We start from the raw sequence: 230686 nt of genomic DNA, 5'->3' as shown, positions 1-230686 counted from the left end.
TGGCCGTTTAACTGTCCAAGATGTTTTTGTTGTGCTGCAAAATGCTTCTGTGAACGCTTTGCCACCATCATGGTCACAATCACGCTCAGCGGTAAAGTCAAAATAACAACGAGTGTTAACAATGGACTGATCGACAGCATCATGATGATAACCCCAACCAGGGTAACTACAGAAGTGATCATCTGGGTCAAGCTTTGTTGCAGTGTACTGCTGATGTTATCCATATCGTTCGTTACACGGCTAAGCGTCTCTCCGTGTGTTCTAGCGTCAAAATATTTGAGCGGCAGCCGGTTCAGCTTCTCATTCACTTCTTTACGCAGATCATACACGGTACGCTGTGCGACACCTGCCATTACATACTGCTGAAGATAAGCAAATAGGGAGCTGACGATATACAATCCGGCAAGCCACAGCATAATACGCTGAATGGCAGTAAAGTCGATTCCCTCGCCTGACATCATGCCTTTGAACAGAAGTGTTGTTGCTTCACCTAGTATTTTCGGGCTGACAATGCTGAATATGGTACTGAGAATAGCCGCAACAAGCACTGTGATCAGCTTGCCCGAGTGAGGTTTCAAATAACGGGCTAACCGGCCGAATGTCCCTTTAAAATCCTTGGGCTTCTGAACAGGCATCCCCGGTCCATGAGGACCGCCACCGAAAGGGCCTCCGCCACCGCGGGGATGTCCACCGCTTTTTTTAGCTTCACTCATGCGATCTCCTCCTCTGACAGCTGGGATGACACAATCTCACGATACACTTCACTGTTCTCCATCAGTTCCTCATGTGTGCCGATACCAGCGATTCGGCCTTGGTCAAGTACAATAATACGGTCTGCATCCATAACCGTGCTGACGCGCTGAGCTACAATCAGTACCGTCGACTCGGTTGTTTCCTCTTTCAGTGCTGCACGCAGTTTCGCATCCGTCTTGAAATCGAGTGCTGAGAAGCTATCATCAAATACGTACACTTCAGGACGGCGAACAAGTGCGCGAGCAATGGAGAGACGCTGCTTCTGTCCACCGGAGACGTTACCGCCACCTTGGGATATTTCGGCTTCATAACCGCCTTCCATAGCGGAGATGAAATCAGCAGCTTGGGCAACCTCCGCTGCATGCTTCACTTCTTCATCTGTTGCATCTTCTTTACCATAACGGATATTATCTGCAATCGAACCGGTAAAGAGAAGTGCTTTTTGTGGAACAAATCCAATTTTGGCACGAAGATCTTCCTGTTTCATATCCCGTATATCCGTGTCATCCACCAAAATCCGCCCTGATGATACCTCATAGAATCTTGGAATCAGACTGATTAAGGTGGATTTACCTGAGCCCGTACCGCCAATGATGGCCGTAATTTCACCTGGGCCCGCACGGAAGGAAATATTCGATACCGCAGGTTCCTCAGCTCCTGGATAGTAGAACGTCACATCATCAAATTCAATGTATCCTTTTCTGGAAGATCTTTGATGTGCCTCTTTAGGATCCTTGATCTCTGGCATCATATCCAGCACTTCGTTAATACGAACTGCAGAAGCCTGTGCACGTGGAATCATAACGAACATGACAGACACCATGATAAGTGAGAACATGATCATCATTGCGTATTGCAGGAATGCCATCAGATCGCCTACCATCATGTGCCCTTCATTAATACGATGTCCGCCGAACCAGACGATCGCAAGTGTTGCGAAGTTCATCACTAGCATCATGACAGGCATCATCGCACCCATGATTTTATTTACTTTAATCGCCGTCTGCGTTAAGTCCTCATTGGCATCATTAAAACGTGCTTTCTCATGCTCCGTGCGGTTAAAAGAGCGAATAACCCGGATTCCGGTTAAGCCCTCACGCATTACACGGCTGAGGCTGTCGATCTTAATCTGGATCGCTTTAAAGAGCGGAATCCCCTTTCTAGCGATGATAAAAATAGCCAGCGCAAGTACCGGCAATGCCGCAACAAGCACAACAGTCAAGCCCGGATCACGGGATACCGCCATGATGATTCCCCCGATACACATCATCGGTGCAAGAGCCATCATGCGAAGAATCATAATTGTCACTTGCTGTACTTGCGTAATGTCATTCGTGGTACGAGTGATTAGGGATGCCGTGCCGACCTTATCAAATTCCTGCAGTGTGAAGTTCTCAACATGAGAGAACACCCGTCCACGAAGAATTTTTCCGAAGCCGGAAGCGGATTTAGATGCCAAAAAACTAGCCGCAATCGAGCAGATCATTCCGCCCGCTGCCACTGCAAGCATAAAGCCACCGACACGCCATATATAAGACGTATCTCCTTTCACAATACCGACGTTCACAATATCCGCCATTAATGTAGGCAAATAGAGTTCAGACAACGCCTGGAAAAAAGTAAATAACAGTACAAGCAAGACCGCCGACCAATACGGCTTCATCATATACCGAAATAACTTCAGCATGGTTTCATCTCCTTACTTCTTCTCATCTGGCGAATTTAATTGAATTTCACTCTCACTCATATACTCATAAACTTTGGTTAATAAGTTAGCCAACTGATCACTGTCCTCTTCACCTAGGTATGCGACGAGTCCTTCGAAATTCGCCTTGAATGCCTCGTGTGCCTGATGAACAATCTTCTCTCCCTCATCCGTTAAGCGAACGCGGACTGCACGTCTGTCTTTCTTATCCATCACGCGCTCAACAAGTCCTTTGCCCTCTAGGCCATTAATGAATTGAGTAATTGTTGGTGAAGTTACCTTCATATGATTACTAATCTCCGAGACCTTAAGACTTGGTTCACTCTCAGAACGCGATTCGAATCCTTCTGCCCCTACGGACTTTTCTTTATATTTCAGCGTCATCAGAATTCGAATCTCACCGGTCGTATAACCTGAGATCGTACTTTGCTCCCAGTCCTTCTTCTTCTTCTTGAACAGACTGAAGCTACGCATGAGTCTTCCTGCCGCTTCGCTGCCGAAGCTTCCGTTCTTAGAGGAGTTTCCTTCGCCAGCAAAGCCGCAGCCTTGCTGTCTATCCGTCTCTGACATGATGCACCTCTCTTTCGACAAAAATAGATAGTGTACCAATTAATTAGGTAACCTAACTATAAATCTTGTGAAAGGGTAAAGTCAAACGCACAAGATTTGGCAAGGGCTGTGCTTCTAGGTCACTTCTAGGTCACGAGGGAAATTTCAGATTCACTCATACCCATCTACAGAGGAGGGATACGAGGCTGCATGTTTTCCTCGGCGTGATTTGGAAGCCTGAAACCGGGATTGATCCACCTGTTTCCTGGACGTAGACCTTTCCTTGCGCGCAAGATAAGCAAGCTCCTTCTCTGTCTTCTTGTAGTTGTTAAATCGACCTTGATCAAGTGTCCCTATATGGAGTGCTTGCTGTACCGCACAACCGACTTCGGATTCATGACGACAATCACTGAACCGACATTGCCGGGCAAGCTCCTCAACCTCTGAGAATGTCTCTTCCCAGCCCCCCGTCGAATCCCATAATTTAAGCTCTCTCATCCCCGGAGTATCAACCATAATTGCACCTTCCGGGAGTATAAACAGCTCTCGATGGGTCGTGGTGTGTCTCCCTCTCGCATCTTCTTCACGGATTCCCTGTACCCGCTGTAAATCTTGACCGGATAGCCAATTTAGCAATGTAGACTTGCCAGCACCAGATGAGCCGGTTATCGCTACGGTAGAACCCGGCACAAGATAAGGAGCTATCGCTTCTCTCCCTTGGTCTTGCACGGAGCTTACTGCGTGAACGGGCACGCCAGGAGCAGAATGGATTACTTTCGTCATGTACGCTTCAGGGTCATCGCACAGATCAGCCTTAGTAAGTAGCACGACAGGCTGTGCTCCACTCTCCCATACAGCGATGAGGTACCGCTCGATTTTGCGAATATTAAAATCGTGGTTCAGTGCATTAACTATAAAAATAGTGTCCGTATTGGCAGCAATAACCTGCTCATCAGGTATACTTCCTGCCTCTTTTCGTGTCATTGCCTTAGCCCGTGGTAGCAGGCAATGAATAACTGCTCTCGGCTCCCCCTCTAATAGTTCTACCAGCACCCAATCCCCAACCGCAGGGAAATCTGCACGACTTGTAGCCTCATACTCATATTTTCCAGTCACCATGGCAATTCTCTCTCCCGATTCAGTTATAATCCGGTATTGTTTCGAGAACTGTGCTGTAACCCGCGCGGGCACAAGCTGCTTCTGTGGATCCTTTAGTTTGTCCATCATTTCTTGCCAGTGTTCATTCCAGCCGTATTTCTTTAAATTGTTCTGCTCATTATTCAATTCGGATAACCCCTTTATGATTTGGTATATTTCGGGCACAAAAAAAACCGCAGAAAATAATCTGCGGTTTGCTACGTCTAACAGGAATAGCCCTCATGAATCTTGTCACTGTAGGACAAGGGGGGCGTGCTTAGACATAAAAAAAACCGCAAGAAACCATGAATGGTCTCCTGCGGTCCGTTGTTCCTATACATCATCTCATCATCATGAGTTCATGTTAAAAACAACTTATCTTACCCGTCCGTAGAGACCGACGCCAACGTAAACTCGCTTCATCTGCTTTTTCATTGTCATCAGCCTCCTTGTTATCAAAAGTATATTCGTATTATATGGGTGGCAATCTGACATGTCAACAATTACCACCACAAATCATCATTCGCCTAATCCTATATACGCTTATAGTTCCGCCATTCCTCTGGCAATAGTAAATGATAAGGCCGATTCTGGAATCGGTCGTCCACTAGTACAAGTGTCCCTCGATCCTCTTCAGATCGAATCAGACGGCCACCTGCCTGAAGCACCTTATTCATACCAGGGTAGACGTAGGCATAATCATATCCATTCTTCTCATTTCGGTCGAAATAATCCTTAATAATATCATTCTCGAACGACAACTGAGGTAGTCCCACGCCAACCACAACAACGCTTTCTAGACGTGCCCCCTTCAGGTCAATCCCTTCTGAGAAAATACCACCCATCACAGCAAAACCAACCAATGGAACCTCTGCATTCGCTTGATAAGAGCTTAGGAACAACTCCCGCTCCTCCTCACGCATCGCGTGGCCCTGAACCTGCGTTTGAAGTTCAGGGTTAAGCTTGATAAATGCATCGTATACAGCCTGCATATACGGATATGAGGGTAGGAATATCAAGGTATTCACAGGGTGTTCCTTAACTAGCTTGTCCAGCATATCAACAATCGCATCCTTGCTGCGGTCCCTATCCTTGTACCGAGTAGACACGGGCATCAAGCGAACATCTAGCTGTTCATGGGAGAAGGGAGATGGAATCGAGAGACTATAATCATCTTCCTCCGCCCCGAGCATATCTCTGTAATACATCAGTGGAGTTAAGGTCGCAGAGAACAGCACGGTACTGCGATAATTCTTCCCTGCTTGCTGTAGTAAATAGGACGGATCGAGGCAAAATAGCTTTAGGAATACCTCACTACCTTCCATCTCGGCATAAGTCACGAACCGCTCATCGTACAGTTTGGAAATTCGCAGATAAGCCTGTGCCGCGAAATAACACTCCAGTAGTTCATCTACTTCATCGCCGCCTTTACCGGTTACGAGTTCCGCCTCAGCATGCATAACGAATTCTTCAAGCAGTTCATCCATCAATTCGGGCTGATGGGTCCCGACAATCCGCTCTTCCTCACCGCTAACCTTGCGGAATATGATAAAACGGTTGTTCACCTTTTTGGTTGCCTGATATAGTCCAGGGTTGGCCTCTTTATAAGCCCGCTGTATGTTCAGAAACATCGATTTTCTAAGCTCCGCTGAGAACATACTCCGCGCCCGGTCGACTAAGTTATGGGCCTCATCGACCAGAACCACGCTGCGCTTCTTCACTTCCTCTGGTAATCGTTTGAATGATACCCGTGGATCATACACATAATTGTAATCACAGATCACAGCATCTGCAGCATATGCCGCATCCAGTGAGAATTCGAACGGACAGACCTGATGCTTTCGAGCATAGGCTTCTATAACCGGGCGGGTCATGGTTGTTTCATTCTCTAAGAGATCCAGAATCGCCCCGTTAATCCGATCATAGTAACCTTCGGAAAATATGCAAGAATCCTGTCCGCATCCTTCTTCCTCACCGAAGCAAATCTTATCTTTTGCCGTTAAAGTTACGGTATGCATATGTAGTCCCCCCGACTCCATCAATGCCACCGCTTCCTCTGCTGCCGTACGTGTGATCGTCTTGGCTGTTAAATAATAAATCCGCTGCACCGTTCCTTCACCCATCGCTTTAATCGTAGGAAACAGCGTTGAGATGGTCTTTCCTATGCCGGTCGGTGCCTTGGCGAATAAGCGTCTACTTTCGCCAATGGTTTTATAGACAGCACCCATCAGTTTGCGCTGGCCTGCGCGGTATGCTGGGAATGGGAATGCCAGCTCTTTGATGCTCTTATCCCTCTGCCGTGCATGATCCCGAAGCAGGTATGCATAGGGCGCATAAGCAGCGACTACTTCCTGCACGAACTGCTCTAGTTCTTCATAGCTAAAGGTTCGCTTAAATCTTTTCATATCTCCAGCTGGTATCTGAAAGTACGTCAACTGAACCGACATCTCCTTGGCGCTGTGTAGCTTAGCATACATGTAAGCATACATTTGAGCCTGGGCCCAGTGGACAGGATACGTATCCTCATGGATCTCGTTCAAGTTGCCCGACGTGGACTTAATCTCATCAATCATCACCGGACCATTTCCGTCTCCAATGATTAATCCATCGCAGCGTCCTTCTACGGCAAATATGAGATCCTTAAAAGGAATTTTCGCCTCAAGATGGACCTCCTTCTGATCTTGTTCACCGTATTCACGCTGAACCTGCTGATGCGCTCTCGTTCCTTCGGAAAGAGTGGTTGCTGTCCGAAAGCCAGAGGTAATACTTCCGCTGCGAAATACATATTCCACAAGCGGTCTTACGGATATTTGAATGGTATGAGACATACGCGATCTCCTTTTTTGAACAGAAACTTCTGGTCTGTATTATACCAAACATCCATTTTCCAGGTATTAGCACCAAACTCTCTATCTGAAAAATAAACACTGACACAGTATAAAAAAAAGCGAGCAGATACACGGCTCCCGAGTAGCCATGTATCTGCTCGCCTGTATATAAATTTAAATCTCTACGGCGCCCGTGTCCCCATCTCATCCAAGCTCTTGAACTCATAGCCCTGCTTCCTAGCTTCGTCAATGATACGGCCTAACGCTTCCGCATTATCTCGGGAAATGGAGTGCAGGAGCATAACGGCACCCGGATGAAGCTGGGCTGTCACTTTCTCATATGCATACTGTGAACCGCGCTGGGCATTCACATCCCAATCTTTATAAGCAAGTGACCAGAATACGTTCGTATATCCAAGATCCTTACTTACAGCCAAAGAGCGCTCATTAAATATTCCCCTTGGCGTCCGAAGATACTTCATCTCCTTCTGGCCTGTTACGCTCGCTACCTCAGTCTTTACACGATTGAGTTCTTCTGTCAGTTTCTCCGCTGAAATCGTGGATACATCGGGATGGCTCCAAGAATGATTCCCTATTATATGCCCTTCTGCAGTCATTCGCTTGAGCAGCTCGGTCTGGGTCTTCACATAATGACCGGTAACAAAAAAGGTTGCAGGTACTTTCTTCGCTTTCAGCGTATCCAGGATACCTGCGGTGAATCCATTCTCATATCCGTTATCGAACGTCATGTACAATTCTTTCTTCGCGGAATCGCCCATGAAGATGGCACCATGCTTCTTGAGGAGTTCCTTAAATCCTTCCTCATCAATGGATGGAAGCTTGCCGTTCACACTTCGTTTGAATCCGAAATGGAAAGGACCGCTGCCATTCGCCCAAGTCGAGCCGGAATACCCCAGCACTAATATCATACATAGCGAAATCATAGACGTCACACGAAGGACGCTGCGTTTATTCATGCTCAAATCTCCTTCTCCGTGATTTAGTCAAATCGCCCGCCAACCGGAATCGATGACAGGGCTGATATAGCATACTATCCCACGAACGAAGAAAACTTATGTGTCGTTTTAAGTTACGGTGATTGTAGCCCCTGTACGATGGCTTTCCATGGCATACTCGATCATACGAATGGTGTCTCGCGCATCTTCCGGTTTCACAGGAACCGCAGCCCCTTCCCGAATAGCTTCTGCAAGCCCCTGATAGAATGCCTGATATCTGCCCGGCAAGGTCTCGATCTCACCTTGTACAGCTAGTCCGCTCAGTTCAGTAGCCAGCTCACCATACTGATCCGGCTGATCCTCCCCCCAGCCGATATCACCCGGATGCATTCCTTGCTTCAACTGCGATTCTTGTGGATCTTGACCATATTTTAGAAAGCTTCCTTTATCGCCGTGAAGCTCAAACTTTGGTCCAGCCTGCCGTACCAAGGAACCGGAATGTAGGATGACTCGGTGCTTCTCATAACTGAACACGATATGGAAGTAATCGACCACCTCTGAGCCTTCCCGTTCAGCACGCATATCTGCCCATACAGTTTTCGGCTTACCGAACAAAAATAAAGCTTGGTCAATTAGGTGTGAGCCTAAGTTGTACAGCTCGCCTGCTCCGGGGCCCTCCTGTTCTTTCCATCGGTGCTGAACCTTTGGACGGTAACGATTGAAATGCACCTGATAAACCGATAAGTTTCCAAGTGCTTTGGTCTCCAGCAAATTGCGTACCGTGAGAAAATCGTTGTCCCAGCGGCGATTATGATAGACGGTTAACAGAACTCCTTTTTCCCGAGCAAGTTGGATCAAAATATCCGCTTCCTCCGAGGTTACTGTAAAAGGCTTCTCCACAACCACATGCTTACCAGATTCAATAGCTCTCTTGGCATACTCGTAATGGGTTGCATTAGGGCTTGTTACGATAACAACTTCAATCTCATCGTCTTGGAGCAGCTCTTCCACATGGCTTATCACCTTCGTGTGAGGAAGATCCTTCTTCACTTTATCCGGATTGGAAGACACTACAGTATGTATTTGATAGTCCGGTATACTTGTAAGAAGAGGTGCGTGAAAGGTTGATCCGGATAATCCATAACCGATAATCCCCACTTGTATCGTCATCTTTCGATCACCACTTTCTATTAAATTACAAAGCATATGTACCTTAGAATATAGTAGCATTACAACTCATCAATCAGCAAAAAGAAAGCGCCGCCCGGCCATCGTATCTTCGGGCGGCACTTTTTTTACATCGCTATTAATACGGATCGGCCTCGTGGCCTTTTCGTTCAGCCTCTTGCACAGCTTCTTCGCGCTCGCTCTGCACAGCATCCCCACCGCGATTCTTCTTCATCTGCTCGATTCCTTCTCTTACTCGGTGTCCATAATCTTGATCCGCACTCGTAAAGTACGCAATCATTTGCTCCTGAATACGGACATCACACTGAACCAGAGCACCTGACAGATTACGGATAAGCTCATCCCGCTCCCAATCTTCAAATGCTCGGTACGTATCCCCAGCCTGCTTGAAATCAAGCGTGCGATCGATTTTCTCACGCACCAGATTCGCATGATAGTGAGGCTCATGCGGCTTAGCCGGTTGATGCGCCTCCTTCAGGCCGTCTGTCATGGACGGCTCATAATCTACATGCGGGCTCTGAGATGGCGCTTTATCTACGTAATACTGCATCTGCCCTCCGCGCTGGTTGGTAGCTACTCTTTTCTTAGGGGCATTGATCGGGAGCTGTAAATAATTCGTTCCAACCCGGTGACGCTGGGTATCCGAATAAGAGAACGTTCGGCCTTGAAGCAGCTTATCATCCGAGAAATCGAGTCCATCGACAAGCACTCCTGTACCAAATGCAGCTTGCTCCACCTCGTTGTAATAATTTTCCGGATTACGATTAAGTACCATTTTGCCTACTTTTAGAAACGGGAACTGCTCTTCTGGCCACAGCTTCGTTGGATCCAGTGGATCGAACTCAAGTTCAGGATGATCATCATCACTCATGATCTGAACACATAGCTCCCACTCCGGATAATCGCCACGTTCAATCGCTTCATATAAATCTTGTGTAGCATGACTATCGTTCAGTCCCTGAATCTCACTAGCTTCCTTCTGCGTCAAGTTCTTGATGCCCTGCTGAAGTGGTTCCCAGTGATACTTCACTAACACACCGGTTCCTTCCGCGTTTACCCATTTGTATGTATTTACACCGGAGCCTTGCATTTGACGATAGTTCGCTGGTATCCCCCAAGGAGAGAACAAGAATGTAATCATGTGCGTTGCTTCTGGCGTTCGGGAGACAAAATCAAACATGCCCACAGGTCCAGGGACATTCGAAACGGGGTCAGGCTTGAACGCATGAACCATATCTGGAAATTTAAGAGGATCTCGAATAAAAAAGATCTTCAGGTTATTACCCACCAGATCCCAGTTGCCATCCTCGGTATAAAACTTCACGGCAAAGCCACGTGGGTCGCGAAGTGTTTCTGGAGATCCGCTACCGTGAACTACCGTGGAGAAACGGACGAACACCGGAGTACGCTTGCCCGGCGTCTGGAGCAGCTTAGCCCGGGTATACTTAGAGGCAGGTTCATCACCGGCTTTACCATAGGCTTCGAAATAGCCATGAGCACCAGCGCCCCGCGCATGAACGACCCGCTCTGGTATACGTTCACGGTCAAAGTGTGTGATTTTCTCTAGAAAGTGATAGTTCTCTAGCGTTGTTGGACCACGATTACCTACCGTCCGCACATTTTGATTATCATGAATGGGATGTCCTTGACGATCCGTGAGTGTAAGCTCATCCTCCGTCTCTCCTACATTCTGGGCGTAATTTTCTCCCTGCTGATCCATTTCAGGGCCTCTGCCTGTATTCTCCCGCTCGCTCATTCATTCATCTCCTTTAACTGCATCTACTTGAAATGCACATGCTTACTACTATGAATATTATGTCCTCCACCTCGAAATGTATGATCATTTCATATTGGACATCATGTAGCAACATGGCAGCTATTCATTACTCTCACCAAGAATAGAGCGTGTAAAGGCAATCCATTCTCTAGCAGCGAAGGATAAGTAGCGGTCTTTTCGCCAGATCATTCCGAGCTGCCAAGGTATGGATGGGTTATCCAAAGGAAGTATGGTCACTCGTGAAGCGTCAATCTCTCTACAGATTGTTTCCGGAAGAAGTGCGATACCGAGATTTGCAGCAACCATCCCACTAATCAAATCCCACTGAGAGCTTTCATATACGACACGGGGCTCAAATCCAGCACTTACACATTCTCGAATGATGCGATCATGCAAGGTGAAATCCTCGCGGAACAACACGAATGATTCCCCTGACAGTTCAGATAGTGATACAGACTCTCTCCTTGCGAATCGGTGAGATGGATGAAGAAGCAATAAGAGATTCTCTTCTACGAATGAATAGTAATGGAATACTTCCTCATTCACCGGCAGCACAGCAACACCAATGTCCGTCTGTCCACTCTCTACATCAGCCTCTACCTTCTTCGCGCCATCCTCAACTAGCTGGATCGTAATCTGCGGATATTTATGATGGAACTGCCCAATGACTTCGGGAAAAAAACTAGATCCAATCATCGGAGGCAGCCCAATGCGCAAATGACCTCGCTTCAGATTCATCAAATCCTCTAACTCGTCTGATACTCGCTGAAAGGATTCCACCATTTGCTGAGCCTGCTGATACATGATTCTACCTGCGTCGGTCAGTTCGGTACGTTTGCCTTGGCGGTGAAAAAGCGTAACCCCCCATTCATCTTCCATATTCCGAATCGTCTTACTAATGGTTGGCTGTGTAATGTATAAAGCCTCCGCTGCCTTCGTAAAACTTCGAAGTCGTGCTACTTCCAAAAAATACTGCAAATGCCGAATATCCACGAGCCAGCCTCCTATAATTCAACTATAGCTTTTTGGAATGATATCGATTCAATATATTCATTTTACCTATGAAAATAATTACTGTAAAATTTTCATTAACAATGAAAGGAGAGACCGGTCATGAAACAATTGATTAAGGGAAGTCTCCAAGTGGCCGGTTTCATGCTGATATCGATATTGATGGACAAGTTAGCCGGGTGGCTTCATTTGGGCATTCCCGGAAGTATATTAGGCATCGTTCTCGTATTTATCTTGCTTGAAACCAAAGTCCTACGCTTGGAGTGGATTGAGCTTGGAGCAAACTGGCTGCTCGCTGAACTCTTATTATTCTTCATTCCAGCTGCAGTTGGCGTTATGAAATACTTTCCGCTGTTTGAAAGCGACGGAATTCAAATACTGGTGGTCGTATTGTTCAGCACCATAACGGTTATGGTCAGCTCCGGATTAATGGCCACACTGATATCCAAAAGAAAGGAGCGGAAGACCTCATGAGTTTATCCTGGCTTGCACTATTTGGCCTCCCTCTTACGGCTATCATTTATTGGGCCACTAAAAAATTATATCAACGAAGATCGAGAGTATATTTATCGCCGCTCCTGATTACTCCGGTGATCATTATCATTATTCTGACACAGACAGGTGTTTCCTATGAGGCCTACAACGAAGGCGCCGGATGGCTGAGTAAATTACTTCAGCCCGCCACAATTGCGTTCGCCGTACCTTTATATAAAAATTTTCAGACACTTAAAAAACATGCTACCGAGATTATGGTCAGTGTCGTATCTGGATCGGTTATGGCGATTATATCGTCGGCTTTTCTTGCGAAATGGCTACATCTGAGCAGCTCACTGACGACGAGCCTTGTGCCTAGATCCATTACAACGCCAATCGCCATGAATGTCTCTCAAGTTATTGGTGGTGTGCCCAACATGACAGCAGTCTTCGTTATTATGACGGGCATACTGGGCTCCATGATCGGCCCGCTTGTGATGAAGGTCTTCAGGATTAAGGGTGATATCGCCCGCGGAATATTGTTTGGCACAAGTGCCCACGGTACAGGAACTTCCAAAGCATTCGAGTTTAGTTCGCTGTCAGGCACCATTTCAAGTATTTCAATGATCGTTGCCGCATTGTTCACGCTTTGTGCAGCACCGATTCTGATGTCCTTCATATTCTAAAATTGTTTCCTCCACCGGCTATCCACGTAGCCGGTTTTTTTACGTTTGTTATGGGTTTGTTTTCCGCTTGTTATACGAAATATGAAATAGGTTTCTTGTCTCTTTGACAACCATAGGTTGTAGGGCGCATAATTACTTTGATCAACTTTTCTATTAAAAATAATACAAATATAGCGTAAGGGCTGTGCGGCTACTCGCTCCTCCCGCGCGACATGAAAGGAAGGCGGTACTGGTGTTCGCAACGAATCGGTTTCGTTTAACGATTACGAAACCATTTATATTCTTCTCTATTATTATGCTGCTGAAGAGCTATCTGGCTTGGATGGTCATCTTCGATGATGTCCTTCCATGGATGCCCCTTATTACCGAAATTCCCTTCATCTGGCTTGTGTTCAGCCTGATTGAATGGTTTGCTTCCAAACGTAAAATGGCGGCCTATATGACCGTTAACTTACTGCTTACCGCCATATTTTTTGCAGCCATTATGTACTATAAATATTATGGTGTCATGGTAAACTACCACGCCCTGGAACAGGTTAACCAAGTAACCGCAGTTAGTAACAGTGTTTTCTCTCTGATGGATCCTTATTATTTGCTAATCTTCGCAGATATTATCGTACTGTTCGTGCTCCTGTGGAGAAGTGACAAGGTTAAGGTCTGGAAACAGAAACATTCCAAGAAAGAAAAACGAGCGCTCGCTTCCAGCGTATTCGTCATTTCATTAATGCTATGCCTGATTCAGATTATGCCCAATCGGAGCATCATGAATGAAATTGTTAGAGCTCAGGAGATGGGTATTCTCAATTACGAGGCTTACACGATCTTTCAACAGGACAATACCGAGCTAGTTGATGCGAAGTCCATTAACCAAAAAGAGGTCGACAAATTAAAAGGCATTTCTCCTGTAACTTCAGCTGCATACCAAGGTGATGCCAAAGGCAAGAATGTCATTATGATTCAGATGGAATCTTTCCAGCAATTCCTTATTGGACTGAAGCTTGATGGTAAAGAAGTTACACCCGTGATGAATAAGCTTGCACGCGAGAGCCTGTACTTCCCTAACTTCTTCCAAAATGTTGGGCAAGGGAATACATCGGATGCTGAGTTTGTTGTAAATACTTCCTTCTACATCCCGCCACGCGGAGCAGCTACACAGCACTATGCAGATAAACAACTTCCAAGCTTGGCTAAACTGCTCAAAAAGGACGGTTACCAGTCCGCTACGTTCCATACGAATGTCGTGGAATTTTGGAATCGCGGTGAGCTCTATAAAGGGCTGGGGTTCGATCAATATTATGATAAGTCCTTCTTTGGTGAGACCGATAAAGTGTTCTTTGGAGCATCTGATGAAGTACTGTATTCAAAAACCGCAGAACAGTTGAAGAAAATGAGCGACTCTGGTAATCCGTTCTATGCTCATATTCTCTCCATGACTGCTCATCATCCGTATACCATTCCGGAAGAGAAATATAAGATGACGCTACCTGAACGCTATGAAGGCACTTTTGTAGGCGATTATATTCGTTCGCAGAATTATGCTGATTATGCCCTGGGCCTATTCATCGATCAGTTGAAGATAGACGGCATCTGGGACAACAGTCTTGTCATCGTATACGGCGATCATCAAGGTCTGCCCATCTACTCACTGGACAATGACGATAAAGAACTAATGAAAGAAATATACGGACGTGAATACGTATCCTCGGATATGATCAATATCCCAATGATGATTCACGGCGAAGGATACATCGAACCGAAAGTGATGGAGCAAGTTGGCGGTCAAGTCGATATCTTACCTACCATTGCGAATTTAACAGGAGTTTCGATGAATGATCAGCTTCACTTCGGACAAGATTTACTGAACCAGAAAGATACAAATCTATTGCCTGAGCGTTACTACCTGCCATCCGGTACATTCATTAACAATACAACCTTGTTTATCCCCGGTAATGCGTTTGATGACGGTAAACAGTACACGCTGCCAGGCAAAACCGAAAAAGAACTTGAAGCATCCAAAGATGAATTCAATCGTGCGCTTCGACTTCTTCACCTCTCAGACAGCTACTTAAGACAGCTGCCTGAACATACACCACAATAAATAAACAAGGGGCATCTCTACAGGACTTACAGTCCTTCGGAGATGCCCCTTTGTGGTGTTCTGATTCCTTATCGCTTTGATCTAGTACTATTCCTTAACGGCGCCAATCGTAATACCGCTTGTGAAATATCTCTGGAACAAGATGAAGATGAGTAGCATTGGGATCGCAGCAACCGTAGCTCCTGCCATTTTGTAAGCAAAGTTCGGATTAAGATCCTGCATCAGCGTTGCAACCCCGACCATCAGTGTCTTCATATTCTTATCTTGACCAATAACGAGCTGCCACAGGTAGTCGTTCCACACCTGAACGAAGTTCAGAATGAACAACGCACCGATCCCCGGCTTCACAATCGGAAGCATGATTTGGAGGAACGTTCTAACTTCGCCTGCCCCATCAATCCGGGATGCTTCTCTCAAGGCATCTGGAGCAGAGTCGAAGAATCCTTTTAACAAGAATACACCAAAAGCTGCGGCCACGTTAGGCCAGATCATACCGAAGAGATTATTCACAAGTCCAAGGTCCTGAGAAATACGGAACAACGGCACAATCATGACTTCCTTCGGAACCATGAGACTTGAGATAAAGACGATAAAGAGTACATTTCTTCCCTTAAATCTTAGTTTAGAGAAAGCATATGCGGCCATAGAGCTTGCAACGACAACGAACACAGTGGTTACTCCTGCTACGAACAAGCTGTTAAAGGTCCAGCGAAGTGCAGGCTGACTTTGAAACACCTCTGTATAGTTGGAGAAAGTGATCGTGGCAGGCCACCAGTCTGGTGGCATTTTGAGCACATCAGAACTGTTCTTAAGTGAACTTGTAAATAACCAATACAGAGGGAACAGGTTAAGGATCGCAAAGAAAATAACGACTACATTCGCAACCACATCGAACTTTTCCCGCTTCTTCCTGGTTTTCATTAGCTGCATGGTAGATCCCTCACTTATCCTTGAACATCGCTCTCAACTGCGGAATGGACAATAACAGTGTGATGATGAACATAATAACCCCTACTGCGGAAGCTACACCGATCTGGTTGTATTTGAACGCATTGTTGTAGAGATAGTACATCATGGTTACTGAGGCATTGTTCGGTCCTCCGCCGGTTAACAGTTGAATGACGACGAAAATTTTCAGTACCGCAATAATATTAATAATCGTGATATAAATGGTTGTTGGTTTAACGAGTGGAATTAGAATCTTGAAAATAACATTTAACCGGCTTGCGCCGTCCACTTCGGCAGCTTCGAACAAATCTTTTGGAACTCCGATCATCGCGGCAATGTACAGGATAATGGCCTGACCGACGTTGGTCGCAAAAGTGACGAAGATGATAACCGGTAGCACTGTCTTTTTGTTACCAAGTAAATTGATATTGCCTTGGCCAAGCTCACTCGTTAAATAGGAGATTAGACCATTGGCCGGGTTAAGCAGAAAGCTCCATACCATACTCATCACGACCATGGATACCATAACGGGGATGTAGTAGCTGCCCCGGATAAAGGAGACGTATCTAGCGTTCTTATCAAAAATGGATGAGGCAACAAAGATAGAGAATAGAACCGTTAATAGAACGATAAAGATAACAAAGATAACCGTATTGACTATCGATTTAAAAAATACAGGATCCTGAAATAACGTCGTATAGTTACTCAGACCGACAAAGGTTTCGTTCTGATAATCCACCCGGTACAGGCTCAGCCTAATCCCTTCCAGGATTGGATATACAGCAAAGAGGAGAAAGAGAAGGAACTGAGGCAGAATAAACAGATAACCCGTTATGTTTTCTCTTAATTGTTGATGGCGTAGTTTCATGGATATCCTTTACCTTTCTTATTCAGCAGGTCTAGGGCCGGGGAGGACCCGGCCCCAGAATAGCCGAATCAATTTGTCGGTATAGGCGAAATTTTATTTGTACACCGTAGAGCTTTCCTTCGCCTTTTGAATCACCGTATTACCTTGAGTCTGATAATCTTTAATAGCTTGTGCAGGGTCTTTCTCTCCAATGTAAATCGCTTGAAGTTCAGGGTATAACACCTGACGAAGCTGGCTGTAACCTGGTACGTTACCTGTGAAGTTGAACAAGTACTTTGAGTTCGCATCATAAGCCGCAAAGAGTGGGAATTCGCCTTTTAACTCTTCTGCAACCGAGCTTCTTACTGGAATACTGTTCTTCGAAGCTTTAACAAGCTCAGGATCGGTAGAATAGAACTTCACAAAATCTTTAGCAACCTCTGTTCTCTTCTCATTACCTGTGTTAAATACATTGGATCCAACCACATAGGTGAAGGACAATGGGTCTCCACTCTCGGAAGGAATGTTAGCTAGACGAATATCAAATTTCGGCGCTTTTCCACTTTCCATGTCAGCTTTAGCATTGTTATAAAGTACGGCGTTGGTAAAGCTGATCGCGAGCTTCTGGTTCTGGAACATCGCATTGGCATCATTAGAGGATACAGATTCCGCACCTGGATTTGTGTATCCACCTGTGTAAATTTTCTTGAGCCATTCCGCTGCTTTAACACCATTCGCATCATCGACAACAATGTTTCCTTCATCATCAAAGAACTTGTTACCGAACATACGCAGGTAAGCTAGGTTCCATGTATCGCCTTGGTTATTCAGACCATACAGCGCCATTGGGCGAGCGCCTGGGTATTTTGCTTCAAGGTTATTTTTCAGACCATCCAAAATTTCTTCATATTCGCTAAGTGTCCAAGTTTTAATCTCGGTATCTCCACCAACGAATTTCTCAAGCCCTGCTGCCTTGAACATATCAGCGTTATAAGCCAGTGTGCCTGGGTTATGGGAGAACGGATAGAAATAGATATTGTCTCCGAATGTTACGTTATCCCAGTAGTTCTGAGCGATGTCCTTCTTCGATTCTTCATCGATGATGTCATTCAGAGGCACAAGTGCCCCGCGGTGAGCGAAGTCTCCCATAGCAAATACGCTTTCAAAGAAAATATCTGGTGGTGTTCCACCGTTCAAATTGACATTCAACAGCTCATCCCGCTGATCACCGGCAATAACCTGAACGTTCACCTTCACGTTGTATTTGTCATATTGCTTAGCAAACTTATCAGCAGCTGCTTTAAAGAAGCTGTCATAATCCGCATTTTCCTCTGAAGCCTCATATACGCCCTTCCACTGTGGAGTCAGCCACAAGGAAATCTCAACATTTTCTTTTCCATTCCCTGCTGCTTTATCTGTTCCCCCGCTTGTACCTGCGTCTTTACCGCCACAGCCCGCAAGCAAGGTAAGCATCATAACGGATGCCGTAAACATAGCCAGAAAGCGTTTTTTAAACATGCAATAAGCCCCCTTTAATATTTTTAAGATGATTTAAATAAGTCTGTATTGATCTTCACCACAACCTTGCGTACCGTTCCCGGAGCTTGAGCCGTAAGCCCTGGCCTATGAATATCCTCTGGGAATAACACCATATACATGCCCGGGGTCAGATCGACCTGCATCTCTGCAGGGATATCACCATAAAGCGCTGCATCATGCTCTGGATTATAAGGCTCAGTTGGGACAAGCTTATCATCCTCAATGCTCCAACCGATACGCTCTTCTCCTTCAATTAAATAATGAATGTCGAAGAATTGCTCGTGCTTCTCAGCAAGTTGTTCATGCTTATCCTTTGTCGTCAGCTCGATTACTCTAGCAAACATATCCTTGCCCCGAATCGGATACTGTCCGGTGACAAGCTCCGTGAAATCCATCGCTACCAAATAGTCAATGGCTTGACGAATGACCGGATGGGCATATGCTCGCTCTGATTCCCAGTGGTCCTTGTGTCCTACGATCATGACCCTTGTCCTCTCCTTATGAACCGAGTAAAGATTTAGCCTCTTCGATATAAGCATTCAATTTATGATGAAGCTGCATCACTGCATCCTGGTCCTGATCTGTAACTGGAAGCAGTGGAAGCCTCGGCTCACCGATATCCAAACCACGAAGTTTCAGAATGGCTTTACATCCGCCGTATAGAGAAGGAAACTTAAGTAGTTCCGTTATGATTTCGTTAATCTTCCCTTGCCATTCTCTTGCTAATTCAAGGTTCCCGTCTACAATACACTTCTCAAGTGTCAGGAATAGCTCCGGCATAACTCCATACGTTCCACCAATACCGCCATCTGCTCCAATGCTCCGTCCTGCAAGATACTGCTCATCCGGTCCGTTGAGTACAAGGAAATCTGAACCCCCCGCTGCCTTGAACTGTTGCAATTCATACGTGCTTTCCGAAGATATTTTGACACCGATTACATTTTCGTGCGCAGACAACTTCTTCAGCATACCCGTGGATAGATGGAAGCCTGTTAATTGTGGAATATGATAAATAATAAAAGGTAATCTCGTACTGTCAATCATCGCTCTCCAGTGACGCTCTACACTATCTGGAGATAGTCTGTAATATATTGAAGGGACCGCTGAAACAGCATCCGCATGTACAGACTCTGCATGAACGGCTAGCTCCACACTTTCACGAGTAGACGGTGCTCCAACATGAGCTATGATCGTCATTTCTCCGCCGACTTCTTCCATAACTGTTTCAAGTACTAATTTGCGTTCTGCTGTGGATTGAAGCATCCCTTCGCCGCTGCTACCTCCGACGTAAAGCCCCTTTACACCCGCGTTTTTGTAATACCGGGCTAACTCACGGACAGCTTGGGGATCTATCTCTCCCTGACTGTCATAACAACCGTAGAAAGCAACAATGACACCTCTGAACTTGTTCAAATCATGTTTTCCCATTGTGTTGCGCTCCCCTTCTTCATAGCTATCTCTTTTACTCCCTCATCCATTGTAAGGGCTTACACAGAGTATAGGCTCTGCTGAGAACATACGACAGGAACGGAATTACGAACTTTATTCACAATTATTTGATAGCGCATTCATATTCACAATTTCGTGTGGATTTGTTCACTATTTTTATATTTGCACACAGAAAAAGCTGTATTAAGTAGATGTGTCTACTTAATACAGCTTCTTTTTGTGGTTCTGAGAAGGAGACAGCCTTCCGATTCTTCCTAATATCACTTAAACTGCGATCGGTAACGCTGCGGACTTACGCCTTTTATTTTTTTGAATATACGGCCGAAGTAGTTGATATTCTCGTATCCAACCTCTAGAGCGATCTCATAGATCGGCATCTGAGAATTGATCAATATATGAGCAGCCTTGTCTACCCGAAGCATATTCAGATAGTCTGTGAAGCCGGTTCCGGTCTCTTTTTTGAAAACATAGCTCAAATAACTCTCACTCATATTAATGTAATCTGCTGCCTTCTTCAGCGAAATGTCGGTATCAAAATGTTCCTTCATATACTCCAGCAGACGATTAATGTCTTCCCTTGCGGTTTCTTTAATTCGACTGTCATTTAGCATGTCGTGAGCTTGTTTGTATGCCTTGTCCACTTCACTCCAGTTGTGAATAGGTCCACTTATTCCGACACTTAGCGCGATACCAAGCATTCGGCTAGAGGCACCCATGAGTTGTTCTGCAAAAGATCCATGGTCAGATGATTCGCCTTGATGCTCCGACAGCAGTAGTACAATCTCTCTTTGGGCCGTCTCTACAGGGTTACATATTAGCGACTCTCCGAGTTCGGATTGAAACAAGTGCACGAGCATCTTCATGGCTGAGGATTCCTGCACCCCTTCCCGCAACAACTGAGGCTGCAGAATCATCAAAATACTGTTACTTAGCACCTCGTCACCCAGATCAGCTACATCTGCCCCCTCAGAGATAGCCTGCTGCTCCTTGGTTATATGTCTGCTTACTGCAGCGGTTATCGCATCCCTCTGGGAGCCCTCCTGCCCTTTTGACACAAGATCAAGCGGATGATGCTCTTTCCGTTTCGCAATTTTTCTTGAAGCCTCCATCAAGATTTGAAGTAGCTCTGCCGGCTTTAAGGATGCCTTCAAAATATAGTCCTCCACACCCATCTTCATGGCCTTACGAACATAATCGAATTCATTATGACTGCTGAGTACGATAAAAAGGGTATCCGGATAAAATCTCTTAGCTGTCTCAATAAGCTGAAGTCCGTCCATTCTCGGCATGATAATGTCCGTAAGCAATATATCCGGTGCTTCCTGTTCCATAAGTTCAAGGGCCTTTTCACCATCCGGTGCGTCTCCAATGAAAGAGAAACCATGCTTCTCCCACTCGATTAACGATTTAATCCCTAAGCGTACAAGTAATTCATCATCCGCTAGCATTACCTTTAAGGTCATCGTTAATCCCTTCCTCCATCTGTTTAATCGGCAGTACAAATGCTACTGTCGTCCCTTCACCCAATTTGCTAAATATTTCGATCCCGAAATCAGGCCCATACTGAAGCCGAATTCGGTCATGCACATTTTTAATACCGATTCGTTCAGGAAGCTCCTCTGAACCTGCGGCTAATCTCGTGTGTAGTTCTTCAAGCTTCTCTTCAGAAATACCTACGCCATTATCTTCGACAGTCAGAATAAACTTCTCTTCCTCCCGTCTGGCTCGAACAATAATTTTCCCCATACCATTCATGGGCTCGATCCCGTGCATGAGACTATTCTCTATGACAGGCTGCAGCATAATCTTGATAACTTCTTGGGTCATAAGCTCTTCAGGAATGTCATATTCCACAGACAGCTTCTCATTAAATTTCATTTTCATGAGTTCAACATAATTCTCTATATACTGAATTTCTTGGGTCAGCGGAATAATTGTCCCTCCCCGCCCGATACTCTGCTCCAGAATACCGCCCAAGTTCGATAGCATATCCCCTACTTCTTTGTTATTACGAATGTAAGCCATCCATTTAATATTATTCAGTGTATTAAGAACGAAGTGAGGATTAATCTGAGCCTGCAGCGCACGAAACCGCATGTCCTCTTTCTGCTGATACTCATCCTTCACACGATTTAGTAATTGCCGGATCTTGGTGACCATTTTATTGTAAGTCTCAATAAGAGATGAGATCTCCTGTGGACCTGCAACAGATAAGACCGAATGGAAGTCCTTCTCTTCGAGGACCTGCATTCGTTTCTTCAGCAGTTTAAGCGGTCTTGAGATGCCATAGGATATTGATAGCGTAATTATGGAGAATACTACGAAAATCATCAGCACTATCAAATTTTTGGTCTTGCGTAGATCATATATTTCTTTAAAGATCGCATCGTATGGAACGAGCTGCACGATCTTCCAACCGTTCAAATCGACCGTATCAAAATTGACTATATATTTAAGACCTTCTTTTTCTACATTGGTCTGTCCGCTGCTCTTCGTCCAAAGCCCCGGCATATACGATTCCTGCGCTACGCTCTTACCGATCATATCCCTCTGAGGACTTGAGACGATAATCCCCTCCCGGTCTACGAGGTAAACGTCCCCTTCAATTCCCCTTAAATATTTACGCAAATCGCTCTCCATTACACTAAAAACAATCATTCCGATGTTCTCATTGTCTTGAATCTCTGTAATGGTCTTAACCAGCGAAATAATCGGTTCCCTGTCGGTATAAAGAAACTTTTCATTATTGAACATCCAGCGAACTTGATATGGGGTGCTTATCATCTTCTGATACCATTCAGAGCTGGTATACTCCTCATATAAGCTGTCTGCCAGATATCGTGTACTGTACCAATTGCCATGTGTATCGAAAAGAGTGACGTAAGTATTTGAAAAATAAGAACTGAACGAACGGTTCAGATTCGCATCATTCAGCCGAAGACGTTCATAATGTGTAAGCGCATTCGGATCTCTCAGCATCTTTTTGGTATCCGCATCCGTTGTAATATCAACGGCTGACTTTAGCATATCCTCAAGAAACAACTGAACGTTAAATGTCATAAGAACGAGTGCATTCTGTGCAGATTCCCCGATCTTTCGCTCAACCGTACGCTCCATGGGTTTGTCCAAGAACTGATTGGAGAGCAGCAGTGGAATGACCAAAAACAGAAGGATGGAGAAAAAAATCCGGTTGCGGATGGAATTAACACGTTCCATCCATTGCTTCAAGCGCCGCATCCTCATCAATCCCTCTCCCGCAGTGTTCGTGTTAGTGAAATACTACCGCTATATATATAAGTCTAGGCCCCAAGCTATAGTTTTGTAAAGGCTTTCTCAAACGTGTAAGTTGACTCCTGTCTGGCCCCTGGATTTGACATAGGCACTTACTTTTTCTTATTATAGATTACATATACCTAAATTTAAGTGTACGATCGTCAAACAGCAATCTTTAGGTTAATGAATTGGTAATACCATTAAAGTTTATAGGAGTGAGAATCACGAATTGGACCCCATACGAAGGATAAGCAGATTCATGTACTTGGCACTTGGCTTAAGTGTCCTTGCCTCATCCACCTCCATTACAGGGGATGATCGATCCGATTCCGTTTTTGCAACTCAGGAATTGGCACTGGCTAAGAGTAATCGCGCCGCACCGGCACCGATCCCAACCAGTCCTGTACCGGAAAGGACGCTGACCGTTGCACCGCGCAAAGTGTATCTGATATCCACACGCATGAACTTCTTCAGTTTAAAGAGTGCTCACATCTTTCTGATTTTAAAGCACATGCTTCTTGAGCCCTTAAAGTTCAGGTCGAATTATGTAGATAGCCATGCATATTTGCGTCTTGCTTTGCAGTAAGCTATTAAAAAACAAATTCGTACCAGAAAAGAAAAGGATGTGTTTTGATTGGATGGCAATATAGGCCTAAATATATTTTTAGTTGTATTACTGATTGCTTTTACCGCTTTTTTCGTTATGACAGAGTTTGCGATTGTAAAGATCCGTACCAGTCGAATTGATCAACTCGTATTAGAAGGACGCAAGAACTCCCTTGCTGCCAAAAAAGTAATTTCAAATCTGGATGGTTACCTGTCTGCGTGTCAGTTAGGTATTACGATTACAGCCCTCGGCCTCGGTTATTTAGGTGAGAGCACATTCGAAGTGATCTTCCATTCCTTGTTTGATAAGCTGGGCATACCTACGGAGTTCGCAGGAGCTCTTTCATTTGTTTTTGCGTTTATCTTTATGACATATATTCACGTAGTTATTGGTGAACTTGCACCAAAGACCCTTGCCATTCAAAAGGCAGAAATGATTACACTCATGACGGCGAAGCCGATCATTGCGTTCTATCGCCTGATGTACCCGTTTATCTGGGTACTTAACGGCTCAGCTAACGGCCTTGTCCGTATTTTCGGTCTTCATCCGGCGAGCGAGCATGAAGAGGCTCACTCCGAAGAAGAGCTTCGCATGATCCTGAGCGATAGCTATGAGAGCGGAAAGATTAACCAAAGTGAATACGGCTACGTTAGCCGGATCTTCGCTTTTGACGACTTGCTTGCTAAGGAAATTATGGTGCCTCGTACCGATATGGTATGCCTTTATGTAGATAAGCCTCTTGCTGCTAACCTGCAGATTATTAAAAGAGAGCAGTATACTCGTTTCCCTGTTGTTCGCGGAGACAAGGACCAAGTTGTCGGCATGGTAAATACGAAGCAATTCTTCCTTGAGTTCGATGATAATTCCAACATTGATCTCACGAAGCTAATTCATCCAGCTATGACGGTATCTGAAGCCATTCCAATCAAGAAATTGCTCAAGAAGATGCAACAAGAAGGCACGCACATGGCCGTCTTGATTGATGAATACGGTGGTACCTCCGGTATGATTACGATTGAGGATATCTTGGAGGAGATCGTTGGTGAAATCCGTGATGAGTTCGATGATGATGAAGAACGCGATCTGCTTCAACCCGAGCCGAATCGTCTCATTGTGGACGGGAAGGTTTCGATCAATCGTGTGAACGATCTATTACAATCGGATTTGAACACCGATGACTTGGATACGATCGGTGGATGGTTGTACGGTCACAACTCCGAACTTGTTAAGGGTGACAGTTGGACGTACCGTGATCTGACTTTTACCGTGTTAGAGAAGAAGACACACCGTTACACGAAATTGGAAATTCTCAAAGAAGCAACAGAGCAGCAAGAAGCCGAAGCGGCAGCCGCTTTAACAGAGAACGAATAATATAGCCTATGAGATGCCGGGTGGAGAATCTTTTCTCCACCCGGCATCTTTTAGTTATGAATGTGTTATCCCCCTCAGCTACATAGACTTCAATTTTCTCCCTTTAATAGAGTACAACAGTACTGTAATATAGTATATTATGCTCAATTTAGATGGGGGATAGGGTAGAGATGCATCGACAAATCGCAATTATAGGAAGCAGTGGAGGAAACCTCTACAATCTGGGTGGTAAAGAACCGCAAAAGTTGCTGGAAGAAATACTACTGCAAATGGAAAGCGCCGGCCTGTCTTGTGCAGCACTCCAATTTATCGCTGCGCAGGCTTCTATGGACTCGGCCAAGGAAACAACGCTTGCCACATTATATAGTTGGAGCATATCCCAAGGGGCTCCGGTCGTTATAGCGGAAGGGACCCTACAGGAGATCAATGAAACCGCCAAACACCTGGATCGTGAAATCGCGGAACAGATCGAACTCGGTGAAATTGAAGGTCTGATTGTGATGAGCGCAGATCCGGAGAACTCCAACCGTCATACTTTTGAAGCAGCTGCGAAACACCACCTGCCTGTCACAGGCACTGGGGGCACCTCCATGGCTATGCTCCAGTCCAAAGGAGTCCGTGTTATCTCGGCTTCAGGTACTACAGGCACAACGAACCGTACACGCGCTGTTGCATTCGTTACCTCTCTATCTAAGCATTGGAGATTATCCTATCGTCCGGTTATCGGTGGCACAGCAGCATCGGCTATCAACGCAACATCAAACACATCACCGTGGAAGCGGATTAATATTCGGGGAATCATGATGGCATCCCTACCCGGCTTTATCGGAATGGCTCTGATTCTGGCAGCCAGCAAAATTCCCGGTCTTTCAGCTCTCACCTCTATATTCGACCTTATGATTAAAGCACTACCGGTTATCGTTGCTGTTATTGCAGCGAAACAAATATCAGAACTCGACGAAGTATCCATCGTTGCCGGAATTGTTGCTGGTGTTCTGTCCGTGGAAGGCGGACTTATCGGCGGCTTAATTGGTGGAATCGGAGCAGGTCTGATCGTCCACTACGTATTCCGTAAATGTGTAGAATGGCGTTTCCCAGCTACTACGGTTAATATTGTTGCCGGCGGTGTATCCGGTCTGATCGCTGGATTATTCGTTTATTTCCTCATTGCACCCGTGGCATTGTCTGCAGGAGAGGGAATTCGATTTCTGATTGAGACACTGGTCTCCTGGAACCCTGCCATCGCAGGTCTGATTGCTGGAATTCTGATCTGGCCTGCAATTATTGGCGGCGTATATCATGCAGCTATTCTACCGATCGTATTGCTGGAGATGGAACTCACAAGTAACAGCTTCCTTGGAGCCGTGGATATGGTAGGTCTCGTTATGGTATCTGCCGGTATTACACTTGCTAATATTATCGCTCCACGCGATAAAGGAGAAGCAGCCGTAGCTGCACCCGGATTTGCAATTAATATGGGATTCGGCACGTTTGTTGAAGCTGCCTATCCATTCATGTTCTCGAACAAGCTGGTATTTGCCGGTGCAATTGCCTCTGCTGGGCTCGGTGGTCTTCTTGTCGGTATGTTCGAGGTGAGAGGAACTGCATATGTACCTTCATTCCTAGGACCGGTAACTTCCAACAATACCTCCGGCTTTCTGATCTCGATGGCGGCGAGCCTGCTCTGTTCATTCTTGATTACATTCTTCGTGAACAAACTGTCTGTATATCGAGAATCTAAACAGACGTTAAGCATGTAGGCAATGACTGAGAATATAAAGCGATAATATCAAAACTCCCTCCGTACGTTTTTATGGCACGGAGGGAGTTTCTTATATGGATTATGATAATCTCAAGCCTAATTCTTAGTTAAATCACGGATCTCCAAGCTGCTTGCCGATGTAATCTCTGAAATATCATCCACTCTGAATATATGTGTCTGTTTCCCTTCATTAAATCCTTGATCGAAAGTCCCCTTTTCAAGCTTCTTCATATTACCAGGGGTGTTCAATTCGGCTGGGTAGTAGTCAATCTCTAGTGCAGTGTCCCCTTTCATCATCACTTCAGGCATGCGCTGGATCAGCTCCAATACGCGTTCCTTCTCTGCATCTAAGTTATCTGATGTAAGATCGGCAAATACCGTCAAATTGACGAGCTGACTGCTAACAGATATCCCCTTCTCGCCGCCCAGGTTATTGTAATCTTTCTCGACAACTTGGTTATTATCGGCGTTAACCCATGTATAAATAAATGCCTGATTAGGATAAAATTCATCCATTACTGGTGATAATTTATCCTTGAGCTGATGCGACCAAAGCGCATTCAAGTATCCATCATTCGAAATAATCGGAGGATTACCGTTACTACTATCAAGGCTAAACTCCAAGTCAGGGTTCTGTTTAGGGTGTGCCTTTAGAGAGTAAGAGCCAATCGCCCATATATATTTCACTTCCGAAACCACAAAGGGTTCGTTGTATCTGTTCTCCAAGTAGCTTTCGGCTGCTTCTTGAACTACCTTTTTCTCTGCAGTTGTTTTGGAGAATGGAGCCATCCCTTGCGTATAACCCCCATAAACGGTAACGATAAAAATAACCAAACCAATCACGGTCCGCAGGCCGATCTTCCACGAAGAGGAAAGCTGTCGTTCTCTGCGCTGTGCTTTATTCGGATCTATAAAATTTCTTCGTCTGAAATACATGAGCGTTACAATGATCCCCACACTATGCACGAGCAGTGCAAAAGGCAATATAATAACCCCTAGAAATCCGAGTGTCATAAAAAAAGTGTAAAGTGAGATACCCTGGAGTGCCATTAGAATAACAGCACCTACAATCATTCCTGGCGTTCCAATATAGAACATGCCCAGTCCCGTAAAGACTAGAGAAAGAAGTGCAGCAATCCACTGGTGTTTTTTCAATGTACCATCCATCCTTCAGCCAAAAATTAGTCGATCCCGTTCCATTAGAAGTTCTTATTATACAGCAGCACTTATAACAAATAAAGAACCCAGCATCACCGTGGTGATACTGGGTTCTTCAATCAACTTACTCTATTCCTTCGGGTGAATCATCTCTTCCGGTCTCACGATTCGGTCGAATTCCTCGCCGCTGAGCAGCCCACTCTGCACTGCCGCTTCCCGCAGGGTTAATCCCTCCTTATGGGCCTTCTTGGCAATACTCGCTGCATTCTCATAGCCGATATGAGGATTGAGCGCAGTCACCAGCATAAGCGAACGCTCCATGTTGCCTCGAATGACATCCAGATTAGCCTCAATCCCTGCAGCACAGTTTCGATTGAAGGATTCCATAGCATCACCAAGAAGGCGGGCCGATTGAAGGAAGTTGTAGATAATGACCGGCTTGAATACGTTCAGCTCAAAATTCCCTTGGCTAGCCGCAAAGCCAATCGCCGCGTCATTGCCCATCACCTGGCAGACAACCATGGTTAATGCCTCACTCTGGGTCGGGTTCACCTTGCCTGGCATGATGGAACTGCCCGGCTCGTTCGCCGGGATGCTCAACTCCCCAATACCAGAGCGTGGACCACTAGCCAGCCAGCGTACATCATTCGCAATCTTCATCAAATCGGCCGCGAGTGCTTTGAGGGCTCCATGAGCAAACACCAACTCATCATGACTGGTTAGTGCATGGAATTTATTCTTAGCACTTGTAAAGCTCTTGCCAGTTTCCTTACTGATCTCCGTGGCTGTCATATCACCGAAGTCCGGATGAGCATTAATCCCGGTTCCAACAGCAGTACCACCGATCGCAAGCTCTCGCAGCGGCTCCATTGAGGAAGCAAGCATAAGCTCACATTTCTCCAACATCCGATGCCAACCACTAATCTCCTGTCCCAGCGTCAGCGGGGTCGCATCCTGCAGGTGGGTACGTCCGATTTTGATCAAATCCTGATATTCTTCAGCCTTTTCGGCCAGTGTATACTTCAATCGTTGCAGTGCTGGGAGAACTTCTTCTTCCACAGCAATTAGTGCTGCCATATGCATTGCTGTAGGGAAGGTGTCGTTCGAGCTTTGTGATTTATTGACATCATCATTCGGATGGATGGTGTGCGAGAGGCCTTTCTCTTGGAGCAACTGATTTCCCCGGTTAGCAATCACTTCATTCATATTCATGTTGGACTGAGTGCCACTACCCGTCTGCCATACGACAAGGGGGAAATGATCATCCCACTTTCCACCCCTAATCTCATCAGCCGCAGCTGCGATGGCACCGGCTTTATCCTTATCCAGCTTTCCAAGCTTGGCATTAACTGTTGCCGCACTCTTCTTCAGAATAGCGAAAGCCCGGACAATCTCAACTGGCATCCGTTCCGTACCAATCCGGAAATTTTCGAAACTCCGCTGAGTTTGGGCAGCCCACAGCTTATCTGCTGGTACCTTGATCTCACCAAGGGTGTCTTTCTCAATACGGTAATCCATCTCATTGTCCTCCTCTGGCATAAATAGAATGATGCAGTACTCATAAATATTTTGAAAAAAAGTAATTCTTACGATGCCTTATAATTGTCTCTTACCCTATTATGGCACAGTCTCAACCTATAAAGACCTGTACAAAGACCATTTGTAAAAAAGAGAGCCATCCCAAGAAGGGCTGACTCTCTTCATCCATTATCATATCGTTTATTACACAAGTGGACGATCTAGCTCATACAGATGGCGATAACGTGGATAACGCTCAAGCAATTGTGCATGCGTGCCGCGCATGACAATGCGGCCCTCTTCCATAAATACAATCTCATCCATATGCTCTACACCAACCAGATGATGTGTCACCCAGATCAGCGTTTTACCCTGCAGGCTTGTGAACATCGTGGACAATAGTTCGCGTTCCGTCTTCGGATCAAGCCCGACTGTCGGTTCATCGAGAATAACAACCGGTGTATCCTGCAGCAAAATACGCGCTAATGCTACACGCTGCCGTTCTCCGCCAGAGAAACGCTGTCCAGTCTCCTGCATTCGGGTTTCAAGCCCTTCTGGCAAAGATTCTACAAGATCACCAAGCCGCGCTCGCTGAACAGCATCTCGAAGTTCTTCATCGGAAGCATCTAACTTACCCAAACGAATGTTATTCGCAAGCGTTGTGTCGAACAGATGTGGGCTTTGATTCAGCACGGACACTACCGAAGCGATCCCATCTCCAAAAAGGGAAGCATCCGTACCATTGATCGTAACGCGCCCTTCTGATGGAGACAATACGCCTTGGATTAGACCCAGTAGTGTCGACTTACCTGCACCAGATCTGCCAATCACAGCTACCTTGGACCCTTGATTAATGCTTAGTGATAGCTCACTAACAGCACTAACAGCCATCTGGTCAGCAGCGTCACCATGTCCCACGTAACGGAAAGACACATGATCTACATCAACGTGAACTCCGCCCTTCGCAATAGCCGATGCTTCCTCTCTAGTCATACCATGCTGGTTATTTCTATCCGCATCTGCTCTCGGAACTTCTTCCTTAATCGCATTTAACCGCTGAATAGACTGCTCATACTGTGGAATCCGTTCTATCGCTTCAGAGATTGGCAGGAATGCATCCATTAACGGAAACACAACAAGCACAAATGCAGCGATAAGCGTCACATCAATACGGCCATCAGCATATTGCTGACTTGACCACGCGATCATGGATAGCACAACGGCAGCCACGACACACTGACTAATAAAACCGCGAACCCGGCCCCATCGTTTTAAGGATCGATCTGTACGGTCTACACTGGCCTCATCTTGTTCATATCCCGTAAGGAAATCCTGTTGACGACCGCTGATGAACCATTCACCCATACCAAGTACGGCATCCGTGAGTTTCTGATAGAGCGCAGCACGCTCCTTCTTCATGGCAAGATTCTTACGCTTCGTTATAAGCAGTGAAGCAATTGGCAAGATAAACAGAAGGAGAAACACATAGGCAGCCATGAGCAATGCAAACATGGGATCGAATAAGCCAATCGCAATAATAGCACCACCATAGAGCACCAAGGCAACGATGGCTGGGAACACAGTTCGGATGTAAACATCTTGTAAGTGTTCAATATCATCAGCAAGCACACCAAGTAGATCACCTGTCTTAAAGCGAGCGGAGAATCGCAGTGCCTGAGGCTCCAACAGATGATATAACCGGACACGCATTTTGGATAATATCCGCAAGATTGTATCATGTCCCACTAGCCGCTCTACATAGTGAACAACTGCCCGACTAATCCCAAAGGTTCGCACGCCAACAACGGGCACATACACCATCAGGATATTCTCCGGTCTAAGTGCTGACTTCGAGATCAAGTATCCCGAAGTAAACATGAGCATCGACGCGGACAGAATGGTCAGCACACCTAGGATCACAATCAGCAGAAACCGCCAGAAATTAGCCGTTACATACGGACGAAACCACTGTTCCTGCTTCAATGTACTCCCTCCCATTGCGATGTGATGAGGCCGTAATACACACCTTTACGTGCCATTAACTCTTCATGTGTGCCTGATTCAGCAAGCCGCCCCTGATCCATCACCAGAATGTAATCCATTTCCGTCATCCAGTGAAGACGATGCGTTGCAAGGAATACCCACTTATCTTTAAAGAACGAGGCTAACGTCTCTTTCAGCTCATATTCGGTTTCGATATCCAGATGCGCGGTTGGCTCATCCAGTAACAGAACAGGACGCTGACTTAAAAAAGCCCTCGCCATAGCAACCCGCTGCGCCTGTCCTCCGCTTAAACTGCGACCCCCACCGCCAATCATTTCATTCAATCCGTTGGGCAGTGATTTAACCAAGCTGGACAATCCGGCTGCTTCCACAGCCCGCTCCACCTCTTCATCAGAGGCATTCGGAGCATAAAACCGAATATTATCAGCCAGTGAGCAGCCGAATAAATACGGATGCTGAGGAATATAGGTCATATGGCTGCGCCATTCTTTAGAAGCGGTATTGCGGAGCTTTACGCCATCGAGAACAACTTCACCACTGCTCGGCGCAAGAAATCCACCTAAAATATCAATGAGTGTAGATTTACCAGCTCCACTCTCCCCAACAATACCGATCGATGCTCTGCCCTTTAAGCGGAAGCTAACGTCCGCTAGAGATGCAGGTCCTTCCTCGTCATGATGCATACCTATACCAGACAAGCTCAGCTCACTATCTTCCTTCCACGTCAGCTGAGGCAAAGGCTCATTGTCCACTCCCGTCCCTATATCCTCGTTCAATCCTTCACTAGTCTCATCCTTGATCATCTCTTGGATCGCTTCACCTGCTTGTTTGCCGTCTAATGTAGCGTGGAAATCCGCCCCTACCATACGAACAGGCAAGAAATACTCAGGTGCAAGAACAAGAATCGTCAGTGCAGGCAGCAGATCCAGACTGCCATGAATGAGTCGTAATCCGAGATTTACAGCTACCACTGCAACAGACAACATCGTGAAGAAATCGAGTGCAAAAGACGAGAGAAACGCAACGCGAAGTGTACGCATTGTAGCCTTTCGGTAGCTCTCACTTACCTGCCCTATGCTCTCACCATGTCTCTTACTTTGACCTAGAAACTTCAGCGTCACGAGTCCACGGAGTGAATCTACAAAATGATTAGACAACATACGATACGTATGTAGCTGCCGCTCTGTCTGTTTACGTGCAGCAAGGCCAACCAGAATTAGAAATACGATCAGAATCGGCATCGTCACAAGCAGAATGACTGCTGAAATACGATCAATATAGAATACATACAGCCAGACCAATGCAGGTGTAAAAGCGACCCCCATCATACGGGGTATGGTCAGTTCTACATACTTTCGAAACTTGGATATACCCTCTAGCACAAGCGTAACCACATTACCTGTTCCTTCGGACCGGACAAATCTTGGGCCCATATGGAACAGCTTATCCATGAGCTGCTTTCTCAGGTCCGTGCCCGTTTCCTCAGCGAACCGTTGTGCCACGCCCTGTTGCACGAGTCCAATACCGTGACGTGCCAGAAAAGCAAGCAGGAACAATACCATTGTCATGTATTGTTCCTGTAAAGAGGATCCGGCAAACAGGGCGGAGATAACCTCCGCCAACCATTTTGCCTGTAATATGATGGCCATGCTTTGTGCCAGGGTACATATGGCAACGACGAGAAAAACCGTCTTAACTCCTTTGTATCCCAGCAGATCTTTACCCATCAGTACTCTAAATGCTCCTTCTCATGTACCCGTTTATGGAAAACGAAGTAACTCCAAATTTGGTATCCCAGAACGAATGGCAACAGCGTTACTGCCACAATTGTCATAATCTTCAAAGAGTACTGTCCTGAAGCGGCATTGTGAATCGTCAGGTCGAACGCGCTGTTGATCGAGCTGATCATTACACGCGGGAACAACCCAATGAATACGGACATCACGGACAGAGCAATAACAGCTCCAGTCATACCGAATGCCCAGCCATCTTTTTTAATTTTCATAAAATAACCAGCTAACAAGAATGCAATCACACCTACAACCAGCATGATGGATAATAATCCACCACGAACCTCAAACACATCTGTCATGAAATACGTCATGATTCCAAATAGAAGTAGAAGTGCAGCAACTGGGATCAACAAGCGACGAGCCATAATGCGAGCACGTTCTTGTAAATCACCTACGGTGCGAAGGGTTGTAAACATCAATCCATGCAGTAAGCATAGCATAACAACGGTCACACCGCCTACTACGGTGTACAGATTAACAACATCGAAGAATCCAGCATTCATCTGCATCGCTTCGTCAATCGGCAGACCTTGAATCAAGCAGGCAAATACAACACCTAGTAAGAATGGTGGCAAGATACTCCCTGCGAAAATAGCGATATCCCACACCTTTTTCCACCGTGCATCCCCGACTTTACCACGAAATTCAAAGGCAACTCCACGTCCGATCAAAGCAAGCAAGAGGAATACTAGCGGAATATAGAATCCACTAAAAAGCGTTGCATACCAGTTCGGGAAGGCGGCAAACATTGCGCCACCTGCCGTGAGCAGCCATACTTCATTCGCATCCCAGAAAGGACCAATGGAGTTAATGAGAACTCGCCTTTGGCTATCATTTTTGGCTAAGAACTGTGTAGACATACCTACACCGAAGTCGAAACCTTCCAAGAAGAAAAACCCGATAAACAGAACGGCAACTAGTACGAACCACAACTCATTTAGAGACATTGCCGTATCCCTCCTTATTGAATGGGTCAGCTGCATTGTGATCGTCTTCTTCCGCAGCAAATGGCCCTTTCTTAATTACTTTAACGAACAGATAAGCCATTACCGCAGCCAATACAGCGTAAATCGTGCTGAATGCAATGAGTGAGAACAGGATGGAACCTGCGCTTACATTCGGTGAAATACTATCTGCTGTCTGAATTAATCCGAAAACAGTCCAAGGTTGACGTCCAATTTCTGTCATAATCCATCCAGCTGTATTTGCGATGAACGGCAGTGAAATACTAAACAGCAATGCATACCAGAACCATTTTCCTGCTTTTTCTACTTTCTTACGGAACGTCAGCCATGCGCCATACAAGCCCAGCAGAATCATAGCGGAACCCGCAGCAACCATGATACGGAAGCTCCAGAATGTCGTGCGAACTGGCGGAATGTAGTCCCCAGGTCCATACTGCTGCTCATACTGTGCCTGCAATTCTTTCATCCCGATAACTTCACCAGAGAATTTGCTGTAGGACAGGAAGCTAAGCAGATAAGGAACTTTAAATTCTGCCTTATTTGTCTGATTCTCCGGATCAATCGAGGCAACAACCGTCCAAGGAGCCGGGTCATCACTCGTTTCCCACAAAGCTTCTGCAGCAGCCATCTTCATAGGCTGTGTATCAACCAAGTACTGTGCTTGTTGGTGGCCGTAGACAGCAACGAGCACGGAAGAGATAAGCGCGACAATAATTGCAATGTTAAATGATTTTTTGAAAAACTCGATATCTTTCTTCTTAAGCAACTTATATGCACTAACACCCGTAATCAAGAATGCACCTGTAGCCAGTGCACCAAAGATCGTATGCGGGAACTCAACCAAGAGCTGACCATTTGTAATAATGGCTAGGAAATCATTCATTTCCGCACGTCCATTATTAATCTCAAATCCGACCGGACGCTGCATGAACGAGTTAGCAGCCAAGATCCAGAATGCTGACATCAGCGTACCGAAGGATACGAGCCATATGCTAAGCAAGTGAACTTTCTTGGACACACGGTCCCATCCGAAAATCCAAAGACCGATAAACGTAGATTCTAGGAAAAACGCAAGCAATGCTTCAATGGCAAGCGGTGCTCCAAACACATCCCCGACAAACCGGGAGTAGTCGGACCAGTTCATACCAAACTGGAATTCTTGCAATATACCTGTAACGACCCCGACAGCAAAGTTAATGAGGAACAGTTTCCCCCAGAATTTTGCCATCTTCTTGTATATTTCCTTGCCCTTGACGACATACATCGTCTCCATTATGGCAATCAGAAACGCCAAACCGATGGACAACGGAACAAAGATGAAATGAAAAATGGTTGTCGAAGCGAACTGAATTCGCGCGAGCATAACCGGATCCATAATATACCCCTTCCTTTTGGTCACGTAATAATGCTTCAAAATTTATCTTTAATTATTTTCGCAGACCGCCGTTATAAGAATTGTGATCTTTATCACATATAAGCAACTTGAAAGGGGTTAAATAGTTATGAATTTGTGACGAAAATCACGTTGTTGTCAAAAATAAAAAAAGTCACCTTTTAAAGGTAACTCTTATGACTATATTTGCTACAAAAACATAAGAAGAGTTGCCCAATCTAGGACAACTCTTCCGCCTTATACGGTTGTTAAACTTTACTTAAATTTCTGTCTCAATTAATTTGAATTCCGTCACATCAGCCAAGCCACGGTTCGTAATACGAATATCTGGAATGACTGGCAAAGCGATCAATGAAAAGGTCATAAAAGGTGCATTTAGTGGACAACCAAGCTCTTTCCAAGCTTCTTCCATTGCCACCACTTCAGCCGCTACGGTCTCAAGCGGACGGTCTGCCATGAGTCCAGCTACAGGCATAGCTACTTTGGCAAGCACTTTACCGTCTTGTACAACAACCATCCCTCCGCCACATGCAGCAAGCTCGTTAGCTGCAAATGCCATATCTTCAGGATTCGCCCCCATGACAAGCAGGTTATGGCTGTCATGAGCTACCGTAGAAGCTACGGCACCGGATTTGATCTGGAATCCATTAGCGAATCCAAGAGAAATCTGTCCTGTTCCTTTATGCCGTTCAATACATGCAATCCGAATAATATCCTGTGCCGGATCTGGCTGAATAATACCATCGACTACCGGAAGGGATGCCGTTACTTTAGCAGTACGAGCACTATTCTCAATCGCACCTACGACATTGACCCGGGTCTGATCCGCATGTTTTTTGCTACGGAGTAGAAAATCATCGGCTACAAGTGGCCTTTGAAGTCGTACGGAGCTTCGAGCTTCGGCTGGATATTCATAAACCGGGAATTCCTTCACGATCTTACCGGATTCAGCAACGATCTCACCATCTGCAATAACAAGTGAAGGCATCATCTGTTGCAAGTCATCAATGAGCAGAATATCTGCCGATTTGCCTGGCGCGATACTTCCAATGTCCTTATCCATTCCAAAGTAACGAGCGACATTGATTGTACCCATCTGAATCGCAGTAACCGGATCAACACCTTCTTCAATCGCTCGGCGTACAACATGATTCAGGTGGCCCAAATTCAGAAGCGTCATTGGATATACATCATCGGTGACAAGGGTAATATTATCTGTACGTACCTTATCTTCTGTAACGACTTTTATAACTTCCTTCACGTCATGCCATGCGGAGCCTTCACGAATCATCAAATGCATACCAAGGCGAACCTTCTGCAATGCCTGCTCACGGGTTACTGTCTCATGACAAGAATCCACACCCGAAGCTAAATAGGCTTGTAGCATACGCTCATCGTCTGATGGGAAATGCCCTGTGACAGCTTTACCCGCCTTAAGCGTTGCTTCAATCTCACCACACATCGTCTCATCACCAAATACGACACCAGGGAAATTCATAACCTCGCCAAGGCCTTCCACGCCCGGCCATTTCAATCCTGCTTCGATATCAGCTACCCCAAGGGCTGCACCGGCGTCTTCAAGATCTGTGGTTGCAGGCACACATGAAGGGAACGTCGTAAATACTTTAAGTGGAAGTTGTTGTCCCTCCTCATGCATCCAGCGCACACCATCTGAGCCAAATACGTTCGCAATCTCATGCGGGTCCATAAAAATAGCCGTTGTGCCTTTTGCCATCGCCGCTTTAGCAAATTCCGTTACCGTCAGCATCGTGCTCTCTACATGCATATGTCCATCCAGCAGACCTGGAGTGATATACCGTCCATTTGCCTGGATCACTTTTGTATGTTCACCAATGGTATGATCTGCTTGACCGATGTATGCGATTCTACCAAATGCAATTGCGATATCTACATGCTCTTGAAGTTCTCCGGTAAACACATTGACCAATGTACCATCTTTGATCACGGTTTCTGCCGCTGCCTTCCCCATTGCGATCTGTCCGAGTTGATAACTAACCTCGTAACGCTTCTGTCTCTTCTGCGAACTCATGTATGACACTCCCTTATTCAAATATAAAGTCATCTAGCTACAGGCTTCCCTTTGAACACACACAAAATAACCCGGACAGCGTCTTCTGTCCGGGTTATCGACCATACACGAAAAAGAGAGATTATGGAAGTCGATCTATGCGTTTTATAGAACAGGCACAGCATCTATTCCTGTGGCCCTGATTTCTGTTATTCACATGATGTTTATTCTCTCATCTTCTATGTAGTCAAGTCATTTACGGTAACCTGGTAGAGACGCCTGAGCCTTATTCTCTGGCATATACATAAAAATCTTTTTAGTTGTTGTATGCATTATAATCCTTTAGGAACGTAAGTCAATAGAATGGGATTTTATTCAAAAAATCAGATTATTATTGATGCTCACTTTTATAATAGAAGATATATGCCCGTACTGACCAACAGAATATAGGTAAGCACTTTGAAAATTCGGGGATTAAGCCATTTAAAGACGATCTGACCTAGAAATAATCCGAGAAACACCATTGGAATGGCAAATAAGCTGGATGTCCACACCGTTTGATTCGTTCCAGCCAATAGGGTCTGACTCATCAGACTAATCGCATAAATAAATAGATAAAAGGCTAGCGTTGTAGCCCTAAGCTTCGATTTCTCCGTATCAGTTCCTGTAAAGTAGAGTAATAATGGTGGACCAGGCATGCCAATACTAGTCGTTAGTACACCGGATAACCCACCAACAACAAAGTCTCTGGCTGATGTACGCTGGATCTTGAAATTACACATTAGTAGTAGAGTTAATAAAAGAAGAAGAACACCAAGCCCTAACTTCAGAGCATTGATATCCATCATCATAAAGACGAGAATGCCAAGAGGTACCCCCGCGATACTCCCTACCACAACTCTTTTTAAAAGTCTGATATCAATATCATGCCTGATCTTCCATATTAATGATACGGAAATAAGCAGCGATAATATGATATTAATCTGTATCGCTTCATTCGGCAGGAAGATCATGAGCAAGAAAGGAGTTGCCATAATAGAGAATCCAAAACCTGTGCTGACTTGAAGAATAGAGGCTAATAATACAATAGCTGCAAAAGCAAACATCGTTCCCACAAAAACATCCCTCCTAAGTGAGATGACTGCATCCTCTTATTTTATCATTTATAGAAGGTTAAAAGAGCCTCATTTCAAAACACACCTGCTTGCTTGGATGAAATGACCATCTCCGCTAAGGTATAATAGACATGCAATTATAACCCTAATAACCGGCTAAGATTAGCCGGATTACAAGCCTAAGGAGGAACAAATATGCTGGTCGTAACGAACTCAATCAAAGTCAAACCAGGGCACGGCAAAGAACTGTCCGAACGGTTCGCACAGGCAAAGGGTGTACAGGAAATGCCGGGGTTCATCCGAATGGAAGTATGGCATGAAGCCAAGGAAGGCGCGGAAGCCGAAGAACTCAAGGTTTGCACCGTATGGGAGAACGAAGACGCATTTAAAGGCTGGACTTCCAGCGAATCGTTCCGTCAATCTCACCGTGGAGGCGGGAGTGAGTACATTCTGAGCGCATCCCTGAATAAATATGAACTGCTTGTGAGCAACCCACCAATCGCTTAAACCTTAAAAAACCCGCGGAAAGCTTAGACTTCCCGCGGGTTTTTATGGTTAGATGCGATTCTATTTTAGCAACTTACCTGATACTTATTTCGCACTTTTCGACTCTGTTTTCACAAAAAAGAGCGCTGTCATCACTCTTTTTTCAAAGGTCGATAGGAAAGTTTTATGACCGGGGTAAACTTCATGGAATGTCTACATGAAAATTCAAAATATCTATACAAATTTACGCAATGGGAAATAGTAAATGAGCACGCGAAAGACACTAAACAGACCCACTTCAAAGGAGGATTTTAGCGTGGAAAACACACATGAGTTTGTTGAAAAGATGAAATCAAATGCCGAAAAAGCGCGTCACAACAAGGAAAACCACGGTAAGGGAAGTCCCAATTCCAAATTACCAACAAAACAACATGGAACCAATAAGTAACGTAACGAATGCACAACGTGGCGATCCTTTGGATCGCTTTTTTTGCACTAATCGTATAATTTCTGAAAGCATTTTTTAGGTAAAAATGTATAAATAATTATTCACGATGTATAAATTGAAACTTGCAAGGATGCTGAATATTTGATAAATACAACATAATACATATTTATGAGAGAGGTGGACCTGTACATGAATCTTACTGCACAACAATCGCAAGAAGCGGTATCTTACGTCCAATCCATATTCGAGACAGTACAAAAGCGTAACCCTAATGAGTCTGAATTCCATCAGGCTGTGAAAGAAATTCTGGATTCACTCGTTCCAATCCTCACAAAATATCCACAGTACCAAGAAGCTGGAATTTTAGAAAGACTCGTTGAGCCAGAGCGTGTCATCACATTCCGTGTTCCTTGGGTAGACGACAAAGGTAAAGTTCAGGTTAACCGCGGTTATCGTGTTCAGTTCAACAGCGCGATCGGACCGTACAAAGGCGGCCTCCGCTTCCACCCTTCTGTTAACGTAAGCATCATTAAATTCCTCGGCTTTGAACAAATTTTGAAAAACTCCCTGACAGGTCTTCCTATCGGCGGCGGCAAAGGCGGCTCCGACTTCGATCCTAAAGGCAAATCCGATAATGAAATCATGCGTTTCACACAAAGCTTCATGACGGAGCTATATAAGTATATTGGTCCTGATACTGACGTACCTGCTGGTGATATCGGTGTAGGTGCACGTGAAATCGGTTATATGTTTGGTCAATACAAACGTATCCGTGGTGGTAACGAAGCTGGTGTTCTGACTGGTAAATCCATTCAGTACGGTGGAAGCTTGGGACGCCCTGAAGCAACAGGCTATGGTTGTGTGTATTTCGTAGAAGAAATGCTGAAATCCAAGGACATGAGCTTTGAAGGCCAGACGGTTGTTGTATCCGGATCCGGTAACGTGTCCATCCACGCGATCGAAAAGGCACACCAACTCGGCGCAAAAGTAGTAGCATGCAGTGACTCCAGCGGTTATATCTATGATCCTGAAGGTATCTGCCTTGAAACACTTCGTCGCCTTAAAGACGTTGAAAGAAAACGCGTAAGCGAATATGTTAAAGAGCACCCACGTGCTACTTTCACTGAAGGCTGCCAGGGTATCTGGACGATCCCTTGTGATATTGCCCTTCCATGTGCTACGCAAAACGAAATCAACGAATCAGACGCTGCGATCCTCGTATCCAACGGCGTAAAAGCGATCGGTGAAGGTGCTAACATGCCATCTACACTTGAAGCGATTGACCTCTTCTTGAAGAACAATGTACTGTTCGGACCTGCAAAAGCAGCAAACGCTGGTGGCGTAGCTGTATCCGCACTGGAAATGTCCCAGAACTCGATGAGATTGTCTTGGACCTTCGAAGAAGTGGACAACAGACTTCACCTCATCATGAAGAACATCTATGAGAACAGTGTGCAAGCGGCTGAAGAATTCGATTGCGCTGGTAACCTTGTTGTAGGTGCTAACATTGCTGGTTTCCGTAAAGTAGCAGACGCTATGCTCGCTCAAGGTATTGTTTAAAGACTAGCAAGGTTTCAATGCATACCCTGTGCTCTTGGTTTCAGATTGTAGGCAAAGTCCAATGGAAGCTGATTACACACATCAGGTTAAGCGGTATCCATCATCTTCTGTTTGACTTTGTCATCAGCCTGAGACCTTGGCAGTACACGGGCTGTGGTTGGAATGCTTATATGCTTTATAGAAAAACCTCCGTTTCAATGGATTGAAACGGAGGTTTTTCTATGTTGAATATTATTTTTATATGCTCATCCATAGCACCGCTATGCCAAGCGCCATAATCCTCGCTATATTCATCATGAGAAAGTTTTGAACTGCGGTGATAAAGGTCGCTTTCTTGGATGGATTGGCCATAAATCGCTTTATATTTCTGTGGATCGGAATGACGGTTAGTAGGATAAGCAGTACAATGATCGGGTTAATGCCTAAGAAAAGCAGCACTACGACATCTACATAAGCGAGAAAATAAAGCATACGAAAAAGAACAAGCGCATTTGGACGACCGATATAAACCGGAAGGGTGTAGCGTTTATTCTCGATATCCTCCTCCACATCACAAATATTGTTCGCGAGCATAATGTTAGCAATACCGAGTATGGCCGGAATCGAGAACATAAATAGCACAATCACTTCCGGTAAATTCACTTGTAAACTCGCCATCCCTCCCTCTAACGTTAGACTCGCCAGCTGATTCCCATCCACATGAACCCATGCTGAGATAAAGATGATCACAAAGCCCATGAATAGTCCGGAGAACAACTCACCAAGCGGCATTCGTGAAATCGGAATCGGTCCAAAGGAATAGAGAATACCTACCGCGAACGATAGCCCGCCGAGCAGTAGGATCAAAAGCCCTGTATCAAGAAACAACATTATACCTGCACTGACTGCGATCAATAACAGAATAGCAATTACGGTAATTACCGTTGCTTCCTTCAATTTGTGGTGAACAATCGGATTGTGGAACTCATAACCGAAACCGTTCTTTTTAATCGCCTTTTTATAGTCATAATAGTTATTAATCGCTGTGGTAGCCATATCGAATGATAGTAAGGAGGCAAGCATAAGCACGAAGTGATACGCATTAAACTGCTCAAAGCGGAATAGCGCATACAGTGTTCCCATAAGAAAAGGAACCATACTCGCAACCTTCGTCTGAATCTCCACCAGCCTAAAAAAAGGTTTGACCCCCATCTCTACACCTTCCGTCCTTCTGTGTACATTATCTAAAAATAGAATATCTTATATTTAAAATTTTGGATGTGGAGTTTGTGCTTGACAAAGAAAAAACACCCTTTAGATAGGATCATATTCACATATCATCCTATCCAAAGGGTATTCTAATATTCATTATATATGCGTCGTTTGTTCCTTCGTTTCCCGGCTACTCCGAGTCCAAGGCGTACCTAACAATGGCAATGCCCAGCGATCCAGTCCGTACCAACCTGCTACCTTCCATGCGAGCACAATCAAGATCGCAAGAATGAACAGAATAGGATTCACACTGATCGAGCCAGCGAATAGGAAGCTGACATTCATCAGGCCACCAAAAAATGCCGCAATTCCTGTCAGTAGACCGAGAATAAGACCTAAGCCAACCAATGTCTCCCCAAATGCCACCATATGGGCGAAGACTTTCGAATTAGGAAGAACCACATTTTCAAGAAAAGTCGCATACCAGCCAGTGACATCATTGCCACCTTCCGCTTTAGCAAGCGCTCCTTTAATAAAGCCTTCCAGCCCAGCTCCTGCATTCTCACCGGTCCAAGTACCAGAAGATAACTTCTTGATCCCAGCAGTAAACCAGGTATACCCCAGATATAGACGTAAAGCAAGCCATATCCATGCTGAGTAAACACTGTTAAAAAGAAACATCGATACCGGATTCTCCGGTATTACCATATACTGACCTTCTCTAAAGCTGTTCTTCTTCATAACTATCCTCTCCATTTCTGCATAAATGATAATAATTCGTTCAGAATTTACCATTTATAAGGAGAAGATACAATCCTTCCATTGGCATAAATTAGAAATACATGGTTATGACCTTCAGATGATTCCCTTTTAGCCTATAAAACGACTTGTCACCTCACTCTAACCGTATTTTTATGTAAAAATATTCAATATTAATCATACCCTCACATATACCAACACAAAAAAACACCCGTCAGACGGGACCTACTGCGCGCGAGTCCATCTTAAGGGTGTGTACTTCTTACGTATTTAACGAATATTTATTCCTTCAATCTCGCTTCCGTCGGCTCCATGGTGTACCTAGTAGAGGCAACGCCCAACGATCTAGTCCGTACCAACCAGCCACTTTCCAGGCAAGTACGAGCCATGTTGCCAAGATGAACAATAGTGGATTGGTGCTTAGTGTACCAGCAAACAGGAAGCTCGCATTCATAAGTCCACCGAAGAACGCTGCGATCCCTGTCAGAAGTCCGAGAATAAGCCCTAATCCGACTAGTACTTCCCCATAAGCAACCATATATCCAAAAAGTTTAGCATTCGGCAATACGAAATTTTCCAGAAATGATGCATACCAACCGGCTACATCCTTACCACCTTCGGCTTTAGCAAGTGCACCTTTCACAAAACCTTGAATCGCCGCTCCAGCATTCTCACCTGTCCAAGCATCAGCCGATAACTTCTTAATTCCTGACGTAAACCATATATAACCTAGATATAGTCGGATAATTAGCCATATCCAAGCCGAGCGGGTACTGCTGAACAGAAACATGGACACTGGGTTCTCAGGTACAACGATATACTGCCCTTCTCTTAAATCTCGTTGTCTAGCCAAACCAATCATCTCCAATCCTGATAAAATGGATATAGTCATTCTAAATATAACCATTATCCCAGAATGGATTCAACCCAATTATTTCTTATAACTCTGGGTTAATGCATTTGGACGAGAAGAGACAACTGATTTATCATTAAAAAATATTCATACTCAGATATCTTTCACCCGTATCTGGTGCAATACATACTACTCGCTTACCCGCACCTAACTTCTCAGCTACACGGATAGCGGCGAATACAGAAGCACCTGAAGAAGGACCGACCAATATGCCTTCTTTTCGAGCCAGACTACGAACTGTCCCAATGGCTTCTTCATCCGCAATTTGAATGATCTCGTCGTATACATTTGTATTTAGGATATCCGGAACAAAACCAGGACTTGTCCCTACGAGCTTATGGGGTCCAGGCTGACCACCAGAGAGTACAGGCGAGCCTTGTGGTTCAACCACAGCGATATGCAGCTTCGGAAGATGTTTACGCAATTCCTCTCCCGTACCTGTAATCGTCCCCCCTGTTCCGGCTGTCGCAACAAAGGCATCGAGACGCCCTTCCATCTGCTGCAGGATCTCAGGTGCTGTCGTCACCCGGTGAATATCCGGATTCGCTTGATTCTCGAACTGCTGTGGAATAAAGCTACCTGGAATTTGTTCCTTAAGCTCCAAGGCTTTAGCAATAGAACCTGGCATACGTTCACTGCTAGGTGTCAACACTACCTCCGCTCCATAAGCTTTCAAGATATTAATCCGCTCTTTGGACATATTATCTGGCATAATCAAAATCGCACGGTAGCCCTTAGCTGCAGCAATCATAGCCAGTCCGATGCCGGTATTGCCACTTGTAGGCTCGATAATTGTACCACCTGGCTTCAAATGACCCTGTTTCTCAGCGGTATCGATCAAATTAAACGCTGCACGGTCTTTCACACTGCCGGAAGGATTGAACATTTCCAGCTTCACATACACCTCAGCTGCTCCATCCGGAACGATTCGCTGCAACCGAACCATCGGCGTTGCACCGATCAAATCTACAATATTCTCGTATATCCCCATGGTGTTCTCCTTTGTTATAACAGAATGATTGGATCCGTCATTAACCTTAGCGCTCTCTCTATCATACCATTCCTATCGGATATTGCCATAATCAATGATTGCTTAAATCAAGATGCTTCATAATCCTCTCTCGCAGAGCAACAAAGTCTGCTCCGTTACGGTTACGAGGCCGGGATGAGTCAATTGAGATTGACTCCACAATCCGTCCAGGACGTGGACTCATAACGTAAATGGTATCCGCCAAATATATCGCTTCATCAATATCATGTGTAATGAGAAGAACGGTCTTGCCCGTGCCTTCCCACAGGCGAAGCAGCTCATTTTGCATCGAGATCTTGGTGATTGCGTCCAATGCACCAAACGGTTCGTCTAATAACAGCACCTCAGGATCCATCACAAGTGCACGTGCAATAGAGGCGCGCTGACGCATGCCGCCGGATAACTGGTGTGGATAGTACTTCTGGAATCCACCGAGGCCAACTTTCTCCAACATGGCGTCTACCCGAGAGCTTCGTTCTTTTTTGGATATACCTGCAAGCTCCAATCCGAAACCGACGTTATATTCAACCGTCCTCCAAGGATATAGAGCATGCTCTTGAAAGATTAACATCCGGCTAGGATCAGGCTTTACAATCGCTTGTTCGCTCGCAGTAACCTTTCCGTCTGAAGGATATTCGAGACCCGCAATCATACGCAGCACAGTACTCTTTCCGCAACCCGAAGGGCCGACGATTGCCACGAACTCACCTTGGCGAATTGTAATATCCACCTCTTCAAGTACATTCAATGATCCGAAAGATTTCGATACATTGTCTACATGTATGGTCTGCATGCTACTCATCTCCTCCCGGCTGAACGTAGCGATAACGTAACAGCTTTCTTTTTAGCCCCTCTAGCAGCACCAAATCTAACAGCGCCGCGATGGTTCCGATGACGATAATGCTCATCAGCACGCCTTCCATATCAGCGACCTCACCACGCCAGCGAGAGTAGAATCCCAGTCCTGCCATCGCTCCTCCCACCATTTCTGCTGCAATCAGGGAACGCCACGCGTTCCCGAATGCAACCTGTGCGCCAGTAACGAAGGCTGGTAAGGACTCAGGAGCAAATACCTTCGCCAGCAGCTGACGGCGGCTTGCACCCATCACACGGGCCAGCTCCAGATGCGTACGGTTCACGCCTTCAGTGGCATTCAGAACGGATAGTGCCATGGGGAAGAAACTCGCAATAATAATGACTGTAATAATCGTTTTGTTACCGAATCCTAACAATATAACAAAGAAGGGCACCCAAGTAATTGGTGGAATGGCCTGCAAAATAGATATAAGACTGCGCAGGTAAACGGCAAAGCCTTTCGAAATCCCACCAATCAGACCTAACAACGCTCCAAACAGGCACGCAAGGGGATATCCCCACAAAAGCCGGATCAGACTATCACCGATATGACCTCTGAATTCAGGATCTTGGATACTGCTGAACAAACGGACGAATACATCAGGCACATCTGGCAGCAAATAAGAGGGCAAGAATAACGCCGTAATCTGCCAAATCGCAAGAAGGCTCCCTACTGCAAGGAGATAGGGGAGCACTTTTCGCCAGAAGGAGCCTGATTTCGGTTTGGTCCGCGACACTTTCGAGTAGGATGGATTCACCGGAAACTCTCCTTTTGTATGATATATGACTTACCTATTATTTCTTCATTTGATCCTGCCAGCTTAAATCGATAATATCTGCTACTTTCACGTCTTTCTCGAGTACACCCTGTTCTTTCATCATGTCGGATATTTCCTGCATACGAGTCACTTGGTCTGGTGTTATATCCCAGTTAAATACTTGCGTTTCAATCGCTTGTTTGATAACATCTACCGACTCTACTGTACCGCCATGGTGAGAAGTCATCGTATCTGAATCCACAAAATGCTTCATGATCAGTCCCGCGGATTTCTTCGGATCCTGTTGTAGCATTTCGATGGCTTCCTTCTGAGCATCCAGCAGTTGATTTACCGCTTCACGTTTGTTCTTCAAGTTATCTTCTGTTGTAATGACGACCATGCATGGAAACGGCCACACTTTACCAACTTCGTATATTTGTTTAGCACCGAGTGTGTGAGTGGCGATACTATCGTATGGCTCAAACACAAATGCTGCATCCACCGCGCCGGAAGCCAGAGATTGAATGGCCTGACCCGGATCAACATACACCATCTGCAAGTCCTTACTCGTCAACCCTGCTTCCTTCAGTACAACACCATTCAGAACGATATCTGCCGTGCTTCCTTGTCCTTGGGAAGCTAGCTTCTTACCTTTGAGATCTTCCACTTTCGTAATAGGGCTGCCATCCTTCACAAGTACACTGTGAAATCCGAGCTGCGCTCCACCAACAACCTTTACTCCTGCCCCCTTCGAGGCCCATGAGACAGCATTCGTAAAACCAAGTACCCCGGCATCCACCTGTTTACCGACCATCGCTTTGATAAGATCGGTTCCGCTCTTGAACTGCTGCATTTTCACATTCAATCCGTGCTTCTCATAAAGATTCGCCTCATAAGCAAGCATGGCTTGCGCATCATCCATTACGTTCAGATAACCGACTACAAAATCGGTCTTCGCTTTACCGTCTCCACTTCCTTGCTTCGCATCGTTGCCACAGGCTGTAACCGCCAGCATTGCAATGATGAGCAGGCCTATCATGAACCCTTTCAAACTACGGGTACCCTTTATCATTTTAAATCCCCCTTTTTATATAAACCCGATAAACTTACTAGGATTATAAAAAGATTCCTGTCTATTGTCAATCCATTCCATTGGAATTTTAAGGATAGAATGCTGTAGATATTTTCTCTTTATGGTATTCTGTAAGTAATTAATATCAGGAGGACCTCTGTCATGACTACACCATTCACCCCATCCCAAGGGACAGGGCCAATATTGCTGTTAGATCGCATACATGACCTATCCGAAGATGACGTGCTCTACTCTTTTGCGCTGGACGAGCTGTTATGCAGGCAGACAGGGCGTGGCGGCCCAGCGATCTGTCATCTTTGGCGTCATCCTCGTGCTTTTGTGATGGGCGTACGAGATAGTAGACTACCAGAGGCCTCTGAGGCTGAGCAGCAGCTACGCAAGCTCGGTTATGACACAGCGACTCGCCACTCAGGCGGAGCGGCCGTACCGCTCGATCTAGGAGTTGTGAACCTCTCCCTCATTCTTCCACTCGGCGATCAGCCGAACCATCAGAACTTTCAGCAAGATTTCGAATGGATGGTACTCTTGATCCGAGAGGCACTCCGAGATACAGGTTATACCGTAGATACAGGTGAAATTGCCGGTGCTTTCTGCCCTGGCACATATGATCTTAGTATTGATGGGCGCAAGTTTTGTGGTATTGCCCAGCGGAGACAGAATAAAGCGTTCATTATTCAAGCCTTTATAATCGCTGAAGGTTCTGGCAGTGAGCGCGCAAGTCTCGTCCGATCCTTCTATGACAAGGCTGCGGCACAAGCTGACCCTGCCGACTATCCGCTGGTTCAACCAGAATCAACCGCAAGCCTAGAACAACTGACAACTCTAGGCCCGAATGCAGTTGACGTCTTCACAGAAGCCGTTAAGAGAGTCATCCGGGAGTGGCAAGTTAGCATGGAACAAGCTGAGATGATAGCAGCAGCTGCCAACCTGCAGCTTCCGTCTTCGGAAGAGATCCGTCATATGGCACAATCACTTCGTCAGCGCTATACACGCGATTAAACGCAAAGAGAACCGCTCTTTTTCTAAGGCGGTTCTCTCCAAATGTTATGAGGTTCGTCCCAATAAGTGTGAAGTTTCCTATACTAAAGGGTCAGTCGCTGATTCGGTGGTTGTGCTGATCCCCGAATATCCCGAATGTGCAGACTTAAGAAGCAGATCGTGGCTAGAACAAGCAGCCCGCAGTTCACGATAAATACCGCTTTAATATCCCTCTGCGAGAATAAATATGATCCTACCACAGCACCCACGGTAGCAGCGAATACACTCATGAACATCGACATGACAGCCTGCCCCGTTGAACGATACCGATCGGGAATCAACTGGATCATATACTGAGCTGTATAAGAAAGATAGATTGCGATGGCTATGCCCATTACCGCTTGTGAGAACAATAATACGGCAAGATTCATCGTAAAAATGATCATTAACGAGCGAATAGCGAACAGAAACGTACTCAACGCAAGCATGACTAATGGGTGAAAGCCGCTACCGCGTCGTCCAATGATGATGAAGACGATAACCTCAACCCCCGCGGGGATCATCCATGCCAAACCATTATGAAATGAAGTCCCTCCCAGATCGACAAGCAGGAAACTTAGATATTGGTCACTCATGACCATAGCTATACCGCATAGACAGCTTACGAACAGGAACAACAGCACTTGAGGCTCGCGAAACAGCGGCCAGGCTTCCTTCATCGATACCTTCTCCACCAGCTCTATGCTGTCCTTAGAAGGCCTCCTCGGATCACTAACAGGTATAAGGCTAATCAGCGCGAACGCCATGAACAACAGAAACATGTAGCCGATGGGTTGAAGTCCAGTAATAAATCCTAATGTTATGCCAACAATCAATGCGGCAAAAGAAAATCCTGCTGCTCCAGCACTTCGTAGTGAGGCATAAGAGAGCTTCAGGCTCGTTGATTTTAACATAATGAAGCTTTCCACGAGCACAGCCACCGGAGCTGCAAAAAATTGATAGGTTAGCATCGCGGCCATAACACCGACCGGATTTTTCAGTGTAAACATAACGGCAACCGACAGCAGCGACATCAAGTTTAGTCCAATAAGTAACAGTTTGATTCGGCTTAGCTTGTCACTCAGAATACTCCACATGTAATTCGATAATAGTGCTACAATCGGTAGTAGAGCATTTTGGAGGCCGTATAATTCCCCTGAATATCCGATATCTCTGAAATAAAGCGGAAAAAACGAAGCTACGATCCCTGCCGGAACAAATAAAAGAAAAACGGATATAAACGATAGCGGAGCTTGTTGGTTAAAATATGATCTCAATATTCACACCTCACTACTTCCATGAAGGCGACCGTCAACTTAGCTCCGCCCAAATTATGTATACTACTTAAAGCATTGTAGACAATGAGTAGCGCCATTGGCAACGATAAAAACAATGAAACACCATCTTGTAATACATAAAACGGAAGTTTCATTGATTTTGGAAAGCGTTTACCTTACAATTTTAGTAGGCAAACATCACGTTAGCGAGCAACTTAGGAGGTCACACCAATGAAATGGAATCATTTCAAGTCGAAGCTACTACTAAAATATACATTGTCCTATATAGCTATTTTCCTCATCCCGCTCGTGATCATGACGATTATCCTCTATCTCAATGCTGCCAAAACACTTCGTTCTGAGATTGAGCAAACGAATGTCAATCAGCTGAATCAAGCCAAGACGGTTATTGATGAACGTATGAAGGAGCTTCAGGATATGGCATCCCGAATCTCTTACGACGAGCAGCTGACAAAATATTTGACACATGACCCTTATTACAGCCGCGAGGCGATATTTGCTTTATCTAAATACAAAGCGACCAGTTCTATCATTAATGAGGTTTTCCTGTTTTTTCGTGAAGATGATCAAATCTATTCCTCTCAAGGCCTCGAGGATCTCGATGTTTTCACCGAGCGGTACAAATTTCATTCCTGGAACGAGACAGATATGGTTCGCGACTTAAATACATTACAAATCCCAACCATGCGTCCAGCGGAACAAGTGGATCAAAGAAGCAATGTTCCAGAATCTTTGCTTGCCTACCTTGTACCCATTACACCGAACCAACCAAATGCACATGGGACCGTCATGTACTTGATTCATGAATCTACCTTGACTGGATTAATTGATTCCATCCTTGGTGACTACCAAGGGATGACTTATATATTTGATAATAATGGACAGGTGCTGGCTGGTAATTATCATGGAGAGACGATGACTCCCCAGGAAGTAGATTCCTTATTCAAGCTAAAGCCTGGAACTCACAGCCTTTCACTAAATCATGAATCCCATTCTGTTGTATCGGTTAAATCCGATTCTGGATGGACCTATGTCACTGCCATGCCAAGCAGTCAGTTTTTCAGCCGAATTGTTCATATACGCTCAATTATTATCCTTGTTTTTTCCCTTACCGTTGTCATGGGTACATTCCTTGCTATTATACTAGCGCGGAAACAATACCATCCCATCTCCGACCTAATGGAATTTGTCAAACTAAAAGCAGTGGCCGACACTTCCTCCAGTAACGAGCTGGAATGGATCAAGAAAACATTATACGACTACAGCCAGCGTGTAGATCTTCAAGAACCTTATGCACGTAATCACATTTTGTTAATCATGTTGAAGCACGGTCATACAGAGGAATTCACACCTGAGTTCAAAGAAACACTAGGCATCCGGTTTAACCGCAACCACTACTTCGTGATATGTATGGGTTGGGATGCGAATACATCTTTGAAAAGTGATGGTACTGAATCGGATAGTGTCTTTATGCTAATGAACGATGTAGAACTACCCGCCCATTCTGCCCATGTCTATGGAATTGAATTACCTCAGCCCGACAGATTAGCTCTTATTGTTGGTTTTGATGCTGTCACAGGTGATGAAGCCCAGTTACAAACGTTAATGGAAGGGATCGTCGAGACGCTAGGTTTGATGGTGAAGGAGCATATGAATCTATCTCCTGCTATTGGAGCTGGCGCACGTTACAGTCATCCAGAACAGCTGAATCAATCTTACATTGAAGCCTCATCTGCTTTTGAATCATCGATGCTTCATGGCGAGGGTAGTATTACCTTTTTCGATAAATTATCTGGTATAGAGGATCCGGATTCTTCATTTTGGGTGCCAAAAGATGTACTCCTAAAACTCGTTCAAAGTTTGAAGCAAGGAAGCTATGATGTAGCGGTCCAGATGGTCTCAACTGCGCTAAACAATTTGAAGACAGAGAAACCGAGCGTCCCTCTAGTGCGATGTATATGCTTCGATATTCTGAATACGATGCTAAAAACCGCTTCAGAACTCGAAATTCACCATGTGGTGAATGAAATTCCACGAATCACCTCCTTTGACTCCCTTGAGGATTTGGAGAAGAGCCTTACAAGACTAGCTGCAGATATCTGTGCTCATGTCGAAGCGAAAAGTGAAACTGAAGAAAGCTCTCTCATGGATCAGATTCTGACCTTTATCGATCATCATTTTACCGAATACGATTTAAGTTTAGCGACGATCTCTAACAAATATTCCATATCCTCTTCGTATTTCAGCCGTTCCTTCAAAGAGAAGGTAGGGATTAACTTCTCCCAGTATATATGGCAGAAACGGATGGATGAGGTCATCAGGCAGCTCTTGCATACAAGCGATCCTTTAAAAGACATCATTACACGAGTCGGTTATCTCGACACACCTAACTTCATTCGCAAGTTCAAGAAGGAGCTTGGCTGCACCCCTGGCCAGTATCGTAAAATGCACAGTCTAAACGGATCCTCCATCCCTTCAGACGATGAGGAAGAAGAATACACAGGATAACAAGCCCTTATACATTATAAAAACAACGAACTCCCCAAGGCTAAAGCCTTGGGGAGTTCGTTGTTTGGTACCTTGAAACTTTATTTAGCCTTGAAGTCCTTGATGCATGGCTCCAAGCAGACTGTATGTTTTGTCACAGCCATACTCCCAGAACATAACACCTGCAAGACCCTCAGCCTTTACATACTCACATTTACACTGTATCGATTCCTCATCATCATAAGAGATCAGGCTCGATCCATCGAACAAGTAAGGTGCCTTAGCCTCATCATCCCAATAACGAACATAACCATTCTTATTAATGTAGTTCGCAGCCAGCTCCGTAAAGTCAGGACCGTAGCCGCCTGTTGTACCAGCCATTTGATGAAGGCCGTGGTTACGATCAGGAACCTGCTTCCAGACACGGGAGTAGAATGCAGCTCCAATAACAATCTTCTCCTTCGGCACGCCTGCACGGATGAATAGGTTGACGGAAGCCTCTGTACTAATACGGAACAAATCACCTGTTGATGTATGCAGGTTCGTGTGATGACCCGTCAGCACTTGGAATCCTCCGCGCATATCGTAGGTCATTAGCTGAACGAAATCCAGATACTTCTGCACTTGATCCATCTCCGTGCCATCCACGTAATACTGATCAGCACCTGCCGCAATGGTAAGTAGATAGTGACGTCCATCTTGAGTGCCTTTTGCATCCAAAGCTTCACGGATGGTTTTGAGCAGCAATGTGAAATTTTGCTTGTCATTCGGGCTCGAAGCAATCTCAGCTTCACCATAGCAAGGATATTCCCAATCCAGATCGATACCGTCTAGAGGGAGATCATTCAAGATCTGAACTGCGGAAGCTGCCATGCTATTTCTTCCTTCTTCTGTGGAAGCCGCCTCAGAAAATCCCCCAGCACTCCATCCACCTACGGACAACAGAATCGTAAGCTCAGGATGCTCGGATTTAATCTTCCCAATCGACTCTTTATTCTGTAGATGCTCGATCGTAATGGCATCGTTACGAACATGGCCAAAGGCAATGTTCATATGTGTTAATTTCGATAAGTGCTCATGCGTCATATTCGGAAGGTCTCTATCAGACACATATCCAGCAGAAATATATTTCTTCGTCATTCTCATTCACTCCGATTCTTGGGGTCGCTTAAACACACCAGATAAAATTTGTAATGCTTCCTTTCCGGTACCGATCTTGTACCCGGAGGAGGTATATCGAATTTGGTCTAAGCCGTCCAGCACAAACAGATGCGGGAAGCCAGCTTCACTAGCAGGTGACTTCGATATGAAATCTGGTAACGATGCATAGGATGAATCCCGTACAAAAACAGTTCGTGCAGGCAGGTTCGGATAATTCGCAGGATTAAATGAAGTAGTCCACTCCGAATCGCCAACGATCAGCACGATCGGTGCGCCCAGCTTATCAAGCGGCTCAGCTATCTCGCTCAGCTCACGGAACAAATGCTTAGTCGGCTCCCGTTCAGGCTCGATCCACGCAGTTATCGCTCCGTCAGTCCCGATCAGATCGCCCAGTAATACTTCGGTACTGCCATCCAACTGAAGCAGCGAGCTACTGCGATCTAAAGTACCGAGAACAGGAATCTCCGAAGTCGTCTCACGGTAAGTCAGCGTAACTGTGGTTTGTTCTGCAGCGCTCACCGTGAAATATGAAAAGCGAGCTCTTACCGTTCCATCCTTCAGGCGAATGCCTGAGGTTAAGCGATAAGCTCCTGGATCCACTTCAAATGGTTCATCGTAGACATCTTTTTTGCCGTGAGGATAAACGAGTGTCTTGTACACCCCATCCTCCAGACGGGCAAAAGAGAAGTTCTCATAGTAGGATGCTGCCGGCGTATCCTCTGCAGCTTCCGAATCCGGCAGTAGTCGCAGTGTACCACTCGTCACGTGCTGATCCTCTTCTTGTGAAGAAGATGTGATTGCAAATACCGCGTCTACCCAGTTCCCATCAACGAGATACTGCGGCTTCTGCTCGCTCGGGTGAAGACGCGCCGGGATGCCCAAACTACGGCAGACAGCCACGAACATAATGTCTAGTGACACCTTATCTCCCATGCCCAAGCGGTATGTACCCAGTGGATTCCCTTTACCCTTCAGGTTAGGGAGGTCCTCCCAGATTTCATAGCCCTGCTCTAAGGTCCGCGCAAGCTCTGCAGGATTAGACTTAAATGCCGCAAGCTCTGCGGCACTAAAGGCCTCTTGGAAAGCTTGTCTGTATGGCACAATCATTTCATGGAGAACGCGTGGACATAAAATATATTTGGAGAATACATCTTCTGCCTCAGTGAAATCTCCGAGATACACGAGCGCACCCTTCAGATGATCATCAAGCGTAGGCTGGAACGTATCGGTCAGATCTTTTTCATTCAAGGTTTCCAGCAAGCATAGCGGCCACTGGCCATGTTCAGCGGAACGATCTTGAAGAAATGTTGCGATCTCTTTGCTATTCCCGCGTGCTTTCCGCAGTACATCCCACACTCTGTCAGACGGTAATCCTGCTGCTTCGGCAATTCGTAACGCATCCTCCTCACCAAGGAAGGTAGACTCGTAATTTGTCCGTATCTTTGTACCTTCTTCAAGACGACTGTTGTGATGTTGAATCTTCTCTTCCGTGAGCGATTCAGCACCTTCTCCCTCACGTTCTGGGGGAGGAACCAAGTCGAAATCAAAGATACCCAGCGGTTGCTCCGAAGTATCGAGCACGAGCTCAAAGGATTCACGATCCGCAACGGTTATCGCCATTTCGCCCCACTGGCCGTCTTTCACTGCACGAATTAGCAGGTCGCCGTAGCCAGTCTTAAATGAAGCTTGTCCCTGCTCATCCGTTGGGAGGATCGCAATCGGATATAGTTCAGCCATGTTATACAACTGGAAGTGAACTTCAGCACCACTAACTGGAACACCCTGTCCGTCTTTCACATGAATGTGGATCGTACGCGTAGGCGCGTAATTCTCCATCAGGTTGATTTCCGTAAACCATTCGTCTGTAAGTGTGATGTCTTCCGGTCCAGGATAATCCGCAAAGATACGAGTGTTGATTAACATCCCGCGTCTTGCAGGCGGGCTGAACCAGCCTTGATTAAGCCGCGCTTCTGGCTCGCAAGCACCGAAATAGAACCATTCACCATCAGCCCATGCCTCTACCCATGCATGGTTGTCATCACAATGTGCCCAGCGCGGAGTATATACCTGACGAGCAGGGATACCAATACTGCGCAGCGCTGCTACAGCCAGCGTAGATTCCTCACCACAACGCCCTCTCGCATTACGCATCATACCAAGTGGTGACATCGTCCGCAGGTCACTACCAATGTAGGTTGCCGTCTCATGACACCAATAGTTGGCCTCCATAATAGCCTCTGCCATGGATAAATGTGCTGTCCGTTCAGACAATTCATTATACATAACTCCGCGGTAATCCTCGATATTCTCGGTATTTACCCGGTAAGGAAGAACGAAATGCAAGAATAAATGGTCTGGCACACGCGCTCCCCAAGGAACCTGCTTACGGATCGCGAGCGTCTGACGCACATGGCTCAGGAACAGTTCACCATTGTAGTCAGCCATATCGTTGATTGGCATATAGGCATATAAATATTTCAGCGCCCAAGTCTCTTCCTCAGTTAGTTCCTCTTGAAAGACATCAAACAACTCAGGCTTACGCACTCCAACAATCTTCTGTTTCTTACGAAACTTCTGATCGATTAACTCCAGCATAGATGGTTCCAAAGAAAATACAGATGTCTGTATCGTCATGAATGTTTACTCCTTCCATAGCTTTCCGTCTTCTCGAATACAGATGAATCCTTGTCCATCCGAGGACGGAGCTGTGATCTGAAACAGACCACGGGTCGTTTCAATGACGGGGTCAATACTCCACACATCGTCACCCATGAGCTGCTTTTTGTCCGTCGTAAACTGACCGTGAGCTTCGAAATAGTTACGTTCACGGTAATAGAGCTTACGCAGCTCCCACTTAATCAGCTCGTCCTTGGGCAGTTCAAAGGTATTAGGTGTGCTCTCATCAGCAAACACCACATAACCCCATAACTCTGGATAATGCATGTTGATGAGACCCATCGGGGACCATACCCAGTTGTCTTCCGGATAAGGTCTGCCCGTTTCCGGATTCAACACTTTCCGGTACTCACCATCTTGAACCTCAGTCTTCCATTCAACACGGGAGAAATTGACGCGCCAGAATTCGCCTAAATGAGGTGGGCGACTTTCTGCTGCACATTCCCGCAGACTGGTCCAAGGGATCGCCACTTCGACACTCCACTTCCGGTTGTCTGCACCCGGACGATTGAGCTCCCCGTCGATATGCACAGCGGTCTTCAGACCGTTAATATCCCAGCCATTCACCGGAGGTCCACCATCACGGTATGGCTTTACCAGAAGCAGATCCCATACGGTGTTCAGCGCGTTAATCTCAAACTCATAATAATTGTGTGTATCGCCATCGGGATCGATGAAAATCTCAAAATCTTTGTCATAAAAAATGACGGAGTCACGTTCTGTTAGCGTCGCCCAAATCTGATCCTCGATCATCTCTGCTGCGAAGTAGAAATACTCATCATCCCACAGCATCTTGACTCGGGTCTGCTTGCTCGGCTTTGGACGAAGATCGCCTTCGATATCTACGAAATCGTCGGTCCAATCCGCTGCGTTCCAGAATGCCTTATCTACTCGGCCATCTAATTCAAGCGGCCCTTCCGCCCGTCTACATACATAATGTTTAGGAGCATATTCAATATTCGGCTCCGGTACTCCACTTCTGTTCATTGTTCTACCCCGCTTCGTTAGTGATGGTTAAATCCTCGTTAGTTATGGGTTACAACAGCTCCAGAACCGCCATACATGTCCAGCTCTTCATCGAATTCAAGCTTCAAGACCGTAACATGCTCATGAGTATCCTCAGGAGTCATATGAATCCAAGTTGTACCTGGGATGTTGAACCAAGGCACACCGCCATGAATCTCATGAGTGAGCTCCTTACCGGAATGAAGCACAGTAATTTTCTTGATCGGGTTACACAGACCTTTCAGACAAACATTCTCTTTCGGATCATCGTATACAAATAGATATAATGTCTTCTTATCCTCGGAAAGTGTGCTACCTCCCAAATAATAACGGGTCATGATGCCTTCACCTGTACCGAAAACAGCTTCTTCATGAGCCCTGATCCATTCACCCAGTCCAAGCAGAATATCTTCCTGACGCTTATCGATCGTTCCGTCCTCACGAGGACCGATATCGAGCAGCATATTACCACCCATAGAAATACAGTCACAGAACATCCGAATAATCTGATTCAGTGATTTGTATTTATTGTCTGTTGGTACATAGCCCCATGATGAATTAATCGTCGTGCAGAACTCCCAAGGTCCTTCCGGTCTTGTGATTGGAATTCCTTGTTCTGGCGTCTTATAATCGCCATGTCCTTGAAGACGCGAATTGATTAGAATCTCTGGGTTAAACGACTGGAGATAATGTTTAAACTCAGGCAAGTTCCATTGTTCAGCACTCCGCTCCCAATCGCCGTCGAACCATAACAGGTCCACTTTACCATAATTCGTTAAAATTTCCCGCAGTTGATTATTGTTAAATTCAAGGAATTTCTGCCATTTCTCTTCATCCTGTACTCCATCCACTGGGTTTGAATGCGGGTTCACATTACTGAGATCCTCAGGAACCTTCCCACCTTCAAATACGCTTGGATAATCCGGGTGAGACCAGTCAATAAGTGAATAGTACATCCCGAGGTGAATGCCTCGTTTCGTAATTGCTTCTGCGTACTCCTTAATAATGTCCCGTTTGGCAGGGGTCTTCTTCACTACATTTAGATCACTGTACTGCGTATCCCACAGTGCTACACCATCATGGTGCTTGGTTGTTAGAACTGCGTATTTCGCACCTGACTTCTCTATTAAATCAGCCCACTGATCGGCATCAAATTTAGATGCAGTAAAACCGTCCAGCTGCTTCATATATTCATCGTAAGAGATTCTTCCGTTATAGAAGGACCATGATTCCGCGACTCCATCCACGGCATAAATGCCGTAGTGTATAAATATCCCTAGCTTTGCGTTATCAAACCAATTTTTTTGCATGTTCTGTCACACCTTCCTTATGTATCAGCTCTAGTTATTGTTAATCACTTACACTTGAACATCCGAATGAATTGTAATTTACGTTAGACGAAGTACATGAGCGATCGGAGCTAAACCTTGACGTTCCTGTTCTGGCAGACGTACCACGATTCCCGATTCTGTGCGGCTGAAATCAAGCACTTCTTGCCCACCCACTAGATCAATGCGATTAAAATCCCCGTGAATCGGTATATACAGTTCATCTGGAATATTCTCATTCTCATCCTTATAGAGGTAGAAGGCATAAGTTGTATCGCCTTTTTGAGTAAACTGAACATTCTCCACAGAATATGGTTCACAAGCACGAGTTCCGTAGATAGCTTCTCCATGAACATTCAGCCATGCTCCCATACCTTTGATCCGAGCAATCGCTGTTTTGGACAATCTTCCGTCTGGCTGTGGCGCTACGTTCAGTGCAAGGTTGCCGCCTTTTGCAACAATCTCAACAAGAAGGTGAATGAGCTGTCGAACTGTTTTGTAATTGTCCTCATAGCGGAAAGAGAACGCAGATCCCATGGTGATGCAGCTCTCCCATGGTACATGCAGTGCACGCTCAGGAAGCGTCTGCTCTGGTGTAATCAAATTCTCATATGGACCGCCAACCGTGCGATCGGCTGACAGAAGCCAAGGCTGGATCTTCCGTGCCTTATCCACCACTTCACCCAACCGGATATTCTGATCGCGATAATCATTGACCCATCCGGCATCAAGCCACAACACATCAATGCGGCCGTAATTGGTCATAAGTTCCATGATCTGTTCATGCGTAAACTGAACAAATTGCTCCCATAGCCAAGGGTACTCCTTTGGATCATAGGTAGGCCCTCTTGATGTGGTGGTTCCAGGCTTCATACCCGGTGCCCAGTAATAGGGAGTATGCCAATCGGCTTTAGAGAAATACGCTGAAATTCCTAGCCCCTTCGCACGAAAAGCGTCAAACAGTTGTTTTGTGATGTCAGCGAATTTGTGCGTATGGAATGGACAATCGGGACCCGTAATCCTGTAATCCGTTGTGTGGGTATCCCACATGCAGAATCCGTCATGATGCTTGGTCGTAAAGTTGAGATATTTGAACCCATTCTCAGCAGCCAAATCAGCCCATAAATCAGGTTGAAACCGAAGAGGATTAAACGTCTTATTTAATGCAAAATACTGGCGCTTTAGCTCCTCCGCATCAATATCCCAATCAATCTCATTGCGCGACCATTCTTCATCTGTATCACTGAGTGCCCATGACTCCACAAGCCCGAGCTGAGAATAGGGACCCCAGTGCATCATCAAACCCAGCTTCTGATCCTTAAACCACTCCAGTCGCTCTAGCAGCAGCGGGTCCTCTGGCTTAACCCATTCTTTCTCACTGCTGTAATTATGAACACCCTGCTCGATAAAGTCTTCTTTCTCTTCCTCTATCAATTTGTTATCACTCATTTCACACCTCCGAAGTTATGTATTCGACATCATATTCTATTAGCCTTGTAAAAATATGAATTCGTTTTCATGGTGAGGTTAATAATGTTAATAGCCAACCTCCGGTCACGATGGACCGGGCTGTGTTGGCTATTGTTTTTAAATATATTTAAGTTTATTTCTCTGTATTCCAACGATCATATGCACCTTGATAAAGCTCAACGAGGCGGTCAGATCCCATTTTCTTGACTTGAGCAGCATACTTGTCCCAATTCGATAGTGGCTCTTGGCCCGTAACGAATTTCGCTTCCATCTGCTGAACATACGTGTTGAGGTCAGACATCAAAGCACTTGCTTCACTCTGTTCTTCATTTGTAAGGTATACGTTAGGGAACGGAGCTTTCGCGATTGGAATTAACTTCTCTTCGTTTTGTTTATTAATCCATTGATCAAAATCGGATTGAAGTCCTTTTGATACTTCCGGATCATTGATACCTGGTGTCAGAATACCGAAGTTTGGTGTTATTTTGCCTTTGTATTCCTCACGATCGCCACCGCCTGGTACCGGCAGCCATTCTTTTACGCGATTCTCTTTATCTTTGAACTTCCAAAGCGTATTTTCTGGTCCTTGAGAGAATAGTGTTGAGCCTTCATAGCTATAAAGATAGTCGATCCAACGCATAGTAGCTTCAGGAGCAGGGTTTTTGCTCGTAATGGCAAAGGTACCATTCGTAGATATCCCTGGATGCTTACCATAAACCGGAGAACCTTCAATATCACTCTTCACTGGTGTCATCATCGGATTATCTGAGCTTGGCTCGCCCCCGAGTGTAAAGTATGGATAGTAATCATTAAACAATGCGATCTGATTCTTCTGACCTTTCGACTTCTTCTGATCCGATGTCTGGGAGAATGTTTCATGATCTAGTAGATCTTCTTTCCATAGACGGTTCATGAATGTCAGGTAACTTTTGTATCCTTCTTCTTGAGGAGAGTAATGTACTTTACCATCCTTGTCAGCATAGATTTTCTCATCGTACATTCCAAAGAATCCAAAGAAGTACATACGTAGATCATCCAGTTTTACAGAAGTCAGTGGAATTTCATCCTTTTGTCCATTACCGTTCGGATCTTCCTCTTTCACTCGTTTCAAGAACGTGTACAACTCCTCTGTTGTCTTCGGTTCTTCAACATTAAGCGCCTTCAAGAATTTACCGTTATACCACATCGGACCGCGGTACCAAACTGCTGCACTATCAATAAAAGGTAACGCATACATATGGCCGTCAGGAGTCGTGAACGACTTACGAATATCCGGGTTCTCGTCTAGAATTTTCTTCAGATTTGGTGCATAGCCCTCATCAATATATTTTTCCAATGGAATAAGTACGCCCTGACTACCATAAGTCACTTGCTCCGCTGGTTTTAAATCCGCTGCATAGAACATATCCGGCACATCGCCACTCGCAAAAACGAGATTCTTCTTCGTTTCAAAGCTATCAACTGGTGAGAGCTGATATTCTAGCTTAATGCCTGTTAGTTTCTCCATCTCTTGCAATACAGGCATCTTGTTCCAATCTGCTACACCCGCATCCTGGGACATGACCTTCAGTGTAATTGGCTGCTCAACGATTGGAAATCCTTCTTTTTTTACGTCAGCTGCACTTGTAGAACCGGATGAACCGCTTTCACCTTTAGCGCCACAAGCAGCCAGTATACCGGCTGATAGTGTGAGGCAGAGTAAGATAGATGATGCCTTACGAAGCTTATTCATGACAACAACTCCCCTTGTTTAGTGTTTGATGTTTTTGATGTTTTTTCTATGACACGATCAGCCCTTTACAGAACCAATCATAACACCCTGGACAAAATAACGCTGAAGGAATGGATAGATAGCAATGATTGGAACCGTTGCTACGATAATAACCGCGTACTTAACGAGTGCAGCAATTTCTGCCTTACTGTTCATCGCAGCAGCTGTCGAAGCATCAATGGCTCCGCCACCCTGTGCAGCCATTTGTTGCAGTACGAGAATTTGACGCAATACCAGCTGCAATGGATATTTAGCTGAATCATTCAGATAAATGAGAGCCGAGAAGTAGCTGTTCCAGTTACCTACACCATAGAACAAAGCCATAACTGCGATGATTGGCATAGATAGCGGCAGAATGATTTTGACGAACAATCTCATATTCGTACATCCATCAATCTGAGCTGCCTCCTGTAATTCCTTCGGAATCGAGCTTTGGAAGAACGTACGAGATACGATAATGTTCCAAATCGATGCAGCCGATGGAATGACGATAGCCCAAATTGTATCAATCATGCCAAGCTGTTTTACAAGCAGGTAGGAAGGTACAAGCCCACCACCAAAGAACATCGTTACCATGAACATGCCCATAAAGAAGTTGCGGCCAATAAAATCCTTACGGCTTAGAGCGTAAGCAGCAGGAAGAGTTACTACTAAGTTAATCGTCGTTCCGACTACCGTATAAAGAATGGTATTACCATATCCAATCCAAATACTAGTGTTCTCGAAGACTCGCTTGTATCCGTCAAATGTTATCCCCTTTGGAAAGAGCCACATTTCCCCGGAACCGACAAGCTTCGGATCACTGATCGATGCGCTGACCATATACACTAAAGGATAAAACACGATGAGAAATGCAAAGAATACATAGATATAATTGCAAATTAGAAATATTCTGTCTCGTTTGGTTTCCTTAACACCTGTAAGCATTCATAACTTCCTCCTTTCTACCACAAACTATTTTCACTTGTACGGCGAACGATCTGATTCACAACAACCAACATAATTGCGTTGATTACGGAGTTAAACAATCCGATTGCTGTCGAGAAGCTGTACTGAGCATCCACAAGACCTGAACGATATACAAACGTAGATATGACATCCGAGGCCCCCATGTTAAGCGGGTTCTGGAGCAATAAGATCTTCTCAAAACCTACACCTAGCAAACTACCTACATTCAGAATCAATAGAATGGTCATCGTAGGAATAAGTGTCGGGATGTTAATATGACGCAAACGCTGGAAGCGCGAAGCCCCATCGATAACAGCAGCTTCGTGAAGCCCTGGGTCTACACCAGAAAGCGCTGCCAAGTAAATGATAGTTCCCCAACCTGCGCTTTGCCATACACCGGAGAATACATACATGGTCTTAAACCATTTTGGATCTGTTAAAAAGTCAGGTGCAGTAAATCCGAGGCCCTCAATAATATTAATGATCATCCCTGTTGAAGGAGAAAGGAAAGTAATAATCATCCCCGCCATAACAACGACAGATATAAAGTGAGGTGCGTAGGTAACCGTCTGGGCCAACTTTTTAAAGAAACCGTTTCTTATTTCGTTGAATGCTAGAGCTAGAATAATGGGAATCGGAAATCCGACAGCCAGTTCATACAAGCTGATACTTAATGTGTTCCATAATAGGTCCCAAAAATAGTAGGATTCAAAGAATCGTTTAAAGTGATCGAAACCTACCCATGGGCTACCCGTAATCCCCATTGTTGGAATGAAATTTTTAAACGCGATCTGAATACCATACATCGGTCCATACGCGAAAATAAGAAAGTAAAAAAATGCAGGTGCTATAAAGATGTACAGCTCCCAGTTCTGAAGCATTCTTTTCCATACACTTTTATTGCTCTTACCGAGCATCGTTCCCTGACTGCTTGCAATAGCAGTTTTTGTTTCCCGCATAGGATCACCCCTTCCTGATGATGTGGTTATTATTGTAATGATTCCTAGAGTTAGCTATCACATCATGTCTCGATGTGTTAACGCTTACACGATTACAATAGCTGACAATCCTAATCATCGTAAATATGTCGTTTTGGGCATCCTTGAAAACCTAGTATTATCAAGGGTTTCAGCCATTTGACATCCCCTGCTGACAACTGGACAATGTGTTGTTTTTGACCCTCAAATTGCTTGTTTTTTCAAATAAACCATTGATGACAATTTCCACTTCATAACAAAAACAGGCTACCCGTCATGATTACTTCAGGTAGCCTGTTTCGTATTTTGAGCATGTAAGAACCAAATCTTAACGTGCACTCGAGCGATGATCTTCGGTTACATCTCCAAAGAATTTAATGGAATACAGAGCACACACACCTACAAGGGTGTAAATAACACGGGCTCCAGCAGAAGTTTGTCCTCCGAAAATGGAAGCTACCAAGTCATATTGAAATACACCAATAAGGAGCCAGTTAATTCCCCCAATGATAAGTAAAAGCAATGCAATTGTATTTATCGTTTTCATGTCCACTCCTCCTTTTTTATTACACATATTTTCCCCATATCTGTTCCGTTTAGTCATTAATTATATAAAAAAAAAACACCCCTAAATTAGGTGATGTTCTTATGTCCTGATGGATGAGCCAATTTGCTTCTTAACTCTCCTGACCAGTAATCGAATAATCTCTTGGGTCGCCCAAAATATGAAAGCCCCCAACATAAAAGGATATTTATAGGTGCCCCAACCCCCGTATCCAACCACACTTGAATAGATCCATCCTACCGCTACGCCCCCGAGCAAATAGGATATCAATTTCATGCTAAATGCCACTCCCTTGGGGGCTTCATGAAAAAATCTCGCAATCGCTGCATCTATAATCAGTGAAATGGGTATGCCCAGGAATAAATACATTGGAAATAAAATAATCCAGCCTACGATAAAAAGTCTAAAATACGAATTATAGCTGACTCCGATCTCCCTCATATCCATCGGCGTATAATCTAGATAAGCTGCAACCAGACAGATTAACAGTGAGGAGAGAAGTGCGGCTAACCATTTCGACATCACATGAACACACCTCCACCTTTAATAACACGGTGAAAGCCCAAGAAGTTTCATATATAACTTACTGGAAATGCTTTATTTTGCCGTAGCATATCCAGGAATATATCCGAAGCCCTTGTATGATATGGCGTTGCCTGTGTGATCAGTGAAAAATGTCTTCGCACCCGTTCACCGTAAGGCTTGAGCATGAGCAGTGTACCAAGTGATATTTCTTTCCTCACAGCCCAGTGGGATAATAGTGTCACTCCAAGTCCAGCCTCTACAGATTCCTTAATTAACTGGGTGCTTCCGAATTCAACCTTATGCTCCGGTTGAAAGCCCCATCTGATAAACATTCGCTCTGTCGCATTTCTTGTTCCAGACCCACTTTCCCTGACGATCCAAGTTTCTTCACTAAGCTCGGGTAAATGGATTGCATTCTTCCCTGCATAGCGCTCTTCGTTCGGTACAATAATAAATAAATCATCCTCTGCGAAAGCTTCAATATGAAGCTTATCATGATGATATTCACCCTCTACAATCCCAATATCAGCTTGATGGTTCAAGATCATTTCGGCAACTTCTGATGTATTCCCGATATTAATTTTCGGGCGAATCAAGGGATATTCCTTACGTAAATATGCCAATAAATGTGGCAGAACATACTCACCGAATGTGTAACTTGCCGCTATTGAAAGATCACCGCTTGCCCGATCCAACAGATCATCAACCAATGATTGCATACGTGTATATTTCCCCAAAATATCTTTAGCATGGTGAAATACGATTTCCCCTGCCTGATTTAATCGCACATACTTATTCGTTCGTTCCAGCAGTTTAGCTCCAACTGTGCGTTCCAATGATTGAATGTACTGGCTCACAGCAGGCTGAGTCATCCTGAGTTCTTCCGCTGCTCGAGTGAAATTACCTTTCTCCACAACGGTGACAAAAACTTCTAAGGTCAAATCCATAATGAATCTCCTCTTTTTCGGCAAACTAATACCATCAGGTTATCATAAGTTATTGCTTATTATAACCATTATAATGATTTATTTTTCTTATTCTAGGAATTAAGCTACGATGGGTTTAGGCCAACCGAACATATCGGAGGTTATAACGAATGAACAAGACACAGGATCAAGCACTACCGAAGCCTAACCCTAGCCCTAAGTTTAGTAAAGCTACTTCAATGCTTGGCGGGATCGGCTTCACCTTTCTAATCGCTCTTATGGGCTACGGATTATCCTTCGTCCCTAAACTCAGTGTTCTGGGACAGTTGGCGTGGGCCATTCTCATTGCCGCATTGTTTCGTCAGGTCTTTGGATATCCAGAAGCGCTGCGTAGCGGCATTCAATTCACAGCCAAGAAGTTGCTCAGGCTTGCCATCATTCTATACGGACTCAAACTCAACATCGCTATCGTATTCAGCCAAGGACTCGGACTTCTGTTACGTGATGTCGTAGTCATAGTGTTCGCAATTCTGGTGACCATGCTTTTGGCAAAATGGTTAAAAGCAGACGGCTCCCTGTCCCTTCTTCTCGGTATTGGAACCGGAGTCTGCGGCGCAGCAGCAATCGCGGCCGTATCACCGATCCTGAAAGCCAAAGATGAGGATACGGCACTCGGCGCTGGAATCATCGCCTTCATCGGAACTGTGTTCGCCGTTGTCTACACACTTCTCCAGCCTTATCTACCGCTTACGGAATCCCAATATGGCATATGGTCCGGTATTAGTCTGCATGAGCTAGCTCATGTCGCCTTAGCGGCTGCTCCTGCAGGAGAAGATGCGCTTGCAGTTAGCCTTTTAGCCAAGCTCGGTCGGGTATTTCTTCTTATTCCTTTAAGCCTCATCTTAATGTACTGGATGCGGCGTACCGGACGAATTGAGAAGGGTTCTAAGCTGGAATTCCCATGGTTTCTACTCGGATTCATCGCTTTGAGTATCGTTGGCAGCATAGAATTGAACGGCCAACCCATGATTCCAACAGGTCTAAAAAGCGGAATTGCAAATTCGGCATCCTTTATCCTTTCAATGGCCATGGTCGGCCTAGGACTTAATATTCACATTAAATCGCTTCGCAAAGCATGGCGTCCCCTCCTTGCCATGACCATCACTTCAATCCTGCTCGCAGTACTTAGTTTCTGGATGGCCTAACACATGAATCTTACGAGTAAGGGATAAGTGATAGCTTAGAAATCAAAAGGTCAACGGCTGACCTCACATGAGGAGGCCAAAATGACCAGCATAAAGAAGAGCAAGGTAAACCCACTTCCAAGTAAAAGTGAGGTTACCTTGCTCTTTTGTTATCTTGTTCTAACTTAATAGAAACACCACCAGCAAGTAGCCAGTGTCCAAGAGCATCCACTCCCATAGGCTTGCCAAAATAATAACCCTGCATGACATAACAACCGCAGGACTTTAGAAATTCCATTTGTTCTCTTCTCTCTACACCTTCAGCTACAATATTCAGATTTAGATTTTTGGCAATAGCGATAATATTGTTGATGATGGCCTGTTTATCGAGCATATCGCTCTTCTCAATAAATATTCTATCGATTTTAAGCGTATCGACAGGCAGCTCTCCCAATCGTCCAAGCGAAGAGTAGCCAGTACCGAAGTCATCGAGGGAGAAGCTAATTCCTTTTGATCGAATACGTTTGATCTGTTCAACCATCCCCTCCATATTCATCATGGCGGTGGATTCTGTTATTTCCAACTCTAAATATCTAGGCGATAGTCCGCTATCCAGTAGAGCCTCGTCTACCATAAGTCCCAGCATCCCACTCTCCAGTACCTGACTCGAAATATTAACGGAAATAGGAACTGTCGCTAACCCCGCTTCCTGCCACAGCAAATTCTGACGGCAAACAGAGAACAATACCCACCGAGTAATTGTTAGAATACTTCCGTTCTCTTCTGCAATTGGGATGAATTCTACTGGCGATACCGGGCCAAGCTCGGAATGCTTCCAACGAAGTAAAGCCTCCATACCCGACAATTGATTGCTTGAAATATCCCACTTGGGCTGATACACAACTTCAAATTCATGGTGCGCTAGCGCTTTTTGTAAGTCTTTTTCCAGACGAAGTCGTCTCGTTTGCTTCTTCACCATATGATCATCGAAAAATTTGAATCCGTTCTTACCGGAACTTTTCATATAATACATTGCTGAATCCGATGCCTTGATTAAGGATAATCGATCTGTACCATGCTCAGGCGAAAGACTGATCCCAATACTAGCTGTTATATACAGCTCATGTTCTTCTACATAAATAGGTTGCTGCACCACATCAAGCAGCTTCTGAGCAAATGCAGCTGCACTAGTCCGTGATCCTTTCGGCAGAATACCCAAGAACTCATCACCACCGAGTCTGTACATCAGCGCACTTGATCCTGCGCATTGCACGAATCGCTCTGCAACTTCTTGAAGCAGTATGTCACCAAAATCATGTCCGAGGGTATCATTAACCGTCTTAAACCGGTCCAGATCAATAAATAATACAGCTCCTTGCCAGGAGTTACTCAATTGGTTATCCATGTCTCTAACCAATCCATACCGATTCGGTAGACCTGTCAGCGCATCGTGATATGCCATCTTCTCCAGCACATGCCGATCAAAAAATAACGCAATCATCGATACAGCCAATATAATAAAGGTTGCTACAGATACTCCAAGAAGTAAAAACCCTCCATAGTCATGCTCTTCGACCCTAATCATAGAATCCTTATGGTGAATTTCTACAGCCAACATCCCCGTATAGTGCATACCCGAAACCGCCATACCCATAAGTACTGCGCTGTAAACCTTCCAGCGACTAAAGTTAGGTATATGTCGGAATCTCCGGAACAGAAGAAGCGAAGCATTGGAAGCCATGAGTGCTATCAGTGTGGATAACCCCTGTAACGATCGATTATATGTAAGTGTTCCCTCCATACGCATAGCTGCCATCCCCATATAGTGCATGAGCACGACACCTATTGCCATACATAGTCCTCCGAGAAGTAGCTTCCTAGTATCTGCGTCCGGATCTGAAGCAATATAAAAAGCAATTAGCGATCCGCCGATGCTAACCAATAAAGACAGCACTGTTATACCCGAGTTATAAGTTACCGGTAAACCGAAATGAAATGCTAGCATACCAATAAAGTGCATGGACCAGATACCTAAGCCCATCACGCTTGACCCTGCGAGAAGCCAGATCCATCTGCTTCGTCCACGAGTTCTATATATTTTCCCTGCTATGTTAAGAGCTGAATAGGAGGCACAAATGGATATAACTACCGATAACAATACAATCCACCCATTATAGTGACCCTGAAACGGTGTCAGACTCATCTTGGACGCCCTCTTTACGTTTAAATATCAGTTTATATTTACTCGTGAACTAGTATAAGGGAACCCTTATGGAAAGAAAAGAAAAACCACCGGAAGGATATCGTCTCACGCCTCATCCGGTGGCCTTTCGCATTACCTAGTTGTCTATAACCTACGACTTTGAAGAAGTAACTAACACGATAATACTTTTGTCGAGTTCATAATTCCAATCCACAAAAATATCAAGAATCGGTCGGTTCAAAATCTGTTCGAAACCGGCATTGTTATATAACGAGTTCTTCTCTAAATTTCGTTTCACTTCTTTAAGAAGTTCTTTATGCCCAAGCCGAATAAACTCCTTTTCGATCGGTACCAGAATACCTTCCCTCACAAACAGCAGTGTCCGGTTATTCATCTCATATGAATAAAGACGATCAGGCGCTTTCTGCGCCTGTTCACTAATGAGCCTGACCTCCTGTTCTAACTTCTCTTTATCGCTGTAATCCTCCCGAATCTCGGAATCATCAACCAGACGTTCAGGACATAGAATGGTAATCATGCCTGATTGATTCTGAAGCGCCCAGTCATAATATATTTCCGAGGGAATAATTCCGGTCAATTGCTGAATGAACCCCAAAACCTCTGGATTAACCATCTGCATCAATTTATCCCGCATTTGATTTATGATGATTACATGATCCTGCTGGAGCAGAATCCGTTCCGAGGGGGTTAGGAAATTTCTTAAGTATATCGTGATGTATTCCCCGCCGATTGAGACGAGGACCGATTCGGGTCCTTTGCCAAAATGCTCCCTTAGGAGCTTACCTGTATAACTCGCTATGAGTTGCTGAAATTGATGTATTGTCTGATTCATGGGATATGACTCGTCCATTGCTTACTCCTTATCTTTTGAAGGTGCTAATATTCATATAGAAATGAACGAATACTCCGACCCCTCCTAACTTAAGACGTATCATGAGCGGCGTACGCCGCCGCAGTTGTCACCTAGGATTCCGAACTTCTACTCCGTTTAGAATATATTGGAAATAAAAAATGGCCTAACTCTCCCTTGCGAGAAAAGTTAGGCCATGAAAGTGACTTTTATTCTAGATAGAATAGATTCACCCATTTACCTGATTATATATTCACGAGTATATGTAGCTCATATCCCGAAATGTTAGACTGCAGATCAATTCGATTCTATGAAAACTTAAAAGCAGGTTTTGCGTTAAACAACCGGAATCTATTATATCACAGACACTCAGGCAAAAAAAGGGCATATTATCTGAAATTAACTACACCTTGAGTGAATGTCATTTTTATCTGTAAATTGGGCAAAATAATAGTGATCCCACTCTATAATACATAGGAAAGTTTAACTCTCTCTACTTCGTGGGTAACTAGATCTATAGAAGATAGCTTCATATACAAGTCATAGATTCATATTATAGAGGAGATGGGATCATTGGAAAGAAATCATACCATCATGCAGTTTTTTGAGTGGCACGTTAAAGCGGATGGGTCACATTGGAAACGACTTAAAGAGGCTGCACCTCAGTTAAAGCAAGTAGGGATTAATTCGGTATGGATTCCTCCCGTTACCAAGGGACAATCTGCAGAGGACACGGGTTATGGCATATACGATCTTTACGATCTCGGTGAATTTGATCAAAAAGGGACCGTTCGAACGAAATATGGTACGAAAGAGGAGTTAATCGAGGCAATTCAGACATGTAAAGCTAACGACATTGCTGTCTATGTAGACCTTGTCATGAATCACAAAGCAGGTGCAGATGCCACAGAACGCTTCCAAGTCATACAAGTGGATGAAATGGACCGAACCAAAGATATATCGAAACCTTTTGAAATCGAAGGCTGGACCAAATTCACATTCCCTGGGCGGGGTGATACATACTCATCCTTCAAATGGAACTTCAATCATTTTAATGGTACAGACTACGATGCGAGCCAAGACCGCACGGGTATCTTCCGCATCATTGGCGAGAATAAGTCTTGGAGTGAGAATGTTGATAATGAATTTGGTAACTACGATTATCTGATGTTCGCAAACATTGACTATAGTCACCCAGATGTCCGCCGTGAAATGACGGATTGGGCCAAATGGATGGTCGATACATTGCAATGCAGTGGATTCCGCCTTGATGCTATTAAACATATCAATCACGATTATATAAAAGAATTCGCCTCCGCAATTAAGGAATCGTACGGAGAATCCTTCTATATGGTCGGTGAATTCTGGAACCCAGAGCTCGACGCTTGCCGAAAATTCCTCGACACCATTGATTATAAGATCGACTTGTTTGATGTATCTCTTCATTATAAGCTGCATGCTGCATCCAAAGCAGGAAGAGATTACGATCTTCGTAAGATCTTAGACGACACTCTCGTTCAATCTCACCCGATGAATGCGGTCACCTTCGTGGACAATCACGATTCACAACCTCATGAATCACTGGAATCATGGGTAGAGGATTGGTTTAAGCAGAGCGCTTACGCCTTAATCCTACTACGTAAAGATGGCTATCCTGTCGTATTCTACGGTGATTATTATGGAATCGGCGGGGAAACTCCTGTGCCTGGCAAACAAATCGCCATCGATCCGCTGCTCTACGCCCGTTATCATAAGGCTTATGGTAAGCAGGAGGATTATTTCGATCATGCCAATACGATTGGCTGGGTACGATTTGGAGTTCCTGAGATTGAAGGATCTGGATGTGCGGTCGTGATCTCCAATGGTGATGAAGGCAGCAAGCGGATGAATGTAGGCACTGAGCGAGCAGGAGAAGTTTGGGTTGACCTCACCAATACTCGAGAAGATCATATTACTATTGGCGAGGATGGATTTGCTGTCTTTCCCGTGAATGGTGGTAGTGTATCGGTATGGGCCTTAAATACTTAATTGATAAGCTTGTTTGGATCATAGGCAGTGCGGGTAATTACTTGTATCCTAATACGAATTGGAGATGTTAATCATGAGTAATTATAATGGACTCGGAGATAAGATCAAAGGCGGCGTTTCCAAAGCGAAGGGCGAAGTAAAGGACCAAGTCGGGAACGCTACGAACAATAAGTCGATGCAGGCTGAGGGTAAAGTGGACAAAGCCAAAGGTGAAGTTCAACAAAAAGTCGGCGAGGTTAAAGATAAGCACTAAGCTAAGCCGACACATATATAATGAACCCCCGGTCTCTGAGGCCGGGGGTTTTGAATTCGAATTATAGATGAAACTGTGTAGAATAGAAATCGTATACTCTTTTATCAAATGATATAGAAGGAGCTTGTGCCCATGTCTATTTATGATTTCGAGGTTACTACGATTAACGGTAGTCGTCAGAAGCTAGAAGCGTACAAGGGTCAGGTCATTCTGATCGTCAATACGGCAACCAAATGCGGGTTCGCCCCTCAGTTCAGGGGCTTGGAAAAACTGCACGAATCATACCACGATAAGGGTCTGGCTGTGCTCGGGTTCCCTAGCAGTCAGTTCATGAATCAGGAGCTTGAGAACGATACGGATATCGCTGAGGCATGCAAATTGAACCATGGTGTCACTTTCCCTCTATTCTCCAAAATTGACGTCAATGGAGAAAGTGCACACCCGCTGTTTACATATCTGTCCTCCGAAGCTCCAGGTGCGCTCGGTACCAAGCGTATCAAATGGAATTTTACCAAATTTCTAGTAGACCGAGACGGAAAGGTTGTTAAGCGATTTGCTCCAACAGATACACCAGAGAAGATCGAAGCGCACATCAAAGAATTGCTCGGAAATTAAACTCCATTAGAGCGTGTTAGAGCTGGGCTTTCAAAATTTCGCCCAGCTCCGCGTAGCTCGCTACGGTATAATGCGGACGATGCTCCGTCTCTGGCTCTATACCCCGGTGATTAAACCAGATCATGCTCCAGCCTGCTTCCAAAGCGCCAATTACATCATTCCGCCATGAATCCCCGATATAAAAGCTATGCTCTGGACTTGTTCCTGTGATCTCATTCACATAAGCAAAAATACGCTTGTCTGGTTTATCCCAGCCAACGGCTCCCGATATAAATAACCGATCTTCTGGGATGATGTCCCCCAGATTCATCGCTGCAATTTTGTTCATCTGATGCTGAAGGGGGCCATTCGTAATTAAACCAATAATATGACCATCCGCTGCCAGCTGCTGAAGCAATTCACGTGCGCCATCAAACATCTGAATGTCATACTGACATCCGATATATGCTGCTTGCATTTGATTCGCTTGATCCGAACTGAGATCGATATCAAATTCCTCTAAAGCAAGTTGAAAGCGGCGTCTTCTCATCTCCTCCACTGCAAGATCATACGCTGCCGAACCTGCACCGCCCAGCTCCAAAGACAATATGTCACTATAATATCGCAGCCTGTGATAAGCTGCTTCATACGGAAAATCGCCCGCAGGGCGGGCAATCTCATCCACTGCTCTCCGAAAGGGAGTCAGATGGTCATATAATGTATCATCCACATCAAAAAAAACAGCTTTCTTATGTTCATGTAAAGGCAATGGTCTTCCCTCTTTCTGGTCTGTTTCATCTCCTACCTTTCTATTGTAGTCCACCTCGCCTAAGGCCTCAATGTCTTGGGTCTACAACCACGCCTACATTATGCTTCCACAGTCGACTCACACGCTTGATTTACATACTGCTGAATCTTACCTGCGAGTACAGAGATTCGATCATCATCTTTACGCTCCACAGGAAGTAGCGGAAGCCTTGCCTCACCACAATCGACACCCTGATGCCGCAGAATCGCTTTGCAAGCTCCATAAAGTGACGGATAGGACAGCAGCTCATTAATGATTTCATTGACTTTATACTGCCAAGCCCGTGCTTCATCCATCTGTCCATTCTTATAACATGCTTCAATCTTGAGGAACAGCTCCGGCATAACCCCATATGTACCACCAATACCGCCATCAGCACCGATACTCCGTCCGGCTAAATACTGCTCATCTGGGCCATTAAGGACGAGGAAATGATCTCCACCAGCTTCCTTAAATTGCTGGAGTTCATAAGTGCTCTCTGATGAGATTTTGACACCAATGACTTTGTCTTGTGCAGCCATTTTAGTTAACAGAGACTTCGAGAGATGGAACCCGGTCGTCTGTGGGATATGATAAATAATGAATGGCAGCGCAGTACTATCAATCATAGCTTGCCAGTGGCTCTCTACACTATTCGGTGACAGTCTATAATAGATGGATGGTACGGCAGAAATAGCGTGTGCGCCTACGGATTCGGCATGCTGCGCAAGCTCAACACTCTCACGCGTTGACGGTGCACCCACATGGGCAATAATCGTTAAATCGCCAGCAACCTCCATCACAGCCTCAAGAACAAGTTTGCGTTCCTCCGTTGTTTGGAGCATCCCTTCTCCGCTGCTTCCTCCTACATACAATCCTTTCACGCCTTTGTTTATATAATGACGAACAAGCTGCTTCACGCCTTCTTGATGAATATCCCCATTCTGATCGTAACATGCATACATAGCTACGATGATCCCTTTGAATGCATCTAAGTTATACGTTGCCACAGATAATCCCGTCCTTTTAAATTCAATTTGTATTAATGTATGATCTTAACCTTTCACAGCACCCATGGTAATCCCTTGTGTAAACGCCTTTTGGAACAACAGGAAGATCGCAATCATCGGCAGAGATGCAAGCGCAGCACCCGCCATAATGACACCATAGTTGGTTGTGAACTCTCCTTGTAATGTGGCGATACCCAGCGGCAATGTCATCATCGGTGTTGAACGGGTCATAATCAGTTGACTGAAATAGTCGTTCCAGGAGCCAATGAAGGTGAAGATTGCCAAGGCTCCAAGAGCCGGGGTCAACAGTGGAAGTACAATTGTAGAGAACATCCGCACTTCGGAGCAGCCGTCGATTTTGGAAGCCTCCAATACCTCACTCGGAATGGTCTGGGAGAACTGCTTCATTAAGAAGACACCGAAGGGCCATCCGATGGCTGGAATGATCAAACCGCGATATGTATTGACCCACCCGAAGTCAGCAAGCATCGTGAAGAGAGGTACTAGAATAACTTGTTTAGGAAGGGCCATTGCGGCTACAAACATCGTGAATATAATTCTCCGGCCTGGGAATTGCTTCTTCGCAAGTACATAACCCGCAAGGGAAGCCACGAGACAGACGGCAATCATCTCGACGAAGGAGATGAAGAAGCTGTTGAACGTCCATCGCCATACTGGATTCCGAAACAACTCTTCCCAGTTGGAGAGTGTAGGCTGGAGCGGAAACCATTCTGGCGGAATTTGTGTAGCCACCGTCTGACGCTTGAAGGCCCCCGTGATGATCCAATAAAAAGGAAAGATAAAGAATATCGTTAAAAAGATTAGTAGTGTGTTTGACAGGATTGAACCAACGCTCCACTTTTTTAAACGCTTGGATTTAGGGCTTCCTGTGCTCAGCCCAACTTGTAATGGTGAACTCATCGTTTTATCCTCCTAGTACTCCACATCGCTGCCAAGGTATTTAAATTGGATGATGGATATTATGCCTATCACTACAGCGAGTATAATTCCCATGGCGGAAGCCATGCCAAAGTTTCCAAGCTTGAATGCCTGTTCATATACACCATACATAACCGTTGAGGTGCTGTAGTATGGACCTCCTGAAGTAAGCAACTGGATGAGAGCGAAACACTGGAACGTATTAATCGTGGTGATTACGATAATATAGAGATTGGTCGGCATTAACATCGGCCAAATAATTTTCCTGAATATTTGCCAGGAGGAAGCCCTGTCGATCTGAGCTGCTTCAATATAAGAGCTTGGAATATTGCCCAGGGATGCGACATACAGAATAATCGGCTGTCCTACTGAGGTTGTGATCAATACCGCAATGATGGATAGCAGGGCCGTCTTTGGGTTTCCTAACCACGAGATTGGATCTGCTCCGAACATACCAGTCAGGTAATTGAGCACACCGTAGTTTGGATGGTAGATCCAGCCCCATACCACAGTAATACTTACAACGGAAGAAACGGCAGGTAAGTAGAACACACCTCTGAAAAATGAACGTGAAGCTTCTTTTTTACGATAAATGGTCATCGCGACAAAGATTGAAAATACGATAACAATTGGAACAGCAATCAATACTAATAATGAGGTGTTCCACAGCGATTTTAAGAAGTTTTCATTCTGAAATAGGTGAATATAGTTATCTAGCCCTGTAAATTCAAATTTTCGCAGAGAATAATTGAAGAAGCTGATGTAAATCCCCTTAAGCATCGGATAGGCTACAAAGATAATGAAAAAACCGAATGCCGGAAGCAAAAACAAATAACTCATCATCCAGTCACGCACCATGCCTGGACTCGCCTTACGGATCTTAGTCTCCATGATCGTTTCCCTCACTCCATATCTTGTTGAAAGGAGTAGCACTCATCTACTCGTGCTACTCCGAACAGTTGGATATTATATATACTTATTTTCCAGCGTCAGCTTTTGCTTTCGTAATGGCTTCATTCGCATTTTTAGCAAATGTATCAAGTGCTTCTTTACCTGATGCTACACCAAGCAGAGCACGTTGCAATTCAGGGAACCAGAACGTACGAACCTCAGCCCAACCATCAACGATTGTTGGAGGATCTGTGTAGAACTCACGTGCTTTTTCCGCATATGCATACTCAGGATCATCATACAGACCTGTGATGGAGTTACGTGCAGACAATCCACCTGTTTGGATCAGGTTCTTCTTACCCCACTCTTCATCATTCGCAATGAAATCAACAAGTTTCTTCGATGCAGCAATCTTATCTTCGTTACCGTTGTTGAATACAGCCATTCCGCCGAGGTACGGCTCCAATTGTGGTTTAGCACCGTCAATCGTTGGGAAAGGCAGCAAGATGTCTTCAAACGGTTCTTTTTTGAGTGGATTATTCTGCGCTCTTAGAACCGGTGAATAGTTAATGGAGAATGCCAATTTACCTTGAAGGAACATATCGTTTACATCAGCAGCTGTTAGAGACTCGGAACCCGATATAATCAGCTTGTCTTTCACACCTTTAACGATCCAGTCCAAAGCTGCTCCTGTTTTATCTGTGTTAATTGCAACTTGTGCATAATCTTCAGTGAAGAAGCGGGAATTACCCAGGTTAGCAAGATATGCTCTTGTACCTTGGTCGCCAGCTTGGCTCTTGGCAAAGAATCCAGAAGGAATAACGTCTGGAGCTTTTTCCTTAACGGCTTTAAGCGCTGTCTCATACTCTTCCAGTGTCCAAGTACGATCCGGACGATCAAGAGGAAGCAGATCAAGTGCATCGATTTTCTCAAAAATCGTTTTGTTAACACCCATCATGAATGGAGCCGTGTTAATTGGATACATATAGGTTGTGTCACCAACCATCGACTGCTTCCACAGTGCAGGTGAAATGTCATTTCGAACTTCATCAGTGACCATATCATCAAGCGGGGCAAGCAAATCTTTTTTCGCCCAATCCAGAATCCGTCCTGGTGCATCGTAAATGACATCTGGAGCTGTATTCGATGCGATGGCAACATTCAGCTTTTCTGGACCTGCTTCAAACGTAAGCATCTCCAAGTTGACCTTAATTTCAGGATGCTTCTTGTTGAAAGCTTCGATAATCTGTTTCTCATACTTACCGGCTTCTCCGTCTAACGGCTGGAAGCTAGGAAAGTTCCACCATGTAATTTCTACGTTCTTCGGTGTTTCTTTCTGCTCTGCCGGAGGAGTTGTCGTACCAGGTTCTTCGTTCTTTGGTTGTTCTGCTGTTTTGGATCCGCATGCCACGAGAGATGATCCAATCAGCACGATGCTCAGTGCCGTCATGAGTCCTTTTTTAAACGCTTTCATTTCTTGCCCCCTCAATATTTAGTAGTCTATAATGTGATGCGCTTACATTTATCATTGTAAGTTGCTATTAATCTTTGTGAAATACCCTTAATTTTACTTTCATACCTCATATTTGACCTAGTCCCCTATTCCTTTCCATCCCTCGTCTGCAAAATATGTTGTACCGTCCTCTACTCTTCCGATACAATAACTACTAAACTGAGATGACGGAGGCTTGGATCATGTATAAACTACTGATTGTCGAGGATGAGCCTTTAATCCGTAAAGGATTAACCAAGTATTTTGACTGGGAGGAGCTTGGGTTTCATCTTATCTATGAAGCGGAAAATGGTACTGAGGGCGTTCAAGTAGCTCTGCAAGAGCAACCTGATCTTGTCATTACAGATATAAGAATGCCACTGATGGATGGACTAGAAATGATAGAGCAGCTCCGTGAGAAGCTACCTACTACCCTGTTTGTCATCTGGTCTGGTTACAATGAATTCTCTTATGCACAGAGGGCTCTTCGGCTCGGCAACGTATTGGCTTATCTATTAAAACCTCTACAATATCAGGAGAGCATGAAGACCATTCAGGATTGCATAGCACTGCTTGAGAAGAGACGTAAAGAACAAGAGAACCTATTAGCACTTGCCCACGAATCAGAGGATTATGTTCATCTCAAACGGAGTCAAATCGTGAAATACTTACTAGAAGATCGTAATCTATCAGAGACTGCTGAACATGAGCTGCGCGAAGAATTAAGTGCTTATATAGATAAGTATAAAGGGTTCAAGCTTCAGCCCATTGTCCTGTCCTATATACCCGCTTCATCTCCGGCTCTAAAAACGAGAGCATGGTGGCGACAAAATGCCGAACGAATTCTAACCTCATTGCTAACCCACACTCACGCATCTACCGACATCCCGCCACCCTTTTTAAGCTATCTCAATCACTCAAAATTGTATGCGTTTACAGTTGTAGGTGAATCCGAGTATTACCCTCCTTATCTAGGATCAGACAGACGAGATAAGCTCACGGCTATTCTTCATCAAGAAGGCGCTTTTAATCAGGTTCATCTGTATCTGTCCATAGGACCGCTAGCTGAAGATTTCAAGATGCTCTCCTCTCTGCTTGTACAGACGGATAAAGCACTATTCGAGCGTTTCCATCCAGCGGGTGGATCTATTTTTGAGGTGAAACATTCTAACCTAAATCTTATAAAAGGAACACAACTCTCCCTCACTGACCAGGATAAGGTCAAATTTCTAGCCTGCTTAGAGCAACATGATGCTTCACCGTTAAAAGAGTTCCTGCATCGTATAGCTGTGGAGGCCGAGTCAAAAGTCGGGCAGTATGTCCAGGATCAGTGGCTTCCTTATATACAGGAGATCATTACTGTTGCGATGCGATTTGCAAGTAAACACGGATTAAATATGGAGGAACGGTACCACGAGAAACTGCTGCACCTCACCTTCTTGGATGACTTCGATTCGATGACAGCGATGTTTGATTGGTTATCTCACTGGATGGTTCAGCTTCAAGTTGAAGCGCAGCAATCCAGCGGAGAGGAAGAGTCACTAGACGGGGCTATTTTCGAGCGTATTGAAGAGTTTATTATTCAACATATAGATCAAGACGTTACACTGCAGATGGTAGCGGATCAATTCTTCTATAACCCTTCTTATCTAAGCCGGTTGTTTAAAACCAAGCTGAATAAGAACTATATGACCTTTGTTACCGAGATCAGAATCGAGTTCGCCAAGCGATGCTTGCTGCAATCCAAGACGTTAATGACCGACGTCTGCCATATGTGTGGATATACGAGCTATAAACATTTCGTAAAAATGTTTCGTAAATTCACCAACATGACACCCACAGACTACCGTAAAAAAATGGGGATGATCGATTGAAGAGTCCATTTGGCATTCATAAATTATTTTATAGAAACCATTTAAACACGCAGATTTTTGCGCTTATGATCCTAACGATTACCATTCCCCTTATCATTATCTCGGGTATCATTTACTATGTATCTCTACAGACGGTAAAGGCAGAGTACAAGAACAGCTCCGACCTCATTCTGAACAACCTCTCCTTCAATATCGATCAGTATTTACAAAGTATTGAAAAGGGAACCTTATATGCTCATCTCGATGGGCAGCTCCAGAATGCGCTTGAGAATTGGAATCGAAACCCCCAGATCGATCAGACGATTACCTATCAGTCCGTCATTCAACACTTTATTGGCACACTCGAAATGACGATCAAGAATGTAAACAGCGTACAAATCTATGCAGGCCATCAATTGTTCTACTCCGCCAACTTCAATCGTTCAGATATTAACTATGATGACTTCGAACAGGATGAATGGTACCAAAAGACGTTAGAGAAAAAGGGCGGCATTGTCATTTTCGGTACGCATACTCCTTTTTACAATAAAAAGTCTACGGAGAAGGTTCTCTCCATTGCACGGGTCATCAACAAAACGGGCGAAAAACAGCCACTAGGCGTACTTCTTGTTGATATCAGACTCGATTCTTTAAGTGAAATTCTGAACCTATCGGAAAACACCGAACGGAATTTCATTATTACAGATCCATCCGGCTCAATCATCTACGCTTCTAAGGACATGGATATTTCGAATCCGCTTGAAATCGATAACCAGATGTTTGATAAAGTCCTAGATGAGCCATCCGGTAGCTTTACTACACCTTTCGAAGGCCATAATTCGTTCTTTAACTTTGTAACCTCTCCCTATTCCGGGTGGAAGGTCATTCAGTACATGAATGAGAAAGAAGTGACCCGTAGCTCAGCGCTTCTTGGCAAGATGATGCTTGGACTTGCCATTGGGTCGATTGGAATGGCTGTACTGTTCATGATTCTGATGTGGCATCGTGTTACGAAACCGATCATTTTTCTGAAAAGACAAGTCGAAAAGGTCGGCTCTGGCAATTTCGATGTGGAGCTGGGAAGCTCACGAAAGGACGAATTTGGTGTGTTGTATCAAGGACTTCGGCGTATGGTGGAAGAGCTGCAGAACTATATTGAACGCTCCTCGAGGGCTCAGGTCCAGCAGCGTGTGGCTAGACTTGGGGCGCTGAAAAGCCAGATCAATCCCCATTTCCTCGCGAATGCTCTTGAATCTGTTCAAATGAAAGCAATCATTAACGGGGAGCGTGAGATTGGAGAAATGGTTGGTACGCTCGGGCAATTATTCCGTATTCACACCCAGATGAGCAAGACGATTATCCCACTGCATCAGGAACTGGAGCATATTCGCTTATATGTGAAAGTGCAACAGATGCGTTTTGGCGATAAAATTCAATATGAAGAGCATGTACTAAAAGAGACGGAATCCCTTCAAGTGCTGCATTTCTCACTTCAACCGCTCGTGGAGAATGCCATTATTCATGGTCTAGAGCGTCAAGCAGGTCCGGGTCTGCTTGAGATTTCTACGGATCGACTGGACAATCAGATGCTTATTACGATCCGCGATCATGGTGTTGGCATGAGTACAGAACAGCTTCAATCTTTACGCGATCGGCTCAAGAGTCACAATGAAAATGATGATAGCCATATCGGACTCGTCAATGTCAATGAGCGTATTCGTCTTCATTATGGGGAACAGTACGGCATTTGTCTGGACAGTGTACTAGGCGAAGGAACGACCATTACCATTACGATGCCTGCCCTTCCGTATCAACCCTGAACCATCATGAGAAGAAAGTATAGTACTCGAGTTAAGGAGAGAAAAGATGATGAGAGAACAGTCAAATCCGCTAGAATCGGGAATACAGATTACAAGTCCTATTCCAGAAGGCAATCGACAGAGTAATGTAGAACGTTTCTCTGGCTATGAGGACACCTATGACCTGTTTCGACCAGAGGCACCTGAACAAGTGGTACATATTTTGACCGGTTACCTGCAGCGAAATCCAGGTCTTGTCGTGGACATCGGTTGTGGAACAGGATTATCTTCTTTTGTATGGAAGGACTATGCCCGTCAGATTATCGGCGTTGAACCAAGTGATGATATGCGAGGAAAAGCAGAGAGGAAACTTCAAGAACAAAAAGATCATACCGAACATATTTCTTTTATCGCTGGCTACTCGAACCAGATTCCACTTGAAACAAGTTCGGTGGATATCATTACGTGTTCGCAATCATTCCACTGGATGGAGCCGGCAAGTACACTGAAGGAAGCGGCACGCCTATTACACCCAGGCGGGATCTTTGCGGTCTATGATTGTGACTGGCCTCCAAGTCTGCACTGGTCAATCGAGAAATCTTACCACGAGCTCATTGAGTTAAGTGATGAATTAATTAATAAGCATATGGATGACAGTAAGAAGGCACGCAAAGGAAACAAGAACGAGCATCTGAAGCATATCCGCGAAAGCGGGCTGTTCCGGTTTGCCAAAGAAGTCGTCTTTCACCATTTGGAGCCTTGTACAGCGGAAAGGTATGTAGGGCTTGCCATCAGTCAAGGCGGTATTCAAACCTTATTCCGGCAAGGAATAGATGAACTAACTCCTACGATTGATACCTTTAGGCAACAGGTGGAGGATTTTTTCCAAGGGGAGTCGCGCGAAGTGATGTTCAGCTACCGGATGCGTCTGGGTATCAAATAAAAGAAGGAGGGGAATTCAGGTTATTCCCTCCACATTAACGCACACAGAAGCTCAAATAACTCAATTAGAGAACGTGGGTCCTTGCCCGTCAGCTGCTTAATTCGGTTCAACCGATAGTTCAGCGTATTACGATGAATATTAAGTCGCTTGACGGTCGCATTATGGTCCCCGTTCTCAGCTATATAGGCCTGCAGTGTTTCCATCAACCCCAGCTTGTCTCCATTTTGGTTAAGCACCGTATACAGAGCCCCAAGTTCTTTTCGATCTTCATGAGATAAATGAATAAGAAATTTGAGATCAACATATCGGTTGATGGTTCGAGATAGATCGAGCTTGGCGCTTGTTTCCATGGCCAATGCTGCCTGTTCGAGTGAATGTGCCGCCAGTTTCTCTGCTAGTCCTACACCGACTCGCACAGCCGCTTGGAGATCCGAAAGTTTCGTCATGAGCTCCTTGGACTGAATAGGATCGGTCATGAAGAAGACGGTCTTGTCATTCTCCAGGTTCCAATGAGGTGCATATGCCCGTAATAAGTGCTGATACGCTTTATTATGACCATGAACCAAGATCGCTTCGCATTTCCGAGTAAGGTCTAAGCCATAATCCTTGGCCCGCTCCATGAAATCTTGACTATAGGGGATCTTTCGGTAGGATAGTTCATGATAAAACTCCCCTCTCCGCTGTCTCTCGGCTTGCTTTCTCCTATTCTGGATCTCCTGCTCAATAAGTAGCACCACTGTCACTTTAAGCAGCTTACTAAACGGCCTAACCTCATCGGGGTGTCCCGTGATACCGACAACGCCAATGATAGCATTGTCCATCGTAATAGGTTCATTCACCCCAGGCTTCATTCCCTCCGCTTCCTCATATACCTCATTAATGTTGCCTGATTGTATAGCTTTTAACGCTCCATCATGAAATGTCCCAATACGTTTATGCTCTCCACTTCCTATAATGATCCCGTTCTCATCCATCACATTAATGTTATAAGGAATAACCTTCATCATTTCACTAACGATTCTCTCTGCAAGTAATTTAGATAACTTCATGGTAGTCCCCCTTTAAAAGCCTTCTTGCTGCGCCTGCCTACACTATAGTTTACACAGGATATCCTCATCAAAACGTGGTCTGCATATCTCTGCATAAAAAAGTCCTTACATGAACAAGAGGCTGACCTATGTAAGCGCCCGCCTCTTGAATGTATATTATCTTACCGACATCATGAGTCGAATCACGTTCTCCGAAGTTCTCTTCACATTTTCTGGTCCGTTCTTTAAAGCTTCCTCTATTGAGGCTGCCCCTGGCATAATTCCGAATATGCTATCAATGCCCTTGTCGTACAGAACCTCAATTTGATCACCAATTCGTCCTGCTAGAGCCACGACAGGTTTGTTGTATTTCTTCGCTACAATCGCCACACCAAGCGGCGTTTTACCGTATTGAGTCTGAAAATCCATTCCACCTTCCCCAGTCCATACCATATCGGCCTGCTGGATTTTTTCCTCTAATCCGGTGTAGTCGATGACCATATCAATTCCTTTTTTCAACACACCATTCAGAAATACCATCAATCCTCCGCCTAATCCTCCGGCAGCACCAGCACCTGGCACATTCATGATGTCCTTATTCATCTGCCGCTGAATCACTTTCGCATAATTACAGAGATTATCGTCCAATTGTCGTATCATTTCTGGCGTCGCACCCTTTTGGGGTCCAAACACATGGGATGCACCTTGAGGTCCACAGAGCGGGTTCGTTACATCGCAAGCGACCTCTACCGCAACATCCTGAAGACGCGGATCAAAGCCTGTAAGATCAATGCTTGCGAGTCTACCCAGCTCACCACCACCGAAAGAAAGCTCATTTCCTTCTGCATCCATCAGCTTGCCGCCAAGCGCCTGCACCATTCCGGCCCCACCGTCATTGGTTGCACTTCCACCGATTCCTATCAAGAGTTTACGGACACCATGGCCCAGACATGCCTTGATCAACTCACCGGTGCCATACGTCGTCGTGACTAACGGGTTTCTGCTCTCAGGGGACACAAGATGGATGCCGCTTGCGCTAGCCATTTCCAGTACACCGGTCTCACCATCTCCTGATATTCCGTAAGATGCCTCTACTTCGTTGCCAAGAGGACCTTTCACTTTAATGGTATGAACGGTGCCTCCTGTAGCATCTACGAGAGACTGCATCGTCCCTTCGCCACCGTCCGCCATCGGTACATGAATGCAGGTGATCGCTGGATTAGCCCTCTGAATTCCCCGTTCCATGGCCTCGCACACTTCCTTGGCCGTCATACTCTCTTTAAAGGAATCCGGTGCCAGTAAGATCGTATAATCGTTGTTCATCGTTATCCCACCTATCTCTATATAATTGGTGTTCTAGAATATAAATCCGTATAGAATCGTAGCCACAATAGCCATCGTTAAACCGACAATACTCTCGTAAGGAATCAGTTTCATCCGTTCTTTAATGCTCATATTCACCGAGTCTGCAGTGACGTGGAAGAAGTTGCCGTGTGGCAAGTGGTCAATAACCGTAGCACCTGTGTGAACCATAACCGCTGCACTCAGCGGAGCTGTGCCCATCGACAATATCGCTTCTCCGAACGATCCAGCGGCTACAATCGATGCTGTCGATGTCGAAGCGGTTGCCGCACCCATCAAGATACCCGCTAGTGGTGCTAGGAAAGTACCGGAAACACCCATCACTTCGATTGTATCCACGACAACTGCACTCAAATTCGATTTGGAGATAATACCGGCTATGGCGCCTGCACCAATCAGAATGATGGCGGTACCGGTCATTTTATTAAGACCCGAAGTCGTAAAGGTAATGACATGTTTGGTCTGCTTCATGGCTATCAAACCGATGATACCGGCTACCGGCAAAATGATCATTGAGTCAATCTTAAATGCCTTTAGTGCTTCGATATCCAGAATGCTGCCGATCGGGTTAATGGCAAGCAGGACGATAGCAACAATCGGAGCTACCATGGAACGTCCAAAGCTCGGTTTTTCTTTCTTTGGAGCTCCATTATCCACTTGATCGCTGTCTGCTACCATAACGCCTTTCTTCGTTAGCATTTTGGCTACAATGACAGTAACGATTAAGCCTGCAATGGCGGGAAGAAATCCGTTAATCATAACTTGTGCTAGATCTACATCAAACCCTTTGGCCACAGCAATCGTATTCGGGTTCGGGGAAATGATATTTCCCGCTTTACCCCCACCAACAAGTGCAAGTAACAGAGCCGTTTTGGAAATGCCGATTTTTTTGCCGACAGACAACGCAATTGGCGCAACAATGATGATCGCTACGGTAATGAATACTCCAACTGCAGTAATGATCATCGTAGCCAGCGCGATGGATAAAAGCGCTTTCTTTTCACCGAGCTTAGCGACAATGGTTTCGGCTATTCGCTCGGCCGCGCCAGATTCAATCAGAATACCTGCGAGTACACCGGCTGCTAGGACACGGACAACCGCACCCATAACACTGTTCGTACCCTCGATAATATACTGTACGGTCAGATCAATGGATGCTCCGCCTAACAGACCACCAATGACAGCACCTCCAAACAATGCGTAGACCGGGTTAACTTTCTTAAATATAAGTACGATGGCTAAGATCAGACCGATAATAGCTCCACCCCAGTGAATAACTGTCCCATCCATGTGTATGCCTCCTCAAAAAAAGGTATAGGTGCTTATCATGCTTGTCATTCTCCATGGAATTGATGACGCTTACATTTCTAAGTATAAATGCCCTAAGATAGTTATTCTATTGATGGGATAACGTATTTTTTTGTGTAAATGCACAAAAGTGATAGGAATCACAAAGTTCTGGATCATACAAATAGGCCGGAACATGACTCCCAGCCTCTTTCTTCTATTCTATCCTATTCAGGTGAAATACATGCTTGCTCCACAGTCTCCTTATCATCGTCGATACGCTTATGATTTCGAGCTTGGCTGCCTGTAAGAACGACAACCGCACTGAGTAAGGAATACACAATAACCTTTCTAATGAGCAGTTCTTTCTCGTTCACGGCCCATCACCTGCATCCTTTCCGTCTAAGGTATTATTATGTATAACACCTATAGGGAGATGATAGTTATCTGCTGTACGGAGAAAATAATGTCCAATTTGTTACATTTAATCCTTATTTAACATTTAATCACAACAAGCCTCTTTACGCCTTAAGGCTGTCGGGGCAGCGCCATCTTTTTAATCACCTGGTTGGTTACTTCCGCGAGAATCAGACCTAGCGCAATCGCACCGGAAATCATAAAAGCCCTAGCACCGAGCTGAACGGCAAGATCATATTCATTCATAGCAACATGACGGAGCGCATCGTAAGCGAGGCCACCTGGAACAAGTGGAATAATACCGGATACACTGAATACGATAATGGGTGTTTTATATTTTTTGGCAAAATAGTAACTGATCATGGTCACCCAGAAAGCTGCGACAACTGTCGCAGTTATGGGGTTCACTTCCATATTCTGAAGCCATATGTATAAGATCCAACCAACCATACCAGCAAAACCGCACTGCATCAGTGCCTTTCGCGGCACATTAAAGATCATCCCAAAGGCAGCGGAAGCGATGAAGCTGGTTACAAGCTGCTCAACATACATCATCATCTGTTCGCCTCCCCTTCTAGTAGAATGACAACATAAATGCAATACCTGCACCAATCGCAAACGATGTAATGAAAGCCTCTGCCCCCTTGGACAAGCCTGAGATTAGATGCCCTGCCATCAGGTCACGTATCGCATTCGTAATGAGAAGTCCCGGGACAAGTGGCATCACGGAGCTGATGATAATAATATCGATCTGATGTCCAAAGCCGTTTTTCACTAACCATACCGCGGATATACCAATAATCATCGCTCCAGAGAACTCCGCAAAGAATCGAACTGGAATAACCCTGTGCATAAAAACATAACAAGAAAACCCGAGCCCCCCTGCAATCGAAGCCGGGATAAAATCATGCCAACTTCCCCTGAACATAATAAGAAAACAGCCGCTTGCAATAGCAGACATGAGGATTAAGAGCGGCAAAGGATAATTCGGCTTCGCTCGTTCCACATCCTGTAATGAACGATAAGCTTCCGAGATCGTCAGCTCTCCCTGACTGATTCTTCTAGAGATCGTATTCACCTGGTCTATTTTATTCAAGTTGGTCGTGCGTTCCGATATTCGGATGAGCCTCGTAATGTGCTGCGGCTCTTCAACTGAAAATATAATACCCGTAGGGGTCATATAGCTATGACTGTTATCCACCCCAAAAGATGCGGCAATCCGCATCATCGTATCTTCTACACGGTAGGTCTCTGCCCCGCTCTGGAGCATGATTTTACCCGCGAGTAGACAGACCTTCATGATCTCATGCTCACGTTGCAGCAGCTTGTCCAATGCTGTTCCTCCCTATTCTAAGGTCGCCAATTACAATGTAGCTTTATTATAATATTTTTGCCTTGGGTAAGCACCGTAATACGGCAGGGAAGTAATGTGTTACAGGAAACATGCTTTGCACATCGATGCCTATATCTTTATCATAAGCATAGCTACTAAGATTACTTGTATTATAATAAATTCTTGGATAGGTTAGGTAATATCCAGAAGGGTTAGGCAAAACACCTTGAATTAAAATATAAGCTTGCGTTATACTATGTCTACAATATAGAAATCAGGCCAATGAAGAGCTTCCAACTCTGAGGCGTTCTCGTCAAGGGGAGTTCCCCCTAAGTTAACCGGACCCGCCCGTTACCGCGGAATCAAAGTGGATTGAACCCCTGAAACTTCAGAGGTTTGATCAATTTGGGTGGCACCGCGAGCGCACAAGCGTCCCTCGTCCCATATGGACTAGGACGCTTTTTTGGTATTTACACAAAAAAAGGAGCGCTGGTAGGCATGATTGACATGAAATGGCTTAGAGAACGGAAAGAGCACCAAGAAGAAGTTCAGAAAGTAGCAGATCACAAAGGAATTTCGTTATCGGTATCAGAACTAATGGAGCTTGATGAGCAGCGTAGAATGCTGTTGCAGGAAGTAGAGATGCTTCGCCAAGAGCGAAATCAGCTTACACAGGATATTAGCGTTCTGATGCGGGAAGGTAACCGTGAGCTCGCTGAGCCCATCAGATTAAACGTCAAGAACATCAATGAACAGATAACCGTGGAAGAGAAACAGCTTCGAGAGATCGAGGCAGCATATACTGAACTCTTAATGCTTGTTCCTAACATCGTCTCGCCGGATACCCCGATCGGGACCTCGGACCAAGACAATGTAGAGATTAGAAGTGTCGGTACACCCAAGATGTTCGAGTTCCAACTTAGAGACCATGTAGAACTTGGCGAAATGCATAAGATGATTGATATTCCACGAGGTGTCAAAACTGCTGGTAGCCGTAACTACTATTTAACCGGTGTTGGCGTTCTGCTTCATCGAGCCGTGCAGCAGCTTGCACTGGATATGCTCGTGAGCAAAGGATTCACCTTGTTTGATGTACCTCTGATGGTTCGAACTGAGGCTCTTATGAATACAGCATTCTTCCCGCTTGGTAAAGACCAGACGTTCCATATTCCAGACGAAAACAAATGGCTGGTTGGAACCTCTGAAGTTCCGCTCGTTTCGTATTACAGCGGTGAGACCGTCGATGTCACCGAGCCGCTGAAGCTAGCTGCTGCCTCGCTCTGTTTCCGCAGCGAAATCGGTTCGGCAGGCAAGGATGTTCGTGGTCTGTATCGAGTCCATCAATTCGCTAAAGTCGAACAGGTCATCTTATGCGAGGCCAATCATGAACTTTCGGAACGGATGCTTCAAGAAATCACCGCCAATGCTGAAGAGCTTCTTCAGAAGCTTGAGCTTCCCTACCGAGTTATGGCCGTCTGTACAGGAGATATGTCGCAAAAGACTTATAAACAATACGATATTGAGACCTGGATGCCAAGCAGAGGTACCTACGGAGAGACCCATTCGTCGTCGAACCTACTAGATTTCCAGGCCCGCCGTTCGAACATCCGTTACCGAGATCAGGAAGGTAATATGCAGTACTGCCATACCCTGAACAATACAGCAGTCGCTTCGCCGCGTATCCTCATCCCTTTGCTTGAGAACCATCAGCAGGAGGATGGATCGATTACCATTCCGAAAGCTCTGCAGCCGTACTTGAATGGTATGGATCGAATCAAGCTTTAAACCGGCTAAGTTAATCACAATATAGAAAACTATTTAGGCCAAGGCACATCCACCATGACAGATGTGCCTTGGCTTATTTTTAATGGAAGGACGGATAAAGTTGGTATGTAGATTTTTGTTATGGTCCCACTAGGTATATAATATAACTGTGCTATAATTTAAACAGTATAAATTTTGAGGGAGGCTATTTAGATGACGGAACATGATCAATCTACACATACATCCAAACAGCTTCACAATATACCGGTATCCATTCTGGATCTGGCTCCAATTACGGAAGGCAGCACAGCCGCTGAATCGCTTAAGAATTCACTGGAGCTCGCGCAGCATGCAGAGAAATGGGGCTACCATCGCTACTGGCTTGCTGAGCATCATAACATGACAGGTATCGCAAGCTCAGCGACGTCCGTTGTGATTGGTCATATCGCAGCCGGTACCCATACCATGCGGGTCGGTGCTGGTGGCATTATGCTGCCAAACCATTCCCCGCTCGTCATAGCTGAGCAATTCGGCACACTAGAATCTCTGTTTCCGGGGCGTATTGACCTCGGTCTCGGGAGAGCGCCGGGATCGGATCAACTGACAGCACGAGCTTTACGTCGGGGCCCAGGTAGTGACGGACAAGATTTCCCTGAACGACTGGGAGAGCTTCGCAATTATTTCCATCCAACTTCCGGCTCCTCTATGCGAGTTAGAGCCGTGCCCGGCGAAGGACTGGATGTTCCGATCTGGTTGCTGGGGTCAAGTGGGTTCAGTGCACAGCTCTCGGCACAATTAGGTCTGCCGTTTGCGTTCGCCAGCCATTTTGCACCAGATTATCTGCTCCCTGCACTCGATTTGTATCGCAGTAACTTCAAACCTTCTGAAGCTTTACAGCAGCCATACGCTATGGTGGGTGTCAATGTGATCTGTGCAGATACAGATGAAGAGGCTCAGAGACTTGCCACTTCAGCTCAGCAGCAATTCCTGAACATCATTCGGGGCCGTACAGGTCAGCTCAAGCCTCCAGTGGATTCCATGGACGATGTCTGGACCCCGCAGGAAAAAGCTATTGTCGGACGCACTTTAAGCTTCTCCGCAATTGGAAGCCCAGCCACTGTACGTCAACAACTGGATCGCTTCATGGACATGACAAATGCGGATGAGATCATTGTCGCTTCAGCCATCTATGATCATAAGGCTCGTCTGCGGTCCTATGAACTACTTGCAGAAGTAGGCATTCCTACAAAATAGCAACACAAAACAACCCCTTGTTATCTACAAGGGGTTGTTTGTGTTACGTGTATAAGATTATAATAGCTTTTGTTTGCTTACTTCGCTGTGTATCCGCCGTCTACAGGAAGCTCAACGCCAGTGATGTAATCAGACTCGTCAGAAGCTAGGAACAATACCGCTCTTGCGATATCTTCTGCTTTACCTAGACGTGGCAATGGAGTCATAGACTTGAACCAAGCTGACATTTTCTCATCTTTGAACATTTCTACAGTCATTGGTGTTTCGATGAATCCAGGGTGAATGGAGTTTGCACGAATGTTGTGCTTAGCGAAATCAACTGCTGTAGCTTTAGTCAGCATACGTACAGCGCCTTTACTTGCTGTGTAAGGGCCTGCGCCGCTACCGCCAGTAAGACCAGCGATGGAGGAGATGTTAATGATGGAACCTCCACCAGCATTGATCATATGTGGAATCACATATTTTTGACCCAAGAAAATGCTAGTAACGTTGATCTTCATCACTTTTTCAAAAGATTCAACTGTTTGCTCCATGAATGGAGTAGAGCTGGAGATACCAGCGTTGTTTACAAGAATATCGATCTTGCCGAATTTAGCAACCGCTTCGTCAGCAACACGGATCCAATCTTCCTCGGAAGCAACGTTATGCTTGATTGCAAGTGCTTCACTACCCAGTGCTTCGATCTCTTTTGCAACATCATTCAATTTATCATCTTGAAGGTCAGTAATAACAACCTTTGCTCCTTCTTTTGCGAAAAGAAGTGCGTCTGCTTTACCCATACCACCTGCTGCACCTGTAACGATAGCTACTTTGTTATCTAATCTTCCCATTAGGAATACCTCCTGTATGTGACTATTCGTCACTTGTATTGGTTATGTTGCTGTTGTAAGCGCTTGATCATCTTCTCGTATGATGAAATTAAAAGCTCGACTTCCTGCTCGGAGAAATCCGACCAAAGTCCTTCGGTCAATTCCTTGTATCGCTCCAGCATTCGTGACATATAACCTCGGCCTTGATCTGTAATCCGCAGGTAAACAATTCGTCTGTCCGTCTGACTTGGAACACGCTCTATATATTCCTTGCTGACGAGCTTGTTGGTCAAGTTGGTAACAGCCGATAGAGTTACTCCTAGGGAACTAGCAAGTTCTGAACAAGTCCGCATTTCATCATCCGTAAGCATCTGAAGAATAAAGTATTGAGATGCCGTCAGATCATTGTCTAGCAGCTTAGCGAATCCGGCAACAAGACTGTTTACATGATTGGAAACCAAGTATGACAGCCTCCTTTTCTTGTCCAGAATCCATCACCTCAAATCTATCATCTTCCATCTTAACGCTACAACATTAAGAAGTTAAAACCTTTAAACAATTCAAGCTTAATCCTGCTTCACAAAATAGTCAATGTTGCGTTATCCCTGATATGTTAGGAATTACCTGACTTGAACGCCTCATACAATATATTAACCTTCAAAAAAGCGAGTAAAACGAAGAAAAATGAAGAAATGGTGTGATAATTATCACTCTTGTTAGTTGTCGAATTTTATCGTATTTTGGCATATTTTTGTGATAAATCTCCTAGATTTTTATCGCGAAAAATATTTTTTTGTGATACTTATATACTATACATTCATTTCAACCTCTTAATATAATTTCACCAAAACATAACAAAATAAGCACCGTATCCCTATGATACAGTGCCATATTCTTGAACTCTTCACTACGAGATGCCGCTTACCAGCTCATGCAGCTTCTCTGGTGTTATTCTTTTTACAAAACGAGCGTAAGTCTCTTTCTTCTTACCATGTTCCTGAAAAATAGAGATCAAACGACTGACGATCGGAAAAAGTTGCTCTTCCTTGACCCCTTTCATGAACATCTGAGCAAGGTTAGCCTTGATTCCTTTGGATTCTCCCCCGATATAAATATCAAACTCATCCTTCATCTTCACCACAGCAATATCCTTAATAAGAGGTTCGCTTGTGCCTAAAGCACACCCAGCATATCCAATCTTAAGCGGACTTGGTACCACATGATCTGCCACGACTTTGTCGAGTTTTTTAGCTACATCCAGTCCTGCATCTTCAGCACCCCGGCAAAAGTTACATGTGATGAGGCTTTTGGAGACAAACCCGGCGGGGTGCACTTCCAAGCCTACCTGCTCCAATTGCTCCTGCACTTCAGGCATTCGTTCTTCGTCCATCGCCACGTACAACTGTTTGAAGGTGGTCATTTCAATCTCTGCATCCGGTCCTAGGATCGAACCGAGTACAGCGAGCTGTTCCGGCCGGAAGAGAGTCCCTCCGACCTCGAAACCCGGTGTAACCGCGAACTTTTTAACCGCCATATCTCCCGAATCTCCCCTCTATATAACGCTTCCCTTACAACTTTACACCTTCATCCGTTGTAGTCTGAGAGCATTGAGCACAACCGACACCGAGCTCAGTGCCATGGCTGCACCCGCTACCCAAGGAGCGAGAAGACCCAGAGCGGCAACCGGAATACCCAGAGAATTATATCCTAGCGCCCAGAACAGGTTCTGGCGGATATTTGACATCGTTTTGCGGCTCATATAGATAGCATCCGGAATACTGTTCAGATCGCCTTTCATGAGCGTAACGTCTGCGGCTTCCATAGCTACATCGGTACCTGTACCAATAGCCATTCCGATATCTGCCATCGCTAGCGCTGGTGCATCATTGATTCCATCTCCGACCATAGCTACCTTCTTACCTTGTTGCTGCAATTTCTTCACTTCTTCTGCTTTCCCCTCCGGGAGAACTTCAGCACGAACGTGGTCAATGCCGGCTTCCTTAGCAATGGCTTGAGCTGTACGCTCATTGTCACCGGTAATCATGATGACATCTATACCCATGGCCTTCAGCCGAGCCACAGCTTCTTTCGATGTTTCCTTGATCGTATCCGCTACAGCTACTAGACCAGCGTACTGACCGTCTACAGCAGCCAGCATCGCAGTTTTTCCTTCGGTCTCAAGCTGAGACATCCGCGTATCTGCCTCACCAATTTCAATCTGATGCTTGTTCATAAGCTTCCGAGTACCCACCAATACAGTGCGGCCGTCTACAACGGCACGAATTCCGTATCCTGGGACCGCTTCAAACTCATCCACAGGTGGGAGGGTTATGCCTTCGGCTGTAACACCTGCAACAATCGCTTCTGCAAGTGGATGCTCCGAGTTTCTCTCTGCTGCCCCAACGAGCCGTTTGAACTCTAATTCATCGATTCCCTGGACCTCGACATTCGTAAGTTCTGGCTTTCCTTTCGTTACTGTACCCGTTTTATCGAGAATGATCGTATCGATTTTGTGTGTGGACTCCAGATGTTCGCCGCCTTTAAACAGTACACCTAGCTCTGCAGCACGGCCCGAACCTGCCATAATCGAGGTTGGTGTTGCTAGACCAAGCGCACATGGGCAGGCTATTACCAGAATAGCGATAGCTATTTCGAGCGAGCGAGCGAAGTCACCTGGCGTCACTACGAAATACCAAACCAAGAAAGCCAAAACAGCTATACCTACAACAATCGGGACAAATATACCCGAAATTACGTCAGCCACCCGCTGGATCGGCGCCTTAGAGCCTTGAGCCTCTTCTACCACCTTGATAATCTGGGCTAGTGCAGTTTCTTTGCCCACCTTCGTTGCCTGAATCATCAATCTACCATTCTTGTTCATCGTAGCACCGATGACTACATCCCCGGCTTTCTTCTCTACCGGAATACTCTCACCTGTCAACATCGACTCATCTACAGCCGACGTGCCTTCCACAACTTCACCATCCACCGGAATCTTCTCACCCGGTTTAATAATGACTACATCTCCGCGCATGACCTGCTCAACGGGAATGGACATTTCTTGCCCATCACGAACAACGACGGCTGTCTTAGCCTGAAGTCCCATCAGTGTCTTAATCGCTTCAGAGGTCCTGCCTTTGGCCAGAGATTCAAATAGCTTACCAAGAAGGACAAGTGTAATCAGGATTGCACTTGTTTCATAATACATTGCAGGTCCGTGGTGAGCACTCGCTCCCGCTAGAGCCCAATCTATCGTCAAATACAGACTGTAAAAATAGGCGGCTGACGTTCCCAGAGACACAAGTACGTCCATATTCGCACTCTTATTACGCAGCGCCTTATACGCCCCTACATAAAACTGCTTACCAATGTAGAACTGAACTGGCGTAGCCAGTATGAGCTGGAACCAGGGATTCATAAACACATCTGGTATCCAGATCCATGAAGTGAATGAGAAATGACTAACCATAGACCAAAGCAGAGGCAGTGACAATATCGCAGAGATGATCAGCTTGCGTTTCTGTTTCTTTATCTCCTTCTCACGATGCTCTGTCTTATCCTGCTGCTCTTCTTTCGGCACCGCCTGATACCCAAGCTTATCAATTCGCTGCTGAATATCTGTGACACTAACCTCCGCCGGATTATACTCCACACGCAGACTCTCCATTGCAAAGTTTACAGCTGAACTAGAAACGCCCGGCAATTTACCAACGACTTTCTCGATCTTAACCGCACATGCCGCGCAGTACATACCAATTAACTGTAGATCCGCAGTCTCTTTCGTCGTACCATATCCCAGCTTTTCAATCTTCTCTTCCATCTGCTGAACGGTGACCACCTTCGGATCGAAGCTAACTGCCGCTCTTTCCAGCGCAAAGTTTACATTCGCCTCTTGCACACCCTCCATCTTGCTGAGCCCTTTCTCAATCCGATTCGCGCAAGCTGCACAGGTCATACCTGTTAGCTGTAGCGTAGTCTTCTTCAGCTCTTTCTGAAGTGATTGATTTGCTTCTCCCATGGCTTACTACACCTCTTTCCATTGATTACATGCAATCTAGATAATCATATATTCATGAATTTCCATCTTCCTTCAAGTTTCTAATCTTCAACCTCGTAACATATACTCTAGTTCGGCTTAATGCCATTATCGTTACCGTGCTTTCAGGCACTCATACCCAGCACGATTACTAAAGTTACACTCATTGTTCCTTTGATCTGATCGTCGGTTATCGTCGGTTGAATATTTCCAACTCTTTACGAACTTTAGTTTACCCCCCTACCCTATATTTGTCAAGCAAAAGAAAGCCTAATTCCCTAAAAAATAAATAATAAAGCCACTCCGCATAACGGGTGGCATTTTACTGTTAGTGTTATGATCAGCAGTGGGCTTACTGCCATTCCACTGCTCTTGCAGCCTGTACTAATGAATTAAACATTATTTCATTAATTTATTCATTGTAATGAGAAGCTCTGATATGACTTCATCATCACCTTCTTGAATTCTCTCGATTACACAGCTCTTCATATGATGTTCCAGCAGCAGCTTACCCACCCCATTAAGTGCTGACTGGATCGATGAGATCTGGTTTAACACATCGTCACAGTAAGTGTCTTTCTCAATAAGCCCCTTCACGCCGCGAATTTGTCCTTCAATCCGATTCAAACGACTGATTAAGTTGCTCTTGGTTTTATCCGAGTGATGACTCTTCCGTTCTCCTGAAACACCACACGACTCGTGTGAGTGATTTTCTGTTTCCACTTACGATCCCCTCCTAATATACATATCTTACAATAGCTACGATCACAACGTATAGATACCGATCTTGTAGGACCTCTCGCATTCCTATACTCTAAAAGAAGCCATCTATATAAACAGCTCTTCTAAGCTGTATATTTCGTTATTGAAGATAAAGACAGCCACCTAGCAGGCAGCCGTCTTTCGAAACCTATCTGTATTATCGTTAGCCTAACAACAACTTTTCAATCTCCTGACGATTAAATACGAATCCAAAAAACTCCTGATTATTAATATATATGGTAGGAACCAGCGTTTTTCCAGAGCGTTTCCGGAGTTTATCAGCATACTTCGGTTCATCAGCAATACTATATTCCTTATAGCTTATATCGTGTTCTTTCAGAAACTTCTTGAAGTTCCGGCAGTCTTCGCAGGTTGGCGTTGTGTATACTTCAACTTTCAGCTTCTTCATGGGAAGGCCCTCCTTCAAAAATAATGAAACGATTGTGCTTTGGTTCCATTATAACATATAGCCCCCCACCCTATCTATACCCACTCCAATAAACAATCAGATACCCACGTAGTAATCGCTTACAATTTAATATTTTAATGCAATCACCGTATTTCAAAATACCGCTCTGCGTTCCGATAACAAATGTCCTGAATGATTCCACCAATGTAGTCATAATCTGCTGGGAGCTCTCCATCTTTGATCCATTCCCCGAACAAAGCACATAAGACACGCCGGAAATACTCATGCCTTGTAAACGACATAAAGCTACGTGAATCCGTAAGCATGCCCACAAATGTACTGATCAGCCCAATAGAAGATAATGCCTTCAGCTGCTGAAGCATCCCTTCCTTCTGATCATGGAACCACCATGCTGAACCCAGTTGAAGCTTGCCTTCGACTTCAGAGGATTGGAAATTACCAATCGTCGATGCAATCATCTCATACTGCGCACTATATAAGCTGTAGATAATCGTTTTAGGAAGTTCATTCGTCCGTTCAAGTTCACTTAAGAATGCATTCAGTGAAGCCGCCATATGAAAATCAAGTATCGAGTCATACCCACTATCCTTACCGAGCTGTGCGAACATCCGCGTGTTATTGTTACGAATCGCGCCAATATGTAGCTGCATAGCCCATCCACGGGCACGATACATTCGTCCGAGTGCAAGCAGCGTAAAGGTACGGTACTTTCCCTCCTCTTCCGATGAAACCTTCTCTCCACGCATCGCTTTATTGAAAATGTCCACTACTTCTTTTTCAGACGCATTTACAAAAGGAAAGGCTCCGAATCCATGGTCTGACAATCGACAACCTTGCTCATGGAAGTAAGTAATCCGCTGATCTAGCCCATTTATAAGTCCGAAGTACGAATCGACCGTTACATTTGCGATATCCCCGAACGCCCTTACATACTCGGTAAATCCATCATGGTTAATGTCCAGCACGCGGTCAGGGCGGAACGCCGGTGTTACAATCGTCTTGATATCGGGATTATGTCTAATGCTACGATGGAACTCTAGATGGTCAATTGGATCGTCGGTCGTACAAGCCACTTTAACCTTGAATTTCTCCAGTATACCTGCCGCACGCAGGGATGGCTCCTGCAGCCGCTCATTACAACGATTCCACACGTCTTCCGCATTGTGCTCTGACAGTCGATCATGAATGCCAAAATATCGGGATAACTCTAGATGTGTCCAGTGATATAACGGGTTCCCAGCCATTCGAGGGACGTTTTTGGCCCATACCTTAAACTTGTCTTTGTTGGAGGCATTTCCTGTAATAAGCTCCTCATCAACACCAAGCCAGCGCAGAGCCCTCCATTTATAGTGGTCTCCATCCAGCCATATTTCTGTTAAATTATTAAACCGGCGATTTTCGGCAATATCTTGTGGACTCAAATGATTATGGTAATCAAATATAGGCATTTCTGCTGCATAATCATAATACAGCTTTCGGGCGCTTTTACTTGTGAGCAGCAGAGATTCCGTATCAAAACGACTCATTCTTCATTCCCTCCCCGTAATGGTCATTAACAATCATTTCCATGCTACCATACTTGTATGGTAGTATGGAACGAAGGAGGTGATCATGTGGAAGATTCTTTACACATGGGACCTGGATCAGCAGGTAACATCGTATATAACAAGCTAAAACAACAAATCGTGAGCTTGGAGCTTCCGCCCGGAACATCACTGTCCGAGAAGGAAATGTCCCTTGCATTTGAGGTAAGCCGGACACCCGTTCGCGAAAGCTTTGTAAGACTTGCTCAAGAAGGGCTTGTTCTCGTATTGCCACAGCGAGGAACCAAGGTATCGCTAATTGATTCCGAGCTCGTTGAGGAAGCTCGCTTTATGCGGGAACAACTGGAGAAGGCTGTGATTCGGCTTGCATGTGAAGCATTTCCGGAGAATAAACTCGAGGAGCTAGAAGCCAACCTAGCCGAGCAAAAGGAAAGCATTGAACATCATGATGGTAAACGAATGTTCGAGCTGGATGAGTCCTTTCATCGGATTTTATTCGAAGGCTGCCGCAAACAAGGAACCTGGAATATCATTCAGCAGATGAATGCACACCTGAACCGGAGCCGCATGCTGTGGCTGTCTGCTGATCCACACTGGAGTCATCTGTATGAGCAGCACCGAGATATGGCTGACGCGATCCGTCGACAAGATGGTGATTATGCGGAGCGCATCATGCAAGAGCATCTAAGTCTTATCATCTCTAACCTGACGGTACTCAAGGAGAAGCATCCGAATTATTTTAAGTGAGCCATTGTTTGTATCGTATTTTTATGGAAGAGGCGGTGGAAATATGCGTATGGTATTCCGCTGGTTCGGTGAGGGAAACGACACAGTCTCGCTGGATCAGATCAGACAAATTCCCGGAGTAGAAGGTATTGTATGGGCACTCCATGATGTCCCCGTAGGAGAGGAATGGCCTATGGAGCGGATTCTGGAAATCCGTAAACAGGCGGAAGTATACGGGCTACATCTGGATGTCGTGGAAAGTGTTAATGTACACGAAGACATTAAACTTGGCCTACCTTCACGTGATCACTACATAGCGAACTATATTCGTACGATCGAGAAGCTGGCTGAGGTTGGCGTTAAAGTCATCTGCTATAACTTCATGCCCGTATTTGACTGGGTTCGTACGGATCTGCATAGAGCTTCTGGGGACGGATCAACGGCACTCTTTTTCGAAAAGGCACGGATTGACGGCATCAACCCGATGGAGCTTGTACGAAGCATTCACGATAACAGTGCATTAACCATGCCAGGCTGGGAGCCGGAGCGTCTAACTCATCTCTCCTCCTTGTTCGAGGCTTATCGCAATGTAACGGAAGAGGATTTGTGGAACAACCTAGAGTATTTCTTAAGTGCCGTCATTCCAGCTGCGGAACAATGCGGTATTCGGATGGCCATCCATCCCGATGATCCACCATGGCCGATCTTTGGACTGCCACGTATCATAACAAGCCAAGATAATCTCCGAAGATTCCTGAGTTTATATAATAGCCCGGCTAACAGCATAACATTGTGCAGCGGCTCTCTTGGAGCCAACCCGGACAATGACATCATTGATATGATCCATGAATTTCATCCCCGGATTCCGTTCACCCATATCCGTAACGTACGTGTATTCGATAATGGTGATTTCATCGAAACGTCCCATCGAACGCAGGATGGCAGTGTGGATATTGCAGGTATTGTGAAAGCCTATAATGCTAACGGTTTCAACGGGTATTGCAGACCTGATCATGGACGTCATATCTGGGGCGAGGAATGCCGTCCAGGCTACGGACTATATGACCGCGCACTCGGCATCATGTACTTGTGGGGGGTATGGGACGCGGCTCAAAGAGCTAATATCGAAAGTCAAAAGGAGGCTTCCGCTGTATGAGCCAATCCCCGCATTCAGCAAGGCTTCCCCTCCACCCATCTCTTACAGGAAAAGTTGCTGCGATCACAGGCGGGTCTGGGGTCTTGTGCAGAGCAATGGCACTGGAGCTTGGACGCCAAGGCGTAAAAGTAGCAGTTCTGAACCGAACCTTAGAGAAAGGACAGATCGTAGCGGATGAGATCCAGGCAGCCCACGGTGAAGCCATTGCTGTCGCTTGTGACGTCACAGATATCGAAAGCATGCGCCTTGCTGAGCAGTCGGTGCGTAGTCAGCTTGGACCCTGCGACATTCTTATTAATGGCGCCGGTGGTAATCATAAGGATGCCAATACGACGAATGAAATTTTTCGTCCAGCGGATTTGGAGCAGCCTGAGGTATCTACCTTCTTTGACCTCAGTGTTCCTGGCTTCCAAAGTGTCATGGATCTGAATTTTATCGGGACACTCATTCCAACCCAAGTCTTCGGTCAAAGTATGCTTGGTCGTCCGGGTGCGGTCGTCCTAAACGTCTCGTCCATGAGCGCACCTTCGCCGTTGACCAAGGTTCCAGCCTACAGCGCAGCAAAAGCAGCCATCAACAACTTTACCCAGTGGTTAGCGGTGCATCTCGCCGAGTCCGGCATTCGGGTCAATGCCATTGCTCCCGGCTTCTTCTTGACAGACCAGAATCGCAGTCTGCTCACGCATGAAGACGGTTCTCTAACCGAGCGCTCGCATAAAATTATTACGCATACCCCAATGAGGCGCTTTGGTGTGCCCGAGGATCTGCTAGGTACCGTTCTCTGGCTTGTTGATGAACAGACATCCGGGTTCATTACCGGAACGGTCATTCCGGTAGATGGCGGCTTTATGGCCTATTCCGGCGTATAGTATACTTAGCAGACATGAGGTTACACTAGTTTTAAAAGAGTCTAAATAACCACCTTGACGATCTACTTGAAATATGGCATCTTAGTAAGAACAAATACACGAAAGCAATGAAGGGAAAATAGTAGCTTATCCATCGTTGTTCAAGCGAGCCGGCGACAGGTGTGAGGTCCGGTACAATGAGATTAGTGAATGGGTCCCTTCGCTTCAAACCCAACCCCTGTCTATGCAGGGCAGTAGGCTTTGACGGCACTCCCCCGTTACCATGGGAGAAGTGATCGGAACTGGTTATGAATTATGACCCTCTTCCCGTCATGTTAAAGTGCGGCATATGTTGCCGAAAAGTGGTGGTACCGCGGAGTCAAACACTTCGTCCCTGATAACAGGGGCGAGGTGTTTTTTTATTGTTTCATAAACCAAAGGAGGTTAACAATTATGAACAAAAGAATGTTATCGGGCATTAAGCCCAGCGGAGATTTGAACATCGGAGGCTACAGTGGCTCACTCAGCCAATTCGTAGCGAACCAGCATGACTATGATTGCTATTTCTTCATCCCTGACCTGCACGCCATCACAGTCTATCAGGACCCTAAAGAGCTATACCAGCGCTCCAGGGACATTGCTGCCCTATATATTGCTGCTGGCATTGATCCGAAAAAGGCTGTCATCTTCCTGCAATCCCAGGTGCCTGCTCACGCGGAACTCGGATGGTTGCTAGAGACACAAGCACACTTCGGTGAACTGAGCCGGATGACACAATTCAAAGACAAATCCGAAGGTAAAGATACGGTCAGCTCCGCTCTCTTCACTTATCCCGTGCTGATGGCAGCCGATATCCTGCTCTATCAAGCTACTCACGTGCCAGTTGGTGATGATCAGAAGCAGCATATCGAGCTAACACGGGATCTGGCTACAAGGTTTAACAACAAGTACGCCAAGACCTTTGTATTACCTGAGCCGGTTATTCAAGATACAGGTGCAAGAATCATGGGTCTTGATGATCCATCGAGTAAGATGAGTAAGAGTAACCCGAACCAGAACAGCTACGTGTCACTTCTGGATGATCCAGCTGTAATTCGTAAGAAGTTCTCCAGAGCCGTTACGGACTCTGATATGTGTGTTCGCTATGACTGGGATACAAAACCAGAAGTGAGCAATCTACTTGAGATATATTCCGTATTCTCAGGCGAATCTATTACATCGATTGAGAAACAATATGATGGCCAAGGATATGGTGCGTTCAAGAAAGGTCTGGCAGAAGCTGTGATTACGAAGCTCGAACCGATCCAGAAAACTTACCATGAAATCGTAAATTCCGCGGAGCTAGATAGCATCCTCAAGGACGGCGCAGCTCGTGCAAATGAAACCGCCCAAGCAACATTGACGGCTGCGAAACGCGCAATGGGCCTCGTAACATTCTAAGCTTGCGTCTAAACATTTACTGATCCACTGACAATACAAGAGCCTCCTATATAGAAGAAAGGTGCAGACCAATTCGGCATGACTCCACTTCTACAGGAGGCTCTTGTTCTTTTCTATTATGGAACTAATATGAGACTAAGTTGTCTTCATCATCAATCATTTATTTGAAAAATGCGGGCAGATACGCTTTGTGTGCTTCCAGCAGCTCATCCAGAACTTTTTTGGCTACATCTACAGAAGGAACAAGCGGATGGTGAACGAGTGCCTGAAGTGCAATTCCACGGTCCCCGGTTACAGCCGCATCAATCGTTAACTTCTCATATACTTTTACCGCATGCATTAATCCCTTCACATGCTCTGGCACGTGCTGAGGTGAAAGTACAATTGGCCCTTGTCCTGTCACTACGCAGTTCACCTCAATGCTAGCGTCTGCTGGCAAGAAGTCAAAGGTATTGCCATTGGCCACGTTCAACGTCTGAATATCACGTTTATCGTTATAAATGGAGTTCATCAGATTCACTGCGGCCTCAGAATAGAAAGCCCCTCCACGCTGCTCCAACTGCTTCGGCTTCACGTCAAGATTTACATCTTGATACAGCTCGAACAATTCCTCCTCCACACGACTGACGACGTCTGCACGAGTGCCTTCCTTCTCCAGCGAGTTCTTCATATCGGCAAACATTTTGTCCGTCATGTAGAAGTATTTCAGATAATATGTCGGGATTGCCCCGAGGGATTTCAGGAAGTCTGCGTCCCAGCCGAGGGTTGGAACGTTTTTGGCTGTGTAGCTTTTTCCGCCATCCAGCAATTCAGGAAGCTTCTCCTCACCACGAACAAGCGCTGAGGTTACCCAGTGCAAGTGGTTAATACCTACGAACTCTGGCAGCACGTCTTTCTCAGGCACCTGATACTCTGCAGCTAAGAACTTCTGGACGTTAATTGGAGAGTTACACAAGCCGACTGAACGAACCTTACTATGCTTCAGCACCGCCTCCGTTACAATACCTGCCGGATTCGTGAAATTCAGCATCCATGCATTCGGAGCCAGTTCCTCAATGTCACGGCAAATGTCCAGAATAACAGGAACCGTACGCAGCGCCTTCATCATGCCCCCTGGACCTGTTGTCTCCTGGCCAATGACTCCATGCTGAATCGGAATATGCTCATCTAGCTTACGAGCAGCCAGCAAGCCGACACGCATCTGAGTTGTCACGAAATCTGCGCCTTCAATCGCTCGTCTGCGGTCAAGCGTCAGATGTACCTCAATCGGAAGTCCCGATTTCTCAATCATACGTTTAGCGAGATTACCTACGATGTCCAGCTTATGCTGACCTTCCTCAATGTCAACGAACCACAATTCTCTGATCGGCATTTGATCATAGTTGCGAATAAATCCTTCCACAATTTCTGGGGTGTATGAGGAACCTCCACCGATGACCGTAATTTTGAGTCCATGTGCTTGTGTCACTTCAATCGCCTCCATAAGATGTTATATGAAATAAGTGATTTCAGGTCGCTTAGAAAGATAGTGATTTCAGTCTACTCTCGGTCTCTGCGTCAATGACTTGGCCATCCGCATCCATCGCACTTAGCAAAGCACCAGCCACAGGGTCCGCATTCAGATGAACGCATCTAGCATGAGGTGCTCGCTTCGCTACAATTCGTTCAATGGCATTGGTAAGAATCAAACTTCTACCTTTGTTTAAAACGCTCCCAATGTAGACGATATCAAACGCATCATTCTCCATTCCTAGACGCTCAATCAAAGTACATACGGCGTTAGCCAGCTCCTCGCCCTCAGTTTCAAGAATAGATACCGCTACGGTATCGCCCGCTTCAGCCGCTTCAAGCAGTGTCTTCACCAGACTAGATGGGACCGAGGTCTTACCATACAGAACATCCTCGTACAAAGCTTCAACAGAAGTGTATCCCGTGTGTTCAAGCACCATAGAAGTTAGCAAGGTTTTGGGGCCTCGGCCATCCCACGCCCGTATAACAGACCGGAATGCTAGTAGTGCTAGTCCAGATCCACCCGCGTATCCATCTCCATACTTAAAGCCAAAACCACCGTATTGCAGTTCCTCGCCATCCTTATTCCGAGCTGCACTATTAAATCCAGTTCCACATATGATTGCTGCACCATAGGAGCGGTCTGTGCCAGCACGCATGCCAATCATCGTATCACAGGCAATTTCGTGCCTTGGGTAACCCATACTTCCAATCATGGGACGAAGTATCTCATAATCTGCTTCTCGATCTGCTCCTGCTAATCCGAAATAGGCAAAGTTAAGCTCTTCCTTCGTAATTCCAGCCTCAAGCAGTGCAGCTTCACAGGCAGCAGTGATATTACGCTCCGCTACTTCACGGTCAATCTGATGGTTACCGTTACCGGATATCCCTTTACCCAGCACACTGCCTTGCTCATCCACGACAACAGCATGCGTCTTGCTCCCTCCAGCATCTACGCCCAGGTACTTTCTCATGAACTTCCTCCCTTTCGCAACAATCGCGCAATCGCAGGATTAAACGTTTACTATATGTCCAGAATAATCCTTTAGGAGGGCTCACACTACTGCTATACAAGTAAGAACTGATACTATCTTACTGTCATATATAAAATCCTCAATACTACGACCGTTCTCTTAACTCACTAGGTGACAGGCCCGTATGCTGCTTAAAGAGTCGATTGAAATTAGATAAATTACGAAACCCACATTCGTCCGCAATACCGATAATCTTCAAATCCGTCGTCTCCAGCAAATGCACTGCCTTAGTCAATCTTAACTGAATCAAATAATTGAGCGGGGAAGTCCCTACAGCCTGTTGAAACAGCGCACTAAACCGCGAAGGACTCAAGTGGGCAAGATCAGCCAATTCATTCAACGTCCACCCATAACCTAGATTCAGCTCCATCGTGTGGAGTACATCTCTAAGAACATGCATGCCGCGATGCTTCATAGGGAGTGGAACCATCTGTTGTGGTACTTCATGCAAATATCGGTTCGTAAGCGCAAGAAAACGGATGAGATCTGCTCGAATTAAGCTCATAAAACCATCTCCCTGCATGCGGTACTCTTCCATTATTCTGCAGAATAGCTGAACTAGCTGAGGTGTTACAGGCTCACCATGCGTAATGACATGGCTGAGATGTACACCCGCCTCACGAAATGGACGCATCAAATCCGGGTCATACTTCAGATCAATGGCCAGAAGTGAAGGATCAAACATCATAATATCCATCACCAGATCTTCCGTCTCGAAAGCCCGGTGTAAATCGTTACTATTAATAAAAAGAAGATCACCTTCCTGAAACGGTATCTTCATCCCATTGATGAGATAATAGCCGCTTCCTCTTCGGATGTAATTCATCTCTAAGGTTTGATGCCAATGTAGGCGTTGAAATCCGGGACTCACGCCCTCTGTCGTCGAAACCGTTAATGGAAAAGACATGTCCGGAAAGAGAATATGATCGCGCATGACCGTCTGTGGCCTGTCCATATTCGCAAACCCACCTCCAGCTTATGTTCTTAAAAGCAGCGTTCTCATGCTGCTCCAAATGAATCATTCAAATATTACCATGATGTAATAAGACAGGCTATTACTCGTTATGACTTTAAATCGACTAAAAGGTAAATACTTCAATCCAACTCAAAAAGTGTTGCGCCTAATAGATCAGGTTACTATAATGGTAGTAACTTAAATGTAATACTTTATGAGATAAGGATGTGTCAGTTTGAATTTTCGAGTATATATACTGGCCATAGCCGCGTTTGTTGTTGGCATGGTGGAACTGATTGTTGGAGGTATCCTCAATCTTATTGCGGATGATCTCCACATATCTATCAGTTCGGCAGGTCAGTTTATCACCATTTTTTCAGTTTCTTTCGCTTTATCAGGTCCAATCCTCATCAATTTGACTGCAAAAATGGAGCGGAAAAAGCTCTATTTGTATACAATGGCTGTCTTTATGGTCAGTAACCTGATCGTAGCGTTCACCTCAAGTTATGCAGCCATCATCGTAGCTCGTGCGTTATCTGCTATGAGCGGTTCCGTCATCGTTGTATTGTCCATATCAATGGCAGCTTCACTTGTGCCAGAATCGCATAAGGGACGAGCAATCGGAATTATTTATATGGGTATCAGTGGATCACTTGTGCTTGGCGTACCACTTGGGATCGTTATTGGTAATGCTTACGGCTGGCGTGCTCCATTCATAGCTATTGCACTGCTTAGCCTATTAGCCATGATTGGTATTGCCTTATTCACAAATCGTGTAGCTCCGAAGCCCGTCGTCCCTCTACGTGAACAGCTTGCTCTGTTGAAGAACAGCAAGATCATTAGTGCACAACTGATCGCATTCCTGATGCTGACCGGTCACCTGACCTTATATGGATACCTGCAGCCTTATGTGCAGTCTACATTTCACGTCAGCTCCAGTACGATGAGTGTCGTGTACTTCCTGTTCGGCATAGCTGCTGTAGTTGGTGGAGGAGCAGGTGGCTTTATAGCCGATCGATTCGGTACAAAACGCTCCATTCTCACCATTGTGGCCTGTTTCTCCATATCCATGTTTGTCGTCATGCTGACCGCACAAGTCTCATTCTGGGTGTTCCTGATCGCCATGATGCTATGGAGCGGACTCAGTTGGGCGCTTTCTCCAGCACAGCAAGCTTATCTGCTTCAGCTGGCTCCAGACAATGCAGAGACTCAGCTGAGCCTGAACTCTTCCATGTTCCACTTGGGGATTGCACTTGGTTCCATGATCGGTAGTGCAGTTATTGCCCAAAGCTCGGTTGCTAACAACCCTTGGGTAGGAGGTACGATTGCCGCTGTTGCCTTTGGCGTAGCTGCCTTCTCACTGACCCGCCATTCCACAAGCAAGAAAGAACAGACCGTCTCGGCTTCGTCATAGTATTCAAGTTAATAATGACAATGTTTGTTAGACTTTTCTGTCATACACATGAAAGCCCCCGGCCTATGCAGCCAGGGGCTTCTTCGTATATATCTAATATCGAAGACGGAGCAACAGAGACTTAATCTCCTCGTCCTTAAACATCTCTTCCGGATATTTACGGCTGAACGCCGTCAGCGCCATATCATGATAGAAAAACTCAGCAAATACCTTCACAAAGGGCTGTGCCTGCGTCCTAATTGCTTGCCAGCTCCCCTGCTCCACACCTGCGAACAGCAGCTGCTTCGTATCAATCACAAGAAGCATAAATCTCTCTAACTTATCGTGATCTGCAGTAGGGTTCAGAACATATAATTTCGACAAGTTAACATCAGGGTGATCACTCCCCGTCACCAGTGCCTCAACACGCACGCCCTCACGTTCTTTACGGTTCAGTAGATCCGTAATCTCACTAAATTCGTCGCTCCACATGGAGACGAGAACAGACTCCTGTGCTTCCTCAATCATCTGCTTGCAGAACGCTTGAATGGAGCTGTGCGACTTCAGACTCCACACCTGGTCATCCACAACCTGTTTACGGACACCTGCTGATCGAAGCTCCTTTATATCACTTTCAAACTCATGCGTCAGCTTGTCAATGACTGCCTCAACAGGCAGTGCTGTATAGGTTCGCTTTTTACCGGATACGGTGTCCATCACGATTCCCTTATCAACTAGACGATCAAGCACCTCATAAATCTTGGCCTTGGGAACACCAGAGAGCTTCACAATACTTGATGCATCCATCGCCTCACCGCTCGTTACCAGCGTTTCATATACTTTACTCTCGTACTGCGAGTACCCGAATTGTAGAAGCATAGCTCCTCCTTGTACACTCTTGTTACCCTCTATGTTACCGGAGCGCGGGCCGATTGACCAGTCCACTCATAACACCTAACCATATATATTTAATAAATGAATTAGAACCAAAAATACGCACGTGAACAATCCATCAGAAAAGAACGCTCCAATGGCAAGCTGCCTAACCGCTTCCGCTCATGGCTCTGTCGAAAATTCAAGGATAAATCCGTTAGAGCAGACTCCGCGAGTCTGCAACGAAGAGCTCCCCACTCTTGCCGCTCTACAATTCGCAGAGCTTCCTCCAGAGGTAATCCCTTCAAGTGCCTAAATACAGATGACCAGCGCACTAGATCCGCGAACTCTCTTGTCTCTGGCAGTGTATATTCTGCATAACCAGAAGCCGTACTGCAAGATATTTTGAACAAGCCGCAGTTCGGGCTACTTATACTCCTTGGTAAAAACCGCTCAGCATAGGCACAGTCAAAACGAAAGATTTCCATATACCGTATCGTTGTCTCTTGTAATGTAGGTTCCGTTAACGCTGGCAAAGGTTCGATTATTCTAGCCATGACGCGTGTCTCCTTTTCATCGGTTCGATTACAACTCTATTTGTAGATCATATGGATGAAGTTGGATGAATCATACGTTATGTCCCTTCTAAAGTAAATATCCATAACAGGTCTATATCTTCAAAAAATACACGAAAAGGTCAAATGAAAACGCGTACATCACACCCTGACATCGATTATCTATCTAATTGCACAGTATCTTGCGGCTTTACTTATTTTGAGAGATAAACAGAGAAATATAGAGCATCATGCAGTATAAATGAGATTTCATTTCACTTACCACCCTTTCTGGTTATAAAACAGCTCAAAACATGCTTCTCCCTCGATTTACATTCCAAATCGCCAGACGTATGATACGAAGCATGAATTGAACAATGAATTCACTTGAATCGCTGAATGCCCTTGTCATGCAAGGGATCGGGGGAACCAAATCAAGAGATGTGCAAGGTGGTGTGAGAGCCGCCTGAAGCATCTTTCAGGGGTGAATCCTGCTTCTAAATCCAATGAAATAATGGATTTCAGGTGCAGGTAGGGCGACTCTCACCGCCCGAATCCGTCAGCTAACCTCGTAAGCGTTAGAGCTTAAGCCATTTATGCCTTAATTCGCATAGATCCGCTTGCTTATAGGAGAGGATGATGAAGCTTGTGATCGGGTAATCTCGACCACAGAGGCCTCTAGCCCTCTGTGGTTTCTTTAGATGAACAAATGCTTTTATTCGCTGAGTCCTTGAATGGAAAAGGAACGGGGGAACCAAACGGGAGATATACATTTCTCTCTGGGGTGAATCTCATCGGCAGGATCACTGCCTATGGGTAGGGCGACTCTCACGCCCGAATCCGTCAGCTAACCTCGTAAGCGTTACTTAGAGAGAGGCAACGATTGTCGTGTGCAGGGCACGGTGTATTTCACTGTGCCATCCTAAAGCCACGGGAAGAGTGATCCTCCTTCCCTGTGGCTTTTTTGTTGTCTTCTCTTTCTAACCATTAGGAGGAGAAATCATGGAGGAATGGCAAGAAATGATATTAGTATCCGCACCAACCAAGGCTGGAGAGGAATTTATCCACCAGCTCATCTATCATAAAATCCCATTCGCAGCGATCGCGAATAACCGTGCAGAACGGGATCGTCTTGAGAGTATCGGGACGAAGAACATCGTCTTAATCGATACCACCGATGAACAAACCTGGATCATACCGGATTTTTCCGTGAGCAAAGTGTTTCTGTTCGAAAGCAGCCTGAATTTATGCTGCCGTTACTTGCGAATATGCCGCACATGGACATCAGATCCAATCTATGTCATCACCCATTCAAGCAATCCCAGATTAATTTATAAAGGACTTGGCGCAACCTTTGTGATTCATACCAATAACCATCATGTGTCCTTCTTAGTTTCATCACTCATCAGCTAACCTTGATCCATACTTCATTAAAAATGTTTTTGGAGGGATTTACATGCAGGATTTATACATGGTGCTCATTCTGGGAGGAACCTACACGCTATTCACCCTGTTTCTATCCTGGTGTGGACGCGTAGTCCATGAACCGGAGGCAGATAACGAATGATCATTATTATGTTATTGCTGATTTTTATCTTTTTATATTTGATTTACGCGCTGATTCACCCGGAACAATTCTAGGGGTGCTATCGAAGGAGGAAGCAATCAATCATGGGCATTATACAAATTGCCATCGTTATTCTAGTTCTGGTGCTGCTCGTTAAGCCACTCGGAACCTACGTATATCATGTATTTCGCGAAGAAGCCAGCAGGACGGATAAGTGGTTCTCATGGGTAGAGAAACCGATCTACCGATTAATCGGGCTTAAAGAACGTAAGGGCATGACTTGGAAAGTATATGCCCTTAGCTTTGTAATGACGAACATCGTACTCGTCGCCGTGGGTTATCTTATCCTACGATTGCAAAAGGCGCTTCCTTTCAATCCGAACGGGATTGAACATATGGAGCCAACACTGTCATTTAACACCATCATCAGCTTTATGACGAACACGAATCTACAGCACTATAGTGGTGAATCAGGACTGTCCTACTTCTCTCAGATGGCTGTCATCACGATGATGATGTTCACCTCCGCTGCAACGGGGCTATGTGTGGCGATCGCATTCATTCGGGCGATTACGAGTAAGGGAACGACCATTGGTAACTTCTTCGAGGATTTTGTTAAGGCACATACAAGAATATTTATCCCCTTAGCTTTTGCTGTGGCTCTGTTGCTCGTTGCTCTGCATGTTCCTCAAACCTTAAAACCTACGATTAACGTAACGACGCTTGAGGGTACCGAGCAGCAAATATCGGTGGGTCCCGTGGCGGCATTGGAGTCCATCAAACATCTGGGTACCAACGGCGGTGGATTTTTCGGTGTAAATTCTTCACATCCATTTGAGAATCCGAGTCCGCTGACAAATGTAATCGAAATCTTATCCATGTGGTGCATTGCGGCAGCTCTGCCGTACACGTTCGGCTTGTTCGCGAAGAACCGGAAGCAAGGTTGGGTTATTTTCTCCGTCATGATGGTTCTGTTCACCTTGTTTCTGTCGCTTGCCTATGTCTCGGAATCGAGCGGCAATCCTGCAATGAACCAGCTTGGAATCGATGCCTCACAAGGCAATATGGAAGGTAAAGAGGTCCGTTTTGGTGTTGCACAATCCGCTCTATTCACGACAGTCACCACAGCCGCCACCACCGGGTCCGTCAACAATATGCACGATACGCTGACCCCGCTCGGGAGCATTACACCGCTCTCGCTCATGATGCTGAATTCCGTGTTCGGTGGAAAAGGCGTAGGTCTGATGAACATGATGATGTACGCGATCTTGGCTGTATTCCTTGCGGGGCTCATGGTCGGACGTACACCCGAGTTTCTGGGGCGTAAGATTGAGGCAAGAGAAATGAAGCTGATTGCAATCGCCATTCTTGCTCATCCTTTTATTATTCTTGCGCCGACGGCGCTTGCGCTCATAACAGATGCCGGTCAGTCCGGTATTACAAATGGTGGGTTCCACGGCATTTCACAAGTGCTGTATGAATACACATCCTCGGCAGCCAATAACGGCTCAGGGTTTGAGGGTCTCGCAGATAACACACCATTCTGGAATATTTCAACTGGACTTGTCATGCTCTTCGGGCGTTATGTCTCCATGATTGCCCTTCTGGCCGTAGGAGGTTCTCTTCTACGCAAACAGTGGGTTCCCGAGACGCTTGGAACCTTCCGCACGGATAACCGGCTATTCGCCTTTATTCTCATTGCGGTAGTCCTGATCATCGGGGCACTGACATTCCTGCCTGTGATTGTGCTTGGCCCGATCGCCGAGCATTTAATGATCCGTTAAAAGAAAAGGTGGATTATTCTAATGAATAACAATCGAACAACTGTATTAACTGGAGATATGATTCGGAAATCACTGAAAGATAGCTTCATTAAATTAAATCCAATCACGATGATGAAAAATCGCGTGATGTTTGTTGTAGAGGTCGGTACATTTATCGTCCTTCTCATGACGATCTTGCCACAATATTTCGGTACAGAAGACAGCATCAGCTTTAATCTAACCGTGTTCCTGATCCTGCTCTTCACCGTCTTATTCGCGAACTTCGCCGAGGCCCTTGCCGAAGGGCGTGGTAAAGCCCAAGCCGACTCCTTGAAACAGTCCAAAAAAGAGATTACAGCAAACAAGGTTATAGACGGCGGTGGAACTAGGACTGTTCCATCAACCGATTTACGTAAAGGTGACGTCGTCATCGTCTCGCAGGGCGAGATGATTCCTGGTGATGGCGAAGTCATTGCAGGTCTCGCATCTGTCGATGAATCCGCTATTACCGGGGAATCTGCCCCGGTTATTAAAGAAGCAGGCGGAGATTTCAGCTCCGTAACCGGCGGTACACGCGTTGTGAGCGATCAGATCAAAGTCCGGATCACTAGTGACCCGGGTGAGTCCTTCATCGACCGGATGATCTCGCTAGTAGAGGGTGCGTCTCGGCAAAAAACACCAAACGAGATCGCGCTGAACACTCTGTTGACCGTATTAACGTTGATCTTCCTGATCGTGGTTGTCACACTTGCCCCGATCGCCAAATATCTCGGCATTGAGCTTTCGATTCCTGTTCTGATCTCTCTTCTTGTCTGTCTCATCCCAACCACTATCGGTGGTCTGCTGTCTGCTATTGGGATTGCCGGTATGGATCGGGTAACACAGTTTAACGTGCTAGCGATGTCCGGTAAAGCCGTTGAAGCTGCGGGCGATATCAACACAATGATTCTTGATAAAACAGGAACAATTACATTTGGTAACCGGATGGCAAGCCAGTTTATCCCGGTTGGATCCGAATCGGTTGACGCTGTCGCCAAGTGGGCAGCGGTTAGCTCGGTCCTTGATGAAACCCCAGAAGGCCGTTCGGTACTAGAGCTAATGAAGAAAGAAGGCATTGCATTTGACCCATCGATAACAACGGATGCAGAATTCGTTGAATTTAAAGCCGAAACAAGGATGAGCGGCATGAACCTGAAGGACGGCATGAAAGTCCGAAAAGGCGCAGTCGATGCTGTGAAGAATTGGGTTCAGTCACAAGGCGGAGCGATCCCATCCGACCTGATCGCCAAGAGTGACGCCATCGCTACCGAAGGTGGAACACCACTAGCGGTGGCAGTAGACAACCGGATTTATGGTCTTATTTACTTGAAGGACACGGTGAAACCGGGCATGAAGGAACGTTTCGATCAGCTGCGGAAAATGGGTATCAAGACGATCATGTGTACTGGCGATAATCCGCTGACAGCCGCAACCATTGCAAGGGAAGCAGGTGTCGATGATTTCATCGCCGAAAGTAAGCCAGAAGATAAAATTGCCGTCATTCGTAGAGAGCAAAGCGAGGGAAAGCTCGTTGCTATGACTGGTGACGGAACGAACGATGCGCCTGCACTGGCCCAAGCGGATGTTGGGCTTGCTATGAACAGCGGCACCACCTCTGCTAAGGAAGCCGCCAACATGGTCGATTTGGACTCCGACCCGTCCAAAATTATCGAGGTGGTTGCTATCGGCAAGCAGCTCCTTATGACTCGCGGTGCACTAACCACCTTCAGTATCTCGAACGACGTGGCCAAATATTTTGCCATTATACCTGCCATGTTCACTACTGCCATTCCAAGTATGAATGCACTCAACATCATGGGGCTCGGCTCACCCTTGTCTGCGATTCTTTCGGCCCTCATCTTTAACGCCATCATTATACCTCTACTCATTCCACTGGCAATGAAAGGTGTAGCTTATAAACCGATGAGTGCTTCCAAGCTGCTGCAGCGAAATCTTCTGATCTACGGACTTGGTGGCGTAATCGTACCGTTCATCGGAATCAAGCTAATTGATATGGTTGTCCATTTGTGGATATAACGATAGATATGGAAGGGATCGAATAACAATGAATAATCAGGAGCAAAAACAAAACCATACCGCCCGTTTTTCATTTAGCATCGCGTTAAGAGCAAGTCTTGTATTTATCGTCTTGTGCGGTATTCTCTATCCGCTTATAACGACTGGTGCCGCACAACTACTCATGCCGGAGCAAGCAAACGGCAGTCTAATCAAGGACAGTGAAGGTAAAGTGGTCGGGTCTGCGCTCATCGGACAAAACTTTACAGATCCGAAATATTTTCAAGGCAGGGTATCAAGCATTGAGTACAACGGAGCCGGATCGGGAAGCAACAACTACGCTCCCTCAAATCCGGACTTAATGGAGAGAACGAAGGCTTCGATTGAAGACTGGAAGCTGAACAATCCGGATGTGCCGGTGGGCGAACTCCCGATTGACCTAATCACGAACTCTGGTTCTGGTCTAGACCCACACATCACGCCGCAATCGGCTAAGGTCCAGATCCCCCGGATCAGCAAGTTGACAGGTGTGTCGGAAGGCGAGCTTATAAAGCTCGTTAAGGAGCATACTGAAAGCCGTGATCTTGGTGTGTTCGGGGAACCTCGCATCAATGTATTGAAGCTGAATCTGGCACTGCGCGAGCTGTTGTAAATCTCAGGTACTAGGAGCCTCAAGGGAGCGAGAAATGCATGAATCCATTCAGAAGAAAAACACCTGAAGAAATCCTACGCTCCATCTCGAAGCTGCATCAAGGACGGCTAAAGGTGTATATCGGAGCCGTAAGCGGCTCTGGAAAGACATATCATATGCTCCGCGAAGGCCAGACTTTAAAGTCTCAGGGCATCGATGTTGCCATCTGTGCTGTGTCTACGATGCAGCGTCCGGAAACGATGGAGCAGATCGGCGATTTGAACCGGATTCCCAGTATTCATTGGATAAAGAATGGTGTTGAGCAAAAAGATTTGGATATCGAGCGGATCATGCAGCGAAATCCAGAGGTGTTGCTCGTTGATGGACTCGCTCATCGAAACCGGGAGGGTGCACGGCACGCTACCCGGCTTGAGGATATAAGATACCTCCTGAGCTGCGGGATCAGTGTCATTACAACGATTAACGTATATGAACTGGAAGACGTACGAGGGATTGCGAGTAAACTGACCGGAATCAAGACTACAGATACCGTACCAACAGATACGCTGGAGCTGGCAGATGAAGTCGTATTAATCGATGTCACCCCCGAAACGATGCTCAGCCGTGCAGCAGAGGGATTATCTGGCGGGGGCATAGATGTACTAAAGCACGGAAATCTGGCTGTCCTGCGGGAGCTTACCCTCCGGCTTGTTGCAGAGGGCGTGAGCGGATCTCTTGAAAGATATCGTAAAGAACTGGGACTAATCGGACCATCTGGCGCAGATGAGCGGATCTTAGTATCCATCCAGTATCACTGGAACGGCTCTATTTATATACGTCGTGGTCAGCAGATCGCAAAGAGACTCAACGGTGACCTGCTGGTCGTTACGTTTGTTGATCAGAATAAGGAGCTTAGTAAAGAGCAGACCACCTTTAAACGCTCCATCGTTAAGCTTACATCACGAATCGAAGCCAAATTTGAAGAGCTTCCCCGCTGTTCCAGAAGATCGCTCGCGGAAGTGCTCCTGAAATACGCACTAGAGCATCATGTAACCCGGATTGTGCTCGGGCATTCGAGGCAGACTCGGTGGCAGGAGTTATATCAAGGCTCCATCATCCATGATCTGCTTCAGAGAACACGCGGTGTAGATATTTTCATCGTGGCTGACCGCACGGAGCTAGAAGGGGAACGCATCCTACCCGCTCAGATCAATCGGCCTCCTGGTCCATTTGAGTCGTTCCACCGGTTAAATCCACAAGAGATTGACCAGAAGATCAGGCAGATTAAGCGTGGACGGTTCAAGGTATATATCGGAGCTGCCCCAGGTGTAGGCAAGACGTATACCATGCTCCGGGAAGGCAATGACTTGCTTCGTAAAGGGATCTATGTGCTAACCGGATTACTCGAAACACACGGACGTAAAGAAACGCTAACGCAGGTGGGAAAGCTTGAAATCCTTCCCCGAAAGATCGTTGACTACCGGGGTACACATCTGGAAGAGATGGATACGGATGAGATCATCCGCCGAAATCCAGATGTCGTACTCGTCGATGAGCTGGCGCATACGAATGTGCCGGGCAGTAAGCACAAGAAGAGATATGAGGACGTATTGGACATTCTCGGCGCAGGTATTTCGGTCATCACAACGGTTAATGTGCAGCATTTAGAGAGCCTGAACGACTCGGTAGAGCAGATTACCGGCGTTCGTGTCCGGGAGACTGTGCCGGACCATATCTTACAGCTAGCAGACGAGGTCCAGCTGATCGATGTGACCCCCGAGTCACTGCAGCAGCGAATGAAGGACGGTAAAATCTATGCCTTGGATAAAGTCAACCAGGCGCTTAGTCATTTTTTCAAGACGGGTAATCTTATCGCACTCCGAGAGTTGGCACTTCGGGAACTGGCAGACGATGTGGATGAGCGCCTTGAATCATGGGAGCGTAGCAGTTCACTAAGGGGCCCATGGAGGCGCCAAGAGGTCATTTACGTATGCGTAAGCCTCAGCTCTCAGGCAGAGCGATTGATCCGCCGCGGCTTCCGAATTGCCCACCGACTTAAGGCAACCTGGTATGTAACCTTTGTTCGAGTAGAATCTTTATCTAGCAATAGAGACATCAAAGACCGCCTAGAGATGCTTCACACCTTATCAGAACAGTTAGGTGGAACATTTATTGTTCAAAAGGCAGAGCATCAGAAGGACATTCCTTCAATTCTCATGACCGAAGCCGATAAAGCTGGAGCTACTCAGATGATTATCGGCCAATCCAGCGGCTCGGTCTGGAAACAAATACGCCAAGGTAATATCTTCAAAAAGCTACTTCGAGGTACAAGACACATGGATGTGCTTGTAGTCGCAGATAATGAAACACGGAATGGACTCAAGCGCTAGTTAAATAAGGGACCCGCCAAGCATGAAGCTGTGGCGGGTCCCTTTGACTTTGTATTGTTACGTTTCGTCTTCTGTTATATAAGTCTTCACTGTTGGTGGCTTGTATGCATTGAACTTCTCTATTAATTCATCCGGACTAGCGGCAACAAGTGCCATCGCACGGTATTTATCCTGTAGGAATTGCTGTTCATTCATATGATCGAAGAATGAGATCAGCAGGTCGTAATAGCCGTTCACATTCAGAATACCGCAAGGCTTCTGATGGAGCCCCAACTGAGCCCAGGTGAAAATTTCGAAGTATTCCTCCATTGTACCCGGACCTCCCGGCAATGCAATAAATCCATCTGCCAACTCCGCCATCTTCATCTTTCTCTCATGCATCGAGCCCACAACGATAAGCTCCGTTAAGCCGCGGTGAGATATCTCCCGGTCCTCAAGCATTTGGGGAATGACACCAATGACTTGCCCTCTTGCTTCCAGAACGGCATCGGCTACAGTCCCCATAATGCCGACACTTGCCCCTCCATATACAAGTGTAATCCCTCGTCTGGCAAGCTCTTTACCTAGCTGCACAGCACCTTCCTTATACGCGGGTGAAGCACCGTCACTCGATCCGCAAAAAACAGCAATCTTCTTCATGGTTGTCCCTCCGTATCTAATCTTTTTGAATTATACTTCTTTAATATATACGATTGGTATTTTTAACTAAAACAAATTTTAAGATGATCAACATTCACAAATTTAAAAAGGATGAACCTTTTTCCATGGTCATCTGTTTATATTACATCACACAAAGAAAGGAGAGCCTTTCATTGACGACAGAACGTGAACTATTCGATTCATACAACAAAGATGTGTATCGTACCTGCTATTACATGCTGCGGAACGCACAAGATGCAGAAGACCTCTGTCACGACGTATTCGTCACCGTATTTCATCAGGACTGGCGAAGTGTTGATCAAGTACGTGCTTGGATCATGCGCATCACGATGAATCACTGCTTAAACTTTATCCGAAAAAACAAGACCAAGCGCGATAAACAGCCCGAAGTGGAGTGGCTTTATGATCAGGCCACAGCAGCAGCCAAATCCGTTGATACCCTTGTACTTGAGAAAGCAGATGCGGCGGAATGGGAGAAACTGCTGAAACAGCTTCCCGATAAACAGATGGCGGTCGTTACCCTCCGCTTCATCGGTGAATTATCGATAGCCGAAATTGCGGAGACATTGAACGTCCCCGTAGGGACGGTTAAGTCAAGACTCCATAAAGCTTTAAAGATGATGCGAAAAAAGCTCGAGCAGCAACACCATAGCTTTTATTTGAAGGGAGAGAAGCAATTTGGAACGCGTTGAGAAAGACTTAAAGAACCAGATGAATGCTGCAAATAACGTCGTGTATCCTGACTTCGATAAGATGTGGAACAGTATCGAGCAGAAAGAGCTAAAGGTCGTAGGTAGTGAATTCGTGACATCTCGCCCACGGAGACGTAAAAGAACTGCGGTTATTGTTTCGTTATCAGTTGCCTTGATGGCTACACCAGTATATGCAGCTATTCAATACGATTGGTCCGATATTCTCTCCTTTAAATCCGGTATTCAGTCTGCATTGGAGCAAGGCTTAGGCCAAACGATTAATCAATCGATAACGAATAGCGGCGTGACGTTGACGCTCCATACCGCATTCACGGATGAGAATCGGACCTTCCTACTCTACAGCATTAATCCCGGATCTTCATGGGATGGAAAAGATGTAGGCTTTGATCAAATCGGCCTTAAAGATCAGAAAGGCAATCTAATTGAGGGAACTTATACACATAGGTGGAATGAACAGCTGGGTGTATTTCAGGGATATTTCGAAACAGACTGGGTCTTAGATGGAAGCACGGCTAATGTTGAGTTTGCGATGAAGGATCTCGTTTTTATGGGTGACGGCAAACAAACCATCGATTACGATCCTAATAGCTCTAAAACACAGATATTCAATATTCAAAAGGATGGCATAGACAGTGTGACATTGCAGTCTTTCGATCAGTCTGATGGTAAGGTGCTGTTGAAATCATCCATCACATTCACAGACCCGGAGCTACAAAAGAGAAGCTGGGTGCGGGTTCAAGCATTAGATAATCAACATGAGCCCATTAAAGAAGCGGAAACACCTGTCTTCGGAACACCGGGAGCTTCTAATGAATACTTGAGTCAGCAAATGTTCAAATCCGATCAACTACGTTCCAAGGAAATCAAGTTCCAGCTTGGTTATGATCGAATCGTGGGAACAGCTGAGGGCTCTTGGAACATAAACTTATCTCTTTCCAAGAAACAATTAGAAAAGAGTTCATTTGAAGAAGCACTGAATATTCCGGTAGACCAAGTTACTGACGGAACCAAAATAAGTAAGATGATTGTAACACCAACACAGGTGCGGCTGATCATGACTCACAAAGAGAAATACACACGCGTTCCATATATGAACTATCAACTCGACGTGGGTGGCCTTCTTCTGGATGGGGGTATCTCATACGGAACTAACAAGCCGAACAAAACAGAATTACGGTTTGAAATGACTGGGCTAGATGCCGCTTCTCTTGTGAATAAGCCTGTATCCTTGGTTGCGAGTCACCGTGTGGATGAACATGTAGGTGACGACCATCCGATACGTTTAACGAATATCTCGGATAAGCAGCAAACCATTAATTCAAGGATTGCAGGATATCCAATTACATGGAAGTACTATACGAAAGACAATCATCTGTACGTGGAATCCTTAAGCTCTGATCCGGCATTTGGCGGGGTTAACCAGACCTACTATTTAAGCGGTAAGGATCGAGAATACGGGAAACCGGCAATGATGGGCATATTAGGTGATGGAAACAATAAACATATGGACGTCTATGAGAACTTTGATCCATCCGATCTGGAAATTTACATTTATAGATACACAACAGAACAGCTGGAAGACGAGATGCGCATTAAGCTTAAACCGTAAAAGTAAAACATCTTTGTTCCAGAACTTTTTAAACCGCCCGAGGGTCTCCCTGGGCGGTTTTTCCGTATGATTCCTTTTTTTCATGTAGAGTCTATCATTCATATTCAAAATATCCCATAATTACTATATTCATATATTTAGCTTCCATGTCGATAATTCTCTAAGAACAATCTATTAAAGGAAGAAAGTAGGAATAGACCCCGTGTTGTTTAATTCATATGTTTTTATCTTTATGTTTTGGCCGGTTACTTTAATTGTTTATTTCGCACTTAATCGCTTCAGGTATACGGACTTGTCCAAGTACTGGTTAGCCCTCTCGTCTCTCTTCTTCTACGGCTGGTGGAATGTTAAATACATCCCGCTGCTGCTCGGATCGATCGTGTTTAACTATATGATTGGACGTCTACTAACCTCCAAGGACGATACACATACCACACATAAGCGCAGACGTAAGCTCATACTCACCTTCGGAATCATTATGAACCTACTCCTGCTTGGTTACTACAAGTACGCTGACTTCTTCCTAGACAATCTCAACCACCTCACGGGCGGAAATATCCCCATGTTACACATCATTTTGCCGCTTGGAATCAGCTTCTTTACATTCACTCAGATTGCCTATCTCGTTGATGGCTACCGAGGAAAGGCGCAGGAGTATAACTTTTTCAGCTATATTCTGTTCGTTACCTTTTATCCGCATCTCATTGCCGGCCCCATTCTTCACCATAGCGAAATGATGCCTCAGTTCGATCGAATTCGTAACAAGATTGTGAACTGGTCTAACCTCTCAAGAGGTATGTATATATTCTGCATCGGATTAATTAAAAAGGTTGTCATAGCTGATACGTTTGCCGTGTTCGCAAATGACGGATTCAACTCGGCTACGGGATTCGTGGATTCGTGGGTTGCCGCACTGTCCTACACGTTCCAATTATACTTTGACTTCAGTGGATACACGGATATGGCCATCGGTGTTGCCCTATGTTTCAACATCAAGTTACCTGAGAATTTCAATTCACCTTATAAAGCTGTTAACCTTCAGGATTTCTGGAGAAGATGGCATATGACGCTGAGCCGCTTCTTGCGTGATTATATCTATATTCCGCTGGGTGGGAACCGCCGAGGAGATGCTATAGCCATGCGTAATGTCATTATTACCTTCTTAATCGGTGGTCTATGGCACGGAGCTGGATGGACTTTTATGATCTGGGGTGCGCTTCATGGCGTCGGTCAGGCGATTCATCGCTTATGGGCGAAACTCGGACGCCCTTTGCCTATATGGGCCGCATGGTTCATTACTTTTATATTTATTAACATCACTTGGGTATTCTTCCGTTCCACGAGTTGGGGACAGGCCCTGCGTATACTCAAGGGCATGAGCGGTTTGAACGGCGCTGGACTTCATTCGCCGCTTACACTCCTTATCCCGATCATCATGATCGCCATCTTTCTGCCCATTGTACTTTTCACGCCGAATTCCACTCAGCGCCGCGAACAGATGAATCCCGATTGGAAGACCGCATTTACGATGGCTGTCATGTTCGTCTTGTCCCTGCTCTATCTCAACCGAATTTCTGAGTTTTTATATTTTAATTTTTAAAAAGGTGGGAGTCTCTTGAGCCCGAATACGAATACGGTCATAACGAAACCGAAACATGCAGCCACCCGAAAAACTAAAAAAAACAGTGCCCGAGCAAAGGCTATACTTCTGCGCTTCGCTATGTTTACGATCACCTTAACCGCGGCCATCATTACCTTGACTGCGGTACTTGACCCGCTGCAATTTTATCGTAAAGCTACGTGGTACAAGCCTTTTCTATCAAGCGACGCTAGGTACCAGAACCCCGGGCTTGCTAAAAATTACGACTACGACACCATTATTATTGGAACTTCGATGACCCAGAACTTTTTACCTTCGGAAGTAGGACAAGCTCTAGGTGGCACCGCCATGAAGCTAGCCATCGAAGGATCTACGGCAGACGAACACTACTATACGGCCAAGCTGGCTCTTGAGACCGGTAAGGTAAAGCGAATTCTCTGGGGTCTCGACTACTTCTCGCTGAAGGCGAATACGAAGCAAGCCTCTGATCAATTCCCTCTTTATATGTATGATGACGTATGGTGGAATGATTATAATTACTTATTTAATTACTCCGTATACGACCAGCTCTTCAAGAGCCTGTATGGCAAAATGTTCGGAAATAAAGATAAGGATTTAGAATATCTGAACAACTGGAATGATAGAGCAAAATTCGGTGCTGATGAGGTAATGAAATCTTATAAAACAGCAAGTCAGCAAGATGTGTACTTCGGAATTAACGAGGAGAGCCTCGATGTGGTGCAAAAGAGCTTTACCGATAACATCTTGTCGCTCGTTAAAGCTTATCCTGATGTGGAATTTTACTTCTACTATCCTCCTTATAGCATTTTACGTCAGACGATGTGGCAAGAGAGTAATGCTGCTCGGTTCGATAATCAGATTACCATGCGAAAATGGATGTTTGAACAATTCGCAGATCACAAGAATGTAAAGCTGTATGATTTTCAGACAGAAACCGAGTGGACGTATAATTTGGATCTATACAAGGATTTATCTCACCATTCACAAAACGTAAATTCATGGATTGCAGCCGCTATTGGTCGGGATGACATCAAGTATAGAGTGACCCAGGAGAACATCGATGAGTTGAATTATAAGCTGAACATAGATACCCTTCATGCGATGGTGACCCCTGAGCCGGGAGTCCGCAATATGTTCACTACTATACAAGAACAGGAGCCTGATTTTACAAAGCGGGCATGGGCTGGGCAGCAGGATCTCATGGTTCCTGTCAAAGAATTGGTCAAAGCGCTTGATGCTCAGTGGTCGTGGGACAAGAGCTCCCGCACCATGCGTCTATCAAGTAAAGATTATAAGATCCAAATGACCGTTGGAAGTGCTGCAGCTATAACATCGACCGGCAATTTATCGATGGAATCACCTCCACAAATGATCGAAGGAGTGACCATGATTCCCCTTGTTTGGACGGCTGAGCAACTTGGTTGGTATGCTGATGTTCAGGAAGATACCTATGCGACACGTATAGACCTGCGTCCAATGTAAGGCGTAGAAGAAGAGCAGCCGCTGGCTGTTCTTTTTTTATGCGCGGAACTACACGTTCCCAGCGAATACAAAATCGTATTCCTACAACGAACTACAAGAATAAATAAAGCGACCTGTTTAGACAAACTTTTATAAGGAACGACACCATGTTTCTCACGAATATGAAAGCTTTTTAGACGTTCTATATCATAGTACCTCTAACGACAACAATTCTAGTCATTCGTTTAATCAGAATGAACAATTTCATATTAAGATAAAGGTTAATAGTTGTGATTAATATAACAATTGTTATTTCTTAGGACCCACACTATAATTTTAATGAGTTACTATTTCCCTATTTTTGATTAGGTATAAATAACTACATAGTCAATTTACGAAATGGCAAACTTATCGAAAGGTAAGGGCGCAAAGCTACGGGTCTAAGGTTCTGACAAGAACGATGATCGCCGGGCCGCCGAACAGAAGAGGTATAAACACGCCTGTTTTTTTCCATTTCGGGGAAAATGACAGGCTTTTTATTTTATTAGGGGGGGGGGGACATCACCAAGTTTCATATTAAGTCAGCAAGCCCTTAGTAAAAGAAAATAGTTTACGGGAGAGAAATCAAATGAAAAAGTCATGGTTGAGTTTCATTCTATCTTTATTGCTTGTATTCAGTATATTTCCAAGCTCGTGGGCTGCGGCAGACGGCACACAAGAGCTGACGTTTAACAACAAGATTTCCAGCTCCATCACAAGCGCAGGCAAAGAAATGGATCAGTATTCATTCACAGTTCCTTCTGCAGGACGGGTAAATTTAGAAGTATTCTCGCAAATTAATGAAGTGTTGCTTTATATCGTGGCATCCGACGGAACAACAGAGATGGCCATGCAAGATCTTTACTATGGAAGTGAAGCAGAACCAAAAAAGTGGAGCAAGTGGCTTGATCTAGAGGCAGGCAAGTACTTCATCAAAGTTAAACAATATGGCAAGTACACGGGTGCATACTCGCTCGAATTAAGTCACACACCGAATGGCAGTAACGATATCGAGCCAAATGACAGTACTGCCGCATCACAGCCTTTGGACTTAAAAGGAACGGTACGGAAGGGCTTTATTTCTGAATCCGACGCAATTGACGTATATCGATTGGACGTGCCATCAGCTGGGCAGGTGGATTTTGAAGTATTCTCCCATAATTACGAGGTCTTATTGTATGTATTAGATCAAGATGGAACAACGGAAATTGCGAGTAAGGACCTCTATTATGGAAGCGTGGACGAGCCGAAGAAATGGGAGCTGTCACTTGATCTAGAGGCGGGGACCTATTACTTTAAAGTTAAGAAATATGGTAAACATACAGGGACTTATACGGTTAAGGCGATGCACACACCGGTCAAAGGAAATGACGTTGAGCCGAACAACAACATCGAACAGTCGCAAAACCTTTTGACCAATGGCAAAGTTCAGACAGGCTATATTTCAGTATCGGATGATACTGATGTTTACAAATTTAAGCTGCCTAAGGCCGGACAAGTTGATTTAGAAGCTTTTTCTCAGATCAACGAGGTGATGATCTATGTCCTAGACGCGGATGGCACGACCGAGATTACGAAGAAAGACCTTTATTACGGAAGTGCTCAGGAACCGAAAAAGTGGAATGATTCGTTAGATCTTGAAGCAGGCACGTATTATATCAAAGTAAAGAAATATGGCAGCTACACCGGCAAATATACATTAAAAGCGAACTTTAAAAGCTCTAACGGTAATGACTCCGAGCCGAACAATACGAAGGACAAAGCACAACCAATCAGTATAACAAATCAATTGGTTAAAGGCTGGATCTCTTGGTCGGACGATGTAGACATGTATAAACTAACGGTACCCAAAGCAGGCCCTGTAGAGTTGAACTTCACATCACAAATCAATGAAGTACTTGTCTACCTCCTAGCGAGCGATGGGGTAACCGAATTGTTTAATAAAGACGTTTACTATGCTAGTGAATCAGAGCCAAAAAAGGTAGTGCAGCAATTCAATCTCAAATCAGGTACATATTATATCAAGGTGAAGAAATATGGGTCTAACACAGGATCTTATAGCCTCAAAGTGAAGGAACTGACTCCACCACCTGCACCGAAGGTGAATACACTTACAAGAAATTCAACCCGGGTTACTGGCAAAGCCGAACCAGCTTCTACTGTGACCGTATATATTGGAAAAACACTTCTTGGGAAAGCAAAGACGGACCGGAATGGCAATTATTCTGTAGCCATCAAAGCGCAGCGCTCAGGTAAGAAGGTTATCGTCTATGCAACGGACGTTGCAGGAAACCGTAGTACCGGCAGCTCTGTTATTGTGAAGTAATTCAACCTTCATATCAAAACCATTGCGTACGGGTACAGTAAAAAGCAGCAGGAATCTCTCCGTGAGCGGAAAGGAACCTGCTGCTTTTCTATTCAACCTTATTATCTAGTGAGATACCGTAATCCTTCTTCAAATAAGCATGAATTCGGCGGAAATCGTCCTCGTTGAGATCCTTGAGCCTTTTCGTCTTCATCTCATGACCTAAGATGATTCCAATCGTCTGCGCAGCTAGGGCCGTATTCGGCATGATCCTTGCAGTACCGTAGGCTTTGACATCAGCACCTACATTCTTACCGGCGACCAGTACATTCTCATAAGATTTCAATTCAAATGATCGCAGCGGCATCCCGTACTTGTCTGTCTTCCCAAAGCCTATGCCTTTGGGAATATGCCTTGTGGCCTGAAGATCAACCGAATACCCTCCTATACTCACGTTATCCCAGAACATATGACTCTCTTTAACATCCTCATAATTCAGGACATACTCCGTCTCGAAACGGTTATAGTCTCGGATATACAAATAATCTGGAAACCCGTTCAGCTCCGCCTTAGCAAACCCCGGAATATTCTTACGCATAAATTCCAGTACATAAGGTGCCTCAGCTTTCGCTTTATGTAGCGCATTCTGAACGGACTTCGCATCCGCTGGATCCACATCATAGATCAATAAAGCATTCATAATCACTTCGCCATGTCCCTGATCGAGTGTGTTCATCCCTCTCAGAACCATCTGTGGATCTTGCGGTTTATACTTCATCATCATGTTACTGAGGCCTGTTGCAATGTTCCAATCCACGTATGTATTCGGGCCATATTTCTTCTGCACATTGCTCAGTGGGTAGTCCTCTAAGATCGTTTGGTGAAGCTTGCGCCAATCGACTTTCTTGAACCGGAGCATAAGTGTCGCTGCCATGTAATCCGGCTCATGTCCATCTTGTTTGTATAAGCTCTCCATACCCGGAATCCGCTTGGCATCCAGCTTGCTCGTCAGGGCATTAAAGTCCGTATTCTCGACCCAATAATCAGCCTGTACCTGATGGCGCTTGCCGTCGGCAAGATAAGTCAGTGATTGAAGAGACTGTTCTCCGTTCACCTTCATCACCTTTACAGATTCGATCTCAATCCCACTCTTAACCTTGATATCCTCTATCTTACTATCGTAATATGCATTAAACTCGGGGGCTTTACGAATTGTGCCTTTCTTAAAACCATCAAACAACTCTTTGATATCACCTTGTACTAGACTCTTCTGATTCTTGTCATTGGGCTCATCCAGAAACTGCATCTGGCCTTCAATCAGCTCTCCGCCTAGTTTCTCTCGTGGATCAAGAATAATAACATCAAGCCCATGCTTCATCGCTTCCCTTGCAAGGAGAACACCCTGAATCTCACTGCCGATGACAACAATGTCATACCGGATACAACCTTGTCCACAGGTCGCAGGGGCCTGGACTGTCTTGGCGTGAGGATAAGGTACAATCCATTGCACCATTAATGCCGCTATTAAAAGAGAGATTAATAATCGAAAACTACTCTTCAATATATTCATATGCTACGTTTACTTCCCTCCGAGTATAATACCTTTCACATTCACAGTAATATTTTCCATTAAAATGGTAGCATACTTGCTAAACCCTTTCAATATCATCAAAAAAGCATCCCCTCAGGAATGCCTTTGATCACACCGTTCACTCTGGTATATTATTTTTGCAAAATTCAGCCAGCTGTTCTTCCTCTTCAGGCTCCATATCAAAATCGAGATACAAATCACTCGTTCTTTCATAGAAATCATATTTCACTATGCGTGACTGATCCTCATCTGAGAGAAAGATAACTCGTACATATACACCACTCTCACGGAACAGCTCATCATCCTCTGGGACATCTAGATCGAATACAAATTCATATCTCTTCCCCGGTAAGATGCCGAACGGATCTTTAACAAATTCAGCTGTATATTCTTTTATCGTTAGCATGTAATCATCCTTTCCAAACACGATACCTATCATTATACACATTATCTCCGTAGTTAAGAATTAAATAGGGTTTTCATCAATAAATTGGAATACTATTACATTTGTGTAATAAATAGAAGTTAATATTTTTGCACAAGCATCCTGGGTTTGTAGTAAAATGAAAATTGTTCGTTTTTTTCAGCAAACACGGGAGGGCTATTAGCTCTCACCAATTGAGGAGATATAGAAACAAAGATGAAGAACCTTTATACCAAATTGTTCGGTAATTATTGGAGTCCGTATGTTGCTATGAGCGTCGCTGGCATTCTGAGTGCTATTTATTTCGGAATTACAGGGAGTGTCTGGGCAGTAACCGGTGAATTCACTCGTCTTGGAGGCCATATCCTTGAATTCTTCGGGGTCGATATTTCCGATTGGGCTTATTTTGATCTCGTCAAGATGAATGGAACCACTTGGACTCGGACTGATGGCTGGATCGTATGGGGCATGTTTATTGGTGCCATGATTACGATTCTACTCAGCAGCAATTTCAAAATCCGAATTCCGAAGCAGAAACGCCGTTATGTACAAGGGTTAGTCGGTGGCATCATTGCTGGTTTCGGTGCTCGTCTTGCACTGGGATGTAACCTTGCAGCTTTCTTTACAGGGGTTCCCCAGTTCTCACTTCACTCCTGGATCTTCATTGTCGCTACTGCAATCGGAACATTCTTCGGTGCTAAGGTCGTGAATACAAGATGGTGGAAAGGAAAGCCCGTTCTAACAAAAGGCAGCATAGCTCCTTCCACTAAGCCAAAGCGTAACATCCAGCCGCTTGTGGGGGCTATTATTGGACTTGCTTATACCGCCCTTATAGTCTACTTCTTCGTAACTGGACGCAATATGCTCGGTACGGCTGCTATCTTCGGTGCAGCATTCGGTATTCTGATCGAACGAGGTCAGATCTGCTTCACATCTGCATTCCGTGATTTGTGGATTAGCGGCCGTGCAACCATGACCAAGGCAATTACACTTGGTATGGCCATCAGTTCTGTTGCTACCCTCATCATCATTCTCGTATACGGAATCGATCCGATTACGAAAATTGCAGCTCCAAGCACTTTTGTCGGTGGCTTACTATTCGGTATTGGTATCGTAATGGCTGCTGGCTGCGAGACAGGCATGATGTACCGACTCATGGAAGGACAAGTCGTCTTCTTACCCGTATTTATCGGTAACATTTTGGGCGCAACAGGCCTTGCTTATGCATGGGATCATCTGGGCGTCTACGACCTGCTCGTGAAGAGCGGATCTAAGGTTAACCTGATCACAACCATGGGACCTGCTGCGGCACTTACAGCTACGCTAGTCGTTCTCGGTATTGGATTCGCCATTGCCGTTTACTGGCAGAAAAATTACCGCTTCGGCGTTGGATTTAAGAAAGGGGATTATACAAATGTCCGTTGATTTCACACTTGATCTTCGTGGAGAATCTTGTCCTTATCCTGTTATTTACACACTCGAAACATTGCGCGACATGAAGAAAGGCCAATTGCTTCAAGTCATCTCTGATTGTCCATCCGCGTTCCGTAACGTGCCCGAGGAAGTGGTTAAACACGGCTACACGATGGCTCAAGAGCCTGAGAAGAGTGGCCAAGAGTTCAGCTTGTTCATCCAAGTTTAATTATAATCTAAAAAAAATCCCCCTAGCTTAGGGGGATTTTTTATATTCATTTAAATAGCTGCTTTAATCTCAAGCAACTCATACTTAATGATTCCCATTGGAGCATTTACATTTATAACGCTTCCTACCTCTTTACCCATCAGCTCTTTACCAAGTGGACTTTCATAAGAGATTTTATTGTTCGCTACGTCTGCTTCTGCGGGTCCAACGATCTGATACTCAATTTTTTCAGAGAATTCAATATCATTTAGGACAACCACGGTGCCCACATTTACTTTATCAAAGTTAATACTGTTAGCGTCAATGACCTTTGCCTTGGTTAGCATTTTCTCTAGCTGCATAATCCGGGTTTCCATAAACGATTGATCATCTTTAGCAGAGTGATATTCACTATTCTCTTTCAGATCGCCGAAGCTGATCGCGAGCTTAAGCCGCTCAGATAACTCTTTACGCTTGGGCCCTTTCAAATATTTCAGTTCTTCTTCCAGCTTAGCGTAACCTTCTGCGGTGACAATTACTTCTTCTTCATTAGCCATTTGTCCAGCTCCTATTATCTTCATTTATTCCATTGTACCCTAAATCAGAGATCAACGTTGATTATTCCTGCTCCTGAAGCGGTTCGTTGTCTACGAATAGCTCAGGATTCGCACGCAACATTGGAGCCAGAATGTCATATAACTTCACCGTGTCACACACACGTACAACAGCGTCACCCCATACCCCCTTATACATTGCCCCTTGTTCTTCCAGAAGATCTTCTACCTTCCAGAAGTATTCTGAGGAGGCAGGACCTTTGTGTCTACGTGAAGGGACCGATATTTCTGTACCATCGCTTAAGACAGTAGCAAGAGCCTCATGCTCCTCAGTAAGTCGATCTGGGACATCGACCCATTCCTCAATTCCATGAATGAACGTGTTTCGGCGCAGGTCTACACCGACTAATAAGATAGTCGCTTTACGATCCAGAAGCTTCCCCCATACGGACTCACGATGACATGGCGTATTATATCGTTCAGCACCTTCCGTAAATGCCGCAGCATCCTTCCCTAACGCAGCTACAGAGTGCGTTGGATGATAGGATCGGACTACACCTTCACGTTTACGGAACAGCTCCGGCAGTATTCCAACACATGAAGGGGAGTTGTCCACTTCGAACTTAGGGTTATCGGATTTAATATACGACCATGTATGGGTAGGCAAGACCAGCAGTCCATCCTCCATATATTCCGATAGCGCATCTAGTACGGTATCCGCTCCGCCCTCCACCTCTCCGATGCTTTTCATCGAGGAGTGGACGAGTATGGTTCCTCTTCGATCAATCCCCAGAGTTTCAAGTTCCTTCATTAAACGATGTTTAGTATGCATATAAAGGCCCCCTTCTTATGATTACCAGAAATTCCACTCGAGAAAAAAAGCGTATCGCAAGAACGGATACGCTTTTCCTATTAGTTTAACACTTATATGGCTCTATTTAATTGATCTTTGCCGCACATCATTGTACTTTCTTAATCTGCTTGCTTCGAAGCTGCCCACAAGCAGCATCGATATCTGTTCCGTGCTCAAGACGAACGCTGACACTGACACCTTGTTTCTTCAAAATATCATAAAAAGCAGTAATCGATTCCTGCGTACTACGCTGATACTGACTGTGCTCGTCCACCGGATTATAAGGAATAAGATTCACGTTTGCTAATTTTTTGCGATGACCAACAAGCTCAGCAAGCTCCAGCGCATGCTCTTTCTGATCATTAACATCCTTTAGCAAAATATATTCGAGCGTAATTCTGCGGTTGGATTTCTCTAAATAGTAATCTACAGCAGGCATAAGCTTTTCTAGGGGATAGGCACGATTGATCTTCATGATCTGGGTACGGAGCTCATTATTCGGTGCATGCAGAGAAAGAGCCAGGTTGACCTGGAGATCACTATCTGCAAACTCAATAATTTTAGGAGCGATTCCGCTTGTCGATACCGTGATATGTCTTGGTCCAATTGCCAATCCCTTATGATCCTTGATAACACGAATGAAGTTCGACATATGCTCGAAATTATCGAACGGCTCACCAATTCCCATAACAACAATATGACTCACACGTTCACCTTGTTTAGCTTCATCCAGATGAAGCTGAACCTTCATAATCTGCTCAACAATTTCTCCACTGGTTAAGTCACGACTCTTGGCTATAAGCCCACTCGCACAGAAACTGCAGCCAATGTTACATCCAACCTGTGTCGTAACACACACGGACAACCCGAATTTATGTCTCATTAGCACCGTCTCGATCAGATTACCATCTACCAACTTGAATAGAAATTTAATCGTACCATCTGCGGATTCTTGCTTTGTGTGCACTTCTAACGTCAATATTGCAAAATGTTCTTCTAAAAGCTGCAGGCATTCTGAATTTACATCGATCATCTCTGCAAAGGTGGTGACCCGCTTCCGATATAACCAATCCCATACCTGTGCAGCACGGGATTTCTTATGCCCCCGTTCTTCAAGCCAAGAAGCCAATTGTTCTAAGGTTAACCCATATATAGATGGTTTGTTCATGTATATGTCCTCTCTTTTTAAGAAACGTTAAAATTCAATCTTACTATCTTACGCTATGAATGACTACAACATCAACACTCTGTTTATTATTGTCCCAAAATTCCAACATGAACACAAGGGTAGTCATTAGCAATTCAACGCAAATTCATCAATGAACGCTGCACCTTTTGTATCCTCACTTAATACCATAACAATAAAACCCATGACAGTAGCCTAGAAAGGTGTGACAGTTATGACTGGAATCATTCGAAATTTCTTTGCAAGCGGCAATACCGCCCGCGGTTTCACAAGTCTTCTCTCCTCGACCCTTCAAGGGATCCATTCGCTCTTTATCGTGGATGGATCGCCTGGTAGCGGCCATTCCAATCTCATTCAGCGCATTGGAGACGAGGTCTCTGAGCTTGGCTATGAACGGTGGATCTTCCATACGGCCTCCGATAATGATACCATCGACGGCTGGGTCGTTCCCGAACTGAGCACAGGTATGATTACAGGCTCTGCTTTCCGCGGAATGTCTATGGATGAGACAGGGGCTGCTATCCAGTTTATAAATCTGGATGATACCTGTATCGATCTAGATGGACTGAGCGCATTTCAGACCGAAATTGAAAACCTCAACCTCTGCATAAAGCAATCCCATGAGAAAGCCTATGCTGGGTTTGCAGAAGCTCTTCGTATACACGATGATTGGGAGGCTCTGTACATCGATAATATGAATTTTCAAGCAGCTGATGAGATGACTAATGAATACTTGAATATATTGTACGGTAATCAACAGCTTGAGAAACAAGCCCGTGTTGATCATCGTTTCCTAGGGGCAGCTACTCCAAGGGGCGCCGTTGACTATGTTCCGGATCTGACACAGGGACTCAAAAGATATCTCGTGAAAGGACGCGCCGGCTCCGGCAAATCCACCATGCTCAAAAAAATCGCAGCTGCAGGGGAAGAACGAGGGTTCGACGTTGAGGTTTACCATTGCGGTTTTGATCCTAACAGTCTGGATATGGTTATCGTCCGTGAGATCGGTTTTGCAATCTTTGACAGCACAGCACCTCATGAATATTTTCCAGATCGCGCTGAGGATGAGATCGTAGATACTTACGCTCGCTGCATTCAACCAGGAACCGATGAACAACATGCGGAGGCACTCCACGACTTCAAGCAGCGTTATGCAGCCCAAATGAAAGTGTCGATTCAACATCTGACGGATGCCAAAGGGTATTTGGATGAGCTAAAGGCCATTATTGCACCATTCGTTGATCCTGCTAAGGTTAACGGCATCCAAGAGGCAATACGACGTGAAATTCTCGGTATCGCGCAGAAATCTTAAGTTCATTCATGCAATAATCTCCTAAAAATCTTCATTTCGATCCTAATTAAAGGATTTTCGAGGTGTTTGGTGAAAGTGTATGGCACACAATACATTTTCGGAGGATCGATCCATAATGAAAAAGTACGGGTTACCACTGCTCATCCTCCTGATGAGCATTCTTTACATCTTCTTTATACCGGCTGAACCGATGGAGGTAAAACTTTTATTCAAGCTTATCCCCATGTGGCTTATGATCGGTTATGCATGCTTACAACTTCCATCTAGAAAGACACGTACACACTACCTCATCCTAGCTGGATTGTTCTTCTGTATGCTAGGCGATGGTTTACTCATCTGGTTTGTCATTGGACTAACAGCATTTCTAATCGGACACTTGTTCTATATGACAGGCTTTTTCAGTCAATGGCGGTTTTCAGTCATCCGATTTATTACGATTGTACCGATTGGAGCATACTCCTTTTTCATGGGAAAAGAGCTGATAACCGCACTAGAACTAAGTGGTAAGGACACATTGATCATACCTGTACTGGCTTATATCACGGTTATTTCCTTCATGTTATGGTCAGCGATCATGACAGCTAACCCTTGGGCCATTACCGGAAGTGTCCTATTCGTGATCTCTGATTCTATTCTTTCTTGGAATATGTTTATTTCGGATGTTCCTAACTCTGGTGTCCTCATCATGTCTACCTACTACAGCGCCCAATTCCTGATCGCACGAAGCCTTTCATCGTTTGAAGGATCGAATCGGCGTTCAACAATCAGGCATTTTCCTGTAAATTAATGGTTGTATAAGCATTTCGTATTGTGTTACCATGGCGGTAACTAATAGGAGTGGAGGGTTACGTGTGGCTAACTAATTTTCGATTGTGTACGCGCATGAGATGAATAGCACTTTTAGCTGTGCTGCTGTGTGCATGTAATCGGAAATGGTCTACCAACTAGGTAACCCTTCATCAACGATTTCAAATTTTAGAACAATAGACAGGTTCCAGGGGGTACTCATCACTTGGTTCCTGATTCTGTTCTCTTATTTGGTACCCTTTTCCGGATACAGATGGCACAGACACAGGCGATAGAACCTGTGTTTTTTTATTTTTTCTAACCTGGGAGGGAAATGCTCGATGAGCGAACAACTAATTCAAATCAATGGAATACATCTATACACAGAAAGTTTCGGGGAAGCTAACAATCCAGCTATTCTACTAATCATGGGAGCACAATCTTCTATGGTCTGGTGGGAAACGGAGTGGTGTCTGCGCCTAGCTGAAACGGGGCGGTATGTAATCCGTTATGATCACCGTGATGTAGGGCGTTCTACCACGTATGAGCCTGGACATCCAGACTATACCTTCGAAGACATGGCCGATGATGCCATGCAAGTTCTTGATAGCTACGGAATTGAGAAGGCTCATATCGTAGGCATGTCCATGGGCGGCATGCTGACTCAAATGATTGCGCTTCGCCATCCGAACAGAGTATCAGCCATCACACTCATCATGACATCAAACTTTGCCCCCCATCTACCGGAGATGGAAGCGAAGGTGATAGACTTCTTTATGGAAAATGGTGCGGTGGACTTATCCGATAAACAAGCGTTTATTCAGTTTACGGTTGGGAAATGGAAAGTGCTTGCTGGCCATAGATATCCATTTGATATAGACAGAATAACAAAGCTGGCTGAGGAAGAATGGGAGCACTCAGAGCACCCTGCAAGCTTGAACAATCACGCCTTGATTACTGGAGGAGAATCTTATCTAGGTAAAACAGCTGAAATCCATGTACCCACTCAAGTGATCCACGGTACCCTAGATCCTATTATCCCTTATGAACATGGGGTACACTTGGCGGATGCCATTCCTGGAGCTTCACTAACTACACTCGAAGGTGTAGGACACGAGATTCCACGGGAGGTATGGGATACACTTATTGAAGTCTTAACGAATAACTACTAACTAAGCAGTAAAGTGATATTAGTAAAACATATCCATGAAGAAGAGCAGTCTTTAAGGTCATTTTTAGACCTTGGGGCTGCTCTTTTGGTTAAACCCAAGTCTATCTCTTAAACATCTTTTTCGATTAATCTGTAACATTTATCATTGCGAAGAATTGTGAAATTTGACACTCACTTTGGCAGATAGTATAATTTCTCATTACTTACTCAAATTTGAGTACTTTAATATAAATATTATATATAGAGGTGTATGTATTAAATGAAGAACTTTCTTACAATGTTGAAGAATGGATCTGTGATCGGCGGTATCGTCATGATCATTTTTTATCAGATCGCATTTATCACCATTTTCATGTCGGGCTATTCTGCCATTCCAAGAAATATGGACGAGCTGTCCATCGCCATTGTAAATGAAGATACCAAAGCAGGGGGGCAAATTGCGGAGCAGCTCCAAGAACAACTGCCGTTTAAAATGGTAACCAATCTTCCACTAGAACAAGCAAAAGAAGATCTAAATAACCGTGATATTCATATGATTCTGCATATTCCGGCAGACTTTAGTGAGAAACTAGCCAAACAGGGTGAGCACCCTCAACTGGACTTCCTTATTAATCAGTCTAATCCCGCAATGGTAACCAGCACGATGGACCAAATTTCTACACAGATCACGAATAGCCTGAACCAGCAGTTTGCTGTTCAGGGAGCTGAGGGAATCCTGCTGAAATTGAACATGCCAGAAGATCAAGCTAAAGAGCTTGCAGCCGATATTCCAACGAAGGTAACACCAAATGTTGTTTATTCTAACCCAGTGCCTGTTGGTATGCACAATCAGATGGCACCATTCTTCTTGACGATGGTAAATTATGTAGGTGCAATGATCTTCTCCATGATGGTCGTAGGCGCAATGAATATGTTAAAAGGTAAAATGGGTCTCTGGCCGGCATTCTGGTCTGCACAAGGTGTAAATGCATTGGTTTCCTTGATTGGACCGCTGATTGGTCTCACTATTTATTTCTTATTCCAAGGTGGACATGGAGCTGATACCTTCGTGAAGATGTGGCTACTCCACTCTCTGGAACTGTTCGCTGCTATTGAATTTATGTCTATCTTCAGTATCTTGTTGAAGGATAAAGCGATTTTCGTCAACTTATCTTTGATGCTGATCCAGACCATTTCAAGTGGTGCAGTTCTCACTTACGGTATGATGGATGGGTTCTATAAGTTCTTTAGTCATATCTCCATCATGTTCTATACCGTACAGACTGAATTCAGCATTCTCTATGGTGGTGGCAAGATCAGTGAGCATCTGACAGGGCTTATCGTTATGACTGTCGTCTCCGTTCTCATTGTCGCTCTATCCTTTAAATTCATCTCTCCTGATATTAAAAAAGAAAAAGAGGCAATTTCCACTGCATCCTAACGCATTTTAAGTTAAAATAAGCGTATATACATGAGAGCCTGCCGCTTCCCCCTCGGAAGTGGCTGGCTCTTCGTATGTTGTGAAAAAGGAGGACGGTACTGATGTCGCTTCGCGTATTTATTTTAGGGAATCTATGTGAAAGAAACCATCATCCTTATGATGTCAAAAAAATGCTCAAAGGCGATAACATGGAGGATGTCCAAAAAATAAATGACGGACGTTTATATTACAACTTTGAAGTGCTGTTAAAACAAGGGTATATCGAGAAGATTGAGGTCACTCGAGAGGAAAATCGGCCTGAGAAAACAACCTATGGCATTACAGAAGCAGGACGAAAGGCACTGGAAGAGGAAATTTACACAGCCTTCAAAAACTTTAAAGATGTGAAATCACTATATTCATCCACTGTATTTCTGAAGCATGCTGACCCTGTGAAGCTGGCATTTCTAATTGAGGAAGCCATCCAAAAGCTTCAAAACGCAATTAATCGAAATGTAGAGGATTGGAAGATCATAGGGCTGAAAACACCCCTTAACGTCCACTTGGTTCAGGAACACTCCTTGAACTATATGGAGCTGGAAGTCTCTTTTTTGAAGAAGCTTCTCGCTTTTGTTCGCGGCGAATTGACCGTACTCTAATTGAATTGTTCCCACCTATCATAGGGCATTTACACAAAAAATCTTCAATCCCAGCACATATGCCGGGGTTGAAGATTTTTAAATTATCGCTTTCTACTCCTTCAACGCTTCGAGGATAAAACGATCATTAACCGATTCCTTGAAGTGGATCTCTCTGCGGATAAATCCATTCCCGGCCAAAATATCGCTAGCTGCCTGCTGCTCCCTTAGCGCTTCCTCCGTGTAAGCAGATACTAATGGCTTTCCTTTGCTCAAGATCGTCTTAATCGTAGCCACTGGAACTTTAGTCTTCGCATTGAAGATCTGAGCCGCTTCCTCCTCATGCTCAAGCTGCCACAGAGCCGCTTTCTTAAATACTCTTAAATAGGCTACAACCAGCTCTGGATGTTCCTTGGCAAAATCCTTGTGGACAATCGCTGAGGACGGTGCCATCACCTCACTCGCAGGAAGGTCTCTGGCCTTATTAGTGGCTATATTTTGCGATACGTAGGGGTCCCATGCAGCCCAGGCATCAAGCTTACCACTATCGAATGCAGCCTGCCCATCATCGGGTTGTAAGTTAATAATATTGAGGTCGTCTAGTGTGATGTTTGTGTTCTGCAGTACCTTAGCTACATAGACGTGAGCTGTTGTTCCTTTTGGGAGACCAATGGTCTTTCCTTTTAGGTCTTCTACTTTCTCAATAGAGCTGTCTTTCGGGACAATAATGGAGACCGTGTTCCTGCCTTCAGAAAGAAGTGCTATAACTTCAAAAGGGAGTCCACTCGCAATTCCAGCAATCGTAGCTCCGTCACCAAGAAAGGATAGATCGACCCGACCTGCAGAGAGGGACTCCAGCAGCGGGGGTCCGCTAGGGAACTCGCTCCACCGAACCTCTGCATTCAGCTTCTTGAATTCATCCTCCACCCACCCCTTATCTTTGGCAATGTTAAGCGGACTGAGCTTACCATTAATGGCAATGTTCACGGTTACCGGTGGAGAGTCCTGTTGTGTACTTGCACCGACACTAGTTACGGCATTACCGCTTGTTTTGGTGCATCCAGCGAGTAGTAGCAATGTTATACTGACGGCCAGAATGAAGATGGGCTTAATTGCTCGTGTTCTCATCGATATTACCCCTTCATAGTTTGACATCCAACTTCATTTTAAAATGGTTTATCGCCCTCGATCGAAATACGTTCCGCTACACGGCGATGCGGATAATAATCCGAGACTGCATAATGCTGTGTTGCTCTATTGTCCCAAAATGCCACGGAATTTTGCTGCCAGCGGAAGCGCACCTGATATTCTGGCACTTGCGCCTGTTTGAAAAGGTATCCTAATAGTTCCTCGCTTTCCTCTGGTTCTAATCCTACAATTCGAATCGTGAAAGCTGCATTGACGAACAACGTCTTCCTTCCCGTCTCTGGATGAGTGCGTACAACTGGATGCTCTGCAACAGGGTACTCCTCCTGCTTCGCGGCCAGCTGCTCTGGTGTCAATCGCCGTCCAAAACTAGGCGTAAAATCATGAATCGCGGTCAGACCGTCGATTCTCTGCTTCAATTCCTCAGGCAGATTGTCGTATGCGGCCGCCATGTCAGCCCATAGCGTATCGCCACCGCCTAAAGGGGGCACTTCGGAGAGGCGTAGCAGCGATCCAAGTGCTGGGTTCACCCGCCATGTCACATCCGTGTGCCACAGGTTCTCCATTCCAGTATTTTTCTCGTCTTTTTCAAACCTTGTAACCTCTTCAGCGCTTCCTTGAGGAAGAAAGGGGTGCTTCTCAATACCTCCCCACAACCGTGCAAAGGCTAGCTGCTGATCACTATTTATCGTCTGGTTGCGGAAGAAAAGCACCTTCCATTCCAGAAAAGCACGATGTAGCTCTGCTCTTAACTCAGCAGATACCGGCTGGCTCAAATCCACGCCTTCAATTTCTGCACCAATTATCGGTCCAAGCGGCTTGAGTTTAAAGATCGTATATGGACGCTCCTGTTCACCTTCAGGCAATCGGTTAAGTACACGCACCCCTGCTCTGCGGTCTCTTGCGGGTACATAGTCACGGGATAAGTAAGTCGTAGCTTGCGTCATGTCAATCCACTCCTTTAAATGATTTCATATTAAATATCATATTTAACCCATGTAAATAATCGGATTTAAGACAGCGATACCTCCTTTGATTGCGAGAATGAGGAACAAAAAAAGATCCAATGTCGCAGCCAAAGGCTGTACATTGAATCTCTGGTGTTCCAGTCGATTCGATGACTACAGGTCACACTTAACGTGATCTGCAAATATCTTGGGCACATCATAACAACCGCCGAGGTAGACTGTCAACCATTATTTTCCTTAATCACCCCTCTTGGTCAGTGAACATCCAATTCCAAAGACGCGCATCACTTACTTGAATTCCTTTTACCCAGGACTCTTTCTTGAGCTTCAAGAGCTCTTTGGTTGGTCCTGTAACCACAGCTCCATAAATTTTCACTCCATTTGATTCCACATACTCTGTAATTTGATCAAATTTCACGAATGGATTCACTTTGCCTGTTATAGATGGATAATCTCGAAGCAGCCTTAACGTTTTGATAAAGTTCTCTTCCCTCAACTTGCCGCTTCCATAATCATCTACGGTGGGGTAGGTTCCTCCCTGTAAGACGGTTTTGCCGAATCGAGTCTTCTCTTCCTTGTGACTTATAATCGTTAGATCGTCGTGATGCCACATGGGTTGATAGGGAAATCCGATCAGATCATAACTTTCCTGTTGACCGGCATCTACGGCGAACCACACGGGCTCTAAATTCTTACCCTCGAAGTTCTTCAATATCTCATCAGTCGTATAATACTGATCGAAGGAAAGATAGGTTTCTGCCACTGTCCCCTCCGGAAGCTTCTCTAGCTTGTTCCAATCGTGCTGCATATCCATATCGACGGGGTTATCGGGGCTATTAAAATATCTTGTTTTGGGATGATCGTCTGACCATTTCATCTGTAGTATTCCGGGTAGACCTAATCTAAAGGGCAGCTCAAATTGGCCAATCGTATACCATTCACTTCCGATTTGCTTCTTCATCTCACCGGTGAACTCATAACTGAGGTATCCTGCCATGCTACCTGTCACACGAACACTCACATTCGGATGGGTTACCATTATCGCGAATGAAGCCACATCTCCATATGTATCTGCACGACTGGGATCACCTTCACCAAAATATATGGAATTGAAAATATTACCTGCCCATGTGACCAGGATAAATATCACCAGTACACTGAGCACTGTATTCATACGCGCCTTCCATTTTCCACGCTTTATGATCTTAGCTTCATTACGCGACGTTCTCGTATGATCTATTTCTCCCTGTTCCTTATTCATGACTTCATCCAAATGAGCCTGATACGTCTCCATTCGCTCAAGCTCTTCCTCAAGCTGAATCTGTTCCTCTTCGGACAGCTTTCCGTCCTCGTAGTCCTGTAACCTGCGCCGAAACTCATCACTCATCCTGATCATCCCTTCCCTTCCGCTGCCGAAGTGTCTGTCTAGCTCGAAATAATAATATTTTGAAATGAGAGAGACCCACCTTCATAAGTGCGGCTGCCTCCTGATACGAAAATTGATGAAAATCATATAACACAATCGCCTGTTTCTGTCGTTCCGGAAGTTCACCTATCGCTAGCTTCAACTCATCCCATTGTTCCTGCTCCATCACTTGTTGCTCCAAGGTCTCCGTATGGAACAAGGAGTCAAAATAACTGATCTCATGAAGATCCATCCGCTTATTCTTCCGCTTCACATCAATGAATGCATGGTAAGCTACCCGAAAGAGCCATGGCTTTACCTTGACATCCTTGCAGTTCTCCAAATGTAGATATGCACGATAGAATGTTTCCTGCAAAATATCCTCAGTCATATGGTGATCTCGGCAGAGGGAGTACAAATAACGATACACGTCTTTCATATGCTGCTGATACATCCAGTCCAAGTCGTCTTGCTTCATTGCCTCCCCCCTCACCCTATACACGTTCTTACCCTCATAAAAGTTACAAAAAAAAACTTCACCAGCTCTAATGAGCTAGTGAAGTTTCTGAAATTTACTTCTATATTGAAGTGAATTAACCTTGTTGTTTCATTTCGAACATATAGTTCTCAACGTCCGCGATACTTGGGTTAGCCATGTAGTGGCCACCTTCAACTTGGATCGTCTGGCCCGTGATGAATTTAGATTCATCAGAAGCAAGGAACACAACCGTGTGTCCAATATCGTCAGCTTCACCATGATAAGGAAGCGCGTTAAACTTAGCGAAGATATCCAGGATAGCCTGAGGCATGTTGTTCTTAGCAGCTGGTGTCAAGATTAGACCCGGCGCTACACCGTTACAACGGATGTTATGCTTACCGTATTGAACTGCGATATAACGAGTCAAGTTAACTACTGCTGCTTTAGAAGCGCCATAAGCCGTACGAACGGAGTCACCTGCAAAACCAGCCATGGAAGCTGTATTGATAATGGAACCGCCACCTGCTTTGATCATATGAGGAATAGCGTAGCGTGCTCCAAGAAGAACACTCTTCGTATTTACATTCATTAACTTATCCCATTCTTCAAGATCCATGTTGACAACGTCCAAGTCTTTACGAAGATTTGTCATACCAACGTTGTTGTAAAGCACGTTAATCGTACCGTATGTTTCTACTGTAAAGTCGATAGCTGCTTTAATGGATTCTTCATTACCTGCATCCAAGAATACTCCAACAGCTTCGCCGCCAGCTTTCGTAATCTCTTCAGCTGCTGCTTTAGCGCCATCTACGTTAAAGTCAGAGATAACCACCTTAGCGCCTTCTTTAGCTAATAATGTGGCTGCGGAAAGACCGATGCCTGACGCTCCACCTGTAATTAATGCTACTTTCCCTTGTACTCTACCCATTTCTGCACCTTCTCTTTTGAAGTTAATAAATTTATGATTGTTAGGCCTTACTGTGTCGAATCCGTCAAGGACACTTATCACAGTCAATATACTAATTATAGTCCTATTTAGAGGCTTCCGCAAATTTTGAAAGAGATCTATCAAGCCACTTGAATTCAAGTAAATCCGGCATTTTAACTTCTTGTAACAACTGTTTGTGGAGACTTAAAATCCTGAATACAGGTTCTGTCCTCATCTCCGTTTATATATAAGTAAAAACATATCACGTACCCAATACTTGGGTCGTTTATAATATTGTTCTATCTTTCACAAATACAGTGATGCACATCGCCTAATAAACTACAATCTTTATTTCTAATGGTTAAAAAGGGTGTGACTCCCACCCTTCTCAACTTATGACTGTATTAACTGCTTCACGAGTTCTCGGTTACGCTGTTTAAACACCTCATTATGGGAGGATACCATCGCTGATTTTCCTGCCTTAGGCTCAATATATTGCTTCGCTTGGTTAACGGCATTGGCTGCATCTTGAAAGGCCCCCGCGATTAAATGAAGCTTCCCTTCATGCATCAGAATATCTCCAGCGGCATACAGCCCTTCAATCGATGACGAGCCGTTTGCATGACCTGCAATGTAGTATTCATCTATAATCTCGATTTGAAGTGGGCTATTCTCAAGCAAACTCTTATCTCGTTCATAACCGTGATTGATGATAACTTCATCAATCGTTATCGTCGATAATTCTCCTGTCTCATGATTGGTAAGCTCAACTCGCTCAATCCGTTCATGATTGTCACAAGCAATCAGCTTTGTAATGGATGTATTTAAGCGGCACTCCGCCGAGCTGTTCATGAGCTGTGCCACCTGCGCTTCGTGACCCGCAAGCGCTCCTTTCCGATAGCTAAGATACACTTTTTTAGCGATTGGCTCTAACTCGTTTGCCCAATCAATAGCCGAGTTACCACCACCGGAGATGATCACCGTCTTGTCTTTAAAACGTTTTAAAGATTTTACCGTGTAATTTAAGTTAGACACCTCGAAGCGTTCCGCCCCTTCAATCTCCAACTTTTGCGGATTTAAGATCCCGCCTCCTACTGCTACGATAACCGTTTTTGAATAATGCTTCTCTCCTGAAGCTGTATGTAATATGAAGATCTCATCTTCATCCTTTGTAATCGTCTCCACTTTCTCATTCAACAACACTTCCGGATCAAAGGTTAGCCCCTGCTCAACAAGTTGTTCAATAAGCTTGGCCCCAGGAAGAGGGGTCATCCCACCTACATCCCAGATCATCTTTTCTGGATACACATGAATTTTGCCTCCGAGTCTCGGCTGATACTCAATAAGCTTTGTCTTCATTTCCCGTAGACCACTATAAAAAGCGGAGTACAGCCCTGCAGGACCTCCCCCGATGATCGTTACATCATATAACTCCTGCTGACGCATAACAGCCTACCTCCTAGAATGTGATGTTAATGATTATCATTCTCAATACAATATAATCTCATTCTGATCGATTTACAACTAAAAATAAAAGTTGACAACCCAATTACTTTAGTTTTAAAGTAATTACCGTAGTGAAATTGATAATCATTATCAATTAGTATTATCTAATAATTATTCTAAATTGGAGGTTCCCCTCATGACCCGCCTATATACGGAGGACTTAAGCATCGGTTATGGTGAACGTCTCATTGTGAAAAAGCTAAATGTGGCGATCCCCGACAAAAAGATCACCACCATTATTGGTGCCAATGGCTGCGGAAAATCAACTTTTCTTAAAGCGATCACCCGTATCATTTCACATCAGGATGGAAATATCTTGCTTGACGGCAAGCATATTGCGAAGGAAGACACTAAAGTTCTTGCCCGAAAGATGGCCATTCTCCCTCAGTCACCGGAAAGTGCGAGTGGACTCACCGTCTCCGAGCTTGTCTCTTACGGTCGCTTTCCCTATCAGAAAGGCTTTGGTCGTCTAACGAAAAGAGACTTCGATGTCATTGACTGGGCACTTGAGGTTACAGGTACTCTGGAATTTAAATATCGCCCCGTTGATGCCTTATCTGGTGGTCAAAGACAGCGAGTCTGGATTGCTATGGCTCTTGCGCAGGAAACCGATATTATTTTCCTAGATGAGCCTACCACCTATTTGGATATGGCGCATCAACTTGAAGTACTTGAGTTACTACAGAAGCTTAATCGAGAGCAAGAACGTACCATTGTTATGGTGCTGCATGACCTCAATCAGGCTGCCCGCTTCGCCGACCATATCATTGCGATGAAAGATGGTGAGGTCGTGAGATCGGGAAGCTGTGCCGAAGTCATTCATCATGATGTACTGCGTGAAGTGTTCCAGATTGATGCAGCAATCGGTCAAGACCCCCGAACAGGTAAACCCATGTGTGTTACATATAACTTACTAAAAGGAGAATCATTCAATCATGAAAAAACTACTCACCCCCATCCTCTTGCTGTCACTTCTACTACTTAGTGCTTGCGGCAGCTCAACTGCCAAACCAGAATCATCACCTAATAGTAATAGTGCAGAACCCACAACTATTACGTATCAATCTGAGAATGGACCCATTGAAGTACCTGCCAATCCGCAGCGCGTCGTAGTCCTCTCATCCTTCGCAGGAAATGTCATGGCTCTTGGGGTTAACCTTGTTGGTGTCGATTCTTGGGCTAAGCAAAATCCTCGTTTCGAACAATTGAAAGACGTAGCAGAAGTTAGTGATGAAAGTCTTGAGAAAATCATCGAACTTGATCCTGACTTAATCATTGGACTATCGACGATTAATAACATCGATAAACTGAAGGAAATTGCTCCCACAGTAACTTACACCTACGGTAAAGTTGATTATCTAACACAGCATTTGGAGATTGGAAAGCTGCTTAATAAAGAGAAAGAAGCTACTGCATGGGTAGAAGACTTCAAGAAACGGGCCGCTGAAGCAGGCGAAGAGATCAAAGCTAAAATTGGAGCAGACAAGACCGTATCTGTTATCGAGAACTTTAATAAACAGCTCTATGTATACGGAAATAACTGGGGGCGGGGCACTGAAATCCTGTACCAGGAAATGAAGCTTAACATGCCAGAGAAGGTCAAAGAATCCGCGCTGGAGCCAGGCTATTATGCCTTGTCTACAGAAGTTCTTCCTGAATATGCGGGGGACTACATGATTCTGAGCAAGAACTCAGAGACAGACAACTCGTTCCAAGATACCGAAACATACAAGAATATTCCGGCGGTGAAGAACAATCAAGTGTTTGAGGTCAATATGAATGAATTCTACTTCAATGATCCGCTTACGCTAGACTTCCAATTGGAGTTCTTCAAGCAAGCCTTTCATGGCAGCTGATGAATGAACATGCGTACTGAAACGAAACGCACCTTACCTTTTACATTGAAGCTAGTCGCAGGACTGTTCGTGTTGATCGCTATATTTGTTATTGCCATGGTATTCGGGGCTGCAAATACCACCTTAAGTGATTTGTGGCTTGCCCTAACCTCGAATGTTCAAGGTGATAAAATCTCGATCCTAAGGGAAATACGCCTTCCCCGTGAGATAGCAGCAATCTTCGTAGGAGCTGCCCTTGCTATTTCGGGTGCAATTATGCAAGGCATGACCCGCAATCCGCTTGCAGATCCAGGTCTCATCGGGTTAACAGCTGGTGCCAATGCAGCTCTTGCTGTTACAATCGCCTGGATTCCCTCTGTCAATTATTTTGGCATCATGATCGCTTGCTTTATTGGGGCTACTATCGGTGCGATCATGGTGTTCAGTATGGGCACAATCAAGAAGGGTGGCTTCTCTCCCCTTCGTCTTGTGCTTGCAGGCGCTGCTGTAACAGCGTTTCTACATGCAGTCTCAGAAGGCATCGGTATCTATTACAAAATATCCAAGGATGTTTCCATGTGGACAGCCGGCGGCTTGATCGGCACAACCTGGGGCCAGCTCCAGATCATCGTTCCTGTCATCGTAGTTGGGATCATCATCGCAGTGTTCTTGTCCAGACAGCTTACGATCCTTAGTTTAAGTGAAGAGGTAGCTGTTGGACTCGGTCAGAAGACGATGCGGGTCAAAGCGCTCCTGTTTATCGTCGTCATTGCACTCGCAGGCGCTTCCGTGGCTCTTGTTGGGAACATGGCATTTATCGGGCTGATGGTCCCCCATATCGTCAGAGCCATTGTCGGAACAGATTACCGATTCATTATTCCGATGTCCGCAATATGCGGCGCATCCTTCATGCTGTTCGCAGATACCTTGGGACGTACCATAAATATCCCATATGAAACGCCTGTAGCTGCTATTGTAGCGTTGATGGGCTTACCTTTCTTCCTGATTATTGTACGTAAAGGAGGAAAAGCATTCTCATGATCCATCCAGCTCTTGTGAAGAAACAACGTTTAATTCTCGTTGCATTATTAATTTTAATCGCCATAACAGCAATTATTAGTATGGGCATGGGCTACTCTTCCTTATCGTTTAACCGATTGATTCCAACCCTATTCGGGCAAGGCACTTTTAAGGAGGAGTTTGTACTCTTCTCCATCCGTCTACCACGTATGCTGATTACCCTGCTTGCAGGAATGGCGCTGGCGTTATCCGGAGCTATTTTGCAGGGGATCACACGGAATGACCTTGCAGATCCAGGTATTATCGGCATCAACTCCGGTGCAGGTGTAGCGGTCGCCGTCTTCTTTCTTTTCTTTCCGATCCAAGCAGGCTCATTTGTTTATCTGCTGCCGGTCGTAGCGTTCCTAGGCGCACTCATTACAGCTTGTCTAATCTACGCCTTTTCGTATAGCCGAAGCTCAGGTCTTCAGCCCGTAAGATTAGTGCTCATCGGCGTAGGTTTCTCCATGGCGCTGTCCGGTCTAATGATCGTAATTATTTCATCAGCTGAGCGTTCCAAAGTCGATTTCATATCTAAGTGGATTGCCGGGAACATCTGGGGAGCAGACTGGCCCTTTATCTGGGCGATCCTTCCTTGGCTTGCCATTCTGATTCCATTTACGCTGTACAAGGCTAACCGTTTAAACCTTCTTGGTCTTAGTGAACCGGTTGCCATCGGCGTAGGTGTAGCGGTGGAAAAAGAACGAATCGTGCTGCTGCTCACAGCCGTTGCACTTGCCGCCTCAGCCGTTTCCGTGACTGGTGGCATCGCATTTATCGGTCTGATGGCTCCTCATATTGCGAAGTCGCTAGTCGGCCCACGCAACCAGATGTTTATACCAGTAGCCATTCTCACTGGTGGATGGTTGCTGCTGCTTGCGGACACCATCGGTCGTAATCTGGTAGACCCGGATGGCATTCCGGCTGGAATTATGGTTGCGCTCATTGGCGGGCCTTACTTTATGTACTTGCTGCTGAAGAAATAACAAGACGAGACTCTATCTAAAAACCCTGGAACCTCAAACGGTACAGGGTTTTTCTGTGTGTTGAAACCAACCCAATCTCACGTTTGTGGAAATGTTTTCTTTACGGCGCTAATGCGCGTGAATATAATTAACTATATTTATGTGGAGATGAACAAATTTCGGGAGGTGCACCTTTTAATGAAAGGGCTTTCAAAGAGTATGTTTTTTAATCGTTCCTTATTTCGTAAGCTCCTGCTCTCCTATCTAGTGTCCGTACTTATCCCTACACTATTGATTGTCTCCGTTTATGCCTACACAAATAAAGAAGATATTCAGACCCAAATCGAGCAAAATTCGGAGTCCAAAATTCAGCGGGTTTCTAAAAATATTGAAACAGTTATTGATCAGATTAATTCGTTCTCGCTGCAGCTTTCATTTCTTCCGTACATCAATGGATATCTACAGCAGTCTGGAGAATATGACATGTATGATGTCTATCAATTGAAAGAACAACTTCGTAAACACATTGTGCCGAATAAATTGTTTCATTCGGTATACCTCTATTCCTTTGCAGGAAACAAAGTAATTACAACGAATGATGGGATTTTTGCAGCGGATGAATTTTATGACCAGCAGGCGATTCAGCAAATTCGAGACTTTAGCGAAAACCAGCCATGGTGGTATCAGGTCCGAATCCCTCCCAAGGAAGCATTTTGGAATGCCGATTCGTCCGATCACGATGATGAATTTGTCACATTCTATAGGCCCGTTCCGGTGACTGCTGTCAAACCAACTGGGATCCTAGTCTTCAACATTCCTAAAACAATGTTTCTAAACACCCTCTACCATATGTACAACGGCTCCGAGAATGATACTGTAATTATCGACGGCGAAGGGACCGTAATCTCAAAATCCGGAATAGCCCAAGTTCCCGAGCTTCAAACGCTGACCCATGAATTATCGAAGATGCCGACCAACCGAATGAGCAGAATAACATGGAACAAGGAGTCCTACTTTGTACGTGTTGAACCCGTTCCCTACAATGGCTGGAGTGTCGTTCATCTGACCCCATACCAAGTGTATCAAGAACGTCTGCTAGACAAATTGATGGGCTTGTCTTTTGTTGTGCTCCTGGTCGGATTAATCGGTTTGTTCGTCTCATACATGTATGCAGTGAAAATGTATCACCCCTGGAAGAGTTTAATCGAAACCTTAAACGGCAGTGGAGGAAAAAAGCCGGAATGGTCCGCCAGAGAGGACAAAGATGAATTCTCTCTAGTCCGTGGTGCCATAACCACCATGTTACATACACTCAAGCAAAACGAACCCGTAATAAAGGATCACTTGATCGGAGATATCTTACAAAATAATTTACTGGATCAAGGTTCGATACCTAGCCGTTTAGAACAGTTAGGTATCTCCTTTTCTGCTCCTGGTTATCTCGTTATGGTCGTCGCCGTCGATCCGGCTGCGGGCGAAGAATCGCATGATCCACAACATAAGCTTGTCATGTTCAGCTTTTTGCTGGAGACACTTAAGACTCATTTTATAGGGGAAGGCACTATTTTAGATGATCATAAGTTCGGCTTCATCCTGAATGTTAACACTTCCTATCTGCACGAAGGCCTGAAAGAACGCATACGTGAATGCTATGCCGAAATGACGACATTTCTACAAGGACAGCTAAACGTTTCCTTACAGCTATGCGTCAGCGAAGTTAGTCCGATCGAGAGAGTTCATCAATCCTATGAGCGCATTAGACGTGCTTTAAATTATAAGGCTGTCATGGGAAGTGGTGAAGTGATTTTTGTAGAGGAAGCCCCGAAAGATTGTAAGCTCGAATATCCCATGTCCATGCAGAAACATCTGCTTCACACCATCGTTACCCTGAATCGGGATAAGGCAGAGGAATGTATTGAAGAGTTATTTGAACAATATATCTACAATTCAAGCTATTCACATGAGAAGTTGCAGGGGATGCTTGTCCTGTTGATGGGTAGTATCGATAACGAGCTGCTTCGAGAAGGCTATGACATTTGGGACCTGAATGAAGGTATTGGGATTCTAAAGCTGAACGATTGCCGTAACAACGATCAATTGCGTCAATTCATGAGCAGACATATACAGCGGCATATATCGCATCTTCAAGAGCTCGAGAATCGCAAACACATGAATAGATACACGGCCAAAGCAATTGAGTACATGGAAGAGCACTTTGCCATGAATATCTCGATTACGGATATTGCCGAGCATGTTGGCATTAGCAGCGGACACCTTAGTCGAACCTTCAAGACGGAAACAGGAAGATCGATGCTTGAATATCTAACAGAATTTCGTGTGGCAAAAAGTAAAGAAATGCTGCTTCAGCGTTCTGACTCATTAAATGAGATTAGCCAAGCACTGGGATATAACGATGTGCAGAGCTTTATCCGCTTCTTCAAAAAATTCGAAGGCGTAACACCTGGAGAATATCGAAAAAGCATGGGGAAAATCTGATATTCATCATAAAATCCTGATCCAAAAGCGTAAATCATCATAAAATCCCTATGTTTATCGCAAACTGATGATTTTGTTATCCCCTTATTCTTATTACGATGAAAGCGTACACATTAACACGTTGTGTAACGATTCAATCGTAAAGGAGAGGAGTCATTGCCTAATTCAATCGCTGAAGCGAAACAACCGTTTCAGGGAGAATCGCGGAGAAGGTCACGATTCATGAGGTCTTTTCACAAGCATAAGTACTATTACCTGCTGCTATTACCGGGAATTTTGTACTTCGTAATTTTCAGATACATTCCCATGGCAGGCATAGCGATTGCTTTTCAAGATTTCAAAATCGCCGGCGGCATGTTCTCCGGGCCCTGGACGGGTCTCAAGTGGTTTCGAATTCTATTCGAGGCCCCCGACTTCTGGGTTGCACTCAAGAACACCATCATCATCAGCTTTTATAAGCTTATATTCAACTTCCCGGCACCGATTATTCTAGCATTACTGCTGAATGAAGTGGTGAATAAGTTCTTCAAGCGAACTATTCAGACCATCATCTATTTCCCACACTTTGTTTCCTGGGTAGTACTAGGTGGGATCCTATTCTCCATATTTTCAACGGATACGGGGCTCCTTCAATTATTCGGTGTTCATACATCACCGATCATGGACCCGAGTTCGTTCCGTGGATTTCTGATTCTGACAGAGATGTGGAAAGAGGTTGGATGGGGAACGGTTATTTATCTGGCTGCAATTGCAGGTGTGAATCCGGAGCTCTATGAAGCTGCGCGAATCGATGGGGCCAATCGTTTTCAACTGGTCCGATTTATTACACTGCCTTGCATCTCCTCCACGATTATTGTTCTGCTCATCTTGCGGACTGGACAGATTTTGAGCGTTGGCTTTGATCAAATTTTCATATTATACAACCCACTTGTTTTTGAAGTAGCAGACGTACTGGATACGTACGTGTACCGTCTGGGCCTTACGATGGGCCGTTATTCCTTTGCGGCCGCAGCCGGCTTATTCCAATCGTTTGTTGGGTTGCTGCTGCTGTTATTTACGAACTGGCTTGTCCGGCGGATGGGCGAGCGCGGGCTATGGTAGGGGTGACAGATCATGAGAAATAATACGATGGGCAGCCGTTTATTTGACTGGGGCAACGCTATTTTCCTGATCCTATTTTGCTTAATCACGTTTTATCCTTTATGGCACGAAATATCTATTTCCTTCAGTTCTTCAGCTGGCGTATTAAAGGGTGGGCTATTTCTCGGACCAAGAGAATTTACACTTGGGGCTTACGAAAGTGTATTTAAGTCGAGCTTCATCTGGCTGGCTTACCGAAACAGTATTATTGTTGCTGTAGCTGGAACCTTTCTACATGTCCTGTTAACGGCAATGACAGCTTACCCGCTAAACCGCAGCAATCTACCCGGCGTGAAATTCATTACGTTCCTCATCATTTTCACAATGCTATTTGGCGGCGGTATGATTCCAACCTATTTGCTTGTGAAAAATCTAGGCATGATCAATTCATTATGGGCTTTGATTATACCTGGAATGATTTCAGCCTTTAATGTCATCGTAATGCAGAGCTTTATGCGAGGCATTCCTACTGAAATTGAAGAATCAGCTACCATTGATGGTGCCGGACCACTGCGTACTTTTTTTCAAATTATTCTTCCGCTATGCAAACCTGTTCTCGCCACGATTGCACTCTGGGAGTGCGTTGGTCTATGGAATAACTTCATGCAGGCGTTGATTTACTTGAATGATAAGTCGCAGTATACACTTCCGCTTCTTCTAAGAGAGATTATAGCCGGCCAGCAGCTTGTTGCTGAGACGGGGCAGATGACAGACTCCGCGACAGAATCAGTTATCGCTGCTGCCATCGTTGTCTCGATCATCCCTATTATGTGCACGTATCCTTTCTTGCAAAAATACTTCATCAAAGGCACAACGCTTGGCGCTGTTAAATCTTAAAATGAAAGTTACTTGATTGGACTATATAAGGGGGAAACAAGAATGAAAATATGGAACAAACGCTTGTCCACGTTGTGTCTGGCTAGTATGATTCTGGTCGCCGGCTGCGGCGGCGGTAAGCAAGGTGCGGAAACTCCTGCTCAGGATAATGGAGCTAAAACAGATAAAAAAATTACTTATGATATGTTTTTTAGTCTAGGAATTCCGGAATACCCGGAAGACGGCGGAGAAGCCAAAGCGAAAATTATACAAGGGATGGAGAAAGCGGGCATTACGAATGTCGATTTTAAGGTCTCGCTGATGGGGTCCGAGTATACAACAAAGCTGAATCTGCTTGCTTCTTCTGGCGAATTACCTGACTTCTTCGGTGTGGATACGACCACGCTTACTCAATTTATTGATCAGGGCCTCATCATGCCGCTCGATGATTTATTGAAGGATGCACCACATCTTATGAAAGTCATTCCGAAGGAACGCTGGGAAGGTGTTACATTCGACGGTAAGATCTATGCGATCCCAAGTGGTGTCCGAGAGGAGCCCTTCAACTCACCGAACACAAACGGTCTCTTAATTAGACAAGATTGGCTTGAGCAGACAGGCTTGAAGCAGCCAACTACGCTCGATGAACTACACGCTGTCCTTAACGCATTCGCGAATAATGATCCAGATCAAAACGGAAAAAAAGATACGTTTGGATTAGGCGGAAGTAAAACTTCCCAGTTTAATGTTGTCTTTGGAGCATTCGGCGTGAACCCCTACTTTTGGACAGAAAGAGACGGAAAGATTGTAAAAGGCTTCACCTTACCAGAGACCAAAGAAGCACTAGCCGTGCTTCAGCAATGGTATAAGGAAGGGTTAATTGATCCAGAGTTCCCTGTCATGGAGCCTAAACAATTCGAAACCCGTGTCACCAACTCTAAAGTGGGCGCATTCGAGTACGATGCCTTTTCCGTCGATCCGAAAGGAGCTACACTGCCTGAGGCACTGGTGAAAGCAACGCCTACGGCGAAGCTCATGATGGTTACACCTCCAAAAGGACCTGATGGCAAAATGGGTTACCCGGAAGTGAACCCTTATGCAGGCGGCGCTCTCAAATCAATCAGCGCAAAAACAGAACAACCTGAAAAGCTTATTCAAATGCTGGATTGGTCTGTCAGTGACGATGAGAATGGCGGCGTTAACCTGCTCACTTATGGAGAAGAAAACGTAGATTACACTTATGACAAAGAGAAAAACCTCATTGCCCAAACATCGACATACTCAGAACTTTATCAGAAGGGATTCTCCAACCCCGTTCGGTTCGTACAAGTGGTTGACCGCCGGTGGACGAATGATAATGTTCGTACTGCCCTAGAGACGGCCTCCAAGGATCTCATTAAGAACGAGTTGTGGAAAGCTGTACCTGCGCAGCTGGATTATCCAGATCTCGAAAATAAACTATGGCTAGAGTATTTCGTCAAGATCGTAACTGGAACATGGAGTGTTGATAAGTATGATGAATTCGTACAGAAGTATTATCAACAAGGAGGTCAAGAAATCGAGAAACAAGCAAACGACGAATGGAGCAAGACCAAATAAAAAAACTTAGACTTTATCCAGTTTGCCGAATAACACTTTCTTGGCAGCTCTTAAGATGGCCCCTTTTGGGGCCATTTTTTGCATCATGCTATAAGTTCTTGGCACCAAATGTATCTCCGCCCTTTATGGTTCCATTCTCAAACCCCTGATAGAACCAGCGCTTCCGCTGTTCGGAAGTTCCATGCGTGAAGCTCTCCGGAACGACGTATCCTCTAGCCTTTTTCTGTATCGTATCATCCCCTACTGCGCTGGCAGCTGTTAATGCTTCCTCTAAATCACCTTTCTCCAACAAGTTCTTGCCTTGGACATGATGAGCCCACACACCAGCCAAATAATCAGCCTGCAGCTCGAAGCGAACCTGATATTTGTTATACTCCTGTTCGCTCAGACTTTGACGATACTTCGCTAGCTTGTCTGATGTACCTAACAACGTCTGCACATGATGGCCCACCTCGTGAGCGATCACATAAGCCATGGCGAAATCACCGGGCGCCTGAAATTCCTGACGAAGTTCATCGTAGAAACTTAGATCAATATATAGCTTCCGGTCACCAGGGCAATAAAATGGCCCAACTGACGAGCCCGCTGTTCCGCATGCAGATTGTACACTTCCTGTATAGAGCACCAGCTTGGGCTTCTCATAGGTCAACCCTTCCTGCTTGAACATATCAGTCCATACATCCTCCGTATCTGCCAGAACAACCGAGACAAACTGAGATAGCTCTTTCTCTTCCGCCGTCTCGGTGTATGTTGCTCCCGTATCAGATCCCGAACCTACAAGACTACTCAGCAAATCTACAGGGTTGCCGCCACCGAGCAAAGTCACGACGAGCAAAATAACGATACCACCAATACCCCCGCCAACCAGTCCTGGCCCCTTGCGACCTCTTCGATCCTCGACATTAGAACTTCCTCTTCTTCCCTTCCACTGCATCCTTGTCTCCTCCTCGATATATTTCAAATGTTTATCTACGAAGTTAATAAGCACATCATTCCTAAGATGATATACCCTAAACCTATGAAAGTATCCCATGTGCTTACGGGTGCTGATTTTATGTAATTAAAAAAGCGACCTCTATAGGTCGCCAATTCCATTCCCGCGTGCTTCACACCAGAAACATCGCTACTACGGTTGTCACACTCAGACCGATCAATACTGGTTTTAAGTTTCGCCGTGCAAGTTCAAACGGGCTCACGCCACATATTGCTGCAGCCGGTATGAGTGCCCATGGAATGAGTGTTCCACCGCCGACCCAGATACCTGCCACTTGGCCAAGTGCAGTGAGTGTTGCAGCTCCGGAGTTCGACGCCATCGCAAATAGCTGTGCAATCGACCCTACTAGAGAAATACCAGAGAAGCCTGAACCATCAAGCCCTGTAATCGCTCCCGTGATGGTCAGTGTTACCGCACCTACAGCTCCATTCAGCGGCACACTGCTAGCTAGGGCTACTCCAAGATCGTTCACAATCCCATGCGATGCTTCCGGCAGCACCTTACCGAATAACTCCGCAAATGCCGAATCACCAAGGTAGAAGAAAGCGGCAATCGGAATGACAGGTCCGAACACCTTGAATCCAAACACAAATCCATCAATTAAATAGGAGGTGACCTTCTCAAGCCCTTGATTCCGATGTGCTAACAGGGTGACAGTGATAAGAATGAATACAGCGGTACCCCCGACAAGCGCTGTAGCATCTCCGCCCTGAAGCTTTAGGAAGAACATAGCAGCCACATCAGCAAGGAACAAGATCGGAATAACGATGGCGAGCCATTGCCTCACCCGAGGGTGTATCACCGCCTCCCCCTCCTCACCGTCACCGGCGGTTAAGGCACTAGCAGCATTTTTGCCTGATATGAGTCCATCTCTCCATTTACCATTCTTCATATCTCTACGCATAAACCAAAATGCGGCTATCGTTGTAACTAGACCCATCACAATAACAAGCGGTACACTCGCCTCCATAACACTGGAGACCGGAATGCCAGCAGCATCCGCTGTTAACTTCGGGGCACCTTGGATAATGTAGTCCCCAGATAAGGCGATCCCATGCCCGAACAGATTCATCGCTATAGCCGCTCCAAGCGCAGGCAGCCCTACACGTATGGCAACAGGCAACAGCACTGCTCCGATTAATGCTACAGCTGGGGATGGCCAGAAGAAAAAGGAAGTGACCATCATGATGATGCCTATTCCCCAAAATGCCATGGCTGGCGTACGTATAAAGCGCGTGAGTGGTGCTACCATCGTCTCATTAATCCCTGTACGGATCAGCACTCGACTCATGGCAACAATAATGGAGATAATCATAATCGTTCCCATCAGCTCTTTTGTTGCATAAATAAAGGAGTTAAATATACCGGATACTGAACCAGCCAGTGTCTCCGTCGCGAGTACCCCAAGAGCAAATATACCCGCCACACAGATCATCGTCGTATCCCGGCGCCGAATCAGCAGCGCCATAATAAACACGATAAACGCTAAATACACATAATGAATCGCCGTCAAATGAATACCCACCGCGATGCCACACCCTTCCGAAGCTTCCATAAAGTTGTGCTATATGCTATGCAAGGGCCTGGGCAAGTGTTCAAGGGTGTCCTATATAAACGATATAAAAAAAGAGTGCCCTTCCATCCTAAATGGACAGGAGCACTCTATTCGTTCAACGAACTCTAACTAAAGTCATTTGCTCTTCGGTGGCACCAAGCCTTCACTACTGCACGACGATGCACATGTCTTCGCGATAGAACAGCCGGCACACTTACCTTTTTTCGTCTTTCTAACATAAGAGAACAGTGTCCAGCCCGCATAACCGAAGATCAGTAAGCCAATGATGATGCTAGCCAGCATGCTCGTCACTTCCTTTCATACATTTATTGAAAGCCGAGAGCTCTTCCGACCGTAATAATCGCAAGTGAAATACCATAAGCAATAATTAGTGCATAAAGGATAGAGAACCACGTCCAACGAGCCGACATCGTCTCCTTGCGAATAACGCCAACCGTAGCCAAACAAGGCACATACAGCAGAATAAATGCCATGAAGGAATACGCCTCAAGGGCTGTAAACTGTCCAGCAAGCAGCCCCTGAAGGGCTGCTGTATCAGGTGCAGCATAAATGATGTGCATCGTGGATACCACGACCTCCTTGGCCAAAAATCCTGTGATTAACGCTGCTCCAGCCTGCCAAGTGCCGAATCCAAGTGGTGTCATCAGATAGCCGATCCATCCGCCGATCATAGCGAGGAAACTTTCGTCCATCGGTACGTCAAATCCGCCGGGACCAGCGTAACTGAGCAACCAAATGATGACCGAACCACCGAATATGAACGTTCCCGCTTTTCTTACAAAGCCTTTCCCCTTCTCCCAAGTACTGCGAGCAAGCGTCTTCCACTGTGGAATCCGGTAAGGCGGCAGCTCCACCACGAACATGGATTCCTGCTGCTTCAGAATAGTGGAGGAGAATAGCTTCGCAAGCAGAAGTGCAATAACAATCCCCATCACATACAAAGACAGAACTATTAGTGCTTGATTCGATTTGAAAAAGATTCCGACAAACAAGCTATATACCGAAAGTCGTGCCGAGCATGACATGAGCGGCGTCAAAATAATCGTAAGCAGGCGCTCCTTCGGCTGTTCAATCGTTCGAGCAGCCATTATCCCAGGTACATTACATCCGAAACCGATGATCATCGGAATGAATGCTTTACCGTTAAGACCCACTGATTCCATTAATCGATCCATGACAGAAGCAATCCTCGCCATATAGCCTGAATCCTCAATAAACGAAATGATGAAGAACAAGATGAATATCTGAGGCACAAATACAAGCACCCCACCCACACCTGCGAATATACCATCAAATATAATTGCCTTAATAAAGGAAGTCGCCCCTATTAGATTAAGGAGCCATTCCGTAACATTTCGCAGCGGGCCGTTAATAAACCCATCTACCAGATCAGATAGCGGACTGCCCAGCCATTCAAAAGTGAGCTTAAACGTCAAATACATGAATGCCAGAAAAATTGGAATACCAAGGAACTTGTCCGTCACAAGCCGATCAATCCGCTCCGACAGTCTGTTTCGTCCTTCCTTTGAACGCGTAAGACACTGTGACAAGATCTCCTGAATGTAATCGGTCCGCATTTTTCTAATATACTGAGGAAGTTGCTTAACCCCATAAGCTTGCTTAATTGCTTCTTCCTTAGCTTGATAGAATTGCTCCAGCCATTCAGAATCTATCACTTCTTCCAGTGCTTGACGCACGACACGATTCCCTTCAAGGAATTGAATGGCCATCCAGCGCGGGGAAACCATATGCTCCGGCATCTTGGAAGTCAGTTCTGCAGCCGCCTCCTCTATTCGCTCTCCATAAGGAATAAGGCACGGTTCACAGGTTAGCTCAGATACACCTGCTGTAATGGTATCCAGAAGCGCATCACAACCCTTACCGCTGCGTGCTACGACAGGAATGACTGGTGCCTTCAGCAGCTCAGCCAATCGCCCCACATGAAGCTCAAGACCATGAGCCTTGGCCACATCCATCATGTTCAATGCGATAACTACTGGCTTGCCATACTCAAGTAGCTGCAGTGTCAGATTTAGATTACGTTCAATTTGTGAGGCATCTACTACGTTCAGAATAGAATCAAAAGATTCATTCAATAAAAACCGAGAAGCAACCTCCTCATCCTTAGACAGTGGATTAAGAGAATAGAGCCCAGGCAAGTCGATAATCTCGCCTTTACCTTCTTTCAGGTATCCGACCTTCTTCTCAACGGTCACTCCTGCCCAGTTCCCTACATATTCATAGAAACCGGTCAAAATATTAAACAGCGAGCTTTTGCCGGTATTCGGATTACCCGCTAGTACAATGGTGCTCATACAGCCTCCACAACGATTTGTAGAGCTTCTTTACGGCGAATGGCTATCCATTGTCCATCAGCTTCAAGTGTAATCGGTCCGCCGAATGGCAGGCGTTTTTTCACACATACGAGGCAACCTTCCACGATGCCCAGATCGTTTAGACGCCTACACACAAGCTGATTACTGCAACCAAGATCTACAATTCGAACAGGCTCGCTTATATTCATATCGCTTAATTTCACGTTAAACACCTCAGTGAGAATAATTATCATCTACTTGGATTATATGATTATGATTCTCACTTGGCAATGATTTTATATTGTAATAATTACATATAAATAATGAGACTATTCTGCGAATGACTCTACAAAAAAAGGCACCCGTCCTTCATCCCTCGCAGGACAAAAAACAGGCGCCTCTATGATTTTACTATTCGACTAAATAAAGCTTAACCTTTGATCGCACCAACCATGATACCTTTTTCGAAGTACTTCGACACGACCGGATAGAAGACGAGTACCGGAACACTCGATACGACAACCACAGCATACTTGATGGACTGCTTGATCAAGTTAACTTCACCTTGGTTACTGTTCATGATGGCCTGGTTCGCAGCATCACCCATCTGATTCTGTACGAGAATTTCTCTTAAGATGAGCTGCAGTGGGAATAGATCACGATCCGATAGATAGATCATCGCATCGAAATAACCATTCCATCTACCAACACCATAGAACAGCATCATTACTGCGATAATTGGTGTGGAGAGCGGAAGAACAACCTTAAGCAACAACTGCATATCGGTTGCTCCATCAATAAATGCACTTTCCTCTAGCTCTGTCGGGATGTTCTGCTGGAAGTACGTCCGCATAATAATCATGTTATACACACTGACCGCACCTGGCAGTACCATAACCCACATGGAGTTAATAATACCTAAGCTTTGGTTGACCAAATAGGTAGGAATCAAACCACCAGAGAAGAACATGGTGAATGTGAACAAGATCGTAATGACATTACGGCCCCGAAAGTCTTTCCGAGACAAAGGATAGGCCGCAAGTGTAGTCATGATTACGTTAATAGCCGTTCCTAGCACGGTGTAGAGGACGGCATTCTTGAAGCCCATCCAAATATCCGGGTTCTCGAATACCCGCTTATATCCTTCTAATGTAAAGCCTTTTGGCCATAACAGAAGAGCACTATCAAATATTTGACGAGGATCACTTAGCGATGCAAACACGACAAATAATAGTGGGTACAGAATAACCAGCGTAATTATGGAAACCACTGTGATGTTGATCCAGTTGAATATTTTGTCTTGTTTAGTTAGATGATGCTGCATACTTGCCCCTCCTTACCACAGGCTTGTCTCACTGAATTTCTGAGCGAATTTATTCACGATGTACAGAACGATGAAGTTAATCAGATTGTTAAACAAACCTACTGCAGCGGAGAAGCTATACTCTGCATTCAAAATACCTGATTTATACATATATGTTGACAATACCTCAGATGTAGCAAGGTTTGCATCATTCTGCATTAACAATACTTTTTCGAATCCAACGGACATCACAGAACCTGTCGCTAAGATCGCACAGATCACGATCGTTGGCATGATTGCAGGAATCGTAATATGACGGATACACTGCATTCGAGTTGCACCTTCAAGATGAGCTGCTTCGTATTGGTCTTGTGGAATACCTGACATTGCAGCTGTATAGATCAATGTTCCCCAACCGATGGACTGCCAAATACCAGACCAAACGAATACGTGTGGGAACAGATCAGCGCTACCAACAAAATCAATTGGCGTACCGCCAAAATACTCAATTACTGAATTAATTACACCATCAACTGGAGATGTAAAGAATGTAATCATACCGACAATGATAACGATTGAAATAAAGTTCGGAATATAGGAAATCGTCTGCACGATACCTTTAAACTTTTTGTTACGAAGCTCATTAAACATAAGTGCTAAAATGATCGGAAGCGGAATTCCGACCAGGAGACTGTACAAGCTGATACGCAGGGTGTTAATGATAACATCCCAGAAATAGAAGGCATTAAAGAATCTTTCAAAATGGTCGAATCCTACCCACGGACTGCCCATAATACCGAATGCAGGTGAATAGTCTTTAAAAGAAATAATAACCCCATACATGGGGATATAGTTCCAGATAATCAAAGAGGCTAGTGGCAACAGCATCATGAAGTACAGCCATTTTTGCTTCATGATTGATTTACGCTTCGGTTTAAGAAGGTTTTTCTTTTGAAGTGAAGATTCCATATTGTTCCCCTCTCCTTAAATTTGGGGAGACTCTTCATGAGTCTCCCCTGCTAACATTTGTCTCTTAGCTCTCTTTGTAACGCTTGTATTGCGTTTGCTTATGTGTCAAATATTTATCGATGCCCATTTTCTTCAATTGAGCAATGTAGTTATCCCACTCTTTATCGATATCTTTCGTGCCTGTTACGAATTCAACACGCATCTGTCCAACATAGTTACTCACGTCAGCAATAATGGAGGAAGATTCATTCGCTTCTTCGATCGTTGCTGGCAAGTCAGGAAGCATTACGCTTGGCAATGTTTTCTCTGTCAGATCTTTATATACAGGCACTTCTTGCTTACCTGCAGCTGCTCTAACTTCTGGAGATAGCTCTACATAAGGGAAGTATCCGCCGTATACATTATCAACATACTGGAATGCGCCAAGACCAATACCGTCTTTATAGTTCAAGATCTCATCGATATAAACCATCTTGTCATCTACTTTGTTGTAAGTAACGCCTTCTTTACCAAGGTAACCGAATACGCTTCCTTCTTCACTGTAGAAGTAGTCAACCCATTTCAGAATAGCTGCTGGGTCTTTAGCATCCTTGGTAACAACAAGGCTGGATGCGCCCGCAACCTGGGAATCTGTCAGAGAAGCCATATCTCCTTCAGGACCTGCAAGAACGTTAATCGCTACGAAATCATCCTTCACACTTTCACCGATGTAGTCCGGAGCTGACCAGTTCCAAGCGCCAACCAAATCTTTCGACGCATCTGCCGTCCATTTGTCGTAATCAACACCACTGAAAGCTTGCTTGTTGATTGCACCGTTCTTGTATAGACGGTTCTCATATTTCAAAATTTCTTTGTATTCATCAGATGTAATAGTGAGCTGGATTTCATCGTTATCATCAACATAGATGAAGTTACCTACTGCCTTACGACCACCATTACCGATACCGAAGGAACCCATCATCATTTGTTCGAACGTCCAACCAATCGATCCACTTGGCATATAGTAACCTTGCTCGTCGTTTACACCGTTACCGTTCGGATCTTTTGTTACGAACGCCATCAATGCTTCTTCGAGTTCAGCCGTTGTCTTCGGAACTTCCATGCCTAGCTTGTCTAGCCACTTCTTGTTGATCCACAGACGAATTGTACGGTTACCTTCTGGATATGGATCCAGATAAGGTGTTGCGTAGATGTGACCATCTGCGCTCGTGATTCCTTTTCTTACATCCGGATTCTCATCTAAATATTTTTGCAAGTTCGGAGCATTGTCTTTAATCAGTTCTTCAAGCGGCAAGAACATACCTTGCTTACCGTATTTCAGCAATTCACCATTGCTCCAGTCTACTTGGTAGAAAGCATCCGGCAACTTACCTCTTGTCAGAATAATATTTTTCTTTTCGCCGATATCAGTGAGTTCTTCCCAGTTCACTTTCATTCCGGACATTTTCTCGTATTCTTTCCACATCCACAAATCTTTGGATGCAGGTCGAAGGTTGTTCCAGCTTGGTCTTAGGATAGAAATCTCATTTGAATTCGCATCAGAAGAACCATTGGATTCATTTGTTTTACCACCACAGGCTGTAACAAGTAGGGCAGATGCTAGCAACAGTGACATTACAGCTTTTCCTCTTTTAGAAGTGAACACTCAACAAACCCCCAATATTTGATATATCATATCAAAGCACAAGTTGATTATATGATATACTAACGGAGTTGTCTAGCGCTTACATTAATCTAAATAACAAACATGTAAGCGATTATCCTTGAAATATTTTGCGCATAAATATAGTATGAAATTAGGCTCTTTCTTGGGTTAAAGCGATAAATGTGACAGATATCACTAGAAAGTTGCGATATAAGGTTGCAATAGAGAAGCCATGTATATCAACGTTATTTAGCACATGCAGGATTTGAGTGCCATAAAAACTTAGCAAGCCAAATATTTCATTGGAAATAGTGCATCATAATACTTTGACATAATCGTTTTTAAATGATATATCAAATTTAGTAAGGGGAAGTTATATGGATAACATTCCGTTATATCAACATATCGTCATTGATTTAAAGGCGAAGATTGAATCCGGTGAATTGAAAATCGGGGACAAGCTACCAACCGAAGCCGAAATTTCTAAAGAGTACAACGTAAGTCGAATCACTTCAAAGAGGGCGCTGACTGAACTGGAGAACGCCAACCTGATTTACCGAGTACAAGGCAAGGGAAGTTTTGTGAACTCTGTGATTACCGCCAATCGAACCATGGAGCGGGCTAATAAAGAGATTTTGCTGATCCTTCCGTTCACTCATAATTCAGCTCTAGGTGATTATGAAAAAGGGATCAATGAATATCTTGCAGAAACGGACTATACCCTTAATATCCAGTCCAATACGATCGTTGGGCAGCGCAAGCTGCTTCAGACAGCACTTCAAAGCTCGAATTCGGGGATTATTTTTTATCCGGTAACCAGCATTTCCGATCTCGATATTCTGTATCAGTATCATTTATCCCAGTTCCCTGTCGTGACTATGGACAAACATATTGAAGGCATTCCGTTTCCATCGGTTGTCTCGGATAATTTTGATGGTGCTTACCAAGCGACCAAACATTTAATCGAGAATAATCATAAGAAGATTGCCTTTATCTCTTCCTTGAAAGTGGAGACATCCTCATCCATTCGCGAAAGATACTTCGGGTATTTGAAGGCACTCTTTGATCACAATCTGGTCGACAACAGTGTTAATGATCTGACCGAGCGCTATCTTACTCATGCTGATGATGATGGAAGAGATTTTTACATCCGGTTCATTAAGTCCGTTCTTGAGCAGGGCATCACGGGAATCATCGCCGAAAATGACATCATTGCTATCGAAATTATTCAAATCGCTAAAGAGCTGGGACTCTCTGTTCCCGATGATTTCTCCATCGTAGGGTTCGATAATATTCAACTTGCAAGTTTCATTGACCCTAAGCTAACTACGATTTCACAAGATTTCGGCAAAATGGGGGGTCTGGCTGCAAAACATTTGATACAGCTCATCCAAAACCCGCACGACCATTCAAGCGAGAATGTCATTGTGCCGGTTAAGCTAATCGAACGTCAGACCGTCAAAAGATTGTAATACCCACTCTCATAACCAAAAGGAGATTGCCATCATGCTGCACTATATCGACACCAGACAAGGCTCTAATAACAAACATTCGTATTCTAACGGGAATACGCTGCCATACACTTCCGTTCCTTTCGGTATGAATCACTTTGTTGTTCAAACGAATGATGATGGAAGCTGGTTCTTCAATCCGAACGACCGTGTATTTCAAGGGTTTCGTTTGACACACCAGCCAAGCCCTTGGATGGGAGATTTCGCCCATTTCCTCATGACTCCGATTGCTGACGATAAGATCAGAGGAACGGTCTTCACTTGTCAGAGCTCTTATCGCCCTGAAGAAGCTGTGTTCAAACCCAACTATGTACGCGTGAAGCAGCAGCGTTATAACATTACGACAGAGCTCACTCCTTCCACCTACGGTGCTTCCTTACGTATCAAGTACAATTCCAGCCAACAAGCAGGATTTGTAGTGAACGCTAAAGGCAAGAGCTCACTTACATGGGATGCATCAAGCCGCAAACTATCCGGATTTATCAGCAACTTCTCCGGTTGCCAAGATGAGAACTTTGGCATTTATGTGGTCATGACATTCAGCAAAGACATCGACCTCTCCACTTCCGGCATCTATGATGCTGAAGGTAATTTCAGTGCAACTACAGCCGTTGAAGGATCTAATCAGCATGCCGTGATTCGCTTCGTTGACTGCGAGAAAGGTACGCTGGATGTTAAGCTCTCCACTTCTTTCATTAGCTTGGAGCAAGCTGAACTAAACCACGAGCGCGAGATCACAACAACTTTTGATCAGATGAAAGAAGATTCAGCGAAGGCTTGGAATCACTACCTGAGCAAGATCAAAGTTACGCATCGTAACGAAGAATACTTAAGAACTTTCTATACCTGCTTGTACCGCATGTTCTTGTTCCCGCAAAAGTTCTATGAACTGAATGCAAACAACGAGCCGGTTCACTACGATACAACAGCTAAAGAAGTGAAGAACGGCATCCTTTATACCAATAATGGATTCTGGGATACATACAAAACGGTATATCCGCTGTACTCCATCATCGCTCCGAACGAATACAAAGAAATGCTTGAAGGCTTCCTAAATTCGTTCCGCGAAACTGGCTTCTTGCCAAAATGGTTGTCCCCGGATGAGCGCGGCCTAATGCCAGGTACGCTGATTGATGCTGTTATTGCGGATGCAGCAGTCAAAGGAATTGCTGACTCACTTCTACCTGAGCTGCTTGAAGCGATGCTGACAGCTGCAACGACCCAGAGCAAGACGAATATTTATGGTCGTCAAGGTACACTGGATTACTTGAAATACGGTTATGTGCCAAGCAATTACCATGAAAGTGTTAACCATACCCTTGATTATGCTTATAGTGATTACTGCATCAGCCGGGTAGCTGAAGTATTAGGTAAAACCGAAATTGCTGAACAGTACAGACAAAGCGCGCTTAACTACCGTAATATTTTCGATAAAGAAACCGGATTTATGCGTGCTAAAGATAAAGATGGACAATTCCGTCCAGGCTTTAGTGATACGAGCTGGGGGCTTGATTATGCCGAAGGCAGTGCGTGGCAGAACAGCTTCGCGGTCTACCAAGACTTCGAAGGATTGATTCAGGCTTACGGATCGAAGGATCGATTCTTTAACCACTTAACCGAACTATGCAATAAAGCACCTGACTTTGATGTCAAAGGTTATGGCTTCGAGATTCACGAGATGAGTGAAATGGCAGCCGTTGATTTCGGTCAGGTAGCCATCTCCAACCAGCCGAGCTTCCACATTCCTTACATGTTCAACTATGTGGGACAACCTGCATCTGCCCAAGTTGTCATCAAGCAGATTATGACGAACTTGTTCAATAGCGGCTTTGATGGCTTCCCTGGTGACGAGGATAACGGCAGTATGTCTGGCTGGTATGTATTTAGCTCCATGGGCTTCTATCCTGTATGTCCGGGCAGCGGCGAGTATGTGCTAGGCATTCCGTTGTTTGACTCGGTAACGATCGAGCTGCCAAACGGCAAACAAATGAATATTCATACAGACAACAACAATCCACAATCCAACTTCGTAGCGAACGTTGCACTGGACGGCGAAGATTACACGAAGCTGTACTTGAAGCATGAGGACATTATGGATGGAAAAACACTTGATTTCAGACTGGGTCTGGCTCCAAGTTTCCGCCAATATGAATCCGAAGAAATTCCGTTCTCCATTTCGAAGAAATAACATAGAAAAAGGACACCACGAGCTAACCACATCACAGGTCTCGAAGGTGTCCTTTTTTTATATTAATGCTCGGATTGTAGTATGTATCCCTTGCCCCGGATACTCTCGATCGACATGATAGGTCTTATCTTCTTTCTCACCCGGTAAATCAGTGCATTCAGCTCTTCAGTGCTTACGTCAGGTAACTCACCATCACCATAGCTTCGTTCTGGCCAGACCCAGCACTTCATCTGTTCTTTAGACACGAATTGGCCTTTATGGTTCATCAGGAGTTCAATGCACTTATACTCTTTTTCCGAGAATGCATATACTTCTTCTTGAAAGATGAACTCTTGCTTAAATGGGTCCAATCGCACCTGCTCTGATGCTTCAAAAGCTGCTATCTGCTTCATTAACGGAGTAATATCCATCGTCTCATCCATACTCACACTAGAGAATGACAAGACGATTAAATCACCTGCCAGCGCAATCTGATCCATATGCTGAAGAACTCTCTCCCCATTCGGGCTCAGTCGTTCCTGGTTTACGTAAGTACCATGTTTACTGTTCAAATCTTTAATGTAATACAGCCCATTCTTGTACTGTAGTGCTGTATGTTTCCGGGATACAAACAGATTATCAAATACAATATCGGGATTCCACTGCTTGCCCTTCCTACCTAGAATCATCTGATTCTTCAGCGGGATTACATCTCCCCGTTCATAGGGATTCCCGCGCTCCACCACTAAAAAGGAGGATCTGTCCATCTTACTCCCTCCTCATTTCTTTATTCTTTGTATTCAGATTATCGATTATCAGATCACTATCATGCAATTGTTATGGTCCAGCTATTGAGTGAGCTCTCTAAATGGATAAGATGAAATAAGAGGATCTATAATACTGTACATTTTAAACAAATTTCGGGGGATCGGATAGTGAGACAACTAAAAAGAAGAACGAAAATCATTATGCTGCTTACAGCTGTGCTCATATTCATGTTTATCAATAATACAACGCTATTCACTAAAGAACATCCAAGTGAGCCATTATTACTCGCACATCGCGGTATGGGACAGACGTTCTCCATGGAGAATATCCAAGGCGATACCTGCACAGCTTCTCGAATTTATGAGCCGGAGCATCCATATTTGGAGAACACCATTTCTTCCATGAAGGCAGCCTTTGACGCAGGTGCAGACGTCGTTGAATTCGATATCAAACCGACAAAAGACGGTCAATTCGCCGTATTTCATGACTGGACGCTAGACTGCCGAACTAATGTACAAGGGACGGTCATGGATTATACCATGGAAGAGCTGAAAAACATAGATATTGGCTATGGATACACAGCAGACCAAGGTGAGACTTACCCATTCAGAGGAAAAGGAATTGGACTTATGCCCTCATTAGAGGAAGCCTTGTCTGCTTTTCCAAGTGGTTCTTTCTTAATTCATATAAAGAGCACAGATTCGAATGAAGGTACTCAGTTAGCTGATGAACTGTCTGAGATGTCAGATGAGCAATTAAGCCGTCTTACGGTATACGGAGATGATGCACCCATAAGCACGTTAAAACATGAGCTGCCCACGCTTCGAGTCATGTCGAAGTCCACATTAAAAAGCTGCCTAATCTCCTACACCGGAGCCGGCTGGACAGGGTATATCCCTTCTGTATGTCAGAACACTCAGCTACATATTCCCGAGAAATATGCCTCTCTCCTGTGGGGTTGGCCCGATAAATTTATTAATCGAATGGAAAGTGTGAATACAAGGGTTATTCTAGTAGCCGGCGATGGTGGCTGGTCTGAGGGATTCGATTCCGACGAAGATCTAGAGCGTCTGCCGGATAACTATAGCGGTGGGATCTGGACGAATCGTATTGATCTTGTCGCTCCTAAGCTAAAACTCAGCAAAGATTGAGCCATGATCCACTAACTCATGAAAATATTCTACGTTGTGTTCAGCTTTATGCATCAAAGCTTCATACATCAACTTTAACAGCCGTACTTAGAGTGTCTTGAGACATTCAGGTACGGCTGTTTGATCTGTTACACAAGCCGGAATTAGAAATTGGGAGTATGAAGGGATCGTATTCGAGCAAATCATAAACCAAGTGGAAAATCACGTCTCCATTCTTTACAATGAAGAGAAAGTGAGGTGCAAATATGAAAAATATGGTTCACAATAACGCAAAAATAGTTATTAGTATAGTAGTATCCGTTCTAGGGATCTTCATCTTATGGTTTGCTCTGAGCTCAAGCAAGGAGAAGCCTTCCAAAGTAGAACAATTCGTTGAACAGCATATGAGAAACGAGAACGGTACATGGGCCACCTATCTTCAGGAAGCCCATTCTGTAGATCAGAACATTGTGGCCGGCAGAGAGGCGCTGTCAGAGTCGCTTGGACTCTGGATGCAGTATGCGGTATTACAGCAGGATCAGTCCAGATTGAATGAGAGTGTGGACGTTTTGAGAACGTATTTTATATCCCCCCAACAGTATGTCTACTGGAAGCTCCAGCCTTCAGGGCAGTCCGATGTAAGCACCAACGCGCTGGGAGATGACCTAAGAATTGTAGATTCGCTCCTGAAAGCCTATGCCCTATGGAAAGACGAGACCTACCTTAGCATCGTTAAAGATATTACATCCACACTGCAAACGGAGGTTCAGCACAGCGGATACTTTGTAGATTTTCATGACTTCAAGAACAAAATATCTTCTGACACGCTTAGTCTGGTTTATATCGATATATCCGCATTAAAAGGAATGCTGAACAACGGCCTGATCTCCGATTCTGAATATACACTGCATAAGGATTTACTCCTTCAGATGCCAAACGATGGGCCATTCTATCCTAAAACCTATCAGGTACAGTCTAAAAAATATACATACGACGAATCCGTTAATTTGATCGATCAGTTAATCGTCGGCATTCACCTCACTGAGGCTGGGAAGAAGCCCGAAGAACTTGTGCAGTTTCTGAAGAAGGAATTTGAGCAGCGTCATCAATTGGTAGGGCGGTATGATCTTGCAACTCATGCACCGAATGTGACGTACGAATCACCAGCAGTCTATGGATTAGCGATGTTATTAGCCATAAAATGTGACGATGTGGAATGGGCCAAACAATTGCAGAAGCGTATGGTGTCATTCCGAGATCAGGATAAAGCTTATCCTGGCGGATATGTATTCGATAACAACACTCACATTTTCGATAACCTGTTTCCTCTGATTGCTGAAACGACATTAAACAACGAACGATAGCATTTTCACATTTAACCTATTTATTGTATGATTCCCACGAAAATCATGTCGATTTATGTCTTTTTATGTAATAATATATTCAGGGGTTAACGCAACACTCGCGCTAGAAAGGAAGGATGCGTATGAAGAAACATATTCCTATTCGCCGTATTGAACTTGGTTACTTCCTCATGATTGCCCTCGTCATTATACAAGAGCTTATTTTTTATTGGAACATTTATGATAGACAAGTCCTAACCGTTTCTGAGGTTGTTTTTAGTGTAGCTACACTCATATCCTTGCTTGTCGGATTTATTCTACCGGTAGGCGTCACTGCTGTTTTGATATTCGTATTCCTTGTCAGTTATTTCGTCTGGTTATCGACCTACGCAACCATAGGAATACTTACGCTCTCCTGGATGCTGCTGATTCCCGCAAATGTAATGATAGCCGCATTCATACGTTCTGTATTGATTCAGAACAGCCGTTTCATTGAGCGCTTAGAAGCACTGAAGACGAGAAACCCTGATATCGATCTAGATACTTCACTCGGTAATAAGGATGCCTTCTCCGATACGTTGGTGAAACAGTCTAATCTTGCGAACCGCTACTCTGATCAGTATAGCTTCAGCTTAGCTATGTTCAAAATTGAGTTTCTCCCGCTTGTCCAAGAATCACTTGGTTCACAGCGATATTCTCAGCTCCTGCTCGAATTGTCACAGACCATACAAGGACAAATCCGTTTTGAAGACTATAAATTCTCCCTTGATAATGGTCGGTTTATTATTCTCTGTCCTCTGACCAAACCAGAAAATCTGAAGAACCTTACAGAGCGGATTAAGCTTGCGATGATGAACATGCCCTTTACAGACAAGCATGGCAATCCTCTCAAGTTAGTTATTCGCGCTGGAGCACTCGTATTTCAACAAGATCAGTTCGAGAAGTATGAAGATAGCGATGCTGTCATTCGTGCGTTAGAACGGAACACAGAGACGGATCTCATCGGTGAATACATTTAATTCAATTCTATGACCCTACACAAAAGGAGGTATGCGCCTTATGTCATATACCAGCTGGTTCATTCCTTTATGTATTGCTGTCAGCATCCTATTTACGATATCCATTCTGATCTTGACGATTTCAACGTTAAACTTTCGATCTAAAGTCAATAAAAAGTATGATCGGGGGAAATTAAATGGCTGATTTCCTACTCATAATATCCATTATTAGCATTTGGATCGCCGTCTGCCAGTCCATTCTCATTATGGCAGGCGCTATTGTATTCATTCGCAAACAAAACCGCGAGCAACTGACCATGCCGGATAACCTTGAAGATTTCCCTACCGTGACCGTAATGGTGCCGGCGCATAATGAGGAACTCGTTATCACGTCTACGGTGGAACATATTTTGCAGATGAATTATCCAGAACATAAACTGCAGGTCATTGTCATTGCAGATAATTGTACCGATAACACTGCGGCAAAACTGAAATCCTTGCAGGCATCTGCCAGTTACGAAGGACGTAATCTGCTTATTCTTGAACGAACAGGAACAGGCGGTAAATCCGGTGCACTTAACGATGCATTGAAGCATGCAACGGGGGAATGGATCTGTATCTATGATGCGGATGCAGCTCCTGAGAAGAATGCACTGCTGTTTCTAACACGGAAAGCGATGGAGGAGCCTGAGAAATATGGCGCGGTATTCGGACGTAACAAAGCCCGTAATCGCGGTCAGAACTTCCTGTCTCGGTGCATTAACCTGGAGTTAGTCACGATTCAGCGGGTGCATCATACCGGACTATGGCAACTCTTTAAGTTAGGAACCATTCCTGGTACCAATTTTATTGTGAAATCATCCCTTATTCGAGAAATTGGCGGCTGGGATGAAGATGCGATTACTGAGGATACTGCAATTTCATTCGAAATCCTGATGAGAGGACAGCTTATTGCCCTTGCGCCACAAGCGGAGGCCTATCAACAGGAACCTGAGAAACTAAGTGTATATATGAAGCAGCGCGAACGATGGGCTAAGGGGAACTACCAGGTCGTACTTGATAATCTCCATCACTTGGTGAACCGTTCTAGCTGGCGGATCAAGTTCCACGTCCTTTATTATGCAACAAGTTATTTCTGGTTTATGATTGCCATCATTGTTTCAGATATCATCTTTGTAGCGAACATTATCTACCAGATCATTGCCTTGTTTAATCCAGCCGTTGTATCCCCTTTTCAATTTCAAGGCGACGTATATGTATTCTTGGTTATTGCATGGGCTCTTATGTACTATATTTACGTCTTACAGATTAATCTTGCTCTGGCAGCAGATATCGGGCAGAGCAACACACGCAACTTCATCTTATCCTGTGTATCCTATTTCACATATTCCCAGCTATTCTTAATCATCTCCGTCAAAGCTTTTGCAGGGATGCTTATTGATAAAATCACGGGCCGAGAGAAAAAGTGGTATAAAACACAGCGGTTCGGTTGAAACCCAAGTATCATGAGCGATCACTTTTGCTCAGCCATAAAAGCAAAGCACTCCCACCGGTCAGAAGAGACCTGGTGAGAGTGCTTTTGTTCTATATGTGAATACACGTTTACAGGAATATTTGTCCAATAAAACGAATTACATTATAAAAAGGACAATCTGTCTGGAAAGCGGTGTTTTACATATGTTCGGAATTTTAGGTGTATCCGGTTTATCATTCTTACTCGTCGCATTATTAACCCCTCTTCTTATCAAGGGATTGCATACCCTTAAGCTTACACAGCCCATTCGCACTGAATTACCTCCAGATCACCAAGCTAAGCGTGGAACGCCGCTTATGGCTGGCTTGATCCTGCTTACGGGTGTGGCGACATCACTCCAGTCTCTCCCTGCCCCTCTGATGATGTTTCTCTGTGTGACGTTCATTCTATTCAGCTCCATCGGCTTTATGGACGATTTCAAGAAGGCTGCGTTTCAGGATCCCTCAGGGATTTCCGGGCGTATGAAACTTCTCCTTCAGTTTGTATTTACAGGTGCACTATTGTATGTGCTATTCCGTTCGTTTGGTCTTACCAGTGACATTACACTATTTCAGGGATTCGAGCTCCATCTTCCCATTTATATATATCTGCCGATTATACTTCTGTTCGTGGTTGGCTCTGCCAATGCAATCAATTTCACAGATGGGCTTGACGGGCTGTTAATTAATGTAGCAATTCCAACTTACTTCTTCTTCTTTCTGATCTCGGATAAACCGGAGGTGCAAACCTTCTCACTCGTCATGATCGGGTGCCTGCTTGGTCTGTTTCTATATAATATCTATCCCGCTAGAGCATTCATGGGTGATACGGGGTCCCTTGCGATTGGTGGCTCTCTCTCCATTCTGGCGGTCATTGAAAAAGTCGAGATATTGATCCCGATTCTATTCTTTGTCTATCTCGCTGAGCAGCTCTCTGTCATCCTGCAAGTGTGGTATTACAAACGGACGAAGTTGCGGCTATTCCGAATGGCTCCTATTCACTATCACTTCAGTCTCAAATATGGCTGGAGCGAGAATAAGATCGTGATGGTATTCGGCTTTGTATCCTGGTTCTCTGTGCTTCTATGCTGGCTTTTATGGAAATATGTAATCGCCTGAATGTAACACAATAAAATTTCGCAAGTTTCAGAAAAAAATATTTATCTTGAATTAATTTTCATGAAACTCAATAATATGTTCAGGACTTATCTGCCGAGTCTCACGTAACATCACCACAAACTTATTTTAGACAGAAGAAAGGTTGACATCCGCAACATGAATGAAGCGCACAACATGAACAGAAAGCAGGTACGTAAAGAGCCCTTCCCTGTCTCCATCCTGTCACTTACAGCAGGCGCCTTTGCGATTGGTATGACCGAATTTGTTATTATGGGAATTCTGCCGAATGTGGCGGAGGATTTACATGTCAGTATTTCAACAGCAGGTCAACTCATTACGATGTACGCTCTCGGCGTAGCCGTTGGTGCCCCCATCCTGACCATTCTGACTCAACGAATTCCACAAAAGAAACTGCTATACTTGCTGATGGTTCTATTCATTATTGGCAACGGCATTTCCGTATTCGCTCCGAACTACAGCGTGCTCATGGCAGCGCGTATGATAACCGCCTTAACACACGGGACATTCTTCGGCGTTGGCGCTGTGATCGCCTCCAATCTAGTACCGCCCAACAAACGAGCGGGAGCTGTCTCCATTATGATGGCAGGCTTGACGATTGCTAATATCATAGGTGTTCCTCTCGGAACCTTTATCGGACAAAACATGGGCTGGCGAGCTTCATTTGGTGCCATCGCCATCATGGGTGTCATCGCATTGATTGGTATCATTCTATTCATCCCTAAATTGAAACAAGAAAAGCCCGTTAGTGTGGTGAAGCAACTATCGGCTGTAATCCAGCCAAAGTTACTTATGTACTTACTGATCGGCGCTTTAGGCAATGCCGGATTATTCACCGTATTTACATACATTAATCCATTACTTGTGGAAATCACTGGTTATGCAGAACACAGCGTAACCTGGATTCTAGTCCTGTTCGGCTGCGGCGTCACGCTTGGAAATATGGTTGGTGGTAAGCTCGCAGATTGGAAGCTGATGCCCTCTATTCTAGGACTTTATTTCGCCATAAGTGTCATTCTTACGATCTTCACTGTTACGGTATATCATCCTCTTGCGGCCGTAATCACGGTCTTCCTGTGGGGAACCGCTGCCTTTGCGGTTATGCCAGGGCTTCAAGTACGGATTATGAGTCTCGCTGAGGATGCTCCAGCACTTGCATCCACCTCTAACCATTCTGCGGGGAACCTGGGAAATGCCGCCGGGGCCTTCATTGGTGGCTGGGTTATTACCCACTTATCCTTGAACGCCTTGCCATGGGTTGGAGCACTACTCGTTGGCCTCGGTCTGGTGTTAGGTATTGCTTGCTATATCGCTGAGCGAAAAAACAGTGTAGCGCAAACAGCCTAAACACGCAAAAAAAAGCAATAGCACGTTGTCCTCACAGACTTCGTCTATTGCTTTTTTCATTTATCATGTTGCCATCATGCTTATTTATAAAACACTTTATCTACGTTGTACTTCGCTTTGAACTCATTAATAATATACGTTTCATAAATTTCTCTCTCCACTGGGTCCTCAATCACACAAACTTCAATCTTCGTAACTTCGTTTCGGTGATTCTTCATTACGGAGACGGTATCCTCAAAGTGCTTCTTAATTCTCGGTCTCAGCTTTCTAGCTTTACCTACAAACAGCAGCTCATCTTGAGCATTGTAGAACATAAAGATTCCACCCTTTTCTCTAGTAATCAGGTGAAAATCTGTGAATCCATAAATATTACTTAGCTCTGGGGCATCTTGTTTCGTAATCGTCACATCTGGTGTTGGAATGGTTATGTTAATCATTTAAAACTCACTTCCTCATCTATATATAGATGTAAATACTATCACAATTCGAGATGCGAGACCACTGATTTTACATTTGCGTAATAATACATAACATGAATACTGAATACAATCATTGATTTAGCTAATAAAATAAATAAATCACTACTTTATGGAATAATATATGACATAACTATTGATTAATAACTAAATTATACCGTATCATTACAAGTAATAAAATTGATTTGCGTTAGGAATTATGACATTAAGATCGCAATTCACTTTCAGGTTTGTTGACCTTAATAAGGAGAGGTGATTGGTTATGAATGTTGCTTTTGTAGCGCATGATCGTAAGAAAGAGGAAATGATTAATTTTGTCATTGCTTATCAGGCGATGTTCGAAGAACATACGCTTTTCTCCACAGGCACGACAGGCCGACTCATTACAGAAAATACGAAGCTAAACATCATGAAATTCCGGTCAGGTCCACTCGGGGGGGACCAACAAATCGGTGCTATGGTGGCCCAAAATGAACTCGATTTGTTAATCTTCTTCCGCGACCCACTTGTATCTCAGCCGCATGAGACCGATATCACTGCTCTACTTCGCCTATGTGATGTGTATGGAATTCCGGTTGCAACGAATTTAGCAAGCGCTGAACTTCTCGTCCATTCGTTAAAGCGCGGAGAATTCCACTGGCGGGATGTCATCCATCAAAGCCGTCCTGTGAATATTAAGCACCACAAAGTGAAGCCCGTCGTATTTCCTTCAAATAAGTCATCGCTGCATAACGGAAACGACCACCTCCCCGCTACAGAATCGCTATAAATTTGATGTCACTCATCAATATAAAAAGGTTGATCTTCCTCCACAGAAGATCAACCTTTTTTATTATTCAGGCTTCCTATCCAGAAAGAACGAACGAATCATTCTTTATAGTTGCCTTGCAATGGTTACGAGGTCTTCCAGATCAATCTTTCCATCTCCTGTAACATCAGCTGCTTTAATTTTTTCCCAATCTGGGCTATCTGTTGTTTTTCCGTAATTCGCAGCGATAATCGCAAGATCTCCAATCGATATCTTACCATCGTTATTAAGGTCTCCTGGAGTTCCTGGCTCTATTGGTTTTCCTGGTTTAACCTGAACCGTTATAGAAGATGAAGCTGCTTCGAGCTCTTTTCCTTCTTGATCCCCCATGACGGCTTTCGCTATTTTAACTGAGCCCGACAACACTTGCTCCACTTTCTTCGCTTTAAATTTCATCTCAAGCACTTCGGAATTACTACGAATGGCGTGCTCTGCCCCCTTGCTTGCAACAATGAAGCGAAGCTGTCCTGGAGTGGTATCTATCACCTCTACAATCGAAACGTCATCTTCATGAATGGAATTTGCAGAGACAAATTCAAACAACGAGTCATCATATTCCACCTTAACATCCTGCGCATATACCGGATTAACCACATTATTTAATCCATAAGTAACACTTAGCGTTTGCTCTGAATCGACAGAAGGACTACTATTCAAGGTGGAAGTTAATTCGGTTGTACTGCTACTCTCATGTCGATATACATTAATCTCTGATGCGGTCGCCCATCCCCCAGATCCTTCGATCGCTTCCAGCTTTACATGTGTTGCCTTTACCGGACTAAACGTGATCACCTTATCTGTCTTATCTCTTGCCCAGCTGCCTTCGGATACTTTAGTGAATTCATTGCCGTTACTACTAACATAGAGATTATATTTGGTAATGATTCCGTTGAACCGTCCATCTCCACCCATATCTTGTCTTGGTGTGTATACGAATTTATCAATCTCATACGTATCATTCAAATTAATGATAATCGATTGCGGTAATCGATCAGATAGATTCCACTTTGTGCTCCATAATGTCGCCTTCCTGCCATCCAGCACTCGATCTGCTCCTTCTCCAGGCTCAGCACTTGTAGCTGTCGCATTCATCAGCGATTGGGGGATAGCCAGCGGATCTGTCTCAGGTGCCATGGGTACTGGATTAAATGTGCCGACCGGATGTTCATATGCACCGATATCCGGACTATTATAGTGTAATCTATTTCCCCAAAAATCCTTCACGCCTCCGTCAATCAACAGCTTCCCGGCATCGATTAAAGGTGAATTCGGCTGAAGCTTGTATCCATCAAGCGAAGTGATTCCAGTCTTACCGCTGCCGGGGTTTACAAACAACGGATCTTTAGTGATTTTGTTCGGATCAGCAGGTTCATTCGCCGCATGTACGCCACCTGCCTCATAGATTACATTATTGCTGAAGTCTACCTTAGACCAATCAGATACGCCCCAATTGGTAGGTGCGTTCTTATTCGTATTGTAGAACACATTGTTGTACACACCCATTCCCTGCTTCCAAACCACATTCGTGATCTCCGATTGGCTGCTGTCATAATAGAATATATTATTCATGATGTAAGAGGGCGACAGTTCATTGAACAGGAAATACTTAAACAATCTTCCGTCATTCTGACTAATATTATATCTGACAACATCATGCTCATTCCCTGCCATAACGAGCATGAAGCCTTCTGGATTGTCATGACTGTAGTTAAACTGGAATGTTGTATTCGCAGACATGCTGTCTAGATCAAATGCGGTTCCATCCTGATTCGGGGCGCCGCCGGATACCTCATTGAATTGGAATGTCGTATCGACAGCATTCCAAGGCCACATGCCGGCATTCGGTTTATTCGATCTCATCGCAAAACCAGCTAATACATTATGCTCGATGAGAGCACCTTTCGTATCGCGAATTAATATACCGTCTCCACCAATATCGTTAAGCTTGTTGTGACCAATATACACACCCGTGCTCCATAGGTTGTTATCCCGCAGCAGTGGTCCCATCTCGCTGTCATATTGCCCCCCAGTCTGCACCGGTACATAGAGCAATTTATAACGAACTGGCTTAATCCCTGTCCGGTCCACATGGTCGATCGTGTTGTATGTAATACGTACATCATTAAATCTGGCTTTGGTTACACTCCCTTTGGTACCGACAATAACTTCACCGACGATCCCCCCGCTGCTTTTGTAAGGATCGTTGCCTACACCATGTTCATTGCCATCAACATCGTGAATATAACAATCCTTAATATAAATATGTTGATATACGCGATCACTGGTACGTCCATCAATCGAATACAGAACTCCGATTCTCCGATTCGGACCTGTGTAATTAACTGTAAGATCGTCATCATTCGTTATTTCAAGATTAGTAATTTCCCAGTATTCCTGATTCTGAAGCATTACCGCGCCTTCCGTCTGACCTCCACCGTTAATGGCCGGCTTATTACCTGATCCATACTTACCTATTACAATAGGGCTTCCTTCGGCTCCTGATCCTTTAGGCCAGAGCTGACCGTTCCAGCTCTCACCAGCTTTGAATAGAATCTGATCGCCGGGTTGAAATGTTGTGCTGTTTACCTTATCTAGTGTCTTCCACGCAGAAGAGGCACCGTCTCCAGCATTACCATCATTACCTTTCGCATAATCCACATAATAGGTTGTACCTTGTGCAGCCGCTAATACATGTCCAGGCATTGATACCATTGGGATTGCACTGACCGCGAGCATGCTGGCCGCGAGCGTCCATGATAATAATCGTGCTCTCATTGTTTTTCCCATTTCCTTACCCTCCCCATCGCTAATTTTATTAAAAACTTCATGTTTCACTTCATAAAAGATCATGTAATCAAATTATAAAATACGATAGGATTGAATTATTTCGTAAATATGCTTTGTTTTTATCGTAATCATGCTCTGGTTTGCTATATAGATCTACCTCGTTTAAATAATCTTTTATACATGAGGTGATTCATTATGAAAGCGCATCCATCCGAGTTTCCGTACAGCACCCTTTCCCATTCTCCAAGCGATATCGCCGTTAAATTTATGTTTTTCGTTCAAGATGTTGGTTGGTATGTATGCAAGCCTGATTATTGTATAAATCGTTCATTATCTCACTATCAACTCAAGTATGTCGTTAAAGGCTCCGGGTATGTGACCGCCCAGGGAAGAACCTATAAAGTAAATGCTGGTGAGCTATTCTTCTTAGATTTAAGTCAGATGCATCAATATAACGCAGATCCGAGTAATCCTTGGGAACTGCTGTGGGTTCGCTTTGGCGGAATTCAAAGCTCATATTATTTCGAGCTGTTACACGCTTCAGAGTGCCCCGTATTTCAAATCAGCAATACCGAGCAGACGGAGCTTCTTTTTAAACATCTGTATGATTTATTTCTGCATCGCCCCATCGGTCTTGAGTTCATAGCATCCTCTCTCATTACCCAGGTGTTCACGCAATTGATCATGTCTTCCATGGACAAAAACAACGCTGAATCTATTTCGCTGAAGATCGCATACCCTACAGAAATACAACTAGCGCTAGAGTTTATCGAAGCACATTATCCATCGGATATTAAAGTCGAAGACGTTGCTCATTTCGTACATCTAAGTCCCTACTATTTCTCACGTTTATTCAAACGATATACCTGTCATACGGTCACTGAATATATCATCAAATACCGATTAATTATTTCTAAGCAGCTTCTGACCTCTACGATGATGTCGATCGGCCAAATTGCCCAGCATGTCGGCATCGGCAGTCAGAGTTATTTCTCCATGTTGTTTAAGAAATATGAAGGAATTACCCCTAAAGAATACCGCCAATATATTCACAACGATAAAGTATAAAAAAAGCGCCCTCAGCAGGGTGCTTTTTTATGACCTCTTTCACGCCTCCCCCTTCAGTCCCGCTCCTTAACAGCACCCTCATCTAGGCACTCGCATAGGCTAGAGCATTAGATGCGTTCAGCAAGGAGAATGATGATGAATGTAATATATCCGAGTCCTTATTGGGACTATCAAGTGTATCGACCCACGGCTCCTCCCATCTTGTTAGATATGAAACGAGGGGATGTGAATGGAGACGGCATCCTCGATACTGTCTATCTATTCGGTAACAAAGTAGATCCAACCAGCCTCTTCGCAGACCACATAACCATGGGGATTCAGGACGGGGCTACACACCAATTAACGATTGTCCATCCCCCTGAGAATGCCGGGTATAATCCTACGCTGTTCCTCGGAGATTTCAATAAGGATGGTATTCTCGACATTATGGTCAGTATGGAGACCGGAGGCAGTGGTGGATACGGTATTTTCTATATCTATTCGTTCCAAAACAACGATTTAAAGAAGCTATTCGATGTACAGCAGTACAATGAACAGTACCGTTTCCATGTCAACTATGAGAATGGATATAAGGTAAGCATAAGTAGTCCTCAGCTCGACATCTTGTTTACCATTGATATCAGCAACAAGGGTTACGACTATTTATCTCAGTTCTATAACGAGTCAGGACAATTGAAACAACCTACCAAAGGCGAGGTTCTAGCACTAGGAGCTCTTTATCCGGTCGTAACCAACACGGGAAGCATGCGTTATGACCTCCTCGCCTTCCAGCGAATCATTGGTACAACGAATGCTGACACATTAGGCAATGTAGAGAACCTCATTTCATGGGATGGGCATGCCTTTGCCTCGAAAAGACTGACAGTCTCTATCCCAGGTAGCAAGTTAATTACACCTTATCTCAGCTAATTAGGCATGCACCCCTAAATGGTCAGGCGCATATATTGCAGATATGGATAACCACCCAGAGATGGAGGACGAAATGATGAGCATGCAGTACCAAGGCCTCGGCCATCAAGAGCAAATCTTATATCAAGCCGGACCCAATCATCCGCAATCTTTAAAATCAACTCGAGATCATATGCACCATCTATGCAACCAGCATAAAAATCAACTCGTACGTGTAGAAACACTCGATGGGGAAGTTTTCGAAGGCGTCATCACACATTGTGATCGAGGCATTATATATTTGAGCCTACCAGACAAGAGTGGCTCGCGCGCCTTCGGACCGAATTACTACAACAATGTTATTCTCCCGCTTGTTCTTTATGAACTGCTCGTGATTACCCTGTTATTTATCTAAACGCAATCCCTCTAACTTAATGTAAAGGAGTGAACACTCATGGCATTTATGCCTCCTTTTGGACCACAGGGACAACAGACGGGACCAACCGCTCCACCTCCACAGGCTCCTCCCCCAAAGCCAATGACCTCCACCTTTGCCGTTGACCCTGGTGCAATTCAGAACTGTCTATTCCGAAACACTTATATATGGCCCAAATTCGGAATTGGTTTCTGGTTCTTCCCGACTTTCGTGGGGCGCACATCTGTTGCCGGCTTCAGATGGACTGGCCGAAGATGGGTTTATTCTGGATTTGATTTAAGAACGATTGAGTCTTTTACGTGCTTCTAGTGAGTTACTACATCGTCAAAATAATCAATTGATCAAGCAGCACAGCGCTCAAGCTGTGCTGCTTTTTAATGATTTGTCCAAGAGTATGCGAACAACTAAACTTGCACTTGCCATTTTCCAGAATAAGGGGTATATTCTCTGTGAATATAAAATATAAATATTCATACGTTCATAAGTGGCATAAGGAGACCTTAAATTATGGCAAGAAAATTTTATGAACACGAGAAAGAACGCATCCACTCACAGTTACTAACGCAGGGGAAATGGCTATTCGAGACGCACGGATTGAGGAAAACAAGCGTGTCTGATCTAACGAAGGCGGCTGGTATTGCACAGGGATCCTTCTACCTGTTCTATGCATCGAAGGAGGAGCTGTATTTCGATATTCTTCAACAGCTAGAGGAGCAGATCCGTATAGATATGGTAAGCAAGCATTTCTCATCTGGGATCTTGACGAGGGCTTCGTTCAAGCAGTTTCTCAAAGATTCCTTAGATCTTATGGAGACCTACCCGCTGATTCGTCAGCTCTACAACGAAGAGATCATGGAGACATTAATCCGCAAACTGCCGGATAAACTGCTCGAACAGAACTTTACAGGTGATGCTGACTATCTCCTACCCATGATCATACAGGCACAAGAACAAGGATATATGGCCCAGAAGAATCCTGAAACCATTGTTAGTCTACTGCGCTCCATCATTCTGCTATCCCTTCAGAAACGAACGATAGGTGAAGCACATTATGAGAACACGATGGAACTTCTTATCGATTTCATTGTTGATGGACTTATTACGGAGAAAGAAGGCTGAGTTCATGATCGAGGTGCAAGATTTACAATTTACTTATCCCGGAGCGAAACAGCCCACCCTTAAAGGGCTGAACTTCTCCATTCCTGCAGGGGAGATTTTTGGATTTCTGGGCCCTTCAGGTGCAGGTAAGAGTACAATTCAGAAGATCCTTATCGGAATCCTGAAGCAATATTCAGGCAGTGTTCGTGTCCAGGGTTCAGAAATACGCAATTCACCCCCTGATTACTACGAAAAAATCGGTGTTGCCTTTGAATTCCCGAACTTCTACACCCGCTTCACTGCATTAGAGAACCTCTCACTCTTTCGCTCGCTCTATAAAGGCAAGACTGAAGACCCGAAGGATTTACTGGCTATGGTTGATCTTGATAAGTATGCCCATACCAAAATTTCCGATTTCTCAAAAGGCATGAAAATGCGGCTTAATTTCTGTCGTGCGCTGCTAGGCAGCCCCGATATTCTTTTTCTGGATGAGCCGACTTCCGGACTCGACCCTGTGAATGCCAAAGTCATGAAAGACCTTATCCTCGCCAGACAACAGCAAGGCACTACGATTCTATTGACCACACACCACATGAGTGCAGCAGATGAACTATGTGACCGGGTTGCCTTCATTGTGAATGGAGGGATTAGCCTTATCGACTCCCCTCGTGAGTTAAAGGTTAGAAACGGCCGCTCCCGTGTTCAAATCGAGTATACAGATCGAGGACGACTCCAACGCAGAGATTTTGATCTCCAGCAGATCGGTTCAAACCAAGCATTTCTTCAATTATTGCGAACACACCCCATTGAGACCATGCATACACAGGAGGCCACGCTAGAGGATGTATTTATCCAAGTGACAGGAGAATCATTACGATGAGACTTCAAGCTGCCTTCTTCTATGATGTGAAGCTACAATTCCGGCATGGATTCTACTATGCCTATCTGATTATTAGTACCATTTATATTATGGTGCTGCAAGCTCTACCTCAAGAGTATCGCCAGACTGCTGACATCATTCTTACTTTCTCTGATCCCGGCGTACTTGGTTTTTTCTTCGTCGGCGGGCTGGTCCTGCTTGAGAAAGGTCAGAATATTCATGACAACCTCTTCGTTACACCTTACAAGCCGGAAGAGTATATTCTATCAAAGACGCTAACCTTAACCGCACTCTCCATCCTTACCTGCTCTGTTATACATCTCAGCACCTTTGGATTTCATACAAACCTATTTCTATATCTACTGGGTGTAGCCATGACTTCATTCTTCTTCACCCTAATTGGAATGGGTCTATCAGCAAGGTGCAAAACCATCAACCAATTTTTCATCAAATCTATGCTCTATACATCCATTCTCATTCTGCCACTCTTGGAGACACTTGGCCTGTGGAATTCACCACTCTTCTATGTCCTACCTGCCAAAGGCTCACTGCTTCTCATTCGATCAGCCTTTACTAACTTGTCACTAGGAGAGCTAACTTACGCTGTTATTTCATTAGCTGTATGGTGTGTGGTCGCTTATTTTTGGACACGGAATTCAATAAGTCGCTACATTATATTAAAAATTGGTGGAGGTCAAAATTAATGCATGCTATCACTCAGCTTCTACGTAGTGATGTAAGGCAGATCAGCCGTGATCCAATGCTCCTATCCGCCCTACTGGCACCTGTTCTATTGATTCTATCCTTACGTCTAGGTATACCTATGGCTTCTGATGTGGTATACGAAAGACTCGGAATCGAGTTAACGTTATATTACCGCGAGATTATGAGTTTCTTCCTACTTCTCATCCCCCTCATATTAGGGATGCTATCGGGTTTTGTAATTCTCGATGAGCGCGATGAGAATCTAATCAGCTATTATGCAGTTACCCCGCTCTCTAGGCGTGGTTATTTCCTATACCGATTATCTGTCCCCATTGTTATATCCACCTGCTTTAGTCTGCTGCTTATATACACGGTTCAACTAGTCTCTATTCCGTGGACTAAGCTTCTATTGCTCATGCCCATGATTGCAATGGAAGCTCCAATCGTGGCATTGTTTATGAGCGCTTTTGCAGCGAATAAAGTAGAGGGGCTAGCCCTATCGAAGCTCGCTGGCTTGGTTGTTCTCGCCCCTTTGATTATTTTCTGGGTTCCTTCACCCTGGCAATGGCTCGGTGGTATCATCCCGACCTTCTGGATCTCCAAAACCTATCTGATCGCTACCCAGCAGGGATCTCTGAATTTCATGCTGTATGTAATCATTGGCACTGTCGTCCACTTGATATTCCTAAAGAGTCTACTGAGGTTATTTGTAAATAAGCTCGATTAATTTAAATCCAAACTATGTGTAACCCGGTTTCTCCCATTCTCCTTGGAAGCGTAAAGGGCCTGATCGGCTTTTTCTAGCAGAGTTACATCTGAATCCTCGGAAGTCATCGTGGCTACTCCTATACTCACCGTGATAGTCACTAATTCCCACGGAGTCTGTAAAACCGCAAGTCGCAGCGCCTCAGCCCTCAACTTAGACGCTTCAGCATCTGCATCTGGCAGAAGAAGAACAAATTCTTCACCGCCTAGTCTGGCCACGGTGTCTTCACGCAGAGAATGTCTGATTAAGGTATCCGCCAACTGCTTCAGAACAAGATCACCGGCCTGGTGCCCCCAGGTGTCATTTACTTTTTTAAAGTGGTCTATATCGATAATAAGAACGGAGAAGGGTTGTTCGCTCTCGCAGTACCGCACAATCAACTCTTCTAATTTATCCTGAAAATATCGCCTATTCTTAAGGCCCGTCAACTTATCCGTAACAGACAGTTCCACCAATACTGCATTGTACTCCATCAGCTCGGCTTGCTTCTGCTCAATCTCCTTATGAATCTGTTCCAGCTTCGCAAGGGCTTGGTCCTTCTCCCAATAGGCAGCTTCAATCTGCTTCTTAGCTGTTCGTAGCTCTAGTTCATAATCAATACGCTTGCCCATCTGTACCAAGATGCAATCAATCATCTCTATTCCTTCTATCTCAAACCGTCTCCCATTCAGAATGAATGGAATGGACTGGCCTTGACTGTCTCTCAGACTTAAGAAGAGCTCCTCCACATGTCCGTTCAGATGAATATAAGGGTAGAAATAAGAATGAAAAATAAGCTTGTTTGCCGTCGACATGATAGACTCAAAATGCTTCTGGACCAAGTCTTCCTCTTTATATCCCATCCACTCCAGAAATGTATCATTCACATCGCTAACAATTCCAGTCTGAGTGATTGAGATATAGCCACAGGGGGCATATTTCAAACGATCATCCATTATCTTATATATCCTTTCAATGCGGGCATAATCTAGCTATTGAAGATATTCCTTAATCAATGTAATCGTTTCTACCGGGTGACTGATATGAGGATAATGGCCTTTAGCCTCCATGATTCGCAGTGTGCTATTCTGCAAGTGGCTGTGCAGATACTCCCCCACCTGAAGCGGAACAATACTATCATCAGAGCACTGCATAATCAGTGTAGGAACGGTAGATTCGGATAAATCACTCCGATGGTCTGATAGAAATGTAACCTCCGCGAACTCCCTTGCAATCACTGGATCGGTAGATATAAAGCTCTGTTCCAGCTCTTTCGTTAACTGTGGAAGGTCAGGGTTATTCATCGCAATCGGCGCCAGGAAACTTGCCCAGCCTGTAAAATTCATCTCCATCATATCAAGTAGTTCATTTATATCACTTAAATCAAACCCACCGACATAATGCTCTCCCTCATTCAAATAACGTGGAGAAGGTCCAATCATAATCAATTTATTAAAATACTCTGGACGCTTGATGGATGCAAGCATTCCAATCATGGAGCTAACCGAATGACCTACAAAAATAACATCACGCAGCTCCAGCGCTTCCATCACTTCCAGTACGTCCTGTACATATCCGTGAAGTGAGCTATACTTTTCCGCTCTATATGCGTGTAAATCAGAGTTGCCCGAACCTACGTAGTCAAAAAGAACAATCCGGTAATCCCCTTCAAAAGAAGGCACGATATATTGCCACATGCTCTGGTCACACCCAAACCCATGGGCAAAAACAATGGTTTGTTCTCCCGCTCCAATTACCTTCACATTATTCCGTGTCATCACATTCGTCATTTCGCATAACTCCCTCTTCTAGAAGTGTTCTCTTCATTCTGAGGGGATGATATATAAATATCAAGTCTATCTTTCTAACACTTTATAAAGTAGAAAAAGGACTGCCCTTAGGGACAGTCCACCGTCTTCATATGTAAGCATCAACTAGACAATTAATGCTTCAAAATCAATACATATATCCTCTAAGGTCCATTCCGTAGCCTGACGGCTTCGACAACTCATAAACAATGCTTCACTCGTTAGCGTCGTGAAATTTCTTCTGTCTACGACTCGAATGGAGGGCAGAGGGATACTGTCTTCACATAGAGCCCAGCTCCAGTTCGACCCTCTACTTCGAGTATTCGATATCAGTCGCTGAATATCAGCTGCTTCCTGATCCTCTGAATCTTTAGGTAATTGTCCAAGTCTTGTGCCATTTAGACATATCCCCTCGTCACTCGTCGGGTCCTCCACGTAACCCCATGCCCATACCGAGCCATCCCTCTTTACACCCTGGCTCTGCATTGTCCCTGCCATAATTTCCGCGAATCCTTCAAAATCATTCGTTATTCGCTTGGCAACCATCCAAATCATATCATGCGTATAGTATTCATCCATATAATCCATCCATGTGTATAGATGATTCGTTTGTGCCAATTTTTCTAGGTTAAAGGTTATGTCTTTTCCCCATAATTGCTTAATTTCTTCCTCTAATTTAGCATAGTTGATGTTCTTATCGAAACCGAGCGCTCCGTTCCAGTTCGCTCCCCAGCCCCAAATCTGTCCATCTTTATCAAGTGCCAGACTATGATAGGGACCCGCAGAAATGGATTGGATCTGATTCAATAGTCCATTCTCATGAACCACTCGAATGGGAGAGAACTGCGATCGCCCAATTTTATGATATCCAATCCCTAGTTGGCCCTCTTCATTATCTCCCCAGGCCCACACCTGACCCTCATCATCCAGTGCCAAACTGAAAGTGGCCCCTGCGGAGATTTCCACGATGTTCACCTCTTGAGGAAATACAACACGTTTGGCCCCACGGATGTCATCTTTATGCGCTCCCTCATTCGTGAATCCAATTCCCAATTGACCCTCAAGATTGCGTCCCCAAGCCCACACCTGACCTCTGTTATCCAGTGCCATACTGTGAAACCCACCGGCCGAAATTGCCTTAATATTTGAGAGGAGCCCTCCCTCTTCACACGATGTAACCTGATAAGCGGTCTGCTCCATAATCCATGATGAATCACCTAGTTGCCCATATTGGTTGCAGCCCATAGCCATGACGGTGCCATCGCTCAACAGGACAAGATCATGATCTGTTGCTGTACTAACCTCTCTAACACTCAGATCAGAGACCTGATTCTCCTTAGAGACGTTTACTACCGGAAGCAAACCGACCACTGATGTCCTGTCGAGAACGATTTTCCACTTTTTCCGGATTGGGTGCACTCACTTATCACTCCTTTTAAATAAAATTGCTGTTAATAATATAGTCCAATGTGAGAAAGTGATATAGTGACCCGTGTCATGAGTGTTGTCATGTGACAAGATATTCATCATTAAGCGGATACAAACACCTAATGATTACAACTGATTAGGACTTTGGTTCTCCTGCAGCCTCCCATTTCTCAATTTCTTCACGCACTCGTGGTGCCACTACAGTACCTAACAGCCTGATGGCATTCATAACATCCTCATGCGGCATGGTGCCGACCGGTACATGAAGCATAAAGCGTGTAATACCAACAGATTTACGAAGGTGAATAATTTTCTTGGCTACTGTATCTGGATCACCTACGTACAGTGCACCGTCGAAGCTCCGTGCGAAATCGAAGCTGGAACGATCGTAATGTCCCCATCCACGCTCTCGACCAAGCATATTCATACAGGCCTGCGTAGATGGAAAGAACTTATCCGCTGCAAGCTCCGTTTCCTCTGCAATAAATCCATGGGAGTGCGATCCAACCGCAAGCTTCGAGACATCATGCCCTGCATGTGCTGCTGCTCTTTTATAAAGTTCTACTAATGGTGCGAACTGCACCGGCTTCCCTCCGATGATCGCAAGCACGAGTGGCAATCCGAGCAGACCCGCACGGATGACGGATTCCTGATTACCACCACTTCCGATCCAGATTGGCAGAGAGTCCTGAACCGGACGTGGATATACTCCCAAGTTATCAATGGCTGGTCTATGTCCTCCTCTCCAGGTCACCTTCTCAGAATCCCTGATCTTAAGGAGCAGCTCCAACTTCTCATCGAATAACTCATTATAATCATTCAGATCATAACCAAAGAGTGGAAAGGATTCGATAAATGAGCCCCGGCCCGCCATAATCTCTGCACGTCCATTCGATATCCCATCGAGTGTAGCAAAATCCTGAAATACACGAACTGGGTCAGCTGACGATAAGACCGTTACCGCACTTGTAAGACGAATATTGCTCGTCTGCGGCGCAGCAGCCGCAAGCACCATTGCCGGTGAAGATGCTGCATAGTCTTTACGATGATGTTCGCCAACACCAAACACATCGAGTCCTACTTGATCGGCAAGAATGATTTCCTCCACCACTTCACGCAATCGCTGCGCGTGGCTCATTACCTCACCCGTCTGTACATCAGGCGTCGTTTCTACGAATGTACTAAGTCCGATTTCCAAGGATCATTCCTCCTATAGTATAAATATCTATCAATAGCCCCAAAGGCCAAATTGTTTTAATGACAGATATCTTTATTTTGAACTATTCCGCTATTATTTTCAAACAAGTTACATAAAGAAAACGCCAATAGATAATCTACAAGATACATAGACCATCCACTGGCGCTAATTCAGCTATTCAAATTTACTTATTGTCGATCATGTAAATTAATTGTACGAGGTTACCGTCTACTTGATACGCCATGAACATGGTGTAGTATCCCTTATCCTCATTCGAAAGGTCAAAGATAAACTTATTCGGATCTGCACTTAATTGGCTAACATCCAACACCGTTTCTTTAAACGTCTTGTTGTGTCTAATTCCAGCAGAAACCGGTATAATCTTCTTCCCATCCCGTCCTCTCACTAGATTATCCACTTCAATGATAGGTCCTTGCAATACTCCACCTACCTCAACCAATTGAGGATCAGCCATGAGGTTTGCCAGCTTCTTCAAATCTTTCAACGGAGAGAAGTCTGTAACTTCAGCGCCCGTAATATCGAGCGTTACTAGATTCTTAGCATATTCCAGACCCTTAAGAGATCTCACTCTTCTAGTCTCATCCTTGAATGAGATCAGGTTATGCATATCCGCCAGCGTAATATCTCCTGTGATTCCAAGAGTCTTCTTAAGGCCATCTCTTAGATATTGATCTGGTATGGCAACCACTTGCGTTAAATCAATCTTCACTAGACTTGCCACGGCTGCTCTAATCGATGCTACAGCAGTGTCGATTTCACTTTGATTAGCGGCTGGATTAGCAAGTATCTCTTCAGCTTTGGAAAGGCTATTTGTTAACACAGCAACGCTCTCCGGCGTGTAATCTTCTACATTTATGGCCTTAGCGTCTACAACTGCTTGTTGTAAATCTTGTACATAAATGTGATCTGCGTTAGCAAAATGGAATTTAGCATCGCCCCATGTAGCATGATCGGATCCGTTGCCATTTCCGCCATCCGTAACGACAAGCTTAAGCTCCTTCGCGCCGTTAATATCAACTTCAATAAATTTCTGTGGATCTCTGGATTGCATCACACCACTGTTGAATTTAAGTTCTCCATCCACATAAACCTCAAAGCTTACAGAACCAATTGAACCATACATTTGACGATCCACACCAACAAATGATGTGAAGTAATCCATATTCTTATTGGTTAGATCATATACAATCGTAGAGTTGGAATGTGCTCCAATACCTCTCTCATAAATCACTTCACGATTGTTCTCGTCTGTGAGTCTGAGAGCTTTAGTACTGATAGACTTATCTTTCAATGGAGCTGCATAACTGTTCTGCGTAGAACTCCAATCATAATCCGTTAAGAAGTGATAATCATTCATGTCAACTACAGCTACCGTTCTCTCTTTAGTCACCGTATTGCCGTCACTGTCTGTAACAGAATAAGTAATTGGATACTCCCCTGCTCTATTGAAGTTGACTTCATCTTCTCCTGTAACAGTTACCTGAGCTGTTAAATCTCCATCTTCAGCATCGATCGCGGAGTAACGCTCTCCCAGCGTGATTACCTCACCAACTTTAGTCGAAACCGATTTCGGAATGGTAAGTTCCGGTTTGTCATTTAGAATGATAAATTTGGCATCACCAAAGCTGCCATGGTCGGAAGCATTTCCGTTACCCGCATTATCAACAATCAGCTTTAATTCCTGAATGCCTTTCACAGGAATCCGAACAAGTTTCGCTTCTGTACTAAACTTCATGAGTCCACTATTGTAAACTTCTTGACCATCTGCTACGAGTTTAAAGATAACACTCGAGTTATTCTGTTCCGGTATATTTCGGTCCACACCTACATACGTCTCGAAATATTCATAGTTGGAATTGGCGAGATTATACACAATTTCAGAGTTGGCATGGGTGCCGATTCCTTTAGCGAACTCTTGTACTTTCCCTTGTACCAGCAACTTTATCGTTGCATTCGTACTCGATTTGTCTTTTCTAACCACGTTATAATCTGTTCTTGCAGATACCCATTCTACGTCACTCATATACTTACTCGCACTATAAACTACGATATTTCTTGTCTTGGTCACTGTATTGCCGTCTGAGTCGGATACCGATAACTCCACTTGATATGTCCCCGTCTTACCTGTTGTAAATCCGTTGGATTTAACTTCAACTTTACCGATCAAGTCTCCATCCTCATTATCAAATGCCTGCACATCTTTTAATACATCGAATTCGCCGTTAAGTGCAACGAATGTAGTTTCATCAGGCAAAGTGAGGGTTGGCACGCTAGAGTTATTCGTGAACTTAGCATCAGCCCATACGGTATGGTCTGCAGAATTGCCACTATCGTTCGCATCCGTTGTAACCAGCTTGATTTCTTTTGCACCTGTAACCGGAATTCTCACGAATTCTTGCTCGGTGCTTGCTCTGAATACACTACTGTCGAATTTCTTCTCGCCATCAACATATACCTCAAATGTTGCAGAAGACGGTCTTCCTTTCATAGACTGATCGATACCGATATAACTCTCGAAGAAGTCATAACCTTTGCCCTCAATATGATAGATAACTTCCGAGTTCGCATGCACACCGAGACCCTTCGCATAGACGGCATCCATGCCTTGACGAAGAAGCGTAATCATGCCGCCACCAGGTGCTCTATCTTTCTTCAATTCACTCCAGCCCACAGTTGCTGATGCCGCATTTAGATCCGAAGCGAATACGTAGTCGCTTGTCACAGTCACTTGACTCGTTCTCGATTCTACTACCCCACCGCTCTTAACTTCATAAACAACTTGATAGTTTCCTTTACGTGTAACATCTACGTTATTCGATTTCACCACGACTTCACTCGAAATATCGTTACCTTGATACGTAGAAGCTTTCACATAATCCATCGGATTAAACGACTGGTTCAGCTTCAGCGTGACATACGCCTGAGCAGATAATGCTGGCTTAAACGCTTTGAATTCCACCGGTTTCAGTGTCTTCAGTGTTTTATCATAAGCCACGATTTTGTAAGTGTAGTTGACATTCGTATCTATGTTCTGATCTACGAATTGATCTTCACTCGTAAAGCCTATCAGCTTGTTATCTCTATAAATTTCATATCCTAGCAAATCCTCTGCATAAGATTTATCCAGACTAATGCTTAGTGTATTCGTTTTAGCAGATACATTCGGGATCACACTAGCTGTTATCTTAGATGCCTGTTCAACAAAGCCATTTCCTTTGTAATTAATTACTGAATTATTCAAATACCACAGCTTCTTAGGTGCCGGATATACAGATACTTTCTCTCTTGTATCCGCGTTAACTGTGAATCCATGTCTTGCAAAATAACTGCTCAAATCCTTGCCCAGCACCTCAGAGGAGAACTCGACCAAATACTGTTGTTTCGAATTTTCACCATTCGGCAGAGAGACCTTTCGATCCCGGTACAGGCTGTTCAGTTCCTTCCAATATCCCGGATGAGCAAGCTCCAATTGCCAGAAGGCACCGAGTCTCGCAAATAGAGACTGCTGCTCCATAGCTACTTTATTCTCTTCAATGACATATTTATAGATATCCTGATAAGGAATGCGGGTATCGATCGATTGATAATCAACCGACATCAACATAGCCAGCATATTGTTGGTTATTTCACCATACTCTCGTTCGCCAACAGCCATACGGTGTCCGATTTCATGCGTCAATCCCCAGCCCGGATATACCTTTGTAAAATCACTCAACATTTGTGATACCGTACCAGCTTGTATTCCGGTATGGTCACCTGCTGCATACATTGCACCATACGGCTGCATCAAACGGATGTTTTCCCGAATACGCTTAGGATCGTGGTTCGTATCGCGTCCATCTAGACCGTAGAATTCAAAGTTCTTCTTCATCCAGTAGTCATAGCCGGTTAAGGTACCCATTGGATCCTCGCCCTGTGTAATAAATTTCTTATAAGCTTCGGATGCCGTACCTGTAAAAATGATATGCTCACTTGCCATTTCGACCACATCAATAAGCTTACGGTCTTTTACATCAGGGTGTGCTGCTTTATCTGCATCTAACATCTGTTTATATTCCGTTAGGAAAGACTTAAATTCCTGAGGATCCGTGTCCTTCGTCATGAAAGGGATCTTCTGTCCCCCTTCAATTCGAATGCGTGGTGCCTTTCCTTGTTCTTCAGCTGTATAAGGATTAGAAATATAAACTGTACCACCTTTAGTTACAGGGTGCGCATAGTAACTGTTCGATGCGAATTCCGGCACGATAAAAGTGTTCTTGCCTGGACGCAGCTGCTTCCCACTTGCCCACACATTCCATGCTGCTTCTTGTTGAGAGAATACGATGGAAGGTAACTTGTCGGCAGACTCCACATCCACATATACATTGATCTCTTGACCTGGCATCGCCACAAATCCCGTAGGTTGGTTGTTCGTACCAAGTGTAAACCGTAAGTTCTGCGATGCATGTTTTCTCATATCCCCGCGTTGCTCTGCGGTAATTATGGTCCCCTCGATCTGGGTCTCACCACTCACAAGCTTTTTCGCCAAATCAAGACGTTCTTTCAGCTCAGAATATAAAGGATGTAATTTCGCTTCATTCTCCAACGCAGTAAGTTTAGCCGCACTATTATAATCCGGTACTACCGCACTCATCGTGCCATCGGTGAATAGGCTGTTGACCACATCCCGAACATTATCTTCTTTATAGAAACCAAACTCCGATGCGCTGGCCCAATCTTGATCTGCTTTTTTGAATACGAATTTAACCCGTTTGAACGCTGTTGGTGCAAATTTAATCTCTACAACATCACCAGTCCACCCTTTATATTCCCCTGATGTAACGAGTGTAAACTCATTGCCCTCATCGGATGTAGAAGCATAAATATCAAACTCTCTTGCAAACCCCTTACCTTTTGCACCATCTTGTCTAGCTGAATACACAATTCGATTGAGTGTGGTCAATTCATTGAACTGAACCACCACTTCATTCGTAAAGGCGGAGGTATTCGGTTTGCCTGTTTCCCAGTGTGTCGCCATATCCCCATCAATCGCCTTACCAATCGCGGAATTAGAATAGTTCCCACCATTATTCGTAATCGATGTAATGTTATTTCGGCTGATTTTAAACACCTCATTATACGCAGCTAAACCAGCCTTGCCATGTAGATCAAAAGGAACGACAACAGCTTTACCACTTTCGTCCACTTTACTAGCCAATACATTTTTTACTGACTTTGCATTCTGTACTTCATTAGCCATAATCTGACCTGGTCCCACTGTAAGGCTGGCCAACATTGCTGCTGATGTCGCGATTGCAATCATCTTTTTCATTACGATTTTCCCCCTGGTATGTGAACATAATTATGACCAATGAACTAAAAAACGCGTAAAAAAAGCTACCCATAAGAGTAGCTTACATTGCGAATAAAGCTCGGCATAAAAATTAAGACTTAATTTTTATAAAACCAAACCTTAAATAACAAAAAGCATAAAATACTCTTTGGCAACTGGCTGACATCGTCTTTTAGACCTTAGTCCCTGTAGCTTTGCGTCCCTACGTTTCCATAGGTTTGCCTATTAAGTTTTACAACACATTAAAAACAGTAACATAGTATTATATTTTTCGTCATGAATCGTTGGGACTATATCTAAATTAAGGTAATTAAGATTATTTATTATGTATAAATTAGCTAATTTCGTTACTTATATCCTATATACAAACAACCAATTTCGATTCTCTTGAACATATAAATCTTTTCAGAGACCAGACCAGGACATTTGGGGTTTGGGGGTTTTTTTCACTAAATTAAGAAATCTATGATGAACTAGTTCATCGGTCCTGAGGCTTATTAGATACCTCATAAAAAAACACCCAGTCTATCTACATCGTAGAATCAATGTAGTAAGCAGGGTGTTCTGACATTAAAAATAATGAGCGTTAAATCTTTTTAACAAATTCAGATTTTAATTTCATCGCTCCAAATCCGTCGATTTTGCAATCAATATCATGATCGCCCTCAACCAATCGGATATTTTTTACTTTAGTACCGATCTTTAAGACCGAGGAACTTCCTTTAACTTTGAGATCCTTAATAATGGTCACTGAATCCCCATCACTCAGTACATTTCCATTCGCGTCTTTAATAACTTTAGCATCTTCATCTGTTTCGTTGTCTGATTCCGGATTCCATTCGTAAGCACATTCCGGGCATATTAATAAATTCCCATCCTCATATGTGTATTCCGAGTTACATTTAGGACAATTAGGCAAATTAGACATGTTATTATTTTCTCCATTCCTTGTTGATCATGATATGTTACCATTCTGCCATAGTGCTTATCTATTAACAATCTCATTCCCAACTTGTCCAATTAAAGGATAAGTAAAAATTCTATGGACACACTATATCCAAGTGATTCTTAAGCCTTCCTCAACACAGCTAGGTTTATACACGCACTGTATTGTGCTATACTCTTTTATGACACCTTTAGGTGTCATTTAATTTAGTGGAGGTATCAATTATGGAAACACAGAATATACCGGAAATTCGCAAAACCGTTGTACTTCAGGCTCCTATTGAAAAAGTATGGAAAGCCGTTGCAACATCTGAAGGCATAGCTGCTTGGTGGATGCCGAGTACATTTGAACCTACAGTTGGATTTGAATTCACATTACATGCGGGCCAATTTGGAGATTCACCTTGTAAGGTAACGGATATTGACCCTCCCTATCGCGTTGGATTCAACTGGGGTAAGGACTGGCATCTTGCTTTTGAATTAAAAGAACTTGAAGGCGGGAAAACCGAGTTTACACTTATTCATTCAGGTTGGGATGCTGAGAAGGTTACCGAATTCGGACAGCCGCATGCTGTCATTCGTGAAGTGATGAACGGCGGATGGGAGAACATTGTAAACAAAAGCCTTGTTCATTATGTAGAGGCTTAGGCACTTGGAAGCTACTGCTGCACAGCATGATGTCTATCAAGCCATTGCCGATCCTACCCGCCGTAGGTTATTAAAATTACTAGCCCATCAAGAAATGCCCATAGCAGCGATGACGGCATGTTTTCCGATCAGCCGTACAGCTGTAAATAAACACCTGAAAGTGCTCTCTGATGCAGGCCTTGTAAGCAGTCAAAAGGTTGGACGGGAAACAAGATATACCCTGCAGCCAGAACCACTCAATGAAATCAAGCAGTGGCTCACATTCTTTGATTCATATTGGGACGAGAAGCTGCTTGCTCTTCAGCAATTCGTAGAGTCTAATACCGAAGAATAATTAGCACGATGTTAGAAGTCTCCAGAGATGACCTTTTTATTAAAAGGTTCTGTCTTTGGAGCTTTTTTTGTATAACAAACTGCTTCATTCTGTATATTTGCCCTTACTCAAGATATATTTATCCCACTATTTATGACAAAAAACAAAATATTACATTCAAGGGAATAGGCTATGAAAATGTGCATTTTACTTTGAAAAGTGCCTATGTATTCGTTTTCTTGATTGTTAGCCGGATTTTACACGGATGCGCAAGCTGGGATAGGTTTAGCTTAATGGACAAAAATGTAAGGAAAGTAAAGACAGAGAGAAAAGGAGTGAGTTGCCATGCAGTACTTGTTTTACGGAATCGCAGGCGTGTTTCTTACCTTCCAAGTGCTATATACGATAATCCCCCTGATCTGCAGCAAAGTGAAGCGGCTTGATCCAGAACTTGCGGAGAGATCGATATCTGTACTTGTCCCCGCCTATAACGAAGAACTTACGATCAAGAACTGCATCGATGCGATTGCAGGTGTGCAGTATAGCAACTACGAAATGCTGATCATCAACGACGGCTCGAAGGACGACACGATGGGCAGATTAAATGAACTGCTGGAGTTAGAGCTGGTTCATAGGAAACCAGACCATAAGCTTACATACAAGTCAGTCCGAGGACTATACCAATCCCTTACCTATCCCCATATTTTTGTTATCGATAAGCTGAATGGTGGAAAGGCAGATTCTTTAAATGCGGGTATCGATTATGCAGCCTCGGAAATCGTCATTACACTGGATGCGGATAGTATGCTGGAGACCCATTCTTTGAAATATGTAAATCAATATTTCGATAATGATGAGATTATTGCCCTTGGTGGCACAGTTAAGATTGTACAGGGAGCCGAGAAGAAGAATGGCACGATCATAGAAACATTTCGCGGAAAAGGAATTATTAAGAGCCAGATTATCAATTACACCCATGGCTTCTATGTTCGCAAATTAACACAGTCCTTCTTTAATTCCATTGTAGTTATTTCAGGTGCATTCGGTGCTTTTCACAAAGATGTCCTGATGCAAGTGAATGGTTTTCGCAGTACGGTGGGTGAAGATATTGACATTACCCTTAAAATTCATGAATACATAAAAGCGAATCAGTTGAAAAAGAAGCTCGTGTTTGCGCCGGAGGCAGTATGTTACACCGAATGTCCGGAGAATTTAACGAACTTCTATAAGCAGCGAATAAGATGGCAAAAAGCATTTGTTGATTGTATCCTGATCTACTGGTCTAGATTATCCCAGCGATTTAGTGTGGGTGTTAGTTTGTTCTTCGCCATCGACGGTTTCATGCTGGGGACACTAGCCGCATTCTCCACGCTCTTCTACATCGGGCAAACCATTCTAAGTGGCAAAAACATCATAGAAGCACTGATCTTCCTGCTTATTATCATTGTCATCAATGCCGCACAGTTCATCGTCTCCTTTTACTTATGCAAAAAATACGGGAGTAATTATACCCTGTGGGATTATGTGAAGATGCTCTTCTTCAGCCAATTCGAATTACTGACCTATCGAAATCTTCTTCTCTACATCAATATTGTGGGTACTTTCAAGTATTTTGATAACGATGAAGGCTGGGGGTTCGTTGAACGTAAAGGCGTTGCAGCGATTAGCCAGAACATGGCGGCTGGAACGAACACATGAAGGAGGAGGAGATTACTATGAATACCGTTATTCCTAATAAAAGAATTTTGTACGTAGATATCCTGAGGATTCTATCTATCATCGCTGTCATTATATTGCACTTTACAGCGGAACTTCTAGTTAGCTCCAATCAATTCAACACACCTTCATGGTGGCTTAGCAATCTATTTAACTCGATATCGCGTTTTGCTGTTCCTGTATTCTTCATGATCAGTGGCGCGATGATTCTACGAACCGAGGTTCATTCCTATCGTCAGTTCTACAAAAAGAGAATTATACCGCTGCTGATTCCGCTTGTAAGCTGGTCCATCATTTACGGTCTGTATAACCAGTATTATATTTTAAAGAGCCAGATGAACGTCTACGAATTCATCGTCGATTTTGGCTATCGTCTACTTACCGACACGAACTATATTCATCTATGGTTCTTGTATGCCATTATTGCAATCTACATGACGGTTCCTCTGATCAACAAATTTATCAAGACCTGCACTGAAAGAGACCTTAGATATTACTTACTTCTATGGTTTATCGTGAGTGTAGCTTATCGATTCGTCTCAGACGCTGCATTTCGAGTAACGGATCAATACATAAGCATTCCCATCATGAACATCCCCTTCTTTATGGGCTACCTCGGCTACTTTATTCTCGGATACTATCTGTTTCATTACGAGCTACCCGCTAAGACCAAGAATATTATCTATAACCTTGGCATACTCTCCTTCTTCCTAACACCTATAGCGACTTACATCGTTTCGCTTCGAACCGGAGTGCTCGATGAGATGTTCTACGGTAACTATTCAATTACGACCTTCTTTATGGCTGCCGGTTTGTTTGTCTTTTTCAAAGATAAAGAAGAAGCGATGAATGAAAGAACGAATCATAAAATTCAAAAACTGATTGGCTCCATGGCCAAGGCCAGCTTCAGCATTTATCTCATTCATCTAATGGTCGAAATTATGTTCTCTAGCAAAACGACAGTGGATGCAACACTTCTTGAGGCCTCCATTAGCCTCATCATGAATATTGCTATCATATTCTGTGTTAGCTACATTACCGTCAAAATGCTGAACTTAAGTAAATCGATAACTTACCTGTTATTCGGAGGTCGAGGCTAATATGAGAATAAGCATGTATACCAAAGCCATCATTGTTGTACTACTCGCAGGTATGGGTCTCCACTTCTACCAGACATCAAGTGCTGACGACCGTAAAATCACATCGGTTTATGTGGAGGCGTGGAAGGATTATAAAGACATTAAACTCTCAGAGAAGAATGTAGACATTGCCTTTATTGCATTTGCTAAAATCAAGGGAACTGATCTGTATTTTCACGAAGATGCGGCGGAGAACAGCCGAATTATGGACAATATCAAGAAGCTAAAAGAACATAATCCGAAGACCAAGATGGTACTCGCTGTAGGGGGCTATGGCGTGGATGGTTTCTCTGATGCTTCGATGGATGGCAGCCGTTATCTGTTCACAGAGAGCATCATCAACATGGTGAAAGAGCTCGATCTAGATGGCATAGATATCGACTGGGAGTACCCAGCATTTGATGCTTGGAAGACACAGAAAGCACGCCCGGAAGATACGAAGAACTTCACAAGTTTGATGAGAGAATTGCGAGAAAAGCTGTACCGACTCCCCCATAAGAACAATAGAAAGTATTTGCTCACCTTCGCTTCAGGCACCCAGGACTGGTATTTCAAGAATGTCGAGGTGAAAAAGGTTGAGAAATACGTTGATTACATCAACATCATGAGCTACGACTTAACCGGAAGATGGTCGGATACCACCGGTTTCAACTCCAATCTATTCATCGATAGCAAGCACAAATCCCAGCATAGTATCGACCAGATCGTTAACATGTACCTTGATCATGATATAAATAGTGAAAAGCTGCTATTAGGCGTCCCTGCATACTCTTACGGATGGACAGATGTGAAGAGCAGCACAGACGGCACATTCACAACTGGAAAGCCGATTGATATTGATAAGGTGGATCTCAGCTATAAGAACATCGTAAAGAAATACTTGAACAAAAATGGCTATAAACGCTACTATGACAAAGTTGCAAAAACGGCCTACTTGTATAACGGAGATACATTCATCAGCTATGAGGATAAAGAGGCACTCAAAGCAAAGGTCACGTATATTCATGACAAGAATCTCGCGGGTGCAATGGTCTGGCAGTATGCTCAGGATGCAGAGGATGGGATTATCAAGTTTCTCGCAGATAACCTGAACAAATAATAGAAAAGGCTTATCCTAAGTTCAAGTGAACTCGGGATAAGCCTCTTCTTTGTATTTTACAGGAATTCAATATCCTCTGGGCCCCAATAGGCTTTCATATCTACGATCTTACCCGCTTCATTAAATGTCATGACATCGGTACAATGAATGCGGACTTTCTTTCCTTCCATCTCCACGTAAATCATAAAAGCAATCGCTGCTGAATTCCCATGCGAACCGCGAATGGGAGCGGCAAGCTCCAGCTTCTCCACACTAGCTACACTACTCTGATAAAAAGGAGCAATCGCAGATTTCCCCTCTAAAACTTGGCCCCCGCCAACAGGGTCCTCAACTCTTGCATTATCTGCAAAAAGAGAAATTACAGCATCATGGTCCTTGTTATTGAAGCCATCTAAGTATTGCTGTAAGGCTTCTTTCATCGCTGACTGTGACATCATCTGCCTTCACCTCTCGTTTTCTGAGTATTCTAGTTGTTAAACAACTATCTATGATTATAAACAATCACACCATACATTGCTTACTATAAGATTAAACCTCTGCACCTGTACGCTTAATCTTCTGTGCACCCTCATCCCAGCGCCACTGCGGAGAATTCCCTTGCAGATGCACCCCACCATACCATTCATTGATCCCTTGCTTCGTGATCCAGTCATCGATCCCATCCAATACCCGATTTCCGAAGTCCGTTAAACGAATCTCGGCATTATGAAATGATGTCGATGATTGTGCGTAATCGGGAAATGCATGTGATTCCTCGAATTCAAGTAATGGGTACGGGTCTTGAGACATCCGTCTTAGAATATACCAATACTCTAAATCACCCATGCCTAGATCATTTAACTTGTTTCCTACCTGCTTGAATAACGCCTTCGGCGTTTGTAGTCCAGCTCGCACTGCCTCAAGTGTTGTCTGCTCCACGATGCCTAACCCGTTCTGTGTCGAAGGGAACCGTGCCAAATGGCACTGAAATGCAGCATGTGCATACGGCAAAACGGACGTATCCGTGTCAAGCAGTTGCTGCAGCAATTCTGGGTCCTCTGACGTATACGCCTTCCAGAACGCTTTCCCTAACTCCAGTTCCTCTGCACCAATCGATTTCCAAGTCCCAGATAACGTCTGCATTTGTTCCACGGAGAGTTGCCCGAGTCCGCGAAACAGCTCTATTCCCGGATACTCACCGATCGATAATAAGCTAAGCTTCGTATCTGACAACGACTGCTCAGAGAACCAGTGAAGTAAATGGCACAGCATCGTCTGATCAAACAGATCGTGCTCGAACCATAATACAATTTCCTCATATTTATGAAAATCGGCCAGCGCCTTCTCTTGCTGCTCGCATCCCTGTATAAATACAGCGCGCGGGATTCCCATCGTCTGTTCTAAATACTCCGCTCGTACTGCACGATGCCCTCGTTCATCAGCGTTAACAAACACAGGACCATGTGGATAGACTTCCCTCCATACAAGGATTTCCCCTTGTACAACACCTTGCCGCAGCTTATCTGCCACCGAATCCCCATTTACAATATGCAGCACGCCTTTTCCTCCTTCATACAGATCGTTATATACAGAGATCAAATCGGCTACGGGGAGAGTACCCATTTAGTTTTTTTCAAATCCATAATCCCGTGCAACAATCTATGTTTAATTACTCTGATGTAGAGCCTGAAGTGCATCCTCTGTATTGCTCACAAAGAACACCTGCTTGCCGTTATTGCACTCATAGATGAAATCCTTCAAGCTCTTGCTGTTATATCCCTCAAAATCTCCAACAATTGCAAGCTTCACTCTGTAATTCACATACTTCTGTAGAATCTCGCCTGCAAGCCTCGTTTTTAGCTCGAAGAAGTCTTCGATGACGTTCAATTTATTAATTAGTATTTTGGAGCATTCGTGGTTGTATTGAACAGAAGCCATCAAATCCATAGCGTCTTGAACATCTCGTATGATAATGTCTGAGCTTTCTACAATTGCGACCTTGGAGTTACCTTGTTGATCAACAAATATTTTCATTTTCAACCTCACCATCCATATGTAGGATACGTGCTTCTAATTCAACAATTCTAACATATTCATGCTGTTCCCTGCTTTACTAATACCCTTTTATAGGTGTTACAATAAGACCCATACAGATAATAAAGGAGAACAATTACAACGTGGAAAATACGAATTGGAAAAATGGTGCCTCTGGGCGTAAATTCATAGCTTCATTTAGCGGGGGAAAAGATAGCATTCTCGCTCTCTATAAAGCGATGCAAGAAGGAGAAGCTATTGGGCTCATTGTGATGCTTGAAGAGGAAGGGAAACGCTCTAGATCCCACGGCATGCCTCCTGCGCTTATTCAGGCACAGGCTGATTCCATAGGTCTGCCGGTATATACAGCAGCGGCGAGCTGGGTACAATACGAAGAAGTGTTCATGAAGCTGTTAGAACAGGGAAAGCATCAAGGCGCGGAAGTGTTAGTGACCGGAGATCTCGATATGCCTGCCCATGGCTGCTGGCATGACAAAGTTACGAAGAATGCTGGATTAGGGCTTGGGATGCCACTATGGGAGATGGATCATAAAGAAGCGGTTTTGGAGTTTATCCATCTTGGATTTAAGACCATCGTAGTTACAGTAAACCTATCTTTAGGGATGCGAGAAGACGATTTAGGTCGGGTATTAACCCTTGACTACATCCAAGAGCTTGAAGCTCGTGGGATTGACCCATGCGGCGAAGGCGGAGAATTCCATACGACTGTTTTAGATGGTCCTCTCTTCAAAAACCCGATTTCTGTCCGTAAATGTGAGATATGGAGACAGGATGAGTATGCCTTTTTGCCACTTGAGCTAGAATAATACAATATACCTGCTTAACTCAGAATATGTACGTGGTAATAAGAAGAAGCTATGAAACAGCTAAAGGAGGTTTCGAGAAATGTCCGATATCCATTCAGGACCTGCTTCTCAATCAGAGAGTGATCGTACACTGTCTGAAGAAGCAGTTCATGCCATTGAGAATTTATCCGGTGTTCACCCTGGATACCGCCGCGCGCATGCCAAAGGCATATGCGCTCACGCTGTCTTCCACCCGAGCGGCCTTGCTTCGGCCTTTACTACTGCACCCCAATTCCAAGAGCAGGAGGTTTCGGCCATTGTCCGTTTCTCAGGCAGTTCGACTGATCCTGCAATGGCAGATCTGCTATCACCCGCTAAGGGAATGGCTGTTCAGTTCTCCTTACCAGGCGGTGGCATCTCCAATCTGGTTGGTGTTACCGTACCTGTCTTCTTCGCCCGTACCCCAGAATCTTTTGTAGACATGATCCGCACTGTACATCAAGCGCAAGAAGGAGACCTAGGTCCAATCGATCTCATTCAGGAGATGATCAGCCACTTCTCTGAGAGCAAGGAAAGCCTGCTGGCTGTGAAACACCTGAAGCCGCCTGCAAGCTATGCGACTTGTCATTATTACTGCATACATGCTTATTTCTTGGTGGATCCACAAGGGAACAAGCGTCCCGTAAAGTTTGAATGGATACCGGATGAAGGCATTCATACGTTATCCTTGAAGGAGGTATCGCAGCAGACTGAGCGGTATTTGGAGGACGAGCTTCAAATTCGACTTCAGCGTTATCCTGCCGTCTTCCAGCTTTCTGCGATTCTCGGTGAGGAAGATGACCCGACTGATGATCCTACACAATCCTGGCCGGATGACAGGCAGCGTATTCATCTTGGTCGTCTCTACATCAGTGAGATTATCCAGGAGCCGCAGGATCTCGTCATGGACCCAACCGTGATATCCTCTGGCATGGCGTTAACAGATGACCCGATTCTTCGTTTTCGAAGTACCGTGTACTCCGAGTCTTATCACAGACGAAGTCAAGAGACTAAGTCTACTTGAAGCTCTGGCGATTCGAGGTAGAGATAGCTGCCTAAGCTATATATCAGCGAAGCTCTGTACATGCTGGCGTCATTTCCTGCTGGAAACGAGTCCGAGCAACAATCTCGTCCATGAAGCATTGTAGCGTACTTGTTACATATGAATCTTTTCGATGAATAAAAATGGTCGTGATTTCATGGTAAGGTTCAGGTAACTCGTGGCAGAACACGACACCATTGTCAACAAGGTCAGAAATGGATGACTCCGGAAAAATGGTGATTCCAATTCCAGCGGCTACACTACCAATAATGGTTCCGAACGTTCCAAACTCCATGATCTGTTTAGGGATAATCCCTTCGGCTTTCATCCAGCTTTCCAACCGATCACGATATCCACAGCCTTTATTGTATAGCAATAAGGGCCTTTTCGTTATTTCCTCCATGGAGAAGGTCTTATCTTTGGTGACGAGCACCAGCTTTTCTTGAATAACCTCAACTTGCTCAATGAATGGATGTCTAATCGGGCCTGTCACAAAGGCTCCATCGAGCTTCATATCTATTACCTGCTGCATCAGAAGCTCAGTCACACCTGCTTTTAAAGATAATTCAACATTTGGGTACTTTTGAATATAAGAGGACAATATCGTTGGGAGAGCATTCACCGTCTCCACAACACCAATCTCCAGCACGCCGGAGGGGTTCGAATGATCTTGAAATGTGCGCTTCAGCTCCTCCATGCCCGATAAAATCTCTCTAGATTGTTCAAGAAGCCGCTTGCCTTCCGAGTTTAGGATCATTCCTCGTTTATGCCGATAGAACAACGGAGTCTGAAGCTCCTTCTCAAGCAGCTTAATTCTAGCTGTCACATTAGACTGAACATAATTAAGTTCGATTGCAGCTTTACTTACACTTCCATGTGTAGCTACAGCGTGAAAAACTTTCAAATCATTAAATTCCATATCTGCCTCACCTCTGGCTCTCTGAACTGTGCTCATACTCGCAAGGTATCATTATAAATGATCATAAACTTTATTTTCAATCATTTTACTAAAGTCTTTCGCCCTCCTATGATGAATGATACAGACAAACAAACAAAGAGAGGGTAGGGAGAGACACTACATGCATAAGAAACAGATCATCATCGGCTCCATACTATGCCTGATCGCAAGTATGTCATGGGGGGCTATGTTCCCTGTTGCACATATCGCGCTACAGCAGATTGATCCATTCTATTTTTCGTTTATCCGTTATTTCGTTGTTGCTATTATCCTTAGCGTGATGCTGTGGCTCAAAGAGGGGAGATCGGCATTCCGTCTTGAGGGACGCGGCAAGACATTGTTATTCTTAGGCACGATGGCATTTACGGTCTATAATATGTGCATCTTCTTCGGACAGCAGCTTATGGGCGAAGCAGGTGCCGTCGCCGCGTCCATTATGGAGTCTCTGATGCCAATGATCTCCATTATGATCTTGTGGATCACAACCAAGAAATCACCGAATACATATATGCTTAGAAGTGTAGCTATCGCATTTGTTGGTGCTATACTCGTGATCACCAATGGGAAACTCACCTTCTTTACGATGGCTGGACAACATCTTGTTCCTTTATTGCTGATTTTTGTAGGTGTATTAGGATGGGTTGTCTATTCCATGGGGGGAAGCCATTTCGAGAGTTGGTCGATCCTGCGTTACTCTACGCTAACTTGCTTATTAGGAACCGCGGTATCCTTCGTCATCGTTACCCTTGGCTCCGCTTTTGATGTGATTCCTGTTCCAACATGGACGACGATCCTCTCGATTAAATACGAAATGGCCTTTATGATTCTACTGCCAGGGCTTGCTGCCTTACTCTGCTGGAATCAAGGAATCAAATGGCTAACACCGGTAAACGGCATATTATTCATTAACTTTGTTCCCATTACGACCTTCGTTCTTATGTCTTTTCAAGGTTACCAGATTAGCAGTTTTGAATTTTATGGGACATTGCTCATCATCTTTGCCCTTATACGGAATCATGCATACCAGCGTAAAAAAACAATCGTTAATGAGCCCAAAGCTTATGCAGGTGCTCCGGAGCACTTGGCTCCTCAAGGAAAATAAACAAATATAAAAAGGGCCTTCTCGGCCCTTTTTTGTATTGTCATTTGTTTTGTCATTAATGAAGTTAATACGTAGTATGCAGACTGCTGATGTTTCTTTTATCAGGTACCGCAATACGTGCGGTAAGGACGCGGCGATTCAGGCGGTACTGCCGCGTATTCCTCCTGCTCAGGCGAATAGGCATAGGGATTGGCAAGAACGCTGAGGAGCCGCTCCATGACACTGAAGTCACCTTGCTGCTCCGCTGCTTCAAGTGCCTCTTCTACCCGGTGGTTCCGCGGGATTACCGCAGGATTGCTACTGCGCATCAACTCCCGAGACTCCGTCTCCGATTCCTCCTGCCGGCCAAGTCTCTCCTGCCACTGTGCGTACCAAGAATCGAATTCGGTCCTACCAGACAAAGCAGTAACCTCCGATTGATTAAGTGTTAATGCTCGGAATGTGTTCGTGTAGTCCGCTCCGTGCTTTTGCATCATCCCAAGAAGGCTCTTGATCAGCGCTTCATCCTGTTCCTCTTCATGAAAGATCCCCAGCTTCGCCCGCATTCCTGCCAGCCAGTGATTGTAATACAACTCCGTAAATGATGCGAGTGCATCCTCGGCCAGATTGATTGCCTCATCCTCGTCTTCATGGATTAGTGGTAATAAAGCTTCCGCCAACCTAGCTAGATCCCACGCCGCAATATATGGCTGATTGCTATAGGCATAGCGCCCTTGAGAGTCAATCGAGCTGAATACGGTGGACGGATTAAATGTATCCATAAATGCACACGGGCCGTAATCAATGGTCTCACCACTGAGGGTCATATTATCCGTATTCATGACTCCGTGAACAAAACCAACAAGCTGCCACTTCGCAATCAGATCCGCTTGGCGCTTGATGACCTCTTGCAATAATACAAGATAGCGATTCCCATCCGTACCACGATCCGCATCTGGATAATGTCTTTGAAGAGTGTAGTCCGCTAAAATTCGGAGATCCTCCGTTGTTCCTGCACCCCTAGCATATTGAAATGTGCCGACACGAAGATGACTTGATGCCACACGAGTTAGGATGGCACCAGGAAGGTCCCTCTCACGTGTAACAGGCTGCCCCGTAGCTACTACTGCTAAGCTGCGGGTCGTAGGAATGCCTAGCGCATGCATTGATTCGCTGATAATATACTCACGCAGCATCGGTCCAATAGCTGCTCGTCCATCGCCTCCACGGGAATATGGAGTGCGGCCTGCTCCCTTAAGCTGTATGTCCACTCGCTTACCCTGCGGTGTGATCTGCTCACCCAGCAGAATAGCACGACCATCGCCCAGCATGGTGAAATGTCCGAACTGGTGCCCAGCGTAGGCCTGTGCGAGTGGCAAGGCCCTCGGTGGAATCTCATTACCAGCGAACACAGCTGCTCCCTCGTTACTTTGCAGCGCCTCTATATTTAGCCCTAGCGCTTCAGCGAGTGGCACATTGAATGCAATGATTTGAGGAGCACGAACAGGTGTAGGGTCCTGTTTGGTGTACATGAGGTCCGGCAGTTCTGCATAACTGTTATCGAAGTTCCATCCTATATCTATTGTATGTTTTTGATCCGTCACGTTGGTCTCCTTCTTCTAGCATTGTAATTAATTCGTATTATCTATTCTCTATATAACCACAAGTTAGGCTCTATTAGGGTTTGACTTACAAAAATTTATTATGCTAGGAAGAAGAAAATCGCTGCCTTAGGATATTCCCCAAGCAGCGATTTCATCTAACCAACTATGCTCTAATCCCGATTCGCTAGCTTCGCAAGCAAACGGATAATTTCGATATATAACCATACGAGTGTAACCAAAAGACCGAAGGAGCCATACCACTCCATGTATTTCGGTGCCCCATCACGTGCCCCTTCTTCAATGAAGTTGAAGTCGAGTATGAAATTCAAGGCTGCGATAATGATGATAACCACCGAGATTCCGATCCCGATTGGCGTGCTGTCATGCAGGTAAGGAACAGCGACGCCGAACATGCCAAGGACAAAGCTGAGCAGATACACAAGCATAATGCCTAATGTAGCTGTAATTATTCCTTTTTTGAAGCCAGCACTCGCTTTGATCAAGCCGAACTTGTACGCAAGCAGCATACCAAGGAATATACTCATCGTCAGCAGTGCAGCCTGCAAGGTAATGCCGTAGTATAAATCCTCATAATTAGCGGATAAAGCCCCTAGCAGTAAGCCTTCTACAACAGCGTAGATTGGCGCTAGAAACGGCGCCGACCTTGGTACAAAACTGATAATAAGTGCAAGAATCAGGCCCGCAATCGCTCCACCGATAATGAATGGAAATACGTCGTACCCTTCAAAAAACATAACCCACGATATAATCGCTGCCCCGATTAGCAGTGCCAACAGCATGAACGATTTATTAACCGTCCCGCCAATGGTCATGGTCTCTTGATCACCATACTGCCTACTCTTCTCGAATGTATCTTCATTCAGTGTTGGATTTCCGCTACGACCGAACAAATAAATGCCTCCCCTATCCTTTTTACTTCTAGTGTATCATGAACTGGTATATTTTAGGACTCAAAAAAATAATGCTTCACATACGGTCACGAGCCAGATAAAAAAAGTGGCTCCACAAGTGATAATTCCGGAAAAATGAATGACCATCATTTTATAATCACTTTGTTTAACTTGGCGTATCCCCAAAAAATCACAATGGTGAATGATATATATATACACACTTGCATAAACCAATCCTGCTGTAATAGACGCGCCAATCGGTAAACTCATGACATATCTGGGATTTCCACTCGTCTCAAGACTAAGTATAAACCCGAATTCCTTTGATAACAGAAAAGTCAGTACAATGATCAGAAACAGAATGAACGGTATGCTAAAGGGATGTTCTCTACTATCGATCCATCGCAGGAAAGACCGCATTTTCGGGCTTTTGGGTAGAATATCGGTCTCAGCGTCTTCCTCGGTATTACTTTTCATAATATAAAGAAATCCATATAAAATCATGCCGATGAGTATACTGGGTCGCAGGAGACTAAGCGCCACACCAAAATCAAAAATAGAGATGACTGCGAATATAATTATGAGCAACATAAACAGCTTACTCCCCACCTCTGTTCGTTCTTTCCACATCTTATCTATGAATGCCCTATTATCTCTGTATTCCCCTGAGTCTTTATTGATTTCCTGGGTAGCTTGAATCTTGCCATGATGAATGATGAAAAAAGCCACACTCATTAAACTTAATCCCACAATTAAATACACCCATGCTTCCTCCGGATAGACAATCCATGAATCATACGTTTCAATGACCCAAAGACCATCCATGACAATGATCATGATCGCTAGAACTAAAATGTACGGAGCTGATTTATAGATTATGGTTTCTCATCTCCTTGTTAGCTGCATTGATTAAGAGCAGTTCTTCATTCATCTCTACCATACTCAGACTCATTCTACGCTATAAGAAAGTTCACTGCTCTCTTTTCGGGTAAATAATAAGTACCTAATTAGTAAGATCTTTAAGTACAATTAAAGAGAGGAGCATGTGTATGAAACAGGCCATGATTATTATTAACCCCTCGTCCGGCAAAGAAGAGGCGCTGAATTACATAAAAAGCATACACCAAATATTAGGTAATCAGGGATATGAGGTCACGGTAAATGAGACGAAAAAGGAAGGGGACGCAACCCGTTATTGTATCACTGCATGCGAGCAGCGTTATGACCTCGTTGTATCCATCGGCGGTGATGGAACACTTCATGAGACGATTAATGGACTCATCGATCAAGACTACCGTCCGAAACTAGGGGTCGTCCCTCTCGGAACGGTCAATGATTTTGCGAGAGCACTACATATTCCGCTAGACCCGAATGAAGCAATCCACACCTTAACCTCCAATCGCGTCAAAAAAGTGGATACGGGCTGCGTAAATGACCGACTATTCCTCAACGTCATTGCCGCAGGCTCCATTGCAGAAACGTTATCTACCGTATCATCAGAGGATAAATCTAGATTTGGTGCCTTTGCTTACCTTAAGGAAGGTATTAAAGAACTAATGAACAATCCGGTCCATCCTCTATCGATTCAGTATGATGACAAGACGTGGGAAGGAGAATCCCGCCTATTCCTCGCTGCACTGACCAATTCAGTTGGAGGGTTCGAGAAGCTCATACCCCATGCTGCCGTTGACGATGGTCTGATCCACTGCTTTATTATTAAGAATCTAAATATATTCAGCACCCTTTCGGCAAGTATGTCTTTACTGCTAGGCAGTCTAAAAGACCACAACGATGTCGTATATTTCACAGCTAAACAAGTTCATGTCAGCTCATCAGAGACGGTCAGGACCAATGTTGATGGAGAGGAAGGCCCCGCTCTCCCCATTGAACTCAGCATTATGCAGCGTCATATCGAAGTGATTGTGCCCGAGGAACACTAATTCTGCATTTGAAATCAGGGGATGAGCAGATCGATTTTATTCCTAGGAGGGAACATGAAGAAACAACGGGTCTTGTTATCAGTTTGTCTACTATTGCTAGTAAGTGGATGTAACAGCACTAAGTTTGAAATAGAGCGACTCACGAATGAGAATGTAGGACTGCAAAATAGAATATCTGACTTAGAAGATCAAAGAGCTTACTTAGAGGACAGTTTGTATCAAGCAGCTAAGGGCTTATCACCCGATGATCTTTATTTTGCTGCTAAACAATATATGAAAGAAGATCAGGAAAAAGCTGCGGCCTACCTCCAAGTTCTATTTGACAAGTTCCCTGACTATGAAAAAACGGAAGAAGCCAAAGATATGTTTCTAAAAAAAGGACTCTCCATTCCCGGAGAGCCCTAACTTTGGTTTTAAATCATATTCACTTCTTCGCATCCAGCTTCAATAGTGCAGGATTATCCACAAAAGTCGCTGTATTAAAGAGCATCAGCACATCTTCTATCCCATTCTCAGCCATATACTTACTAATACTACCGTTATAATAACGCATATCGATTACATGAATTTCGGGCACATGGAGCGTCAGGAACGGGATTACGCTGTGCGCATAAGAGTCTTTAATAATTAGCAACTTCTCTTGCTTAACCACTGCAGGATCAAGCTTACTTGTAAACTTCATAAGCGCATGAACCCCGCCTAGGAAGTAGGAGTACTTATCTTTTTTGTCCAAAAAGCTTTCATCATACATGCTCGTAAACGTCTTATCTGTATCTGCGATATACATCTCGGTTGATACCGGCACTTTAGGCTTGTAGACTTCAATCGTATCCGGCTTTACACCGCTAAACTGACTCCGCGTATGATAACTTCCGAGAAACGAATTGCTCACGGTCTGAATGTCGAAATCCTTCTTGGACAGGGGCTTCCATCCCATCTGCTCGGCATAGGCTACATAAGCCAAGTAAGCACCACTTGTCGTCCAGTGATGGTCCGTCCTGTAATAGATCGGCTCAGACGCATGAGGACTAAGAAACGTAAATCCATCCAGGAAAGACACGCTATCCTGCATAAGATCTGCGATATATTCATTCACCTTCAATTGAGGGTAATTCGGAGCAAGCCATGGTAAACGGTCTGGGTATACCCCTACTGATGTCGGTGCAAGCATCAGCGTCGTATGTGCCTCGGCATGGCTATCTGCAAATTTCTTGATAGCCTCCGCATACTGCTTTACCTTTGAATAATCCGGATCGCTGAATTTTTCAAACAAATAACCTTCGCTTCCCTTATAAATCCCGTTATTCTCTTGCTGCAGACGTAGCTGCTCAATAGAGGATTTCACCGCTAACCATTCAGAGCGAAACGGAAATTGATCGGTTACGAAGCTCTCCGCGTCATCTGCAAACTTCTTGGACATCAGATTGTCCCATGTCAGTTTCGGGGCACTCTGAAGCACCCGATTTTCCAATTCCGAGAATCGTTCCTTCGGCAGAATGAGAAAGGCTATGAACATGAGAAACAGCGCTAGTATAAAGCCTACCACCAATATCCGATCTGCCTTTTGCTTCATGGTCTTCTGGCCTCCTCTACTTAGAATCGGAAATATAGAAATGGATTAAATGTTGCATCTACTAAGTAGGCTACGGACAGGAAGAATAGCAAGCCATATCCGATCAGAGAGAACAGATGCCGAGACTCATGCTTCAAGAGAGGCTTCCTTGGTATCGATGCAATGACTAATACGATAAGCAAGATTGCGTTGGTATACACAAAATATAAAGTGCTGCTGTCCAGCAAAGGTTGATGGTTAAGTCCGATCATTGCTTGCAAGTAGCTCAGCACCCTCGGCAGCTCGTCAAATGCAAAGAGCACCCATCCGATAAGAATTAATAAAATAGCATAGAGATGTCTTACGAAGCGCGGTAAGCGGCTAAGAAGACGAAGCCCCCACCACTTTTCGATGATGAGAATGACACCAAAGTACAGCCCCCACAGCATGAAATTCCAGCTTGCCCCATGCCAAATTCCTGTCAATATCCAGACCACTAGAATATTGCGAATTTGAATCCCAAGTCCTCTTCGATTACCACCTAAAGGGATATAAACATAATCACGGAACCAGCTACTTAGGGATATATGCCACCTACGCCAGAAGTCTGTGATGCTCTGTGCGATATAGGGCTTATTGAAGTTCTCGTTGAACTCGAACCCGAACATAAGGCCAAGACCGATAGCCATATCCGAATAACCGCTGAAATCGAAATAAATCTGGAATGCAAATGCAATAATGCCAAGCCAAGCCGTTAATACAGGCATCGTTCCAATATCCGAATTTGATATCGTATCCCAGAGAAGGCCGATATTGTTAGCAAGCAGCACTTTTTTCGCCAGTCCAATCGTAAAGCGACGGACCCCCTGAGCAAATTTCTCCGTATTCATCGAACGCTTGCGTAGCTGCTCTGCAATGGAATTGTATTGAATGATTGGCCCTGCAACCAATTGCGGAAAGAGAGCTACGAATGTACCGAAGTCGATCCAATTTCGCTGCGCTTTAGCCGTTCCCCGGTAAACGTCAATGATGTAAGACATCGATTGGAACGTATAGAAAGATATCCCGATCGGTAGAGGCAAATCTGTAAGTGGAATATTCGTACCCAGCAGTTCATTTACATTCCCAATGAGAAAATCTGCATATTTGAAATAAGATAATAACCCCAAATTAACGATCACAGAACTGACAACAATCCATTTTCGCTGAACAGCACTTAGCCCCGGCCTACTAAGTAGAAGACCGAAGCTGTAATCCGTGATGGTAGAGATGAGCATGATTACAATGTATACAGGCTCTCCCCACGCATAGAATATAAGGCTGCTTAGGAATAAGATTAGATTCTTAATTCGCCATGGCGAAACGTAATACAGCGCAAGGACCAAAGGCAAAAATACGAATAGGAATAGCAGGCTGCTGAATAGCATGGGTGATTATTTTTGTTCAAAGAAACGTTCGAATGACTTCACAAATGCATCAGCCTGATCAGAAATGACGAATAGCACGTAGTTGCCTTTGGTAACAATTTTATAGTTCTTGGCATTTTCGTATTGGTCCGGAAGATACTGTTCGAATGACTTCTGTACATCTGCTGCACGTTTTTTGACAGCTTCCTCAACATCACTAATATCCTTTGCATCCTTAACTTTCAAGATGGAAAGTTCGTTAGATTTCACATTCATCATCGGAATTCGTACAGAGTATTCCTCAAGCAATCCAAGGTCTACATGGTATTGCTGCTTCACGCCGTCTGCATCAAGCTCCATTAAAGCAGGTTGCTCAATGTCTGCAAGCATCTTATCAACCATTTCTTTTACAGATACAGTAGGTTCAATCGGTTCTTCTGCCTTATTGCCGTTACTGTTATCGCCGTTACTGGAACATGCGCTAAGCGCCAGGGTAAGCAGAATGGCTAACATAAGAACAAAGGGTTTTTTCTTCATGGTGTATACGCTCCTCGAATAGTTATAGTTATTTGTATTCTAGCATTAGAGACGTGTGAGGCAGTTAAAAAGTTTCACCCTTTGTAGGTTTCCCAAAATTTACACAGATATGTTAGCCATGCCGATGCACCTTAAGTCAAAGGGCCTGAAACAGCCTTTCCCCATGTCTCTGGATATATCGATACAACACGACGCTTATCACACCTATAACTATTGCAATCACAAGTAGTATTAGATTGGCGTTCATGTCAGTGAGTAGCATCGACAATCCAAATGGAATGATCAGACTTAATAAGCTAACTAACATCGATACGATAACGGCTGCACTCTGTTTGATGGCCGTAACTTCACTTGTCCATGTGAGATTAGGCAGTTTCAAGTTAACAAGCACGCCAGCCAAAGCTGAATAACAAGCATACATACCAGGGATCACTAGCAGTAGTAAACTTTCTAACCATCCCGTATCCAGTGAGAAAATAAGCAGCACTCCGCTTACTAGAAGCATGGGGATGGTAACGGTAAGGTTGACCGCAACTTTACTAAGCAGAATGTCCGATTTCGATACGGGAGAGCTCTTTAAAATCCATAAGTGATTTCCCTCCAAGGATATGGAGCATGCCGTGGTGCAGCTCATGATAACGAACAAGGAGACAAACAACGGCGCCAATCTACTTAAATACTCAGATAATTGCGGAATCTCAAGAAATTGTTCAAATGTCTGTGGGCCAACAAACAATAAAGCGATCGACATCACCAGTAGTAGCACCATACCTATGCTTGTATTCAGCACATATAGAGAAGAGCTTATATATCGACGAAGCTCCTTCTTATACAGGGCGAGAAATGGAGAAGAGGTTCTCAGCTCCTTCATCTGATACTTACTACTTGCATGCGAAGAAGTGAGACCTGTATGAATCGCTTTAAACCTTGTCCCTAACACGTAAGTAAACATCATAAAGACAAGCACCGAAATCGCTATGAATAACAAGAGGGAATCCAGTTGATATGAGCAGACGCTATCTACATACATCGCTGTAAGAGGATACAGCTTGAATATCATATCTGCCAGTTGTGTACCGAGTTCCGTAAGAAGCTGCTCATTCCCGTTCATGCTGAACGAGCTGAGCATAAAGGCAATGATGACTGCAAACGTGAGCACAAGGCTGATGATGCGGCTGCCTTTAAACCGAGAGGAAACCCAACTGATCAGAGCCCCGATGATGGTCGCCCCGATGATCGGGACTAAAGGAATAAACACGAGCGTTATAAGAAAATACAGATAGTAAAGTGCAGCCGGGTTTATTTTTATTGCATACACTACACCTGCTGGAACCATCACGATTAAACTGAAAAATAAATTAATTACATAAAGCTGGAGAACGCGGCTTGCTACAACATCACTCGTTCTTATAGGCAGCGACATGACCAAGTCATAGTCTTTGAAACCGAATAATACATCGCCTGCCTTATAAATGGTAGTGAAGAATCCAATAACGGAGGTTGCCGCCATCATAATTGCAAGCAGTAGATCCATTCGCCCGATCTGTTCAAAAGTCATCGCCATCCCATAACTGTAGCTAAATGAGGCCCCTGCAATAACGACCATGCTCAGCAGCATTAAGAAACTCAGCAGCATCCATTTCCGTCTTTCCTTCACATCATGCGTATGCAGTGCCTTATTTAAGCCAAAGGAAGCAAGCAGCTGTATTCTCGTCAATCTCCATATATTAATCATTGTTGATTAGCTCCAGGAATACATCTTCTAAACTATGATCACCTTTGACCTCTTCTGTCTTCCCGTGGGTGATCAATTTCCCGCCTTTAATAATCGCAATTTTATTGCACAGCTTCTCTGCTACATCAAGCACATGCGTGGAGAAGAAGATGGCGCTGCCGTTTCGGCACAGCTCTGCCATAATCCTTTTCAACGTATGTGCTGCTTTCGGGTCGAGACCGACAAAAGGCTCATCGAGGACAAGCAGCTTCGGTTTATGAATAAGAGCTGATATGATCGCTAGCTTTTGCTTCATACCGTGGGAATAAGATGAGATCATATCACCTAAATGAGGTGTAATCTGAAATTCGTCGCTGTACTTTTGAATACGTGCCTCACGATTAGCCTTCGATACACTGTAAAGATCACCGATAAAGTTCAAGTATTGTATGCCTGTCAGATGCTCATAAATATCCGGATTATCGGGGATATACGCAGTTACCGCCTTACAGGCTAAAGGATCTTTACGAATCGAGATGCCGTCAATTTCGATCTCGCCTTCTTCAAAATCCAGAACACCTACCACAGACCGGATCGTCGTTGTCTTCCCTGCTCCGTTATGTCCGATAAAGCCGTAGATGTCCCCTCGTTCAACAACAAGGTTCAAGTCGTCTACTGCCTTTTTCCCACCCTTGTAACTCTTCGTAAAATGCTTAATTGTAAGCATCTGCCCCTCACCCTCTTCTTGAAAATTACCTATAGTACGTTTAAATGGGAGAGAACGTTCAATGGGAAAAGCTAAGATTTTTAGAGCTGTAGCGGTTCAATCAAACGCAAAAAAGCTACCTTAGAGGTAGCATTACCAATACATTCAGACACAACATAGCTTTAGCTGATTAGAATTTTTATTGCGATCTATGGTTGATCTTTACGATAGAGCTCGCGACTTTTATAACCAGCTTTCAAAATCATCTTCATTTCTTCTCGGCGCTTGGCTTTCGTCGCCTCTTGTTTAGCACTATACACATAACGCGCCCAATCCTTGCGATACCCCGGGGTGAGTTCTTGGTATAAAGCCAGCAGCTCTGGTGTATCCTCCAGATCCTTTTCTACACTTGGAATGAGGTCAATATAATCATCTACAGACTGGCTGGCCTTCGCGGAAATCTTGTGTTTTCCCTTAGCATCTTCTTTAAACCCAACCACGGTAAAGACTTCATCCAGCCCGACCATACGAGCAAATTTAATGTTGCTTGTCCCCACATACCCTTCCTCATCACTGCCTAAACCAGACAACAGGTCATCCCGATGAATGTACGTTTCGTACACCTTGTTACCCTTTTTGGGATACGCGGCAAAAAGATAGCCTCCTGGATTCAGGTGCTCATGTGTAATAACTCGGTCAACAAGCTCGTTTAATGATGCCATATCCAATACAAAAGCGAAAATCAGATCATACGCCTGATCCTTGAGCACAGTATCGTAGCTTGTCATTTCTGCCAAATAATCCGTTCCTTCGGGCTGATTCAGAATGGCAACTTGCTTATATTTATGTAGCTTCAACTTCTCTACAATTGATTTAGACAATTAACTTCATCCTCTACAGTAGAATCTCGTTAACTTAATTATAGCCCAAACAATGAATCATAATGAATGCTGAAAGGTGTTATCTTCATTGATAATAGAAAGAAAACGCCCAGCTAGGCGTTTTCTTGAATCATGTATTTAATATGAGGACTACGTTGTCACAACCAAATCTTTTAAAATAAACTCCTCAACCACCTTAGCTACGCCGTCATTCATATTCGTATCGGTAACATAGTCAGCTAATTGTTTAATCTCCTCAGGTGCATTCCCCATGGCAACGCCTAGACCAGCGAATTCGATCATCGCAACATCATTGTACCCGTCTCCCATTGCAATAACCTCGGAGCGCTCAATGCCAAGCGTCTGAATCAGGTGATTCAAGCTTGTTCCTTTGTTAACACCATCCTCGGTAAATTCGAGGAAGAAGGGCTTCGAGCGCATGACGTTTAGCTGCCCTGCCATTTTCTCTTTCAACTTCTTCTCCACTTCAACTAAGCGTTCTGGATCTGCCACCATTAGCACTTTAACAACAGGCACCTGTACAGCGTCTACGAAGCTTTCCACTTCTACGATCTTCATTCCTGTAATGTCTGATTCAATGGCTGTATATTCGTTAGCTGATGCCGTTACAATCTCATCCCCCACATAAGTAAGTGCAGATACACCTTCCTCTACACTCAGGTCATATAGAGTATGAGCCATTTCAGGTGTTAATGTGCTACTAAAAGGTTCCTCTTGAGTCTTCCAGTTAATAATCTTCGCCCCGTTGAATGAGAGAATATAACTTCCAAAGCGCTCCAACTCCAGCTCTTCCGCTAGTGCTCTCATCGCATAAGTTGGGCGTCCTGAAGCCAAGACGACTTTAACGCCCGCTTCTTGCGCAGCCATCAATGCTTGTTTATTGCCTGCAGAGATCGTTCCATCATCCTGAAGCAGTGTATCATCGAGATCCAGCACAATCATTTTATATTTCATTCTCCAGCATCCCTTTACATCATTTTTCATCTACTATATCACGTCTTACTTGCTAGCTCTATGTATGTTACCTGGCTACGGATTTAAAATATTGGTAGACTCGATTCAGTTTCTTGTCATGTCTACCCTTAGCACTTTCCATGCTACCAAACTCGAAGAATTTCACCCTTCGTATGCCCACATATTGAAACAGAGCTTTTCGCATGAGAACCTTGTGTGCGTTATTAAGCCAGTAGAGCGGATAGAACACGGGTCCCTTCATGACAGAAATACAGACAACAGACTTTCCTTTTAATAGACCTTCTGGTAGAAGCCCGCCTGTATCTCTATAGGCAAAATTCGAAGCAAACATTTGGTCGATGTAACCGAGCAGCATAGCAGGAGGACGTCCCCACCAGATTGGATATACGAATACGATTTTATCTGCCTTAAGAAGCTGCTGGCGATACTTCTCAAGTCTCGGATCACTATGCATATCCCTTCTACGCTTCGTTTCGTTAAATACGAGAACCGGGTCAAAGCCCTCTTCATATAAATCAAGCACCTGGATGTCCTTGATCTGAGCATTCGCACCACTACCTCGAATGACCTGTTCCAAAAATGCATAGCTTAAACTCTGATGATTCGGATGCGTATAAATGACCAAGACGTTCACTAGTGCCACCCCATTAATTATCATTTGATAACTAAAAAGTATCATCTCTCGAATTAGTTGTCAAATGATAATTGTGTTGTGATAATTAGTTTGATATCTTTTCCTTACGAGGTGATGCAGATGGACCCTAAAACTCAAGAAGCCTATTTCCAGCAATTCTTAACCTTTATAACGTCTGTGCATGAAGTGACTTATGACTTAACTAAAGACATTAAACCAGATGACATTACGCCCGTTCAATATAGCATTCTGGAGTATATTGCGGTTAGCCAGCCCGTAACCCTAAGTCAGATTAGTGAGTGTAAGCATATATCGATGCCGAACACGAGTCGTGAGCTAAAGAAGCTTACGGAGAAGAATCTATGTGAGAAGTTTGATGTGGCTGAGGATCGCCGCAAACAATTTATACGACTTTCCGAAGCAGGACAGGCGATAATGAACGAAGCCTTTCAGCGGATTGGCAGCCGATTCTTAAGCCGCTTGAGCGATACCTCCCCAGAAGAACTGGAGGAGATCAACCGCGCCCTGCAGTTACTTCAGTCCAAGGTATTCTATCAAGAGTAAGTCATGATGAAGAGTACGAATATCATACGCTAGCATTTCCGCTGAGCACAGAAGGGCACTCCCGTAATGGGAATGCCCTTCTTCAGTTCGCCTCAGATTCAGCGACCCTCTTTACCCTCTCCAGAAATTTAACAACAACTTTTTCATTCGCAAATACCATGAACAACTTGAACAGCCACTTCAATGCTTTATTGGTTGTTGTGTATCTAAATCTCGTCTTTTGGTCATCTATACGATGCAATTCATATAATGCCGTGATCTCAAAGCTATTCGCGAGCGTGAACCCAATCTTCAGTTTTTTATCGTTCGGCTGATTGGAATACTCTAGCACATGGACATCATATTCCTTGGTACGTTTGCCGTCATTGTATCTTTGGCGGTAAATACTGCCCACCACATCATCCTTAAGCCTAATTGGCTTATTCTCTATCATCTGCGGCATAATCTTTCGCATCTGTTCGAGCGGACCATCCAAGTACAACCATATCTTCTCAATGGGACGATTAATCTCAATTTCGCTTGACCATTGCTTCAAAATCTTGACCTCCTGATATCCAATGCTCCAATATTTTCAATTGTGCCCTTGTCCGAGATCTCTGATACGATGCAGCTAAAAACGCTCCAAAGCTTAGGTCAAACCAATCTACTTCATTTACTAAATATAAAGGACACCCAAAAGGGTGCCCTTTATTCCGTTATTAAGCTATTGTTCACTCACGATTTTACGTGCTACAAAACTAAGGTCTAAGATATCAATCTTGCCGTCCTTATCTAGATCCATATGCTTTACTTGTTCCCAATCTGCACTTGCCGAAGTTTTACCGTAGTTTGCGGCTACTAAGGCTAGGTCCCCGATACTCACCTTACCGTCATTGTTAACATCTCCTGAGTTAACCGGAGGTACCGTTTCTGGTTTAATCTGAATGTTGATCGTAGATGGGGCGCCTTTTGTTTCTGCTCCCGTATCATCGCCCATCGTCATATCCGTCACGGATAAAATAGTTTCAACCGGCTGCTCTACTGTCTTTGCCTTAAAGACTAGATTCAGCAGCTGTACATCCGATGTAATCGCATTGGCCGATCCTGTACTGGCCATGATGAATCGCAGCTTGCCTGGCGTATTATTCACCAACTCTACGAGGTTGACGCCTTCCCTCGCTGACTCTGCAGATACAAACTCTACAAGATTGGCGTCATAGTCCATTGAGGTATCAAGCGCATATACATGCTGTGTCACATCTCGCATTCCGAAGTTAACATGAAACTCCTTACCCGACTGCACGGTACTGCTGGCAGCAGACAGTGTTGATTTCGTCTCTGCTGGTGTAGAGATGGAAGAAGTCTTCACCTCACCAAGCGCATACCAACCGGTACTCGTCATCCGATCTTCAACAGCAAGCTTTATGGCTGGCTTATTGTTGTTTGTGCTATCTACAATCGCCACAGCCAAATCATATGTCCCATCCGGAACATCGCTGATTTCAAAATCTCCAGTGTAGCTATAATCTTGACCTTTGATCCAGTCAGCTGGTTCTGCCTTATCAAAACTCATAGATACAGGTTGCTGGGTTTCTGGATCTAGCAGTGCAAAGGCAACTTTGTATTTGTGACCCCAATTCGGCAGATCGTTAGGCAATTTACCTACACCCGTATTTTTCCACGAATGATAGATCTTATAGGGCGTATCAAGCTTCAGCGTGGCTGGATAGACTGCCTCATTCAAGACAAAGCGATATCCACCTTGCAAGGCGAACTTCTCCACCAATTCGGGATGATTCACCGAGAATTCGATGACATCCTCCGGATGCCTCAAATCCAGAGTATTAGCATGCGTGTACAGCGCATCGTTAACCACCCTAGTTAACATGTTACGAATCGGCTTATTCTGACCATCACAGGAGGAAGCTCTGGATACGAAGTTCTGATAACAATTCTCCGCAAATACCGGTACTGCCGGAAAATGGGCTACAATTCGGTCTTTTTGCGTTTGATCAAAATATACTGGACTGCCATAGCTATCTCTACGAAGTATGAAGCCTTTTTCTTCATAAGCCCAGTCTTGTAATGCCCAATCAAAACTGCTTGCGTCTTGTTGGCCAATCAATACCTTTTTAAAGTTATCTGCATATAAGTTGACGATCCATTTAAACGTGTTGTCTTTCTCTGCCTTCGTCATGCTGTGACTAAAGGTGTACATTTCACCCCAGTAGCCCATACCGCCACCATCAACAAAATCTACGATACTAGGATCATCGTATTCCTCTGCAAATGCCCGAACGAAGTTCTCAAATTTCTCTCTAAAAATTAGGTCAGTGACAATCGGTGTCTTGAAGTTAGTGTTAGAAGCGGTCGGAACCCCTCTTGCACCTGCATCAAACACGAACTGCGGCGTCGCCTGCATATGTACATCTTGGCTGTCTATGACAACGCGGAAAGCAAGTTTTATATTGCGGTCGTGAGCCATCTTCACTAACTTTTTATAGTTCTCATCCACATTCCATGCGTATTGCCCTTCGGATGGCTCCATCCGAGACCATGGTACTCGAATATAAAGTATACTCGCAGCATCTATATGCGGATCAACGGTATCCCAATACGTCTGTGCATCCATATTGACCATCGTATTTCCGCCACCGCCAAATTCCTCAACATACAATACCCAACCCATCGCCGGATTTTTGATAATGCTTGTTGTATCTTCTTTAGGTAACGTAATCGAATAGTTCTCAGGTGGTTTACCTGGTATCAGAACCTGAAGGGCTACTGTGTTAGCTTTGGTCTGATCTGCAAGCTTAATGACTTCGAGCACAACGGAAACTTTCTCGTCACTTGATGTAGGTGAAATCGTTCCATCTAAAGCGAGGATATCTTCCCGGTCAGACGAATGGATCTGAACAGCGAATCCCTCAGGTACAGCTGGAAGATCAAGCACCAACTGACCTCGGCTTGGCTTCTTAATGCTTGTAATAGATCCGGCTACACTGCTGGCTGAGTAATCAAGTTTCCCCCATACCTGCCATTCCATAATCGCATATCCACTCCATGTCTGTGCTGCGGATTTTACCTTAATACGAAGCTTACTCGTTTTAATTTCTGGAAAAGTAATATCTAATGTTTCAGCAGCTTGTTCATTTTTCGTCCAGTTAAGCGTAATATCTGCTTTCGCTATCTGCCAGGTTTGACCGTCAAAAAATTCAAGGTCCATCGTCGTTATCCCTTGTCTGGGACCAAAATTGGCCGATATTGAAATTTTACTCGTGGTGACCAGATTCACCCCCCAATCAAGTGTTACATAGGCTGGCATTGTAAAATTGTTGCTTACCCATCCTATAGTCATATTTCCATCATTAACACTGCCAATCTTATTCTGACTTGTCCCTGCCGTCGCACTTGCAACCGCTTGCAAAGCTACATTTGTCAAATCTGTGGATGATTCTGCCGATACCTTTGGAGATAAATCCACGATATAAGTAAGCAACATAATACAAATAAGAAATATGGAAACCTTGTTCTTCACTACAACCTCTCCTTTGATTAGGATTTTTGCTTTAAACATTTCTGCTAACCAACGAGTTACTTCACCTCCTCTTCATGGTTTGCTCTTCGTCTGAACACCTTTTATTTGGTGCGACTTTATTATATAAAGCTTGTGATTTTACAAGTATGTATAAATCTTAGGTAACGTATATAACAAAATATGAGATCGCTTACAATGCTTAATAGCCTAAGTTTAGGATATAGAAATCGTAGTATTGTCTATGTTGTTAGACCATTCGCTCCCCCCAAAAAAAAGAAAGGCATTCGCTACAAAAGCGGATGCCTTTCTTAAGATCACGGTATTATCAATTGAAATGCTACTCTCTTACCAGTCCACGAATAAATGCTTCAAAACTCGGGGCCAGCTTGGTAATGGTATAACCATTGGCTTGATCTACATAAACCACTTCGGGTTCACTATCATTTCCAGATTCACGGTAATCAAGCATTACCACCGCAGACTCGGATGGACAATCACAGATGACTACCCCGATCTCAGGATACCCACCATTCTCAATGACATGTCGACTTCCTTCTTTACCACAGAGCGAATGACGCTTCTCTCGCCCAATAGCATGAATACCAGAAATCGTAATGTGCGTCGCCCCTTCAACTGCATTGGTTGTAGGGAAACATCTGTTGTGAGGCACCCCGCCGTTATGCTCTTTAGCCATATTTACATAGAAAGATGGCAGTTTAAACACCAGCTCTTCCTCTATAGAAGCAACCAGCTCATCTGAAGGCGGATTCGAAACATAATGCTCTAACGCATGTTCACTATCATCCCAGAAGTTCGTGAAGTCAAAGTCTGTATCAAAATGAATGGGATGCACACTTACTACGGTTTCAGCAGATTCACGTGATTCTTCTGCTTCTTCCTCATCTTCTTCTTCTGCATCCCCTTCCTTCTTGCTTGCAATCCACTCCAGAAATTCTAACGTATCCTCATCTCCTGGATCTAATTGATCAGCGGCCTCAAATGCTTGCTGCGCTTCGTCATACTGATCCAGATAGTAATAGGCCAATCCTATACGGTAATGCCAAAGCGGATCATCTTTACCCTCTTCCGCAATGGTCAAGAACTGTTCAACGGCCTCTTCGTAGCGCTCGAGATTATTCAGTGCTCGTCCCAAATGACTAATCAGCACATAATCTCTGTCCTCTGCTGGAATTTCCATAATTGCATCTACGATCTCATCAAACTGATCCTCTTCATGCCACGTATCGAGCTGTTCTAACAGATCATCTCGCATTATTCCTGCCTCCTACTTGAGCATTTAACAAAATGCTGGCTTTAAGCCTTTTTGAGATTATACCATTTCCAGCATGGCACTCTCCACATGATGTCCTGACAAATCGCCAGCTAAGCTATATTCGTTCATAATACAGACATTTTGCTCCTACTTAAGCAGGTAAAGGACACCCTGGGGGTGCCCTTTACCGTAAATACACTCTTCTATTCTAAAATTTTACGAGCCACGAAACTTAGATCCAAGATATCAATCTTACCGTCGCTGTTTACGTCCATATGCTTGATTTGTACCCAATCCGCACTATCCGAAGTCTTGCCATAGTTAGCGGCAATCATCGCAAGATCTCCGATACTTACCTTACCGTCATGGTTTATATCACCTGAAGGTTCCGGAGTTATAATATCTGCCGTAATCTCAACCTCAGTCGATAATGGAGTCGCCTTCGTTTCCGCTCCCGTGTTATCACCCATCGTGGTATTCGTCACAGATACCAATGCCTTAACCGATTGCTCCACCGTCTTGGCTTTAAAAGTTATCTCTAACAGCTCGACATCCGATGCAATTGCATGTGATGCGCCTGAGCTCGCCATAATGAATCGAAGCTTACCAGCTGTATCCTTTACTGTCTCAATAAGACCAACGCCTTCCTCCAAGGACTCTGCCGATACAAACTCCAACAGATTGGCGTCGTAATCCATAAGAATATCGAGCGCATAAATGCTGTCTTTCACCTCACGCAATCCCACTTGAACGGTGAAGTCCTCACCTGACTTAACACTACTTGGAGAAGATAGTGTAGTTTTAGCAAGATCTACGCTGTGAGGCGGTACGTGGTACACATTTAGTTCTGCAGCCGAGGCTACACCACCTACACCTTGAACAGCTTCTAGGCGTAAATAAGCTGCCTTCGTCTTTTGGAAAATAGCGTTCTTCTCTTGACCATCGGCTTCCCATATTCCGCTATCTACCTTGGTAAAGTTAACTCCATCGATACTAGCGTAGATATTGTACTTGGTAATCACTCCATCACCCGCTTCAGAACCCGGAAGATACTTCAATTCGTTCACATCATAGCTTCCACCTAAGTCCAGTGTAATGGACTCTGGTAAATGTGCCGGTGTTAATGTCGTGTGCCATGTTGTGACTGGATCACCATCGAGCGCTTTGGCTGGTTCATGCCCCTCTTCGGAGCTGGTAGCGACCGCCGTCATCCCTGATTGTGGGATAACCTCTCCTGCTTCTACAACAAGCTCTGCTAGGTAAGCTTTACTAAACCTGAGGCTCTCCCCTAGACCATCACTTTGAACGGTGTAATAAATCCTGCCCGCTTCAGGGCCGAAATCTAGAGCTTCAAATGTGATCGCTCCATTTTCCTCGGCCAGCTGTTCTGCCAGAACCTCTTTAGTATCCAAAGATTTGTATAATCGAACGGTTTGCTCTTTTCGGACTCCTTCAATAACAACTCTATCCTTCGGACCTGCATTGTTCAGCGCTGTTACAAAATGCATCATAATATTTTCCGTCTTCGGGAGTGAAGCACTTTCGAACATCTGCCACTCATAAATACGTATAGCTCCCCAAGGCGATGATCCACTGTTATACACTTGTAATTTGAATTCCCGGGCAGTAATAGGTTCATCTAGAACCACGTCAGTTACTGCTTTTTTATTATCTTTAATTCGCTTCGCACTCACCCAGTTTCCAGTTCCATCCTTGTATAAAAGTTCAAAATCAATCGTGTTCATATTGCTTGCTTCTCCGCCGTATTCGGCATGCTCTACCCGCCAGCGGCGTATCGTTTTGGACTCGCCAATGTCAATTGTCATATAACCATTACTTTTATTCGTTGCTGCCCATTTACTGTTACCCGTAGCTGTTCCATCCAATGCTTTCGAGGCAGGTTCTGCTGCGTTTTCGAATGAGACACTTGTGATCTTGGCATTGAGCGCGACATTGGGTGAAGGAGGATTATGATCCACTTCACTTGCATCTGAATCGATTCCCCAGTTAAAAGCAACCTCCGCCCCATCACCGCGAACATAGTCCTGGTTCACAGGCACAATTTCGAGCGTAGTGATATTATCAGCTGACGCATTGGCCGTTGTTCTTGATATATTCGAAGTATAGAAATAATGACTAGGTGTCACACCTATGAGTGCTGGAACCCCATCGGCGTTCTTTTGATAGACTTCATAATGCATTACATCGTTTTGCGCAGACCATTGGATCCGGGCTTCTGCGTTCAGTGCGCTCTTCACCAATTGCTCTGAGACCTTTACATCCTTAGGAGCTGATAGGATCGCTGCCTTGGATTGATACACCGATAATTGCCCCAAATGAATTGCAGCATTCTCTAGCTTATCCGAGTTACTAATTTTAAGGCTTAGCGCATAAATCGTTTGCCCAGCTTCCTCTCCCAGATCAATAACCGCCTTCTTCCATCCCTGGCCGGCCTCAGGCAATACATAATGCTTCATCTGATCCGGTGCATAATCTTGACTGTACGCCACGCCTAAAGAAACATCGGCACCTGATGGATTCTGATAGACCACTTGAACCTTCGTCTGATCTGTAACCTGGAGCTTGGTGCTGTAGAGCATTGTGTCATTCTTAGAATTAGGACTCAATGTACCGCTGAATTTCAGGGAATTTCCTCCGTTGTATGCTTGATCAAAGTCATAGGATACATTTATTCGGCTGCCTTCACTACGAACCCACCAGCGCCATGTTGGCATAATATCTTGTACAGAACGGTTATTCCACTCCTGAGAGCTCGACAACTTCCCATCCACAAAATACTGTTTGCCATGCCCACTGTTAAAGTTGCTTATGAAAGGCATCTTGGTAATAACCGACGAATCGGTTATAAAACGTGCCATCCCCTTCCAGTTCGCAGAGTCATCTGCAAGGGTTGGATCACCTTGTGGTCCTGTCCATAAATATTTCTCTTTCTCATGGAAATCAGCAGGGTTAGCCGCTAAACCCATGGTCGAGTTCGGTGTATATAGAGCGATGGACACCTTCGGCTGTTTCTTCTCATCCAGAAGCGGTCCTGTATTCACCCTCGTGTTGTATGAGTTTTGTTGAATTTCAAAACCTGCATAAGCATCAAAGGGATCACGGTTATGACTCTTCATCGTAGCAACCGTTGTATTAACCTGATTAACACCCCAGTTATAGTTCATAAAGAACTCATCCACCGCATATTTGCCATCTGCCGCTGGCTTTACATACATATCGTTATTGCTGTTAACCGCATTTTGATGTGACACGTTTCCGTTATTATCTTGAGCGTCATACCAGCCGAAACGAATGTCTGATTTCCGCTTAACATAGCGCATCATTTCATTCATTCGTTCAGCAGTAGCTTTGTTAACGCCATATGTTTCTTGATTCATGAAATAACCATCAAAGCCAAAGTATTCAGCAACCTCAATCATTTTGTCTGCTACGGGAAATGTACCGTCCGTATTCTGCTGTGTAAAGGCTACGATTTCAGCAAGAGCTGCTGGAGATCCTGGCCCCCACGGAAAGCCCACGGTTGCATAGACAGGCACACCATTACGATGGGCCGCGTCCACAATATCCGGTGTCGGTATTGCGAAAATCCCCTCGTTCGTTCCAGCCCAGTAAATATATGAATCAAGCAGTTGCCAATTATCAAAAGCATACACATTAAACTCATTGCCACCGACAGAGCTTGCCTCATCATGATTCCATGTCGTAATTGCAGCGGAAGTAATGCCAGCCTCTGGATGAGCAAGTGGGTTCACCTGATGCCCTTTGAACCGATTCTTATTCAGAGGGACACTTGAGCGGTTTAGTTCTGCATCCGGATCATCATCAGGTGACCATTCCAGAAGTGTCTTCACCCTGAAAGCCGGAGCGAGTGGCTGTAAGCTGAGCTGAGCTTCATAATTCTCATTGACGACATCTGTTCCATCTCCGTCCACTGCAGCGTAAGCTCCTGGCGTTATCACAAAAGCAAGTAGGGAAAGAAACATAACCGAAGACAAAATACGTACATAAAGATGATTTCTAGTCTCCATTACAGGCCTCCTCGTACTACATAATGTGCTGCTTGAAATTAAGAGATTCATACGAGATTGGTAATACATCTGGCCTCCCTTCTTAATTTTGTATTCGCTTTCAAATTCATATGCACGATTCACTATGCTATACGTGGCAATAAATGGTTTACTGATTTAATTTACATATAATTGCAATATTTATGTGAATTGGGATATGTACTGTTAACTGTATTGTTGACTCATGGCTTTTTATAAGATCTTTTGTCAGATAAGTATGAGATCCACTACGGGTCTATATGATGTTACTCACAGACTTTCACGTACAGAATTTTAGGAACTAACAGAAACAAGTCTCGCAGCTTTTCAAATTCTTCAGAAGAGGTGATGTGGTTAATGAAAATGACTTCGCTCCCATTCATGACTAGCAAAAACACATTTAAACTGATTAGCATGGCACTTGCAATTACACTGGCCATCCCCATCTTTACGCCAACTGTAGCCCGGGCAGCAACAAACACAGCAACGAGTGAAGCTCCTCCAATTTCCCCAATTCCACAGTCTGTTGAATGGAAGGGCGATGGATTCAGCATACCAACGGAGGTAGGGCTGGTCACAGGGAGTAAGACCGATTCAGCAGCTATACAAACCGTTGAAGGCATTTTACGAGATGCAGGAGTGCAGAGTATTAAGCGTGTAACAGATTCCGAGACACCGAATTCGCCAGTAAATGTATGGGTCGGTGGGCCACAAGAAAACGAAGCTACAGTCTCCGCTCTTCAAGCATTAGGCGTTTCCATGCCTGATGATCTGAAAGAGGATGGTTACGTCTTGGCTTCTGGAGCAGATCAAAGTGGAAACAAAAAAATTGTACTTTCAGGCAGTACACCAACCGGAACCTTCTATGCAGCACAGTCGCTCCGCCAGATTATTACACGTAAAGATTCAGCACATACCATCCCAGCTGTTACCGTCATAGACTGGCCAAAAATGGAGTGGCGTGGATCTATAGAGGGCTTTTATGGTGATCCTTGGTCCCATCAGGACCGACTTAGCCAGCTTGACTTCTATGGACAACAGAAGATGAATATGTACATCTATGCGCCCAAAGATGATCCATACCACCGGGAACAATGGCGTGTTCCTTACCCTGCGGATAAATTAGCGCAGATCTCTGAACTTGTACAAAAGGCTCAGCAGAATCATGTGGAATTGGCATTCGCAATTTCTCCAGGTAACACTGTCTGCTTCTCAAGCGATGCGGACTTCCAAGCGCTTAAGGATAAAGCACAAGCCATGTGGGATATTGGCATAAGATCCTTTGCCCTATTCCTCGACGACATTGAAAAAACACTTCGTTGTAGCGCGGATAGATCGGCGTTCAACAGCGATACAAATCCTGTAGCTGCGGCACAAGCATTCCTCCTCAATCGCTTCAAAAAAGAGTTTATCGACACCCATCCAGGCGCACACCGTCTGATTACCGTTCCAACCGATTATTCAAATATTACAACAACCGCTTATATTAACCGCTTTGCTACGCTCGTTGATCCAAGCATTATCGTCCAGTGGACGGGACCTGCCGTAGTACCTGCTGGAATCTCTGTATCCGATGTCGATAAGGCCAAAGCTATTTATAAGCACGATCTACTCGTCTGGGATAACTATCCGGTGAATGACTACGCACGGGATCGACTTTTCTTAGGTCCACTATACAACCGTGATGCAGGGCTTGCTGATCATGGAATTATTGGCCTAACTTCCAATCCAATGAATGAGGCAGAGGCATCTAAAATTTCGCTCTTTACAATTGCTGATTATATGTGGAATCCGAAAACATTTAATCCCGAAACATCTTGGGCGCTCAGCATTAAGAGATTCGGTGGAGATGCCGCGAATGCACTGAAGACTTTTGCAGAGAACAACTACTCGTCACCGCTTAATGCTAAGGAAGCACTGACCCTATCCCCTTTAATCGATAACCTCTGGAGTACATTTAT

At 44.6% G+C, this 230686-nt stretch carries 196 protein-coding genes, 1 pseudogene, 5 riboswitches and 1 other annotated feature (2 of these 203 only partly in view); of the genes and pseudogenes, 81 read left to right on the top strand and 116 right to left on the bottom strand.

From position 1 onward, the window contains the following. The 9 genes from AC3WJJ_RS20270 to cidR form a co-directional block, all read right to left on the bottom strand. A protein-coding gene (locus tag AC3WJJ_RS20270) for an ABC transporter ATP-binding protein (RefSeq protein ID WP_492543481.1) crosses the window boundary here: on the bottom strand, positions 1–713 show its 5' portion. Its footprint begins 1147 nt before the window's first position; 713 of the gene's 1860 nt are visible here — the first part of the coding sequence; it begins with the start codon at positions 711–713; its stop codon lies beyond the left edge, outside the window. Beyond that, positions 710–2440, bottom strand: a complete 1731-nt coding sequence (locus AC3WJJ_RS20265) for an ABC transporter ATP-binding protein (RefSeq protein ID WP_492543480.1) — start codon at positions 2438–2440, stop codon at positions 710–712. The genes AC3WJJ_RS20270 and AC3WJJ_RS20265 overlap by 4 nt, the downstream gene beginning before the upstream one ends. A gap of 12 nt (positions 2441–2452) precedes the next feature. Then, the gene (locus tag AC3WJJ_RS20260) at positions 2453–3028 is read right to left on the bottom strand and encodes a MarR family winged helix-turn-helix transcriptional regulator (protein WP_492543479.1); all 576 of its coding nucleotides are present in this window, start codon (positions 3026–3028) and stop codon (positions 2453–2455) included. A 150-nt stretch (positions 3029–3178) separates the two neighbouring features. Further along, a complete protein-coding gene (gene rsgA, locus AC3WJJ_RS20255; RefSeq protein ID WP_492543478.1) occupies positions 3179–4291 on the bottom strand; it encodes a ribosome small subunit-dependent GTPase A in 1113 nt (370 codons plus the stop codon). Positions 4292–4677: 386 nt separating this feature from the next. Next, positions 4678–6972 carry an ATP-dependent DNA helicase gene (locus tag AC3WJJ_RS20250; RefSeq protein ID WP_492543477.1) on the bottom strand — a complete coding sequence of 765 codons (2295 nt, stop codon included), beginning with the start codon at positions 6970–6972 and terminating at the stop codon, positions 4678–4680. A gap of 182 nt (positions 6973–7154) precedes the next feature. Next, a complete protein-coding gene (pdaA, locus tag AC3WJJ_RS20245; protein WP_492543619.1) occupies positions 7155–7901 on the bottom strand; it encodes a delta-lactam-biosynthetic de-N-acetylase in 747 nt (248 codons plus the stop codon). Between the two features lie 156 nt (positions 7902–8057). Further along, the gene (locus AC3WJJ_RS20240; protein WP_492543476.1) at positions 8058–9098 is read right to left on the bottom strand and encodes an oxidoreductase; all 1041 of its coding nucleotides are present in this window, start codon (positions 9096–9098) and stop codon (positions 8058–8060) included. A 136-nt stretch (positions 9099–9234) separates the two neighbouring features. After that, entirely contained in the window at positions 9235–10836 is a 1602-nt protein-coding gene (locus AC3WJJ_RS20235) for a catalase (RefSeq protein ID WP_492543618.1), read from the bottom strand. Positions 10837–10992: 156 nt separating this feature from the next. After that, positions 10993–11886, bottom strand: coding sequence for a cidABC operon transcriptional activator CidR (gene cidR, locus AC3WJJ_RS20230; RefSeq protein WP_492543475.1), 894 nt, complete (start codon positions 11884–11886; stop codon positions 10993–10995). A 120-nt stretch (positions 11887–12006) separates the two neighbouring features. On the opposite strand from cidR, the gene AC3WJJ_RS20225 reads away from it, so the two are divergent. The 3 genes from AC3WJJ_RS20225 to AC3WJJ_RS20215 all read left to right on the top strand — a co-directional run bounded on the left by AC3WJJ_RS20225 (position 12007) and on the right by AC3WJJ_RS20215 (position 15162). Next, on the top strand, positions 12007–12378 hold the full coding sequence (locus tag AC3WJJ_RS20225; RefSeq protein ID WP_492543474.1) for a CidA/LrgA family protein: 372 nt from the start codon (positions 12007–12009) through the stop codon (positions 12376–12378). After that, entirely contained in the window at positions 12375–13064 is a 690-nt protein-coding gene (locus AC3WJJ_RS20220; RefSeq protein WP_422658699.1) for a CidB/LrgB family autolysis modulator, read from the top strand. The genes AC3WJJ_RS20225 and AC3WJJ_RS20220 overlap by 4 nt, the downstream gene beginning before the upstream one ends. 232 nt (positions 13065–13296) lie before the next feature. Further along, complete coding sequence (locus AC3WJJ_RS20215) at positions 13297–15162, top strand: LTA synthase family protein (RefSeq protein ID WP_492543473.1); 1866 nt, start codon at positions 13297–13299, stop codon at positions 15160–15162. An 87-nt stretch (positions 15163–15249) separates the two neighbouring features. Here the strand turns inward: AC3WJJ_RS20215 and AC3WJJ_RS20210 are convergent, their stop codons facing one another. From AC3WJJ_RS20210 to AC3WJJ_RS20180, 7 genes are all read right to left on the bottom strand, one after another. Continuing rightward, positions 15250–16092: a carbohydrate ABC transporter permease gene (locus AC3WJJ_RS20210; protein WP_422658701.1), complete on the bottom strand. Its 843-nt coding sequence runs from the start codon at positions 16090–16092 to the stop codon at positions 15250–15252. A 10-nt stretch (positions 16093–16102) separates the two neighbouring features. Further along, positions 16103–16978: a carbohydrate ABC transporter permease gene (locus AC3WJJ_RS20205; RefSeq protein ID WP_492543472.1), complete on the bottom strand. Its 876-nt coding sequence runs from the start codon at positions 16976–16978 to the stop codon at positions 16103–16105. Between the two features lie 93 nt (positions 16979–17071). Next, entirely contained in the window at positions 17072–18475 is a 1404-nt protein-coding gene (locus AC3WJJ_RS20200) for an ABC transporter substrate-binding protein (protein WP_492543471.1), read from the bottom strand. Positions 18476–18498: 23 nt separating this feature from the next. Then, on the bottom strand, positions 18499–18978 hold the full coding sequence (locus AC3WJJ_RS20195) for a NanQ anomerase/TabA/YiaL family protein (RefSeq protein WP_492543470.1): 480 nt from the start codon (positions 18976–18978) through the stop codon (positions 18499–18501). Positions 18979–18994: 16 nt separating this feature from the next. Continuing rightward, positions 18995–19909, bottom strand: a complete 915-nt coding sequence (locus tag AC3WJJ_RS20190; protein WP_492543469.1) for a dihydrodipicolinate synthase family protein — start codon at positions 19907–19909, stop codon at positions 18995–18997. 296 nt (positions 19910–20205) lie between these two features. Beyond that, positions 20206–21408: a response regulator transcription factor gene (locus AC3WJJ_RS20185; protein ID WP_492543468.1), complete on the bottom strand. Its 1203-nt coding sequence runs from the start codon at positions 21406–21408 to the stop codon at positions 20206–20208. Further along, positions 21380–23188: a sensor histidine kinase gene (locus AC3WJJ_RS20180; RefSeq protein WP_492543467.1), complete on the bottom strand. Its 1809-nt coding sequence runs from the start codon at positions 23186–23188 to the stop codon at positions 21380–21382. The genes AC3WJJ_RS20185 and AC3WJJ_RS20180 overlap by 29 nt, the downstream gene beginning before the upstream one ends. A 289-nt stretch (positions 23189–23477) precedes the next feature. On the opposite strand from AC3WJJ_RS20180, the gene AC3WJJ_RS20175 reads away from it, so the two are divergent. The 3 genes from AC3WJJ_RS20175 (at position 23478) to AC3WJJ_RS20165 (ending at position 26956) form a co-directional block, all read left to right on the top strand. Beyond that, positions 23478–23804: a hypothetical protein gene (locus AC3WJJ_RS20175; protein ID WP_492543466.1), complete on the top strand. Its 327-nt coding sequence runs from the start codon at positions 23478–23480 to the stop codon at positions 23802–23804. A 48-nt stretch (positions 23805–23852) separates the two neighbouring features. Beyond that, positions 23853–25196, top strand: a complete 1344-nt coding sequence (locus AC3WJJ_RS20170) for a hemolysin family protein (RefSeq protein WP_422658709.1) — start codon at positions 23853–23855, stop codon at positions 25194–25196. Between the two features lie 170 nt (positions 25197–25366). Beyond that, positions 25367–26956 carry a PTS sugar transporter gene (locus tag AC3WJJ_RS20165; protein WP_492543465.1) on the top strand — a complete coding sequence of 530 codons (1590 nt, stop codon included), beginning with the start codon at positions 25367–25369 and terminating at the stop codon, positions 26954–26956. Positions 26957–27054: 98 nt separating this feature from the next. Here AC3WJJ_RS20165 and AC3WJJ_RS20160 read toward each other — a convergent pair whose 3' ends face one another. From AC3WJJ_RS20160 to AC3WJJ_RS20125, 8 genes are all read right to left on the bottom strand, one after another. Beyond that, complete coding sequence (locus AC3WJJ_RS20160) at positions 27055–28113, bottom strand: hypothetical protein (RefSeq protein WP_492543464.1); 1059 nt, start codon at positions 28111–28113, stop codon at positions 27055–27057. 132 nt (positions 28114–28245) lie between these two features. Then, a complete protein-coding gene (gene fumC, locus AC3WJJ_RS20155; RefSeq protein WP_492543463.1) occupies positions 28246–29634 on the bottom strand; it encodes a class II fumarate hydratase in 1389 nt (462 codons plus the stop codon). A 204-nt stretch (positions 29635–29838) separates the two neighbouring features. After that, complete coding sequence (gene cydC, locus AC3WJJ_RS20150; protein WP_492543462.1) at positions 29839–31617, bottom strand: thiol reductant ABC exporter subunit CydC; 1779 nt, start codon at positions 31615–31617, stop codon at positions 29839–29841. Further along, positions 31614–33365: a thiol reductant ABC exporter subunit CydD gene (gene cydD, locus AC3WJJ_RS20145; RefSeq protein WP_492543461.1), complete on the bottom strand. Its 1752-nt coding sequence runs from the start codon at positions 33363–33365 to the stop codon at positions 31614–31616. Before cydD ends, cydC begins: the two co-directional genes overlap by 4 nt. Then, positions 33365–34378 (bottom strand): cytochrome d ubiquinol oxidase subunit II, encoded by a 1014-nt coding sequence (cydB, locus tag AC3WJJ_RS20140; RefSeq protein WP_492543460.1) that lies wholly within the window; start codon positions 34376–34378, stop codon positions 33365–33367. The genes cydD and cydB overlap by 1 nt, the downstream gene beginning before the upstream one ends. Next, the gene (locus AC3WJJ_RS20135) at positions 34365–35771 is read right to left on the bottom strand and encodes a cytochrome ubiquinol oxidase subunit I (protein WP_492543459.1); all 1407 of its coding nucleotides are present in this window, start codon (positions 35769–35771) and stop codon (positions 34365–34367) included. The genes cydB and AC3WJJ_RS20135 overlap by 14 nt, the downstream gene beginning before the upstream one ends. Positions 35772–36048: 277 nt before the next feature. Further along, positions 36049–37839, bottom strand: coding sequence for an adenine deaminase (gene ade / locus AC3WJJ_RS20130; protein WP_492543458.1), 1791 nt, complete (start codon positions 37837–37839; stop codon positions 36049–36051). A 203-nt stretch (positions 37840–38042) separates the two neighbouring features. Further along, positions 38043–38144, bottom strand: a riboswitch (purine riboswitch). Positions 38145–38225: 81 nt separating this feature from the next. Continuing rightward, on the bottom strand, positions 38226–38933 hold the full coding sequence (locus tag AC3WJJ_RS20125; protein WP_492543457.1) for a sulfite exporter TauE/SafE family protein: 708 nt from the start codon (positions 38931–38933) through the stop codon (positions 38226–38228). Between the two features lie 195 nt (positions 38934–39128). Here AC3WJJ_RS20125 and AC3WJJ_RS20120 point away from each other — a divergent pair, with 195 nt between their 5' ends. From AC3WJJ_RS20120 to gdhA, 3 genes are all read left to right on the top strand, one after another. Further along, the gene (locus AC3WJJ_RS20120) at positions 39129–39440 is read left to right on the top strand and encodes an antibiotic biosynthesis monooxygenase (RefSeq protein ID WP_492543456.1); all 312 of its coding nucleotides are present in this window, start codon (positions 39129–39131) and stop codon (positions 39438–39440) included. A 295-nt stretch (positions 39441–39735) separates the two neighbouring features. Further along, a complete protein-coding gene (locus AC3WJJ_RS20115) occupies positions 39736–39867 on the top strand; it encodes a DUF4023 domain-containing protein (protein WP_422658720.1) in 132 nt (43 codons plus the stop codon). A gap of 189 nt (positions 39868–40056) precedes the next feature. Beyond that, on the top strand, positions 40057–41427 hold the full coding sequence (gene gdhA, locus AC3WJJ_RS20110; RefSeq protein ID WP_492543455.1) for an NADP-specific glutamate dehydrogenase: 1371 nt from the start codon (positions 40057–40059) through the stop codon (positions 41425–41427). A gap of 237 nt (positions 41428–41664) precedes the next feature. Here gdhA and AC3WJJ_RS20105 read toward each other — a convergent pair whose 3' ends face one another. From AC3WJJ_RS20105 to AC3WJJ_RS20075, 7 genes are all read right to left on the bottom strand, one after another. After that, positions 41665–42618: a 1,4-dihydroxy-2-naphthoate polyprenyltransferase gene (locus AC3WJJ_RS20105; RefSeq protein WP_492543454.1), complete on the bottom strand. Its 954-nt coding sequence runs from the start codon at positions 42616–42618 to the stop codon at positions 41665–41667. A gap of 156 nt (positions 42619–42774) precedes the next feature. Then, entirely contained in the window at positions 42775–43359 is a 585-nt protein-coding gene (locus tag AC3WJJ_RS20100) for a DoxX family membrane protein (protein ID WP_492543453.1), read from the bottom strand. Positions 43360–43666: 307 nt separating this feature from the next. Next, a complete protein-coding gene (locus tag AC3WJJ_RS20095) occupies positions 43667–44239 on the bottom strand; it encodes a DoxX family membrane protein (protein WP_492543617.1) in 573 nt (190 codons plus the stop codon). Positions 44240–44366: 127 nt separating this feature from the next. Beyond that, a complete protein-coding gene (gene cysK, locus AC3WJJ_RS20090; protein WP_492543452.1) occupies positions 44367–45281 on the bottom strand; it encodes a cysteine synthase A in 915 nt (304 codons plus the stop codon). A 91-nt stretch (positions 45282–45372) separates the two neighbouring features. Continuing rightward, on the bottom strand, positions 45373–46113 hold the full coding sequence (locus tag AC3WJJ_RS20085; protein WP_492543451.1) for an ABC transporter ATP-binding protein: 741 nt from the start codon (positions 46111–46113) through the stop codon (positions 45373–45375). Between the two features lies 1 nt (position 46114). Continuing rightward, entirely contained in the window at positions 46115–46933 is an 819-nt protein-coding gene (locus tag AC3WJJ_RS20080; protein WP_422658726.1) for an ABC transporter permease, read from the bottom strand. A gap of 37 nt (positions 46934–46970) precedes the next feature. Beyond that, positions 46971–48005, bottom strand: coding sequence for an ABC transporter substrate-binding protein (locus tag AC3WJJ_RS20075; protein ID WP_492543450.1), 1035 nt, complete (start codon positions 48003–48005; stop codon positions 46971–46973). Between the two features lie 162 nt (positions 48006–48167). On the opposite strand from AC3WJJ_RS20075, the gene AC3WJJ_RS20070 reads away from it, so the two are divergent. After that, positions 48168–49025, top strand: a complete 858-nt coding sequence (locus tag AC3WJJ_RS20070; protein ID WP_492543449.1) for a lipoate--protein ligase family protein — start codon at positions 48168–48170, stop codon at positions 49023–49025. An 83-nt stretch (positions 49026–49108) separates the two neighbouring features. On the opposite strand, the gene AC3WJJ_RS20065 is transcribed toward AC3WJJ_RS20070, so the two are convergent. After that, complete coding sequence (locus AC3WJJ_RS20065; protein WP_492543448.1) at positions 49109–50320, bottom strand: MFS transporter; 1212 nt, start codon at positions 50318–50320, stop codon at positions 49109–49111. A 231-nt stretch (positions 50321–50551) separates the two neighbouring features. Here AC3WJJ_RS20065 and AC3WJJ_RS20060 point away from each other — a divergent pair, with 231 nt between their 5' ends. Continuing rightward, entirely contained in the window at positions 50552–52849 is a 2298-nt protein-coding gene (locus AC3WJJ_RS20060) for a helix-turn-helix domain-containing protein (protein ID WP_492543447.1), read from the top strand. An 84-nt stretch (positions 52850–52933) separates the two neighbouring features. Here AC3WJJ_RS20060 and AC3WJJ_RS20055 read toward each other — a convergent pair whose 3' ends face one another. The 11 genes from AC3WJJ_RS20055 to AC3WJJ_RS20005 all read right to left on the bottom strand — a co-directional run bounded on the left by AC3WJJ_RS20055 (position 52934) and on the right by AC3WJJ_RS20005 (position 66201). Then, the gene (locus AC3WJJ_RS20055) at positions 52934–53968 is read right to left on the bottom strand and encodes a glycoside hydrolase family 18 protein (RefSeq protein ID WP_492543446.1); all 1035 of its coding nucleotides are present in this window, start codon (positions 53966–53968) and stop codon (positions 52934–52936) included. Between the two features lie 6 nt (positions 53969–53974). Then, the gene (locus tag AC3WJJ_RS20050; RefSeq protein WP_492543445.1) at positions 53975–56623 is read right to left on the bottom strand and encodes a transglutaminase domain-containing protein; all 2649 of its coding nucleotides are present in this window, start codon (positions 56621–56623) and stop codon (positions 53975–53977) included. Positions 56624–56629: 6 nt separating this feature from the next. Then, entirely contained in the window at positions 56630–57652 is a 1023-nt protein-coding gene (locus AC3WJJ_RS20045) for a carbohydrate-binding family 9-like protein (protein WP_492543444.1), read from the bottom strand. A gap of 38 nt (positions 57653–57690) precedes the next feature. Further along, positions 57691–58980, bottom strand: coding sequence for an alpha-L-fucosidase (locus AC3WJJ_RS20040; RefSeq protein WP_492543443.1), 1290 nt, complete (start codon positions 58978–58980; stop codon positions 57691–57693). Positions 58981–59058: 78 nt separating this feature from the next. Continuing rightward, positions 59059–60447 carry an alpha-L-fucosidase gene (locus AC3WJJ_RS20035; protein ID WP_492543442.1) on the bottom strand — a complete coding sequence of 463 codons (1389 nt, stop codon included), beginning with the start codon at positions 60445–60447 and terminating at the stop codon, positions 59059–59061. Positions 60448–60601: 154 nt separating this feature from the next. Then, positions 60602–62200 carry an extracellular solute-binding protein gene (locus AC3WJJ_RS20030; protein ID WP_492543441.1) on the bottom strand — a complete coding sequence of 533 codons (1599 nt, stop codon included), beginning with the start codon at positions 62198–62200 and terminating at the stop codon, positions 60602–60604. A gap of 57 nt (positions 62201–62257) precedes the next feature. After that, on the bottom strand, positions 62258–63166 hold the full coding sequence (locus AC3WJJ_RS20025) for a carbohydrate ABC transporter permease (protein WP_492543440.1): 909 nt from the start codon (positions 63164–63166) through the stop codon (positions 62258–62260). 17 nt (positions 63167–63183) lie between these two features. Beyond that, positions 63184–64104: an ABC transporter permease gene (locus AC3WJJ_RS20020; RefSeq protein WP_422661571.1), complete on the bottom strand. Its 921-nt coding sequence runs from the start codon at positions 64102–64104 to the stop codon at positions 63184–63186. Between the two features lie 388 nt (positions 64105–64492). Beyond that, complete coding sequence (locus AC3WJJ_RS20015; protein ID WP_492543439.1) at positions 64493–64711, bottom strand: DUF378 domain-containing protein; 219 nt, start codon at positions 64709–64711, stop codon at positions 64493–64495. A gap of 99 nt (positions 64712–64810) precedes the next feature. Then, the gene (locus AC3WJJ_RS20010; protein WP_492543438.1) at positions 64811–65251 is read right to left on the bottom strand and encodes a hypothetical protein; all 441 of its coding nucleotides are present in this window, start codon (positions 65249–65251) and stop codon (positions 64811–64813) included. Positions 65252–65301: 50 nt separating this feature from the next. Then, positions 65302–66201, bottom strand: coding sequence for a LysR family transcriptional regulator (locus AC3WJJ_RS20005; RefSeq protein WP_492543437.1), 900 nt, complete (start codon positions 66199–66201; stop codon positions 65302–65304). Positions 66202–66350: 149 nt separating this feature from the next. Here AC3WJJ_RS20005 and AC3WJJ_RS20000 point away from each other — a divergent pair, with 149 nt between their 5' ends. Then, positions 66351–67385, top strand: a complete 1035-nt coding sequence (locus tag AC3WJJ_RS20000; RefSeq protein ID WP_492543436.1) for a YeiH family protein — start codon at positions 66351–66353, stop codon at positions 67383–67385. A 133-nt stretch (positions 67386–67518) separates the two neighbouring features. Here AC3WJJ_RS20000 and AC3WJJ_RS19995 read toward each other — a convergent pair whose 3' ends face one another. Both AC3WJJ_RS19995 and AC3WJJ_RS19990 read right to left on the bottom strand, forming a co-directional pair. Continuing rightward, positions 67519–69567 carry a putative bifunctional diguanylate cyclase/phosphodiesterase gene (locus AC3WJJ_RS19995; RefSeq protein WP_492543435.1) on the bottom strand — a complete coding sequence of 683 codons (2049 nt, stop codon included), beginning with the start codon at positions 69565–69567 and terminating at the stop codon, positions 67519–67521. Between the two features lie 151 nt (positions 69568–69718). Beyond that, a complete protein-coding gene (locus tag AC3WJJ_RS19990; RefSeq protein ID WP_492543434.1) occupies positions 69719–70420 on the bottom strand; it encodes a Na-translocating system protein MpsC family protein in 702 nt (233 codons plus the stop codon). A gap of 591 nt (positions 70421–71011) precedes the next feature. On the opposite strand from AC3WJJ_RS19990, the gene AC3WJJ_RS19985 reads away from it, so the two are divergent. The 3 genes from AC3WJJ_RS19985 (at position 71012) to AC3WJJ_RS19975 (ending at position 73334) form a co-directional block, all read left to right on the top strand. Further along, positions 71012–72466: an alpha-amylase gene (locus tag AC3WJJ_RS19985; protein ID WP_492543433.1), complete on the top strand. Its 1455-nt coding sequence runs from the start codon at positions 71012–71014 to the stop codon at positions 72464–72466. Between the two features lie 73 nt (positions 72467–72539). Beyond that, positions 72540–72719, top strand: coding sequence for a CsbD family protein (locus tag AC3WJJ_RS19980; protein WP_492543432.1), 180 nt, complete (start codon positions 72540–72542; stop codon positions 72717–72719). A gap of 132 nt (positions 72720–72851) precedes the next feature. Next, positions 72852–73334, top strand: coding sequence for a glutathione peroxidase (locus AC3WJJ_RS19975; RefSeq protein ID WP_492543431.1), 483 nt, complete (start codon positions 72852–72854; stop codon positions 73332–73334). Between the two features lie 16 nt (positions 73335–73350). On the opposite strand, the gene AC3WJJ_RS19970 is transcribed toward AC3WJJ_RS19975, so the two are convergent. The 5 genes from AC3WJJ_RS19970 to AC3WJJ_RS19950 all read right to left on the bottom strand — a co-directional run bounded on the left by AC3WJJ_RS19970 (position 73351) and on the right by AC3WJJ_RS19950 (position 78414). After that, positions 73351–74082, bottom strand: coding sequence for an HAD family hydrolase (locus AC3WJJ_RS19970; RefSeq protein WP_492543430.1), 732 nt, complete (start codon positions 74080–74082; stop codon positions 73351–73353). Positions 74083–74180: 98 nt separating this feature from the next. After that, on the bottom strand, positions 74181–75110 hold the full coding sequence (locus AC3WJJ_RS19965; RefSeq protein ID WP_492543429.1) for a dihydrodipicolinate synthase family protein: 930 nt from the start codon (positions 75108–75110) through the stop codon (positions 74181–74183). Between the two features lie 45 nt (positions 75111–75155). Next, a complete protein-coding gene (locus AC3WJJ_RS19960) occupies positions 75156–76031 on the bottom strand; it encodes a carbohydrate ABC transporter permease (protein WP_492543428.1) in 876 nt (291 codons plus the stop codon). Positions 76032–76043: 12 nt separating this feature from the next. Then, entirely contained in the window at positions 76044–76940 is an 897-nt protein-coding gene (locus AC3WJJ_RS19955) for a carbohydrate ABC transporter permease (RefSeq protein WP_422658749.1), read from the bottom strand. An 85-nt stretch (positions 76941–77025) separates the two neighbouring features. Then, complete coding sequence (locus AC3WJJ_RS19950; protein WP_492543427.1) at positions 77026–78414, bottom strand: ABC transporter substrate-binding protein; 1389 nt, start codon at positions 78412–78414, stop codon at positions 77026–77028. Positions 78415–78635: 221 nt separating this feature from the next. On the opposite strand from AC3WJJ_RS19950, the gene AC3WJJ_RS19945 reads away from it, so the two are divergent. Genes AC3WJJ_RS19945 through AC3WJJ_RS19935 form a run of 3 tightly spaced genes read left to right on the top strand, consistent with a single transcriptional unit; the run spans position 78636 to position 83027 of the window. Then, the gene (locus tag AC3WJJ_RS19945; RefSeq protein WP_492543426.1) at positions 78636–80306 is read left to right on the top strand and encodes a response regulator transcription factor; all 1671 of its coding nucleotides are present in this window, start codon (positions 78636–78638) and stop codon (positions 80304–80306) included. Beyond that, positions 80303–82105, top strand: coding sequence for a cache domain-containing sensor histidine kinase (locus tag AC3WJJ_RS19940; RefSeq protein ID WP_492543425.1), 1803 nt, complete (start codon positions 80303–80305; stop codon positions 82103–82105). Before AC3WJJ_RS19945 ends, AC3WJJ_RS19940 begins: the two co-directional genes overlap by 4 nt. A 49-nt stretch (positions 82106–82154) precedes the next feature. Next, on the top strand, positions 82155–83027 hold the full coding sequence (locus AC3WJJ_RS19935; protein WP_492543424.1) for a class I SAM-dependent methyltransferase: 873 nt from the start codon (positions 82155–82157) through the stop codon (positions 83025–83027). Between the two features lie 20 nt (positions 83028–83047). Here the strand turns inward: AC3WJJ_RS19935 and AC3WJJ_RS19930 are convergent, their stop codons facing one another. The 6 genes from AC3WJJ_RS19930 to AC3WJJ_RS19905 form a co-directional block, all read right to left on the bottom strand. Continuing rightward, entirely contained in the window at positions 83048–84076 is a 1029-nt protein-coding gene (locus AC3WJJ_RS19930) for a CdaR family transcriptional regulator (RefSeq protein ID WP_492543423.1), read from the bottom strand. Between the two features lie 156 nt (positions 84077–84232). Further along, complete coding sequence (locus AC3WJJ_RS19925) at positions 84233–85378, bottom strand: glycerate kinase family protein (RefSeq protein ID WP_492543422.1); 1146 nt, start codon at positions 85376–85378, stop codon at positions 84233–84235. Positions 85379–85411: 33 nt separating this feature from the next. Continuing rightward, a complete protein-coding gene (locus AC3WJJ_RS19920) occupies positions 85412–86707 on the bottom strand; it encodes a GntP family permease (protein WP_492543421.1) in 1296 nt (431 codons plus the stop codon). Positions 86708–86931: 224 nt separating this feature from the next. Beyond that, entirely contained in the window at positions 86932–87081 is a 150-nt protein-coding gene (locus tag AC3WJJ_RS19915; RefSeq protein WP_492543420.1) for a hypothetical protein, read from the bottom strand. 151 nt (positions 87082–87232) lie between these two features. After that, positions 87233–87676, bottom strand: a complete 444-nt coding sequence (locus tag AC3WJJ_RS19910; protein WP_492543616.1) for a threonine/serine exporter family protein — start codon at positions 87674–87676, stop codon at positions 87233–87235. 19 nt (positions 87677–87695) lie between these two features. Continuing rightward, positions 87696–88421: a threonine/serine exporter family protein gene (locus tag AC3WJJ_RS19905; RefSeq protein WP_492543615.1), complete on the bottom strand. Its 726-nt coding sequence runs from the start codon at positions 88419–88421 to the stop codon at positions 87696–87698. Positions 88422–88952: 531 nt separating this feature from the next. On the opposite strand from AC3WJJ_RS19905, the gene serS reads away from it, so the two are divergent. Then, positions 88953–90239: a serine--tRNA ligase gene (gene serS / locus AC3WJJ_RS19900; RefSeq protein ID WP_492543419.1), complete on the top strand. Its 1287-nt coding sequence runs from the start codon at positions 88953–88955 to the stop codon at positions 90237–90239. Positions 90240–90431: 192 nt separating this feature from the next. After that, entirely contained in the window at positions 90432–91472 is a 1041-nt protein-coding gene (locus AC3WJJ_RS19895) for an LLM class flavin-dependent oxidoreductase (protein ID WP_492543418.1), read from the top strand. Positions 91473–91549: 77 nt separating this feature from the next. Here AC3WJJ_RS19895 and AC3WJJ_RS19890 read toward each other — a convergent pair whose 3' ends face one another. The 7 genes from AC3WJJ_RS19890 to uxaC form a co-directional block, all read right to left on the bottom strand. After that, positions 91550–92302, bottom strand: coding sequence for an SDR family NAD(P)-dependent oxidoreductase (locus AC3WJJ_RS19890; RefSeq protein ID WP_422658757.1), 753 nt, complete (start codon positions 92300–92302; stop codon positions 91550–91552). 29 nt (positions 92303–92331) lie between these two features. Beyond that, a complete protein-coding gene (locus tag AC3WJJ_RS19885) occupies positions 92332–92742 on the bottom strand; it encodes a MarR family winged helix-turn-helix transcriptional regulator (protein ID WP_422658758.1) in 411 nt (136 codons plus the stop codon). A 446-nt stretch (positions 92743–93188) separates the two neighbouring features. Further along, positions 93189–93815: a nitrite reductase gene (locus tag AC3WJJ_RS19880; protein ID WP_492543417.1), complete on the bottom strand. Its 627-nt coding sequence runs from the start codon at positions 93813–93815 to the stop codon at positions 93189–93191. A gap of 42 nt (positions 93816–93857) precedes the next feature. Then, complete coding sequence (locus AC3WJJ_RS19875; protein WP_492543416.1) at positions 93858–96299, bottom strand: heavy metal translocating P-type ATPase; 2442 nt, start codon at positions 96297–96299, stop codon at positions 93858–93860. Positions 96300–96716: 417 nt separating this feature from the next. Continuing rightward, complete coding sequence (locus tag AC3WJJ_RS19870; protein ID WP_492543415.1) at positions 96717–97040, bottom strand: metal-sensitive transcriptional regulator; 324 nt, start codon at positions 97038–97040, stop codon at positions 96717–96719. Positions 97041–97242: 202 nt separating this feature from the next. Next, complete coding sequence (locus AC3WJJ_RS19865) at positions 97243–97488, bottom strand: glutaredoxin family protein (protein WP_492543414.1); 246 nt, start codon at positions 97486–97488, stop codon at positions 97243–97245. A 143-nt stretch (positions 97489–97631) separates the two neighbouring features. After that, positions 97632–99035 (bottom strand): glucuronate isomerase, encoded by a 1404-nt coding sequence (uxaC, locus tag AC3WJJ_RS19860; RefSeq protein WP_492543413.1) that lies wholly within the window; start codon positions 99033–99035, stop codon positions 97632–97634. Positions 99036–99140: 105 nt separating this feature from the next. Between uxaC and AC3WJJ_RS19855 the strand changes: the two genes are divergently transcribed. From AC3WJJ_RS19855 to trpS, 4 genes are all read left to right on the top strand, one after another. Further along, positions 99141–99800: a GntR family transcriptional regulator gene (locus tag AC3WJJ_RS19855; RefSeq protein ID WP_492543614.1), complete on the top strand. Its 660-nt coding sequence runs from the start codon at positions 99141–99143 to the stop codon at positions 99798–99800. A gap of 43 nt (positions 99801–99843) precedes the next feature. Further along, on the top strand, positions 99844–100935 hold the full coding sequence (gene uxuA / locus AC3WJJ_RS19850) for a mannonate dehydratase (protein WP_492543412.1): 1092 nt from the start codon (positions 99844–99846) through the stop codon (positions 100933–100935). Continuing rightward, positions 100932–101804 (top strand): SDR family oxidoreductase, encoded by an 873-nt coding sequence (locus AC3WJJ_RS19845; RefSeq protein ID WP_492543411.1) that lies wholly within the window; start codon positions 100932–100934, stop codon positions 101802–101804. The genes uxuA and AC3WJJ_RS19845 overlap by 4 nt, the downstream gene beginning before the upstream one ends. A gap of 98 nt (positions 101805–101902) precedes the next feature. Next, positions 101903–102182: a binding site (T-box leader), on the top strand. A 54-nt stretch (positions 102183–102236) separates the two neighbouring features. Beyond that, a complete protein-coding gene (trpS, locus tag AC3WJJ_RS19840) occupies positions 102237–103223 on the top strand; it encodes a tryptophan--tRNA ligase (protein ID WP_492543410.1) in 987 nt (328 codons plus the stop codon). A gap of 160 nt (positions 103224–103383) precedes the next feature. On the opposite strand, the gene AC3WJJ_RS19835 is transcribed toward trpS, so the two are convergent. The 3 genes from AC3WJJ_RS19835 to AC3WJJ_RS19825 all read right to left on the bottom strand — a co-directional run bounded on the left by AC3WJJ_RS19835 (position 103384) and on the right by AC3WJJ_RS19825 (position 106721). Continuing rightward, the gene (locus AC3WJJ_RS19835; RefSeq protein WP_492543409.1) at positions 103384–104691 is read right to left on the bottom strand and encodes a 6-phospho-beta-glucosidase; all 1308 of its coding nucleotides are present in this window, start codon (positions 104689–104691) and stop codon (positions 103384–103386) included. 49 nt (positions 104692–104740) lie between these two features. Next, positions 104741–105706: an N-acetylglucosamine kinase gene (locus tag AC3WJJ_RS19830; RefSeq protein ID WP_492543408.1), complete on the bottom strand. Its 966-nt coding sequence runs from the start codon at positions 105704–105706 to the stop codon at positions 104741–104743. Positions 105707–105851: 145 nt separating this feature from the next. Continuing rightward, a complete protein-coding gene (locus AC3WJJ_RS19825) occupies positions 105852–106721 on the bottom strand; it encodes a helix-turn-helix domain-containing protein (RefSeq protein WP_492543407.1) in 870 nt (289 codons plus the stop codon). A 235-nt stretch (positions 106722–106956) separates the two neighbouring features. On the opposite strand from AC3WJJ_RS19825, the gene AC3WJJ_RS19820 reads away from it, so the two are divergent. Then, entirely contained in the window at positions 106957–108135 is a 1179-nt protein-coding gene (locus AC3WJJ_RS19820) for an MFS transporter (protein WP_492543406.1), read from the top strand. A 93-nt stretch (positions 108136–108228) separates the two neighbouring features. Here the strand turns inward: AC3WJJ_RS19820 and AC3WJJ_RS19815 are convergent, their stop codons facing one another. After that, on the bottom strand, positions 108229–108993 hold the full coding sequence (locus AC3WJJ_RS19815) for a TrmB family transcriptional regulator (protein ID WP_422658771.1): 765 nt from the start codon (positions 108991–108993) through the stop codon (positions 108229–108231). A 101-nt stretch (positions 108994–109094) separates the two neighbouring features. Further along, positions 109095–109544 (bottom strand): hypothetical protein, encoded by a 450-nt coding sequence (locus AC3WJJ_RS19810; RefSeq protein WP_492543405.1) that lies wholly within the window; start codon positions 109542–109544, stop codon positions 109095–109097. Positions 109545–109924: 380 nt separating this feature from the next. After that, positions 109925–110134: riboswitch (cyclic di-AMP (ydaO/yuaA leader) on the top strand. A gap of 117 nt (positions 110135–110251) precedes the next feature. After that, positions 110252–110418: riboswitch (cyclic di-AMP (ydaO/yuaA leader) on the top strand. Between the two features lie 125 nt (positions 110419–110543). Between AC3WJJ_RS19810 and AC3WJJ_RS19805 the strand changes: the two genes are divergently transcribed. The 6 genes from AC3WJJ_RS19805 to AC3WJJ_RS19780 all read left to right on the top strand — a co-directional run bounded on the left by AC3WJJ_RS19805 (position 110544) and on the right by AC3WJJ_RS19780 (position 117947). Beyond that, positions 110544–110954, top strand: coding sequence for a hypothetical protein (locus AC3WJJ_RS19805; RefSeq protein WP_492543404.1), 411 nt, complete (start codon positions 110544–110546; stop codon positions 110952–110954). Positions 110955–111104: 150 nt separating this feature from the next. Beyond that, on the top strand, positions 111105–111182 hold the full coding sequence (locus tag AC3WJJ_RS19800) for a potassium-transporting ATPase subunit F (protein WP_492543613.1): 78 nt from the start codon (positions 111105–111107) through the stop codon (positions 111180–111182). A gap of 30 nt (positions 111183–111212) precedes the next feature. After that, positions 111213–112892 carry a potassium-transporting ATPase subunit KdpA gene (gene kdpA, locus AC3WJJ_RS19795; RefSeq protein WP_492543403.1) on the top strand — a complete coding sequence of 560 codons (1680 nt, stop codon included), beginning with the start codon at positions 111213–111215 and terminating at the stop codon, positions 112890–112892. 21 nt (positions 112893–112913) lie between these two features. Then, on the top strand, positions 112914–114947 hold the full coding sequence (gene kdpB, locus AC3WJJ_RS19790; protein ID WP_492543402.1) for a potassium-transporting ATPase subunit KdpB: 2034 nt from the start codon (positions 112914–112916) through the stop codon (positions 114945–114947). Between the two features lie 28 nt (positions 114948–114975). Continuing rightward, on the top strand, positions 114976–115578 hold the full coding sequence (gene kdpC, locus AC3WJJ_RS19785) for a potassium-transporting ATPase subunit KdpC (protein WP_492543401.1): 603 nt from the start codon (positions 114976–114978) through the stop codon (positions 115576–115578). Positions 115579–115616: 38 nt separating this feature from the next. Next, entirely contained in the window at positions 115617–117947 is a 2331-nt protein-coding gene (locus tag AC3WJJ_RS19780) for a histidine kinase (RefSeq protein WP_492543400.1), read from the top strand. A 57-nt stretch (positions 117948–118004) separates the two neighbouring features. Here the strand turns inward: AC3WJJ_RS19780 and AC3WJJ_RS19775 are convergent, their stop codons facing one another. Further along, a complete protein-coding gene (locus AC3WJJ_RS19775) occupies positions 118005–118586 on the bottom strand; it encodes an LOG family protein (protein ID WP_492543399.1) in 582 nt (193 codons plus the stop codon). A gap of 173 nt (positions 118587–118759) precedes the next feature. Between AC3WJJ_RS19775 and AC3WJJ_RS19770 the strand changes: the two genes are divergently transcribed. From AC3WJJ_RS19770 to AC3WJJ_RS19750, 5 genes are all read left to right on the top strand, one after another. Then, positions 118760–119299: an RNA polymerase sigma factor gene (locus tag AC3WJJ_RS19770; RefSeq protein ID WP_492543398.1), complete on the top strand. Its 540-nt coding sequence runs from the start codon at positions 118760–118762 to the stop codon at positions 119297–119299. Next, positions 119286–120929 (top strand): DUF4179 domain-containing protein, encoded by a 1644-nt coding sequence (locus AC3WJJ_RS19765; protein WP_492543397.1) that lies wholly within the window; start codon positions 119286–119288, stop codon positions 120927–120929. The genes AC3WJJ_RS19770 and AC3WJJ_RS19765 overlap by 14 nt, the downstream gene beginning before the upstream one ends. Before the next feature lie 202 nt (positions 120930–121131). After that, positions 121132–122529 carry an MBOAT family O-acyltransferase gene (locus tag AC3WJJ_RS19760; protein WP_492543396.1) on the top strand — a complete coding sequence of 466 codons (1398 nt, stop codon included), beginning with the start codon at positions 121132–121134 and terminating at the stop codon, positions 122527–122529. Positions 122530–122544: 15 nt separating this feature from the next. Beyond that, positions 122545–124032 carry a copper amine oxidase N-terminal domain-containing protein gene (locus AC3WJJ_RS19755; protein WP_492543395.1) on the top strand — a complete coding sequence of 496 codons (1488 nt, stop codon included), beginning with the start codon at positions 122545–122547 and terminating at the stop codon, positions 124030–124032. Between the two features lie 370 nt (positions 124033–124402). Beyond that, positions 124403–124491, top strand: a riboswitch (cyclic di-GMP riboswitch). Between the two features lie 148 nt (positions 124492–124639). After that, positions 124640–126376 carry an Ig-like domain-containing protein gene (locus AC3WJJ_RS19750; RefSeq protein WP_492543394.1) on the top strand — a complete coding sequence of 579 codons (1737 nt, stop codon included), beginning with the start codon at positions 124640–124642 and terminating at the stop codon, positions 126374–126376. A gap of 88 nt (positions 126377–126464) precedes the next feature. On the opposite strand, the gene AC3WJJ_RS19745 is transcribed toward AC3WJJ_RS19750, so the two are convergent. Both AC3WJJ_RS19745 and AC3WJJ_RS19740 read right to left on the bottom strand, forming a co-directional pair. Then, positions 126465–127925 (bottom strand): FAD-dependent oxidoreductase, encoded by a 1461-nt coding sequence (locus AC3WJJ_RS19745; RefSeq protein WP_492543393.1) that lies wholly within the window; start codon positions 127923–127925, stop codon positions 126465–126467. A 139-nt stretch (positions 127926–128064) separates the two neighbouring features. Continuing rightward, complete coding sequence (locus AC3WJJ_RS19740; protein WP_492543392.1) at positions 128065–128352, bottom strand: DUF6509 family protein; 288 nt, start codon at positions 128350–128352, stop codon at positions 128065–128067. Between the two features lie 234 nt (positions 128353–128586). On the opposite strand from AC3WJJ_RS19740, the gene yedE reads away from it, so the two are divergent. Further along, complete coding sequence (gene yedE, locus AC3WJJ_RS19735) at positions 128587–129795, top strand: selenium metabolism membrane protein YedE/FdhT (protein ID WP_492543391.1); 1209 nt, start codon at positions 128587–128589, stop codon at positions 129793–129795. Beyond that, positions 129785–130012, top strand: coding sequence for a sulfurtransferase-like selenium metabolism protein YedF (yedF, locus tag AC3WJJ_RS19730; protein WP_492543390.1), 228 nt, complete (start codon positions 129785–129787; stop codon positions 130010–130012). The genes yedE and yedF overlap by 11 nt, the downstream gene beginning before the upstream one ends. Before the next feature lie 50 nt (positions 130013–130062). On the opposite strand, the gene greA is transcribed toward yedF, so the two are convergent. The 3 genes from greA to rlmN all read right to left on the bottom strand — a co-directional run bounded on the left by greA (position 130063) and on the right by rlmN (position 132566). After that, the gene (greA, locus tag AC3WJJ_RS19725) at positions 130063–130548 is read right to left on the bottom strand and encodes a transcription elongation factor GreA (RefSeq protein WP_492543389.1); all 486 of its coding nucleotides are present in this window, start codon (positions 130546–130548) and stop codon (positions 130063–130065) included. Between the two features lie 61 nt (positions 130549–130609). After that, positions 130610–131377 (bottom strand): AAC(3) family N-acetyltransferase, encoded by a 768-nt coding sequence (locus AC3WJJ_RS19720; RefSeq protein ID WP_492543388.1) that lies wholly within the window; start codon positions 131375–131377, stop codon positions 130610–130612. A gap of 127 nt (positions 131378–131504) precedes the next feature. Further along, the gene (gene rlmN / locus AC3WJJ_RS19715; protein ID WP_492543387.1) at positions 131505–132566 is read right to left on the bottom strand and encodes a dual-specificity RNA methyltransferase RlmN; all 1062 of its coding nucleotides are present in this window, start codon (positions 132564–132566) and stop codon (positions 131505–131507) included. Positions 132567–132798: 232 nt separating this feature from the next. On the opposite strand from rlmN, the gene AC3WJJ_RS19710 reads away from it, so the two are divergent. The 5 genes from AC3WJJ_RS19710 to AC3WJJ_RS19690 all read left to right on the top strand — a co-directional run bounded on the left by AC3WJJ_RS19710 (position 132799) and on the right by AC3WJJ_RS19690 (position 137911). Next, positions 132799–133896, top strand: a complete 1098-nt coding sequence (locus tag AC3WJJ_RS19710; protein WP_492543386.1) for a PRK06851 family protein — start codon at positions 132799–132801, stop codon at positions 133894–133896. A gap of 115 nt (positions 133897–134011) precedes the next feature. Next, the gene (locus AC3WJJ_RS19705) at positions 134012–134683 is read left to right on the top strand and encodes a lysoplasmalogenase (protein WP_492543385.1); all 672 of its coding nucleotides are present in this window, start codon (positions 134012–134014) and stop codon (positions 134681–134683) included. A 340-nt stretch (positions 134684–135023) separates the two neighbouring features. Further along, positions 135024–135854: an alpha/beta fold hydrolase gene (locus AC3WJJ_RS19700; protein ID WP_492543384.1), complete on the top strand. Its 831-nt coding sequence runs from the start codon at positions 135024–135026 to the stop codon at positions 135852–135854. 258 nt (positions 135855–136112) lie between these two features. Next, positions 136113–137273 (top strand): YhgE/Pip domain-containing protein, encoded by a 1161-nt coding sequence (locus AC3WJJ_RS19695; RefSeq protein ID WP_492543383.1) that lies wholly within the window; start codon positions 136113–136115, stop codon positions 137271–137273. 101 nt (positions 137274–137374) lie between these two features. Then, a complete protein-coding gene (locus AC3WJJ_RS19690) occupies positions 137375–137911 on the top strand; it encodes a PadR family transcriptional regulator (RefSeq protein WP_492543382.1) in 537 nt (178 codons plus the stop codon). Positions 137912–138004: 93 nt separating this feature from the next. Here AC3WJJ_RS19690 and AC3WJJ_RS19685 read toward each other — a convergent pair whose 3' ends face one another. The 6 genes from AC3WJJ_RS19685 to AC3WJJ_RS19660 all read right to left on the bottom strand — a co-directional run bounded on the left by AC3WJJ_RS19685 (position 138005) and on the right by AC3WJJ_RS19660 (position 144261). Continuing rightward, positions 138005–139018: an aliphatic sulfonate ABC transporter substrate-binding protein gene (locus AC3WJJ_RS19685; protein ID WP_492543381.1), complete on the bottom strand. Its 1014-nt coding sequence runs from the start codon at positions 139016–139018 to the stop codon at positions 138005–138007. A 38-nt stretch (positions 139019–139056) separates the two neighbouring features. After that, complete coding sequence (locus tag AC3WJJ_RS19680; protein WP_492543380.1) at positions 139057–139983, bottom strand: TauD/TfdA dioxygenase family protein; 927 nt, start codon at positions 139981–139983, stop codon at positions 139057–139059. A gap of 262 nt (positions 139984–140245) precedes the next feature. Beyond that, positions 140246–141391 carry an anti-sigma factor gene (locus tag AC3WJJ_RS19675; protein ID WP_492543379.1) on the bottom strand — a complete coding sequence of 382 codons (1146 nt, stop codon included), beginning with the start codon at positions 141389–141391 and terminating at the stop codon, positions 140246–140248. After that, positions 141384–141887: a sigma-70 family RNA polymerase sigma factor gene (locus AC3WJJ_RS19670; protein WP_492543378.1), complete on the bottom strand. Its 504-nt coding sequence runs from the start codon at positions 141885–141887 to the stop codon at positions 141384–141386. Before AC3WJJ_RS19670 ends, AC3WJJ_RS19675 begins: the two co-directional genes overlap by 8 nt. Before the next feature lie 115 nt (positions 141888–142002). Next, positions 142003–142815: an SDR family NAD(P)-dependent oxidoreductase gene (locus AC3WJJ_RS19665; protein ID WP_492543377.1), complete on the bottom strand. Its 813-nt coding sequence runs from the start codon at positions 142813–142815 to the stop codon at positions 142003–142005. Positions 142816–143208: 393 nt separating this feature from the next. Further along, positions 143209–144261 (bottom strand): NAD(P)/FAD-dependent oxidoreductase, encoded by a 1053-nt coding sequence (locus tag AC3WJJ_RS19660; RefSeq protein WP_492543376.1) that lies wholly within the window; start codon positions 144259–144261, stop codon positions 143209–143211. A 196-nt stretch (positions 144262–144457) separates the two neighbouring features. Here AC3WJJ_RS19660 and AC3WJJ_RS19655 point away from each other — a divergent pair, with 196 nt between their 5' ends. From AC3WJJ_RS19655 to AC3WJJ_RS19620, 8 genes are all read left to right on the top strand, one after another. Then, a complete protein-coding gene (locus AC3WJJ_RS19655) occupies positions 144458–145306 on the top strand; it encodes an ABC transporter ATP-binding protein (protein WP_492543375.1) in 849 nt (282 codons plus the stop codon). Then, a complete protein-coding gene (locus AC3WJJ_RS19650) occupies positions 145257–146177 on the top strand; it encodes an iron-hydroxamate ABC transporter substrate-binding protein (protein WP_492543374.1) in 921 nt (306 codons plus the stop codon). Before AC3WJJ_RS19655 ends, AC3WJJ_RS19650 begins: the two co-directional genes overlap by 50 nt. Positions 146178–146186: 9 nt before the next feature. Next, complete coding sequence (locus tag AC3WJJ_RS19645) at positions 146187–147197, top strand: FecCD family ABC transporter permease (protein ID WP_492543612.1); 1011 nt, start codon at positions 146187–146189, stop codon at positions 147195–147197. Continuing rightward, a complete protein-coding gene (locus AC3WJJ_RS19640) occupies positions 147194–148201 on the top strand; it encodes a FecCD family ABC transporter permease (RefSeq protein WP_492543373.1) in 1008 nt (335 codons plus the stop codon). Before AC3WJJ_RS19645 ends, AC3WJJ_RS19640 begins: the two co-directional genes overlap by 4 nt. Before the next feature lie 177 nt (positions 148202–148378). After that, the gene (locus AC3WJJ_RS19635; protein WP_492543372.1) at positions 148379–150676 is read left to right on the top strand and encodes a helix-turn-helix domain-containing protein; all 2298 of its coding nucleotides are present in this window, start codon (positions 148379–148381) and stop codon (positions 150674–150676) included. 156 nt (positions 150677–150832) lie between these two features. After that, positions 150833–151777, top strand: a complete 945-nt coding sequence (locus AC3WJJ_RS19630; protein ID WP_492543371.1) for an ABC transporter permease — start codon at positions 150833–150835, stop codon at positions 151775–151777. 12 nt (positions 151778–151789) lie between these two features. Further along, the gene (locus AC3WJJ_RS19625) at positions 151790–152653 is read left to right on the top strand and encodes a carbohydrate ABC transporter permease (protein ID WP_422658804.1); all 864 of its coding nucleotides are present in this window, start codon (positions 151790–151792) and stop codon (positions 152651–152653) included. 42 nt (positions 152654–152695) lie between these two features. Next, entirely contained in the window at positions 152696–154231 is a 1536-nt protein-coding gene (locus tag AC3WJJ_RS19620; protein WP_492543370.1) for a type 2 periplasmic-binding domain-containing protein, read from the top strand. An 88-nt stretch (positions 154232–154319) separates the two neighbouring features. On the opposite strand, the gene ypfJ is transcribed toward AC3WJJ_RS19620, so the two are convergent. The 8 genes from ypfJ to AC3WJJ_RS19580 form a co-directional block, all read right to left on the bottom strand. Then, on the bottom strand, positions 154320–155165 hold the full coding sequence (ypfJ, locus tag AC3WJJ_RS19615; protein WP_492543369.1) for a KPN_02809 family neutral zinc metallopeptidase: 846 nt from the start codon (positions 155163–155165) through the stop codon (positions 154320–154322). Positions 155166–155337: 172 nt separating this feature from the next. Continuing rightward, positions 155338–156750 (bottom strand): hypothetical protein, encoded by a 1413-nt coding sequence (locus tag AC3WJJ_RS19610; RefSeq protein WP_492543611.1) that lies wholly within the window; start codon positions 156748–156750, stop codon positions 155338–155340. 165 nt (positions 156751–156915) lie between these two features. Beyond that, positions 156916–157083 carry a FeoB-associated Cys-rich membrane protein gene (locus AC3WJJ_RS19605; RefSeq protein ID WP_492543368.1) on the bottom strand — a complete coding sequence of 56 codons (168 nt, stop codon included), beginning with the start codon at positions 157081–157083 and terminating at the stop codon, positions 156916–156918. Positions 157084–157106: 23 nt separating this feature from the next. Then, a complete protein-coding gene (gene feoB, locus AC3WJJ_RS19600; RefSeq protein ID WP_492543367.1) occupies positions 157107–159116 on the bottom strand; it encodes a ferrous iron transport protein B in 2010 nt (669 codons plus the stop codon). Continuing rightward, positions 159113–159340 carry a FeoA family protein gene (locus tag AC3WJJ_RS19595; RefSeq protein WP_492543366.1) on the bottom strand — a complete coding sequence of 76 codons (228 nt, stop codon included), beginning with the start codon at positions 159338–159340 and terminating at the stop codon, positions 159113–159115. The genes feoB and AC3WJJ_RS19595 overlap by 4 nt, the downstream gene beginning before the upstream one ends. 206 nt (positions 159341–159546) lie before the next feature. Further along, positions 159547–160440 carry a carbohydrate ABC transporter permease gene (locus tag AC3WJJ_RS19590; protein ID WP_492543365.1) on the bottom strand — a complete coding sequence of 298 codons (894 nt, stop codon included), beginning with the start codon at positions 160438–160440 and terminating at the stop codon, positions 159547–159549. 12 nt (positions 160441–160452) lie between these two features. Then, on the bottom strand, positions 160453–161388 hold the full coding sequence (locus AC3WJJ_RS19585) for an ABC transporter permease (RefSeq protein ID WP_492543364.1): 936 nt from the start codon (positions 161386–161388) through the stop codon (positions 160453–160455). A 64-nt stretch (positions 161389–161452) separates the two neighbouring features. Continuing rightward, a complete protein-coding gene (locus tag AC3WJJ_RS19580) occupies positions 161453–163003 on the bottom strand; it encodes an extracellular solute-binding protein (RefSeq protein WP_492543363.1) in 1551 nt (516 codons plus the stop codon). Between the two features lie 407 nt (positions 163004–163410). Here AC3WJJ_RS19580 and AC3WJJ_RS19575 point away from each other — a divergent pair, with 407 nt between their 5' ends. Both AC3WJJ_RS19575 and AC3WJJ_RS19570 read left to right on the top strand, forming a co-directional pair. Then, positions 163411–164505 (top strand): GntR family transcriptional regulator, encoded by a 1095-nt coding sequence (locus AC3WJJ_RS19575; protein ID WP_422658811.1) that lies wholly within the window; start codon positions 163411–163413, stop codon positions 164503–164505. A 34-nt stretch (positions 164506–164539) separates the two neighbouring features. Continuing rightward, on the top strand, positions 164540–166732 hold the full coding sequence (locus AC3WJJ_RS19570) for a GH92 family glycosyl hydrolase (protein ID WP_492543362.1): 2193 nt from the start codon (positions 164540–164542) through the stop codon (positions 166730–166732). 62 nt (positions 166733–166794) lie between these two features. On the opposite strand, the gene AC3WJJ_RS19565 is transcribed toward AC3WJJ_RS19570, so the two are convergent. Then, positions 166795–167478 (bottom strand): FHA domain-containing protein, encoded by a 684-nt coding sequence (locus AC3WJJ_RS19565; RefSeq protein WP_492543361.1) that lies wholly within the window; start codon positions 167476–167478, stop codon positions 166795–166797. 168 nt (positions 167479–167646) lie between these two features. Between AC3WJJ_RS19565 and AC3WJJ_RS19560 the strand changes: the two genes are divergently transcribed. The 7 genes from AC3WJJ_RS19560 to AC3WJJ_RS19530 all read left to right on the top strand — a co-directional run bounded on the left by AC3WJJ_RS19560 (position 167647) and on the right by AC3WJJ_RS19530 (position 174946). After that, positions 167647–168630, top strand: coding sequence for a glycerophosphodiester phosphodiesterase family protein (locus AC3WJJ_RS19560; protein WP_492543360.1), 984 nt, complete (start codon positions 167647–167649; stop codon positions 168628–168630). A gap of 245 nt (positions 168631–168875) precedes the next feature. Next, complete coding sequence (locus tag AC3WJJ_RS19555) at positions 168876–169973, top strand: glycosyl hydrolase family 8 (protein WP_492543359.1); 1098 nt, start codon at positions 168876–168878, stop codon at positions 169971–169973. Between the two features lie 122 nt (positions 169974–170095). Continuing rightward, complete coding sequence (locus tag AC3WJJ_RS19550) at positions 170096–170971, top strand: GGDEF domain-containing protein (protein ID WP_492543358.1); 876 nt, start codon at positions 170096–170098, stop codon at positions 170969–170971. 40 nt (positions 170972–171011) lie between these two features. Continuing rightward, the gene (locus AC3WJJ_RS19545; protein WP_422658817.1) at positions 171012–171155 is read left to right on the top strand and encodes a hypothetical protein; all 144 of its coding nucleotides are present in this window, start codon (positions 171012–171014) and stop codon (positions 171153–171155) included. After that, positions 171148–172443 carry a glycosyltransferase family 2 protein gene (locus AC3WJJ_RS19540; RefSeq protein WP_492543357.1) on the top strand — a complete coding sequence of 432 codons (1296 nt, stop codon included), beginning with the start codon at positions 171148–171150 and terminating at the stop codon, positions 172441–172443. The genes AC3WJJ_RS19545 and AC3WJJ_RS19540 overlap by 8 nt, the downstream gene beginning before the upstream one ends. A gap of 184 nt (positions 172444–172627) precedes the next feature. Further along, a complete protein-coding gene (gene mraY, locus AC3WJJ_RS19535; RefSeq protein ID WP_492543355.1) occupies positions 172628–173581 on the top strand; it encodes a phospho-N-acetylmuramoyl-pentapeptide-transferase in 954 nt (317 codons plus the stop codon). A 174-nt stretch (positions 173582–173755) separates the two neighbouring features. Next, positions 173756–174946 (top strand): MFS transporter, encoded by a 1191-nt coding sequence (locus tag AC3WJJ_RS19530; RefSeq protein ID WP_492543353.1) that lies wholly within the window; start codon positions 173756–173758, stop codon positions 174944–174946. An 80-nt stretch (positions 174947–175026) separates the two neighbouring features. On the opposite strand, the gene AC3WJJ_RS19525 is transcribed toward AC3WJJ_RS19530, so the two are convergent. Beyond that, positions 175027–175383 (bottom strand): nucleotide excision repair endonuclease, encoded by a 357-nt coding sequence (locus tag AC3WJJ_RS19525; RefSeq protein ID WP_492543351.1) that lies wholly within the window; start codon positions 175381–175383, stop codon positions 175027–175029. Positions 175384–175684: 301 nt separating this feature from the next. Between AC3WJJ_RS19525 and AC3WJJ_RS19520 the strand changes: the two are divergent. Beyond that, positions 175685–176089, top strand: a pseudogene (locus tag AC3WJJ_RS19520) (methylglyoxal synthase); the annotation flags it as partial. Positions 176090–176296: 207 nt separating this feature from the next. On the opposite strand, the gene AC3WJJ_RS19515 reads toward AC3WJJ_RS19520, so the two are convergent. Then, positions 176297–179017 (bottom strand): discoidin domain-containing protein, encoded by a 2721-nt coding sequence (locus tag AC3WJJ_RS19515; protein ID WP_492543349.1) that lies wholly within the window; start codon positions 179015–179017, stop codon positions 176297–176299. A gap of 195 nt (positions 179018–179212) precedes the next feature. On the opposite strand from AC3WJJ_RS19515, the gene AC3WJJ_RS19510 reads away from it, so the two are divergent. The 8 genes from AC3WJJ_RS19510 to AC3WJJ_RS19475 all read left to right on the top strand — a co-directional run bounded on the left by AC3WJJ_RS19510 (position 179213) and on the right by AC3WJJ_RS19475 (position 184819). After that, positions 179213–180085 (top strand): AraC family transcriptional regulator, encoded by an 873-nt coding sequence (locus AC3WJJ_RS19510; protein WP_492543347.1) that lies wholly within the window; start codon positions 179213–179215, stop codon positions 180083–180085. A 135-nt stretch (positions 180086–180220) separates the two neighbouring features. After that, positions 180221–180994: a YybI family spore inner coat protein gene (locus AC3WJJ_RS19505; RefSeq protein WP_492543345.1), complete on the top strand. Its 774-nt coding sequence runs from the start codon at positions 180221–180223 to the stop codon at positions 180992–180994. A 43-nt stretch (positions 180995–181037) separates the two neighbouring features. Beyond that, on the top strand, positions 181038–181388 hold the full coding sequence (locus AC3WJJ_RS19500) for a hypothetical protein (protein WP_492543343.1): 351 nt from the start codon (positions 181038–181040) through the stop codon (positions 181386–181388). Between the two features lie 39 nt (positions 181389–181427). Next, on the top strand, positions 181428–181718 hold the full coding sequence (locus AC3WJJ_RS19495; protein WP_492543341.1) for a transporter: 291 nt from the start codon (positions 181428–181430) through the stop codon (positions 181716–181718). Positions 181719–181916: 198 nt separating this feature from the next. After that, positions 181917–182528 (top strand): TetR/AcrR family transcriptional regulator, encoded by a 612-nt coding sequence (locus AC3WJJ_RS19490; RefSeq protein WP_492543339.1) that lies wholly within the window; start codon positions 181917–181919, stop codon positions 182526–182528. A 4-nt stretch (positions 182529–182532) separates the two neighbouring features. After that, a complete protein-coding gene (locus AC3WJJ_RS19485; protein ID WP_492543337.1) occupies positions 182533–183387 on the top strand; it encodes an ABC transporter ATP-binding protein in 855 nt (284 codons plus the stop codon). Next, complete coding sequence (locus AC3WJJ_RS19480; protein WP_492543335.1) at positions 183384–184091, top strand: fluoroquinolone export ABC transporter permease subunit; 708 nt, start codon at positions 183384–183386, stop codon at positions 184089–184091. Before AC3WJJ_RS19485 ends, AC3WJJ_RS19480 begins: the two co-directional genes overlap by 4 nt. After that, positions 184091–184819: an Rv2686c family ABC transporter permease subunit gene (locus tag AC3WJJ_RS19475; RefSeq protein WP_492543333.1), complete on the top strand. Its 729-nt coding sequence runs from the start codon at positions 184091–184093 to the stop codon at positions 184817–184819. The genes AC3WJJ_RS19480 and AC3WJJ_RS19475 overlap by 1 nt, the downstream gene beginning before the upstream one ends. Here the strand turns inward: AC3WJJ_RS19475 and AC3WJJ_RS19470 are convergent. From AC3WJJ_RS19470 to AC3WJJ_RS19445, 6 genes are all read right to left on the bottom strand, one after another. Beyond that, positions 184816–185793: a sensor domain-containing diguanylate cyclase gene (locus AC3WJJ_RS19470; protein WP_492543331.1), complete on the bottom strand. Its 978-nt coding sequence runs from the start codon at positions 185791–185793 to the stop codon at positions 184816–184818. The genes AC3WJJ_RS19475 and AC3WJJ_RS19470 overlap by 4 nt on opposite strands. 36 nt (positions 185794–185829) lie before the next feature. Continuing rightward, positions 185830–186627: an alpha/beta fold hydrolase gene (locus AC3WJJ_RS19465; RefSeq protein WP_492543330.1), complete on the bottom strand. Its 798-nt coding sequence runs from the start codon at positions 186625–186627 to the stop codon at positions 185830–185832. A gap of 144 nt (positions 186628–186771) precedes the next feature. Then, positions 186772–188064, bottom strand: coding sequence for an RCC1 domain-containing protein (locus AC3WJJ_RS19460; RefSeq protein ID WP_492543328.1), 1293 nt, complete (start codon positions 188062–188064; stop codon positions 186772–186774). Between the two features lie 145 nt (positions 188065–188209). Next, positions 188210–189271, bottom strand: coding sequence for an LLM class flavin-dependent oxidoreductase (locus AC3WJJ_RS19455; protein ID WP_492543326.1), 1062 nt, complete (start codon positions 189269–189271; stop codon positions 188210–188212). A gap of 184 nt (positions 189272–189455) precedes the next feature. After that, positions 189456–194603 (bottom strand): NPCBM/NEW2 domain-containing protein, encoded by a 5148-nt coding sequence (locus AC3WJJ_RS19450; RefSeq protein WP_492543324.1) that lies wholly within the window; start codon positions 194601–194603, stop codon positions 189456–189458. Positions 194604–194771: 168 nt separating this feature from the next. Further along, a riboswitch (cyclic di-GMP riboswitch) is annotated at positions 194772–194857 on the bottom strand. Between the two features lie 353 nt (positions 194858–195210). After that, entirely contained in the window at positions 195211–195552 is a 342-nt protein-coding gene (locus AC3WJJ_RS19445; RefSeq protein ID WP_422658836.1) for a zinc ribbon domain-containing protein YjdM, read from the bottom strand. A gap of 242 nt (positions 195553–195794) precedes the next feature. On the opposite strand from AC3WJJ_RS19445, the gene AC3WJJ_RS19440 reads away from it, so the two are divergent. From AC3WJJ_RS19440 to AC3WJJ_RS19420, 5 genes are all read left to right on the top strand, one after another. Beyond that, complete coding sequence (locus AC3WJJ_RS19440) at positions 195795–196217, top strand: SRPBCC family protein (protein ID WP_492543321.1); 423 nt, start codon at positions 195795–195797, stop codon at positions 196215–196217. Between the two features lie 4 nt (positions 196218–196221). Beyond that, positions 196222–196551 (top strand): ArsR/SmtB family transcription factor, encoded by a 330-nt coding sequence (locus AC3WJJ_RS19435; RefSeq protein WP_492543319.1) that lies wholly within the window; start codon positions 196222–196224, stop codon positions 196549–196551. Positions 196552–196875: 324 nt separating this feature from the next. Next, entirely contained in the window at positions 196876–198228 is a 1353-nt protein-coding gene (locus AC3WJJ_RS19430; protein WP_492543317.1) for a glycosyltransferase, read from the top strand. 17 nt (positions 198229–198245) lie between these two features. Continuing rightward, positions 198246–199346, top strand: a complete 1101-nt coding sequence (locus AC3WJJ_RS19425; protein ID WP_492543315.1) for an acyltransferase — start codon at positions 198246–198248, stop codon at positions 199344–199346. Position 199347: 1 nt separating this feature from the next. Next, a complete protein-coding gene (locus AC3WJJ_RS19420; RefSeq protein ID WP_492543314.1) occupies positions 199348–200484 on the top strand; it encodes a glycoside hydrolase family 18 protein in 1137 nt (378 codons plus the stop codon). A 56-nt stretch (positions 200485–200540) separates the two neighbouring features. On the opposite strand, the gene AC3WJJ_RS19415 is transcribed toward AC3WJJ_RS19420, so the two are convergent. The 3 genes from AC3WJJ_RS19415 to AC3WJJ_RS19405 form a co-directional block, all read right to left on the bottom strand. Continuing rightward, entirely contained in the window at positions 200541–200921 is a 381-nt protein-coding gene (locus tag AC3WJJ_RS19415) for a nuclear transport factor 2 family protein (RefSeq protein WP_492543312.1), read from the bottom strand. Between the two features lie 91 nt (positions 200922–201012). Next, positions 201013–202020 (bottom strand): DUF1835 domain-containing protein, encoded by a 1008-nt coding sequence (locus tag AC3WJJ_RS19410; RefSeq protein WP_492543310.1) that lies wholly within the window; start codon positions 202018–202020, stop codon positions 201013–201015. A gap of 108 nt (positions 202021–202128) precedes the next feature. Further along, positions 202129–202497, bottom strand: coding sequence for a DUF4180 domain-containing protein (locus AC3WJJ_RS19405; protein ID WP_492543308.1), 369 nt, complete (start codon positions 202495–202497; stop codon positions 202129–202131). Positions 202498–202640: 143 nt separating this feature from the next. Here AC3WJJ_RS19405 and AC3WJJ_RS19400 point away from each other — a divergent pair, with 143 nt between their 5' ends. Both AC3WJJ_RS19400 and AC3WJJ_RS19395 read left to right on the top strand, forming a co-directional pair. Then, complete coding sequence (locus tag AC3WJJ_RS19400) at positions 202641–203324, top strand: Dph6-related ATP pyrophosphatase (protein ID WP_492543306.1); 684 nt, start codon at positions 202641–202643, stop codon at positions 203322–203324. A gap of 79 nt (positions 203325–203403) precedes the next feature. After that, positions 203404–204366, top strand: a complete 963-nt coding sequence (locus tag AC3WJJ_RS19395; RefSeq protein ID WP_492543305.1) for a catalase — start codon at positions 203404–203406, stop codon at positions 204364–204366. 43 nt (positions 204367–204409) lie between these two features. Here the strand turns inward: AC3WJJ_RS19395 and AC3WJJ_RS19390 are convergent, their stop codons facing one another. Then, on the bottom strand, positions 204410–205303 hold the full coding sequence (locus AC3WJJ_RS19390) for a LysR family transcriptional regulator (protein ID WP_492543303.1): 894 nt from the start codon (positions 205301–205303) through the stop codon (positions 204410–204412). Positions 205304–205463: 160 nt separating this feature from the next. Between AC3WJJ_RS19390 and AC3WJJ_RS19385 the strand changes: the two genes are divergently transcribed. After that, complete coding sequence (locus AC3WJJ_RS19385; RefSeq protein ID WP_492543301.1) at positions 205464–206444, top strand: DMT family transporter; 981 nt, start codon at positions 205464–205466, stop codon at positions 206442–206444. A 101-nt stretch (positions 206445–206545) separates the two neighbouring features. Here AC3WJJ_RS19385 and AC3WJJ_RS19380 read toward each other — a convergent pair whose 3' ends face one another. The 3 genes from AC3WJJ_RS19380 to AC3WJJ_RS19370 form a co-directional block, all read right to left on the bottom strand. Continuing rightward, complete coding sequence (locus tag AC3WJJ_RS19380; RefSeq protein ID WP_492543299.1) at positions 206546–208027, bottom strand: protein adenylyltransferase SelO; 1482 nt, start codon at positions 208025–208027, stop codon at positions 206546–206548. Positions 208028–208197: 170 nt separating this feature from the next. Further along, positions 208198–208938, bottom strand: coding sequence for a Bax inhibitor-1/YccA family protein (locus AC3WJJ_RS19375; RefSeq protein WP_422658853.1), 741 nt, complete (start codon positions 208936–208938; stop codon positions 208198–208200). A 60-nt stretch (positions 208939–208998) separates the two neighbouring features. Further along, entirely contained in the window at positions 208999–209775 is a 777-nt protein-coding gene (locus tag AC3WJJ_RS19370) for a hypothetical protein (RefSeq protein ID WP_492543297.1), read from the bottom strand. Between the two features lie 212 nt (positions 209776–209987). On the opposite strand from AC3WJJ_RS19370, the gene AC3WJJ_RS19365 reads away from it, so the two are divergent. After that, positions 209988–210878, top strand: coding sequence for a diacylglycerol/lipid kinase family protein (locus AC3WJJ_RS19365; protein WP_492543295.1), 891 nt, complete (start codon positions 209988–209990; stop codon positions 210876–210878). A gap of 54 nt (positions 210879–210932) precedes the next feature. Then, on the top strand, positions 210933–211283 hold the full coding sequence (locus AC3WJJ_RS19360) for a hypothetical protein (RefSeq protein WP_492543293.1): 351 nt from the start codon (positions 210933–210935) through the stop codon (positions 211281–211283). Between the two features lie 19 nt (positions 211284–211302). On the opposite strand, the gene AC3WJJ_RS19355 is transcribed toward AC3WJJ_RS19360, so the two are convergent. From AC3WJJ_RS19355 to AC3WJJ_RS19320, 8 genes are all read right to left on the bottom strand, one after another. Next, entirely contained in the window at positions 211303–212451 is a 1149-nt protein-coding gene (locus tag AC3WJJ_RS19355) for a DHHW family protein (RefSeq protein ID WP_492543291.1), read from the bottom strand. Positions 212452–212471: 20 nt separating this feature from the next. Then, positions 212472–213857, bottom strand: coding sequence for an MBOAT family O-acyltransferase (locus tag AC3WJJ_RS19350; RefSeq protein ID WP_492543289.1), 1386 nt, complete (start codon positions 213855–213857; stop codon positions 212472–212474). A gap of 6 nt (positions 213858–213863) precedes the next feature. Then, the gene (locus AC3WJJ_RS19345; RefSeq protein WP_492543287.1) at positions 213864–214373 is read right to left on the bottom strand and encodes a DUF4358 domain-containing protein; all 510 of its coding nucleotides are present in this window, start codon (positions 214371–214373) and stop codon (positions 213864–213866) included. A 136-nt stretch (positions 214374–214509) separates the two neighbouring features. Beyond that, positions 214510–216108: a permease-like membrane multi-spanning protein gene (locus tag AC3WJJ_RS19340; RefSeq protein ID WP_492543285.1), complete on the bottom strand. Its 1599-nt coding sequence runs from the start codon at positions 216106–216108 to the stop codon at positions 214510–214512. Next, positions 216101–216814 carry an ABC transporter ATP-binding protein gene (locus AC3WJJ_RS19335; protein ID WP_492543283.1) on the bottom strand — a complete coding sequence of 238 codons (714 nt, stop codon included), beginning with the start codon at positions 216812–216814 and terminating at the stop codon, positions 216101–216103. The genes AC3WJJ_RS19340 and AC3WJJ_RS19335 overlap by 8 nt, the downstream gene beginning before the upstream one ends. Positions 216815–217002: 188 nt before the next feature. After that, positions 217003–217674, bottom strand: a complete 672-nt coding sequence (locus tag AC3WJJ_RS19330; protein ID WP_492543281.1) for a YdeI/OmpD-associated family protein — start codon at positions 217672–217674, stop codon at positions 217003–217005. 150 nt (positions 217675–217824) lie between these two features. Then, positions 217825–218649, bottom strand: a complete 825-nt coding sequence (locus tag AC3WJJ_RS19325) for a Cof-type HAD-IIB family hydrolase (protein WP_492543279.1) — start codon at positions 218647–218649, stop codon at positions 217825–217827. Positions 218650–218716: 67 nt separating this feature from the next. Next, positions 218717–219304, bottom strand: coding sequence for an NAD(P)H-dependent oxidoreductase (locus AC3WJJ_RS19320; RefSeq protein WP_492543610.1), 588 nt, complete (start codon positions 219302–219304; stop codon positions 218717–218719). Between the two features lie 120 nt (positions 219305–219424). On the opposite strand from AC3WJJ_RS19320, the gene AC3WJJ_RS19315 reads away from it, so the two are divergent. Continuing rightward, complete coding sequence (locus AC3WJJ_RS19315; RefSeq protein WP_492543277.1) at positions 219425–219868, top strand: MarR family winged helix-turn-helix transcriptional regulator; 444 nt, start codon at positions 219425–219427, stop codon at positions 219866–219868. An 82-nt stretch (positions 219869–219950) separates the two neighbouring features. Here the strand turns inward: AC3WJJ_RS19315 and AC3WJJ_RS19310 are convergent, their stop codons facing one another. The 4 genes from AC3WJJ_RS19310 to AC3WJJ_RS19295 all read right to left on the bottom strand — a co-directional run bounded on the left by AC3WJJ_RS19310 (position 219951) and on the right by AC3WJJ_RS19295 (position 228707). After that, complete coding sequence (locus tag AC3WJJ_RS19310) at positions 219951–220403, bottom strand: SRPBCC family protein (RefSeq protein ID WP_492543275.1); 453 nt, start codon at positions 220401–220403, stop codon at positions 219951–219953. A gap of 168 nt (positions 220404–220571) precedes the next feature. After that, positions 220572–223424, bottom strand: coding sequence for a cohesin domain-containing protein (locus AC3WJJ_RS19305; protein ID WP_492543273.1), 2853 nt, complete (start codon positions 223422–223424; stop codon positions 220572–220574). A 298-nt stretch (positions 223425–223722) separates the two neighbouring features. Beyond that, entirely contained in the window at positions 223723–224658 is a 936-nt protein-coding gene (locus tag AC3WJJ_RS19300; protein WP_492543271.1) for an SMI1/KNR4 family protein, read from the bottom strand. 203 nt (positions 224659–224861) lie between these two features. Then, complete coding sequence (locus AC3WJJ_RS19295) at positions 224862–228707, bottom strand: endo-beta-N-acetylglucosaminidase (protein WP_492543269.1); 3846 nt, start codon at positions 228705–228707, stop codon at positions 224862–224864. A gap of 399 nt (positions 228708–229106) precedes the next feature. Between AC3WJJ_RS19295 and AC3WJJ_RS19290 the strand changes: the two genes are divergently transcribed. Then, a protein-coding gene (locus tag AC3WJJ_RS19290; RefSeq protein WP_492543267.1) for a beta-N-acetylglucosaminidase domain-containing protein crosses the window boundary here: on the top strand, positions 229107–230686 show its 5' portion. 1576 nt of this gene lie beyond the right edge of the window; the window shows 1580 of its 3156 coding nt (coding positions 1–1580); its start codon is at positions 229107–229109; its stop codon lies off the right edge, out of view.

This window comes from Paenibacillus sp. FW507-14B1B, from assembly GCF_058781425.1.
The sequence above is the reverse complement of the archived record's forward strand: the minus strand, read 5'-3'. Positions and strand labels throughout refer to the sequence as shown.

Bases quoted from the DNA above. Each gene is read 5' to 3' on its own strand.
- AC3WJJ_RS20235 (WP_492543618.1), bottom strand. From the start codon at position 10,836: ATGGATCAGCAGGGAGAAAATTACGCCCAGAATGTAGGAGAGACGGAG.
- AC3WJJ_RS19395 (WP_492543305.1), top strand. From the start codon at position 203,404: ATGTCCGATATCCATTCAGGACCTGCTTCTCAATCAGAGAGTGATCGT.
- AC3WJJ_RS19575 (WP_422658811.1), top strand. From the start codon at position 163,411: ATGGATAACATTCCGTTATATCAACATATCGTCATTGATTTAAAGGCG.
- AC3WJJ_RS19425 (WP_492543315.1), top strand. From the start codon at position 198,246: ATGAATACCGTTATTCCTAATAAAAGAATTTTGTACGTAGATATCCTG.
- AC3WJJ_RS19570 (WP_492543362.1), top strand. From the start codon at position 164,540: ATGCTGCACTATATCGACACCAGACAAGGCTCTAATAACAAACATTCG.
- AC3WJJ_RS20195 (WP_492543470.1), bottom strand. From the start codon at position 18,978: ATGATCGTAGGACACAAGGACCACTGGGAATCAGAGCGAGCATATGCC.
- AC3WJJ_RS19925 (WP_492543422.1), bottom strand. From the start codon at position 85,378: ATGAACAACGATTATACGATCTTACTGGCACCGGATTCCTTTAAAGAG.
- AC3WJJ_RS19845 (WP_492543411.1), top strand. From the start codon at position 100,932: ATGAGCCAATCCCCGCATTCAGCAAGGCTTCCCCTCCACCCATCTCTT.
- AC3WJJ_RS20040 (WP_492543443.1), bottom strand. From the start codon at position 58,980: ATGCAAAAAAATTGGTTTGATAACGCAAAGCTAGGGATATTTATACAC.
- fumC (WP_492543463.1), bottom strand. From the start codon at position 29,634: ATGGATTACCGTATTGAGAAAGACACCCTTGGTGAGATCAAGGTACCA.
- AC3WJJ_RS19620 (WP_492543370.1), top strand. From the start codon at position 152,696: ATGAAAATATGGAACAAACGCTTGTCCACGTTGTGTCTGGCTAGTATG.
- AC3WJJ_RS19500 (WP_492543343.1), top strand. From the start codon at position 181,038: ATGGATAACCACCCAGAGATGGAGGACGAAATGATGAGCATGCAGTAC.
- AC3WJJ_RS20035 (WP_492543442.1), bottom strand. From the start codon at position 60,447: ATGAGTGATAACAAATTGATAGAGGAAGAGAAAGAAGACTTTATCGAG.
- AC3WJJ_RS20030 (WP_492543441.1), bottom strand. From the start codon at position 62,200: ATGAATAAGCTTCGTAAGGCATCATCTATCTTACTCTGCCTCACACTA.
- AC3WJJ_RS19775 (WP_492543399.1), bottom strand. From the start codon at position 118,586: ATGAAGAAGATTGCTGTTTTTTGCGGATCGAGTGACGGTGCTTCACCC.
- AC3WJJ_RS19485 (WP_492543337.1), top strand. From the start codon at position 182,533: ATGATCGAGGTGCAAGATTTACAATTTACTTATCCCGGAGCGAAACAG.
- AC3WJJ_RS20225 (WP_492543474.1), top strand. From the start codon at position 12,007: ATGAAACAATTGATTAAGGGAAGTCTCCAAGTGGCCGGTTTCATGCTG.
- AC3WJJ_RS20020 (WP_422661571.1), bottom strand. From the start codon at position 64,104: ATGCTCGGTAAGAGCAATAAAAGTGTATGGAAAAGAATGCTTCAGAAC.
- AC3WJJ_RS19555 (WP_492543359.1), top strand. From the start codon at position 168,876: ATGAAAAATATGGTTCACAATAACGCAAAAATAGTTATTAGTATAGTA.
- AC3WJJ_RS19780 (WP_492543400.1), top strand. From the start codon at position 115,617: ATGAATCCATTCAGAAGAAAAACACCTGAAGAAATCCTACGCTCCATC.
- AC3WJJ_RS20105 (WP_492543454.1), bottom strand. From the start codon at position 42,618: ATGGGGGTCAAACCTTTTTTTAGGCTGGTGGAGATTCAGACGAAGGTT.
- AC3WJJ_RS19450 (WP_492543324.1), bottom strand. From the start codon at position 194,603: ATGAAAAAGATGATTGCAATCGCGACATCAGCAGCAATGTTGGCCAGC.
- AC3WJJ_RS19465 (WP_492543330.1), bottom strand. From the start codon at position 186,627: ATGACGAATGTGATGACACGGAATAATGTGAAGGTAATTGGAGCGGGA.
- AC3WJJ_RS19665 (WP_492543377.1), bottom strand. From the start codon at position 142,815: ATGGGTAGAGTACAAGGGAAAGTAGCATTAATTACAGGTGGAGCGTCA.
- AC3WJJ_RS20185 (WP_492543468.1), bottom strand. From the start codon at position 21,408: ATGACCTTAAAGGTAATGCTAGCGGATGATGAATTACTTGTACGCTTA.
- AC3WJJ_RS19510 (WP_492543347.1), top strand. From the start codon at position 179,213: ATGAAAGCGCATCCATCCGAGTTTCCGTACAGCACCCTTTCCCATTCT.
- cysK (WP_492543452.1), bottom strand. From the start codon at position 45,281: ATGGGGATATACGAGAATATTGTAGATTTGATCGGTGCAACGCCGATG.
- AC3WJJ_RS19415 (WP_492543312.1), bottom strand. From the start codon at position 200,921: ATGATGTCACAGTCAGCGATGAAAGAAGCCTTACAGCAATACTTAGAT.
- kdpC (WP_492543401.1), top strand. From the start codon at position 114,976: ATGAATAATCAGGAGCAAAAACAAAACCATACCGCCCGTTTTTCATTT.
- AC3WJJ_RS19360 (WP_492543293.1), top strand. From the start codon at position 210,933: ATGAAGAAACAACGGGTCTTGTTATCAGTTTGTCTACTATTGCTAGTA.
- AC3WJJ_RS19910 (WP_492543616.1), bottom strand. From the start codon at position 87,676: ATGATGTATGTTGAGCAGCTTGTAACCAGCTTCATCGCTTCCGCTGCC.
- AC3WJJ_RS20100 (WP_492543453.1), bottom strand. From the start codon at position 43,359: ATGAAGAAGAACAGCTTTAGAGAAGGTCAGTATATGGTAATACCGGAG.
- AC3WJJ_RS20165 (WP_492543465.1), top strand. From the start codon at position 25,367: ATGCATCGACAAATCGCAATTATAGGAAGCAGTGGAGGAAACCTCTAC.
- AC3WJJ_RS19930 (WP_492543423.1), bottom strand. From the start codon at position 84,076: ATGAAGTTATCTAAATTACTTGCAGAGAGAATCGTTAGTGAAATGATG.
- AC3WJJ_RS20220 (WP_422658699.1), top strand. From the start codon at position 12,375: ATGAGTTTATCCTGGCTTGCACTATTTGGCCTCCCTCTTACGGCTATC.
- pdaA (WP_492543619.1), bottom strand. From the start codon at position 7,901: ATGATATTAGTGCTGGGGTATTCCGGCTCGACTTGGGCGAATGGCAGC.
- AC3WJJ_RS19495 (WP_492543341.1), top strand. From the start codon at position 181,428: ATGGCATTTATGCCTCCTTTTGGACCACAGGGACAACAGACGGGACCA.
- AC3WJJ_RS19385 (WP_492543301.1), top strand. From the start codon at position 205,464: ATGCATAAGAAACAGATCATCATCGGCTCCATACTATGCCTGATCGCA.
- AC3WJJ_RS20210 (WP_422658701.1), bottom strand. From the start codon at position 16,092: ATGCAGCTAATGAAAACCAGGAAGAAGCGGGAAAAGTTCGATGTGGTT.
- gdhA (WP_492543455.1), top strand. From the start codon at position 40,057: ATGAATCTTACTGCACAACAATCGCAAGAAGCGGTATCTTACGTCCAA.
- AC3WJJ_RS20025 (WP_492543440.1), bottom strand. From the start codon at position 63,166: ATGCTTACAGGTGTTAAGGAAACCAAACGAGACAGAATATTTCTAATT.
- AC3WJJ_RS20180 (WP_492543467.1), bottom strand. From the start codon at position 23,188: ATGAGGATGCGGCGCTTGAAGCAATGGATGGAACGTGTTAATTCCATC.
- AC3WJJ_RS19515 (WP_492543349.1), bottom strand. From the start codon at position 179,017: ATGGGAAAAACAATGAGAGCACGATTATTATCATGGACGCTCGCGGCC.
- AC3WJJ_RS19935 (WP_492543424.1), top strand. From the start codon at position 82,155: ATGAGAGAACAGTCAAATCCGCTAGAATCGGGAATACAGATTACAAGT.
- AC3WJJ_RS19955 (WP_422658749.1), bottom strand. From the start codon at position 76,940: ATGGAGACTAAGATCCGTAAGGCGAGTCCAGGCATGGTGCGTGACTGG.
- AC3WJJ_RS19975 (WP_492543431.1), top strand. From the start codon at position 72,852: ATGTCTATTTATGATTTCGAGGTTACTACGATTAACGGTAGTCGTCAG.
- AC3WJJ_RS19920 (WP_492543421.1), bottom strand. From the start codon at position 86,707: ATGGATGGGACAGTTATTCACTGGGGTGGAGCTATTATCGGTCTGATC.
- AC3WJJ_RS19740 (WP_492543392.1), bottom strand. From the start codon at position 128,352: ATGCTAACGATAAAAGAATATACAGCTGAATTTGTTAAAGATCCGTTC.
- AC3WJJ_RS19980 (WP_492543432.1), top strand. From the start codon at position 72,540: ATGAGTAATTATAATGGACTCGGAGATAAGATCAAAGGCGGCGTTTCC.
- AC3WJJ_RS19540 (WP_492543357.1), top strand. From the start codon at position 171,148: ATGGCTGATTTCCTACTCATAATATCCATTATTAGCATTTGGATCGCC.
- AC3WJJ_RS19305 (WP_492543273.1), bottom strand. From the start codon at position 223,424: ATGTTTAAAGCAAAAATCCTAATCAAAGGAGAGGTTGTAGTGAAGAAC.
- AC3WJJ_RS19880 (WP_492543417.1), bottom strand. From the start codon at position 93,815: ATGGCGGTTAAAAAGTTCGCGGTTACACCGGGTTTCGAGGTCGGAGGG.
- AC3WJJ_RS19325 (WP_492543279.1), bottom strand. From the start codon at position 218,649: ATGAAATATAAAATGATTGTGCTGGATCTCGATGATACACTGCTTCAG.
- AC3WJJ_RS19405 (WP_492543308.1), bottom strand. From the start codon at position 202,497: ATGAAAATATTTGTTGATCAACAAGGTAACTCCAAGGTCGCAATTGTA.
- AC3WJJ_RS19655 (WP_492543375.1), top strand. From the start codon at position 144,458: ATGACCCGCCTATATACGGAGGACTTAAGCATCGGTTATGGTGAACGT.
- AC3WJJ_RS19525 (WP_492543351.1), bottom strand. From the start codon at position 175,383: ATGATTAACATAACCATTCCAACACCAGATGTGACGATTACGAAACAA.
- AC3WJJ_RS19670 (WP_492543378.1), bottom strand. From the start codon at position 141,887: ATGAAGCAAGACGACTTGGACTGGATGTATCAGCAGCATATGAAAGAC.
- AC3WJJ_RS20205 (WP_492543472.1), bottom strand. From the start codon at position 16,978: ATGAAACTACGCCATCAACAATTAAGAGAAAACATAACGGGTTATCTG.
- AC3WJJ_RS19660 (WP_492543376.1), bottom strand. From the start codon at position 144,261: ATGCGTCAGCAGGAGTTATATGATGTAACGATCATCGGGGGAGGTCCT.
- AC3WJJ_RS20070 (WP_492543449.1), top strand. From the start codon at position 48,168: ATGACTACACCATTCACCCCATCCCAAGGGACAGGGCCAATATTGCTG.
- AC3WJJ_RS20240 (WP_492543476.1), bottom strand. From the start codon at position 9,098: ATGACGATACAAGTGGGGATTATCGGTTATGGATTATCCGGATCAACC.
- AC3WJJ_RS19705 (WP_492543385.1), top strand. From the start codon at position 134,012: ATGAAAAAGTACGGGTTACCACTGCTCATCCTCCTGATGAGCATTCTT.
- AC3WJJ_RS20095 (WP_492543617.1), bottom strand. From the start codon at position 44,239: ATGATTGGTTTGGCTAGACAACGAGATTTAAGAGAAGGGCAGTATATC.
- AC3WJJ_RS20265 (WP_492543480.1), bottom strand. From the start codon at position 2,440: ATGCTGAAGTTATTTCGGTATATGATGAAGCCGTATTGGTCGGCGGTC.
- AC3WJJ_RS20175 (WP_492543466.1), top strand. From the start codon at position 23,478: ATGTACTTGGCACTTGGCTTAAGTGTCCTTGCCTCATCCACCTCCATT.
- kdpB (WP_492543402.1), top strand. From the start codon at position 112,914: ATGAATAACAATCGAACAACTGTATTAACTGGAGATATGATTCGGAAA.
- AC3WJJ_RS20060 (WP_492543447.1), top strand. From the start codon at position 50,552: ATGAAATGGAATCATTTCAAGTCGAAGCTACTACTAAAATATACATTG.
- AC3WJJ_RS19550 (WP_492543358.1), top strand. From the start codon at position 170,096: ATGAAGAAACATATTCCTATTCGCCGTATTGAACTTGGTTACTTCCTC.
- AC3WJJ_RS19890 (WP_422658757.1), bottom strand. From the start codon at position 92,302: ATGGGAAGATTAGATAACAAAGTAGCTATCGTTACAGGTGCAGCAGGT.
- AC3WJJ_RS19960 (WP_492543428.1), bottom strand. From the start codon at position 76,031: ATGAGTTCACCATTACAAGTTGGGCTGAGCACAGGAAGCCCTAAATCC.
- AC3WJJ_RS19875 (WP_492543416.1), bottom strand. From the start codon at position 96,299: ATGGGAGAAGCAAATCAATCACTTCAGAAAGAGCTGAAGAAGACTACG.
- rlmN (WP_492543387.1), bottom strand. From the start codon at position 132,566: ATGAACAAACCATCTATATATGGGTTAACCTTAGAACAATTGGCTTCT.
- AC3WJJ_RS19475 (WP_492543333.1), top strand. From the start codon at position 184,091: ATGCATGCTATCACTCAGCTTCTACGTAGTGATGTAAGGCAGATCAGC.
- AC3WJJ_RS19530 (WP_492543353.1), top strand. From the start codon at position 173,756: ATGAACAGAAAGCAGGTACGTAAAGAGCCCTTCCCTGTCTCCATCCTG.
- AC3WJJ_RS19815 (WP_422658771.1), bottom strand. From the start codon at position 108,993: ATGCTTCTACAATTCGGGTACTCGCAGTACGAGAGTAAAGTATATGAA.
- AC3WJJ_RS19315 (WP_492543277.1), top strand. From the start codon at position 219,425: ATGGACCCTAAAACTCAAGAAGCCTATTTCCAGCAATTCTTAACCTTT.
- AC3WJJ_RS20050 (WP_492543445.1), bottom strand. From the start codon at position 56,623: ATGACGATACAGACATCTGTATTTTCTTTGGAACCATCTATGCTGGAG.
- AC3WJJ_RS19625 (WP_422658804.1), top strand. From the start codon at position 151,790: ATGAGAAATAATACGATGGGCAGCCGTTTATTTGACTGGGGCAACGCT.
- AC3WJJ_RS19895 (WP_492543418.1), top strand. From the start codon at position 90,432: ATGACGGAACATGATCAATCTACACATACATCCAAACAGCTTCACAAT.
- AC3WJJ_RS19825 (WP_492543407.1), bottom strand. From the start codon at position 106,721: ATGGACAGGCCACAGACGGTCATGCGCGATCATATTCTCTTTCCGGAC.
- AC3WJJ_RS19990 (WP_492543434.1), bottom strand. From the start codon at position 70,420: ATGAATCAGACAATACATCAATTTCAGCAACTCATAGCGAGTTATACA.
- AC3WJJ_RS19490 (WP_492543339.1), top strand. From the start codon at position 181,917: ATGGCAAGAAAATTTTATGAACACGAGAAAGAACGCATCCACTCACAG.
- AC3WJJ_RS19995 (WP_492543435.1), bottom strand. From the start codon at position 69,567: ATGAGTCTGACACCGTTTCAGGGTCACTATAATGGGTGGATTGTATTG.
- ypfJ (WP_492543369.1), bottom strand. From the start codon at position 155,165: ATGCAGTGGAAGGGAAGAAGAGGAAGTTCTAATGTCGAGGATCGAAGA.
- AC3WJJ_RS20250 (WP_492543477.1), bottom strand. From the start codon at position 6,972: ATGTCTCATACCATTCAAATATCCGTAAGACCGCTTGTGGAATATGTA.
- AC3WJJ_RS20200 (WP_492543471.1), bottom strand. From the start codon at position 18,475: ATGTTTAAAAAACGCTTTCTGGCTATGTTTACGGCATCCGTTATGATG.
- AC3WJJ_RS19865 (WP_492543414.1), bottom strand. From the start codon at position 97,488: ATGAAGAAGCTGAAAGTTGAAGTATACACAACGCCAACCTGCGAAGAC.
- AC3WJJ_RS19750 (WP_492543394.1), top strand. From the start codon at position 124,640: ATGAAAAAGTCATGGTTGAGTTTCATTCTATCTTTATTGCTTGTATTC.
- AC3WJJ_RS19365 (WP_492543295.1), top strand. From the start codon at position 209,988: ATGAAACAGGCCATGATTATTATTAACCCCTCGTCCGGCAAAGAAGAG.
- AC3WJJ_RS20055 (WP_492543446.1), bottom strand. From the start codon at position 53,968: ATGACGAAGAAATATATTTCTGCTGGATATGTGTCTGATAGAGACCTT.
- AC3WJJ_RS19480 (WP_492543335.1), top strand. From the start codon at position 183,384: ATGAGACTTCAAGCTGCCTTCTTCTATGATGTGAAGCTACAATTCCGG.
- AC3WJJ_RS19720 (WP_492543388.1), bottom strand. From the start codon at position 131,377: ATGCATACTAAACATCGTTTAATGAAGGAACTTGAAACTCTGGGGATT.
- uxuA (WP_492543412.1), top strand. From the start codon at position 99,844: ATGCGTATGGTATTCCGCTGGTTCGGTGAGGGAAACGACACAGTCTCG.
- AC3WJJ_RS19350 (WP_492543289.1), bottom strand. From the start codon at position 213,857: ATGCTATTCAGCAGCCTGCTATTCCTATTCGTATTTTTGCCTTTGGTC.
- AC3WJJ_RS19355 (WP_492543291.1), bottom strand. From the start codon at position 212,451: ATGAAGCAAAAGGCAGATCGGATATTGGTGGTAGGCTTTATACTAGCG.
- AC3WJJ_RS20085 (WP_492543451.1), bottom strand. From the start codon at position 46,113: ATGCAGACCATACATGTAGACAATGTATCGAAATCTTTCGGATCATTG.
- AC3WJJ_RS19950 (WP_492543427.1), bottom strand. From the start codon at position 78,414: ATGAAAGCGTTTAAAAAAGGACTCATGACGGCACTGAGCATCGTGCTG.
- AC3WJJ_RS20075 (WP_492543450.1), bottom strand. From the start codon at position 48,005: ATGATAAAGGGTACCCGTAGTTTGAAAGGGTTCATGATAGGCCTGCTC.
- AC3WJJ_RS20010 (WP_492543438.1), bottom strand. From the start codon at position 65,251: ATGTCGAAATGGTTAGCCGCACTTCTCTCCTCACTGTTAATCTGTCTG.
- AC3WJJ_RS19440 (WP_492543321.1), top strand. From the start codon at position 195,795: ATGGAAACACAGAATATACCGGAAATTCGCAAAACCGTTGTACTTCAG.
- AC3WJJ_RS19545 (WP_422658817.1), top strand. From the start codon at position 171,012: ATGTCATATACCAGCTGGTTCATTCCTTTATGTATTGCTGTCAGCATC.
- AC3WJJ_RS19685 (WP_492543381.1), bottom strand. From the start codon at position 139,018: ATGAGAACACGAGCAATTAAGCCCATCTTCATTCTGGCCGTCAGTATA.
- AC3WJJ_RS20000 (WP_492543436.1), top strand. From the start codon at position 66,351: ATGAACAAGACACAGGATCAAGCACTACCGAAGCCTAACCCTAGCCCT.
- AC3WJJ_RS19855 (WP_492543614.1), top strand. From the start codon at position 99,141: ATGGGACCTGGATCAGCAGGTAACATCGTATATAACAAGCTAAAACAA.
- AC3WJJ_RS19565 (WP_492543361.1), bottom strand. From the start codon at position 167,478: ATGGACAGATCCTCCTTTTTAGTGGTGGAGCGCGGGAATCCCTATGAA.
- AC3WJJ_RS19945 (WP_492543426.1), top strand. From the start codon at position 78,636: ATGTATAAACTACTGATTGTCGAGGATGAGCCTTTAATCCGTAAAGGA.
- AC3WJJ_RS19590 (WP_492543365.1), bottom strand. From the start codon at position 160,440: ATGCAGCATCATCTAACTAAACAAGACAAAATATTCAACTGGATCAAC.
- AC3WJJ_RS19830 (WP_492543408.1), bottom strand. From the start codon at position 105,706: ATGAGAAAGTACCTGGGCGTAGATGCTGGAGGGAGCAAGACGCATGCT.
- AC3WJJ_RS19675 (WP_492543379.1), bottom strand. From the start codon at position 141,391: ATGAGTGATGAGTTTCGGCGCAGGTTACAGGACTACGAGGACGGAAAG.
- serS (WP_492543419.1), top strand. From the start codon at position 88,953: ATGATTGACATGAAATGGCTTAGAGAACGGAAAGAGCACCAAGAAGAA.
- AC3WJJ_RS19695 (WP_492543383.1), top strand. From the start codon at position 136,113: ATGAAGAACTTTCTTACAATGTTGAAGAATGGATCTGTGATCGGCGGT.
- AC3WJJ_RS19390 (WP_492543303.1), bottom strand. From the start codon at position 205,303: ATGGAATTTAATGATTTGAAAGTTTTTCACGCTGTAGCTACACATGGA.
- AC3WJJ_RS19295 (WP_492543269.1), bottom strand. From the start codon at position 228,707: ATGGAGACTAGAAATCATCTTTATGTACGTATTTTGTCTTCGGTTATG.
- AC3WJJ_RS20045 (WP_492543444.1), bottom strand. From the start codon at position 57,652: ATGAACAGAAGTGGAGTACCGGAGCCGAATATTGAATATGCTCCTAAA.
- kdpA (WP_492543403.1), top strand. From the start codon at position 111,213: ATGGGCATTATACAAATTGCCATCGTTATTCTAGTTCTGGTGCTGCTC.
- AC3WJJ_RS19345 (WP_492543287.1), bottom strand. From the start codon at position 214,373: ATGAAGAAAAAACCCTTTGTTCTTATGTTAGCCATTCTGCTTACCCTG.
- AC3WJJ_RS19470 (WP_492543331.1), bottom strand. From the start codon at position 185,793: ATGGATGATCGTTTGAAATATGCCCCCTGTGGCTATATCTCAATCACT.
- AC3WJJ_RS20260 (WP_492543479.1), bottom strand. From the start codon at position 3,028: ATGTCAGAGACGGATAGACAGCAAGGCTGCGGCTTTGCTGGCGAAGGA.
- AC3WJJ_RS20120 (WP_492543456.1), top strand. From the start codon at position 39,129: ATGCTGGTCGTAACGAACTCAATCAAAGTCAAACCAGGGCACGGCAAA.
- mraY (WP_492543355.1), top strand. From the start codon at position 172,628: ATGTTCGGAATTTTAGGTGTATCCGGTTTATCATTCTTACTCGTCGCA.
- AC3WJJ_RS20015 (WP_492543439.1), bottom strand. From the start codon at position 64,711: ATGAAAACGATAAATACAATTGCATTGCTTTTACTTATCATTGGGGGA.
- AC3WJJ_RS19645 (WP_492543612.1), top strand. From the start codon at position 146,187: ATGCGTACTGAAACGAAACGCACCTTACCTTTTACATTGAAGCTAGTC.
- AC3WJJ_RS19680 (WP_492543380.1), bottom strand. From the start codon at position 139,983: ATGACGCAAGCTACGACTTACTTATCCCGTGACTATGTACCCGCAAGA.
- AC3WJJ_RS19805 (WP_492543404.1), top strand. From the start codon at position 110,544: ATGGAGGAATGGCAAGAAATGATATTAGTATCCGCACCAACCAAGGCT.
- AC3WJJ_RS19505 (WP_492543345.1), top strand. From the start codon at position 180,221: ATGAATGTAATATATCCGAGTCCTTATTGGGACTATCAAGTGTATCGA.
- AC3WJJ_RS19905 (WP_492543615.1), bottom strand. From the start codon at position 88,421: ATGAAGGTCTGTCTACTCGCGGGTAAAATCATGCTCCAGAGCGGGGCA.
- AC3WJJ_RS20005 (WP_492543437.1), bottom strand. From the start codon at position 66,201: ATGGATTTGACCTTAGAAGTTTTTGTCACCGTTGTGGAGAAAGGTAAT.
- AC3WJJ_RS19635 (WP_492543372.1), top strand. From the start codon at position 148,379: ATGAAAGGGCTTTCAAAGAGTATGTTTTTTAATCGTTCCTTATTTCGT.
- AC3WJJ_RS19700 (WP_492543384.1), top strand. From the start codon at position 135,024: ATGAGCGAACAACTAATTCAAATCAATGGAATACATCTATACACAGAA.
- uxaC (WP_492543413.1), bottom strand. From the start codon at position 99,035: ATGAGTCGTTTTGATACGGAATCTCTGCTGCTCACAAGTAAAAGCGCC.
- yedE (WP_492543391.1), top strand. From the start codon at position 128,587: ATGAAGAACCTTTATACCAAATTGTTCGGTAATTATTGGAGTCCGTAT.
- AC3WJJ_RS19710 (WP_492543386.1), top strand. From the start codon at position 132,799: ATGACTGGAATCATTCGAAATTTCTTTGCAAGCGGCAATACCGCCCGC.
- AC3WJJ_RS19445 (WP_422658836.1), bottom strand. From the start codon at position 195,552: ATGTCTAATTTGCCTAATTGTCCTAAATGTAACTCGGAATACACATAT.
- AC3WJJ_RS19335 (WP_492543283.1), bottom strand. From the start codon at position 216,814: ATGCTTACAATTAAGCATTTTACGAAGAGTTACAAGGGTGGGAAAAAG.
- AC3WJJ_RS19585 (WP_492543364.1), bottom strand. From the start codon at position 161,388: ATGGAATCTTCACTTCAAAAGAAAAACCTTCTTAAACCGAAGCGTAAA.
- AC3WJJ_RS19370 (WP_492543297.1), bottom strand. From the start codon at position 209,775: ATGATCATTGTCATGGATGGTCTTTGGGTCATTGAAACGTATGATTCA.
- AC3WJJ_RS19300 (WP_492543271.1), bottom strand. From the start codon at position 224,658: ATGCGAGATGATCTGTTAGAACAGCTCGATACGTGGCATGAAGAGGAT.
- AC3WJJ_RS19580 (WP_492543363.1), bottom strand. From the start codon at position 163,003: ATGTCACTGTTGCTAGCATCTGCCCTACTTGTTACAGCCTGTGGTGGT.
- AC3WJJ_RS19430 (WP_492543317.1), top strand. From the start codon at position 196,876: ATGCAGTACTTGTTTTACGGAATCGCAGGCGTGTTTCTTACCTTCCAA.
- greA (WP_492543389.1), bottom strand. From the start codon at position 130,548: ATGGCTAATGAAGAAGAAGTAATTGTCACCGCAGAAGGTTACGCTAAG.
- AC3WJJ_RS19605 (WP_492543368.1), bottom strand. From the start codon at position 157,083: ATGCTGGCTAGCATCATCATTGGCTTACTGATCTTCGGTTATGCGGGC.
- cydB (WP_492543460.1), bottom strand. From the start codon at position 34,378: ATGTCTCTAAATGAGTTGTGGTTCGTACTAGTTGCCGTTCTGTTTATC.
- AC3WJJ_RS19640 (WP_492543373.1), top strand. From the start codon at position 147,194: ATGATCCATCCAGCTCTTGTGAAGAAACAACGTTTAATTCTCGTTGCA.
- cydD (WP_492543461.1), bottom strand. From the start codon at position 33,365: ATGGGTAAAGATCTGCTGGGATACAAAGGAGTTAAGACGGTTTTTCTC.
- AC3WJJ_RS19745 (WP_492543393.1), bottom strand. From the start codon at position 127,925: ATGAATATATTGAAGAGTAGTTTTCGATTATTAATCTCTCTTTTAATA.
- AC3WJJ_RS19650 (WP_492543374.1), top strand. From the start codon at position 145,257: ATGAAAAAACTACTCACCCCCATCCTCTTGCTGTCACTTCTACTACTT.
- AC3WJJ_RS19800 (WP_492543613.1), top strand. From the start codon at position 111,105: ATGATCATTATTATGTTATTGCTGATTTTTATCTTTTTATATTTGATT.
- AC3WJJ_RS19810 (WP_492543405.1), bottom strand. From the start codon at position 109,544: ATGGCTAGAATAATCGAACCTTTGCCAGCGTTAACGGAACCTACATTA.
- AC3WJJ_RS19420 (WP_492543314.1), top strand. From the start codon at position 199,348: ATGAGAATAAGCATGTATACCAAAGCCATCATTGTTGTACTACTCGCA.
- feoB (WP_492543367.1), bottom strand. From the start codon at position 159,116: ATGAGCACCATTGTACTAGCGGGTAATCCGAATACCGGCAAAAGCTCG.
- AC3WJJ_RS20135 (WP_492543459.1), bottom strand. From the start codon at position 35,771: ATGGATCCGGTTATGCTCGCGCGAATTCAGTTCGCTTCGACAACCATT.
- ade (WP_492543458.1), bottom strand. From the start codon at position 37,839: ATGAGTTCGCAGAAGAGACAGAAGCGTTACGAGGTTAGTTATCAACTC.
- trpS (WP_492543410.1), top strand. From the start codon at position 102,237: ATGAACAAAAGAATGTTATCGGGCATTAAGCCCAGCGGAGATTTGAAC.
- AC3WJJ_RS19690 (WP_492543382.1), top strand. From the start codon at position 137,375: ATGTCGCTTCGCGTATTTATTTTAGGGAATCTATGTGAAAGAAACCAT.
- AC3WJJ_RS19340 (WP_492543285.1), bottom strand. From the start codon at position 216,108: ATGATTAATATATGGAGATTGACGAGAATACAGCTGCTTGCTTCCTTT.
- yedF (WP_492543390.1), top strand. From the start codon at position 129,785: ATGTCCGTTGATTTCACACTTGATCTTCGTGGAGAATCTTGTCCTTAT.